This is a genomic window from Legionella quinlivanii (genome assembly GCF_003265995.1).
Taxonomy (GTDB): domain Bacteria; phylum Pseudomonadota; class Gammaproteobacteria; order Legionellales; family Legionellaceae; genus Legionella_C; species Legionella_C quinlivanii_A.
Genome location: NZ_MVJN01000003.1, coordinates 1 through 230,686, shown reverse-complemented (window position 1 = coordinate 230,686; position 230,686 = coordinate 1). Strand labels below are relative to the sequence as shown.

Below are 230,686 nucleotides of genomic sequence, written 5' to 3'. Positions count from 1 at the left end.
CTGGAACTTGCTATTCTGAAGGCAAAAAATCCCCAGGAATACCCGAATGCCATAGCCCTGGATACATTATTATCCAATAGGGACTATCGAGCGAATCTACCAGAAGGTCAGCATTTTGCGCTTCGCCTGGCTATCCGTGAGCAGGCCTATGAGGCGGTCATCAGCCTTCTCAGCCTCCCCCAAATGAGCCAAAGCATTGCTCCTTCTCTTCATCTGATCATTAGGGAAGCACTGGATTCAACTGACGACATGGTCTATTTACTTACTCAGCAACCTGCTATTCAGGCTAATATAAATTGCTCAAAAGATCAGTGGAAAGCCCTTATTGAAAAGAAAGATATTACCGAAATACGCAGTCTCTTTAATCAAGTGCTATCCCCTGCGGCTAATGATAGCCTCATCAACCATACAGGCAAGCACAGGTTTTTCCCGCAGTCTCCAAGCAAGCCACAGACTCTGGCAGATACGGTTTACGAAATGTTCACATCCTGTATGCCTTCATTCAATGGCTTCACTGGTTTCAATGACTAGCAGCAATTTCAGCCTATGTCAGGCAGCTGAAGCCTGACATGACGCCAACCTGATTGGTGATTTTGTTCAAATTATGCTAAGTTTAGGAGAAAACACTAAGGACTTCAGGATGAAAACGTTTCTCGAGCAGGCGTATTTATACCGTCAATACCATCAGGAAAAAACCACGCTTTACACGCATCTGGCGGGGGTTCCGCTGATTATATTCAGCCTGATGATCTTTTTTGGCTACTTTCATGTGATTGTCCCTGGAATATTTGATATCACGCTGGCAGAAATTCTAACTGTTGTCTTATTAATTTATTATTTCAGATTAAACTGGCGACTGACCCTGCTTTTATTACCTGTACTGGCGATTTTATTGTGGATCAGCGCGGTTTTAAGTGCTCCCGGGCCTAATGGACTTAATTTATGGATTTTTATACTCTGCTTTGTTATCGGCTGGATCCTGCAATTGGCCGGTCATTTCATGGAAGGCAGTAAACCTGCTTTCATGACCAATGTACAACAGGCTCTGGTGGCTCCTCTGTTCCTGGTAGCAGAACTTTGTTTTATGGCAGGTTATCTGCCTAAATTGCGCGATGAACTGCATGGCCCCGAACCTGTAGTAGTCGCAGAGCCGGCATCAGTCGTACCCCCAACCTCTGTTCATACTCAGGAAGAAGAGGTCATTGTAAAGGATATAAAAAATCCGCCGGAGATTTAAACATCCGACCCTCTGCGTCCTCCGCTTCATGCGGGGGATCCAGAAATCCCATTCCTCATAAGCAAAAAACTGCCTGACTTTAACTTCTAAAACACGCCCTAGTATTTATAACCATAATCCTGCTCAGGTTCAGGTTCCGGATCGCCTTTCATCTCCGATAACCTTAACTTGTAGTGGCCAGAACTATAGCCAGTTTCGGCAACATTCTCCTGAACTATTAATTCTTTATTCTGCAAGACCTGCGCTTCTTCACTCAAATTACTGAGCTGATCCCATAATCCATCCAGTGAGTCGGATATCTCCTCGCTGGTAATAGAACCCTCTTGTAATGCAAGTCCGTTCTCATTAATGTAATTTTGCAGTTCAGCAAGCCTGGGGGCAAAAGCTTCCTGCACATCAGCATCAAAGGTTTCAAATTGCTTTTGCATCATTTGCACATGGTTATTCAGGAACATCAGCTGATATGTGGCTTGCATCTCAGGTGAAGTCATCTCCAAAGCTTCTTCATGGACCTTCTGCAAATCAACAACAGGGCTGGCATGGAAATAATGCGTATCCCCTTCTTGTGTATAACCTTTCCACTGCATTTGGGTTGGAGGAATAAGAAATTCACGCTCATTTGGATACGCAGATAAAGGAGCTATACATTTTCCCTTGACGTCAGTATAGGTAATTGCAATTTTATCGACGAATCGTTCTGCAGGTATTTCAGCTGAACTAATAAAATTTCGCTCAACACTAACTCCACCTGTCTCGGCTAGTTCAATGCGCTGTTTCAGTGCATCCTCGCTATACACACTCTCATAACGAAAGGTTCCGGGAATAGTAACGTCCTGCGCTTTGGTGAGGCCGCTGGCGCTCATTACCGAATGCAGGATAACATCTCGTATCCATTCAGGTCTGTCTTCAAAGTCATAGGTGCCGCGGGTCAGTGCATTGATATTTTTATAATAATCCTGAGAGGTATACAGATTAAGCGCCAGCATCTCGGCATAATTCAATTCGCGAACGGCGCCGGTTTTATCATTGGCTCGAAACAGTTCTTCACTTGGAAAAACACCCTCAATATCCGGCTTATATTGCGAATGATTATAAATATATTCTTCATATTGTTTAAAATCAGGCGGCTTGAATTCCAAATGTTCAAAATTGGCATGCGTCAGGATTTTAGTCAGCTCAAGCTGCGTTCCATCATCAAAAATGATCTGAAACTCTCCATCGCTGTTTTTTACATAAAATCCTTCCAATGCCAGCAATTTCTGAGTAATTAACTCCAGTTGATAGGTATAAGTGTTTTTTGGCAGAGGTCCCGCAACAGGTAAATAGTCTTCGGTCTGGTTACAAAGACTCTTGAGCGCGTCAACAACATCAGTCACTTTCGCTGCTTCAAAAGCAGCTTTAACGGCAGAGGGCGGGCTGTCCTTCGGATTTGCAGCCATTATCATTACTCAAACAGCTTGGTAATAACTATAGTGTAGTCAAAATCTACAAATTATGCCTATTTTTTGCCCGCCCCTGAGCGTTTTGATTTACTCACTACGATGACTAATCATAAAGCACTGATGAATCCGCTTGTTACGCTTGAAATCCAGATCAATGGTTTCCGCACTGATATCTTTCACCAGATAGCGCTCGCTAATCTCTGGAGCCAGTTTAAACTGGCGCAGATTAGTTGAGAAGTAAAGCACGCCTTGCCTATTTAAAAGACGCATGGCTTCTTCCACTAAAACGCTCTGATCTCTTTGTATATCCAGGGTTGTTTTCATCCGCTTGGAATTGGAAAAACTGGGGGGATCGAGAAAAATCACATCATATTTATCTTTGGCAATTTTCAACCATTCCAGGCAATCAAAATGAACAAACTGATGGCGGGATAAGTCAATGTGATTTAAGCGAAAGTTTTCTTCAGCCCAATTAAGGTAAGTGTTCGACAAATCGACATTGGTAGTGAAGGCTCCTGCCAAAGCGGCATGAACGCTGGCACTGGCGGTATAACAGAAACAATTTAAAAAACGGGTTCCTGAAGGCAGTGCGGCAAAACGCAGGCGCAAGGGTCGATGATCAAGGAACAAACCGGTATCCAGATAATCATATAAATTTACTTTAAGTTTAGCCCGACCTTCTTCGACAATCATCGTATGCTGGGTTTGCTTCACCTTCTGGTACTGATCGCTTCCTTTTTGCGGCTTTCTCGTTTTAACAACCAGCTTATCCGGATCAATATTCAAAGCTATGGGTACAACCTGCATAACCTCCAGGCTTCGCTTTTCTGCTTTATGAGCAGCGATTGATGCGGGAGCAGCATATTCCTGGAGTACTGCGTAATCTTTATATACATCAATTGCATAGGCATATTCTGGTAAATCGGCATCATAAACCCGATAGCAGCTGATATTGTTTTTCTTCGCCCATTTCTGTAAATGCTGCGCATTCTTTTGCAGGCGGTTTGCCAGCATTTGTGCCCCGGAAGACAGCGACTCTCTATCATTATTCTTTAACTGATTGCAGGCACTAATGGTCAGGCAGTAGAGTTTGCATTCCAGCGGACCATTGAACAGAGTATATTGTTTACTGGAGCGAAGGCCTACCGCCTTGGCCAGCAAAGGATTGGTAGTTAGAAAAGCGGCCTCCCAGCCTTGAAAGTATTTATGACAGGTCGCTCCCAGCTGCTGATACAGGGGAATCAGTTGGGTAGTCTCTCCCATCCTCTCACCATAGGGCGGATTACACAGCAGCAAACCTTTTGGTGCCACCGGACGTGCATCTTGCAGGGCTTGCTGCTCAAATTCCACCAGGCGAGCCACACCGGCCTTTTCTGCATTGGCTTGTGCCATTCGAATCAGTTTGCCATTACTATCACTGCCTTTAATCCGGCAATGCGACGGTCTGACCTGTTGCAGTGCCAGGGTTCGCAATTTCTCCCAGAGCGACTCATGGTGCTGAACCCAATGAATGACTGATTGATCATTTCGCAATAACCCCGGGGCAATATTGGCAGCCATCATCGCCGCCTCAATTACCAGCGTGCCCGAACCACAGAAAGGATCCTGGAAACTATAGCCCTTTTCCGCCAGTTCCGGCCATTTGGCTCGAAGGAGCATGGCAACGGCCAGGGTTTCTTTCAGGGGCGCATCACCTGCCTGCTGGCGATAGCCTCGCTGATGCAGGCTATAACCGGTCAAATCCAGACTTACGGTCACCGTATCCAGTTTTAAGTGCGCATGCAATCTTATCTGCGGTTTTTCGCGATCAATCGATGGCCTCTGCCCATGCAGTTTCCTGAAGTGATCGACGATGCCATCCTTAACTACCTGGGCACCATACATCGAATTACGAATATGACTTGAAGAGCCATGAAACTCAATCGCCAGTGTCTTATCGGCTTTGAATACCGTTTGCCAGGGAAACTGATTACAAAGCTGATACAGGCTTTGCTCATTATGAGCCTGGCCGCTGAACAATACCAATTGAACCCGATTGGCCAGACGCGACCAGATGCAAATCTGGTAAATAACCTGTAGTCCAGCCTCGCCATAAACGCCTTGCGGGCTTACGCGTGTTATATGCAATCCCAAAACTTTTAGCTCAGCCTCGAGCAAATACTCCAATCCCTTGGCACAACTGACAAACAGGGAATAATTCATGCCTTCTCTTTAATATAAATAGTTAGCCCGTATTCTAGGCGAGCAAATATTGTTTGTCCAAAATTACTTTACTTCAACCGGCTTTGTTGCGCAAATGAAGATAGGTGCACAAAAAACTGTCTTTGCGAGCATTAGCGAAGCAATCCAGTTCTTGCTTTGTTCAAGTTTCGATCTGGATTGCTTCACTTCGTTCGCAAAGACGACAGGTTAGTTGCTTGGTTCTATTTACGCAACAACGTCTCTTCAACCGCGTCGCGGATCATGCGGAAAAGCGCTTTGTAAGCCCCAAGGGATCGATTGGCCTTACGCTCATCAATTGCTTTTTTGATTAATTGCCGTAATTGCTGCACATCCTGAGGCTGATAATCATTGATAAATTCAGTAAGCGCCTCATTTCCTTCACTCATCAAGCGCTCGCGCCAGTCTTCCACCTCATGGAAACTGGCTGTCTGCGCGCTTTTTTCAGCCTGCAATAATTCATAGGCCTCCAGAATGGCTTCATGATCAGCGCCTCGCATTAATTTTCCAATCAATTGCGCCTGACGCCGGGTTGCACCATGGCTTTTAATCGTTTTTGCGGCATCAATCGCCTGCCGCAAAACTTCAGTTAAGGGCAGCTGATCCAGAGTACCAGCGGGCAGCTCAACCAATTTAACCCCTAATTTCTTTAAAGCGTCTGCATCACGCTTTTTTTGTGATTTGCTTATCTCTTCCATTACTAACCTTTTTAGAGATTGATTCTGGCCAGCCTGGCTTAAGACCGGCTTCCTCAATCAGTTTACTAACTTGCTCCGCAATCAAGCGGTGCACAACAGTGGTGGGATGCACGTGATCCCAGAATAAATAACTATCGCAGGAAAGCGGCTCTTCTTTGGCGGCCTCTGGCAATCGCGAATACACATAGGCTGTTTCGGCAGCCTCATGCAGTACCGGGTTGGATTCAATAATTGACCATTGCGTATCATTCATTGAGGGATTCTGCTGTTTTAAAAAATCATGCAAGGCAGCCCGCGAAGGGAGAAGTGCTGTAAGCCAGCCACTGTAACTGCCCATATAGCAGGGATCTTCAATGTTCGTTATATTATAATCCGCTGGGTGAGCGCTTGATTCATTAAAAAAAGTATAGGCATCAAAATACAAAAACAGGACGTCGGGATACTGATTCCGCAATGCTTCAACCCGCTGCTGTAACTTTTGATTATGCACGAGGGTCAGGCGTGTCAATAGAGAAGGATCACTCATCTTTTTCGATTGCGGCAGTTTGGCTAAATCCGGTAAATTAATAATAAGAAATTTATTACCGCCCCGGCCAATCAGGCGCTCAGTCACATTTCCTATCGCATCGACAACCCCGTCAGTAAGCGGCTCTACATTGGTAGGCCCATTGATATAATTATTTGCACCAATCCAAATGGAATACAGGCTGGTTTCTTTGTGCCCGTAAGTATTCCAGTAAAAATAATCATCCAGCTCTACCGTTAGTGTGAAGGGCAGGTTTTCTTTATACGATAATACCGCCCCAGCTCCCCCTACCGCATAGTTCTGAAAACCGATGGTATAATCAGCAGGAAAATAATTCTGGTAAACATACTCAGCCCATAAAGGCCCGTTGGAAAAATGCCCTTCGTGATAGGGAGGTGAAACCGGTAGAAAATGGAGAAAATAACGATATAAATTACCATTGTCTGATAAACTGTCGCCAAAAATCACCATCGTGTCAAACTCAGGATTAAATCCATACGAGGCCGCCGAGATCAGCATCCCGCAAAATACTATTTGCAACTTCTTGATTAAATTCATAAAACCATCCTTGTGAAAATCAGAGATCCAAGAGTATAAAAAACTTAATCACTAACAGCCAGCCCGGAAAACCCACTGGTCAGACGGGGTGAACGGCGGACTTTAAGATAGGTTCTGCTTATTGCGTATAAATTGTAAATAATGATTAGCAGTAACAGGGTATGCAGCCAGGTTACGGTCAAATGTGCAAATAAGGGGAGGGTAATTAAAACACCTAGACAGCCAGAAAGGCTTAGGATCATCGTTTTCTTTAGAGGTATTTTATCCTGTTGTAAAAAGACCAGGGTGGTGAGCGGCTGTTGCATGGCTCCAGCGGTGGTCATGATTGGGAAAGCGACAATCGGTGAAACATTCATCAGAAACAGAACACCCTGTATCATTACAAACAGCCCAATCCCTGCTGAGGTCAGAGCACCGCAGATGACCATGGCCAGAAAACCAATCACCAGTTTGGCTCCCTGCAGTTCAACCACATCACCGCCCACCGGCATTAATCGGAATTGATGAGCCAGCAGCAGAAGAATAATTCCTGCAAAACAACACATCATCGTTAAACGGATTGCCTGCTTGCTCAGCCTGCTCACTATAGCCCCGCCAATCAAACCACCGACACAGGTTCCAATTACCAGCGTCAGCATGGTGGTTAAATCAACATCAACCAGCTGCATGAAAAAAAGCGACTCGATAGTTCCCGGAATCACCTGGGCGCCGTTATTCACCGCCGGCAATTCATCATCTGGAAAAGTGCCAAGAAGCTTGGCCAGCGCGACGTTAACGGCAAAACTCCCAACCCCCAGGGTGTCAGCAATAAAGGCAATAATTCCGCTGATGCCCAATTTTAGATAATCCCCAATCGCCAGGCGCGTTTTTTGTTGATGGTTCATTTGATAGAACATTGCGATCACACAGACCGTACTCAACATCAGGATGACATATATAATCAGGGTAATCGCCATAACACTCACCGAAAAGAATCTGCACACGCGACAAGCAAAAAGGAAATTATACAGCAATTAACCTGCACAGCAAATAACAATTGGGGCAATCAGGAATCTTTATGACTTATTTTTAGGCATGCTGCTATAATAACGGTACAGAAAATAAAAAAGACACAAGGATGTTCGATGACCATTACCATCAAAACCCCCTCTTCTCCCAGCGAAGAAGAACGAAAGATCCTGGCTGCACTTTTCGCACAAACCAGTAATGCCGAAGGATGGATGCCGCGCTATGGATGGCGGGCCGCAAAATCCTATGATGTCAGACTTCGCAATCTCTATTACGACAATGTCTATTATAAAGACCAGATTGAAAAAGTTGTACTGGGGGAGAAAATTATACGTTTTAAGAGTAAAAAAACACCCGCCAATATCAAACAGGACCGGCTTGAGGATAATCGTTATGGGGTATTAGCCGAAAAACCTCTGGGTAAAGGCGCCTTTGGTCTGGCAATTCCTGTAAAAGTCACTTATCGCCTCACTGAGAGCAATACAGATTTAAGCTTCAAGGAAAAAAAACAGGGTGAACGCCGCCTTGCCAAGCAAGTTGCGCACGATCCCTATACCCCCAGATCAAATTACGAGGGGTATCCCGGCTTAAAACGAGAATATGATATTGCAAGTAAAACACCTCATACCCATCCTAAGCAGCCTGTAATGTATGACGGGCAGGCCTATATGGTTGAGCGTCTGATGGAGGGGCGCTGTCTGGGCGATATTATCGATGATGATCGGGCCCCTGACTGGAGTAAAGCGGTTAAACCACTGAGCATGTATGAACGCTTCACTATCAGTATTAACCTCCTTGAAGCCTGGAAAGAGCAGGTATTTAATCCTCAGATTATCCACCGTGATTTGAAGCCTGAAAATGTGATTATCGACGACGAACTCAATGTTAAAACCATCGATTTCGGTTTAGCGAGATTATTTGAGGAAAAATTGCGTGACGACGTGGGCTCGCCAATGTATGTCAGCCCCGAAGCTGTACAAAATAAAGCAATCGATTATCGCGCCGATCTTTACTCTCTTGGCCGCCTGGTCGCCCTGGTCTGGAGGAACTCTGCTTTTTTATATAATGAAGCAGCAGCGGGTAGAGTGTTGCCTGTGGCAAGAGCCAATGATTATAGCCATATGTTTTATGCCCTTGATGTGAAGCCTGAGGTAAAAGAGCTTATTGTGAATACCCTGAAAACGCTGACCCTTATCGAGCCCAAAAGCAGAATCTCTGTTGATGAAGCCATTAATAATTTTAAAAAGGCCAGGGATATGCAGCTTCCTCCTCAAAAACCAGAGCCGCCTCCATTAGCTGAGAATGATTTTGCCGCGGAAGACTCTCTGCCCCACGAGAAGAAAGGCATTCTACGCAAAGCGGCTATGTTTTTTGGAATAAAGAGAGAAAAGAGCAAAAGACGCAGTATAAACAAAGGGGGAAAAGAGGAACCGGCTGAACGTAAAAGAGAGAGTAATGATTCGTCTATTCACAATTAATCCTTTATAATTAAGGACCCGTCGTCAGCGGGTCCTTGTCTTAACTTTAGTTAACCGCACAAACGTTTGGCTATCGAAGCCACATGCTTACCCTGAAAACGGGCAATCTGCCGCTCAATTTCTGAAGGCGTTCGCTTTCCGTCAGAACCAGCAATAGTTCCTGCGCCGTAAGGGGAGCTGCCGCGCATTTCACTAAGATCGGTTAAACCTTTTTCGGAATAAGGCACTCCGACGATAATCATTCCGTGATGAATAAGGGTATTCCAGAATGAAATGATAGTGGATTCATTACCGCCTCCAGTTCCAGTTGATACAAACACGGAAGCGATTTTACCGACGAGACCGCCGTTTACCCACAGACCGCCGGTCTGATCAAGAAAATTACGCATTTGGGCCGCCATATTGCCGAAACGCGTTGGCGTACCAAAGATAATGGCGTCATAATTGGCAAGTTCCTGCGGACTGGCAACCGGCGCCTCCTGATTAAGTTTGACGCCTGCTTTTTTGGCAATGTCTTCCGGCATGGTTTCGGGAACCCGTTTGAGGGTAACTTCAACGCCGTCTACTTCCTTTGCTCCCTTACTAACCTCCTCGGCCATCGTTTCCACATGCCCATAACTTGAATAATACAACACTAAAACCTTCGCCATTTCCTTCTCCTTTAATTTATGGCCCCACAGTACTGATTAAAACTGGTTATTTCTGAAATCTTCAACTGCCTGAAATATTTCCTCTTGTGTATTCATGACAAAAGGCCCGAGACGAGCGATGGGTTCATTGAGTTTGCGCGCTGCAATCAAAATGCAATGACAGGCCTCTGTGCTCGTTTCCAAGTGTACTTCATCCCCGGAAGAAAGGATTGCCATTTCTTTACTGGCTATTCGCTGCGAATCAATAAGCAACTCTCCTTTCAAGACAAATACTAAACATTGATGGCTTTCCGCTACCTTCTGCAGAAACTCGCTTTCCGGGGGTAATTTTATATCAAAAAACAAGGGATCAGTCGCGATACCCTTCACTGGAGATGAGGCAGCTTCTCGTTCACCGGCAATTAGTTTAAGCTCACCCCCATTTGGTAACGCTTCATAAGCTAATTGCTCTGCAGTAAACTCCTGATAAGCGGGCTGAATCATTTTTTTGTCCGCAGGTAAATTTAGCCATAGTTGTAGACCTGTCAGTCGTGAAGACTCTTTAGGCATTTCTGAGTGAATAATCCCTCGGCCTGCGGTCATCCATTGCACATCACCAGGACCAATCACGCCTTTGTGACCATGGTTGTCCTGATGTTCTATCTGTCCCTCCAGCAGGTAAGTGATGGTTTCAAAACCACGATGCGGATGGGAGGGAAATCCGGCGATGTAATCCAGCGGATTGCCGCTATCAAAAAAATCGAACAAGAGCATTGGCTCATAGGGATTATCGCGTTCCATCCCAATATAACGCTGAAGCTTGACGCCGCCCCCTTCGCGAACTAAATGACCGGTCAATAACTTTGCCACTTTACGTTGACTCATAAGAAGCTCCTGCTGCGTGACTGCCCCGAAGGTTTAATTATACCTGAACATTGTTCTGTTTTTGCCAGCCTATGATAAACTAACGGCTGTTTCAACCTCGAGGAGGACATTGTGACTGTTGCAAAATTGATTATAGCATTGCTATTCACTTCTGTTTTTTCCCTGGCTCAGGCGACTGTTCTCACTGATACGGAAGGCAAACAAATTGATCTGAGCAGCCTGAGAGGCAAATGGGTGTTAATTAATTACTGGGCAAGCTGGTGCCAGCCCTGTCTGAATGAGATCCATGAACTCAACAGTTTTTATAAGAATAATAAAGAGAAAATAGCTCTTTTTGCCGTCAATTATGATGAGCTGCCATTGCGTGAGCAACGGAGACTGATTAAACAACACGGAATCACTTACCCCTGCCTGGCAGTTGATCCGGGTCATTCATTGAATTTTGAGCAGCCTCGCGCGGTGCCTGCCACTTTCGTTCTGAATCCTCAGGGCAAACTGGTTAAGATACTTTACGGTGAGCAAACACGGGATTCTTTGAACGAGGCAATTGGTTAAGCCTGCCAAGTCTGAAAGACAGCTTCGATTTCTGTCATTTCCGCGCAGGCGGAAAACCATCGATGATTTGGCACAGTGCCTATGATGAAATAGATTCCCGCCTGCGCGGGAATGGCACGACTTGCGCATAATTTGAATGAAAAGTATGGGAATACCTCATTACCCTCACTTGACAGCTCCCCACAGATCCCTAAAAATGGCATATTAATCAATATTAAAGCCGATCTTCATTGGTTTTCAGGTTGAGATATGACCTCCAGCACTGACAAACCGCAGCATCCCTTACCAGAACACCATTATCTGTTTGCTCATCTTCTCAGAGGATTGGCCTCTGCCATCGTTTTTTTAGGAGCGCATCTGCTGGGTCATTTCTGGTTAAATCACCTGGCAGTCTGCCAGTTATTGGGTCTTCGAGTCTGTGAAGCGGCACCCTACCCGCCAGAACTGGTGTCTATTATCAATGATACGGGCTGGTTCAGGTACAGCCATTTTGGCGTCTCTTTGTTTTTTCTAATCAGCGGTTTTGTCATACCCTTTTCACTGGCCAAATATTCAAAGACCCAGTTTTTGATAACGCGTTTCTTTAGAATTTATCCCACTTATTGGGCCGCTTTCTTTTTCGCATTAGTAGCCCTTTTATTATTTCACCGAGGAAAACTATGGATAGGAACATTTGATATTCTGGCCCAGCTCAGCCTTACCCGGGATTTGTTTTGGGTTCCAAGTCTCGATGCAATCAGCTGGACATTACAAATTGAAATTAAATTCTATCTTCTTTGCGCGCTTTTCTCCGGGTTGCTGACCTCGGGAAAAAAAATGGACCTTATCGCTCTGGTAGTCTGCACAGGCCTTATCGGCTTAATTCTTTCTGAAACGCAGTTAGGCATGGATAATCGGGTTAATCAGTGGACGCTTAGCATTTCCTGGTATGGATTAGCTCATGCCAGCGGAAACTCGGCGGTCTACATTGTGTATATGCTAATTGGTACCTGTTTTAACTGGCATTGCCGCAATTTCCTGTCGACCCGGCAAATGACGACACTAGTCATCGCCTTTTTCCTGCTGTTCATGTTGCTTTGGTCGCGAAGCGATTATCAGTCACAATGGTATCCTGGCACTTTTAATTATGGCCTGGCATTGATTATTTTCGCAGTCGCGTATCGCTTCAGAGAACAGATTTCAGCCCCACCCCTGTTTATCTGGCTTGGCAACATAAGCTATCCTCTTTATGTGGTTCATTTATTGCCTAGTTATGTGTTGATTTACTGGCTGACTTATGTAAAAAAATTTCCGGCCATACTCGCCATTCTGCTCGCTGGAATTATCGCTATTTCACTGGCGTTGCTCCTGCATCGCTGGGTTGAATTGCCAACTAACCGCTTTGGCAAACGACTGGCAAAGCGAATGGGGCGCTGACTGTGGATAAATCCCCATTTTCTGACGCATTATGGTACACTTGATAAATCATTTTAAATATTAACCTTCCCTGCGTCATTGCAAATTCAGAGTGAATAATGATTAAACGGTGGCTGCTTTTCGGGCTGGGCGGCGGGCTTACAACCAGCTTTACTTATCTCATATATCTTAGCCTGAATCATCTTATCGACTATCAGTGGGCTTATTTCATCGGCTATTTTTTAGGCGTATTGCTGGCCTACTGGTTTAATACGGTAATTGTTTTTAAAGCGGAGTTGCACTGGAAAGGTTTATTTACCTATCCTTTGATTTACGTTCTGCAATATCTGATCTCGGCGGCCCTGCTAGGAACTTTAGTTGAACATTTTAACATTTCTCAGCAGCTCGCCCCCTTGCTGGTGATTGCAGCGATGGTCCCTCTAACCTATTATCTGAACAAGCTGATTATTGGCTTGCCTAATAAGCGAAAACCGGCTCAAAAGTAAGCTCCTCTAGGTTCGTTGGCAATTGCCTGAGACATCCTCATAAAAATTAGGCAGCTGTGTCATTTCCGCGCAGGCGGAAATCCATCCATGATTTGGCTAAGTGCCGGTGATGAGATGGATTCCTGCCTGAGCAGGAATGACACAATTTGTAAGGAAATGAGATGAAATATATACAGACCTTAATCTGGCAGAAATTATGGGTTAAGAGTTGTATTCTCCTTGAGAAGAAGGGAAAATACCCCGGTTGGGTTAATCCCCGAATTTTTCGATTTAACAGGATTAAGTATGAAAATTCTCGTAACTGGAGGTGCAGGATTTATTGGCTCAGCCCTGGTTCGCCATTTGATAACCCATACCGATCATCAGGTGATTAATGTCGACTGCCTGACTTATGCAGGAAATCTCGAATCTCTCAGTACCATCAGCGAAAGTCCCAATTATCTCTTCGAGCAGGTCGATATTTGTTCCGCGCAAAAAATAAGAGAGCTTTTTAAAATCCATCGTCCCGATGCCGTTATGCACCTGGCCGCCGAAACGCATGTGGATCGCTCAATTGAAGGCCCTGCCAGCTTTATTTATACCAATATTGTAGGTACTTTTAATTTACTTCAGTCAGCGCTTGAGTATTGGCAGCAATTACCCGTATCCCGGCAAAAAAGCTTTCGTTTTCATCATGTTTCAACAGACGAAGTATATGGGGAGCTTGAGCATAATGACGAGCTTTTCACAGAAACCACCAGTTATGCGCCCAATTCACCTTATTCTGCCAGTAAAGCAAGCTCCGATCATCTGGTTCGCGCTTGGCATCGCACCTATGGTTTGCCCGTACTAATCAGTAATTGCTCTAATAATTACGGACCCTTTCAATTTCCTGAAAAACTGATTCCCTTGATGATTTCAAACGCCCTGGCTGGTAAGCCTCTGCCAATTTATGGAGATGGCAAGCAGGTCCGCGACTGGCTTTATGTTGATGATCATGTGCGCGCACTCTATCGCGTTCTTACGGCGGGCAGAGCCGGAGAGACCTATAACATAGGCGGGCATAATGAAAAAAGAAATATTGAGGTGGTGTTAGCTCTTTGTTCACAACTTGAAGAAATTGCGCCAGTTAAGCCCAAAGGAATCAATAATTATTCCGATCTCATTACCTATGTGACAGATAGACCGGGACATGATCAACGTTATGCTATTGATGCGAGTAAAATGCAAAAAGAACTAGGCTGGACTCCGCAGGAAAACTTTGAGACGGGACTTCGCAAGACCATTCAATGGTATGTTGAAAACCGCTCCTGGAGCACTAAGCTTTTATCAAAACAACAGGTATTCAATCATCGTGAACATGGGGATGCATTAGTATGAGCCGTCAAGTGAACCCGTTTATCTTCAAACCCCAGCCCACCAATACAAAAGGCATCATTCTTTCAGGTGGGGCTGGCACCAGGCTCCATCCCATCACCAAAGGCGTTTCAAAGCAATTACTTCCTATTTACGATAAGCCGATGATTTACTATCCCTTATCGGTTCTGATGCTGGCAGGTATTCGCGACATTCTGATCATCACCACCCCTGAGGAACAGGCTTCTTTTAAATATTTGCTGGGTAATGGCGAGCAGTTTGGGATTAAACTAACCTACATGGTCCAGCCAAAACCTGAGGGGCTGGCACAGGCTTTTATCATCGGCGAAGAGTTCATCGGCAAGGAAAAAGTCTGTTTAATTCTTGGAGATAACATTTACTATGGCCAGGGTCTGACTCCCAAGCTACAAGAGGCATTGTCGCGTGGAACAGGTGCAACCATTTTTGCTTACCGTGTCAAAGATCCTCATCGTTTTGGTGTAATTGAATTTGACGAGCACCTGCGCGCGCTTTCTATTGAAGAAAAACCGATAAACCCCAAATCCAATTATGCAGTAACCGGGCTTTATTTTTATGACAATGACGTAGTCAACATTGCCAAACACATGAAACCCTCTAAACGAGGTGAGCTAGAGATTACTCAGGTCAATCAAGTCTATCTTGATCGCAATGACCTGCATGTCGAACTATTAGGCCGCGGCTTTGCCTGGCTTGATGCCGGTACACATGAAAGTCTTCTCGAAGCAGGGACGTTCGTGCAGGCAATTGAAAATCGACAGGGGCTTAAAATCGCATGCCTGGAAGAAATTGCCTACCATAATGGCTGGTTAAGCACCGAAGAACTCTCTGCACTTGTTCATAGCATGAGTAAAAACAGTTATGGCGCCTATTTGCAGTCATTGCTCTATGAAGAACAAAAAAGCGCAGACAGCCTTGAGCTAAACACAATATAAAGGCGAACGACATGATTCTATTTAATAAACCGCCCTACACCACTTCCGAAGACCAGCATGTTTTGGCAGCCATGCGGAGTACCAAACTTTGTGGCGATGGACATTACACGCAGTTATGTCAGCAGTGGTTTGAACAACAATTCCATTGTAAAAAAACCTTATTAACCCCCTCCTGCACCGCAGCGCTTGAAATGGCAGCAATACTCCTTGATATTCAGCCGGGCGATGAAGTGATTATGCCCAGCTATACATTTGTAAGCACTGCCAATGCCTTCGTCTTGAGAGGGGCGACCATCGTTTTTGTTGATATTCGCCCTGATACTATGAATATTGACGAAACAAAAATAGAAGCCGCGATTACAGATAAAACCAAAGCCATCGTTCCCGTTCATTATGCAGGGGTGGCCTGTGAAATGAATGCGATTATGGCACTTGCAGAAAAATATCAGCTCTATGTTGTGGAGGATGCCGCGCAGGCAGTGATGGCTTTCTATGAAGGACGTCCCCTGGGCACTATTGGGCATTTCGGCTGCTACAGCTTTCATGAAACCAAAAACTATACCTCAGGGGGTGAAGGCGGAGCTTTGCTCATCAATGATGAACGCTTTATTGAAAGGGCGGAAGTAATCCGCCAGAAAGGAACCAATCGTGCCCAATTTTTAAAAGGTCAGGTGGATAAATATACCTGGCGTGACCTGGGTTCAAGTTTTTTGCCAGGTGAACTTCAGGCCGCCTACCTGTATTCGCAACTGCTGGAAGCCAAGGCTATCAATGAGCAAAGGCTAGGTATCTGGAATATTTATCATGACGCGTTGGCAGCATATGAGTTGAACGAATTTATTTCCCGCCCCTTTATTCCTGAAAAATGCCAGCATAATGCACATATGTATTATCTCAAGTTACCAACAGTCACTGAGCGAACAGCGTTTATTGAATGGATGAGAGGCCGAGGAGTCCAGACTACTTTCCACTACATCCCCTTGCATTCCAGCCCTGCCGGCATTCAATTCGGCAGGTTTTCAGGACAAGACCGTTTCACCAGTAAAGAAAGCGAGCGTCTGGTTCGTCTACCTTTATGGTTTAATTTATCCTTCACTGAAATACAGTGTATTCTTGAGCAATTAAAAAACTATTTTGAAAAAGCACTGTTCACTGATTAATTTATGCCACTCGGGATGAGCTTTAATAAACTCCTGGCCGTCCCGGACTTATTCACTATGCATATAGAAAGTGATATTATCCGCGCTATTAAATCATCTTCATAAAGGAAGCTGAGACTTGGTAAAAAGAATTGCTATCCTCCAGTCGAATTACATCCCATGGAAAGGCTATTTCGACATGATTGCCGCTGTAGATGAGCTAATAATTTTCGATGATATGCAATATACACGTCGTGATTGGCGCAATCGCAACCAAATTAAAACACCTCAGGGAGTTCAGTGGTTAACTGTTCCTGTAAAAGTAAAAGGCAAATATCATCAATCCATTCGAGACACAGAGATTGATGGTACAGAATGGATGATGGATCATTGGAAAGCAATCAATCAGAATTATCGCCGCGCTCAGTGTTTTAATGAAATATCCACCTGGCTTGCGCCTTTATATACTAATAAATTCACTCATATTTCCGAATTAAATCGCTCTTTTATCCAGGCCGTCTGTCATTATTTAGAGATTAAAACCATTATCAGCAATTCATGGGATTACAGCCTGACTGAAGGCAAGACTGAACGCCTGGTTAACCTTTGCCAGCAAGCCAAAGGCACAGAGTACATCTCGGGGCCCGCTGCAAAAGATTATATCGACGAGAACGTCTTCGCTGAGCAGAATATCAGATTGACCTGGTTTGATTATGCTGGATATACCCAATACCCCCAGCTTTGGGGTGAGTTTACCCACAATGTCAGTATACTTGACTTGCTGTTTAACTGCGGCAAAAGCTCCGCTAACTATATGAAATATGTAAAATCATGAAACTTTCAATTGTTGCGACTCTATACAAGTCAGAAAATTATATTAATGAATTTTATCAGCGAGCAACTGATAGCGCCCGACAGTTAGCAGGCGATGATTATGAAATCATTTTTGTGAATGATGGTTCGCCAGATAATAGCCTGGAACTTGCCGTACAACTCACCCAAACCGATAAGCATATAGTAGTGATAGATCTTTCACGTAACTTTGGCCACCATAAGGCGATACGGGCCGGGCTTGAGCATTCTACGGGAGAGCTGGTTTTTCTTATAGACAGTGATTTGGAAGAGGAGCCTGAGTGGCTGATATCTTTTTCAGAGCAAATGAATACGGATAAGGCCGATGTTATCTATGGTGTGCAAAGAAAAAGAAAAGGCGGCTGGTTTGAGCGCTGGAGCGGGGCGTTATATTACAGGATTCTCAATTGGCTAATACACATTGATCACCCCCGAAATATTACTACTGCAAGATTAATGACCAGAAGATATGTCAATGCGCTGTTAAGTCATAAGGAACTGGAGTCGGTTATATCCTGCTTATGGGTAATTACAGGCTTTAACCAGTGCTCCCAAACAGTAGACAAGCACTCTAAAAACAGTTCGACATACGGGCTGCTAAAAAAACTAAGTCACTCTGTTAACGCCGTTACTTCGTTCAGTGCAGCTCCACTATATCTGATTAGCATTTTTGGCTTTATTGTCTTCTTAAGTTCTGTTGTTTACGCATCGACTCTGATTATAAATCGCTTCTTAATGTCAGTAGCACTGGATGGCTGGACGTCGATTATGGTTTCAATCTGGCTGTTAGGTGGCCTTATCATATCGTTTATAGGCATAATTGGTATTTATTTAGCAAAAATATTTTCTGAAACAAAGCAACGTCCTTATGTGATTATTAGGAATATATATGGAAAGTCAGATTGAAACTATGGATACAAGATACGAACGTCATTATGCAGAGCGGATTAGTTCTAAGGTTTATCCCACTGAGTTTGTAGTCAGGACATTTCTTGCAAACTACCCAAATAAAAATTTTAAAAGACCTGTTCCCGGCGATAAAATTTTAGATATTGGATTCGGAGATGGTCGAAATACTGCTTTCCTTTGCGATTTGGGACTAGAAGTGAGCGGTATTGAAATTACAGCAGGAATTGTCAATCAGACACGCCAAACCTTATTAAAATCTGGTTATGCACCTGATTTGCGTGTGGGAAGAAATGGAAGCATACCTTTTGAAGATGAAACATTTGATTATATTTTGGCATGCCACTGTTGCTACTATTGCGATGACGGCCAAACGCTCTTTGATAACCTCAACGAGTATTACAGAGTACTTGGAAAAAATGGCTTTCTCATCGCATCAGTTGCGAATCAATCATCTTATATCTTTAACCAGGCTGAAAAACTGTCTGATGGTTCTTTTATGATTATGAATGACCCATACAATAATCGCGTTGGTTACAGACTGCATGCTTTTGCTTCAAAATCAGAAATTGAACAGTACTTTTCCCCTTTATTTCATAATTTTTCATTTGGGTCTGCTGACAATGACTATTATGGAATTTCGGAGAAAGTGTTTTGGGTAATTTGCCAAAAAGGTTGATAAATGCAAACAAACACACATTATTGTTGCCCTGAAAGTAGTTGTAATTATGTTCCTTTATTAGATCATGAATCAGGATTACACTGCCCAAACGGGCATATATTCTTGTATGCGCCTGGCACAAAGGTACCAGTTTTTGCATGCGAAGATGAAAATTCTACAGACTACTCACAGGAAGATGCCGCCGTCATCCACGACAATGCATTGCGCTGGGTTTTTGAAACTTTTAGCGAGAATGAATCCAACCTGAGAAAAAATTTAATATCCAGACTGAAGCTCAGGAAAGGCGACACCATTCTGATTACAGGTGCTGGTGCCGGGAATGATTTACCCTTCCTGGTTGAAAGTCTTGAGGGATCTGGAATAATTTATGCCCAGGATATTTCAAAAAATATGTTATTGGCTGGTGTAGAACGATACAGATCACTTACAACTGATACGGATATCAAACTTTATTTCTCTGCAAGTGATGCTACACAACTGCCCTTTGATAATAATGTATTCGATGCGGCCTATCATTTTGGCGGATTAAACTTATTTCCAGATATTCAGAAAGGGATCTCTGAAATGGATAGAGTAGTAAAGCCAGGAGGTCGGGTGGTAATTAGTGATGAGGGAATTGCTCCATGGTTTAAACAAACTGAACTGGGCAAAATGCTTATTAACAATAATCCACTTTATGATTATGAAGCCCCTCTACATCTTTTGCCTCATACTGCACGCGATGTCCAATTATCCTGGGAATTAAGTCATTGCTTTTATGTTATTGATTTTACTGTATCCAATGAACTCCCAAACATAAATATAGATGTTCCGCATGTTGGAAAACGAGGCGGGAGTATTCGCTCACGCTATTATGGAACAATGGAAGGGATTAATCCTTCTTTAAAAAACAAGATTTATGCAGAAGCAGAAAAACAAGGTATTAGTCGGGTTGAATATCTGGAACGTTTGCTTAGTAAGTAATGTAATTTATTATCGAGGTCTGGGAATCAAATGCGTTTAGAGGATGTATTTAAAGAGCACTTAAACAACGAGAAACCATTTAAATGGGAAAAGAAGGGCCTGGTTTTTAAACCCGATATTACTGGTTTTACACACGGCTCACACCCCTGCATAATCCACTTTAAGGATGAACTCTTTATTGTCGCTTTTACATGCAGAGACGCATCACAGCGTTCACACATATTTTTATCCTATGGGATGATCTCAGATGACCAATTATTGCTGTTGGGTGAGCCTAAAATAGCCCTGGCGCCTGGAGAGCCCGGATATTTTGATTGTGATGGAGTGATTAGCGTTTGTCTTATTAAACATGATAATCAATATTATCTCTATTATGTCGGGTGGCAAAATCTTCCGGAGAAATTATGGCTTTGTGATACGGGCCGGGCAATACTAGACCCGACAGAACTTAGTTTAAAGAAAGAATTTCCTGGTCCTGTTCTGGGTAGAGACAAAAATAATCCCCTCTTTGCGGCTGCGACTGCATTCCATATTAAAGACTCCATCTGGCATACATGGTACAACTCCGGCGTTAAGTGGGAAAAAAGAGAGCATGGATGGCATCATCATTACGGCATTCACCACGCGCAATCTGTCAATGGTATTGATTGGGTCAGTGATCCCGGCCTCTGTCTCCCTTTTGCTGATGAATATGAATATGCTTTTGGCCGACCCAGTGTCTATTTCAAAAATGAAACCTATTTTATGTGGTTTGCCCATCGTGCTACAAAAGATATTTCAACCTATCGAATAGGTTTCGCCTGGTCGAAAGACGGTTTAAAATGGGATAGAAATGACGCCCTGTCAGGAATTGATGTTTCTTCTGAAGGCTGGGATAGTGAAATGATTTGTTATCCTTATATATTTGAATATAAAGGAAAACTCTACATGCTTTACAATGGAAATGACTATGGGAAAACTGGCTTTGGATTGGCGGTCCTGGATAATGAATTATGAAAAATGTAATCCTTGCTGGTAATGCGATAACCGCTAGTATCATCTATGGCTATCTGTCCAGTGATGACAGGTATCAGGTTATGGGCTTAACAGTTGACGAAGAATACCTTGATCAAGGCGGTATCTCTGGGCTCAATTCGATTGCACTGAATCGTATTAACAATGAATTTGAACCGGAAAATTGTGCTGTGATCATGGCAATGGGATATAACGATATTAATCGCAGCCGTGAATCGATGTACAACCGCCTTAAAGAAATGGGATATCAGATTGAAACCTACATTCATCCGGATGCCAGAGTCTATACTCAGCTTCCGATAGGTGAGGGCTGTATCATTCTTCCCTGTGCTGTAGTCGAGCCCTATGTCTGTATAGGGAATAACAACTTCATCGGTGCGAATGTCACTGTGGCGCATCATTCGACTGTTTCAGAACATTGCTGGATTGCGTCTGGAGCGGTTATATCGGGTAAAGCTAAAATAGAGCGCAATACCTTTCTTGGAGTCAACAGCACAATTGTTAACGAAGTTATTGTGGGTGAGTATAATATCATTGGCGCTGGCGCTTTAATCACTAAAAATACAAAAGCATCCAGCGTACACCTGGCGCGATCAGGAGAAGAACTCCGTTATTCTTCAAGTGATTATGCAACTTATTTTGGAGTTTGACTAATGAATAACCGTTTGGTTTCAGTGTTGGCTAATGTATTCGGATTACGGAATGATCAAATCGTTGTTGAGCTGACTAAAGAGAATTTGGGTAGCTGGGACTCACTTAAGCAAATGGATCTGATAGTGTCTCTTGAAAGAGAGTTTAATCTTGAACTGGAACTTCCCGATATTGTCAAAATGACTTCTGTCAAGAATATCATTGATGTACTGACTGACAAGGGAGTTCAACTTGGAGCTTAATGGCGCTGTCATTCTTGTTACAGGTGGGGCGAAAGGTTTAGGCCTGGCGATTGCTACTTTTTTGCAAGAGCAGGGAGCCACAGTTGTGGTGGCTGATATTGATGCTGAAGCTCTGGCCGATCTGCCTGATACAATCAAGACATACGTTCTTGATGTGACTCATCCGGAAGAGGTCAAGCCTGTCATTCAGAGCATTATAGACTCTTATGGCCGGATTGATGTTTTGGTAAATAACGCTGGCTTAATCTATAGTGAACCTATGATCAATATCATGAACCCATCTAAAATGATGCATGATTATGGTCAATTTCAAAGAACCCTCAGGGCAAATCTGGACTCTGTATTCATCATGACCTCAGCGGTTTTAGAGCAGATGGTAAAGCGGCGAATTAAAGGGGTAATAGTCAACATCAGTTCAATTAGCGCCTGCGGTAACGAAGGGCAAACTGCCTACTCAGCTGCTAAAGCAGGCGTCAATGCCTTGACCGTCACCTGGTCAAAAGAGCTGGGCAGATTAGGGATTCGTTGTAATGCGATTGCTCCGGGGTTCATAGGCACTGATTCGACCCGCATGGCTTTGAGCGAATCCATAATCGGGCATATCCAGAGCAATACTCCGCTGAGACGTCTGGGTCAGGCACAGGAAGTAGCACAGGCGGTAGCCTCTGTAATAACAAATGATTTCTTAAATGGTGTAATACTCCCTGTCAATGGTGGGTTAACCATATAATGATTAAAGTAGAAAAAGATCAATACAGTCCCATTTATAACATGTATTTGACCAGCGAATCTTTCTTCCCTCTTATCGCAGGTGTTCTGCTAGATAAACAAGATGGGGTAGTATACGCTGATAACCCGCAATCCCCTTCCCAGGCGTATGTGGAACATGCTTTTGGATTCGCACAGATTTTCGGGCAATCTGTAGAGTCCTTCGAGAAACAACTTGAACACTATTTATTAACAAGCGCCAACTTTAAACCCAATAAAATTCGCCTGTATGCTACTTACCTGCCCCAATTTCTTACCCTGCCTCAACATGAAATGAAACGCTCTTACAGACAGCGTTTTATTATTGACTCAGAAAGTTCTTTTGACACACATCGCATTGATTCTGAGCTTCAAACAAAAATATCCATAAGCACAGCAGAACCAGGCAATATTTCAAAAATTGATAATGAGTTTGGAGTTGTCACACGATTCTGGAGAGATTCTTTAAGTTTTATCAAAGGCTCAAATGCGGTGGTCGTTCTTTATGAAGGAAACCCGGCCTCTATATGTTATTCAGCCTCAGAGGCGGATAGCCGGGTGGAAATTGACGTGCTCACATTGCCAGCTTATAGAAATACAGGACTTGCTAAAATCGCAGTAGTAAATTTCATCAAACGGTGTTTTAATTTGTCCTTAACTCCTCTTTGGGACTGCTTTACAAATAATTCAGGGTCAATGATGCTTTGCAAGTCAGTTGGCTTTACTGCTCTAAATGACCCCTATCCATTTTATACCATTGATAAATAAGGAGCAGAATTGTATTGGTATCAGTACGTTTTCTACTGGTAATTGGAAACTGAGTACAATTCGTAAATAGGTATGCATACATATTACTATAACCTGGGTATGGCCTTCACTGAGGTTTGCAATTCTAACGCTGCTCGCCCGGCACTGCGTTATTCTGACCATTTCCACAGCTATTCTGATCTATTTCAGTGTGCTGAGAGTTTGGGGGCTCTGCTAATATCTCATGGAATGAAACGTGGTGACGTCATTGCGATCGGAAACAACAAGCGCTATTTATCATACGCTCTCATGATTGCTGCCCTGCGACTGGGTATTGCCTATGTAAACATTGACGTGATGTCCCCTTTAACAAGAAATTCAGACATCCTGAAGGTGAGTGGAGCCTCATTATTATTTTATGATGATCCTCAATATAAAACGAAAATGCAGGATTTGGCTGATAATCATCAATGCAGATTACTTGAGTTATCACCAGAACTAATTAGACCCATATCACAAACAGATCGCGATATTCAAAACCAGCTCATTCAAAAAGTAGATGGCTCCTGCATTGCTTATGTGATGTTTACATCAGGCTCAACAGGTATACCTAAAGGGGTGGCGGTCACTCACCAGAATATTCTTCATTTTATATCATGGGGACAACAATGTTTTCAGATTAATAATGAAGATATTTTCGCAAACTTAAGCCCGATGTACTTCGACAACTCCGTATTTGATTTTTATGTGGCATTATTTTCAGGAGCATCACTTAGTCCAGTATCGCGGGAGTTGTTATCCAAACCGTATGAGCTCGTCGACTACGTTGGCAGGATGGAGTGCAGCGTATGGTTTTCGGTTCCCTCTTTACTCATTTATTTAATGACCATGAAGGCGCTAGGCAATATAAAATTACAAACGCTTCGCTATATCATATTCGGGGGAGAAGGCTATCCTAAAACCGAGCTAAAAAAACTGTACAATCTTTTTTCTAAGCAGGCCAGATTGGTAAACGTTTACGGCCCAACCGAATGTACCTGTATTTGCAGCGCCTATCTCATAAATGAACAGGATTTTTTTGAGATGGATGGACTTCCCCCTTTAGGAACACTGAACTGCAACTTTGACTACCGCATCCTCAATGAGGAGAATAAAGATGCGAAAACCGGAGAGCTTTGTCTGATTGGTCCCAATGTGGCGGCGGGTTATTTTAATGATCTTCAGCGAACGTCCAACTCATTTATAACCCTGTGTGAACCAGAATACTTCATGAAACGCATGTATCGAACCGGAGATATTGTACGGGAAGTAGAGGGAACACTTTACTTTGTGGGGCGCAAAGACAATCAGATAAAACATATGGGCTACCGTATTGAACTGGAGGAAATTGAGCATGCGCTGGTTAAACTTCCTGAAATAAATCAGGCCGCGGTGTTCTACCAACGTACCAACTCTTCCTATGGAAAACTGATCGCTTTTGTAGCCAGTACAGCAGAAACAGATGAAAAAATCTTACTGAATCGTTTAGCGAAACTACTTCCTGAATACATGATCCCAAGCCGGCTATTTATTCAGCCCGAATTGCCTAAAAACGCAAATGGGAAAGTTGATCGACAACTTTTGTACCACAATGCTCCTGAGTACGCATGAAGTCCTTAAGTATTCAATTTCCAGGCTTGTATCAGTTCGTCCGCTACGGTCTTGTCGGTGCAATCAATAACCTTCTGGGGTATTTGATTTATCTGCTGGTTACCTTCCTTTGGCTTGATCCCAAGGTCGCTATCACTATTTTTTATCCTGTTGGGGCTATAACAGCTTATTTTGGGCATTTGAAATACTCATTTTCATACGCTGGAAAGAAACGTAATGCTTTAATGCGTTATATCATTACTTATCTCTTTTCTTATGGCGTGAATTATATGTTGTTATTCCTGCTTTCAGATCTACTTGGTTTTCCGCATCAGGCAGTGCAGGTCTTGGCTATCCTTGTCGTAGGAAACCTCTTGTTTTTTATGCTCAAATATTTTGTTTTCCCAACAAAGGAAAGACGCGATGATCTCAGAATTTGACACTGTTTTACGTGATAACATTTCTGTATTTATACAATTTCATCCTTACTTGTCTTAGCCCGCAAATCAGGTATTATGTCTAGCCTTGGATGTTCAGAACGAATAAGAATTCAAAATGTTAAAAATAAATCGGCTGATGCCAGTCAGTTTCCTGATTATGTTACTGCAGAGCCCACTCAAACTGGTTAAAAGCCTGGCTTCGATTGCCAAAGCTGTTTTTGGTAAAGCGTTTCCTGCACAATCTGCTGTTTCTCTTCCAGCGCAATGGGATGGTAACCATCTTAAACATACTCCCGAGCTGGATGGAATCAGGGGCTATGCTTGCCTGTCTGTTTTAATCGTACATTGTCTGACAGGTATTATACAACTTCCAAATCATGCATGGATAATGGGGTTTCGTTCTCATACCATGTGGTTATTGCTAAGTGGTGTAGACCTTTTTTTTGTGCTTTCCGGTTTCCTGATAGGAGGCATACTTCTTGATAGCAAAAACGACCCCAACTATTTCAAGATATTCTGGATCAAGCGGGTAACGCGTATTTTTCCTGTTGCTTATCTCATGCTTGCAACCTATGCTGCAGCACTATTCATCACTAATCATTTTCATATTACCCGGTTTGATAACTGGCTTTTAGCAGAATACAGACCCCCTTTATGGACCTTTGCCACCTTCACACAAAGCTTTCCCATTGCAGCACATGGCTATGGCGGTCCACGATGGATGGCCATGTCCTGGTCTCTGGCCATTGAAGATCAATTCTATTTATTGTTTCCACTTGCCGTTTATTTTATGTCGAGGAGAAAGCTGGTTGTTTTAGTTATAAGCTGCCTTGTTATGGCTCCAGTATTACGTGATTTGTTTGAACGAATTTTTGGAGATTGGTATGCGAGTTATGTACTTCTTCCATCCCGGGCAGATGGGATTATGTACGGTGTCGCCTTAGCGCTTATTTTAAGAAACAAGACAGCCTTTACTCTGGCGAGTCGTTACAGATTGCTGCTTGATTTGGTTGCATTATGCTTTTTATATCTGACCGTCACAAATTGGAGTTTTTCATGGTGGACTGGTCCAAGCGGCGCTATTTTTCCATTAAAGCAAAGTATGTTGTCGCTTATGTGGGCGGTGGTAATACTTCGGATATATACCCATAAAGACAGTAGATTAAATACTCTCTGGCGCCATTCAATTCTGGCTAAATTTGGCATGATATCCTATGGGCTCTATATGTTTCATCAAGCCATAAACGGCCTTATCCATGGGATATTCTTTAGCCAGGAACCAGTAATTTCGTCCTCATCTCAACTATTGGCAGCGCTCGCCGTCATGACCATTTCGATTGGGCTCGCTACAGTCTCATTTATTTATTTTGAAAGGCCAATACAGCGTTACGGACGAGCCCTGGTAAGCAAGGTTAAATTATCTCAGGAGAAATTATACTCCACAAATGATGTGGCATACTCCCCATCAAAATGAATGCCCATACGGATTGAAAGTGGATACTGCTCCAGAAAAGGAGCCGTATTCATCTTTCCATGACAGGAGAAAGTAAGTTTATAATACGTTCTGATCTATCCTGATTTGCCGCACAGTTTAAATGATATTCAGTATTGAAAAAACTTTCCGGTTTAAAGAAAAAGTCATCGGGCGTGCCCAGGAGATTCACTCCCATATTCCTAAGCTCTGACCATAAATTACTGATTGCCGCCTGATACCAGCCGGATCGTGTAATTTCGCTATCCACCTGTACTGGCGCCATGACAAACACATTAACGCCTCGAGCCTCCATCGCTTTTATACTCTTCATCAGTAAGTTAGCTGAGTGTTTATTAAGGGATGAATCTTTCTTGGGATATGAGTAGCTCGCTCCGCTAGCAGATATATTAACCCCACAGGTATGCAGCATGTCGCCATGGTTATTCATGTTCACATAGGAATATGAAAATGTTTCCTGAGCACTGGCGGCCTTATCATAGTACGCAAGCGCCTCGCTGGGCGTTTGGGTATGAAGAAACGGGTTTTCCGTTAATATCGCTTCCTTATTGAATTTTACTGATATATTTTGCTTAAGATCAGCAAGGGAGACTGACTTGATAAACCGTATTTTCCTTCCCAGGCTAAGTCCGTCATAATAGGAGCGATTCCATGCGACTACCTGTTCTACTATCCAGTTATTCAAATCTCTGTAATCAGTCAGATAATATCCCCATACCAGCGGCAGTATGACTGTGTCTCCGCGGCGTGCATTCCGTACAGCAACATTAAGTATCCAGTCCAATGGGAGCCCCCCGTGAAGCCCCATGTTGATGACTGGCCTTCCCAATTTTTTTTCAATATAGGCACTGTCCATTCCGAATAACACATTGGAGTCAGCGACAAACAGTATTCGTTTCCCTGTTGCTCTTCTGGCAATATCTTCTTTCAGGATAACCCAGTTTGCAAGATCGTATGAAGCCGGAATTGGTGCGCCAAACTGATAGTTGAAGGCCGTAAAATAGGTGGCGCCAATGATGAATGTTGTAATAGCTGAGGAGATGATAAATAGTCTATATGAGTTCATTGTTTAAGTTAAAAATAGAGAAAAGGCTGATAATGCTGATTCCACAAAGGTCATCAATATACTTCCAATTCCCAGGGTTGTACAGGTTAGCCAAAATACAAAGAGTTAAACTCTTATAAGAATCTTGTCTTGCGACTTTGACAAACTATCAATCGAATGTAGACTGGCGTAATTTAAAAAATGAATTACATAGAGAAATTATGCTTTTTACATCCCTTGAATTTATTTTTGCGTTTCTCCCAATCGTCATGATTGGCTTTTTTCTGATTGCAAACCTGTTTGGGAAAAAAGCGGGAGCCATCTTTTTGGCAGCTGCCTCCCTGTTTTTCTATGGCTGGTGGAGCACTAAATATATCGTATTACTACTGACCTCTATCGTTTTCAATTACAGTATCGGTTGCTTTATCTCAATGAACCAGGAGCGCAGTGCCAGAGCACGGCTCGCATTATTTGCAGGAATTACCGGAAACCTGTTGCTGCTCTGTTATTACAAATACTCAAATTTCTTTCTTGGTGAAATTGCCAGGGCAACTGGCATGAATCTCCCCACACTATATCTGGTATTGCCTCTGGGAATTTCCTTTTTCAGCTTTACTCAAATTGCGTTTCTTGTAGATACCTGGAGAAAAACTACTGAAGAGTATAACTTCTGGCACTACCTGTTATTTGTTACCTGGTTTCCACACTTGATTGCAGGCCCAATTCTTCACCATAAGCAGATGATGCCGCAATTCAAAAATCCCGAGATTTATCGGATTAGATCGAGGAATGTAGCGATAGGAATTATTCTCTTTTTTATTGGCTTAAGTAAAAAACTATTACTCGCAGATCCTATCAGTGCATATGCAGATCCCGTCTTCAACGCGGTAGCTATTGGGCAGGCTGTTGATATATGGGTCGCCTGGGTGGGGGCCTTGGCCTATACCCTTCAGATTTACTTTGATTTTTCCGGATACTCTGACATGGCCGTCGGCCTTTCAATACTGTTCGGAATTAAACTGCCAATCAATTTTAATTCACCTTACAAGGCACAAAACATTATTGAGTTCTGGCGCCGCTGGCACATGACTCTCTCCCAATTTCTGCGCGACTATCTTTACATTCCCCTGGGTGGGAGCAGGAAAGGCGAAGTACGAAAATTAAACAATCTAATGGCAACGATGTTATTAGGCGGTTTATGGCATGGGGCAAACTGGACATTCATCATCTGGGGGGGGCTGCATGGCTCCTATTTATGTGTTAATCACCTCTGGCATAAATTCAAGCGCAACTTCGGCCTATCCGGTGTTATTCCAAAAATGTTAGCGGCGCCATTAAGCATTGTGCTAACTTTTATTCTGGTCATTGTGGCCTGGGTATTCTTCAGAGCCGATTCGGTGCATTCAGCACATATGTTAATTAACAGCATGACAGGACGAACAGAAGGGATGCACTGGGAAACGCTATTCGCAAATTTGAGCATGATGTCATTTATAGGCTATGCATTATTGTCCATGATTGTTATCTGGGCATTCCCAAACATCTATGAATTGCTTGTTTTACTGGAGAACAGAATACAACTGGACGAATACAGTGGAGCAAGAGTCAGCCAAGCGCTTTGTATTTTAGTAGCAGTTATTTGTACAACCCTGGGAATTGTAAGTATATTAACGACATTTGGTACAAACATTACCAGTCCATTTCTTTATTTTCAATTCTAGTAATTAAGCCATCCGGGAAATTTTGGTACAGATTCTCATTTAAACTGTGAAGCACATAAAACCCGATCTGGGCGGATTGTAAAACTACTCGCTCCAGTTCAGTCGACTCCGGTTTAGAGCTCTGTAACAATAACCTCCCATAAGCATATTAAACAGACGTATCTATGTTATGTGAAGCTATTAGGCAATCATTCTGGCTTTTCTGCAACAATAAATCGTGAGCCGCCAATAGGTAAACTGACTCCTCTTTTGATAAGCCCAATTTCTGCACGCAGCATTTTTTCAAAAATAGAATTAAGCACCGGGGATATCTGAAGCTCAGAGTAATCCCTGTGGGCTTGAGGTCCTTTAAATTTTTGCACAAACCTTGATAACATCATCGCGGGCAATAAACTGGTCACAAATGACGTGCTGCGTAAAATCTTAAAACCCGCGTTTCTTACTTTGTTATGCAGTTCGTCTGCCTTGTAACGTCTTACATGACAGGCATATTCATCCATGGGACTCCAGAGCCAGGGATGCTGAGGCACGGAAAGCATGCAAACGCCCCCCGGTTTTAATGCCTGGAATACCTGCGCTAAAACCAATGAATCCTCTTCAATATGCTCTATCACATCGAAGGCACCTATCGAATCAAACTCGTTATCAAAGGGAATGTTTCTTGCATCCATTTGCATAAGATTTGCAAATGGAAGTCTCTGGGCTGCAAATTGTAATCCAGCTGTGAATAGTTCACTGCCATGCAGATTTGCTTGAGGAAATATTTGAGAGATGCCCCACAACACAAAACCGGTTCCACAACCTATTTCAAGAAAAGACTGGAATTTAGGCCGATAATGGGAAAGTGACCAGGTAATAAGATGGTTACGCGCGCGAAACCAGAAATTTGATGCCTCGAGTCTGGCCAATGCAGCAAAGCTATCCGGATCGAACCCCTTCCCCTCATGGGCAAAAGAAGGCGCAAACGAAGGAAAGCCATCGACTACCGCGCACACTCCCTCACAGACATGACAATTATGCCCTTGGATATCAAAGAGCGTACCGCACTCGAGACACTTCCTCATCTTAAATACAATCCTATTGTTTTTGTTTGTGATTCTAATATGGCTGACAAGTGTATACTAGTTTTTAAAATCCAAGTTCATTCTTTTTTCATTTTTTTATTGTTATGTCTACAATGCAATATCCAGTGATGATAAACTCCCCGCAAAGACGGATTTTCTCCCTCGATAGCTTTTGATTTCAAATCTAAAAATGCCGGGGAAATGAGTCATTCAATCTATTTAAATTGAGAACTTGGATATGTTTAGTCAAAAAATATTGATGATCACTGGAGGGACTGGCTCGTTTGGCAATGCGGTACTTAAGCGAATGCTTAATACTAATCTGCGAGAAATACGAATTTTTAGCCGAGATGAGAAAAAGCAGGACGATATGCGTAAGGCATACGACGATCCCCGGCTTAAATTCTATCTTGGTGATGTCCGCAATAAACAAAGCGTTGCGGCAGCCATGCGTGGAAGCGACTTTATTTTTCACGCGGCCGCCCTGAAACAGGTACCATCCTGTGAATTCCATCCGATGGAAGCATTTCGAACCAATGTGCTCGGCACCGAAAACGTTTTAAATGCGGCTATCGAAGCGAACGTACGTCGCGTTGTCTGTTTGAGCACAGATAAAGCAGTCTATCCAATCAATGCGATGGGCATCAGCAAAGCGATGATGGAAAAAGTGATGGTAGCTGCCAGCCGCAATCTTGACGCCACACAGACAATCATCTGCGGCACGCGCTATGGTAATGTGATGGGGTCACGCGGGTCAGTAATTCCATTATTTACGGAACAGGTTTTCAATGGCAATAAAATAACCATCACTGATCCTCAGATGACAAGGTTTATGATGACACTGGCAGACTCAGTTGATCTAGTTCTATTCGCCTTTGAACACGGGAGAAATGGGGACATCTTTGTGCAGAAAGCCCCTGCTGCGACAGTAGAAACCCTCACTAAAGCCATTCTTGAGCTGATGCATAAAGAAGACCATCCTGTGTCGATCATTGGCTCGCGTCATGGCGAAAAACTTTATGAATCCCTGCTGAGCAGAGAAGAGCGTGCATACGCAGAAGACCTTGGTGATTATTTCCGGGTTCCACCCGATATCCGTGATCTGAATTATGGTAAATTTGTAGAAAAGGGGGAGCAACGGATTACCCAGGCTCTCCACGAAGAAGAATACAATTCACACAATACCAGGCGATTAGATGTCGAGGGAATGAAAAAGCTGCTAATGAAGCTGGAGTACATGCAGAAAATCGTAAGACGAGAAACTGCCATTCCGGAGCTCGTGTAGTGAAGGTATTAATTACAGGCTCACAAGGGTTTATTGCAAGAAATTTAAGCCAGCGTCTTAGCGAGCGGAATGATGTAGAGGTAATCTGTTTCGACAGGTCGAATGACCCCAATGAGCTGGCGTTTAAACTTAAGGGGGTCGATGTTATATTTCATCTTGCAGGCGTAAATCGTCCTCATGATCCGGATGAATTCATAACTGGCAATCGAAATCTGACAGAAATGCTGTGTGATGCAGTTTGCGCTACGAGTGCCGCAGAAAACCGACCTGTCTCGCTGGTGTTTGCCTCATCCATTCAGGCAGAGAAAGACAATGATTACGGGCGCAGCAAGCTTGCCGCAGAGGATGCGGTTTTCACTGCAGCAAAAGAAAAAAATGTTTCGTCCTATGTTTTCAGGCTGCCTAATGTGTTTGGGAAATGGTGTCGCCCGAACTACAACTCGGCGGTCGCAACATTTTGCCACAATATTGCACGCGGCTTGCCAGTGCAGGTGCATGATAGCTCAGCTCCATTGTCGCTGGTCTATGTCGATGATGTGGTTGAATCGTTCATCAGCATTATGGATGGAATAGAAACCGCGATTAGCGCCAATGGATTCGCATGCATAACACCCCAGTATTCAAGCACCGTCGGTGAAGTAGTCGAGCTGATTCAACGTTTCAAAGAAAGCCGGCAATCGCTTACCACTGAGCGGGTTGGGACGGGTTTTATACGGGCTTTGTACTCGACCTATGTCAGTTATTTACCCGTCGATTTATTTCATTACAAGTTGCAGCAACATGTGGATGTAAGAGGCTCCTTTGTCGAAATGCTAAAAACGCAGGATAGCGGTCAGTTTTCCTATTTTACGGCTCATCCAGGTGTTACTCGCGGCGGCCACTATCATCATAGCAAAACAGAAAAGTTTCTGGTAATTAAAGGCAAGGCACGGTTTCTGTTTCGTCACATACAAACAGGCGAAAAGCACGAAATTTTTACTGATGGTGAGTGTGCCGAGGTTGTGGAAACAGTTCCAGGATGGACACACGATATTACCAATATCGGCGATGATGAAATGATCGTGATGCTATGGGCCAATGAAATTTTTGATCGTTCGCACCCCGATACCTATGCTTGCCCGGTTTGAGGATAAAATGAAAAAACTTAAAGTAATGACGGTCATTGGCACACGGCCAGAAATTATCAGACTGTCACGTGTGTTGGCAGCCCTGGATGAACACTGTGATCACATCCTGGTACACACAGGCCAGAATTACGATTATGAATTGAACCAGATCTTCTTTGATGATTTAGGAATTCGTAAACCGGATGCTTTTCTTGATAGCGCTTCGGGCAGTACAGGTGCCGCACATACAATTGGAAATCTGATCATAGCTGTTGATCGCGTTCTGGCAGAATACATGCCTGAGGCACTACTGGTTCTGGGTGACACGAACAGTTGCCTGTCGGTAATACCGGCGAAACGACGCCAGATCCCTATTTTTCATATGGAAGCGGGCAATCGCTGTTTTGATCAACGGGTACCAGAAGAAACCAACCGCCGCATTGTTGACCATACCGCCGATATAAACCTGACTTATAGCACGATAGCCCGAGATTATCTGCTTCGCGAAGGCTTACCTCCAGATCAGATTATCAAGACAGGTAGTCCGATGTACGAGGTTCTCAATCACTATTTACCAAAAATTCAAGCCGCTGAAGTAATAGATCGTTTGAACTTACAGAAAGAACAATACTTCGTAGTCAGCGCTCATCGTGAAGAAAACATTGAATCAGATAAATCATTTCACAAACTGGTCTCGGCTCTGAACGCTGTAGCCGAGAAGTATGAGTTACCTGTTATTTTGTCAACCCATCCGCGTACGCAGAAACGATTGGATACGACTGGAGTGCGCCTGCACGAGTTAATACGCCCATTGAAGCCGCTCGGCTTTCTTGATTATGTAAAACTGCAAATGTCGGCAAAAGCAGTACTGTCGGACAGCGGAACAATTAATGAAGAATCATCTATTCTCAACTTCCCTGCACTCAATCTACGCGAGGCCCATGAAAGACCCGAGGGCATGGAAGAAGCAAGCACAATGATGACAGGGCTTGAAGCAGAGCGAATTCTTCAGGGACTGGACATCCTGGAATCACAGTCTCGTGGCGAGAAAAGGCAACTGCGACTTGTTAGCGACTACAGCATGCCTAATGTCTCTGATAAAATTGTTCGGATTATTCACAGCCATGTCGATTATGTGAATCGTATAGTGTGGAAAAAATATTAATCCAGAGCGAAATCGAAAATAGAGTTCATTGCGTTGGGCATTCGTTAGGGAAAATTCTACTATGCTATGCCCAATAAATACACAGGATTGCCAAAGGTATGATATTTTACAATTTTATTAAAAAAGTTACCCCTCCAAAGGCGAAAAAATGTCTTCAAGCCATCCTTCGGAAAAAAAATAATATTAATTTCGCTAAAACCTTCGGCCTGAATCGAAGCAGCCCTGATGATTTGATGAAACTCTGGCAGTTTGCAGAAGGTGACTGTAGCGGCCAAGCAGAAAAAATATATCGAAAACTATCCCGATTGAAACAAACTACCCTCACAAACTATACCCTTTCAGCCTTAGCTACGTTGCGCCTTAATGATGTGACAACTGCTTGCGGGATCCTTGAAAAGGGTATAACGATATATCCTGAAGATCATTGGTTACGGCTATACTATCTCCAGACTTGTGCTATCCATAATCACTTCCAGCGTTATTTTGCCTTCATGAAAAAGACTTCGGGCGAAGAAATTACCTCAAGCATTCTGGTCTCTGAGTTCTACAGAAAGGTGATTGACTTTGGAATGTACATAAGTTTTTTAATAAATTATCGAGATATTAAAGAAGTTTGTAGTCCTGAAGATTTTAAAAAACTACAGCAATATTTTATAACAGAGCTTGCCCAAAAGCCTATTGATTTCCAGACTGCCAAAAACATTGTATATCAGGGTAAACACTTAAATATTGAGCATGACTTTTATTCAGGCATTTGTGAAACCATCAAAGATATATTTCAAAATTTGACCAGCGACTCGCAAAAGATAATACATAACTTAAATATCATTGAGACACTAACTCTACCCTTCATCCCTGCTGACAAAGCAATTAGCGAGTTTATAGAATCATGTAAACTATTAGCACGTGAATCAATAACTCTTACATCCCCATCTAAAGACTTATTACTTGAATGGGTGCCGTGGCAGAGTATATTTACCTCTCCTGATGCAGGCTCTATGCAATACCCTCATGCGATGCAGGCATTTGAGCAATTTGCGTTTTCTACATGGCCAGAGCTTAATTATACAGCGCCTCATACCACTGAACGATTGCCTGCATCAATACAACAGGGTCGAAAGATAAAGATTGGCTTTATAGTTTACGATTTCATACCAATGATGTCTGGCTTATTGAGCAGGTTAGACAAAAAGATATTTGATACCGTTTACTTGTTCCCTGGAAAAGAGAGTAACTCTCAAATTGCTGAAAGCAGGTTAGCGAATGCGGATAGAATTATAGTATTTCCAGCTGACGATAGCCTGGCCGCAATTAAAATCATTGCGGAACAAAAACTCGATATTATAGTTTCCGCACCCTGCACCCTTTCGCTATTTTTCCCGCTAATGGCACGTCTCGCACACCTTCAGATGATCTTGCTGGAACCCAATTGGACCAATGGGTTGACTAACGCCGATTATTACATTTCATGGAAATCAGCTGAGCCTGTTAAGCCAGATGTTTTCTATAAGACAGCAGTTTCCTATCTTGAGCACCCCCCTTACTGGATTGAAAGGCCATCACATAATGTCAATACCAGAGTATCGGAAAAAGGACGGAGTGAAGTACGCAAGAAGCTATTGAATTGCGGGCCAGAGAAGCATATTTACTTATGCGCTAATACTCCTCCCAAGGTCCATCCGTTAATGGATGAAATGTTAATTGATTTGTTGAAGGCCGATCCTCATGCAATGATTGCAATCCTTCGCAGTGATTCTCCCTCAGGTAAAATTCTTAAAGCAAGACTTAAGAATACGTTGGGGCAGAATTTCAACCGGGTTATCTTTCTGTCGACTTTATCTAAACAAGATGCTCATTCCCTGCTAATGTCTGTCGATTGTTGTTTAGATTCATTTCCTCTTTGCGGCATGTCTTCAAGCTTCGACGCCATAATGCTAGGGGTTCCTATTGTAACCCTTCCCTTTGACATACCCTTTAGCAAGTGGACCGCCTCAATATACGGCTATATAGGAGTATCCGGACTTATTGCCCGCAATCAGAAAGAATATATCGAGATTGCGATGCGTGTCGCTGCAGATAAGGCATGGCGGCATCAAAAGGCACAAGAAATAAGGGAGAAAGCCTCCATGTATGTTGAAAGCACCATTGCGTTAGACGAGTTGCAGAGCTTTATCATCAGGGCTTGGGAACGAAAGCTGGCAAACCTGCCTCCTTCCAACTGGATAAACGGTGACTGGCAAGATCTATAGTTTATTATTGGCATTCTGAGAAGAAGCATTTGCTACTAAAACAGAGAATTTGGCTCAATTATCAGCCTGCGAATATTGCTGCAGATTAACGCAGCAATATCGTCCTCCTCTGATGACAGGCACTGCTAATTTATCTATCTGGATGGAACTGTGCCATTAACTGATAAGGTATCGCGATAATTAGAACTTTAACTGAAGCAATGATCACCAATCTTGATGAACTTCATTAGTAATATAATAAGAAGTATAATTATCTGAGAGCATTTATATTTATATGCATAGATACTCATTTAAATTTAATACAACAATATCCTTCGCTGACAATCTTTTCCTGCTTGACTAATTGGGGAGAGAGATACGAACAACGAGCGATTACACCTGGACTATGCAATTTTCTTAATAAAATTTCCAACTTTCCGTTTACCAGATCACCGCCATATCCAACTTCTGATATATAAAGCACATGTATTGGAAATTTGTTTTCTGGAAATGCAAAATAAGTTTGGTGATCCACCACTAAATGTTCTGTGTTAGTGAAGGGAATACCACATTTTTTTGCTAACTTTTGAATTTTAATTACTTGTTCTTCCTGACTAAATGTAGGGATAGATAAATATTGATCTTTTATATCTGAATCAGTTGAGCTAGAGTTTAATACCATTAGGGGCAGGGTTCTATATAGAAGCGTGCACATAGACATAAGACTAACAATCATCAATATTATAGAAATAGTTTTCAATTGAAAGGATGGATATTTGGTATAAGGTGTTGGCAATAGCGTAAGAATTAACATCATTGATATTGGAATGGCTTGGCTTAATCCATAGAAATTCCACATATTATAAAAAAATGCATTCGCCAAAGATCCTAGTGCAAGCATGCCTCCAAGGAGAATAGGTTTAGACAAACTCCTTTTAAAAAGATTAAATAAAAATACAATAACTACACCAATATGACTACCAATAATGACTAAATAGAGCATTGAGGATATTAGATTATTTAGAAATTGAATGAAATAATTTGAATTTGAAGTAGTAGGCAACCATGAAGATTGGTAACTCGGTTGGAAAATGGCGTGATTTATTAATTGGGCGGGAGTTGATGCTAAATTTAAAAATCCTTTTTTAAAGAAAGTTATCGGTGAAGTTATCAAATCGGACGGAAGAAGAGTGTTCGCTTTAAATAGAGCCAAAATTATTGGGGCTTCATTTTGGCATTGAGTATAAAGATTTGAATCTGCTATATTTTGATAACTTAAGATTAATAGAAAAAAAATGACCGAAAATGTAACTATTATGGAGCTTTTTTTGGTTATTAAATATGCAACTATTATGAAAAATGGTAAAAAGAATAAGCTTTTTGCATGAACAAAGAAAAAGCAGGAAGATAAAAGTAAAAAAATAGCCAAAGCAAACCATTGAACTTTTTGAGTTACAATGGGCTGCCAAAATAGGCAATATAGAAACAATAACATTATAATAGTTATCATTAACTGTTCAGGGCGAGCAAAAATCATTAAAAATGGAATAACGCCCAGTGAAACTGTGCAAGCAATAAGGGTGACAAATAGAAATAAGCCGGTTTTTTTTGATTGCGTTATACGTAAGCACCAATATGCAAAACCTGAAAACCATAAAAGTGAACATACAATCCCACTAATTCTAAGGGCCAACGGAGCTAAAGGCTTATATAACAAGGAGTATAAAAATACAGCGGGATAATATACCAATGGTATATACGTCCCTACTGTACTTGAGCATTGAGGGAAAAGGGTCGTTCTTTGGTGTAAATCTATAAAAAAACGTGCAATAAGCCATTTAGTAACTACTTCATCTGAATAAACAGGAAGAAATATTCCACTCATTAGTACGAGGATACAAGTTAAAATAAAAAGTGTGGATGTGGATTTGTAAGCTAACCCAATAAGATGACTGTTTATTCTTTTGGTCATGAGTTAAAAAATAAAAAATGATAAACCGTAATAGCATGAAATGCAAATGAAACCCTGCTGAATGAAACCTTGCTGAAACAGGACAAATTCATCTAACTTTTGAAAAACTAAAACAGTTTTTCATCGGAGAACTGAAGGCTGGGAAGAGATAACAAGGTATAAGTTTAAAGGGAATTAAGGTATCCTAGGGCTAAAAATCAGCCGGGAATGTCATAGGAATGAGTCTCTATAATTTAATAAAAAAACTGTTCCCTTTAAAGGGCAAAAAAGCGCTTCATGGGTTTTACCTGAAAAATAACTTACTCAATTCAATTACGAGAATATTTCGTCCAAACCATATTAGCTCTGATGATCTTATTAAGCTATGGCAACTCGCCGAAAGCGGTACGGTTGATGCTAATAAAATCTATCAACGATTATCTAAATTAAGGCGCGTTAATCCTACAAATTATGCCTTTTCTGCATTAGGAATATTTAGGCTTAATAAAGTTACAACCGCATACGAAATTATGGAAAAGGGGATAATGACATTCCCCAAGGACGAATCGATAAGACTATATTATCTTCACGTTTGTTCTTCGCGAAATGACTATGCCCGTTATGCTGAGTTTATAACAAAACAACCAGGAGCAGACCAAGGCTCCGAAATTACGCTAAGTGATTTTTATAAAAAAGCTATAAGCAGCGGTGAAATGATCGGTTTTATAGTTAACTTCAGTGAAATTAAACGCCACTGCGATGCTGTTGACTTTGCACTATTAAAAGAATTTTTTTTAGTAGCGCTTAGTCAAAAACCAATTTCTCTTCAGAATGCCAAGAACATCTTATTTTTAGGCAGATACCTGGACATCGAAAATGAGTTCTATTTAATGGTTTATGACAGACTCAAACAGTCGTTTCAAAATTTGAATGAGAATTCACAAAAATCAGTATATATCCTTAAGATTATTGCTTCCCTTACGCTTCCATCCGTCCCCGATCACAAAGCCATCAATAGCTTTATTGAAGCATGCAAACAATTGGCAGCAGACCCAATAACTCTAACTGAACCTATTAATGATATCTTAATAGATTGGGCGCCCTGGCAGTATCTATTTTCACTCCCTGCAATTGCGCATCCCGCAACTTATCATCGTGCAATTGCTGCATTCGAGCAGTTTGCGTTTGCCACATGGCCCGGGCTTAATTACATATCTGCACATGTTACTGAAAAACGCCAGGTACAGCTCCAAAGAAATCAAAAGATAAGGATTGGGTTTGCAGTTCACGATTCTATGCCCATGATGTCAGGCTTGCTTCGCAAACTCGATAGTACAATTTTTCACACAGTCTTCTTACGCCCAGGCGAAGCAGGCAGCTCAAAGACAGCTCAGGACTGGATAGGAAGTGCCGATGAAGTGGTCGAATATTCGCCGGTTGATGCTCTATCCGCCATTAAAACGATCTCTTCACAAAATCTCGACATTATAATTTCGGGACCCTCGATTGTTGCGATCTTTTTTCCAATGCTGGCGCGACTTGCTCCATTACAGATGGTTTTACTGGAGCCTAACTGGACTAACGGTGTGACTAATGCCGATTATTACATCTCCTGGCGACCAGCAGAACCAGTTCCTTCGCGAGACTTTTACAAAACGGCGGTGTCTTATCTCGAGCATCCACCTTACTGGATCGAAAAGCCAAGGGTTAATACAAACCGAAATTTCTCGACCAAGGCGCGTAATGAGATTCGCAAAAAACTATTGAATTGCACGCCAGAGGATCACATTTACTTATGTCCTAATACGCCTCCAAAAATTAATCCGCTCATGGATGACATGTTTGCTAAATTGCTAAAAGCAGATCCCGATGCAAAAATAGTAATACTTCGAAAGGACCTACTCTTATGTAAAACGCTCAGAATGAGGCTTCAGAAAAAGTTAATGCAGGATTTTAATCGCTGCATATTTCTGCCCACTTTAACCAAGAAAGATGCTCATGCCTTATTAATGTCTGTAGACTGTTGTTTGGACTCATTTCCTCAATGCGGTATGTCTTCCAGTTTTGACGCAATATTATTAGGGGTACCAGTAATAACACTTCCGTTTAATATACCCTTCGGTAGATGGACCGCTGCAATTTACGATTATATTGGTGTATCCGGGCTCACTGCTCAAGATCAAAACGAATATATTCAATTGGCATTGCGAGTTGCTAACGACGTGGAGTGGCGAGAACAAAAAGCACGGGAAATAAAAGAAAAAGCTTCTTTGTATGTTGAGAGTACTGTAGCCTTTGAGGAATTTCAGAAATTTATTATTCATGCTTGGGAACGTAAGCTTAGAGATTTTTCCCCTGCTAACTGGATACACGGGGAATGGCAGGAATCGAAAACCACACCGCCTCTCACTGAGTCGACTGGCGAGGCCGTCCATTGAACTTGACAATGGAAAAACGATAGTTCAAATTATACACATGAACGCCATTCAAGAATTACTGTTGCTGTAGATTAATGCAGCAACAACCGTTTCTTTTATAAGAATAACTTCATCGATAAACCTATCCCAGGGCGACAGGAATAGCTGCGTATTAAATGAACGTTGTACCTAAACCTATAGAATTACAACAGGCATGTGTTAAGCTGAGTTCAAGTTTCCTTTTTCTGCTAGCTCACCGCCAATGCCTCCTTTTTGATATTCCTGAGCTTCCTAACTGCACTGGGCTGTTGCAAAAGAGCCTGATATATTTCCCGCTGAATCGCAAGAACCTCTTCTCTGTTTTCCATTGCCCACAGAATTTTATCTGCCATAGCTTCCCAGTCATAAGGATCAAAGCAAGACACACTATCGATATCGCTTATCAGAAAATCATTCCGGTAATGATTTGAAACAATCATTGGCGTATCAAACGAGAGTGATTCAATGAATAAATACTGAATATTGTAAGCATCAAAAGCAGGATCGATTACCAAATCTGCCAAATTATAACAAGCCGCCAGCTCCTGAGTTGAGAGATCGCTTATCCATAATACGTGCTGATAGAGCTGATGTTTTTGAATATACTCCATTGTCTTCGTTTCAACTCTGTGGATATAGATTAACAATTTTGCATTCAGACGCTTTTTTTCCAGTAAATACTGGTAAGCTTTTAGCAAGCTCATGAGATTACTATTTGATTTCAATCTGCAATTGTAAAAGAGAAAGCTCATTTCATCTCCCTGGTGATGAAATGGAAACTCCGTTGAGTAATTGCGGTAATAGATCATTTTGAGCAGATTACGAGATAGGAGTAATATTGCCGCCCGGTTATCGACGAAGCCGGTAACTTCAATTGATTGATGCAAATTCAAAGGATAGGGCTGTAGAATGGATATTTTCTCTTCCTGTTTACCGTATTGTTTCATCAAACGTCTTCTATTCCGTTCGGAACTGGTGATCAAACGCCTGGCGTTTTTAATATTGCACTGCATATCAACTAATTTTGAAACATATCGTTGATCTGCCTGGATGAGAGGGGAGTTGAAGATACTATCGGCTAACATAGTAAAATTACCCTTGAGCCGGCTCACCTGAATATAAGAATGAAGAGGATAGATCCATGTTTCAATGTCATCACGATGATTCACCAGCTCCAGAATCTTTTCAAACTCGTTATGTATAACGGCTTCATAAATATAATTTTTATTCCTACTGTTTGGACTCTTCCTGTTTTTCAGGAAAAAGCCTTTAACTTGTCGATCGCCTCGTTGTAATATTCTTTGGCCAATTAAATAACAAAAATAAACCATGCCAAGCGCTAAACCCAGCGGAGCCATCAGGCAAAATAATAAACATAAACCAGTAAAAACAACATAGCTCCTTGTAGTAACAAGCCTTACGGCAAAGAAATTCATTATTCTAAAAAACTTATTAGATAGTGTCTTTGCAATTAATGACGCTCGGTGTGGATTCAACTTTTTCCGGATAGTTGCACTCCATTGAATAAGCTTAAAAATAAGAGGCTTGGCTGGCGGAGAAAGCAATTCGAGATTGGAAGCCGACAGGTTATTCCTGGTGAAAAACTGCTGCAATCCCTTCTGACTCCAGGAGGGACAAGCCACAACCATCTCTCTGGATTCCTTCTCCATTGTTCTAAATAGATTGACCAACTCCTCACTTTGCTCATCATAGATTCCAGAGCTTGAAGGATAAACCAGATAAACTCCACATTTTTTTATAGACATTGTTCGATTTTTTCCCAATAAGCACGTTGTAATGTTTTAATCAGTTCATCAATCACTTTAACATTAGCGGAATCCTTCGTTTTTCCATTTAATTCCATTCTTTGGAGCGTCTCTGCCATAGATAAAGGATTCAATTCATCCATCCATTGAATATTCAGGTTGAACTGCTTATACAGCTCATCCATGATTGGATGTCTAGCAGCGATACTCGGCACGCGAAATTGAGCGGCTTTTACCAGGGGTAATGAAACACTGCCCCCCTGTATAGTTGGAAACCACAGAAATTCAGCATCACGAATAGAATGACTAAAATCTGCACTGATCTCTCCAGAGAAGTAAACCGGCTCATCTTTAAACCAGGAAGACATCTCTTCTCCAAGCTGTTTGAGATCGCTTTGATGCAAGCCAATTATCTGGCATTGCATTGTACCATTAAAGACTTCGTAATAGGCCTTGAGCGCTTTCAATCCCAGTATGTTGCTTTCAACCTGCGTGCTCGCAAACCATACAAAGTGAGGCGTACTCTGACCCTGGAATTGAATACTGTCTGAATGGTTTTCTATATCTATCAACCAGAAGTCATTTATCTTTTTTCTGGACAATCCAACCACTTTCAACAGATTATCCTGTACATGTTTGGAGCTTACAAACACCTCACGAGCATAAGTAGCAAGGTGCAGCAAATGATGATCAAACAGCTCTATTCTGTTATGGCTTGTAAAATCAGTAATCATTAGCACATAGGGTTTCACCGGCAAAATCGGATATTTTCCAGATCCAGAGAATGTTATCCAGAGATCGCAATCAAAAAAGTAGTTAATTCCATCATCAGGTACATAGTAATTAATATCTTTGACCTCGCGGTAACTGCCAGAATATTTCACTGCCCTGCGTGCCTCTCCGGGGGATAGTTCTCTCCATTGGAATGGGCGAATCTTCAACGTTTGATTTGATAGTAGTGTAGGATCAATATGAAAATCATTTAAATTATCGGCATATCCAAGAACCAGTTCAACTGCCTGATTCGCCTGGCTAGCCGCTTCCTTAATTGCCTTAGCTAGAACATTTCCATAAAGATAACTGCTGCTTGTCCTGGGACCTAGTAAAATTGCGATGCGGTACATTTCTTTACCAGCAACTCCCTTTTTACCCTGGTAACTCTCATAGAGATTTTCAATATGCTTGAACCCATCTTCCCAGGCTTTCTGGCAATTCTCAAAATGCATTGGCTCCAAGAGGACAGTTTGGGAATCTCGAATTGAATCAATTAATTTCCAATCATCGTTTAATATCCGCTCAATTTTATTTCTCGCCTCGGAAATTGTCTTGCATCGACCAGGCAGACTTGTACCACCGAACCGATCCAATATACCCCCCGCCATAAACACCAGGGGCATCCCAGCTTTTATAGCCTCGAATGGATGGAAATGAATGTGATTGGGCTCAGAACTGTGATAAAACATAACCCGCATTTCACGCATATTGTTTTCATGTTCTTCTTTGCTGACGAAGCCGCTTACATTAGGATCCGGTACGTAAATAGGCTGGCTGCCGGCAATCACATGAGGCAAATCACCGTAATATTTCAGAAAGTCTTTATAGATTCCTTCATAGTAAAAATTGAATCCAATATCCGGGCATACAAAATAAATTTTTTTATTGACACCCGACCAGTGGGTCGTAACTTCACAACTAGCAAGACCAAGGGGTAGAAATAATTGGCGCTCACTAAGTGCACGCATCTCAATTTCATGTAGATGAGAATAAGCTTGGCCAAAAATTAGACGCTTATCAAGAGTCTCCAACTCTTTGCTATAGTCAATTGCATCGACCTGCAGTAAATGAGTATAACTTAGCGTTTTATCCAAACCATAGGCCCGCCAGACCGCAATTCCGTTGAAATTTCTGGCGATCGCGTTTAATAGAGTGCGATGATGAAGAATAAAAAATAGTACTTTGAAATGCTTATTTACAATCGACCACGCTTCCTTGCTGGGTGAAGTATACCAATCTTGATCATTCAAAATCGCCAGTTCTTCCGCACTGATCGTCAGATATTCATCTTCCGAAAAGTCGACGGAAGCACTGCGAAAACTGGGGTCTGCAGGAAAACGTTTTGGCAAGAAGATTTCCTTGATGCCAATTTTTTTTAACATTTTAACTTCAAATTTTCTTGCTGCTCCATGATTAAGCAACCACATCACTCTTGTATTCATAACTTCTCTAAAATAATGGAATCATTAAGATCAGCAATATCACTCTTGACAGGAAAGAAAAACTCCCTAATAGAAAGCGAGGGCTGTCTTAGTTGCTCGGTTAGATATTTTCCAAATCTTATAAAAGGTTTCTCCACATACATGTACGAAATATATGCAAAGGGAATAGACAAAGCCATAATTAAAAAGGCGTAAACGAACCCATAGAAAAACGGAGACTGGCTAAACTCGTCTGTGTTGGCTAGAGTATAAGGTGAAAAGACAAACACCCACATCACTGCGACATTTAACAGATAATAACTGTAACTAATTTTGCCGAGAAACTGAGAATATTTATTCTCCAGAAACCGGTGAACGAATGTAGATTGCCCTCCATAGGCGATTAGGCTGATAAATATAGCCAGACAAATGACCTGAAAAAAGAATCCCGGAATTGCAGCGACCGGCAATAAGGCCCTGCCTAGCAAAGCAAAGAGCAGAATGAGAACAATCGTTGAACCCTGGTAATTTTTCTGGAAAATAATTTTCATTTCCGGAGTAGCCATCAACATTCCGGTCATAAAGGCAAACAGGTTGCTGCTCATATTAGGTAAATGCAGAGTTAAGGCAGGTTGTTGGATAGCCTCCATTGAAAAAATCCATAACACCAAGGCCATAATCACACTGTAACGGCAGTAAATCACTGCCATGAAAAGAATAAACGGGGTGGCCAATAACTCGATCTGAATACTGGTAGAAGGGCCATGAACGGTAATTTTATATAATAATGCATTTTTCATGGTCTCGAAGGCATCAAGAACAGGAAAGTTTGGCCAGAACAGGCTTATGAAATGTGTGCCGGTATACATGACCAGCATGCAGAAGAAAATTGCCGGATACAATCTGAATAATCGGCGAATGACGAATAATCCTATTTCTTTATGATTTAACTCTCGCGCAGCTAACAGCGAATAATGCAGGACAAATCCACTGAGCACATAAAATAACAAAACGGCCGTTCCTCCATTCAAGAAGGTCAGAATAAGTTTTTCCAGTACTGCCTGCCCATGCAAGTCAGTTATTGATGGCTCAAGCACATTTGGGATCAACGGAAGTGAGAAATGTAGAATTGCATGATAAATGGTGACGATCAGAGCCGCGTAGCCTCTTGCACCGTCCAGGGCTTTAAAATGTTTAACCTCTTTCATCATTTTCATCCCAATTAAAAACACTCATAATTCTGTCCTTTATTACTTACAATGTAATAATTGAATTATCTCAACAATTTCCTCGCAGGCGATCCTACATAAATCCCTGGCTCATTAATATCGCTAATCACTGTACTCCCGGCACCAATTATCACATCGTCATGAATCCTCACTCCGTCAATGATGACTGCTCCAGCTCCAACAAACACATGTTTCCCGATAGAAACCTTTCCAGCAACAGTCGCATTGACCGAAATGTGACTAAACTCTCCCACTACGCAATCATGCTCTATTATTGCGCCAGTGTTTATAATACAACCATCAGCGATTAGCCCAAGCGGGCCTATACTAGCGAAGTGTCCCACGAAACATCCTTTGCCGATTTGTATCCCAACGGATTGCTGCGCATGTGGAGAAACGACGCTCAGCACCTCCAATCCATTACTGGTTGCCCATTCCATCTGTTGACGTCGCCTGGAATTATCCCCCGCTGCCAGGCAACATCTGGTGACTGATTCCGGATAGGAATTAACTACAGGGAAGTTCAAAAATCGTTCATCCGCGTAAGCATTATCATCCACAAAAACCAGCTGCTCATACCCCGCTGACAAAGCAACATCAGCGACACTTCTTGCATGCCCCCCAAATCCCATCACTACTAACAGTTTTTTATTCATAAGCATTAACAGTATCCCCTACGGCATTGTGATGGGTTATCCTGTCCAAAATAGCGATATATTCACTGACTACATCATTCCACTTACGGTTCATTAATGCCTTATATGCGGGAATTTGCTCGTCTAGCAACTGGTTTTTATTCGCAATTGCCCATTTAATTTTTTGAGCCATAGCATACCAGTCGTAGGGGTCAAACAACATCAATTCCTGTAAATGAGGATCAGATATAATTTCCCGGGTAACAGGTATATTGGCCATGATAACCGGAGTACCGACAGAGAGGGCTTCAGTGAATGTAAACGGGCAGCCTCCTTCACTCAGACTGGGGTTAACCGCCAAATCAGCCAACTTATAACAGGCAGCCAGCTCTTTTACACTCAAACCAGATAAAAGCAAAACATCTTTTTGCAGGCAATTTTCTGCGATATAGTTATCGATTTCATCCATAATTTTCGGCTTTCCTGTCAAAACCAGCTTATGGGTGACCAGGCTTTTTTTAAGCAAGTAATGATAGGCTTTTAACAGCGTTAATATGTTTTTGGATGGTCTGAACTGGCTTGCATAAAATAAATACTTCATCTGCGTATTGCCAAAGCGGTTTACATATTCTGGAAAAGAGGATTTTTTCAATGCACTTTGAAGCAGCGACTCACTAAGCCGTTCGATCGATACGTTGTTTCTTTGTTCCGATTCATCATTTAGATAGTTATCCAGTGTATTGGGTGCATGCGTAATCACACTAACCTGCTCGGGATTCAACTTATATTTTTGTACCAGAACACTATGTTTGATGTGTTCACTATAGGTTACAAAATGATGGCCATTTAGAATGGCCTCTTCAACATCATTAAATGTATTGATGAACCGGTCCCCACCAACAAAAGAAAAACCGACGGGAAACTCGCCAAGAACCACATCGGGAACACACATGAGGCGCGGAGCCTGGATGCGGTTAAAGGATGGCCAGAATGCTGTGGGTGAATACCAGGCTTTAACTTGTTTGAGATTATTAATTATCTCTAGCATCAAATTAGTTTCCTGGTCCTCAACTTGTCTAAACCACGAAAAAATAGTAGCGCTTTGCTTGGGATTAATAAAAACAGTCACCACTTTGCGTAGTACGCGTTTGGGAGCCTTAAAGACTTTCCTTAAACGGTATCGAAGTTTGATGTCATCGCTTAGCCATTTGAATAAATGGATGATAAACTTTGTAGTATAAAGAAGTGAAGCAGTTACAATCAAAGCAACCAAACACATCAGAAACTGGAGAATATTTGTTGACCCAATAAACTTCGATTTAAGCAATTCATATTGCCTCATGCATTTTTCAAATAACACAAACCTCTTACGGGGCGCATCTTTCTTCTTTTTGCGGTACTTGACCCACGTGCTGTACAAGTTGAATAGTTTCAGTGAAATTACGTTATAACGCGGAGTAAACAGATGAAATGAATTGGCAGGCACCTCTTCTGCTTTCATAAGAGCATATATACTTTTTTTACTCCAACTGGGAGACACTATAATAAATTGCGCATCACAATTCTCTATTGCCCCTTTTAAAAAGGCTGCCAAATGGCGTCCCAATCCCTGATCACGCAGATCTATTGTGGGAGGATAAGCCAAATAAATTCCGTAGGTTTTTTTTACAGACATTCTTCAACAGCCCTCCAATATTCCTCCGATTTATTTTTGGGAAAATGTCCTTCAATTGTTGAATTCCTCTTTCTTATCAGAAGTAACTGTTGATAATTATCTTCCATCCATTTAAGTTGTGTTGCCATATCGACTGGATCATCCGGATTCATCCAGGCAATATCCAGTTGAAAGCTGTCTTGCAGCTCGCGCATAGCCTGATAGGAGCTTGACAACGATGGAACACCCATTTGGGCTGCCTCAACCACACTAAATGTTCCATTATCTATAAGCGCGGTATGCCACAGGAAAGCCGCATTTCCCAACAATTCCTGGTAAACATTGTCGATCAGATTCCCACGTAATTTCAGCATCTCATTCATCCTGGCGGAAGCATGAAATTGTTCAATTAGCTTGCCCTGTTCTGGATCAAACAATTTTGTCGTTTCAACACCGGTGATATGACACTCCAAGGTTCCTCTCAATTGATCGTAATAATATCTAAGCGCTTTAAGCGAATTGAGATGGTTCTTATGCCTGGAGAGGTTAGTTGTCCAGACAAAATAGCTTCTTGTGAGGGTTGGAACCGGCTGGAAATCCATTTGGGGAACCAGCATAGGCATTCTGGTAATGCGCTCACTCTTTATTCCGGCATATTGCATGGCATCCTGCGCCGTCTGATTAGTCGTCACCCAGACTTTTTTTGCACAGTTCGCAGCATGTAATTGGATGTAATCATTGGCGATTATTTCCGGGATGTAGCGTTGGATATAATCATAGATCATCATAATATAAGGTTTTAAAGGTAATAGTGCAGCAGGCACACGATCGGATATTATAATCCAGAGATCACAGTCATTTAGACAATTCATATCATCATCGATTACTGCATAAAATTCTTCCGAAAGCAGGTAGTCACTGCAACCTGCATTCATCATAATGTTTACAGCGTCTTCTCTCCCTACCACATGCCAACGAAATGTTCTAAGTCGGATATCTGGCGACAGGCTCTTAAAGGCATCTTGACGTGTATAGTTAAAGCCCTCCAAGCAAACTAAAATCAGCTCAATAGCACGACCACATTCTTTGGCTCCCTGCAATATAGCTTCAGCCATAAGGCAAATACCCCTTAAACTTCCACCGCCATAAGCCAAAGGCAAAACTATTGCAATTTTTTTAACAGGCCGATCACACAATGCACTTATATCCCCTCTAATCACCTCATCATACTCCAGCCAATTTTGTCCAATATTTTAATTATTCATGCGTTACCAAGTCTAACTGAATGTTTAGATAGCCACCACGCTGTTTAACTCTTTATAAAATTCAACTGATTCTCTAATATCGCCATCGAAAACCAGTTCGCCATGATGAAAAACCAGTCCTCTTTCGCAAAGAGTCTTTAACGATGCAAAATCATGAGAAGCCAATACAAGGATTTCTGCTCTTTCTATCAGGCTAAGAATACGTTCTTTCGCCTTGATCATGAAATTGGCATCACCGGTGCCAATAACCTCATCTAATAACAGGATATCGCCACCAACAGTAGTCGAAATAGCAAAGGCCAGGCGCACCTGCATACCGGCTGAATAGGTTTTTATGGGATAATCTATGAATTCGCCCAATCCGGCAAACTGAACAATTTCTTCTTCTTTTTCGCGCATGAAACGAGGTGACAATCCAAGCAAAAGTCCTCGGTAAAGAATATTTTCACGGCCCGTCGCATCGGGCTCAAATCCCAGACTTAAATCGAAAAGCGACCGCACTTCACCACAGACATCGAGCTTTCCGGATGAAATTGGATAAAGCCCTGCCACCGTTTTCAAAAAAGTACTCTTGCCAGCGCCATTGTGACCAAGTAAGCCGACTCGCTCACCCTGTTCAATAGTCAAACTTACGTTTTTTAAAGCATGAATATCTGAAATACGATGTTTATTTTGTTTAATCCCGCTGAATTTACTTAGCAATGATTTGAGAGAACGCTCTTGATAAGCCACTGAAGCGTAATGAAGATTGACCTTTTCCAGTTTGATATAATTCTTTTTCATAAATAAAAAATCACTCGACGTTCGGATTTTCGTCCTACCAGCACGGCTAAACAAGTACAAATAACTGCAGCAGCCAGGCAAACCAGATAGTTATCCAGCGTGGGCCATTTTCCTTCCAGCACAGGGGCACGAATTAGCTGCAGTAAATGATATAAAGGATTGTAGTCAACCAAGGCGTTTAGACCGCCGTTACGAAACATTTTTGCTTCAAAGTATACAGGGGAAATGAACCAGACAACCTGTAATATTAATCCCATCGCATGTGGAATATCTCTGAATCGGGTTCCCAGATACGCCAGCAAGCTCGCTAACGGCCAGACAATGATTGCCAGCAAAGGGAAAAAAGTGAAAATAGCCAGCCAGCAGAAACCAAAATTCTCTGGCATCACCACGAGAGCCCAAATCCATAGTACGATACTTGCTAACGCGAGGACAATAATATTACTGATAATCAGCCGCAGGGTATAAATGGCAAGGGGGTGCTTGCATTGCTTTATATAGGCATCGGCCTGTACAAAAGCGAGGGATCCGCCAGTTAAAGAAGAGCCTATGAACTCCCAGACAATCAGACCGGATAGAATGTAGGGCGCGTAATAAGTAATATTCACATGAAATAATCGGCTAAACACCAAAGCCAGCAGCAAGGTCATTCCTAGTGGTTGAATAATTGACCAGAAAATTCCCATTGCTGAACGGCGCCACCGCGATCGTAAATCAGCCAGGGCAAGGTGTGACCAAAAAAAGCGGGAAGACCAAATGCCCTTTAAATAGTTATTCATATGCAAATTTTTAACCAGTTTTTTACCAAACTGACTACTCCTCAGTTCAATAAATTGATGCAAAAGACCAGCAAAGAATGATACGCTAGTTATGGTTATAAATAAAGCAATCCATGCGGATTGCTTTCAACAAAAAATATATTACTTGCTAAAAAACAAACGGATAGTTTCACAAATATATGCCACGTCCTTATACTCTAGCACTGGAGAACTAGGCAGATTAATGCCGCGTTCAGACAGCGATTGAGCCACAGGAAACTCTCCATTTGCAGCGCAATGTGGTAACTGATGCGATGGATGAAAGAATGGCCGGGTTTCTATGCCTTTGGCTTTCATGAAATCACGAAGCGACTGGCGTTGGCTAGCATCATCGACAATAATCGAACACATCCAGAAAGAATGCCTGGTATCTTTCATTTCCTCATGTGAGTATAAAGGCAAATTGGCCAATCCTTCCTTATACCAGGAAGCAATTTCGCGTTTTTTAGCGAGAATTGCATCCGCTTGTTCTAATTGCGCCAAACCGATTGCCGCACAAATATTGGTCATCCGATAATTGTAGGCCACAATATTATGCCAGTACTCGCGTTCCGGAGAAACGCCCTGATTCTTTAGATGACAAGCGCGCTCATGCAATGCTTTCGTTTTGCAAAGGACCATACCGCCTTCGCCGGTGGTAATCGTTTTATTACCAAAAAAACTAAAAGTAGCCACATCACCAAAGGTACCCACATGCTGACCTTTATAGAGCGTCCCAAAGGCTTCTGCACAATCCTCAATTAAATACAGCTGGTGCTCTTTGCAGATAGCAGTCAGTTGATCCATATCGCAGGGCAGGCCATAAAGATGGACGGCCATCACTGCTTTGGTACGTGGTGTAATTTTACGGATAACATCCGCAGGATCAATTTGCAGGCTTGGCTCTAATGAATCGACATAAATCGGTGTGGCGCCAGTCTGGAGAATGGTATTCACTGAGGCAACATAAGTCAGTGTAGGCACGATTACTTCGTCACCTTCACCCAAGCCCAGCGCTTCCAGAGCCAGGTGAATGGCTACAGTGCCATTGGAAACAGTCGTTGCATAGGGCGAGCCAGTATATTCTGCAAAAGCCTTCTCAAATCTGGAAATGAATTCGCCCTTGGATGAAATCCAGGTGGAATCCAGACATTGATTAACATATTCTTTCTCACGACCACTAAAATACGGTTGGTAGACTGGGATCATTCTGTGTTCACCTGCTAAGCATTATTCATTGAAATTGGTATATTTAAAGCCGTGCTGGCGCATCAAATCATCGCGTTGCGCTTCTTTCAAGTCTTCACTCATCATCTCAGTGACTAATTCTTCAAATGTCGTTTTAGGCTCCCAACCTAACTTCTCTTTTGCTTTAGTGGCATCACCAAGCAGAGTTTCTACTTCAGCAGGCCGGAAATAGCGTGGGTCCACCTCAACGATACAGCGGCCCGTTTTGGCATCGTATCCCTTTTCCTGCTCGTTCTGACCTTCCCATTGAATGTCAATCTCTATCTTTCTGGCTGCAATTTCAACGAATTCGCGTACAGAATGCTGCTTTCCAGTGGCAATCACGAAGTCTTCCGCTTGATTTTGCTGTAGCATCAGCCACTGCATTTCTACGTAATCACGGGCATGTCCCCAATCACGCAATGCGTTTAAATTACCCAGGTAGAGCTTATCCTGGAAACCCAGTTTTATTCTTGCCAGAGCACGGGTAATTTTACGAGTAACAAAAGTTTCACCGCGAATAGGTGATTCGTGATTGAATAAAATCCCGTTACAAGCATAGATTCCATACGCTTCGCGATAGTTTACAGTCATCCAGTAAGCATAGAGTTTGGCCACTGCATAAGGGCTTCGGGGATAGAAAGGTGTGGTTTCACGCTGCGGAACTTCCTGCACTAATCCATACAGCTCTGAAGTGCTAGCCTGATAAAAGCGGGTTTTTTTCGCAAGGCCGGTAATTCGAATTGCTTCAAGCAGTCTTAATGCGCCCAGGGCGTCTGAATTGGCGGTGTACTCGGGCTCTTCAAATGATACAGCAACATGGCTTTGCGCTGCCAGGTTATAGATTTCATCCGGCTGTACTTGTTGCACGATACGGACAAGGCTTGAGGAATCGGTTAAATCACCATGGTGCAAGGTTAAATCATAACCTTTGCAATGAGGATCATGGTATAGATGGTCGATGCGCGCTGTGTTAAACAAAGAAGAGCGGCGTTTGATACCATGAACTTCATAGCCTTTTGCCAGTAGTAGTTCAGCAAGATAAGCTCCATCTTGTCCAGTGATACCAGTAATTAATGCGACTTTCTTTTGCATGCTATTTCCTCAACCACCATTTCGTATTTGTTGCTAATTATAAACGTGAGCTAGTCTGCGTGAATTAATGACTCCACTTCACGTACCCGTTCGTTAACCAGAGAATGACAACCACGCGATTCAATATTAAGGCGTAATAAGGGCTCAGTATTGGAGGCGCGAATATTCATACGCCATTGACTGAACTCAAGACTTAAGCCATCTGTCTCATCAACATGGGGAGTTTCATCTCCGGTCTTTGCATTTAAATAATAATTTAACACCCTTTCAAGGACCGGTTTCACATCAATTACCTTGTAATTTAATTCGCCGCTGCAGGGATAAAGCGACATTCTTTCCTTGACCAGTTGTGATAAGGTTTTACCTGTTCTGGATAATAACTCAAGAACAAGCAACCAGGGGATCATTCCGCTATCGCAATAGGCAAAATCCCGAAAATAATGATGAGCACTCATCTCACCGCCGTAAATGGCATTCTCCTGTCGCATTCTTTCTTTAATAAAGGCATGGCCAGTTTTACTCTGAATCGGTAAACCGCCGGCATTGCTCACCACGTCGATAGTATTCCAGGTAAGTCTGGGATCATAAATGATTTTTTCAGCAGGATATTGTTTAAGAAACGTAGCGGCCAATAATCCCACTATATAGTAGCCTTCAATAAACTGGCCTTCTTCGTCAAAGAGAAAACAGCGGTCAAAATCACCATCCCAGGCAATACCCATTGCTGCCTGGTGTTGCTTTACCGCATCAGCGGTTGAGGAACGATTTTCCGGCAGCAGGGGATTAGGAATACCATTGGGAAAATGTCCATCCGGCTCATGATTAATCTTGATAAACTGAATGGGGATACTGCGTTGTTTAAAGCGCTTTTCCAATTCATCTATTACATGACCTGCTGCACCATTACCGGCATTTACGACCAATTGGCAGGGGCTTATCGCCTGTAGGTCAATATATTCAAGCAAATGGTCGCAATAGGCCTGCAATATACTTTGCTGTATGCAGCTTCCTTTTCTGGAAGGAGTAGTGAACTCACTCTGCTCAGCAAGGCGTTGAATTTCTCTAAGCCCGCTATCGCCGCTAATTGGCAGCGCTTTGCGTCCGACCATTTTCATGCCGTTATAATTCATGGGATTATGGCTGGCCGTCACCTCGATGCCGCCATCGACATCCCAATGAAACGATGCGAAATAGACTTCTTCGGTGCCGGTCAGACCCAAATCAATAACATCCGCACCGGCATCATTAATTCCACGGATGAGTGCCGCCTTTAGAGACTCTGTTGACAGCCGGATATCACCGCCAACAACCAGACGTTTGGCATTCAGAAACTGCGCAAAGGCCCGGCCAATGCGATAAGCAATTGACTCATCAAGGTCAATACCCAGTTGCCCGCGTATATCATAGGCTTTAAAGCAGGTTAGAGCAGTCATTCACACTCGTCCGTAATTATCTTCAAATCGGATAATATCATCTTCCCCGAGATATTCTCCACTTTGAACTTCGATCATGACCAGATTCAGCACCCCAGGATTTTCCAAACGATGCCGATGTCCTGCGGGGATGTAAGTGGACTGGTTCGTTCCCACCAGCATTTCCTGATCACCATTAACAACTTTCGCCATGCCACTGACCACAATCCAGTGTTCGCTGCGATGATGGTGCATTTGTAAACTTAAACTGGCACCTGGTTTTACTTCGATACGCTTGATTTTGAAATTGGTACCTTCTTCCAATACGGTGTAAGTACCCCAGGGCCGATGAACTGTACGGTGCAGCTTATGCGTTTCATGACCTCGTGCCTTTAATTCGGCATAAACATGCTTTACATCCTGGGCACGTTGATTATTCGCGACCAACAGAGCATCGGGTGTATCAATGATAATTAAATCATCTACACCAACAGCTCCTACCAAACGGTTATTACTCTGAATATAACAATTACTGCTTTCATGAATTAATGCCTGGCCTTCGACGCGGTTTCCTGCTTCATCAGGTGTTGATAACTCGCCGATTGCCCGCCAGGAGCCGATATCGCTCCAGCCAATATTGCAAGGCACCACAGCCACTTTTGAATTATGCGATGCTGGCTCCATTACTGCATAGTCTATGGAATTATCAGGGACTTCAGTGAATAAGGCAGAGTCAAGATGAATCTGCTCCGAACCCTGGCTAACATCATGCCTTGAAGCTGAAATGCAGCTCGCCGTTGCCTGTAATATTTCGGGACAAAACTGTTCTAATGCTTCCAGTATGCGGCCTGCTGTGAAGCAAAACATACCCGAGTTCCACAAATAATTACCAGAATCGATAAATGCCTGGGCATTTTCTTTTGTTGGTTTTTCAACGAAACGGTTTACTGAATAGCCTTCCGGTTTGCCTTCCTGCATCTTGAGGTTAATCGGCGCCGTAATATTGGCTTCAATATACCCATAGCCCGTTTCTGGATGATTGGGCTCAATACCAAACGTAACCAGATGACCTGCCGCTGCCAGCATGCTTGCCTGGGCAACCGCTGTCTGAAAAGCATCCTGATTATCAATCAGATGATCCGCTGCCAAAACCAGCATAACAGCATCATCCCCGTATTTTTTTGCAATCGTCAGTGCAGAAGATGCAATGGCTGCGGTGGTATTTTTACCAAAAGGCTCAAGAATAAATGAGGTATAAAGAGACTCAGTCTTGACTTCGCGGTAAGCATCCTGAATTTTGAAAAATAACTCACGATTGGTAACCGTCATTATTTCTTTAACGCCAGGAATTAGGGCGCCGCGTATAAACGCTTTTTGCAATAAACTTTGACCGTCACTGAGCTGAATAAAGGGCTTGGGATGTAATTCACGCGAAACCGGCCATAAACGAGAACCAGCTCCTCCGCATAAAATTGTTGGTATTATTTGCATTAAATCCTCACTGAAATCCTCAAAACTTCGGGGTGAATAGTCTGTTGACATGCCTTTGTAAAATCGCTGCACATAAAATTTCCCCGGAGTTTACCCTAGTCCTTGATAGAATGGAACCTTAAGCTCGGGTTAAATGATGAGCCCTCGATAGATATTGGCATAATCAGCAGCCATTTTATCTGCAGTGAAATGCTTAAGATAGCGGCTTCGCGCATTTTCTCCCATTGCAGCAGCTCTCTCCGGATTACTCCACAAATCAGTTAAAGCCTCTCTTAACTTCAAGGGGTTTTCTGGCGGAATAACGATGCCAGTTTCCTGATGCTGATTGATAAAGCTGGTCCCTGAACCAATTTCACAGGAAATTAATGGTTTGCCAGCCATCGCCGCCTCAAGAAGGGAAATCCCGAATGCTTCCGAGCGTAAATGGGAGGGAAATACGAAAGCGTAAGAAAGCTTAAGCAAGGCCATTTTATCCTCGTCTTCCAAGGCACCCGCAAAATAAAGCTGTTTTAAACCAAGCGATTCTGCCTGCTGTTTCAATGCAGCTTCTTCAGGTCCGCTTCCCACAATGACGACCGGATAATCCAGATCTTTCAATGACATCAATAAGGTATGCAGACCTTTATAATAGCGAAGCATTCCTACAAACAGAAAAAAGCGCTGGCCTAACCGTTGCCGCCAAAGGTCCAGTTTCTCCTTGGCAGGAAGAGGATACATCGATTCATCGAGCCCAATAGGTATAATGCTGGTTTTTTCTTTATAACGATTAAGCACCTCACTTGTTGCCAGATAATTGGGCGAGGTAGCAACTATTCGATCGACTCGTCCTAAAAAAGCATGCATTAAAGGCTGATAAAGTTTTAACAGATTTTTTTGGCGGACAATATCTGAATGATAGGTGACCACCGTTGGTTTTTTTATCCGTGAGACAAAATGCACCACATCCATAAACGGCCATGGAAAATGATAATGAATAACATCGGCTGCATTGGCTAGCAGCCGGAAACGCTGGATAGCTGAAAATGAAAATCCGGTTGAAGCCAGTTGAAAGTTCAGCGGGGCACGATGAACCGTATGACCTGCAAACTCAGTAGTGCCCGCCGTTTTATCTTTGCTTAAGGATAATACTTCACTGGAAACGCCTTGGGAGCTAGCGCTATTAATCAGCTGATAGATAAATTGCTCCACCCCACCCTTGCTCTCAGTGATATAGGTTTTGTAAAAATGAAGGACGCGCATTCCAGCCTGCTTTACCTTGAAATAATCCGGAATTGTAAAAGGCGAAGCTGTTTCTGTAAAGCTAACAGCTTTTTATGCTGTCAATGCGAGGAGGTGTTACGTAAATAAAGATAAGGACAAAAAATCGTCTTTGCGAGCGTCAGCGAAGCAATACACATCCTAACTTCGTTCGCAAAGACACAGGTTATAAGTCAATTATCGCTTATCAAAAAGAGCGGCTCTCTGTGCTTTGGTCAATCGTACATTAAGCTCCCAGCTACCGTCCTCATTAATGATTTCCGATTTTACCGCATTCAACTGATATAAGCTGGCACGAAGTTTTGCCTGATCTGGAGCGAGACGCAGCATTTCATCAGTGGCCTGGCCATGCAAATTAATTGCAATTGCCTCGCGCAATCCATCAAGTCCAATCCCGGTTTTTGCGGATAGCCAGACTTTGCTGCCTTCCTCTTGCTGGTCGACTCTGGGGGTCCACCCCTCTTGCTGATCAATCTTGTTAAAAACCTGAATAATCGGTATATCATCCACCTCAATTTCAGCCAGTACCTGTTCAACAGCCGCTACATTTTCCCGCCAGATAGGATCAGCAATATCAACCACATGCAGTAACAGATCAGCTTCCTGTGTTTCCTCTAGTGTTGCACGAAAGGCCTCCACTAACTGATGCGGCAGATCGCGAATGAAACCTACGGTGTCGGCCAGAATAATGGACCCTGAGCCAGGCAGATCGACCTTACGCATTGTCGGATCAAGCGTTGCAAACAGCTGATTGGCTGCGTAGATTTGCTCACCCGTTAAGGCATTGAATAATGTTGATTTTCCGGCGTTAGTATAACCGACCAGCGAGACGGTCGGCATTGCTGCTTTTTGCCTGGCACGGCGGTTTTGATCACGGCTTCGCCTTACTTTTTCCAGACGTTTATTGATATAGCGGATTCGTTCACGCAGCAGCCGTCGGTCAGTTTCGAGCTGGGTTTCACCAGGGCCTCTTAAGCCAATTCCCCCTTTCTGACGCTCCAAATGGGTCCATCCGCGTACTAGCCGGGTCGACAAATGCTGCAATTGGGCCAGCTCAACCTGCAACTTTCCCTCAAATGTTCGAGCGCGCTGGGCGAAAATATCAAGAATCAAACCACTGCGATCAACGACTCTGCATTGAAGCAATCGCTCAAGGTTTCGCTCCTGAGAAGGAGAAAGCTCGTGATTCACCAGCACCAGCTCCGCCTTATGCTCTTCCACTTGTTGCTGAATTTCTTCTGCCTTACCCAAGCCAACATAATATTTTGCCTCAGGTACTGCTCTACTGCCAGTAACAACTGCAACCACCTCAGCTTTTGCTGAAGTGGCCAGCTCTTTAAATTCCTGTAGCGCTCTTTCTGCATTTAATTCAGGAAGAGCCAATTGCACGAGAATGGCACGTTCGCCAGCTTTAGGTCGTTCAAACACTCAGTACTACCATTAATCAAAGTCTTTATTTTATCAGTCTGCCATATTTTCATCTTCCTCACCAGCAGGAATTTTAATCATCCGGGCAGGAACAACCGTTGATATGGCATGTTTATAAACCATTTGCGTCACCGAATTCTTCAACATTACAACATATTGATCGAATGAATCCACAAGCCCATGCAGTTTAATCCCATTAACCAGAAACACGGACACTGGTACTTTTTCTTTGCGTAGTTCATTCAGAAATGGATCTTGCAGTAAGGAATTTTTAGACATTGCCCTCTCCTTATTATTATTATTGAGGCCAACAACACTCAATACTGATGTCGACCCCTCAAAAAAAAACTTTAATTTTTTTCATTACATCTGTTGTTGATTAAGTTACTATTTATTCGCCCGTCAGAATGACAGTATGAACAAATCGGGGCAGTACCCAACTATAGAAGGAGTTTTACATGCAATTTTCTAAAGAAGCGCTAGCCGGTCTGGCAGATAAATCACAGGATGCATATGCTGCACTTTTTAATGATGGATCCATAGATCAACCTGAAAACCAGGCGGCAATGGATACTTTGGAACCTGAAACACTTCGTTTAATCGCCATCAACGTCGTTCGCACCTGCCCTAAAGAGCAGCTGAATAGTCTCATTCCACAAACTCAGCATCTGCTACGAACACCAGCCAGTTCCTTTACACAAAAACTTCAGGATGCTTATTACGTCCATAATCGTATTAACGTCATCACTGATAAGCCACAATTTGCTTATAAGGCCTGGACACAAAATTTTAAGCCGGAAGCATTTCATAAGAATGCTGATTTTTCTCATGAATTGTTGGGAAATAGTGCTAGTCAACAGGAAAAAGCCAGTTATCTTGCCGAATCCACGCCTCGTGCCAGCTTGTATTCAGTAATGCAAAATGTGAGAACTGCCTTTCCGAATACTCCTGCAGAAACTGAGGACTCAAAGTCTATAAAACACAGCTTCACTCAGCATGTTAAGCGTGCATTGCAAGCGGCCGATCACATTGACTCTTTAATATCTTGTAAAGAGGATAGTGATTTAGTTGAACACTTGGAGAAACTGACCAAGCATTTTGCAACTTATCCCACTGTCGGCACTCGACCTGTTATTACTAGTGCGAAGGAAGATCTGGCAAAACGCATCGCCGGCATGAATTTAGCTAATCGTGCAGCAGCCTGTAATCACTTAACTGCGCTATGTCCAAAGGATGGCTCTAATATATTTACTGAAATTGCCGACTTGGTGAAGAACAAGGTACGAGCAGCTCATGATCATAGCGCCGACTCCGATTTTGAAATCTCTCGCCAAGGCAAAGACGCTGCTTCTAAATCCGATGCGCCCGACTCTCCTAAATTGGTGAATCCTGGAAAACTCAAATGCGGTATATTTGGAGGTTGTTCTACTTCCAAAGCCGAAGACAATGGCGACTATTATTCGGACAGCGATACAGAAGAAGAGAAAAAGGGATCTTGCTGGAGCTGGGGCCAGTAGCTACTAGTCGGGTTCTTTACTGACACTGTTTTGAGATATTTCTTACAGCAGCGTCATCATATAACCTTAGGAGTAAAAACTAGATTTAAGTATACTTAAATTAAAGGGATGACAGGGATTGTCTGACAGGAAGTCAGCGAAGGGACCAGCACATGGAATGTGCTTCGCCGCAAGGATGTGGCTTTTTCTTTTGTATTACACTTAAATATTCTTTTTTAAAATTATCCATTCTTGATTATTCAATTTACCTTTATCGAATTATAAAGAACTTTGAAATTTGATCGAAGGCATACAGTATTCAATTTTAGAGAAATTCATCATATTTTTTATCACTCAGAGGTAAGAAAGGGTAAAGATCAACTCTCACCCTAGCCCTCATAGATTTACGTTTATATGTGCATGATCTGGAAATAACATGTGTAGTGGGATTAACTTAAAGATTTTTCTTAACGTCCTCTCTCCCTCAGGGAGAGAGCTAGAGAGAGGGTTTTAAATCAATTTAGCGATGAGCACTCATCAAACATCAATATTTTCAGCTTCCAATGCATTGGATTCAATAAAGTCACGTCGTGGCTCTACCTGATCTCCCATTAAGCAAGTAAATATTTCATCCGCCGCTACTGCATCTTCGATACTTACTTGCAGCATACGCCGTACTTCCGGATCCATTGTGGTTTCCCACAATTGCTCAGGGTTCATTTCACCCAATCCTTTATATCGCTGTATAGTTTGACCGCGCTTGGCTTCTTCCAAAATCCAAGCCAGAGCTTGCTCAAAGCTCTCTACAGCCAGGGATTTTTCCCCTCGTTTTATTTCAGCCCCTTCTTCAATCAGGTTTGCCAGTTTAGAACCTAATTGAATGATTTCACGATAATCCTTGGAGAAGAAGAACTCGGCATTAAGAATAATATGAGAATCCATACCGTGCTGAGTTACAGTAACACGAGGTAAATGATGATCACTTTCTGTATTATGAATAACATCGACAGAATAGTGATGAGTTTTCGCGCCAATTTGCTGCAAACTCTGATGCAACTGATTAGCCCAATTATTGATTACTTCATGATTATTAAAATCATCAGCATGCAGGCTAGGCAGATAGGCAATCCGTTTAAGGATATCGGCACTGTAGCGTCTTGAATGGCGTTTGATAATTTTTTCAACACGTCTAAATTGCATTACCAGATCTTCTAGCGCCTTGGATGTAATCGCTGGTGCATCTGTGCCTGGAGAAAATGATGCACCTTCAAGGGCACTTTGAGTTAAATAATCATTAAGCGCTTCATCATCTTTTACATATTGCTCCTGTTTGCCACGTTTAACCTTGTATAGAGGGGGCTGAGCAATATAAATATAACCTCTTTCAATCAATTCTGGTGTTTGCCGATAAAAAAACGTCAAAAGCAGCGTTCTGATATGCGAACCATCGACGTCAGCGTCGGTCATGATGATAATACGGTGATAACGAATTTTGTCGGGATCATATTCATCAGGGCCAATTCCACAGCCTAAGGCAGTAATCAGAGTAGCTACTTCCTGAGAGGAAAGCATTTTATCAAAGCGTGCCTTTTCCACATTGAGAATCTTGCCTTTTAATGGCAGGATTGCCTGGAATTTTCGATCTCTTCCCTGTTTTGCAGAGCCGCCCGCAGAATCTCCCTCAACGATATAAAGTTCGGAATGCGCTGGATCTTTTTCCTGGCAATCAGCCAGCTTTCCAGGAAGGCCGGCAATGTCCAAAGCCCCTTTTCGACGCGTCATTTCACGTGCTCGTCGCGCAGCTTCTCTTGCTCTGGCAGCATCAATGATTTTACCGACAATTGACTTGGCAATTGCGGGATTCTCTAATAAAAAGTCATTTAATTTTTCGGCAACCAGTGATTCAACAGCCGCTTTGACTTCTGAGGAAACCAGCTTGTCTTTAGTCTGTGAAGAAAACTTGGGATCAGGAACTTTAACTGACAATACTGCGGTTAACCCTTCTCGCGCGTCATCACCAGTAGTGGTGATTTTAGCTTTTTTGGCAAAACCTTCATTCTCGATGTAGTTATTCAAGGTTCTGGTTAATGCAGCACGAAATCCTGCTAAATGAGTGCCGCCATCCCGCTGCGGTATATTATTTGTAAAGCAAAAAATAGTTTCCTGGAATGAGTCATTCCATTGCATGGCCAATTCGATTTGAATATTGTCTTTTTCTCCAGTCAGAGAAAATACGATTGGCATAATCGGAGTTTTATTGCGATTCAAATGCTCAACGAATGCTTTTATACCCCCCTCATAGCGGAATGTATCCTGTTTTTGTGTTCGTTCATCAAAAAGATGAATACAAACGCCAGAGTTCAAAAAGGACAGCTCTCGCAGACGTTTAGCCAAAATATCATAATGGAATTCAATATTGGAAAATGTATTTGCACTTGGTTTAAACCACACTTGAGTTCCTGTTGAACTCGCTTCACCCGTTGCGGTAAGCGGAGCATCGGGAACGCCATTACGATAATGCTGTTCATGTACTTTACCATGGCGACGTATCAGCAGATGCAGCTCTTCGGATAATGCGTTAACCACCGAAACACCCACGCCATGAAGACCGCCTGACACCTTATAGGAGTTGTCATCGAATTTACCACCGGCATGAAGTACAGTCATAATGACTTCGGCGGCAGATCGTCCTTCCTCTTTGTGAATATCCACGGGAATCCCTCGCCCATCATCTTTTACAGTGATCGACTCGTCTGCATGGATGCGCACATGGATTTCCTTGCAATGGCCAGCCAAGGCTTCGTCAATTGAATTGTCAACCACCTCGAAAACCATGTGATGCAGTCCCGTGCCATCATCGGTATCACCGATGTACATGCCTGGACGTTTTCTGACTGCATCTAATCCCTTCAAAACTTTAATATTCGATGAGTCATAACTAGCATCAACACTCATAAAAGATTCCTCTACATGCCGTTGTCGCAAAAATGAAATTATAGCATTAAATCGTTCTTCTTTACATGCCTGGATTAGAATGTTCCGGATATTATTGATATTTAAGTCTATCTTCTTTGTTTCACGTGAAACATTAGACAAGGTTCTAGCTTAGAATGATTTCTTTACTGTCCAGTTTCTTCCACTGCTCAGACGGAAGATCATCGGGCTTAGCTGTAATAAAAAACTGATTAGGGGAGCAACTAATATATTGCATTATATTATCGAGATGAAAACGGTCCAATTCAGAACTTAGATCATCCATAAGAAGTATACAGGATTTATCTAACAAATCGATTTGAGCAAATTTTAGTGCCAGCAAAAGAATCTTCTGCTGGCCGCGTGAGAAATAAGATTTTGCTTTGAGGCTGGTATCGTCTGACTGAATGACAATGTCTGCATTATGTACTCCATACTGTGTAAATTGACGATAAAGATCACTGCTATAGCTTGAATCCAGTACTGATTCTAAGGAGCGTCCCTCAGCCTTCTTATCCCAACCTTTGTAATAGGAAACAGATGCATTGATTTGAGTTAACTCACTAAGCCTCGTATTGAATTGAAGACGAAGCCTATCGAAATAACGTAAGCGATGCTGATGAATTAATTCAGCCAAATCACTCATTACCTTATTCCATGGATAAAGCAATTCAGGCTTGGCTGATTGCTTAAGTAAGGCATTACGTTGTTTTAAAGCCTGATGGTAATCCCTCCAAACATGAAAATAGGAATGTTCCACGTGAAACACACCCCAATCAAGAAGCTCACGACGATAAGAAGGTCCAGCATCGATAATTTGGAAAATTGTTTGATAGAAAATCTGACAAGCGAGGAAACTAGCTAATTGACTGGCAGACAAACAGGGCTGGTGGTTAATTCGGGCAGTACTGGTGCCACGGAGAATCTTTTTGATACTAACAGTTTGTTCATCTGAAGTTCTAGCAAAAACGATGGTTTCCCCTTGGCCTAATGTAACCAGGCTAGCGGTTTCGCGTGTTCTAAATGAATGGCCGGTTGATAACAGGTGAATGGCTTCGAGAAAGCTGGTTTTACCGCTGCCATTCACACCGCGAATAATATTGATATGAGGATGAAGATTAAAATGTGAAGAATCGAAATTACGTAAGTGATGAATTGATAATTCGGCTAGCTTCATAACTTCATAGGCATAATGATATATTGATAATATTCGTCAGTCAGTGATTCAACCAAAATACTTCTATCGGTATTGGACATGGATAAACGGACATAACTATCTGAAATGAAATTTAAAACATCAAGTAAGTAACTGGCATTAATCCCGATTTTTAATTCACTGCCATCGACTTGGGCTTCCAATTGCTCACGCGCCTCCTCCTGTTCCTGATTGTTAGCAATCAAGGTTATACCGGCGCCGGGTTGAATATGCATCAAAACCGCACGTGACTTTTCATGTGCAAGAATGACTATGCGCGACAAAGCTCGCTTCAAGGGATCTTTTTCTATAAGCACGAATTTATCATTATCCACAGGAATCGCTTTCATGTAGGGAGGGTAACGCGCTTCTATCAATTTTGAAGTAAAGGAATAAACAGAGGTGTTCAGTCTAAAATGTGACTTGCCCGCCATTACAGTAACGATCTCGTCTTCAATCGAATTCAGCAGACGCAGCATTTCCTGAATACCCTTTCTTGGAAGTAAAAATCGCTGGTCACTAATACCTGTATCACACTCATATTTGCAAATCGCCATGCGATGACCATCGGTGGCAACGCTGGTAATTAATGAAGGTTCGACATTGAATAAAAGACCATTCAGAAAAATCCGCACATCTTGCTGAGACATTGCAAAATGAGTCGATTGAAAAAGATGGATTAAGGCTGTTCGCGCAATAGAAAACTGAAATTCTGATTGTTCCTGATTGCAAGCAGGAAATTGCTCAGCTGGTAAAGTAGCCAGCTTGAACTGGCTGCGACCCGACTTAATCAACAGCGCATTAGTCTGAAGGCTGATAGTAGGCCTGGCATCGTCATCAAGAGAACGGATTATATCAATAAACTTTTTTGCGGGAACGGTCAGTTTGCCGCCAGGAACTTCTGAAGTGCAGTCAAGAGTCGAGGCAATTTCCATTTCAAGATCAGTTGCCGTCAGAGTTAACTGATTATTGTCAACACCTAGTAAAATATTGGACAAAATAGCAAGGCTTTGTCGTTTATCAACAGCCCCGGAAACCACTAATAAACGTGGTAGCAAATCACTTTTTGCAACACTAAAACTTAGCACCTTTATTCCTTAAGAAGACAATATACGCATAAGGTTTTTATAATCCTCTGCAAAACTGCTTTCATCTTGCAAAAGTTCTTTCACTTTTCGGCATGCATGCAGTACGGTCGTATGATCACGACCGCCAAAATGATCACCAATTTCAGGTAAGCTATGATTGGTCAATTCTTTCGCTAATGCCATCGCCATTTGCCGAGGTCTTGCAATAGAGCGGCTTCGACGCTTGGAAAGCAGATCCGCTACTTTTACTTTGTAGTACTCAGCAACTGTTTTCTGGATATTCTCGATAGTTACGAGCTTATCCTGCAGGGCTAGCAGATCACGCAAGGCTTCATGAACAAAATCGATGGTAATGGGTTTGCCTGTGAAATGAGCATTAGCGATAACTCGCCGCAAGGCTCCTTCTAACTCCCTGACATTGGAGCGGATTCGCTTGGCAATAAAAAAAGCAACCTCATAGGGAAGCTCAATACTGGATTGCTCTGCTTTGCTCATTAAAATAGCAACCCGTGTCTCTAGCTCCGGAGGTTCAACAGCTACAGTCAATCCCCAGCCAAAACGAGACTTTAAACGCTCTTCCATTCCCTCGATTTCCTTGGGATAGCGATCACTGGTAAGGATAATTTGCTGCTGTCCTTCCAGTAAGGCATTGAATGTATGGAAAAACTCTTCCTGTGAACGGTCTTTACCTGCAAAAAACTGGATATCATCGATAAGCAATGCATTTAAGGAACGATAAAATCGTTTGAACTCGTTAATGGAATTAGTCTGCAAGGCTTTAACCATATCGGCCACAAAGCGTTCGGAATGCAGATAGAGCACCTTGGCTTCAGGATTATTTTTCAGAATCATATTGCCAATGGCATGCATTAAATGCGTTTTACCCAAACCAACGCCGCCATAAATAAACAGCGGATTATAAGCGTCACCCGGACGCTCAGCGACCTGCAATGAAGCCGCTCTTGCCAATTGGTTGGAATTACCTTCAACAAAGCTTCCAAAATGAAACTTTTTATTCAAATAGCTGTTCTTATAATCAGCCGTTTTTTTAGTGGCAGTTTTTACATATACCTGCTTGCTTTCTTCATTGCTGCTGGGGGAAGAAATATTAGAGTCAATCCCTGTCGCTGCCTGAGCTGTTGCGGGGGTAATAACAGGCTCACTACTTCCAATAGCAATAGTCACTGAAGAAACCTGATCGCCAGCCAACTGCATAACCAGTTCACGAATACGAGTAAAAAAATTCTGTTTAATCCATTCAACGATAAATTTGTTAGGGGCTAGTAAAACTAAATGGTTGTCCTGATATTTAGCTTGTAACGGACGTAGCCATGTATTGAATAGCAGCGGCGGATACTCTTCTTCTAAAAGCTTAGCGCATCTCTGCCAAAGTGATACGGACACAGAACACTCCTCATAACAAATTACATTGCAACACTTTGCAATGAATCAACGTAGTACTGCCATTAGATCCATCCTGCTTGTGGCAAGTCACCCAAATGCTCACTGCCATTAAGTTAAGCTCAATTGTATAACTGTCCTCCCCGCGCAGGCGGGGATCCATCTCTGAGCTCGCTATAATGCCAACTGAGAAATGGTTTCCCGCCTGCGCGGAATCACGACATTTTCTTAACGTAATGGCAATCACCCAAAGGGGGACGACATTTATCAGAAATATAAATACCAACGAAAAAGCTTATAAATAGCTTGCGTTGAATAGTAAAAAAAATATTGGGGAACCAATTATACCTGTAGATAATGAAAAAAACAGGCTTATCCACAAAAATTAAGCAAATTTTATTGAAGCCAAGAGATAGCATTCTAATCGGCTTAATCTAAAATCAGTACTGCCATGTACTTCTAATACTACCTAACAAGTCAATTCAGGTACCCTCGCTCCTCAGTACATATTGAGGACAGCTTAAATATATTCCACACAATAATTCGCCGTTAGAACAAGTCAGTTCTCAAGAAATTTAGCTAATTCGACCAGCGGCTCTCCTTGTAATCGTACTGGAATTGAATCGGGTCGAAAAACACAATTGAGGCTGGTATAAAAATTTACTGCCTGTTCATTCCAGGAAAAGGTGTGCCATTCCAGGCGACAACATTCATTATCAAGCGCAATTTGAGCAAGCCTGGATAAAAGAAGGGTGCCAAGTCGATGATGTCGATGCTCTTCAGAAATAAACAGATCCTCTAGATATAGAGCCCGCGCCCCAACCGAAACGGAATAAGTATAATGATATATGGCCAGACCGGCGACGGCATTGTTTTCCTCAGCCACCAATAGCGAAATATACTGCTTTTCAAAGGCATGCTCTACCAGCTTTTGACAGGTTAAGCCATTGTCCTGAGGTTCTTTATCTTCAAAAACAGCTAACTCTTTAAGAAGCGACAAAATGGCATCAATGTCGTTTATCTCAGCATCTCTTATTTTAATACTCATAAATGAACATAAAACAGCGAACTTTGAATGACTGTACGATAATAATAATAGTTTGTATATATAGGGCTATAAAATCTGTGTATAAAGTTGAATGAAATGAGCCTGAAAACTGATGTCACTAATATACCAACAAAGCATTCCTGTGAAGATCAAGGTTTATAAACAAGATAGTTGTTTAATTAAATATATGATTTTATATAATTTTATTTAGTTATCAACAGATCTTGTGTCTCTATATAATAAACACAAAAGATAAACTATATAATTTTTTTATTATTTACAGCCGACCACAAACAAAACAGGGATTTGACAGAATAATTAAAGTCCACTATCATTGCCCACCTCTAAATCCTAAAGATCCGGTTTATTATGAAAAGAACTTTTCAACCCAGTAATTTGAAACGCAAGCGTGATCACGGTTTTCGTCAACGCATGTCAACTCGAGGTGGTCGTCTGGTATTAAAGCGCCGTCGAGCCAAAGGACGTAAACGTTTATCTGCCTAAGTGTATCGATTCACCAGAGCACGCCGGTTAACCAACAAAAAAGAGTTTAATCGCGTGTTTAGTCAGGCTAACAAGACTGTAACATCGGATTTTGTAATACTTCATTGCAAAAATTCTGAGCAGTCTGCACGGATTGGGTTTGCCCTATCAAAAAAAGCAGTACCGCAAGCCTGCCATCGAAATCGCCTGAAGCGCCTGTTACGCGAAAGTTTCAGGCACAGCAGCCTGCCAGCTGTGGATATTGTAATTTTGGCGCGTCCTGGTGTAATTAATTCAAGCAATGAGTCAATTTGTATAAAACTGGGTTCAGCATGGGAAAAACTAACCAAATTTTACGCCAGTTAGCTGGAATACCAATCAAGCTGTATCAATTGCTCATTCGACCTGTTATGCGCCCATGCTGCCGGTTTTATCCGAGCTGTTCTGACTATGCCCTCTCAGCAATTCAACAATTTGGCATTTGCAAAGGAATATGGTTCGCCATAGGCCGCTTGTTACGCTGCCATCCTTGGGCTGATGGAGGATTTGATCCTGTATTACCGAAAGAAGAGAAACCTTAATGGATACCCGACGAGTCGTGTTATACGCAGCCCTAGCGCTGATAATTTATACCTTATGGACCAATTGGCAAATGGACTATCCTGCACCGCAACCTGTAAGCGCTGCCAATACATCCACATCCAGCGGCAATAAACTGCTGCCCAATATACCGGGAACTGAAAGTAATACTTCCGGTTCAGCGATTAAAGAACAAGGCGTTTCCTCTGCTAATGAGAAAACCGGGCAAGTAATCCATGTAAAAACCGATGTGTTTAACATGATGATTGATACCCGGCAAGGAGATGTCGTCCGTGCTAATTTGCTGAATTACCCAGTCAGTGTTTCCGAGCAGGATAAGCCGATCACCATTCTGAACGAGCAACCCGACCAGCAGTATGTTGCGAACAGCAGCTTGTTTATTCATGACGGCAAACAGATCGATACTCTCGATTTGAATTACACGACCGCCAGTAATAATTATCAGATGGAACCTGGGCAAAACAGTTTAGTAGTCACACTGGAAGGTGAAACCACTAATGGTTTGAAAGTGAAAAAAACATTTACTTTCACTCGGGGTAGTTATCTGATTAACGTTGCCTATGTTATCAGCAATCAGGGAAATGAACCCTGGAAAGGCTATATGAACACGCAGTTGCTGCGCTCAACCCCTGAAGAAGACAAATCCAGCATGTTTCATGTCGGTTCATACACAGGCGCCTCCTATTCTATACCTGGACAGTCGAAATATAAGAAAGTCAGCTTCAAGGATATGGACAAGAATAATTTAAATGCCCAGGCTGATGGCGGCTGGATTGCTATGCAGCAGCATTATTTTTTAAGCTCCTGGATTCCAGCTAAAGACGCTAAAAATACAATTTACACCCGTGCTTCAGCGGGAGATTACACAATTGGTTCAGTAAGTCCGGCAATACAGGTGAATCCTGGTGAGTCAGAGAATATAGCCGCGGGCTTATACGTTGGCCCCGAAAATACTGAGGTACTCCAGGGAATAGCACCTGGGCTTGAGCTGACAGTGGACTATGGCTGGTTATGGTTTTTATCCTCTATCCTGTTTTCCATAATGAAGGCTATTCATTCGGTGCTAGGCAATTGGGGATGGTCTATTGTACTGGTTACAGTACTAATCAAGCTGGCTTTTTACCGATTGTCAGCAAGCAGTTACAAATCGATGGCTGGTATGCGCAAACTTCAGCCTAAATTACAGGCTTTGCGGGAACGATATGGCGATGATAAAGCCAAACTAAGCCAAGCTACAATGGAGCTTTATCGTGGGGAACAGGTAAATCCTTTAGGAGGTTGCTTACCTATCCTGGTCCAGATTCCTGTCTTTATCGCTCTATACTGGGTATTGCTTGAAAGCGTTGAATTACGCCAGGCTCCCTTTATGTTCTGGATCAAGGACTTGTCAGCGGCTGATCCCTATCATGTGCTGCCCATAATTATGGGAGCTACCATGCTGATTCAGCAAAGACTCAACCCTGCTCCTCCCGATCCGACCCAAGCCAAAGTGATGATGTTTTTACCAGTATTATTTACCGCGCTGTTCTGGAGTTTTCCTGCTGGTCTGGTTTTATACTGGATTGTGAATAATACACTGTCAATTTTGCAGCAATGGTATATCACCCGTAAGTACAGTGATGATAAACCGGTCAATAAAAAAATGGTTACCGTCAAGTAAATGAATAATGACAGCATAGTTGCTATAGCCACTCCTCCTGGTCGCGGAGGAGTGGGTATTGTTCGAGTTTCTGGGCCTCTGGCTTATGAAATTGGACTTAAGCTAAGCGGTCAAAAACAATTAATCCCCCGCCAGGCTATTTACACCAGTTTCTATAATCTAAATCAGGAAATAATCGACCAGGGACTGATTCTTTATTTTAAAAACCCTCATTCTTTTACCGGTGAAGAAGTCGTTGAATTTCAGGGACATGGTTCTCCAGTAATTCTGGATTATCTGGTAAATGAATGCCTTGCCTGCGGTGCAAGACTTGCACGCCCGGGCGAATTTTCCGAACGGGCTTTTTTAAATGATAAAATTGATTTGACTCAGGCGGAAGCAATTGCTGATCTGATTCATGCCAGTACACTAACTGCTGCGAGGATGGCAGTTCGCTCTCTTCAGGGTGAGTTTTCTAAAAAAATCCATGCATTAAACGAGCAGATTATTCATTTAAGGATGTATGTCGAAGCTGCAATTGATTTTCCCGAAGAAGAAGTGGATTTTCTCAGTGACGGAAAAATTTTACAAAAATTGCAATCTATTCTTGCTGAATTACAATCCCTGCGTGCCAATGCCAATCAGGGGGCTCTTTTAAGAGAGGGCCTTTCAATCGTTATAGTTGGCAAGCCCAACGCCGGTAAGTCAACATTAATAAATCATTTAGCTGGACGGGAAGTGGCAATCGTCACTGATATTGCTGGTACCACCCGTGACATCATGCGAGAAGAAGTATTGCTGGATGACTTGCCTGTACATTTTATCGATACTGCCGGTCTTCGTGAAAGTGAAGATATCGTGGAGCAGGAAGGAATAAAGCGCGCCTGGCAGGCAGTCAGACAGGCTGATTGTGTACTAATGATTATGGATATATCCACTGATCATGCAGACTGTACTATTAGTGATGAAGTCAGAGCTAATCTTCCACAGGCGGTTCCTCTGGTAAAAGTGTTTAATAAAATTGACCTCAATCCTTCCGTTTTACCTGACAAAGATGCAATCTACATTTCAGCGAAATCAGGGCAAGGGATAGAGGCATTAAAAACAAAAATAAAAACTATTGTCGGCTATCAGGCATCTGAAGGCCAATTCATCGCCCGCAGGAGACATTTGCAAGCGCTCGAACAAGCTCATCAATTCCTAATCAAAGGCCTGGATCAATTAGTCAATATCAAAGCAGGTGAACTGCTGGCAGAAGATTTGCGGCTGGCTCATCTGCAGTTATGCGAAATTACCGGTGAGTTCAGTTCCGATGATTTGCTAGGAAAAATATTTTCCAGTTTTTGTATTGGCAAATAAAATACGATTGTTCTTACTTCTCCTAACCCGGCTAAACTATAGTAATAAAGAGTAATAAGGATGCGTAATGAAAACTCGGCCGGTCTATATTGCAGGGGGTATTCGTACCCCTTTCGTAAAATCAATGGGAAGTTATAGTGACATAAGCACTCCGGATCTTATGATTGCCTCTCTTCAGGCATTGGTTAAAAAATTCAAACTGGAAAATCAGCTGGTGGGTGATGTAGCTCTTGGAGCGGTGATTACCAGTCCTTTTAACTGGAATTTATCACGAGAATGTGTGCTCGGAACCAGTTTAAATCCGGCAACACCAGGCTATACCTTGCAACGCGCCTGCGGAACCAGTCTGGAAGCCAGTCTGCAGATTGCTCTCAAAATTGCCAACTATCAGATAGAAGATGGAATTGCCGGCGGTGTCGACACCAACAGCGATTTTCCGGTGATGCTTCCGCGCTCCTTTAGTTTGAAACTAACGCAGCTTAAACAGGCGAAGGATTTTTCTTCGAAGCTTAAAGCCTTGCTGGCGTTCAGGCCTTCTGATTTAAGTCCTCAATATCCGGGGGTTGTCGAACCAAGAACAGGGCTATCAATGGGACAGCACACTGAAAAAATGGTCAAGGAATGGCAGATTAGCAGGGAAGCACAGGATGAGTTGACCCTGTTAAGTCATCAGCATGGTGCAAAGGCTTATGAGGAAGGATTTTATGATGATTTGGTTTTAGAATATATGGGATTAAAAAAAGACGGTATTTTACGAAGTAATGCGTCTTTGGAAACGTTAGCCAGATTGAAGCCGGTTTTTGATACGACCAGTGGAAAGGGCAGTCTCACTGCCGGAAACAGCACCCCGCTTACTGATGGATCATCTGCTGTGTACCTGCTTTCTGAACGCCGCGCCAAAGAGCAGCATCAACCCATACTGGCTCGATTTGTGGATGCTGAGGTCGCTGCGGTCAATTTTGTTGCCGGTGAAGGCTTACTCATGGCGCCTACCATTGCGGTGAGTGAGTTATTGAAACGCAATCGTTTAACGCTTCAGAGCTTTGACTTTTATGAAATACATGAGGCATTCGCCGGGCAAGTTCTTTGTACTTTGAAAGCCTGGGAATCTGCGGAGTATTGCAAGCGGGTTTTATCCAGAAACAGTCCAATGGGTTCGATTGATCGCTCACTGTTGAATATTAAGGGGGGCAGCGTTGCTTTAGGCCATCCATTCGCGGCAACAGGAACACGGATAGTAGCCAGTCTTGCCAAGATGCTGCATCAAAAAGGCAGTGGCCGCGGTTTAATTTCAATCTGTACCGCTGGGGGTATGGGGGTTGCGGCAATTCTCGAAGCAAGCTGAGTTAATCCGTAAAATATCAATTGTTTTTCTATCGGCAGATTGAAAAAATAAAATACAGAAAGTCTTGTTTCTTGGCTTTAGCCATGATAAGTTATAAATTCGGCTTACTGCGCATTTTATGGATTGAACTATGGTTGACACGGCATATACAAATTTCCTGAATCAAAAAGAACGATTTTTTGAGAAACAACTGCAAACGACCACTGCAGTGGAAGAGTATATGCGTCATCATCTTAAAAACGAAAGCACCGAACTGGAAGACGATGAGTATGAAGATATTCTCAACTTTCGCTCCATTGCTCCCAACAAAACACTGATAGAGCAGGAACTCTCTGACATTCTCGGCAGCATGGATAAAAAGCTCGCAACGCAGCAGGATAATGTTGAAATATGGATATGGGCTTATCTCTGCTGTTTAATGCTCGAGGAGGTCTATAAGGCTAATGCCTACCATCAGTATTATCGCGACCGTGATAAGGATCTGAAAAACAAGGCTGAGCTGTATGCATTACTTCGCCAACAAATCAAAAATCGGATTGAGAAAAACAATGTAGAAACGCTAAAAGCGCGTGAATCATTTCTGGCACATCTACTCAAAAAGATTAAGGAAGGTTTGCTTGATCTGGCAGAAACGCCTCTTCATTTATCCTTGTTACGTAACAAAATTGCTTACCTGAACGTTTGCCGTCTTTATTGGGCATTTTGTCGCATGACTCTAAGTAGTGGTTTGCGATTGGCTCGTGATACCCATGTACTTGAAAAACTCGATAAACTGGTAGGCCATCATATTGATGCCGAAAAAATAATTCATACTTTTGAATTACCCAACTCAATTTTTCGTGCATTGAGCGTCGGTTTTTTTGCTTCACGTTTTATGCTGGATTCGCTGGCTTTAATTAAACATACTTTCTTCCCCACGGAAGAAGAAAAATCAAGAACCAGAACCGAGAGGTTCATGGATGAACTGTACAAACGTCATTGCAATTTTTTAAATGACATTGTCTGGGCTACCGTAAACGGTATTACCAATTATAACAGCTTTTTCCATATATCCGCCCCGGCTGCCGGCTGGATCACCGCCGGTTTTCTGGTCTTCGACGTGGCCATGATTATGTGGCGCCGCTTTCTTGCCCATCGGGAATACGATATAAAACGTAAGCAGTATGTGCAGGAGTTAGCTGACATTGAACATCATTTGCAGAGAAAAGGCGATGTTGATGATAAAGAAAGCCGGCAGTTGAAAGCACGTCATGAAGCGGTCCGTGCCCAGCTTCGTGAACTGGATTTAAAATGGGAAGCAGCCAATGCCAAATTCCTGTTTAATGCCGCAGCGGCCAGTCTGCTGGTGATGGGATTTTCCGCTGCTCTGCTATTCACGCCCCCCGGAATTATCCTGGCGTCCTATGCTTTATGCGCAGTCGCAGTAGGCATGTATTTATCAGCCGATGCGTTTGGCGAGTATCGTGAAAAGACATTAAGATTACAGGAAGCTGTCGAATTAGCCAGGCAGCATCGTGAAGATCCGTTCGATACTCTGCACGACAAGGATTATTGGTCGGATCAATTGATTCTTGATGAACGGGTCAGGAAATTGATTCAGGAACACCAAAACGCCAGACATGACTTTATTTACACCATGATTAAAAATACGGTAATGCCTGCACTGATTATTAGTACCTTAGCCATTTGCTGGCAAGCTGCCCTGGTGATCATTGCTGCTTATGCTGTCTATGAGCTGGTGAACGCCTATCAAAGACATCAACAGAAACAGCCCGCTTTGCCTGAGCCAGAAGTCAGTGAAGAGGAAAAACTGCTGAAAGACCTGAGAGAGGCGCCACTTGAGGAGCTGCATCTGGAAGCTGCTGAGTCCAATACAAGCTGTTGTTTCTAGACTGGCCGAGGGCTATCGCTTGATAGCAATAGCCCTGGGTGCTACCGTCGTCATGTTTCCGGATACATTGCCTTCACCGCGGCAATATCTTTTTCGCTCAATTTAACTCGCTGACCAATTTCAACATTATCCATCAAAGGAATAATCGTTTTCTCGCCGTTTTTTGAGAAAGCATAAGCGCCATAATGCATAATGGACAGATAATCGTATTCCCCAAAATCCTTGCCATCAGTCAATTGCTGGTCAAAATTATAACGATGGTCTTCATCGATATTTTCCCAGACGATACGAATATAATTGGCGCGATCAGCCCTTGATTGCTCATGCCACAAACCGAGAGCATGACCAATTTCGTGAACTGTGTTCATGGTAGTGCAGCGCGGTGATAAATTGATTTCCTGCTTGCCTCCCATTTTACCCACATAGGATGAACAAGTGGTTCCTGCTGCCGGTATAAAAGCGATATAATCTTTATATTCCGCACGGTTTTTTGAAGTGAGCTCAACAAACTCAAGGGCCGTATATTGCTGCCAGTGCGCAATGGCTTGTAGAACCGCTAATTTGTTCATCAAGGGCAAATCTTCTGACATTTCAAAAGGTATCACGCCATGTGCCCAGCGATTGCCGCCAATTTTTGGACGAAACACTGCACCTGCTTTATCCAAATCACGGGTTTTGGCAAGTAAAATATCTCCTTCCGCCACGGCGAATTCATTGATTTTTTCATAGACAATGGTGCGACTGCCAAGCACCGGATCGCTAACAATCATGTGGCCCAGACTCGCTGCATTAGCGATGGAAATAATAAAAAGCAAACTCGAAATCCCTATTTTTTTTGTGATGGTCATCATTAAAGTCCTTATTAATAAAACGACACGGGATCTACTATTGCAGAAATTGAAAAAAATTTAAATAAATTGAGTCAATAAATTTTTATCTTTATTACAATAAATCATGGCCAGTTAACATAGTCTTTAAAATCCAAATCCGGTCGTAGAATGATCGGGCTTTGTGTATACACTTTTCCTTCAAGCATTCGTTGAATCTGTCTCTCAGAGGGGCTATCCATTTGAATTTTCCACAAGTATTTGCTTAGTCGTACTGCATAAGGGTCGGGCGGGGTAATTTCCAGGCCATTTTTAATAATCTCATTACCCACTACAATCGTTTCAATCTGACGCGCCTGGGCAGTGCAGTGTTCCAGACTACACCAGCCGTGCTGGTAATAATGATCACAGCATATAGCGCGGCGCTCACAGCGTCCGCGCTCCAGATATTTTTTATAATAGTCATTCCAGGCGATATCGATTAACTGCCGGTGTTTAAATCCCAGTCGCATGGCATTGACCATCACATGCTCAAGATGCTGGTAATCAATCACGGAACCTGTGATTAAGATATCCACGTCCTGAGTCGGCCAGGATTCAAGTACTGCTCCGCAGAGCCAGTAGGTGTAATGATCGACACCCTCAATGGCAAAAAATTCATCTCGCCAGGCATTTAAAAATTCAGGATCAGGGGGATACCAGGGAGTATTGGTTTCCAACTCGCCACGAATATAACTAAAGGATTGTGCTTTCATACTTAACTAAATAATTTATAATTGCCGGCCAGTTGCCCGCAACCGAGTTTATCCTTACTCATCGGACCAAAGGTATAGACTTTTTTAAGGCCAAAGGATTGAACGCCGGCAGCCAGTGTTTCCAAAACCTGTTGTTTAACCGCAATCAGCTGATTCTGCTCAGCGAATTCAGTGGGATTAAGACAGGAAATTTTAAGTTCAATATTACATCCCAGAATACTGATGACTTTTTCTACCGTCCGTTTTAAATCTTCAAGCGAATTATTATAATTTTCCATCACAATATAATTAATCTTGATTGCAGTATCTGGACGTTTATCCATAAACAGTTGAACATGCTGTAGGACGTCATGCAGATTGTATTTGCTGCACTTACTATAAAGGTATTTTATTTTCTCTTCATTCCAATGCGGGATTCCGACTTGTAGAGAGCGAAGCGGCAGTTCGGAGTCCGCCCAGCGTAATAATGCGCTCGGCAAGGCTCCCATCGTCGACATTTTGAATTGTAAATCGGGGTTTTGCTCCAGAAGTCTTGCGGAGGCTTCAATCAGTACATTGGTCATTAAGGTGGGTTCGCCAATCCCTGAATAAAATACATCTTCGCGAATTCTGTAATCAGTAAAATCCCTGCGGTAAATGGCAATCAAGGTATTAACCTGTTCCACAATTTCCGCGACCGTCAATGCTTTGATCGGTGATAAGGTTCCGGAGGCGCAAAATAAACAGCCTACCGAACAGCCAAAAGAGGTTGAGGGCTCAAAAGCGATATTAAAAGGTTTTCCCTTATCCAGATGGAGATAATAAGAGGCCTCAATAAGCCGGCCAAAACGCTTTGTTTTTAGCACAAAACGTTTGGCAATTTGGGTATTCCAGGCTGACCCTGCAAAAAAATATTCATCATTAATGGTTTCAATGACTTCATAAGCACTATTGGTCCATGTCATAGCCTCTCCTTAAGGATTGCCTATCCTCGTTGCAGGGGTATCCTCGGGTGGAATAGTGCTTATTGCTACCCTTAAGACCATTAAAGTGTCAGTGATCTGACCTATAGCCTGTTGTGTTCTGGATGGTGTAATGGCTGTAGTATTAAGAGAGCGTACTGCGAAATCCAGTCTGTTCTGCTCCAGCTCAATGCGCTCAGTACCAATATCGATACAAGGCTGCCTCGTTCGGGGTGAGATATCAAGCATCGCATTTCTTGGCATAGCGTCATGGTAGACAATATTCGCTCTGTCGCAGGCATCTCGTAATGACATTCTGTGGAAGTTGCTTCCGCTGGTTAAAGCGCTTAACTTTTGTAAGCTGTCCAGCAAGAAATGCTGTTGTAACTGATTGAGGGGAAGCGCTCTAAAGAACTGATTGAGCACTTGTATTTTTTCAGGGTCGTTTACGGTTTGCCAGCGTCCGTTTGCATTCCTTCGATTTTTACTGAGAAGCTCAAGATCACCGTTTTCAAGTATACTCAACTCATAATCAGAGGAAGCCAGGCTATATTTACCGCCTCTGTTAATCCCAATCTCAAAGGGATGGCCATTGATTGTTCCTATCTCAGCCCAGCTTCCTCGCGGCATATGCCGTGCGCCTTGTTTCATGAATACTTTTAATGACTCAACCACATTAGAACTTAATACCTGATCTGTAGTGGCTGAGGGTCTGCTTGAAGGGGCTGGCTGAAAGAATGTCGGTTGATTAGCCACACTGGCTGTTGTTGCAGGCGTTACAGTTGCTGCAGTAGCCGTTGTAGCGGTGGTTGTTGTGGTTGTTGCAGGACTTGCCGCTGCCGGGGCAGGAATTTGCTGAGGTATCGCTTCAAGTCGTTGCAGATTTTCAGCGCTGGCCTCAAAAATATAACCATTGCCCCCTCCGGCCGGAAAGCGGATTCGGTCCACTGTGATACCAAGAAGTTCTAAAGCTTTCTGAATTTTAGCCGGATTGCCCCCCTGGTTATTGAGGCTTTGCATAGTTCGATACTCATCCGAGCCTTCCCCATAGCGATCTTTCACCGCAAGATACAAGCTGACCGCAGCCTCTGGCTTAACATACATGGAATTTTGATAATTTTGGAGAATATTTTGCAGTCTCCCGATTGCCGGAGCCCGAAAATTCACTCTAAATCGGTTTCCTTCCAGGCTATCAATAGAGTGTACTTCGGGAAACCTCAGGAAAGTAAGTATTCGTTCCAGCTCTTGCTGACTGCTATAGCCTGTGACTGCTTGCGGACCGTTTTGATTCACTACCGCAGTATAAAGTGCTCTAGCTGTTTCCGGGCTTATCTCATGAGATAATGCCAGGCCTTGCAGTAAGGGACGCAGGCGCAGATGCGGATTATAGGCGGCATTCAAGCCATCGAGGTTGGCATTGGACGCCATAGCGGCATCCACACTGGCATGCCCTCCTTCGTTTCCAATCATGGCATGCGGATCTCCGCAATTGGTGCAAGCGTTAATAAAGCCCTGACGCTCTACGAATACATCGTCAGTTGGAGTTCCACCCCATTGCAATCCAAGCTGGGTGACGACTCTGCCAATCTGCTCAAGCGTGTCTCGATAACCGGGAGGATTCGCAGCACCACCCTGCACATTTCCAGAAAATGGCAATTCCAGACGGCCAATACGACCGATTGCCGCGGCTCGCTGGTTTTCCGGAAGTGCGGCAATCGTTTGCAATGCCTGCAATATTCCCTGCAGCCGGGCATGTTCGAGATAAGGTTTGTCAGCGGCCGGTACTCCATGCGCGAAAAATCCCATACCGGCCTTAAGAAATTTCAGACAGACCAGCTCACCCTGGTTTAGTTCATCTCCCTGTGCCACCACCGCATGCCAGGCCTGCAAAAATTCAGCGGAAATGGCATTCGCTACAAGATTTAAATCAAGTTTACCACTGACCCCATACCAGCTGATCTGTCGATAATTCTCAGGGGCTGCTGGCCGCTGATAACCGTACATATCGCGAAAGCTTTCGGCTTGCCAGTTAGCAAAGCCATTGGGTAAATGCGTATCTGCAGGATTATCAGGATAGAAAAACATTCCGCCGGTGTTGCGAAAATCTGACTGCCATTGCAAGCCGGCCTGATCCACCACAATCATCCGTCTGGGGCTTGGGTAGGTGTGGATGGGATTGCCGTGAGGATAGCCGCCATAGGCATTAACCTGAACAATCCCGGCACCATTAGTCGCTTTAACCAGGCAGCGGAGTCTGGCTATCTTGTTATCACTCAATTTTCCCTGATAAAGGGCGGTATTCATAATCCCGGTTACATTGCTGCTTTCATTACGAGCCAGAATCTGCAGATGTCTTGCGGTTAACTCATCGGCATTGCTGGGCAGGGTTTCTACCTGATTGGTATAAGGATTGTTAAAACTGCAACCAAGAATGGGCTCGCCGCGCAGCAGATTTCTAAAGGCGAGCAAAACAGGTTCAGGACAGTTTAAATCCATTCGACTGGCGTTGGCAGGCAGGTTGGTTGCGTGAAAAGACGCGACAGGTTCTATGCTGATTTGATTCACAGGGGCAGGCGCTGCTGCTGGCGGCAGAACCGGTTCTGCTCTTGCTGCCGGTGGATTGACAGGGGGTTGTGCAGCCGGGGCTTGCCGGCGAAACAGATTATTCTGCAAGTTGGCCTGGTTTGCACCCGGCGCATTGGTTACCGGCGTCATCGGTAAAGGGATTGTAGCCGCTCTATAAGCTTGTCCTCGTCCTCTTGATCCTCTGCCGCCCCCGCCAGTCAGGCTGAGGTTATTGCTTATAAGCATCCGCAGTCTTTCTCTAGCAAGGGGGGAAAGATGGATATCATAGCCATTGTTCCCGTGAAAGCCGATCAGGCCGTGCGGAATTTCCAGAATGTCCAGGGTCTGGCGTATTTTATCCGGTGAAGGATTATTAGTCAGCGAAGCGATTTCATTACCACGCTCGAGACTTGTGACCATTTCATAGAGTTGTCTTGCTATATCAGGTGTCAGATGAAAGGTGGTTTGCTGCTGCTGAATATTTTCAATGAGTTGTAAATTTCGCTGCGGATTGGCAATTTGCAGAATATACCCGTCAATCCCCTCTGGCGGAAAATCTATTATCGGCACATTACGCTCATTTGTAACAAGATTAATATCCAGTAAACTCAGAGCCATGATTATCTTGGGCGGGAGGTTTCCCTGGTTATTAAGTCTTTCCATCTCTTGGTACTGAGCTGAGTTTTCCCCATAGCGCTCTTTCACCTGCAGATAGAAATTGCGGGCCATTTCCGGAGTGATATAAATCTTATCGGAATAATTGTTTAATATCGAAACTAAATTATCGTAGGCTTCTCCGCGTACAGTGACTGAGAATCCGTTTTGAATGTTAAATCCGATAGTTAACTGATCGCCGATGCCTAAGGTGGTCAGTATTTGGCGAAGTTCAGCTGTAGTGGCATAACCAGTAACGGCGCGAGGGCCGCGACTCTTGACTACTGCGGTATAGAGTGCCCTGGCCTGCTCATTGCTAATATTAATCTGTTGCAAGGCACCAAGAAATTTTGCATTAAAAGCAGTTTGCGTCACTGGATCAGTAATATGGCTTCCGATCATATTCTGCAGACGGGGCCAATTAGGAGAATGTTTGAGTGCCTGTACGGTTTCAGCACTTAAGGTTTCGAACACTTTGGGGCCAGGCTGAAGCTGACCTTCATTTCTGACTGCTGTTCTTGCCAGAAGAATCGCTGACAGCGCCTCATGATTATCGGTATTGGCAATAAGCTCAAGCAAATAGCCTGGCAGGCGGGTTTCGTCAATCGTATAACTGGCCAATGTACTCGGATTGGTATGATTTAATTTACCATTGACTGACTGATAATCGGCTCGCGCCTGATCAAAATACGCAAGATCTGCCTGAGAAACAGTATTCCTGAAGCCAGAATTGATTACTTCCGCAAAGTCCACACAAATAGCCCCCTGATGAACAACAAATTTACCCGGTTTATCCACCCAGATACTGAACTCATCAAAATGCGGTGAATCTTTGATTGTGGCCCAGTCGCTGCGGAAATAATCAACAATCTCTTTTTGCTCTGCTGCATTTAGTGTCCTGTTTAATCCAAATGCCTGTCGGTTGTGATTAATGAATTCGAGGACTGCTTGCTCAATACTACCGCCCTGTGCCAGGGTGCCGGTGACGCTGGTAATCAGGGTGTTTCTCAATGTGCTGTTTTCATCCAGAACCTGGCCAAAATTGCGTTGGGACAAGTCTTTACTGCGGGCATATATATTAACCTCAGCCAACAAAAACTGGAGCATAATTGCCAGCGTTTGTTTCTTTTTACCATCACTCAGGTTAGGATTATTAACACTTTGAAAGGGGGAAATTGGCAGGGTGCTCCAGAGTTCAAGTGCGCAAGTGTCTAGCCAGGCTTCCACGGTATCCCGGAAGCTAGGATTGTTTTCCAGATGAATGTTTGTCAGCATTTCAGGAGTAATGGGAGCCCCTGTCGGGCTTGAAGAAAAATCAACATCCAGGCCGGTTTTTTCTTTCATGACCGATGTAAGTATTGCTTGTATTTCGGGGAAGCCAGGATCCCTTCCCTGCTGGGTTTTGAATGTCTCAAGCTGCCTGATGGCAGCCCTGATTACCTGTTCTTTGGGGGATTGGCTGCCGAAAACTAAATTATTAAAGCCGAGCATCATGGCGCCATAGAAACGGTCGTTTCGCGTTCTATCCACAGTGAATACTCGATTTTTGGTGTAAAGATAACCATCAGTAACCGGGGGCATCAGCATACTGTAAAGGTTACTGCCTTCCATTAAACGGGCTACTGAAGGAGGATAATCAGGGTACACATGATTGAGTTGGCTGATTTCAGGCGTATTCTGAATTACCCTTAATGCCGCTATAATTTTCTCAATTTGCTGAAGCCGGGATTGTTTTTGCTCCCTGATACTTCGCCGTTCCTGATCTTGCGGGCTAATGGATGCAATGTCCTGTTGCAGGGCCCGGCGATACAATTCCATTTCCTGAAGGGCTCCGGCATGTTCCCCGGCGTTTTTTCCAAAAAAAGTTTTCATCGCCATCATGGTCTGACAAGTGTTGTCAGTTCCAGCCCGCTCACCGCCGACAGCGGGCACCAGGAGATGGATGATATTAGTAACAGGATTGACGAAGAACCAGCGGGCCGACGTGGGCTCATTGAAAAGGATATCCATTTCTGAATCCTTATGCAGAATCATTGTGCAGAGATGTAAATATATCTAACATGGTAGATATGTTTTAGTCAAATTACAAGTCTACGAAACAGAGTGGTAAATAATGTTTCAGATTTGCTTATTGCAAGCGAAGGGCTAATTGATACAGCTCGTTCTTCGATGTTTTACTAATACGGGATGCAATTTTAACCGCTTGTTTTAGTGGGAGTTCTTCAAGCAGAATTTTTAACAGTTGGGTATCGTCTGTCGTTTTCTCTTGCGAAAGCGGCGGAAATAAAAGTACAAATTCGCCTTTGCTGCGTCCAGACTCGCTCTGTAGCCAGGCAATGATGTGTTCTGCAGAACCTTGCTCAAAATGCTCATAGGTTTTAGTGAGTTCTTTTGCTAAAACCAGACGGTAATCAGAACCATAAACTTCAGCGATATCATGCAGACTATCGATTATACGATGAGTCGACTCATACACAACCAGCGTTTCAGAACGCATTTTCATCTCTTCCAGCCTGTCTTTCCTGGCTTTGCTTTTAGCGGGCAAAAAACCCAGAAAACTGAAGGTGTCGCAGGGTATACCCGAAGCTGAAAGCGCAGTAATCAAGGCACAGCAACCGGGAACGGGAACGACCGGAATCAGTTGTTCACGCAGCAGGCGTACCAGAACAAAACCGGGATCACTAATAAGAGGTGTTCCCGCATCGCTGATTAAGGCATAGGACTTGCCCGACTGAAGCCAGGCAAGCACCTGCTCTGCTTTTGAGCTTTCATTATGTTCATGCAGGGAAATCAGTGGTTTTTCAATGCCCAATGCATGACAGAGCTGGCCCGAATGCCGCGTATCTTCCGCCAGAATGCCATCGACTTGTTTAAGTGTTTCCACAGCGCGCAAACTAATATCCTGTAAATTGCCAATGGGTGTAGCGACAATATAAAGGGTACCGGGAACAGTTGCCGAAGAATTTGTCATGGTTTATCCTATGTGGTTCCAGCGTTGTGGACTCATTTTCATGCTCGTTAAATCTCGTTTAGCCAAATTATCGATATTGACTGCTTCAGTATTGTTATTAACCCACTGTACCAAGGCAGCGATAGAAAACCGCCCAATGGTCCACCAGTCCGAAGCTCCCTCTCCTTTCAGTATGCCTGCCGAAGCCTATCTGGCCATGGCAAACAATCAGTCAGGGGATGAGCGAAATGGCCTGCTCATTCTGGCCGCCGGACGATATTTGAATGATGGCCAGTGGCGCGATGCCAATGATATCTTAACACAGTTAGACGGGCTTAATGCAGCACAAACCAGTGAAAAGAATATCCTGCTGGCAAAAATTGATCTAATGCGTGATCAGCCCAAATCGGCTATTTCACGATTGGCTTCGATTCAAAAGTCGGATGAAATTCCCGCTTATTTTTTCAGCCAGTATCATGAGGTGTTAGCCAGTGCCTATGAAGCAGGCAATAATTCCGTTTACGCAATTAATGAACGAATTAAACTGGATAAACTTCTTGTTAATGGCAGCGCTGCCGACAATAATCGAAAATTACTCTGGCTGGATTTAACCCGATTGCCGATTGCCGAATTAAATACTCTGGATATGGAGGCCAAAGAAGGTTCTGAACTGAAAGGCTGGCTAAACCTCGCTTTAATTTCAAGACAGCCCGACGGTGGATCAAATCTGGTCTACAGACTGGAAAAATGGCAGGAAGACTACAGTAATCATCCTGCTAACAACCTGCTTCCACCATCACTGGCGGCGATAAAATCCAACTTGCATGATGGACCCCGGCAGGTCGCGTTGTTATTACCCTTGTCCGGAGCACTGGCAGGACCAGGAGGTGCCATAAGAGACGGATTTATGTCTGCTCACAATTCAGATACCTCCGGAAAACAAATCAATGTTCAGCTTTATGACACAGCGTCCGCAGATGCGGTCAGTCTCTATCAGCAGGCGATAGAAAATGGCGCTGATTATGTGGTAGGCCCTTTAACTAAAGCGGATGTGGCGCGTGTAGCTGCCATAGAGCATCCTGTACCCACTGTTTTTCTGAATGATACTGATGTTGAGAGTAATCAGAATGCTTATCAATTCGGGCTTTCGCCTGGCAATGAGGCCCGTCAGGTCGCCGTTAAGGCCAGCAAGAAAGGCTTGCGGCGTGCGCTCATCATTGCTCCAGATGGCGCCTGGGGCAAAGAGATTGTCACGGCCTTTGATGCGCAATGGAAGAGCGCCGGGGGTATCGTTGTTGATCAATTGGTTTACGATAATCAGTCTGACCTGAATAAGGGCATTCGCGAGCTGTTGCAGGTTTCTGAAAAGAAAGCCAGTGAGAAGCAATTTAAACCAGGAACGGAGGAAGCCAGGCTTGCCGGGCCAATTCGCCGCCAGGACTTCGATATGATCTTCTTGCTTGCCTACCCTTCCAAGGCTCGCCAGATCATGCCATTACTTAAATATTATTTTGCCGGCGATGTTCCGGTATTCGCCACCTCTTCTGTATATGCCGGCACCCCGAATACGATGCGTGACCGGGATCTCGACGGGATTATTTTCTGCGATATGCCTTGGGTATTTAATCATCAACTGGCCAGCAAGAACTGGCCGGAACAATATAACAGTTACAACCGCCTGTACGCTATTGGTGCAGATAGTTACACCCTGGGAACACATTTGAACCAGCTGCAACTGTTTCCGGCAATGGGAATTAATGACAAAGACGGCGTTTTATACCTGAATCGGGCACAGCAGGTGGCCAGAGTGATGGCCTGGGGGCGTTTTAGCGGCGGTGTTGCCCGTTTAACCAGTGAAACCACCTAGATAACACTATGTCAGTAGAATTTGGGAAGAAAACTGAAAGTCAGGCTATTCAGTTTCTAAAAAAGCAGGGACTGCAATTCATTGAATCAAATTTCAGATGTCGATGGGGTGAAGTGGATGTGATTATGCGTGATGCGTCCACGCTGGTTTTTGTGGAGGTCCGTGCAAGAAGTTCTTCCGACTACGGCGGTGCCATAGCCAGTATCACAGTTGCCAAGCAACGCAAGTTGATAAAAACAGCGAATTATTATTTATTAACCAAAAAACTGCATGACAAATGTGCAGCGCGCTTTGATGTAGTGCTTTTTGAAGGTAAACCTTTACAGATAGAGTGGATAAAAAATGCATTTGATAGTTATTACTAAACTTAAACAAGGAACGTTGTAGTTATGACGCAAATGGAAGAACGAGTAAGACAATTATTTGGTATCAGCATCGAGGCCAAATTGGCTGTGGCCGACAGTCTGTCCTCACTGATTGCAAAAGCCGGCCTGCGATTGGTGAATTGCCTGTTAAGCGACAATAAGGTACTGATTTGCGGTAATGGCGGTTCAGCTGCTAATGGCCTGCATCTTTCAGCCGCCATGTTAAATCATTTTGATGTCGAGCGCCCCTCGCTGCCTTTTGTCTCCTTAAGCAGTGATGTGGCGGCTGTGACATCGATTGCAAACTACAGTCATTTCGATCAGGTTTTTGCACGGCAAATCTATGCTCTGGGCCAGGAGGGTGATGTATTGCTGGTTTTAACCACATCGGGGAATTCCAATAGTATTTTACAGGCTGTCAATGCTGCTAATGATCGAGGCATGGACACTATCGCCTTAAATGGCCGTGATGGAGGTCTCCTGGCTAATCATCTGGGGCCTGAAGATATTGAGATCCGGGTTGCCTCAGACAGTGCTGCACGAATAAGAGAAACACACTTGTTTATCCTGCACTGTTTTTGTGATTTAATTGACCAGTCGTTGTTTGGGCAGATGTTGAGGTAAACCATGAAGTTTCGTGCCTTGTGCTTTTTACTGATTAGCGCTTTATTAAGCGGCTGTGTCGCAGCGGTTGTAGCAGGAGCGGCTGCCGGGGCTATTGTCTATGATCGGCGCAGCCTGTCGATGCTTGAGAGTGATGCCCGGATATATCATCTGGTTCATAAGGAAATAGTAACTGATCCGCAGTTTGCTGATTCCCGGATTTCAGTGGTCAGTTTTAACCAGATAGTGTTGCTGGTGGGACAAACGCCAACTGCTTCACTGCGGGTTATGGCAGAAAAGATTGCTCAGAGAACTCCTCATGTGCGGCGGGTTTATGATGAAATCACGCTGGGATACCCATTATCCATGTCGCAGCAAACCCGCGATAGCTGGATGACTAGCCAGGTACGAAGTCGTATGCTTACGCGAAAAAATCTTGAGTCCGGTTCAATTCGGGTTGTTACCGAGAATGCAGTAGTCTATCTGATGGGAATTGTTACTCAGGAGCAAGGCGATTTGGCAGTGGAAGTGGCCAGACAGGTTCCTGGAGTTCAAAAGGTAGTCAAAGTTTTCCAGTACATAACCTAGTATGAGACCAGGGATGGGACACATCGTAATCATCTTGATGTCATTGCTGCTCGGCGGTTGCCTGGGCAGCGTATGGACTGGCGCTAACCTGATTTATGACAGACATGATGTATATAAAAAGCTGGATGATTATCAGCTGGCCGCGAACGCCCACCATATCCTGTTTGATGACAGAATCCTGAAGCAACCCGGCTGTTCCCTGGACTTGGCTGTATTAAATGGCGACGTACTGTTAGCAGGTCATGTACCCAGCCAGCATCTGCGCGATGTTGCGGTTCGTCGTTTAAATAGTCTCAGTGGTTATCGCGAATTATTTGATCAGGTCGATGTAAGTCAGGACGCAGGCAGTGGCTTGCAGGATAGCTGGATAACCACCAAAATACGAAGTCAGATTTTCGCAGATGCCTCAATTGATCCCAAAGCCTTTAAAATTATTACCTCTGATAGAATCGTATACATCATGGGGGATGTGCGGCCAAGACAGGCTGAGCGGGTTATTGAGATCGCACGTAATACAAGTGATGTCATTCGCGTGGTGAAACTGATGCGCTACTATAATTTGAGCGAAACCCCCGCTCCAAATGGCTAGAAATCTGTGGTCTGCGCAAACACAGACCACAGTGTACCGACCCAAACCAGGAAGTGGCTAACCTGGAGGTTAGCATTAACTTTATCAATGGAATCGACCTTTATCCAGTCGTTTGCGAATTTTTCTTAATTTAAATGCACGCAACAATCCGGTTGACTCATTGTCATCGCTTTCGTCAAGTCCATTAAGAGCCTGCACAGGATGGGATTTACAGTGTTTTCGATAGGTGAAGTGATTTTTGTTGTGCTTATGATGATGACCATCGTCATAGCGATGGAGCATTTTTTCCCGCATAGTGGCTGCGGTGCCTTGTTGCTTTTCAGACATAAGTAATTCCTTAACTTGTCAAATCAGTTCAGACAGGAATAAATGCTCCTCCAAAATAAGGGCAGCACTCCTAATTAAAATATAGGCAAAGTGATTGAAATAAGCCATTTGGCGCGAGGGTGTTCATCAAACTGTGTCATCATTCACAGACATGCCGTCATCTCGAACGCAGTGAGAGATCTCCGAATGCTGGCACAAACCAAAATTTGGAGATCTCTCACTGCGTTCGAGATGACGGGTACCTGTGACTAATGACATGTATATAAACTGTCCTCCCCGCGAAGGCGGGGATCCATCTCTAAGCTCGCTATAATGCCAATTGAGGAATGGATTCCCGCCTTCGCGGGAAAGACAAAATTTCCTTAACTTAATGGCAGTGTCTCTAACTCTCACACCTGAGGGGCGAGAGGATTTATAAGGGAAATGAATGATTGCGTTGCTTATCCAGGTTGATTCCATTATAATCCGCGCCTGGAAAGGTAGGTTATTTTGTGAAACTTGATAATAATGTAAACGGGGTAAAAAAACTTCAGGAAATTCAATTGTTATTGATCCTGATAATTGTTTTCACTACCTTGTTAATAAAAGACAGAGAAGCGGGTATATCTGCTTTTCTGGGTGGAATGATTGCATTACTTCCTTCATTATTATTTGCAAAACTACTTTTTAAATATCGAGGGGCGAGAGCCGCGCGGCAAATAGTGAAAAATTTTTATCTAGGGGAATTTATTAAAATAGGCTCCTCTATATTCCTGTTTGTGCTGGTTTTTAGTACATATAAAGTGCAACCCCTGGCGTTTTTTTTAACCTATATAGTAGTGGTAATATCGCACTGGTTTTCACCACTGCTTATTGATAATCAACGAAATAGGCCAGAAAGTGACTGAAATGGTATCAAGTACAGATTACATTAAACATCATTTAACATATTTGACCTTCAATGTTAAAGAGATGCAGTTCGGTTCGGGTGGTTTCTGGACCTTGAATTTAGACACACTGTTTTTTTCAATTACACTAGGCAGTCTGGTGCTCCTGATGATGTATTTCGGAGCACGCCGCGTTACTACTGCTGTGCCTGGAAAACTGCAAAACTTTGCCGAACTGATGCTGGACTTTGCAGATAGTCAGGTGAAGGATTGTTTCCATGGCAAAAATAAATTGATCGGGCCTTTGGCGCTGACGATATTTGTCTGGGTATTTCTGATGAACTTCATGGATATCGTTCCAGTGGATGTTCTTCCTGAAGCAGCCAAGCTTATGGGGGTACACTATCTGAAAGTCGTACCGACCAATGATTTAAATCTGACCTTTGGCATGTCGCTGTCAGTATTTATTTTGATACTGTTCTACAGCATCAAAATTAAGGGAATAAAAGGTTTTACCAAAGAATTGGCATTGCAGCCATTCAATAAATGGTACTTCATTCCTGTTAACCTGGTCCTTGAATTGGTTGGCTTAATTGCCAAACCTATTTCTCTGGCATTGCGGTTGTTTGGAAATCTGTATGCTGGCGAATTAATTTTTATTCTAATCGCCCTGCTTACATTAAACTCCATGTCATCTGTCGCCGGAACGGTAACGCTTGGCGCTGCCCAGTTCCTGTTATCATTGGGATGGTCTATTTTTCATATTTTGGTTATTACGTTACAGGCATTTATTTTCATGGTACTGACTATTGTTTATTTAAGTCTTGCCCATGAGGATCACTAGGTTTAACTTTAATCATCGTCCATAAAGGGGATTTTTATGCAAGCAGCAAATTTAATAGCACAAGTTCAGGGTATGACTGTTATTGCAGTAGCCTTGTTAATTGGTTTAGGTGCTCTGGGTACAGCAATTGGTTTCGGATTGCTGGGTGGCAAGTTCCTGGAAGGCTCTGCTCGTCAGCCAGAAATGGTTCCTATGCTTCAGGTTAAAATGTTTATCGTAGCTGGTCTGTTAGATGCGGTAACCATGATTGGTGTTGGTATTGCCCTGTTCTTCACTTTCGCTAATCCATTCTTAAGCAATCTGGGTTCTTGATAACACCGTCTAGGGGCGTGAATGCGCCCTGAACTGTTACAGGGGAGAAACTGCGTTGGAAATTAACTTAACACTAATAGTACAAATGCTCGTATTTGCTGCATTTGTATGGTTTACCATGAAATTCGTATGGCCGCCATTAGCGAAAGCAATGGAAGAGCGTCAGGAAAAAATTGCTGATGGTCTTGCAGCAGCCGAGCGTGGACGCAAAGAGCTTGAATTGGCTCAGCACCGTGTGAAAGATGAGCTCAAGCAGGCTAAAGCGCATTCTGCTGAAATAATCGAAAAAGCGACCAAAAGAGCCAGTCAACTTATTGAAGAGGCTAAAGAAGAAGCCAAGCTTGAAGCGCAAAAGCAGGTTAAGTTGGCTCACGAACAGTTACAGCAGGAAATCAATCGCGCCAAAGATGACTTGCGCAAGCAAGTGGCTCAACTGGCTGTTGCCAGTGCGGAAAAAATTCTGCGGAAGACGATTGATGTTCAAGCAAACAGTGCCTTGTTAGATAACCTGATTGAAGAGATTTAACATGCCAGATACTGTAACCCTTGCAAGACCTTATGCCAAAGCCATTTTCGAGCATGCTCTGAATGAAAAGAAGCTGGCGGTGTGGTCTGAATATTTAAATCTATTGGCTTTGCTGGTTATGAATGAGCAAAGCGAACGCTTTATCAATAATCCAGCGACGACTTCTGCTCAGCATAGTCAGTTCCTATCGTCATTGCTTCCTTCCAATGCCGGAGCGGATGCCGATGCGCTGAATAATCTTATCGCGCTTCTGTCAGAGAACAGACGATTAATGCTGTTACCAGATATTATGGTTCTGTTTGAAGCTGAGCGCGCCGAGCATGAGAAGACACTCGAAGTTGAAGTTTTCAGCTATTCCGAGTTATCGGATACTCAGCAAGATAAACTGATTAGGGCTTTGAGTGAGCGTCTGCAGCGTAAAGTCAAGTTGAATATTGTAATTGATAAGTCGCTGATTGGCGGCGCAATTATCAATGCCGGGGATTTGGTAATCGATGGTTCGGTTAGTGGTAGATTGACCACGCTTCGTACCAGCCTTGCCGCATAACAAGAGGAACTATTCATGTCACAAGTTGCACTAAACCCTTCTGAAATTAGTGAATTAATCAGAAAAAAAATTGAACATTTTAATGTGGCGTCCGAAGCCAGAAATGAAGGTACTATCGTTAGTCTGAAAGATGGTATTGTCCGCTTGCATGGCCTTGCTGATGTAATGCAGGGTGAAATGATTGAGTTTCCTGGTGGTGTCTATGGCCTGGCGCTTAACCTTGAGCGCGACTCAGTGGGTGCGGTAATCCTTGGTGATTACTCAAGCCTGTCAGAAGGCCAGAAAGGAAAATGTACTGGTCGAATTCTTGAAGTGCCTGTCGGCAGAAAGCTTTTGGGACGTGTTGTTGACGCCCTGGGGAATCCTATTGACGGCAAAGGTCCAATTGAAGCCGACAAAATGTCTCCTATCGAAAAAGTGGCTCCAGGCGTTATTGCTCGTCAGTCAGTTGATCAACCTGTACAGACTGGTCTTAAAGCGATTGACGCGATGATCCCTGTTGGACGTGGTCAGCGTGAATTGATCATCGGTGACCGACAAACTGGAAAATCAGCGATTGCCATTGATGCCATTATTAATCAGAAAGGCACTGGCGTTAAATGTATTTATGTCGCAATCGGTCAGAAGGCTTCTTCTGTGTCCGCTATTGTTCGCAAACTTGAAGAGCACGGTGCGCTGGAACACACTATTGTGGTTGTCGCCGGAGCCTCAGATTCTGCAGCGCTGCAGTTTATTGCGCCCTACTCTGGTTGTTCTATGGGTGAATACTTCATGGAGCGTGGCGAAGATGCACTGATTGTCTATGATGATTTAACCAAACAAGCCTGGGCATATCGTCAGATTTCTCTGCTGCTGCGTCGTCCACCTGGACGTGAAGCCTATCCTGGGGATATTTTCTATCTGCATTCACGTTTGCTGGAAAGAGCTGCGAGAATTAACGCCGCTGAAGTAGAAAAATTAACGAACGGCGAAGTGAAAGGCAAAACCGGATCACTCACTGCACTGCCAATTATCGAAACGCAAGCAGGCGACGTGTCCGCCTTCGTACCAACCAACGTTATTTCTATTACCGATGGTCAGATCTTCCTGGATGTTGATTTGTTTAACTCCGGCGTACGCCCTGCTATCAACTCCGGCCTGTCTGTTTCTCGGGTGGGTGGTGCTGCTCAAACCAAGATTATGAAGAAACTTGGCGGTGGTACGCGACTGGCTCTTGCCCAGTTCCGGGAGCTGGAAGCATTCTCGCAATTTGCTTCTGACCTGGATGATGCCACACGTAAACAGTTAGAGCGTGGCCAGCGGATCACTGAACTGATGAAGCAGAAACAATATGCGCCATTATCAGTAGCCGAAATGGGACTGTCCCTGTTTATCGTAGAGAAAGGTTATCTCGATGATGTGCCTGTTGTTGAAGTGAATGCCTTTGAAACGGCATTACGCAGCTTCATGCACGGCTCCTATGCCAGCCTGATGAGCAAAATTAATGAATCAGGTGCATACGATAATGACATTGAATCTCAACTGAAACATGCAGTAGAGGAATTCAAGCGTACAGGCAGCTGGTAACAGCATACTAGGAATAATTGATTACGCAGGATGGTTAAACCATCCTGATAATTAAAGGCGAAGCAAGATATGGCTGGAGCAAAAGAGATCCGCACAAAAATTGCGAGTGTGAAGAATACACAAAAGATCACTCGTGCTATGGAAATGGTGGCTGCAAGCAAAATGCGTAAAACCCAGGATGCAATGCGAGCCTCAAAACCCTATGCAAGCAAAATTTATAATGTCGTCAAACATATCGCCCGCGCAAACTCTGAGTATCGACATCCTTTTATGACGGTTCGCGACATCAAACGCATCGGCCTTATCGTGATAACTTCCGATCGTGGATTGTGCGGTGGTTTGAATGCCAATCTGTTGCGTGAGACGATCAAAAACATGCGCCAATGGCAGCAGGAAGGTAAAGAGATCAGTCTCTGCGTGATAGGTCGTAAAGGTCAGGCATTTTTTCGACGCGTCGGCGGGCATGTCATAGCAAGTGCCGATCATTTGGGTGATAAACCAGGTGTCAGGGATATCATCGGTGTTGTAAAGATCATGCTGGATGCCTTTTACCAGGGCGAAATTGACGCTTTGCACGTGGTTTATAACGAGTTCGTTAATACCATGACCCAAAAGCCGGTTACCAGACAAATGCTGCCCCTGCCAACTGACGAAAAAGATAGCAGCCAACTGGCACACCATTGGGATTATATCTACGAACCGGATTCCAAAGAATTGCTGGATGCTTTATTAGAGCGCTACAGTGAACTTCAGGTTTATCAGGCAGTGGTGGAAAATATTGCCTGCGAACAGGCGGCTAAAATGATAGCAATGAAAAGTGCCACTGATAATGCTGGTGCTTTGATTAAAGAATTTCAATTGGCATATAACAAAGCTCGACAGGCGGCTATTACGCAGGAATTAGCCGAAATTGTCGGTGGCGCAAGCGCATTATAAGAGGGTTTGAATATGAGTTTAGGAAAGGTAGTTGAAGTAATCGGAGCGGTAGTCGATGTGGAGTTCCCACGTGACAGCGTTCCAAAAGTAAACGATGCACTGCACCTGGTTGAAGGTGATCTGGTGTTTGAAGTGCAGCAGCAGCTGGGTGACGGTGTTGTCCGTACTATCGCTATGGGCAGCACTGACGGTTTAAAGCGCGGCCTTGAAGCTAAAAATACTGGCGAACCGATTCAGGTTCCAGTTGGTAAAAAAACATTGGGCCGAATTATGGACGTTCTGGGACGTCCTGTGGATGAAGCAGGTCCGATTGGTGCTGATGAGCACTGGGCGATTCACCGTAAAGCCCCTTCCTATGAAGAGCAGGCAGGCAGCCAGGAGCTGCTCGAAACCGGTATTAAAGTTATCGATCTGCTTTGTCCTTTCGCGAAAGGAGGAAAGGTTGGACTCTTCGGTGGTGCCGGTGTAGGTAAAACAGTTAATATGATGGAGTTAATCCGTAATATAGCGATTGAGCATAGCGGATACTCAGTATTCGCCGGGGTCGGTGAGCGTACTCGGGAAGGAAACGACTTCTATCATGAAATGAAAGACTCCAACGTACTGGATAAAGTGTCGCTGGTTTACGGACAGATGAATGAGCCGCCAGGAAACCGTCTGCGTGTTGCTCTGACTGGCCTGACAATGGCAGAAAAATTCCGTGATGAAGGAAGAGACGTTCTTTTGTTTATCGATAATATTTATCGTTATACCTTGGCCGGGGTAGAAGTATCAGCCTTGCTGGGTCGTATGCCCTCTGCGGTAGGTTATCAGCCTACACTGGCAGAAGAAATGGGTATGCTTCAAGAGCGTATTACCTCAACCAAAACAGGTTCTATTACCTCTATTCAGGCAGTCTATGTTCCTGCGGACGACCTGACTGACCCATCACCAGCAACTACCTTTGCTCACCTTGATGCGACAGTTGTATTGTCCCGTCAGATTGCCGAGCTGGGAATTTACCCTGCGGTAGATCCTCTCGACTCTACCTCACGTCAGCTGGATCCATTAATTGTTGGACAAGAGCATTATGATACCGCTCGACGCGTACAGCAAACGCTGCAACGTTACAAAGAGCTGAAAGATATTATCGCGATTCTGGGGATGGATGAGTTATCTGAAGAAGATAAACGCGTTGTATCCAGAGCCCGTAAGATTCAACGTTTTCTGTCTCAGCCTTTCTTCGTGGCCGAGGTGTTCACTGGTTCGCCCGGAAAATACGTGTCTCTCAAAGACACCATCAAAGGCTTCCAGGGTATTTTGGCTGGTGAGTATGATGATCTGCCTGAGCAAGCGTTCTATATGGTGGGAAGCATTGAAGAGGCTGTCGCTAAAGCCAAGACACTATGAGGCAAGAAAAAATGGCTATTACAACCCATTTGGATATTGTCAGCGCTGAACGAGAAATTTTCTCGGGCGTTGTGGAGATGGTGGTCGCCACCGGCGAGCTGGGAGAAATCGGTATTACTCCCGGCCATGCTCCATTACTTACAGTGCTGAAACCAGGCGAAATTCGGATTACCCATATGGGCGGTACACAGGAAGTGTATTACGTATCGGGTGGCATGCTGGAGGTTCAGCCTTTCTATGTGACCGTACTCGCTGATGAAGTTGAGCGTGCTGAAAGCCTGGATGAAGCGGCGGCTCTTGCTGCAAAAACCAGAGCTGAAGAAGCGATTGCCAATAAAAATGCTGACATTGATTATTCTATGGCAGCTACTGAATTGGCGCGCGCGGTTGCGCAGATTCGTGCTATTCAAAAAGTCAGAAAGAACCTGAAGTAAATTTGAGATCCTCTTTGTATTAAATTGTCCTCCCCGCGAAGGCGGGGATCTATCTCTGAGCTAGCTATAATACCAATTGAGAAATGGATTCCCGCCTTCGCGGGAAGGACAAAACTCCTTCACTTATGGCAGTATCCCTCAATACCTCCCCATCATCTTCTACTCAAAGTGGAGTCAGCTATCAAGCGCAAGCTAAACCGGCTATAATAGTGGTCAATAATCATTTGTTCAAACAGTAACCAGAAACTCTAATTATGCTAGCAATTGATAACATCGAGCAAAAGCCGCTTACTGAGTTCACCGAGAAAGCTTATCTCGATTACTCAATGTATGTGATTCTTGATAGAGCACTGCCTCATCTGGCGGATGGGCTGAAGCCTGTTCAGCGTCGTATCGTCTATGCGATGTCTGAATTAGGCCTGAAAGCGACTGCCAAACATAAAAAATCAGCGCGGACGGTAGGGGATGTATTAGGTAAGTTCCATCCTCATGGCGACTCGGCCTGTTATGAAGCCATGGTGCTGATGGCGCAACCTTTTTCATATCGCTATCCTTTTGTTGACGGGCAGGGAAACTGGGGTTCTCCTGATGATCCCAAGTCATTTGCTGCGATGCGTTATACCGAGGCCAGGCTTTCCAATTATGCGGAATTACTACTCTCGGAATTACAGCAGGGCACTGTAGATTGGGTCGATAATTTTGACGGCAGCTTGCAGGAGCCCGCTTTATTGCCAGCGCGCCTGCCCAATGTGCTGTTAAATGGAGCCACCGGGATTGCCGTGGGCATGTCTTCTGATGTTTTGCCACATAATCTGATTGAAGTAGCCAATGCCTGTATTCATCTGCTGGAACACCCGCAGGCAGAACTTGATGATGTTTTGCAGCATATCAAAGGCCCCGATTTCCCAACCCAGGCTGAGATTATTACCCCGCCACCGCAAATAAGGTCTATGTATGAGTCGGGTCAGGGCTCAGTGAAAATGCGGGCTATTTATCATGTGGAAGCACATCAGATTGTTATTCATGCCTTACCTTATCAGGTATCAGGAGCGCGCGTCATTGAGCAGATAGCGGCTCAAATGCAGCAAAAGAAATTACCCATGGTTGAGGATTTGCGCGATGAGTCAGATCATGAGCATCCCACTCGCCTGGTTATTATACCCAAGTCGAATCGGGTCGATGTTGAGGGCTTGATGTCGCATTTATTTGCCACCACCGATTTGGAACGCAGTTATCGGGTCAATTTCAATATGATTGGCCTGGATGGCAAACCCCGGGTTAAAGATCTCTTAAGTTTATTGAAGGAATGGCTGGTATTTCGTCTGGCAACAGTAACCCGGCGTTTGCAATATCGTCTGAATAAAATTCTTGAGCGCATTCATGTTCTTGAGGGTTTGATTATTGCCTATCTGAACCTTGATGAGGTTATTCGCATTATCCGTGAGGAAGAACAGCCTAAACTGGCGTTGATGAAGCGGTTTTCTTTAAGCGACAGGCAGGCTGAGGCGATATTGGAAATGAAGCTGCGCCATCTGGCCAAGCTTGAGGAAATCCGCTTGCAGGCTGAGCTCAAGGACTTATGTAAAGAGCGCGATCATATCGAGGCCTTATTAGCCGACGAAGGGAAATTGCGAAATCTGGTTAAAACTGAAATAGCAGCCGATCGCGACAGCTATGGCGACTTAAGACGTTCTCCTTTAATGGAGCGTCAGGATTCACAGGCCTTAAGAGAAGAGGATATCCTTCCAAATGAGCCCATCACCGTCATTTTATCGCAAAAAGGTTGGGTGCGGGCGGCCAAAGGCTATGATGTGAATGGCCAGGATTTGAGCTACAAGGCAGGTGATGGATTCAAGACGCAAACCAATGCGCGCAGTAATCAGCAGGTTGTGTTTTTTGATAGTGAAGGGAAGGTGTATACCTTGCCTGGACATGTGCTGCCCTCTGCCAGAGGCCAGGGTGAGCCGCTGACTGGCAAGCTAAATCCCGCAGACGGTATGCTGTTCGAAGCAGTGACTTCCGGGGAAGCAGAAAACTACATCCTGCTCGCCAGCGATGCGGGTTATGGTTTTATCACTCAGCTTGGTGAGCTGTATGTCAAAAACCGCAATGGCAAGGCCTGTCTCAAATTGCCTGAGAACAGCCGTCTTCTATCACCAAGACCGGTAAATAATATAGAGAATGATCTGATTGCCTGTGCGACCAATATTGGCCGCCTGCTTATTTTTTCAGCAAAAGAATTACCACTTTTAACTAAGGGTAAAGGCAATAAAATGATTAGCATCCCCAGTGCAAAATCAAGTGCGCGGGAAGAGTTCATCGTTGATTTTCAAGTGCTTTGTGAAGCCGATCAGTTAACTGTTCATGCAGGAAAAAGACATTTTACCCTTAAGCCGGTCGATCTGAATCATTATCGTGCTGAGCGCGGACGCCGCGGTAACCGCTTGCCGCGTGGATTGCAGGCAGTCACTTCTCTCGAAGTGATTCGGTCGAACGAGACCGCAGTATGAAACTTACCGCCCGCAAATTACGCTGGATTATGAATCTCTGGCCTCCCTTCTGGGGCGCTGGGATTCACGTTGATGAAATAAAGGCTGATTATAGTTACATTCGGGTATCGCTTAAATTACGCTGGTATAATCAAAACTATGTAGGGGTTCATTTTGGCGGCAGCCTGTTTTCGATGACCGATCCCTTTTTTATGCTTATGCTCTTACAACGGCTGGGCAAGGATTTTATTGTCTGGGATCAGCAAGGTGAAATTCAGTATCTCAGTCCAGGAAAAGGCAGGGTATTTGCCGAGTTCAAATTAAGCGATGAAGAGATTGAGCAAATTCGCCAGGAAGCCTTAACCAAAGGAAAAATAAATCCGGTTTTTACAGTCACGATTTATGATGAGGCTAAACAGATGGTTGCTACAGTAAAAAAAGTCCTATATGTGAAGAGCAAACAGTATGTTAAATGAAAGCCTTTTGACTGTTTCAACGCTAGTCCTCCAATATCGATCGCAGACTCTTTTTCTTTTCTTCTGATAAGGGCGCGAATGCCAAAGTAGCCAGCCCTGCTTTACGATAGAATGATTCAATCACCGGATCGAGCATAGATTGCAGGTGCTGGCGTATCGTTTCTTCGTCACCACGAGCGATTGGGCCAGTTAATGCATGAGGTAAATCCTTTGCATTGCGGACATTAAACAGGCTGTTTTGCATCAGGGAAACAATAATTTCCTTTGCCATTTCTTTTTCAACCCCTGCCTCACGCATACATTGTTCAGCTGCATGGGCAAGTGTCACCAGATAATTTGAGGCAATTGCAGCAGCGCTGTGATAAAGCATTTTTTGACTTGCCTCAATGCTGAATAATTTAGCGCCAAGATTTACAAATAAGGGTGAAATAATTTCTACCGCTTTTTCATCTCCCTCAATACTGCAATAACAATCTTTAAAAATTTCTGCATTGAGCGCCTGATGAGGAAAAGGTTTTAATGGATGAATACACGCAATATGACAGCCCAGAGCACGCAAGGGGGATAAAATGGCCGATGATAATACGCCGCTGCAATGGATAATGGCAGAGCCTTTGAGAATAGGCTCATAATGCTGCAGCTGTTGGACAATTTCCGGGATTACTGAGTCAGGAGTGGTAATGAAATGCAGACTCGCGCGGGAAAGCGCCTGTAATTCACTAATCGCATCTCCCTCGCCCAGTAAACTGACGGAGTTCACGGCAGATTCATAGTGCTTATTATACACAGAGTGCAATTTGCCTTGCCCTGAACAAATAAGGGCAAAAGCGAGTTGTTTTCCAAGACGGCCACAGCCAATAAGATTAAAATTCATAAATTTTTACAATAAATTATTCAAATAGTAACAATATTTACACTGTATTATCAGTATTTGTACTTAAATAAGAGTATAATCATAGTTTATTTAATTACTAGTGGCCAATAGCGATGCCTCCATATCTGATTAGAGGAACCTATAAAGAAGTGTTCACCGCCTTCGGAAGCGATTTCGTACTTGGAGGTGGAACAAATATTTCAACCCTCGAGCCCGATTTCGAGCGCTCTACTTTTATGGGTACTCTTGAGGAATGCCTGCTCCACCTTCAAACATGGAAGGATTCCGAAAAAAGCGATCATGAGTTTTATACCCAGGGTAACATGTTTGGCGCGGTATTAAAGATGCTGTTCGGTGCCAATGTATATGAACATCCTTTGAAAAAGGCAGAGGAAGATCCTGAGAATTTTGCCAACAATAAGCTGGCATCGATAGACTTCGGTTTTGTTGATAAAGATGGGCAACTTGCTGCGTTCCATCTTGAATATCGGAAGGATGATCCTGGCCAATGGTTAGCCGGTATCATTAAAAACACCAATAAAAAACCTGAGGAACGAGAAGTCCTTTTTATGAGCAGCTTTGAACCTAAAGTAGTGAATTCAGCTGCCAACATCCATGTAAGCTCCGTTGAAGCCGGAGCGGCCCCATTGATAGGGACTGAGGACGCACCCATTATTCACAATCCATTGGTACGTAATATCCTGCAGGCTATCTTTCTGAGAAATGGAAAAGTTCACCCTGATAGCGATATCATCGAACAGTTCACGCAATTGGCAAGTGATAGAGGGGGCTATGAGGAGAATAGAGAATTATTAGACAGTTTGCAGGCTAATGTCGATAAAGCACTTGCTAATCCGGGCTTGAAGGCAATTAAAGAGCTTGGCCTGGTCGGATATCGAAGCGTTGCCTCAATGCAAAAGTGCCTTAGGAAGGAAAATCCGTTTTATCAGCAACTGGCTGCGCTGACTAAATTAAGTAATAAGACTCTAGCGACCCAGCGAGGGGTTTTATTATTATTTTTAGACTCTACCAATCTGTCTCATTTATATTCCGGCTACTCCACAGCTGCTTTTCTTCCAGCGCTGAGTAGCTATATAAAAGAGAACATGCTGGGCAAGACTGCAGATGAGATCCGCGAAAATTGTAATCAGGTTAAAACACTTTGGTCCTCCCTGGATAAAAGCCTGAGTAGCTCAACCAAGGAAACCATAATCGCCGCATTTCTTCGTTCGAGTAAATCCTCGCTGATACAGAATTGTCTGCACAGTATTCGCAATGATAGTGAAGCAAAAGTGATTTTAAACCGTCTTCGTGATGGAGAAAATGATCTGCAGTTTTATCTCGATAAAATGCACGGCTGCTATTATTTGCCTTCAGTGCTGGCTAGTCAGCCCACGACAATGGAGCGAGATCAGTTTTATAGCATCGCAGACGATCAAGAGCTTCATCAGGCAATCCACCTCTTGCAAAAAAACGGGATTGAAACCTACACTGAATTACTGCTTGAACCTGCACAGTTTGAGCGATTGAAACCCTTCATTAGCGAATTAAGCTCACCGGACCAGGACAAGATTGCCAAAGTGAGTATTATGCTATGGTTAAGTAACCAGGGACAGTTTGATCATTTCTATGCCAATCAGAACAATATTGACTATTTACGCCTGTTAAAACGCATGGTTGAAATCAATGCGCTGAAAGGAAAAGACTTAGCTGACCACCTGCAAAAAACCCAGGTATTTTTGGAAGAGATCAAGCCGAAGATTCTGGAAACCGGGCCCAGAAATGAAAAGGCAATGGCGTCACTTGCACAATGTTATCTTGTTTATCCCGGCGATAATCCGCTGGCTGTATTGCCGCGATTAAAGAATGAGCCGCAGATTCGTTTATTGCAGTTTCTTCTAAGACATGAAACACAAGAAGCTAATCTCATTAGCTTAGTTGATCAATTGCAAGTCTATCCCCAATTGGCAGAGCAATTAATGCGGCTGTTCGACAAAGGGATAGGCGCAGCTGATATCATGGCCATCGGTATCGATCCCGAAAAGCACCAGTTGATGAGCCTATTTCAGGACCATAGCGTGCCCTATACTGCAAATGACATTCAGAACCTGCTTTTGCCTTTTTCCGCAGAGCTGCAAACTGCGGTTCAGGCAGAACCTAATGCTGAAATGCGCAAGTGTTTCCTGCAGGCCGCTGTGAATCTTGCCCGAAACAACTTATTGAGCCATGAGCTTTTGAAACCAGAGGCCCAGCTGCAGAGGCAGTTAATCGCCAATTTGCAGCGTGCTGTACCTGGAAATTTACGTTACTCAAGTCTGGCAGTGGGAAGCGATGTAAAATCTCATGACTTTAAAGTGCTTCTGAGAGAAATATTTTCTAATAAATTACCTCCTTCCGGCCAAAAACTGTTGATAGAAGAGGCATTTACAGCCATTACTGCGAGTACCCTGGATAATTTACAGCCGGACACTGATGCTAAAAAGAAATTAGCCAAGCCCCTCTCTCAGATGCATGTACAAATGACCACACTAAAACATCTGGAAAGCTTGCAACTTGAGCAAAAAACACTGGATTTATTAAAAGGGCAAGATGCCACCAGTCAAAAGTTTTTCAGAATTGCAATGTTTATTGAAGAACAGTGCGAGCAGATGCGCAAGCGTCTTGAAAAGAACAATCCTCAAAAATACCAGAAGATGCTATCTCATGAAGCTGACTATCGAAAAGCGCTGTATGGCATTTTACATGACAGCCTGACCGGAGACGCCAGTCCAAGGACCAGGGAGGAGCTAAACAAGCGTCTGGAAAAAGCTGAAAAGCCATTGCTTGATGCTCTTGAAGGTGATAGCCGTAAAGCCTATCGTCAGGGAATGAGGATTATTGCAAACTTTTTTAGTATCTTGCTGATTGGCATACCAAACCTGATTCACCATAGACACACCGGAAACTGGACATTTTTCAGCACTCCGCGTTCAAGGGAAACAGCACAAACGGTAAGTAAAAAGGTAAGAGATGAAATTGAGTCATCTTCAGAGAATACTCAGAATAAAATGTAACTCCCCAGTACGTCTTATTCGTAACCTCCCCCGATACGTCATCCTGAGCGTAGCGAAGGATCTCCTGAATCTGGCTCAGTTCCAAGCAGTCTAAGATCCTTCGCTACGCTCAGGATGACGTACTTAGGGGGAGTTGCGAATAAATTGTAGAGAAAATGGATTCCTTCTTCATCTGTTATAAACACTGTTGCCGCACGAAATCCTTATTATTCATACAATTATTCCTGGGTTGAATAAATTTCAATCTTAGCTTGATCTTTTTTTGCACTCTGATTCTGGAACACCCTACATAAGGTTAATTAATAAGCAATCTACTATTGAATTCTGGCAAGATTTCTGCTTAATATGAATATTCTGCATTGCACAGAAATTTTAAGGATGAGCCATGTCGCTGCCATTGAAGGCCTTTCAACACAATCAGTTAACATTTACCACCTCAGGAACGCCCGTTCCAACTTCTGGTCATACGATAAGCCGCGTTGAATTTCTGGACACTGATGGTTCAATCAAGAAAGGGTTTTTCAAGCCAGTTGATAATGAGCTTTATCCAGTCTTGCTGGCAAAATATTCTGTAGCGAGTAGTGTGTCTCTGCGCCTGTCGATGGGTGAGTTTATGGCTGAGGAGCGACTGGTTTATCGCGACGGCCAGATTGTGGGTACGGTTTCATTTGATCTTCCAAACTATAAGCCTCTGCTTAAAATAACGGATGATGTGCCGACTGACGCCATCGAGAAAATGTGGGTCGACCCGTCAATGCAGACCTTGCTGGAGAAAAATGTCGCAAGACAAATTGCCGCCTGGCTGCGCATCGGGGATGAAGACAGACATCCGGACAATCTTAGCCTGTTTGGTGGTATTGATTTTGATATGTGCCATGACCGCTATAGTAAAATCATTCGCGGGCCAAGAGCTATCGATATGGTAACCAACCCGGATGTGGTTCGTGTTACCAGCGCGCAAATTGCTGATTTACCCGTTGTAGAGGGAAGAACGCATTGGCCTGCCAATAGTTATCCCGAAAATTTTAATTTATTAAAAAAATACCGCTCAACCACTGCTTTTCGTGATCTTGCAGGTAGTGAAGAATTTAAAGAGCAGATGTTTGAGGCGTTTACCTATGAACTATTAACTTATGATCCTGATGTGTTACGGTCGCGCCTCACCGAATACCTTGGCGATGAGCCATTGGATTATCGAAGTCTTTCCGGAAAAAAAATAGAGGATCTGGAGGCGGCAAACAGTAAGCTGTTTAATGCAACCACGGATAAAGAATCATTTGTTAATCACATGCTTGCGGTGACTCAGGAGGAGTATGATGAATTATACCGTGCGGTAGTAGGGTATCCTGGGAGTGAAGCCAACAGAAGGCAGCTTAAGGTTCCCAGTTTTAATACATTTCTGGAGAAAAAGCCCAAGGTTGTCCAGCGTATCAAAGAATGGACTGCAGCTCAAAACAAGAAGACTGCAGAAGCTGTGGAAAACCATTCCCGGTTAATACAGGAAATTCAGAAACGAAAGCTTACTGCGACGGATGAGCCTCTTGAAAAACTCAAAAAGATGGAGGCTATGTGTCCAGCCTATTGCATGAGTGATCTCTGTAAATATGATGACGAGAAAATTTCCAAACGTTTCCATAAAATCTGGCGAGATTCATTTTTGCCTCATGTGAATCAAATTTTGCTGGGCCTGGATAATTTGGAAAGATCAATTATTACCCAGCTTAGCCAGCAAACATTGCCTTCCATTGACGATAATTTGCCGGAATTGGATAAGTCCACTGCAACAGAGTCCTGGCAACTGCTGTCAAAGGCTACTGACTTATCGAAGATCAGCGTCAATTGCAGACCAGATAATCCTGAATATCTTGCCTTACAGGAAATCAGGGCATTCCACAAAGAGCTTCACGACATAGCGGATACTTATTTTCGTACTGATCTTCTTAATTTAAGCGAAAGAACGAATGCGGTTTTTCTCGAGAGGATGCAAGACACCGTTAATAAGCATGAAAAGAGCATCCTGGATCATTTGGGAACTACAGGTAAAGCGACCGATTTTACCAATATACTGGATAAAATAGACCGATATAAACCGATCATGAAGTGGTCGAGATACATCAGTCGAGATGATTTGCCTTTGTACGGTAACAAAGAAACACAATCCAATATTAAATTAAAATCGCATGTCGATCCGCAGGTCATGGATGCTTGCTTTAAGCAATTATTTGCCTGGGCGGATGAGCAGGATGAGATTAGCGGGAAGAATGGTGATTCGGCTTTAACTAATTTTATAGCGGAGATTATTGAGCGTAATTATACCCCTGGCACTTTCAGCTGGTTCACTAATCGTTACCGTGCAACCAGTGTATTGAATTATATCAAAACGACTCGCCTGAAAGGCTCTGAAAAACTGGCCTGGATTTTTAGCGAGGGCGGCCATGAGACTACTTCTCTGAATACCCATCTGGTCAATAATCTGATTAACAGCATGCTTGTCGATTTTCAGGACGAGGTGGGTTGCAATCTTGCCAGTGTCAGACATGCCATCAATACAAAAGTATTTAACAGTGCTGCATACACACAGCGAATTATGACCTACTCCAGAACCAATGAAAAATTTATTCACAGTCGAAGTGTAAGTGCTGTTTCTAATTTTCATAATGCCATGTACAAATGGGTAGACTCGTTTAAAACCGAGGAGGCTTTCCGAAAGTTTATTGATGATTGTGTCAAAAAGTATCTTGAACCGGCCAGTATTGGAGCACAGTTTGCGAGCTTTTTTGTAACAACGAAAGTTAGGGATCAGGAAGTACCCACGTATTTTGATAAGAAATTCGGCTATTCACGCAGCAATATTCTGGCGATGATTTTAACTAACGGTGCAATTAATGATGGTTCGCTCAATTCGATATTGGTAAAAGCAATTCTGGCAGATATGCAAAGCAAGTATGCTGTCCATGAACGGGCTGTAAAACATGGTAGCAATGCCAGCTCGACGGATTTTAAGATATCGGAGACTGATAACGAGTTAGAGACCTTTGGTGCTTATGATTCGGTTCGACCAATGAAAAGTGCAGATATTACTCACAAGTTTCTTGATGATTTACGTAAATTGTCTAAAGACAAAACAGTGGTGCAACCGCCTGTATCAAAAGCACCTCCTTCGCTGGGTAAAGCCCTTGGTGAAACTGAAAAAAATGGGGCGAAATCTGGCCAGAACCCAGTATCAGCACTCAGTTGTTCCTGACTCTTTCCTGCCAGAACTTAAAGCACGCCCTAAGTTTTAGGGCTGCTATTTGCAAGGCGGTGGTCCTGGATAAAGTCATTTAACTCTTCCAGCAAGCTCTCCAATGCGTTTTGATCATAGTGCATCGCTTTCTGCCGGGATTTTAACCTGTTAGCGGTGTCGCTAAACTCTTCGAGAACAGCCTTTTCGTCTTCATCACCATAAGCGCTGACATAGCCAGCAATAACCGCCAGTGAGTCCTCGGCTTTAATGAGACTTTCTTCATATTGTAACGGATTGACTTCCTGGGTTGCGCCAGGGTTAGACGTTCTTGACTGATAACGATCATAGAGCAATTTAAGCAGTATAATTCCTAAAGGCAATAAAATAAGGATGCTAAAAAAAATAAGCGGATTGAAGGCTGCAACCTCCTGAGCTGTAGTTTCATTAGACCTGGCGGCGATTGAGGGCGGGCTATAAGCGGGCAGCGGCCGGCGAGTATCTGTGGCCGGTGAAATAAATATCTGATTAAGAGGCTCTGGAGAGGATTTAAAAAATCGGGAGCGTTCAGACCGTTTCGCGCTCGCCTTTTCTGTTAGTGGTAAGCGATTTCTTCTTGCAGGCTCCTGTGTTTTGGTTTCGAGCAATTTATTTTTTTTCGGGATGGAATTTGTAATTGGCGTCTGGAGCATTGGTTTTTCAGGCAGGCCGGCAAGGCGGTTTTGCTGATTAACCCAGGATTGCATAGAGTTCATCACTTGCCCCATGAGTTCTTTGGTTGAGCTGATGAGTTCCAACTGTTTTTCCTCGCTGGCGAACTGATGGAGGTGCGTTTTTATTTGATTCGTTTGTTCCATAATCTGCTTTTCAACCTGCTGCAGATTAACAGGGGTTACAGCAAAACGTGACAAATTATCCTGATTGTTAATAAAGCTATCAATTTTTTCGGGCTTATCCGAAACCCATTTTTCCCACCAGCGAATATCCTGTTTGTCTTGAATGGATTGATGATAGGCGGCGCTATTGGCCTCCAATACCTCCTTAACCGGCGCTTGCGAACGTTGTACGAACAGCTCAATTCCTTCAAAGAGATCAAGCATTTGCGAGCGAAACTGTGTGATGGTAAACACTTCCCCGGCCTGATCGAGCAGCTGTGAGAGTTGCTCAAGGATATTCTGAAATCTTAACACTTCCTGTAAATCACTAATCGCCTGGCCGTAAGCTTCATGAATGGTTGATGGCAAATTATCGATAAACTTAAAACCAGGGCACTGCTTCAGATCCTCGGCAGTCAGGCGAATGGATTCAGGTGCTGCGAGATTACCGGAAGACCCTGGGGCAAGCTCATTTGTTTCGCTGGTTATTTGTGCACAATGTTTTGCTGCCAGAGTCGGAAACTCCCGCTGAGAGCCAATCGTCTGTGCGTCTTTGTAGAGTTCCCAAAAGGGGTGTGGATTTGCATCATAAGCGGTTACAGCAAAATGCATTCCTGTGTGTCGTTTCTGGGCCAGATTGGTCAGCTCATGATGAAGACGTTCGATTTTTATTTTAAACTGCCGGGATTGCAGTTTTTGCTGGATATCAAATTGAATGTCTTTTTCAATAGTACTTCGACAATCCGCTAAAAACAAACGATCGCTGCCGGCCATAGGAGAAGTCATCACCTCGACTGCCCGCAAATATTGGGTAAATAACTGTAATTGTTCACTGACATATTCTGCATCATTGATGGCAGCCAGTTTTCGCAGAATCTGCATGCTGTCCAGTAACACATAATTAAATGGCTGGTTAAGATGTGCTTTGCTAAGTGCATCATTTCTAATCAGGAGGTAATCGCCAATCTGCCTCATCATCATACTCAAGCCCGTCCAGCTTACCCGCTGAGGAGGAAGGATTTCAGCATGAAAGTCGTCTAAGCTCAGTTCGTGGCGTGGCCGATATTGAACACTCAACAGCCATGATCCCTCATTCACTGTAGCCAAGGCCTGGGTTTTATCTTCATTAAACCAGCTGTCTTCTGTGCTAAGCAGCTGGGCATCGATTTTGCTCGCAGTTCGCAGATTAATCACGCGTTGTCGGAATTGTAATTCTTCTTCGGTGTAACAGAGTTCATCATAAAAGGGTCTCGCAGCAATGTTTAGCCGCGAATTGTCTTGCATCGAGCGATAGGGGATACGAGAATGTCCTTCCTTCATAAGTGGGCCCTCCGTGCTGGCTCATATTGATTAGTTTTTGATAAATCAACCTCTTCAAAGCAGAGAAATCTTCCTGATGTCCACATTTGAATACTTTTAAAGCCAACTATTAATTAGCCATAGAACAGCGCAATTGTAAATGCTTTGCGAAAGACCTGCTTCCAGTCCATAGTTATCTCCCCATCCCCCTAGGCCCACTGCCATTAAGTTAAGGACTTCTGTCATTCCCGCGAAAGGCGGGAATCTATTCCTCAGTCGGCATTGTGGCTAGCTCAGAGATGGATCCCCGCCTTTCGCGGGGATGACAGTTGAATATACAATTGAGCTTAACTTAATGGCAGTGCCCCTAGGCCCTGCAGCTTGTCCACAGAGTCCAGTTTTTCTCTATGAGTGTTCTGGACCCCTCGGACAAGTGAGGGACGTAGACGCGAGGAAGGAACGTAAAGTGAGGAGCTGACTGTGTTTTCAGTGATATGTAGATACCTATGCTCTTTAAGTCAGGTGACAGCGCAAAAGAATTCACTTATGATTAGGCTCAATATTTAGTTGCAGTAATTGTATGCTCATTGATTTTATTAAAACATTTCCCCAGTATCTGTTGCCTAAGCAGGCTTTGACCGTGTTGGCTGGCCTGCTTGCTGATGTCAAATCTCCTGCGGTTAAAAATTTTATTATCCGGCAATTTATCGCCAAATACCGGGTTAATATGCAGGAAGCACTGGTGGAAGATCCGGCCATTTATAAGAGTTTTAATGAGTTTTTTATCCGTAATCTCAAGCCCGAGAGCCGCCCTCTTGCCACAGCCGATATCATTTCCCCTGTGGATGGGGTGGTCAGCGAACTGGGTCGGATAAACGAAGGGCAATTGCTGCAGGCCAAAGGGCGCTATTACACCGTCAGTGATTTTCTGGCCAACGAGCCGGTCTCGGCACAGTTTCAGGATGGCCATTTCATCACTTTATATTTGTCACCGAAAGATTATCATCGCGTGCATATGCCGCTGGATGGGATTCTTCGCAAAATGGTTTACATTCCAGGTCGTTTATTTTCAGTACAGCCTACCACAGCGCGGGTTATTCCCCAGTTATTTGCGCGTAATGAACGTCTGGTTATTTATTTTGAAACCCGCCTGGGCTTAATGGCGATGGTCATGGTGGGTGCTACAATTGTCGGAGCCATTGGCACCAGTTGGCACGGTGAATTGCGGCGTCAGAAAAAGGTTCAGACATTTGAATATCAGCTGGCTGAAACCATGCTGAAACAAGGCAGTGAAGTAGGATTTTTTAAGTTAGGCTCAACTGTTGTTCTACTATTCACCAATGAGCACCCATTGCAATGGACAAATAATCTGCAGGCTGGTTCCCCCGTACGCTTTGGTCAGGAGCTGGCTTCTGTTGCATTATAAGAAGCCTCTGATGGCATCGAGGGCTGCCTGAGCACATTGCCCGTCCAGCTCAGGGTTGGCTCCGCTAACGCCTATTGAGCCAAGATGCTGTCCAGTTTTGCTTATAATTGGCAGGCCGCCTTCCAGAAAAACAATATCAGGAACTGATGTGTATGGACTATTGGCATAGGAAGTATTTCGCTCAGCCAGTGTTTTAGTCGACACCGGAATGCTCGCCGAAGTCATTGCTTTGAGTTGAGCCATACGCACACTAACGAAGTTATTGCCATCCATACGCTTGAACAGTTTCAGATTGCCATGATTATCCATAATGGCAAACGCCAGAGTTAAGCCTTTTTCAACTGCAAAAGCCTCTGCCGCTTCCGCCATTTTTTCCGCTAAGGCAAGTGACAACGCTTGTACCTGTAACAACATAGGCTCACTCCTTTGTAAAACGAATCGTATTTTACAGAATGGAATAAAAACCACAATCATGAATTCCATTAGGCTTTAATTAGTAAAGGCTTCACGCCCCCTTGGCATTATTAAGATATAATTTATTATCATATAGAGGCATAATTAAACAGGCAGAATGTTAAATGATTATGTTTTTCAAACAGCGGAACAAGCAGAGGTTTGCATGGCAAAAGATAAAATGACTAATAAAACCCAATTAGAAAACGAGCGCGGTTTTTATAAATCGGCTTATTCCTCAGTGAGTAAACATCTGCTTATCGCAAGAAATAATGATATTCAGGTTGTTAGTAGTCAAAGCCTGCAAGTAATCAAAAAATTACAAAAACAGCCAGGCTACACTCCTGCAGATATGCTGTTTTTAGAGGATGGGCAATCGTTCATTTGTTGGAACAATAGTGGCTCTATCGATTTGTGGAATATTGAATCAGGAAGATTAGAGGAGATTATCAATGGAGCAACTACAGATATTTTTTCTGACGGCGGTCTTGTGGGATTGCAAGGTGACACCCTTATTGTTAAAACCGATAAAGATTTTCATTTCGAAGGAAGAGGAATACATGCAGAGGATAGATATCAAACAGAGCTTGTGTTTATAGGCATCAAATCAAAAAATGTTTCAGAACAGTGGCTATTAAGACATCGGTATAATGATATTAGGATGTACGATGATTATTTGGTTTGCGGTTCAGGCAGTGGACGCTGTATTGACGTGTATTCCATTAAAGCTAAAAAACTTATCAAGCAAATTGGCACGGGCTTTCCTGTTTATACTGCTCAACTAGTAATTGATAAAGATAAAAAATATAGCCTGGTTTGTAGTGGTTCTAACGCCGCTATTTGTATCTATGATTTTGATTTAGAACAAAAGGAAAGAGAGATTGTAACAGCCAATACGCAGATTCACGATTTTCTTGTTACTCCGGACGGCAGTCATATTTTTATACCAGAATATGATAACGAAGTAGTTAGCCTGCATCGCTTTGATGATGGCCAATTCCTGGAGTCAATGTCTACTGGTTCCTGGGTAACAGATGTTCATTTTAATGAAAATGATAAAATGATATTGGTCGTTGATTTTGATGGGGTGAGAAGAATGGATTGCAACCTAAATACGCCAACACCCCCATTAACCAATATGGCCGCTAACGTGTTGGAAGCAAATTTAGGTTTTTTTGCCAATGAGAAGTTGACAGAACATCAAGTTGAAGTCTTAAAGCAGCATTTTGATATAGAAGAAAATACAGATGAGGATTTAAATGACTCTGAAAAGCCTTCACTATAAATTGATTTATAGTTGAGAAATATGTGAGAAGAAGTTTTAATAAATTAAAGTGTTACGTACTAATTTGAATTGAACCGTTACAAGTTCATAATGGTACCGAGAAGAGGACTCGAACCTCCACGGGGTTGCCCCCACTAGCACCTGAAGCTAGCGTGTCTACCAATTCCACCACCTCGGCATTGCGGCTAAGGTACTCAAGAAATGTTCTGATGTCAATCTTTATTTGTTAGGTTATATAAAAAAGCATCATTAACAGCGTTATGAAAAGCTGCTACACTTTTTTTATTTAGTAAAGCCCAGAATGACTTTTCTTGAGTGTCTTGAAAAAAGTATAGACCGATATTTTGCCTGTGTGCCGCGTTTGCGGCCTGAGAACCAATTATTGCAAGAGGTTTATCTAATTGCGCATCGTGGAGCGCATAGCAGGAAATTGCGGATCATTGAAAATACCCTGCCTGCTTTTGACCGTGCCCTTGAGTTAGGCTGCTGGGGGGTTGAGCTGGATATTCAGATGACTGCCGATCAGGTGCCTGTGGTACATCATGATCCCGATTTGAATCGGTTGTGGGGAAAAAATCAATGGGTAAATCAGCTAAGCTTTGCTGAGCTAAAAAAAGAAGTGCCAATGATCCCTTCACTGGAGGAAGTCATTAATCTATATGGGAATTCGCTGCATTTCTTTATTGAGCTAAAGGCGCCATTTGCAGGCGAGGGCGCTTTGTTTGAGGTTTTAAGTCCCTTACAGCCTGAAACCGATTATCATCTGTTAAGTCTGGATGAGGGAATATTTCGCGAACTGACCCTATTCTCAAGGCAATCCATGCTGCTGGTTGCCGGGCATAATAATATGGCTCGTTTTTGTCAGGATAGTTTGAAGCAGCAGTACGGCGGTGTTTTAGGCCATTATCTGCTTTTTTCCAGCAAAAAAATTGAATCACTAAAGCTTGCCGAGCAAAAAGTTGGGGTTGGTTTTGTGGATTCCAAAAATGTGCTCTACCGTGAAGTACACAGAGGGATGCGCTGGATTTTTAGTAATAACGTGGGGGCTATCAGCCGAATGCTGAATGAACCGCGGGATTGATCCCGCGGTATGCGAACTAACCGGCGTTGACCATTTCCTCAGGCTTCACATATTCCTTGAACTGTTCGGCGGTTAAGTAGCCCAGTTTAACTGCTGCTTCCTCCAGGGATATGTTGTCATGGTGTGCTGTTTTGGCGATTTTAGCGGCTTTATCATAACCAATATGCTGATTGAGTGCTGTAACCAGCATCAGTGAGTGATGCAGATAATACTCAATCTGTGTGTAGTTGGGCTCTAGGCCTTCCGCACAGAACTCCCTGAATGAATGGCAGGTATCCGCCAGCAGATTTAATGAATGAAGCACATTAAAAATAATAACCGGCTTAAATACATTTAATTCAAAATTCCCCTGACTGGCAGCAATTCCAACCGTAGTGTCATTCCCCAGAACCTGTGCGCAGACCATGGTCATTGCTTCACATTGGGTGGGATTTACTTTGCCGGGCATAATGGATGAACCGGGCTCATTTTCAGGCAGAATAAGCTCGCCAATTCCACAGCGAGGACCTGAACCAAGCCAGCGGACATCATTGGCAATTTTCATCAGTGCACAAGCTAATGCCTTGAAGCTGCTATGCGCCATGACCAGTGGTTCGTGGGAGGCCAGTGCTGCAAATTTGTTAGGTGCGGATACAAAAGGTAATCCAGTAATTTGAGCGATATGGGCAGCCGCTTTTTCGGCAAATTGCGGGTGGGTGTTCAGTCCTGTACCAACGGCGGTGCCTCCGAGCGCCAGTTTATAGACATCTGGCAGGCATTGCTCAACATATTGCATGCAGGCATCGAGTTGCGCAACATAACCGGAAAACTCTTGACCGAGAGTTAAAGGGACTGCGTCCTGAAGATGAGTTCGACCAATCTTTACGATGTCCTTAAACGCATTCATCTTGGCAGCCAGAGTATCTCTTAATTCACGGACCGCAGGCAGCAGGCGCTTGTGGATGGCAATGGCGGTCGCGATATGCATAGCGGTGGGAAAGGTGTCATTGGATGATTGTGACATATTGACATGATCATTTGGATGAACCGGCGTTTTACTGCCCTTTACTCCTCCGGCAAGCTCAATTGCCCGGTTTGAGATAACTTCATTGGCATTCATATTGGATTGGGTTCCGCTGCCAGTCTGCCAGACATGCAGAGGAAAATGTTCATCCAGCGCACCTGAGCTAACCTCGTCAGCCGCTTTAATAATCAGATCGGCCTTATCCTGGGGTAGTTTTCCTAGTTCAAGATTGGTGAGAGCGGCGGCTTTTTTTAAAATGCCAAAGGCATGGGTAACTTCTCTTGGTATGATGTCATTGCCAATGTTAAAATGATGCAGCGAGCGCTCGGTCTGCGCCCCCCAATAGCGGCTGGTCTCAACCGGGATTTCACCCATACTGTCGGTTTCAATGCGTGTGGCGGTCATTATTTTCTCCAGAATAGAAAAGCAAGGGCGTGTTTTTAAAGTTTTATCAATAACCTTAAAAACACGCCCTAGTGATAGTAGCATAGTCATTGATAGAAATTAACGAGAGGATTTCTGTGCGTTTAATTCGTATTTACCAGCCAGGACAATATTCCCCTGGAGAAATTATAGAGCTGTCACCTGAGGCCGGCCAGCATGTGGGTGTGGTCTTAAGAAAACAGCAAGGCGACAGGCTCTGCCTGTTCCCCGGCAATAACCAGGAATTCGATGCCGAAATAGTTCAGGCGCATAAAAAAAAGGTAATGGTTAAAATCATTTCCGCTCAGGAAAGGAATCGCGAATCGCCAGTCAGACTTCATCTTGTGCAAGGCGTTTCAAAAGGTGAGCGTATGGAAATTGTCGTGCAAAAGGCGGCAGAGCTTGGGGTGGCCAGTATTACGCCGGTTCTTACTGACTATTGCGCCGTGAAGCTGGATGAGGAGAGGATGAGAAAAAAACAGGCGCAGTGGCAGCATATCGTCATTTCCGCCTGTGAGCAATGCGGAAGAAATACCGTACCGCCAGTACAGCCGATTATCACTTTTGCCGACTTTTTGAAACAAATGCCTGCTGTCGCCAGCTTTGTGCTCTCGCCTGGAGCTGATAAACACTGGCGAGATTATCAATGCAAAGACAAAGAAGTGTATTTATTTATTGGTCCTGAAGGGGGATTCTCGGCTGAGGAGCTTGATCAATTAACGAAGAATCATTGCGCACCGCTGTCTTTGGGGCCAAGGGTCTTGCGCACAGAAACTGCTGCGATTGCGGCGCTGAGTATTTTGCAGGCTGTATGGGGCGATTTGTAGTCGTCTTCTGTTGTGTATATAATCAAGATCGTATTTTAAATTCTTAAATCCTTAGGGGATAACACATGAGTGAACATATTAAAACGGTAACTGATGCGAGCTTTTCGCAGGACGTATTGAATTCAACCAAGCCAGTATTGGTGGATTTTTGGGCCGAATGGTGTGGCCCATGCCGTGCGTTAACACCTATTCTGGAAGAAGTTGCCGCCAGTCATCACGAGCAGATTACTTTCGCCAAAGTAAATATTGATGAAAATCCACAAACTCCATCCAAGTATGGTGTTATGAGTATCCCTACTCTGATTATTTTCAAAAACGGCCAGGTGGCAGCAATGAAAATGGGTCTGCTGAGCAAATCACAACTGACTGCATTTGTTGAAAGCAACAGCTAATTTTCGCGCCTTTCTAAGATATTTACCTACGTTCCTCTGCTTGTCCGAGGGATCCAGTTATCGTAGGTTGGGCCCTTGGCCCATGCAAACGCATTGATCCACTCGAGAAGTCAATGTTGGGCCAAGGGCCCAACCTACACGTCGTATTGCAGAGTTCTTAACCTAATGGCAGTGGTTCCTGGCCTCAATAAGGCCAGAAATTTCGGAAATATCAGAGCCATTGAATTAAACACGCTAACCCGGACGCATACCTACTTTAATCGGAGCCATTATTTTTTCCATGGATTCATTCTTGGACAAAGCGTCTCGAATCACTCTAAAATTGATGTGCCCCGGTTGACTGAGTACATTAATAATTTCCTGAGTATTGGTACTATGATTCCTTTCCCTGGAATTATTTATTCTATCTTTGATTTGAATAATAGCCGCAGCAATTTCTTTATCATCTGAACAATCAATATCCTCCATTATATTGCGTATTTCCAGAATGATGTCAGGGATCTTCCCATCTTGTCCTTTCATTAGATCATCATCATGCAATACCGCGTTAACAGCGAAAATGTTTTCTTCTCGCTCGCTGCCAGGAATCTTAATAATATTGCTTCTAACTTTTAACTTATTGGGCAGAGCAGTGGCTACAGCCGAACTGGTAATTTCAATTTGCTCAAGGCTGTTAATTCCTTCTTCAATCTCATCTAAGTCCCGTGAAAGGTCTGGTAAGTCAACGAATTCTTCCCTTGCTACAATTTGTTCCAGGTTGTTAATTCCCTCTTCTATTTCGGCTAAATCCCGAGAGAGATCTGGCAGGTTAATTAATGTTTCTTCGCTTAATTTCTCAGGCGGCTCCATGTCTTTACAAATTTGGGCAATATCTAAAAATCTGGAATACACTTTGTGGGTATCGATTTTCAAAAATCTGTCCTCAGGCTTTCTGATTTCATCGTTATAGTCTTCAAATTCCTTAATAATCTGATCGATGACAAAAGGATTCTGATTAATGTAATGCCTGAATTCAGGAATGGCGATTAGTGTATTTTTTAAAAGGGCGGTTCTTTCAATTTTATGTGCAACAAGTTCTTTTCTTAAGGTTTCCGAATTAATAGTAGCTTTTGCTATTCCTATGTAATTATCGTCATCAATAAGAATGCGTTTCAGAAAGCTATAGTATTTCTGTGAAATAAAATCGTTATTATGAACTAATTTATCAACATCCAGTAATCGGGGGGGATATATATGAACAAAGCTATCCGGACTTGCATTTTGTAATCTTGGGAAATTAATTATATCATCAGCAGTAATAATAAATTGATTTCGGGCAGAAAAGCCTTTTTGCTCGGCAATAACAGGATAGGTACTATCACCATGGTCTATTTTGACTGAAATTATTTCACCTTCCTTATTGCGTCCAAACCCGAAATTTTCTGCGTTTAAATCATTTTCTTCTTCGCAATAAGCAGCAACTAAAATTTGCGGAAACCTGAGTTTGATAAACTCCTCTGTACTTATCCCTGTCTTGTTATTCTGTCTATAAAAACTGTGAAAAGAGAGGTATTTAGGTATAAGTTTTGAAATAACCCCAATGGTGGCATTTGACTCATCATGAACTCCCCTCACTTTTGCAGCATGCTCTCCGAGCAACATGCGATAACAGAGGCCATTAAAAGCCTCTATTTCACTCAATTCGGGACCGAGGCCTGCTTTTTTGTATACATAGGAACGATCAGGATGTTCGTTATCCTCTTTTCGCTTCACAAGAGATGCTTCAGAAGTAGATTCTTCTATCTGATCCGATTCCTGTTTCTTTGTGAATAAATTTTCACTCTTACTTTTATAAGGCCTCTTTTCATGTGTCATTTTATTCGTACTATCAGCTCTCCATATCTAATTATATTAGCTAATGTTCCCGGGAAAGGATCATACACTCCAGGTCACTGAATAATCGCAATCCAGACGCGGTTCATGAACAACCTCATTCCGTTTGTCAGAGCAGGTGAATAAACTGCTGTGTACCTGCCAGCTTGAGACCGCTGCGGAATTTTTTTGCCAGACCATTTCAATTGAATCTCCCTCAGAACCAGACGAAGGACGTTTTATTGCTTCATGCGCAGGTTTAAAAACCAGACTGGCATAGGCGTGGGTATTATTTTGCCATTGACCTTTAGCTGTCCATTGGCTTTCCTTCTTCGTTTCACTGGTCCTATCCGGTAGTAAGGCCTCGCGGTTTCCCGGCGAAAAATAGGCGGTGACCCTTGAGCCCTCGTACAGGGAGGCATCAAAGCCTTCTCCTTTGGGTAGTAATGGAGGACGTCCAGGAGAATTGATGCACTGTAATTCTTCATCTGAAACGTATTGTTTACTGCCTCCCAGAGTACCTACCAGGTGCTGATGAACCACCCAGGGCTCATCATCGTGATGAGCCCGGACATGGAGTTCGCTGCAACTGTAATTATGAGAGTCAGCGGTTAAAATAGTCGCGATGCGATGGTTTCGGCAAAGCTGCATTAATCGCTGCCACTCCTGCCAGTGCGCACGATAATCCTCTCCTGGATCCTTGCCCATTACCAGCGGTAGCGGCGAAATAAGCACTTTATTACTGGCTTTGGAGTTGGCGAGCGACTGTTCCAGCCATTGCCATTGCTCTTCACCTAACAACCAGGCATCGGCATTCTTTGCACTGTTAGTATAGCGGTTATGCAGAAAGAAAAACTCGCTTTGGCCGACGCGCTTCTTATAATACGGGCCTGCTCTGCCAATGGGCCCGTCGGGATTATTTTCATCGCGAGGCTGAGATAAAAAGCCTGGCATAAGCAGCATTTCATGGAAAGCTTTCTCCATATTTTCTCTTCGGCGATATTCGCTTGGAGTTACAGGAGGTTTGGCCTTATTTTGCCCGGTATCATGATCATCGGCTACCGCGTAAACACCATAGGCGAGGTGCGCAAGACCATTACCAGCCGGTTTGCCAAAATCACTGGCCAGATGCTGCCGAAACGCCTTCAATGAGTCGACCCCCACTTCAAAAACGCTTCTTCCTCGACGAAACAGATTACGCCAGGAGAAGAAAAACTCACCATTAAACAGGTCTCCGAGATGAATCATCATCTGATAGGGTTGGGACTCAATGTCATCTTCTGCACTGGCTTCAAAATTACCTTCATCCGCAATATGCTGATACAGCAACTGAGTATGCGACGCATTGTCGAGATCAAAACAGTGGCCTAGTGCGCCGAATTGCTCGTGCCGCTCCTGGTCGCCGCCCACGGCGATTTTGACAGGCTGGGGATCTTGCCGGGCCGGCGGTGTTCTGATGACAATTTCCCGGCGAGCCGCCGTTCCTGCGGTGCCATTAATCGCCAGAGGGGTTCCTTTATATAAAAGCTCATATCGATAGTTGGTTTTACAGGTCAGCTCATCAAGGTGAAAATGGAGAAATTTTCCTTTTTTCCTGTCCAGGGAAATACTATCGGCATTATGAGCGGAGAATACTTTCTCTGATTCTTCGGAGAAGGGATTAGTGGGAGTCAGTCGAATTTGAAAATCATCGCAAGGGTATTTTTTGTTCAGACGAATTGCAATGCTGCAGGAGACACGATCATCCTCAATTGCCGGTTCTTCTGGGCCCAGATCTATATACTCCAGTTCGCCAAATAAAAGATTTTTTATCTGCGGTACTCGCGGTTCTCCCATATCAGTCACACTTCAGGTTAGATAATATCTGAGAGAGATTATATTCCTGGTTGAAGTGGTTTCAATACATTAAGATTAATGGCGAGTGAGTTAATTTATTTGATAATTATTTTATTGCCCCCCTGCAGTTTGCCCTCCTGCAAGGCATGCGCCGCTTCAGTCAGCAGATTGACCGTGTTAAGATGAATTTTTGGATTGAAAAAGACTACTCCGATTGTTGCTGTGGTTCGCACTCGCCCCACACGAGTCAGATGCTGCTCGCTGGCAATATTTTTGCGGATGCGGTTGGCAACCGCGAGTACATCCGGTTGTTCTTCACAGGGAAGCACAATAACAAATTCCTTGCCGCCCCAATACCCAATCGAGTCTTCGCAGCCGCATGAGTTAATCAGCGTCTGGGTAATTGCCTTCAGTAAATCATTGCCAGCTTCATGCCCGTATTCCGTGACAAAGGCCTGCAGACTATCCACCGATAGCTGAATAATCCCAAATTCACTTTTATTGAATTTGCTTAATTTCCTTTGATATTCGATTACCTGGGTTATGCCTGTTTTATTCCAAAGACGTGTAAGGGGATCCAGTAGTTCTTTTCTTTTTTCTGCGTTTAATTCATGAAGTTTTTTTTCTGGCGGATGAATATGCTGGTGATTTCTTATCTCTGTATCTACTAATGAGGCAATGTCTTTAAGAATTATTTTATCGTGGGAAGAAATTTGTCTGGGACGAGTATCAATAATACATAATGCGCCAATTCGATGCTCATTGACGGTGTGAATGGGACAACCGGCATAAAAGCGAATCGACGGCGACTCGGTCACCAGGGGATTGTCTGAAAAGCGCGGATCTAATTGGGCATCATCGACCACCAGAACATCATCTTTAAGAATGGTATGGCCACAAAAAGAGATATCTCTTGGGGTACTATTGGCATCCAGGCCGATTACCGATTTAAACCACTGGGTTTCCTTGTCAATAAGGCTTATTGCGACAATAGGAACATCAAAGATTTTTTTCGTAAGCCGAGTGATTCGCTCGAAGCCCTGTTCAATAGGAGTATGGAATAAATGGCTGTCGTAAAGGGATTTTAGCCGTTCCGGTTCGTTTTCCGGCATGCCAGGCACTATCATATATCCTCCATTACTATACTTTAATTTTAGAGAACAAAGCCTGATAAAGCAAAATACACACTTAGAAAAAACTGGATTTACACCAGACCCTGTGTTAGTCTCATGTGAACGAGGTCTGTTGACATTTGTTTTGACTTCGATTGCTTCGTGTTTTATTTGAAACAAATGTCAACAATCCTCGGCTTAAGTTATATTCAGTAGGCCTATTTACCATTTATGTCAGACAGGATGAGATATTCTTCACAAATGGTATTAAAATAAGTAAACTGATAATATAGCCTGAGTGGCAACAGCTTTCTCAAGCTGACCTTCCGTTTAAATAACCCCGGACATCCAATTCTTTTAACCAATACATCAAGTGAGAAGTATGAATCTTAGAGAACTCAAGCAATTGCCCATTGCCGACCTTGTCAATATCGCTCAAAAAAAGGGAGTCGAAAACGTTTCCAGCAAACGCAAACAGGATATTTTATTCGCTATTTTAAAAGCGCATGCCGGTGAGGGTGAAGATATTCTGGGCGGCGGTGTCCTTGAAGTGTTACCTGATGGTTTCGGTTTCTTGCGTTCTGAAGATGACTCTTACCTGGCGGGGCCGGACGATACCTATGTTTCCCCAAGCCAGATTCGCCGTTTTGGCCTGCGTACAGGCGATACCGTGTATGGAAAAATACGTCCGCCGAAAGATAACGAGCGTTATTTTGCCTTACTGAAAGTAGATCAGATTAACTTTGATGCTCCCGACAGCGCCAAGCGAAAAATTCTGTTTGAAAACCTTACTCCTCTGTTTGCGACCGAACGTCTGGTTATGGAGCAAGGGAATGGTAGTACTGAAGATCTCACGGCTCGTGTTGTCGACCTCTGTGCTCCTTTCGGGCGTGGCCAGCGGGGTCTTATTGTTTCTCCACCCAAAGCTGGAAAAACACTGATGTTACAGAACATCGCTCATTCAATAGCAAAAAGCTATCCAGAATGTTACCTCATTGTATTATTAATCGACGAGCGTCCTGAGGAAGTAACCGAAATGCAGCGCTCTGTTAAGGGTGAAGTGGTTGCCAGTACCTTTGACGAACCAGCTAACCGCCATGTTCAGGTTGCTGAAATGGTCATCGAGAAGGCCAAACGTCTGGTTGAACACAAGCGCGACGTGGTTATTCTGCTTGACTCTATTACCCGTCTTGCCCGTGCGTATAACACCGTGGTTCCTTCATCAGGCAAAGTACTTACCGGAGGAGTTGATGCCAACGCGCTTCAACGTCCAAAACGTCTCTACGGTGCTGCGCGTAACATCGAAGAAGGCGGCAGCCTGACGATTATCGCCACTGCGCTGGTCGATACAGGCTCAAAGATGGATGAGGTCATTTACGAAGAGTTCAAGGGAACCGGTAATATGGAAATTCATCTTAGCCGAAGCATTGCCGAGCGCCGAACCTTCCCTGCGATTAATATCAATCGCTCTGGTACTCGTCGTGAAGATCTGCTGCTGTCTCCTGAAGATCTGCATCGTACCTGGATTCTGCGTAAAATATTACAATCAATGGATGAATGCGATGCGATTGAGTTCCTGATCGAGCGCATGAAAAACCATAAGACGAATGCGGAATTCTTTGATGCGATGAAGCGTCAGGAATAAAAATTACTCAGGTACCCTGTGCCTGGGGCACGCTGCTAACCTGTCGTCTTTGCGAACGAAGTGAAGCAATCCAGATCGAAAGTAAGGAACTGGATTGCTTCGCTAACGCTCGCAAAGACAGTTTTTGGTGCACCTAACACCGCGCAGGAATGACAAAATTTCCAACCACTACTTCCTGTTAATCGCCTGCGCAATTGCCATAATATTCTCAAGCTGCATTGCAATCTGCTTTGTATTCAACTCTTGTTTAATTTCTTCCCAGACAGTATTCGAGCGAATATATTCCAAAAGATCATATCCAGCCCAGGTGAGCCGTAATAAATGAAAGCCGTGTGGAGAACCCCCCGGTGTTTTGTGAATTTTTCCCTGCAATAGACCGGCCTCTTGCAATATTTCGAGGTGACAGGAAATTTCACTCTGCTTATCTGCATCGAAACTGTCCAGAGTCAGTAAAGCATTTGGGGCAAGTTGTTCGATTTTCAGGAGAATCTCCCGAATCATATCCCAATCTCGTTTCATCCAATTATTCCGCCTGTTGTTTATAGTCTTGAGTATAAGCGGAATTTAATAAATATCTATAACAATAAACCCATCGCGGTTCAGTTAGCAGTTCTTCGTTCGTATTGCCAATAGGATACTGCATGATTGAGCAGCACTGTGAAAACTGCCACAACAAATGGAACGCCGAATAAATAGCGCCAGGGCATGATAAACGATAGACCCAGTATATTGTTCGCCACGTAGAAATTGATAGCAATGGCGGTGCACACTGCTAAAAGACCCGCATAAAAACCGGTAAAAAAGGCCTCGCTGCTTTTGATCCATAACAGCTGCTTTCTGCGCATCCCCAGGGTTTTCAAAAGCCAGGTCTCCTGCTTTTTGCTCCCGCTTTGGGATAACATGGCCAGAGCGGTTATAATCAGCCCTGTCAATAAGCCAAAAAACGAGATAAGACTTATCGCCTTGCCGACATTATCAAAAATGGATCGTACCCGCTCAAGAGTAGTTGCGATGTCAATTACCGTAATATTCGGAAATTGTTTCACCAGACTCATCAGGAACTCACGATTTTCCGGGGGTAAATAAAGGCTGGTAATATAGGTTTTGGGGAAGCTGTCAAGAACCCCGGGTTTAAAGAGAATAAAGAAATTGGGTTTAAAACTTGACCAGTTAAGACGGCGAATGCTGCTTATTTTCCCGCTTATGATTTGATCAGCTATCCTGAAACCGAGCTGGTCGCCGATCTGAACACCTAAGCGATTGGCCAGATCTTCTTCAATGGATATCCCGCTATTCCATTGGCCTGCAACCAGTCGATTCTCATCAGGAAGGGCCTCGGTCCAGGAAAGATTAAGTTCTCTTTGTAAGGCATTAATTTCCTGAGTTTTGTCTCCCAGCACCTGTTCTACCGGCTGCTCATTAATGCGAATCAGGCGGCCGCGAACCATGGGATAAATCGCGGCGCTTTTGATTGCGTGCTGCTTTAAAAGCTGTTGTAAGGGTGGAATTTGCTGCGCTTCAATGTTGATGAGAAAATAATTGACAGCATCAGCCGGTAATTGACGCTGCCAGTCAGAAAGCAATTGCGTTCTAAGCAGAAAGAGACTCAAGAGTGCGGTAAGCGCTAATCCCATACCAATAATCTGCAGCGCACTATTCCCTAAATTACGTGAAATACTGATAAAACCAAAACGCCAGTTTAAATGAATTTGTTTGGCGCTGGCTAACAGGCCAAACCCCACATAGAGACTGAAGATTACCAGTAGAATAAAAAAGAGACAGCACAGGACAACCACCAGGGTAACCGACCATGAACGAGTGTAAAGATAAGCGAGGCCGGCAGAAAGAATAAATGCCAGAATATAACCCTCCAGCATACTGCCCTGTGCCTGGGTGCTTTGTCTTCGGAAGATACTGGCAGGACTCACGTTTTTTAATTTGAGTAAATGAGTAAGACTAAACGCGCCTAGAATCAGGATGCCGGTAGCAAAGCTTAGAAAGGCAGGCCTTAAGCTGAAAGGAGCCTGCGTTTCTGGAGTGATTCCGCGCAGCCAGCTGACTAACAGCGGCTGCAGAACATAGCCCAGGATTATGCCCAAAATACTGGCGAGACTGCCCAGAAAAAGAATGCTTAAAAAATACCAGGTAAGAATATGCTTTTGCGACGCCCCAAAACATCGAAGAACGGCCACGTGCTGCTGGTGGCGCTGACTGAAGCGCAGGCTGGCCATACTGATGGCAACGCCTGCAAGAACCAGGCTCATTAAGGTGCCGAGGTTAAGATAAGCCAGGGTCCGGCTGGTGTTTCTTTCCACCGCCCGATTGCCCGACTTGCTGTCAAACCATTGCTGTTGCTCATTTAATTGCGGCCTGAGATACTCATATAACTGTTCCAGAAGAATTGGCTCGCCACTGATAAGCCACTGATAACGGATATTGCTGCCGGTCTGTATCACTGTGGTTTTGTCTATGTCGCTCTGATTCATCAGAATATGAGGGGAAATATTGAACCAGTCACCCACCTGACCGGGCTCCTCAAGAATAATTCCATCGACTACAAATTCAGCGGCCCCAATCTGTACTGTATCCCCTATTTGCACTGCTAAAGTGCTAAAAAGACGCCAGCCCATCCAGATATGGCCGGCTGATGGTGCGCTATTACTGGTAAATACCTGCGAGTTATCAATGGATTTACTAATCGTCAGGTGGCCATTTAATGGATAGGGGGTCTGTATTGCCTTGACTTGAGCAAGCTGTAAATTCTCGCCATGACTGACCATTGACAGAAAGCTTTGCGCCTCGCTTTGTCTAAGACCCAATGAAGAGGCTTTGGTGAACCATTCTTTTTTCAGCACCATAGCACTGCTAAGCTGGCGATCCGCGCCCAGCAACTGGGCGGCTTGCCGATCCAGCTGATAATTAATCAGTTCACCCAGATTATTTAAAGCGCTGACACAGGCCATTGAAAAAAATAAGGCAAAAGCCAGAAGGCTCAACTCCCCGCTTTTCCATTCTCGTATAAAGCTTCGGAAAAATGCAGGCAGGGCTAGCATTTCAACTGTCCTTCTGCAAGCGGCCAATGCGTATGGCAGCGTGCCGCAAGAGACTCATCATGAGTTACAATCACCAGCGTACTTCGATGCGCTGAATTCAGCTCGAAAAGTAAGTCAATGATGTGCTGCCCCGTTTTTTTATCCAGATTACCAGTTGGCTCATCAGCAAACAGAATCGAAGGGGTGATTGCAAATGCCCGAGCGATGGCAATACGCTGCTGTTCTCCCCCGGAAAGCTGGGAAGGAAAATGATGGGCGCGCCTGGCTAATCCGACCTGATCCAGCCATTGCAGAGCAATGGCCATTGCATTTTTTCGATTAGTAATTTCCAGCGGTAACATAATATTTTCGAGAGCAGAAAAATTCGGTAATAATTGAAAGGATTGAAAAATAAAGCCAATTCGTTCAGCTCTCAAACTGGCCCGACTATCCTCGTCTAATTGGGTGATATCGGTTTCATTATAATAAACCTGCCCAGAGGTGGGTAATTCGAGGCCGGCCATGATATTTAAAAGCGAGGTCTTACCCGAACCTGACACCCCGGTGATAGCAATTGTCATTCCGGAATTGATTCGCAGGTTAATATCCCTGAGAATAAGCAATTGCTCATTTCCACTTTGAACCTGATAATTCAGGTGATGTAAACTAATCGATTGAATAGGAGATACCATGCCAGGGAAAGTCCTCGCTCTTATATTTTCACTTTTTATGATAGCACCTTTACGAGCCGGTACAGTGTTAATTTTAGGTGACAGCCTCAGTGCCGGTTATGGTATTGCCGATCAGAAAAACTGGGTGGCGCTGCTTGATCAGAAATTGCGTCAATATCCTGGTAATTGGCAAACGGTTAATCTTAGTACCAGTGGGGATACGACCAGCAACGGACTGACCAAACTGCCGGCTGCTTTAAAAAAATATAAACCCGAGATTGTTGTGATTGAACTGGGGGCGAATGATGGTTTGCGGGGCTTGTCTCTTGCGCAAATGAGCAAAAACCTTGAAACGATGATTAATATGTCACGGCAAAGCAATGCCCGCGTGGTGTTATTAGCGACTAAACTGCCGCCCAATTATGGCCAGCAATTCCTGACTCGCTTTGACAAGGCCTATGAGGATCTGGCGCAAAAATATCAGCTCGTTTTTGTCGCAATGTTTTTAGAAGGTGTTGCCGGTCATCGCGAATACATGCAAAATGATAATATTCATCCTAATATGGCGGCGCAGAGCAAAATTCTCGATAATGTCTGGCCGGTTATTGAACCGCTAATTAAAAATAATAATTAGCCGTTGTGAGGTATTAATTTAAGGCATGGTTCCTGCTTAATACAAAACCATGAAACTCGGGCTTATCGACAGGTGAGCCAGAATCCTATACAAGGGGAAACACATGAAAAAAGTTGGATTAAAAGCACTGGCCTGTTTACTAGGCGCCATGACCTCAATGTCTTATGCGAATCAGCAGTCCTGGAATAGCTGGGTGGCTGGTGTAAGGCAGGAAGCATTATCTCAGGGCATTCCGGCTTCATTGTTTGATCAGGCCTTTGCAGATATCCATGAACCCAGCAGGCAGGTTAAAAGTCTTGCTCGTTCACAACCTGAGCACCGCCTGACCTTCACTAAGTATTTAAATACTCGTGCGGATGCCTATCGTATTGCCATGGGTAAAAAGAATTATCAGCGAAATAAAGAACTGCTGGATCAGGTAGGACAAAGTTTTGGTGTCGATCCCTGTTTTATCGTCTCCTTCTGGGGAATGGAAACCAGTTATGGTACTTACATGGGCGACTTCCCGGTCATCAAATCCTTAGCTACTTTAGCCTATGATTCAAATCGTCAGGACTTTTTCCGTAAGCAATTAATGCTGGCCTTGCACATTGTCAACGATGGCCATGTAAACCTGAAGGATTTTAAAGGCGAATGGGCCGGGGCTTCGGGACAGCCGCAATTCCTGCCCTCAAGCTGGGTTGAGTACGCGGTGGATTATGATGGCGATGGCCGAAAAGATATCTGGAAGGCCAAGGCGGATGTCTTTGCCTCTATAGCCAATTACATGAAAAAGAATGGCTGGCAAACTGGCGAGCCCTGGGCTATCCATGTACGCCTGCCTGCCAATTTTGACAAAAGTCTGGAAGGTAAAACGACGGTGAAGTCGGTGAGCGAGTGGAACGCGATGGGCGTTCGCACCACCGACGGTAAACCGCTGCCCTATCAAAATCTCGAGGCCAGTATTGTACAGCCTAATGGCGGTCCGGTATTTCTCGCCTTCCCTAACTATAAGATGATTTTGCGCTACAATAATTCTATCTACTATGCAGGCGCTATTGGTTACATGGCTGATAAAATTTGTGGCAGAGTGAAATAACTGCCAAGCCAGGAAATGTCGCATTTGACTTGCCTTCCACGCAAGTGGGAGGCCTCTGGCGATAGCCTGATGCTGCTACATGGTTTAAACTTCCCAGCCAGACCATTTCGCCGCCTTACAAGGTGAATCATGGACCATTATCTAGATAAAACAGCAAGTCTTACTCCTCAGAGCCGACGGATTATTTGCGATAAAGCCACCGAATATCCGCACACCGGGCAATATGTCAAACCGATAAAACAAGGGACTTATCTTTGTCGCCGCTGTGGTTTGGCATTATTTCGCGGCTCAAGCCAGTTTCATTCCGGCTGTGGCTGGCCAAGTTTCGACGACAATATCATTCAGGCTGTTAAACAGGTTCCTGATGCAGATGGTCAGCGCACTGAGATACTTTGTGAACGTTGTGATGCTCATCTTGGGCATGTATTTACTGGCGAACACTTCACGCATAAGAATCTGCGTCATTGCGTGAATTCGGCATCGATTGATTTTGTAGAAAGCGATACGGTGCTTGATACAGAAGAGGCTATTGTAGCGGGTGGATGTTTCTGGGGAGTGGATCATTTTCTCAAGTTACTTCCCGGCGTGCTCAAGGTCGAGGTCGGGTATACCGGAGGTCATGTGGCAAATCCCGGTTATGAACAGGTTTGTCATGGCAATACCGGGCATTATGAGGCGGCAAGAGTCATTTATGATCGGAATCAAATTGATTATTACTCGGTTATCAGACGCTTTTTTGAAATTCATGATCCTACCCAGCGAAGCGGACAAGGTCCTGATATTGGGCCGCAATATCAAAGTGCTGTTTTTTATTATGATGATGAACAGCTGGAAACGGTACAAAAGCTGATTCAATTATTGCAGGCTAAAGGCCATCAGGTCGCTACAAAAGTATTGGAAGCGCAGGTTTTTTGGCCAGCTGAAGACTATCATCAGGATTATTATCAGAAGCACCACAAGGCGCCTTATTGTCATCGCCCGGTATCGAGGTTTGATTAATATCTCTGTTCGTGGACTGAGGAATCCCCTCATTTTTTCATTCAAAAAATAGTGTCATTTCCGCGTAGGCGGAAATCCATCTAGCAAACAAAGTTAGGAATTATCTTAGAAATAGATTCCCGCCTTCGCGGGAACGACACGATAATAGAGCTGTTTGAGCAATGTTAAGTCATCCGCTGACTATATAAAAAATGAGGGAATTCCTCAGCTCGCGGTAATTGTGTTATTTTTGCTGGCAACCTGGATTATTCTTTTTCGCGCTGATACACAGAATCGGCTTCTTTTGCCTTGCGTTCATTTTCTTTTAATTGCTGTTCGTTCATTTGCTGCTGCCAGAATTGAGAGGCCTGATCACGAAAGCGATTGAACTGGCGAAACAGCTTTCCAAGATGTTCCGCTAACATAGGCAATTTCCCAGGGCCAAACACAATGACGGCGACAATGGCAATGACCAGTAACTCCGCGCTGTTCATGAGTTCTTGTCGTCTTTGTCATCTGGTTTGTCTTCATCATTCATGGCTTTACGAAAGCTTTTAATAGCGCTGCCCAGGTCACTGCCTATATTTTTGAGTTTGTTAGTGCCAAACAAGGCAAGGATGATGAATAAAATGAGTAGTAATGACAAAGGACTGACGCCGCTTAAGCCCATATTAGCTCCTGTTTGTTCGATGAATTAAAGTAATTAAAGCCCCTCCGCAGGCAACCAGAAAGCTTGATAGCCCCAATTGTCGTGGATCCAGTAAACTAAAATAACTTAAAATGCCGATGGCTGCCAGACTTATAAAAATGCCTGTTCCCAACCCCCTGAACCAGAAACTTCTTTTTTGCGGCAGAGATAAATGATTGATCTGATACAGTGAGCGCATTTTTTCTTCTTTGCTAAGCATTAGCACCTCGTGCATGAGACGAGGCAGCTGCGGAAGTTGTTCCGCATAGAAAGGAAGATTGTCTCTTAGTTGCTGCAGGAAGGCCCGCGGCCCCATTTGCTGCTTTATCCACTTTTCCAGAAAAGGTTTGGCTGTTGCCCAGAGATCCAGCTCAGGGTAGAGCTGGCGTCCTAATCCCTCAATTGCCAGTAATGTTTTTTGTAACAATACCAGTTGCGGCTGAACTTCCATTTGAAAACGCCGGGCTACCTGAAACAAACGAAGAACGACCTGGGCGAAAGAGATGTCCTTAAGCGGTTTTTCAAAAATAGGCTCGCAAACAGTTCGCACGGCACTTTCAAATTCCTCGACCCGTGTATCTCTGGCAACCCATCCCGACTCCACATGCAACTGCGCAACCCGGCGATAATCTCGATTAAAAAAGGCGACCAGATTTTCAGCAAGATAGCGTTTGTCATTTTCATTCAGAGTGCCGATAATGCCAAAATCAATGCAGATGTACTGTGGATCATGCGGATGTTCATAGGAGACAAAAATATTGCCTGGATGCATATCGGCATGAAAGAAACAATCTCTGAACACCTGGGTAAAGAAAATCTCAACCCCGCGTTCGGCCAGTTTTTTAATATCAATCTGGTTCGCTTGCAGAGTGGCGATATCAGCTACCGGTATACCGTGGATGCGTTCCATCACCATGATATTTTCACGGGTATAATCCCAGAATACTTCCGGAATATAGAGTAAGGGTGAGTTTTGAAAATTGCGCCGAAGCTGGCCGGCGTTGGCGGCTTCGCGCTGCAGATCGAGCTCATCAATAAGATTGTGTTCAAATTCCTGAACAATTTCCCGCGGTTTCAAGCGCTTGCTATCCGCCCAGTAACGCTCGGCCAGATTGGCGATGGTATACATGATGCTCAAATCCTGCTGAATAATTTTTAGCATATTGGGTCTTAATATTTTAACAACGACTTCTTCGCCGGTTTTTAAACGGGCGGCATGGACTTGCGCCATTGAGGCGGATGCCAGCACATTGGTATCGAATTCGGCAAATACTTCAAAGGCGGAGCGCCCATAGGCGGCTTCGATTATCGATAATGCGGTTTTGCTGTCAAAAGGAGGCACATTGTCCTGCAGCTTGCAAAGCTCCAGCGCGATATCCGCTGGTAAAATATCCGGACGAGTTGAAAGCGCCTGACCAAATTTAATAAATATTGGCCCTAACTCCTCAAGGGTTTTGCGAATAGCCTCTCCACGGCTCAGTTTTTCCCTGCGAAACCAGTTCCAGGGGTTTAAATAGACAATAAAGCGGAATGGAGAAAAAAGACGAATGGAGACAATCACGCTGTCTAAACCATTGCGCGCCAGGATCGTATTGATATACAGAAGTCTAATCAGTTGCTTAACGGGTTTCATACGCTTTTTTTAATAAATTGAGTTTGGCTTGCAGCCGTTCGACATCCAGATTTAACTGATCAATATCGTGAAAAAAATCATCGATTTCTTCCCGAGGCGGAAACAGACGGGCTTCCTCATGAAGATAATCATTTAAGTTGCTGCGTAAAGAATCCTCTACCCGATTTTTCAAATCCATTCCCTGGCGAAGAAAAGAGCCTAACTGGTAAGCAATCACATCCCCGGTAAAGCGGGCCAGATGCCCCTCCCAATCAATATCCAGTTCATCAAACAGTTTTTTTACTTTCTCGCCCAGTTCAATGTCGCCTGAAATGTGAATTTTGTCATTGAAAAGTGAGCGTGCCCTGGAGGCAGGAAGAAGGCTTAAACGGATCAGCCCCAGGGGCGAGCTGTGGATTAAAGTATCCGGCTTTTCATCACAATGATCCAATAGCTTAAGACGCCCCTCCTTAAATTCTATAAAAAATTTAATTCCCAGTGTATCTATGGAAATTTCAATGATTTTGCCATTGAGTTCAGCAATTTTACCCGGCATAGTATCATCAAGAGACAGAGCCAGGTTGATGGCTTTTTGTAACACTTTTAATGAATATTTCTTAATCATAAAATGCTCTCAATATTTATGGGCAATGTGCAAAGCAACAATACCTCCGCTCAGATTATGATAATGACAGTCTTCAAAACCGGCTTTTTCAATCTGCGTTTTTAATTCTTCCTGGTTGGGATGCATGCGGATTGATTCCGCAAGATAGCGGTAACTGCTGCTATCTTTAGCAAATAACTGGCCCAATTGCGGTAGAACATTAAAAGAATACCAATCATAAATGGGTTTTAATCCGGGTAACACAGGCGTTGAAAATTCGAGTACCATTAATTTGCCCCCCGGCTTGCAAACTCGAAACATCGATCGCAATGCCTCATCTTTATCGGTTACATTTCTCAAGCCAAAGCCAATACAGATACAGTGAAAACTGTTATCAACAAAGGGAAGCATCTGTGCATTGGCCTGTGCATACTGTACGTTATGCAGCAATCCTTCGTTAATTAAACGTTTACGGCCTACTTCAAGCATAGCTGAATTAATATCAGCCAGTATGACCAAACCTTTGTCGCCTACCTTCTGGCTTAGTAATCGGGTTAAATCGCCGCTTCCACCCGCTAAGTCCAATACCGTTTGTCCAGGCCGGACCTGACTGAGCTCGACAGTAAACCGTTTCCACAAGTGATGAATACCAAAAGACATAAGATTGTTCATGAGATCATAATTTTCAGCGACTGACTGAAAAACTTCCCTGACTTTTTTTTCTTTGTCCTCCCAGGCAACGGACTCAAAGCCGAAATGCGTTTTTTGATGCTTGCTCATGGTTTGTTCGATAAAAAAGAATGCACTATGTTAACCGATTCTGTATATAAATGAGTAGCTTTTTCGCTTTTGCCAAAACTTAAAACACCCTCTATAAATAAGGATTTAATTCAATGGACGGTTACCTGCACAAGGCCAATAGGAAGATTATCTGGCACGATAGAAGAAAAAGTTAGTATTTTAGTGTAATCTCTTGACTGAAAAATCTAAATCTTTTTGTGTATCTTTATTTATCTATGGAAAATTTCAATACGGTCAATGCGGTATATATTGGCAAGGCTGAACGCTTGGCAGAGTTAAATAATGAGCTTGGCGGCGAAACCAGAATCATTGAAAATGTTGTGCTATCATCTCGTGCTATTAAGCCTTGTTTCGCTCTCGATACCTGGTTCAAACCGCAGATCCATCAGTTCACATCCATCAGCGAGGCGGTCAAATTATTAAAACAGGCAGGAAAATACTGGTACCTGCAACCTGCAAGCCATATCCGGCGCTCTCACTTGATTGTCGACCAATTGCGAAAGCTCCCTCCTTTACTGCGTTCCTTCCCTCTACAGGAGGAGATTCCATCAATCGGAGGCTTTTGTCTGCTTGATCAAAATACGCTCCTCTATAGCGTGGATCGTTTAAAACCCTGGCCCGCGGGTCACTGTTATTTCATAGAAGATAAGGTCAACCCTCCAAATCGTGCCTATTTGAAACTATGGGAAGCTTTAAGCCTGTTAGACCGATATCCAAGATCAGGAGAAAGTGCTCTTGATTTGGGTGCATCACCTGGAGGCTGGACCTATGTCATGCAATCGCTGGGAACCCAAGTGACGGCTGTAGATAAAGCTCCCCTTGAACCGCGAATTGCTGCCCTGCCAGGTGTCAGCTGCCTGAAGCAGAGTGCGTTTGCGCTTGAGCCTTCAAAACTGGAGAAGACCTACGACTGGGTATTGTCGGATATTGCCTGTTATCCAGACAGAGCATTGACGCTAATCAGAAAATGGCTTGAGTCTGGTAAAGCGGGTCAAATGATTTTCACGATCAAATTGCAGGGTGAAACGGACTGGGCCACGCTTAAAGAATTGCGCGAGATTGAGGGCTCTTCGCTTATTAATTTGTTTTATAATAAGCATGAGGTTACTTTCTTCTACCCGGGGTTTAATTAAATAGCCCTCTGGCTCACTTCAGACGTTTAAGCGAAAGCAGGTAATGCTCCTCAATATCCTGTGGGGGCATGCCGCGCTGGGCTTGCCACAATGTTTCAGCTAAACATTCCATCATCAGGTGTTCTACCTGTAACTCATCCTGATGCCTGGTTATCAGTTGCTGATAAATAACCAGAATACCGGCTGGGCGGTTAGTTGTAACCTGATCACGAATTGCCAGATGCATACCCAGATGCAGGAAAGGATTGCTTTGTCCCATCTCCGGAGTATAAGCTCTGGCCAGATTAGCCTGCGGGTCATCAAGAATGGCATGATATTCAGGATGCGAAAGAATGACATTCACTACTTGCTGCTCTAAAGCAGTCAATGCCTCTTGCTGACGGTATTTTCTCCAGCACTCAAAAAAAACTTGTCGCGTATCCTGAACATTATCCCCATAGAACATGGCATGCCTGCTTTAATTCAAAATCGCGAGTCTACTGCACATTAGCAATCGGGTCTACGAATAGTGTAAATTACTGTACAGAAATGTTGACAATAGCACATTTGCTGTGAGATATTCCGTTTGCGAGGTTGGACTTGCTATGTGTCATTCCACTGGGTCAATTGGCGACACACTGATTGGCCCTTTCTAAATCAAAATCTTCCCCCCCCCCCCTTGAATAACAAATTTTTGATTATCTGTTGTAATTTTCCGCAATTTGAAATAAAAAAGAAGCTCGACTTGTTTTCAATGGATGGAGATTTATATGTCAGGCTACCCTTTAATAGGTTATTTTTTTTCTCAAACGGCAGCATCAGAAACCCCGGCGCAGGGGAAGTCGCCTGAGAGCAGTTCTGAGACGGTCATTAGTCGCTTTGCAAGGCCAGATCATGCGTTCTCAGCTTCCTCAGAAACAGATCGTAAAATATTAACGGATCTCACCGAAAAATTTAAAAAGAGGCTTGAGGAATATCATTCAGCCAATGTCCTGGGAGTTATTTTACTATCGGCAACGGTTGGGCTTTACATTTCTTCGTATATATTCATTCCTGTGTTTCTTTCCCTGTTTGCGGGCATGGGTGCCGGTTATGAGTTAAAATCAATAGGAGAAAGAGAGAGACTATATAAACAGGCGCGTGCCGACCTCATTGATGTTTACCAATGGGCAATGGGTAAAGACACGGGCGATCATTGCAATAAGATGAATTGTGATGAAGTAAGAGATCTTATTTTTATATTGGGTAACTATGTTCCTTCAGCAACCATTATCACCTGGAAGAATGCCGAGCCTCGTGGTGGAACAAGCTTAGGAGCAATGGAAGCAATAGCAGCCGCTGTTTCAGCAGTTAAATCGATGTTTACAAGTACGGCTGAGCCTGATGAACAGCAGAAAAAACTGCAGGACTTTCTGGTATATCTCGCACAGGACAGCCATATAAAGACCTTGGCATATCAGGTTTATGGGCAGGATGCCGATGGCATTGGGAAGCTAGCCTGGCAGGCGATACAGCCGGAACTGCAGCGCAGGAAGGATAGCGCCGTCAACTATGCCAGGTCGGCATTTACGGCTAGTTGAATTTAAGTTAACGAATTATTGTAGGTTTGGCCCTTGCCCTAATGCCACTTAAGATATTTACCTACGTCCCTCGGACAAGCCGAGGGACGTAGGGGGTAAGGGTTAAAGCCTTAAGTAAGTGCCATTAGGCCAAGGGCTCGACCTATATGTCGTTGCATCCTGCGCAAATCTATGAAGTAACTAACTTCAAACCAATGACGATCATTAAAACCCCGCTGCCAAATTCAATCCGCCGCCATACTTTGGCGCGTGACAGCACTTCAGAAAAGTAAAAGGTGGTAAAGGTTAATGAGCTGAACCAGATAAAGCTGGCGCTAAGAACCCCGCAGAGGAATAGCAGTTTATGTTCGGGGAATTGGGCACTGCCGCCACCGATAATGACCAGGCTGTCGATTATGGCATGCGGGTTCAACAGACTGAAACCTAGTGCGAGCAGTAAAATCTGCAGGCGGTTACTGACCTGGCTAATCTCCTGCTTAGCCGTCGGAGCCGTCTTAAGCGCTTTTCTTACTGAAGTCAGTCCATAGTAAAACAGAAAAAGAGCGCCAAACCAGGTCACCCATATTCTTAAAGTGGGGTGGAGTTCAAGCGCCTGATTCAAACCAGCAATACTGGCACAAATGAGAATAACGTCACAGAAGAAACAAATGGCTGCCGACAGGACGGCGTGATGGCGCATGGCGCCCTGGCGAATTAAAAAAATATTCTGTGGGCCAAGGGCAGTAATCAGTGATAAGCCTAATAATAATCCATTGAGATAAATGGGCATAGTATTGGTTAAAAATTAAGGAGGGTTAATTATCGCTAATTTTGCACTATTATTAAACTGTTTTTTTGTGTTTTTCTTCGCTGCATCTTTCCCGAAGCTTTTCTGCTAATTTCAGTTGGCCGAACCGGGTTCTACATAATTTAACCAACTTGATCAATCATTATTTAATGGGCGATAGGCTTTGCTCAGATATCGCATTTTAGTGGCATATTTGCTGCGAAACACGATTGCAAGTTATAGTAGGAGAAGTATAAAATGCAAAACTAATTTTTCCTGCCTGAATGAACCCCGGTTAAGTGATTTAAGGAGGGAGCGTGCGCTCTTTGTTGAAGAATAATGCAAAAATAATAAGCTTTATATTGACCGCTGCAGTTTACAGCCCATGGGGTAATGCCGCTGACGTGCAAGCTGCGGCACAGGTGGCCATTCAGGCTGATAAGCCTGCTGCTCAACAAACCAGTTCAGTACCGCAGGAATCTCAACACAAGCAGATTCCAGAGATATTTATTGAAGGCTATTATCCGGAATATCCTCAAACCAAGGCCGCTGAAGGAGTACAGGCGGAATTAATCAAGCGCGGCGAATATCTTGCCAAAATGGGCGACTGCATCGCCTGCCATACCGATGTTAAAGGCAAAACGCCTGCTTTTGCCGGTGGTTTGGAAATTGATACGCCCTTCGGTAAGTTTTATAGCCCTAATATTACGCCGGATAAAGAAACCGGAATTGGAAACTGGACTGAAGCCGATTTTATTCGAGCTCTGAAAGATGGCCGCGATCCACAAGGGCGCAATTACTTCCCAGTATTTCCCTATATTTATTTCTCAAAGATTACCGATGACGATGCCAGGGCTCTTTATGCCTATTTTATGAGCATTCCCGCGGTCAATCAAAAAAATAAATCCCTGCCTTTCCCCTTTAACGTGCCGGGTGCACGCTTCAGTCTCTGGGGATGGAACCTGCTATTTTTCTTCCCTGAAGAAAATGAAATTCCTTATGATCCTGAAAAATCGCCGGCCTGGAATCGCGGACGTTATATCGTTGATGGTCTGGGGCATTGCAGTATGTGCCATACGCCGCTTAATGTCCTTGGCGCACCTAAAAACCGCTATTATCTTACCGGTGGATTTGTCGATGGTTATTGGGCGCCCAATATCACCCGACTTGGCCTGCGTTCAGCAAGTCATTATGAAGTCGCTGATGTCTTTAAGTCTGGCGAACTGATTAACAAAGCCGGACCTGTAGCGGGTCCTATGGCTGAGGTTAACCATAATAGTCTCGGTTATCTGAACGAAGAGGATACTCTGGCTATTGCGACCTATCTGAAAACAGTTGAAAGCGCTGAAACGCTGGGAGTAGCCCCCTCTGATGCACAACCATCACTGAAACGAGGCAAACAGGTTTATATAAACTCCTGTATCGTTTGTCATCAGCAAGGCAAAATGGGTGCTCCTCTTAATGGTGATGGTAATAACTGGTATCAGCGCCTCAAAAGCAGCGGACTAACCGGGCTATATCGCCACGCTATTCATGGCTACAATAGCATGCCGGTGAAAGGCGCCTGCGTAACCTGCTCTGATAATGATATTATTTCAGCGACAGATTATATCCTCAATCAATCACTTTCCCGTTCACAATGGCAGGATTTAACCAGCAGCGGCGGTGCCAAATATCCGTCCAACGGCAAAGATGTATACAATGAGAACTGCAGCGTATGCCATAAAGACGGTATTCAGGGCGCTCCAAAAATTGGGGACAAAGCCCTTTGGAAACCTATCATTCAAAAGAATATGGATGTGTTAATTGCGGAAATCCTCCATGGTGATGCGCATCCAAAGAATGGCGGCTGCAAACAATGTACTACTGATGAAATTATTGAGGCGATTAAGTACATGGTTAGTCAATCCAAAACAGAGGGTAACTACTCGCTCTGGTAGAGATGAGAGAATTTCAGCGGTGAAGCATATAATCTTCACCGATCCAATTTTTATGAATCGTCCATGACCCGGTGTCATGGCTATTAGCTGATGTGAGGAAAGGGGATGCAAAACAGGTTTCTGAATGTGAAACAAATCATTGCTCTGGCTGCAGGTCTTGGAATTGGCAGTAATGCCCTGGCCGCTGCGGATACCTGGCAGCTGAATATGTATAAGGGGGTTACCCCATTAAGCAAGGACATGTACTACCTGCATACCATTGCAATGGTGGTCTGTGCAATTATCGGTGTGGTTGTGTTCGGGGCGATGATTTATTCGCTGGTGCATCACCGTAAATCAAAGGGATATACCCCGGCTTCTTTTCATGACAATACCCGTTTGGAAATTCTATGGTCAATCATTCCCTTTCTAATTCTTGTCGGCCTGGCTATTCCAGCCACCAAAATTCTGATTGATCTGGAAGACGCCAGCGATTCGGATGTCACCATTAAAGTCGTCGGCTATCAGTGGAAATGGCAATATCAGTATCTGGATCAGGGAATCAGCTATTTCAGTAACATTGCCACGCCCTATCAGCAAATCCAGAACCAGGAGAAGAAAGGACAATGGTATTTGCTGGAAGTAGACAAGCCGCTGGTTATTCCAGTCCATAAAAAAGTTCGCTTTCTGGTAACAGCCAATGACGTAATTCATTCCTGGTGGGTTCCTGAATTGGGAATCAAGCGCGATGCCATACCTGGTTTTATGCATGAAGCCTGGGCGCGGGTTGAAAAACCTGGTATTTATCGCGGCCAATGTACGGAGCTTTGTGGAATTAACCATGCCTACATGCCGATCGTAGTGAAGGCAGTCACCGATGAAGAATTTGCCAAATGGGTAGAAGAGCAACCCAAGGTCGTTGATGAATACGCCGAAGGAGCTGGTGCTGCTGTCGAGCAAAAACCAATGACCCGCAAGGAATTGATGGATCTTGGAAAAACCAAATATGAGCAAATTTGTGCGGCTTGCCACAAATCTGACGGTAAAGGTATGCCACCCATGTTTCCACCCCTGAAGGGTAGTTCCGTTGCGGTTGGAAAACCTATTTCACGGCACATTGGAATAGTGTTGAACGGTGTACCCGGCACTGCAATGCAGGCTTATAAAGACCAGTTAAGCGATGCCGAAATCGCTGCTGTGGTTACTTATGAGCGTAATTCCTGGGAAAATAATACGGATGACGATGTTCAGCCGGCTGATGTAAACAAGGTTCGACATGGCGAAGATCAGGAACCGACCAAGGTCAATAAAGCTCAAGCTGGAGGTTTACAATGAGTGAAGTAACAACACATCAGAATACACATGATGCTCATCTCCATGATCATGAGCACGATCATGGCCCCGAACAGGGCAAGGGCGTTATGGGTTTTATCAAGCGTTGGGTATTTACGACCAACCATAAAGACATTGGAACACTTTACCTGTTTCTGGCATTGATTAGTTTCTTTGTCGCTGGCGGTATGGCGTTGGTGATTCGGGCGGAGCTTTTTCAGCCAGGACATCGTTTTGTTGATCCCAACTTCTTCAATCAGATGACTACCCTGCATGGGCTAATCATGCTGTTCGGTGTAGTGATGCCTGCGTTTACCGGTATGGCCAACTGGCAAATTCCAATGATGATTGGAGCACCGGATATGGCTTTACCCCGTTTGAACAACTGGAGTTTCTGGATATTGCCATTTGCCTTCGCATTATTGGGATCCACCATGTTTCATGCAGGCGGAGGTCCTAACTTTGGCTGGACCATGTATGCCCCATTATCCACCAAGTTTGCTCCACCAAGCACGGATTTCATGATTTTCGCAATTCATATGATGGGGCTTTCCTCTATTATGGGTTCAATTAACATCATTGCGACCATCTTCAACATGCGTGCTCCTGGCATGACTCTGATGAAAATGCCTATGTTCGTATGGACCTGGTTAATTACCGCTTTTCTACTAATTGCCATTATGCCGGTACTGGCAGGCGCGGTCACCATGATGCTGGCGGACCGCCATTTTGGCACCAGCTTTTTTGAGGCGGCTGGGGGTGGCGATCCGATTCTGTTCCAGCATGTATTCTGGTTCTTTGGTCATCCGGAAGTGTATGTATTGATTCTTCCTGCCTTTGGGGTTATTTCCGAAATCATTCCAACATTTAGTCGTAAGCCATTGTTTGGTTATCATTTTATGGTTTATGCAACGGTGAGTATTGCTCTCTTGTCATTCATCGTTTGGGTACATCACATGTTCACTACCGGAGTTCCTCTGGGTGCTGAGCTGTTTTTCATGTATACCACGATGCTTATTTCGGTCCCCACTGGAATTAAAGTGTTCAACTGGGTGAGCACCATGTTCAAAGGAGCCATGACCTTTGAAACCCCGATGCTTTTTGCCATTGCCTTCGTCTTTTTATTCACGATTGGCGGCTTTACCGGGTTAATGTTGTCCCTGGTTCCTGCGGATTATCAATATCAGGATACGTATTTCGTAGTCGGTCACTTCCATTACGTACTGGTTCCAGGTGCCATTTTCTCATTAATGGCGGCTACTTATTATTGGATACCCAAGTGGACAGGCCACATGTATAACGAAACCCTGGGCAAATGGCATTTCTGGCTCTCGGCTATTTCAGTGAATATTGCCTTTTTCCCGATGCATTTCCTGGGCTTGGCTGGTATGCCGCGCCGGATTCCTGACTACGCCTTGCAGTTCACCAATTTCAATATGATTTCAACGATTGGGGCCTTTATTTTTGGTTTCTCTCAATTGCTATTCTTATACAATGTGATCGCGACCGTCAGAGGCGGTAAAAAAGTGGATGCCAAAGTATGGGAGGGGGCTCATGGTCTGGAGTGGACCTTGCCTTCACCGCCGCCCTATCATAGCTTCTCTGTTCCGCCAACTATTAGCTAAGCGAATCAGCTGCAGAAGCAGCTGATATGCCGAACGACAACCATGAGGTATTAAATTTGGTTAAAAGTCATTTCAGGCTGGTGATACTGTTAACAGCGGTTGTTTTGTCCATGTTTGCATTCGGTTTTGCCTTGGTACCAATCTATAACAGCTTATGTAAAACTCTGGGAATCAACGGAAAAATCACCGGGCCTTCGGCGCGGGTTGAACCTTCCGAGCTAAAAGTTTCCAGGGAAAGAACGATAACTGTGGAATTTGTAGCCACGAATAATGGCAACTTGCGTTGGAAATTTTATCCGAAAACTACAAAAATCAAGATTCATCCGGGAGAAATTGCAAAGCTGGCGTTCTATGCTGAAAACCAGACCAACCATCGAATGACTGTACAGGCAATACCCAGTATAACACCAGGTATAGCAGCTAAATACCTAAAAAAAACGGAATGTTTTTGTTTTGCTCAGCAAACCCTGAATGGACATGAGGCGATGGATATGCCCCTTTTATTCCATCTGGATCCGGAGCTGCCGGAGAATGTCAAAACAATCACCCTGGCTTATACATTGTTTGATGTATCAAACCGGGTTATAAATTAGAAAAAGAATTACGTAGAAATTACTAACAGGAGATAAAGAAATATGGGAGCGCACGGCACCTATTACGTCCCCCAACCAAGCCACTGGCCGCTTGTGGGTTCGATTGGCTTAACGACTACACTGGTGGGCGCTGCATCCTGGCTTCATCATGACTGGTATGGCCCTTATTTGTTTACTCTCGGTTTAATCATCATGATCACCATGATGGTTGGCTGGTTTGGTCAGGTAATCTATGAAAACCAGAAAGGATTGTATGATCTGCAAGTGGATCGTTCATTTCGCTGGGGTATGTGCTGGTTTATTTTTTCTGAGGTCTGCTTTTTCGGGGCATTTTTCGGAGCGTTGTTTTTTACCCGTTTCTGGTCTGTTCCACTGCTTGGCGGTGAAATACATCCGATAACCCATTACACTTTGTGGGCAGATTTCAAAGCGACCTGGCCTTTGCTGCAGAATCCTAATAATCAGATATTTGCTGGTGCTCATGAAGCGATGGGAGCCTGGGGTTTGGCTGCGCTCAATACCCTCATCCTCTTAACTTCCGGGGTAACCATTACCTGGGCGCATTGGGCTTTAAAACTGAATAAGCGTCGTCAGCTGGTTATCGGTATGGCATTGACTGTTGCCTTAGGGATCCTCTTCCTCACGCTGCAGGGCTATGAGTATTATGAAGCCTACACAGAAAAGGGTTTGACCCTGGATGCAGGGATCTACGGCACCACCTTTTTCATGTTAACCGGCTTCCACGGCCTGCATGTAACTATTGGAACCATCATGTTGATTATCATCATGATCCGTTGCATTTATGGACATTTCACTCCCGAACGTCATTTTGCTTTCGAGGCTGTGGCCTGGTATTGGCACTTTGTGGATGTCGTCTGGTTATTCCTGTTTATCTTTGTCTATTGGCTGTAAAACAGGTCGCCGTCATCTCGAACGCAGTGAGAGATCTCCCAAATCTTGGTTTGTACCAGCATCCGGAGATCTCTCACTACGTTCGAGATGACATGGTATGGCACAGTTTGATAGATAATTGCTCGCATGTTATAATGCATGCACCTCTCTCCCTGTTAAATCTCTATTATGGGTATCAAAGATCTGCTTAGTCCCAGACACTATCCTCGTATAACCCATAAAAACCATGCTGTATACAGAGATCTGCTAAGACGGGTAGTCGACCTCATACCTGATGATCAGACAGAACTTGATTGGAGTGGTGAAGATTTATCGTCGCTTTCATTAAGCTCCTGCGATTTACTGGTTGAATATCTACCCGCCCGCATTAACTCGCTTGATCTAAGAGAAGTTAACTTAAATCGATTGCACCTGTTTAATATCCAGGAACTGAGTAAAATTATCGGCCTTAAACGTAAAACTGGCGGCCGCTTTGAAGTATTAAAATTTTCATTGGAGGATCTGCAGCGTTTTTTTGCAGATTGCAGTTGGGAAGGAAGACAAAAAATTGCCAGTTTGAATGAAGCAATGGCTGAGGTCCATGCAATTCACGTGATATCGAATTCTACTGCTAAAGTATATCAATCCGCAGAGGAGCTGCTTGATTTTCTAAAAACTCAACCGCGTCTACCCTCTGAAGAATTACCTCGCTTAGAACATCCACATGAAAACCTGCTCAAATTTATTAGTGAAGTCAGAACAACAATAGAAAGCCTCAGACAGGCCAGGTATTCGTTTTTCAACAGCGGTAAATTGCATAAGGCAGAAATGATTGAGGCGGCCCTGGAGCGGGCAATAGAAAGCGAGATGGTTGATCTTGATCTGTTTGTCCGTGGAAAACATCAGGGTAGTGCCTATAGCCTCTTCGATGCGCTTAATTATAACCGGCTTTGGATTCAACGAGAGCACACCACCACGCTTCGGGAATTGCATACAAACAATCCACTGTTCAACTTAATTCCATCAGTTTGATATTTTTATTGCAAAGATCACAATTGGGTGTTCACCAGCAATCCCGGCTGAAAATTAATATTTCCAATCTCTAAAGCATAGGTAAAACGGTAGTGATCATAGGATATTGATTTAATCGATGCTTCGCCGCGGAAATATCTGGATTTAAAAAGAACGACACTATCTTTATCCAGAAATTCAGTGCTGGTTACACTCAGGCTATGTTCAGTCAGTTCAAGAAGATAGCTAGTCACTTTCATTTGACCGCAGCTAAGCAGAACCACCAGCGGCTCTACAGGTTGGATCTGCATAGGACCCCCCTACCATCGTTTGCAGGTTGATGGCAATTTCAAACAGCATATTATGAGTATGGTTGAGGGGCATGCAAAAATAAAATTTACTTCTCGATTATTTGACGAATTACACAGTCGAGGTCATGCAAACTGTCGTAATGAATAACCAGGCTGCCTTTGCCATTTTTGCCGGGTTTTAATTTGATTCTTGACTTCAGATGCTGGGAAAGGGTTTGAATCTGTATTTGAGTGTGAGCCGGGATTTCCCGATCTTCAGCTTGAGGCGCTTTACCTTCTTTGAGCCGGTTAACCAGTTTCTCAGTTTCGCGGACAGAAAGGCATTTCGCAATTACAAGTTTGGCCACCTGAATCTGTTGCTCCGCGTTTAGCATAAGCAGCGCTCGGGCATGGCCCATGTCCAGATCATCATGCTCTACCATACGCATTACTTCTTCAGCCAGGCTTAGCAGGCGCAGATAATTGCTGACTGCAGTGCGTGATTTTGATAATAACTCGGCAATCTGCTGATGCGTCAATTCAAACTCATGGTGCAGCCTGCCCATTGCTCTGGCCTGATCCATTGGATTAAGGTCTTCACGCTGCAGATTCTCAACCAAGGCCATCGCCATCGCTGTTTCATCATCAACTTCTTTAATAATTACCGGCGCTTCGCTTAAACCGGCTAACTGGCAAGCGCGCCAGCGGCGTTCACCGGCGATAATTTCGTATTTTTGATTCTCTAAAGGCCTAATGACAATTGGCTGCAGCAGACCTTGCTGCCTGATTGATCCTGCTAACTCCTCAAGCGAGACCTCATCAATCGCTTTTCTGGGCTGATATTTACCTGGCTGTAGTAAATCCAGTTTTAATTTACTGGATTCAGACGGTTTGGCAACAGGAATTGCAGTAGCAGGGCTGGTTCCTAATAATGCGGACAGGTTTTTACCCAGGCTGCCTCGTTTAACTGACATATATTGACCTCTAACTGGTTACAGTTTGTTTGCTGATGACTTCGGCGGCCAGTACCATGTAAGCGGCGGCTCCGGGTGATGTTCTGTCGTATTGTAATGCAGGCATCCCGTGGCTGGGCGCTTCGGCCAGTCTGACGTTACGCGGAACGACGGTGCGATAAACCTTATTGCCGAAATGATCAAGCAATTGGCGCGACACTTCAGAGCAAAGTCGATTACGGGAGTCATACATGGTTCTTAAAACCCCCTCAAGCTGCAGGCGGGTGTTGACTGAACTTCTGATTTGTTCGACTGTGTTTAAAAGTGCGGCAAGTCCTTCCAGAGCGTAATATTCACACTGCATGGGAATTAATACAGAGTCAGAAGCTACCAGAGCATTGATGGTGAGCGTATTTAATGCCGGCGGGCAATCAATTAATATAAAATCATAATTGTTCTGTATGGGCTGCAGGGCTTTGAAAAGAAAGGTTTCACGGTGATTTCTCTCCATAAGACTGACTTCTGCAACGGTTAAATCTCCATTCGAGGGAATGATATCGTAACCACAGGCGGTAACCAGGCAGGCTTGTTCAGCCAGGCAATCTCGTAAAATAACTTCATTGCAGGTATGTACGAGTGCGTTTTTATCCACACCGGAACCCATGGTGGCATTACCCTGAGGATCCAAATCAATTAAAAGTACATTCTGGCGGTGTGCAGCTATAGAGGCAGCCAGGTTTATTGCGGTGGTGGTTTTGCCAACGCCGCCTTTCTGATTGGTAATAGCAATAACTTTGGCCATCGTTATTCCTTGGTAGTATTAGCAATAATGATACAGCAACGTTCACCATCGAGACCCGGTACGCTGTAGGGAATAACCTTAAAACCTTGGTCGATAGTGCTTAATTCAATTTCAGGGTAGCGTCCTTTCATTGCCAGCCAGATGCCGTCGCTGGCAAGCAAGTGTTTCGTCCAGCTTATCATCTGCGACAGATCACTGAAAGCCCGACTTATCACTGTATCAAAACCTGGCGCTGGTTTATAGTTTTCAACGCGTGATTCGATAATTTCAATATTGCTCAGATTAAGCTGGCGTTTAACTTCCTGCAGAAAACGAATTTTTTTGCCATTGCTGTCCAGTAAACTGATTTGCAAATGCGGGTGAGCAATAGCGAGCGGAATGCCTGGCAAGCCGGCGCCGGTGCCCACATCAATGAGCCGCGGGCCTTGCAGCCATGGCGAAATGGCCAGGCTGTCCAACAGGTGTTTGCTTAGCATTGCGGGCAAATCACGAATGGCGGTCAGATTGTAAGCCTTGTTCCATTTCTGTAAAAGCAGTAAATAATTAAGTAAAGGCTCAGGTGATACGGATAGCCCTAGTTGCTGCAAGCCCTTTTCTAATTCTGGTTCGATAGTCTGCATTATGCGGGCATCCGATGTTTTTTCAAATGAACCAGCAACAAGGATAATGCGGCCGGAGTAACGCCTGAAATGCGGCCTGCCTGCGCCAGAGTAGTCGGTCTGATTTTAGCAAGCTTTTGTACCACTTCATTGGAAAGTCCTGTGACCTGGGCATAATCCAGAGAGTCTGGTAACTGTGTTGTTTCATGCTTTCGTAAACGTTCAATTTCCAACTGCTGACGCTCAATATACCCTGCGTATTTGCTTTGAATATCGAGCTGTTCAGCGACTTCGTCGCTCAATTCGGGTAACTCCAGACTGTCTAAAGCCTGTAATTGCTGATAGCTGATTTCGGGGCGTTTCAAGAGATCAATAGCTTTGCAATCCTGCTGTAGAGGTTTTTCCAGCAGCTTTTCGAGTACCTCCTGATTATCGGCGCGAATAGCGGTGCTTTGCAGCAGAGTTTTACTGCGCTCAATTGCTTCACGTTTTTCAGAAAAATGCTGCCAGCGCTTTTCCTTGACCAGCCCAAGTTCACGGCCTTTCGCGGTTAAGCGTAAATCGGCATTGTCTTCACGCAGAAGGAGCCGGTATTCGGCGCGCGAAGTGAACATGCGGTAAGGTTCCTGAGTTCCCAGGGTAATTAAATCATCAATCAGTACGCCGATGTAGGCTTCATCACGACGCGGGCACCATAGCGCCTGTTCTTTAACCAGTAAGGCGGCGTTCATTCCGGCGATAATTCCTTGTGCCGCAGCCTCTTCGTAACCTGTTGTGCCATTGATTTGGCCGGCGAAAAACAGATTGCTGATGGCCTTGGTCTGTAAAAAGGAGGTTAATCCGCGTGGATCGAAATAATCATATTCAATCGCATAGCCTGGACGGGTGATGTGGGCATTTTCAAAGCCTTTAATAGAACGGACAAATTGCACCTGAACCTCGAAAGGCAGGCTGGTTGAAATGCCATTCGGATAAATTTCATCACTGGTCAGCCCCTCCGGTTCTACAAAGATCTGATGTGAGGATTTATCAGCAAAGCGCACCACTTTATCTTCAATGGAAGGGCAATAGCGCGGGCCTACGCCTTCAATAACCCCGGCATACATTGGGGACTGGTGAAGATTAGCCAGAATAATTTCATGAGTTTGGCTGGTGGTATGTGTAATGTAGCAGGGCAGCTGCTGCGGATGCATAGCAAGATTACCCAGATAGGAAAATACCGGAACCGGCGTGTCCCCGGGTTGAATCGTCATTTGTGAATAATCCAGTGAACGGCTGTCAATCCGCGGCGGAGTGCCTGTTTTTAGTCGGCCAACTGGTAAATCCAGTTCACGGAGTTTATGAGCCAGGGCAATGGCTGGCGGATCACCTGCCCGACCGCCGGCGTATTGGGCCATGCCGACATGAATTTTGCCGCCGAGAAAAGTGCCAACGGTCAGCACCACGGCTCGGGCGCGCAGCTTTAAACCCATTTGCGTGATAACCCCGGCAATCTGTCCATTTTCAATAATGAGATCATCAACTGACTGCTGAAACAGGCTTAAATTAGGTTGATTCTGCAGAAATTGCCTGATCGCCTGACGATAAAGAACCCGGTCAGCCTGTGCGCGGGTAGCGCGTACAGCCGGCCCTTTGGACGCATTAAGAATGCGAAACTGAATTCCTGCCTGATCAGCAGCAAGTGCCATCACCCCATCCAGTGCGTCAATCTCTTTAACCAGGTGCCCTTTGCCAATACCGCCGATGGCGGGATTGCAGGACATTTGACCGAGCAAGTCCATGTTATGGGTTAACAGTAAAGTTTCAGCCCCAAGTCGGGCTGAGGCGAGAGCTGCTTCGGTACCGGCATGGCCGCCACCGACTACAATGACATCGTAATGCTTTTCCAGATTCATAATCGTAAGAAGTTGGACAACAAAAACAAAGGATTATACACATTTTTGACTATTCACCCAAGTTCTATGCGCATTTGTATTCGCCTGTTTAACCAATATCCATTGATTAATTCCAGTAAATATCGTTTCAGGATTGTAAAAATGAAAAAACTAAGCTTGTGTGATAAATACCTGCTATGTTATAAAAAAGAACAGCTTGTGCCTTTTTAAAAAATCACCAGCCCCATATTAACAAATGAGGTGATATCATGTCAGACCGAACAATTCAGAATTCAGAGATGCTTAATCAAATGCTCGGATTTGAATTGGTTCGCCGCTTTGACGATGCAGAGGCGCCTTATGATATAAAAGAGCTCGCCGCGAACCGCGACTGGCTGTCGGTATTTCTAAACTATCATCGAAGCAAACTTAGTCTGACCAAGGGTGCAGAATATCGATTTCTAAATCCTGAGCAGCTTGAAGTCGAGAAGAAGAAGCTTAAATTCATCCAGGAATTATTAAGGTATCAGACCTATCTGAATTTTCATGAGAACAGGTTCCATCCTTTAAATGATTTGAATGATGATTATCTGAAATGCGAGCAATTGCTGCTTAAGATCGAGCAAGTTCAGGCACCGGAAGATGAGCTGGCGAAAAAAGCGCAGCTTGATGAAGCGATTGAAGAGAGCCCTGACAAACCTGCCAAATATCTCGGCTTCACTGTTGGGAAATTCATTGCCGATAAAATGGCTGAAATTGCTGATGCCAAAACCGGGACTCTGATCGGATGGATGAGTGACGTCAATGAGCGAAGGCTATACTGGGTGTGGGGCGGCGGCATGCTCAGCTCGGTTATTGAGATGCTGCCTGATGATTTCTACCGCAAGGCGCAGGCGCAAAAAGGCATTGCCGCCCCTGCTCCGATTACCGGTTATATGAGCTGGGTGCTTTACTACACCCGTTTCTCCATCAATTTAAGCTTATTGCTCAAGCACACTATCGCTGGCCCCTGGATGAGCGCTGAAGAGCAGAAAATCCCGGCCTGGGAACGGTTTAAAACCCAATGGAATCAAAGGAAGTTCAGCTTGCTGAATGACTCCATCTGGGGCTTGGCCAATATGGCCTGCTTTTTCTGGCTCAAAGGGCCTGGCGCTATGGGCATGGCCGGTAATCTGGCAACTATGGGCTTATTGTTAATGGATTTTAGTCTTTCCATCTGGCGTTTTTATGAGGAAAGTACCGCCTACAATAAAAAAATAACCGCTCTGTATGAAGCTTATGCGCGTTTGGAAGAGCATTTGCTCAAAGCCAAAAAAACCGCCACGGCTGATCCGGCTCAAATCTCAGAATTAGAGAAGCAAGTGCGCGAAGCAAGGAATTTAATCATGCGCACTGAGCTTGACTGGAAATATAAAAAGCTCGGCATGATTAACGACATGGTGTATGCCGGTGGACTGATGGCAGCTTTTTGTGTGGCCTGCTGTTTTTTCTTTCCGCCAGCCATGCTTGCTCCGGCGACCTTTATGATGATCGGTTTACTCGGCGCCAGTCTTTGTTTTGTGCTAAATGCGGCCTATGCCGGTATTGCTGGGGCTTTGGATGTTTCCAAGTCCAAAGCGCTGAGCAAACAGGATCATTTTGAAGCCCGGGAGTTACTACAGTTATTTAATGCTTCAACGGATGAAAACGAACGCAAGGCATTGTTTCTGGAGATGAAAGGTCTGATGGTTGATTCCGATTATCAGGAAAGGATGGTGCGTTTCCAGAAAATCAAGCTGGTTCGAGCGATATTAATTGACGCTCTGATCCCGGCCGTGATCTTTGCGTCCTTAATTTTTATGCCCTTGGGAGCGGGTATTGGCATAATGGCGGCGGGTTTTGCAATAGCGGCTTTATCGCACATCATTCTCAAGCAGTTCGAGCCTGCAAGAGATGAGCTGCCTGATTTTGATGAGCCGCTGGCTTTGGAATATGATGAGTTCTCTGCTAACCCGGCTCGCAAGGTAGAGGATTTAAGCCCGCTGAAAATTAAAAAATCGCCTGTTTTATTTATATCGGGCAAGGGTTCTTCTGAAGTGAAGGAAACAGAGAACTCTGAAGCCGAGCAGTTGCTGACGCCAAAAAGTGATTTGAGCACTCTTAACTGACTCTATTCCTTGTGGCTATCCAGGGTGAGGAGCACTGCCATTAAGTTAATGAGTTTTGCCTTTCCCGCGAAGGCGGGAATCCATTCCTCAATCGACATTATAGCCAGTTCAGAGATGGATCCCCGCCTTCGCGGGGAGGACAATTTATATACAACTGAGCTTAACTTAATGGCAATGAGGGTGAGAAGGTAAGTCGTGTATTCAGGTTCACTATTACATTATCCCACAACTAGGCTACAATCGTCCTGAATTTAGCGTTTGAGACTTACCTATGAGAAAAGCAGTTGTATTATTATCGGGGGGCCTTGATTCAACCACTTGTTTGGCAGTTGCCAAGGCAGCAGGATACCAATGTTTTGCCTTAAGTTTTTCCTACGGACAGCGTCATAATTCTGAAATTGAGGCTGCAAAGCGCGTGGCGGCTTGTTTCAAGGTTGCTGAACATCGCATTGTGAATCTGGATATTAATCAATTCGGGGGCTCCGCCTTAACGGATGAGACGATAGAAGTACCGGATTACCAGCCCACAGACAGTATTCCGCTGACCTATGTGCCTGCAAGAAATACTATTTTTCTGGCCATCGCCTTAGGCTATGCAGAAGTAATCGGTGCCAATGACCTGTTTATTGGAATCAGTTCAGTTGATTATTCAAACTATCCAGACTGCCGACCGGAATACATGGATGCCTTCAAAAAAATGGCAGGCCTGGCAACCCGGGCTGGGGTAGAGGGAAATCCTCTGGAAATTCATACCCCGCTTATTCATCTGAGTAAAGCCGAAACGGTCCGATTGGGCGCAGGGTTGGGGGTCGATTACGCCTTGACAGTGTCTTGCTATCAGGCGGATGAGAAGGGAAGAGCCTGTGGACGATGTGATAGCTGCACTTTCCGGCAAAAAGGGTTTGTTGAGGCTGGTATTGCTGATCCCACCCTGTATCAAAATAATTAGCCAGGCCTGACAGTTTTGAGTAGTAGATGGCTCTATCCTGTGCCAATTAATAGCCGTTTGTTTTAAAATCACCATGAATTGGTTGTATTTTAGTTCACTTGTGCAAATAAGATTGCTATCATGATTCCGCGTTATTAAGTCAGGTTCAATTTAAGGGGCTAACAATGGGTAAATGGTTGCGCAGACATTGGAAATTGCTGACTGCTGTTTTATTGGCTCTGATCGCAGGGGCGGCAGTGGGATGTCTGGTGGCTTTTTTCCCGCCTGCCCTGCCTGCAATTGCGAGTTTTGCGCTGTTTAGCGGCTGGCAGCCTTTTGCGTTCCTCTTCTCTTTAAATATGGTGCCTGCCGTATTTGCCTGTGCTGCTATCGCCTCCGCCGCCGTACTGCTTTTTTCAGCTGCCGCCAATTTTTTACATTGGGTGATTCAGAGTCTGGATCAATTAATTAATCCCCCTGATCTGGATGAAGTGCCCGATCTGACTGAGAGCGATTACGAGGATTTTTACGGGAAGACCAAGCCTGATGCCTATCTTCAGATATTGAAAGACCTTGATTTTGAGCCGGGTTCCAATCCGGAAACTGCTCCTGGTAAAAGTTGCTTTAGCCGCGGTAAAGATAACCTCTGGCAAAGCCAGCCTGTGACCAGAGAGCAGGAGCTGCTGCGCAAGCCCTTGATTCCCTAGCAAGGCAGAGTGCAAAACTGTTAATTAATTCATGTCATTTCTATAGCACAATAGATTATACTTGATAATTTTTTATGATGAGTGAAACGATGACAAAAGTGCGGAAACTTTTGGTAACCAGCGCGTTGCCATATGCTAATGGACATTTACATCTGGGGCATTTGGTAGAGCATATTCAAACGGATATCTGGGTGCGTACTCAAAAAATGCTGGGACACCAGTGTATCAGCGTCTGCGGCGATGATGCGCATGGTACACCGATCATGCTAAAGGCTGAGCAACTGGGAATTACACCGGTGGAATTAACAAGCATGATTCGTGAAAGCCATGAGCAGGACTTTAAAGCCTTTGCCGTTGACTACGATTGTTATCACACCACACACTCGGATGAGAATCAGGCACTTGCCAACAGCATCTATGAGCGTTTGCAGGCGAATGGCGATATCGTTAAAAAAACAATTCGCCAGTCCTACGATCCTGTGAAAGGAATGTTTCTGCCGGATCGCTACGTCAAGGGAACTTGCCCAAAATGTAAAACGCCTGATCAATACGGGGATAACTGCGAAGCCTGCGGAGCTACCTACTCGCCAACCGAGCTGCTTGACGCGGTGTCAGCCATTTCTGGTGTAAAGCCGATAGAAAAAGATTCAGAGCATTATTTCTTTGATTTGCCGCGTTATGAAATGTTGCTGAAGGAATGGACCCGAAAAGGCCACCTGCAGGCGGAAGTGGCCAATAAGCTTGATGAGTGGTTTGCTGCTGGTCTTAAGCAATGGGATATTTCTCGCGATGCTCCTTATTTCGGGTTCCCAATTCCTGGTGCACCGGACAAGTTTTTCTATGTCTGGCTGGATGCGCCAGTGGGTTATATGGCCAGCTTCAAAAAATACTGTAATGAAAGCGGCTTATCATTTGATGAATTCTGGAATAAAGACTCGACGACCGAGCTCTATCATTTCGTTGGTAAAGATATTGTCTATTTTCATGCCTTATTTTGGCCGGCGATGCTCGCAGGCAGCCAGCACCGCTTGCCGACAGCGGTATATACGCATGGATTCCTGACCGTAAACGGCCAGAAAATGTCGAAATCGCGGGGTACTTTTATAGAGGCCCGTAATTACCTCAAACATTTGCATCCGGAATATCTGCGCTATTATTTTGCTGCCAAGTTAAACGGCCGTGTGGATGATTTGGATTTGAATTTTGATGATTTTATTAATCGCGTCAATGCGGATTTGGTTGGCAAGATAGTGAATATTGCCAGCCGCTGCGCCGGTTTCATCAATAAACGCTTTGATAATCGTCTGGCCGATCACTTAAGCGATCCTGCTTTGTACCAGGAATTAATAAGCGTTAAACCAGCGATTATCGAAGCCTATGTCCAAAGAGATTATGCCAAAGCAATCCGCCAGATTATGGAGTGTGCCGATAAAGTCAATCAGTATATCGATAACAACAAGCCCTGGGTGCTAGCCAAAGATCCCGAGCAAAATGCGCAGGTGCAGGCGATTTGTACAATGGGATTAAATTTATTCCGTGTATTGATAACTTATCTGAAACCGGTGTTGCCGATGATGGCAAAAGAGGCTGAACAGTTTTTGAATAGCTCTGCCGAGCACTGGGATGCGATTGACACTCCCTTGACAGGACATCAAATTCAGCTGTTTAAACCTTTGATTACGCGAGTAGAGAAAGAAAAAATCGATGCCTTGCTGGAAGAAGGCAAGCAGGAAACGCCTGCAGCAGCCAAGCCGGCAAAGGAAAATGACGCAGCCCGGATTTCCATAGAGGACTTCAGTAAAATAGACTTGCGGGTAGCGCGCATTATTGCTGCGGAAGCAGTGGAAGGTGCTGATAAATTACTCAAACTGAAGCTGGATTTGGGCACGGAAGAACGGCAGGTTTTTGCCGGAATTAAGTCAGCTTATCAGCCAGATGATCTCATTGGCCGCCTGACAGTAATGGTTGCCAATCTGGAGCCTCGCACCATGCGCTTTGGTGTTTCCGAAGGAATGGTATTGGCAGCCGGTGATGGAAAAGGGATTTATCTGCTTAACCCTGATGAAGGCGCTTTGCCGGGTATGAAAGTAAAATGAAATCGCTTGTAGACGCTATTGATACTATTTTGCCGCAGACTCAATGCGGCGAATGTGGTTTTGCAGGTTGCATGCCTTATGCAGAAGCGCTTGCGCAAGGCGGGGCTGCGATTAATTTATGCCCACCTGGCGGTGTAGAAACGGTTAAGGCTCTCGGTAGTCTGCTGAACGAGGACGCGTCTCCCTACCTTGAAGACGCGCTTAAGAATACTCGGCAGCCGGCAATCGCTGTCATTCGCGAGCCGGAATGTATTGGCTGCACCAAATGTATTCAGGCTTGTCCTGTGGATGCTATTGTCGGGGCGGCAAAACTGATGCACAGCGTCATTCAAACGGAATGTACTGGCTGTGGATTGTGCGTGGAGCCATGTCCGGTTGACTGTATTGAAATGACCCCCATACCGGCAGCGGACTTTGATCGACAATTGTCAAGGCAGCGTTTTAATGCGCGCAAAGTCCGTTTATTGCGTCAGGAACATGAGCAGCAGCAAGCCTATCGCCAGAAAAAACAATTGGCCATTGCGGCAAAGAATAACCAGGCTGATGTTATCGCCAAACAGGATTATATTTTGCAGGCTTTGGCGAGGGTTAAAGAAAAGAAGAGCGAATAGAGGTCGTGGGGAGGGAGAGAGGATTTTAGGGTACGAACTCCTTTAAAACGTTAGACTAATTGAAAGACTTGTTCGCGGTATCCAAAGATTTACGCAGCACATTGGCCAAATCCTGGGCCACTAAATATAAATCCTTCCCGGCAGTATAATGGCTGATATTAATCGTCAGAATCACATCACTCTCTTTCAGCCAAATCATCATTGCACTAAACCCAAGGGTTCCGCCGCTATGCCACCAGGCGTCTTCCCCAAAGGTTTCTGAATCATGAATAATCCCCAGTCCATACTCAACGTTTTTAGCCAGAGGAAGGGACAAGCTGGTCGGCCGGACTATAACAATATCTACAATATTTGGCCATAGATTATATCCGCAGGAATTGCAGGAGGCTTAAGAAATCACAAAAGAGGTAAAGGTATTCTTGCTGCGGTTCTAGGTTCCAATGTGGTCGCCCTATTAGATGCTTCAGGCTTCTTAATTCAAGTTAAGCTTGCACACCGCATCTAGGTTCTGGCTCCATAAGTAGGCTGTTAGCCGAGCAAGAATACCTTTGTTATATTCAGAATATGCTTTGAAAGGGATTAATGCAAATTTGGTTTTGTTAATTATTTGCAAAGTTCACATTTAAACCAGATCTTTTCCAAAGGGATCGATGCGCATAATTTTTCTGGCCATGCGAATCATGGCAGCATTGTAAACAATATTAATGCCGATATAACAGATAATAGCGCCGTCAAGGCCCAGCCAATTAATTAATATCAGGCAGCAAAACAGCTGGAAAACTAATAAATCAATGGTCAGTTTTGCTCCCACTTCACTGCCCTCATGGGAATATTGAATCATCTTGGACAGGGGCATGGAAATCGCGTAAGTCACTACATTGATTAAACAGAAGTAGGTGTAAGGAAGCGCATCGATAAAATCAGATTTATACCATAAAAGAATTTGCCGGGCAGAAAGGCCTAAGATGGCAACCACGACTAGAGAAATGGCAAAACAAATCCACAGGTATTTCCGCATCACTTTTTTCAGATGCTCACGGCTTTGCGCAAAGGCCGCGGAAATATCTGGGCCAATGAGAATTCCAATCGGTGCAATGGCGATAAATCCTAAAGAGACAATGGAGCTTACCGCAGAAAATAATCCCACTGAGCGTTCATGCTGTCCCAGCCATTCAATGATCATTAAAGGAATTGCGGTAAAAATATATTTATTCAAGTTCTGAACGGTATAACCGTAAATTTTTCCTTTCCATTCCTGGCGAAGCTCTGCTGATTTTTTGTAGCGTTTGAGCGCACTGCGATTTTGAATGGCAATTGACAGCAGCACAATGACTAAGTAACTGGCGATAAAACCAATCAGCATGATATGCGGAAAATATCGGCGTTCATGCTGAAAAAAATAAGGGTAAATATAAAAATAAATAAGCAGACTGAAAATAAAATAACACAGGGTCTGCAGTAAACTCATGATAACTGCTGTGCGCATATAATCGATGGCGCGGAAAAACTGCAGATAAATGTTGTATAAGGACAGTGCGACCGTGCCCCATATAAATAAAAACAGCGGATGACTAATATCAAAAAGCGTCAGGCTACTGATCACCTGACTTAATACGGTCAAGGTTAGAGCCATCAAAAGACCAATCACCAGAACAGTTATATATACCGGTTTCAAAAAACCCTTCATAGAGAAAGTTAAGGTTTGAATTTCGCTATACTTTCGATGAATGAATAGTTTGGGTACGTAATAAGCAATGATGGAATCAATACCCAAAGTAATTAGAGTGGCTAGCAACAGCAAGGCATTGGTGGCGACTGTAAAATCGCCGAACAACTCTTCTCCGGCATGGCGGGCAACCAGCATGTTAACCACAAACAGCATGAACTGATCTGCAATGATGATGAATAAATTTAAGCCAAAACCCATAAGCTGAGAGAATGATGTACCTGAAGGTACTCTACTGATCAAGGCTGCTAAATTCAAGTCATCTGCGTCGTCAAGAGATAAATCAGTTGGGCACAGACGATAAAAGACTAAGTCATATTCATTCAGAATTCATTTTGAAATAAGGGAGTTAAAAGCTCCCTTATCCAGGGAGGGCAAATTATTTAAAAGGGTTCATATTACTGAGTGATGACCACAAGTCTGATACGTTTCCTATAGCACTTTCAATTGTACTGGTTGGTAATTTATATTCTTTTCCATTTATGTGACCTTTAAGAACTTCAAATGAATCGTTGAATTTAGTAGATGCCGATTCAGGTTTCGCCCTCGGTTTACGAAAAGAACTTTTTTCTTCTTCTTCTTTAAAATCGATATTATACAGAGCTTGTGTGCCTTTAAGTTTGACTTCAAAAACGACTTGTCTTAATACGGCCGCTGTAGGATCCTCATGTGATGAATAAGCTGACTGCTCTGCTTCTTCCAGGGTACGAAATAGCTTAACCTGATTGTTTGATTTAGGTGTAGCCTTGATTATTTCATTGAGGGTTACCTCTCGTGGAGTCGAATAATAAATGCTGGTAAGCTGGCGCCTGGTAATTGCCACACATCCGCCAAGGATGAAATAGGTATTATCAGAAGAAATAGCTTTTAAATCACGATTTCCTTTTTCAATATCAACCAGCACCTTGGTTCTCTTATCAAGGGTGGCGGTCTTTAGCAAATCTTTATTGCCAAGAAAAGATAGAATTCGCAATTGCGCATCATTTGGTATATCTGCATAGCTTGTCTTGTTAGCGCCGGCTTCTGCGGAGCCCTCTGATGAAGATTCTACTGTAGCTTCAGTCACTGGATTAAAATTTTTCATGTCATTGTCCTCTGATTAAATTCAAAACCAATGATATCTGGTCAAAATTAACTCAAAGTTATTGTCTTATGAAAAATTGGAATCCTGGCTTTTGTAACATGGACTAGGCTATAGTTTGACAATATAAGGCGTGGTTATTAAATGCGTACTTCATTATTAAGAGACTTGCTGGCTCATTTTTAAGAACTACCTTAGGATAAGGCGCTGGAATAAAGATGAATAGTAATGAATTGAAATCATTCCTGATGGTTTATGAGTACCGCTCCTATTCCTTAGCGGCCAAACGGCTATTTGTCACCCAATCGACTATTAGCAAACGAATTAATAATCTTGAAAATGAATTCAAGACAAAGCTTTTTGAAATAAAATCAAATATGGTAATGCCTACCATAGAAGGGAAATTGTTAATTCCCTATGCGCGTCTCATCTTGCATACCATGTTGGATGCTGCTGCTAATTTAAATGAACCTGACTTTAATTCCGTTCCTATTTATATTGGTGTTTCTATTTATCCTGCACTCCATTTCCTGCCGAATTTTATTGAGTTTTTAAAAACAAAAGGAAAGCATTATCCCCAGTTCCATATTAAGCAGATGGCAAAACAGGAATTAATTCCAGCATTACAAAATGGAATGATTGATTTGGCGCTAACAACCGAAGACTTGTCGATTGATCATTCGATTAAAAGTACCCGCCTTCAGGAGGAACCAATTGTTATTGTTGTCGCGTCTTCCCATCCATTGGCGAGAAAAAAGAAAATTAATCTTCAAACGCTGTCAAGGCATGGTTGCATACTCACAGAGCCTGGTTTTTCCATTCGAGAAAAACTGGAACGTCTTTTTATACAACATGGAATATCCTTGTTAATCGACCACGAACTATTTTCAATTGATTCAATACAAAAATTAGTTAAAACAGGAATTGCCTGGACTGCTCTTCCTGACTCTTATTGTGACCATGATTTAATCAAACTGGAGTTTAAGGATTTTTCTGAAAATATTACAACCTGTTGGTATTGCCCCAGAGGCCGCAGCGATTCAAAGATAATTCAATATATTGCGAGATTATTCAAGGAATCTCTTCTTTTCACAAGATGAATCCAAATACCGCTATCACTAGAGGAGTATTCTTTTTTGGAATAATTGGGAATACCTTTATTCATTTGCGCATAAATAGAGCTTAATGTGTTTGTCTTAAACTAAAACTCGAAATTAGTTTAGGAATAAATCATGAAAACTCAGCGAAATCTACCCTCTTCAAATAATGAACGAGCGCAACTCCTCAAAGACCCGTTTGGACTGCTGCAAGTGAGTCCAGCTTCCCAGCCGCTTGAGGATTTACCTCATCTCTTAAGACAGCATGATATGGCTGAAGTGGAAGTGGAATCAGATGAAGAACCTAAAGACCGGCTGATACCCAAAAGAATGAATTACATTTATATCGTTAATCCCTTGGAAATAAGTTCTGAAAATAATCATCTCGCAACCATAGCGTCTTTTAAACAAATATACCCTGATTACATCACCACCTTGTGGATTACTTCTTCAGCCTACACCTCAGAGCAGTTACAGAATTTAATCCAGTGGGCGAAAGTGAATAAGATCCACTTACTGGATAGTGGATTGTTAGATGGTCACATTGGTCCAAATGAGGGAATGTATAAACTGGAACTATTACGGCGCAATTATGCTGCTGCATCTGATCAGCTGCGCCTTGCGATTCTTTATCATTTCGGGGGGATTTATAGTGATGTGGATGTGGTGCCGGATCCTGAGCCGGATAATAGATTACCAGACGATTTAAACGCTCCTTTAGGATTTTATATTCACGACGGCGAGGTACGATTTACGCAATATAATCAACACCCGCTGGCATTATTTAAAATGGCTAAACAATTTAACGACAGCCCAGCATTCTATTGTCGAATGAGTTATGGAACGTCAAATGACTTTATTATGAGTGTGAAGCATTGCCCGATTATCACAAAAATTCAGGAAAAAATTGCTTCCAAGTATTTAACACCGGTAGCCGATTTATTAAAAGGGATAGATTGCAGAGATCCATGGGGTTCTGCTTCATCTAACCTTGATAAACCTTTGCCAACGCGTGCTTTTTTAAAACACTGGACCATAGAGGTCACAGGACCCACCTCATTGCATGACATCTATGAGCAGGAGCTGCCTAATCAGAATGAGGCTATTAATCAGAATGAGAATTTTCTGAGAAGCTTCTATTTTGCGAACGAATTAACCTGGTTGAAACTCGTAGAGAAACAAGTTGCTTTTCCTGGAAACGCCCTGGAGATTGGAGTAACAGCTCATACTTTATGATTTGATGGTAGAACCGAATGCGTTACGATTAGACCGATATATGGCTTTTTTAAGTCAAAACCAGATAATTGAAGTACTGAAGGTTTTATCGGAGCAATATCCCCGTGAATTAGAAAAAGTGAAATTTGTTTTCCCTTCCTCTGTTCACCCCTTTTTATTAGACAACGCAAGCCAGTTTCCGGCTTTATTGGCATCTGTTTTGACAGAAGTAAACCAATCCAATTCCATATCTGAAAAAACAGGAAGCCTTGTCGATGAGATTAAATCCGAGAAGGAAGTGTTATCTGGTCTAAGTTCAGAAGCTCCAGAGAATAATCATATTGGTTCTCAAAATAGATACGGTTTTTTCCAACCAGTTTTTGATTTCTTTGAGAAAGTAAACCCTTCACGATTAATTGGAGAAAATGTAAGACCTGGATAAAATTTTATTTGAAGCTGCTATGCCAGGACAATATGACTCGCATCGCTATGTGAAAGCGATCGGGTCATTGTCTGTTTCTTGAATCAGAATGTGTTTAAATTCAATCAATGAGCTACAATTTAAGTCAAGAATTAACAAAAATGAGTGTAATCATGAGTTATAAGGATACGAAATATCATCGTCTTGATAGTAAAATTCTAATTCTCGGGTTTGGCAGTGTCGGGCAGGCTATAGTGCCCCTTCTGCTGCATCATTTGGAGATGTCGCCTTCACAAATCATTGTTTTAACTCAAGACTCTATCGGAGAAGCCATTGCCAAAGAGCAAGGACTAAGCTTCGTTAGAGAACTGATTACCCGAAATAATTATCTTAATGTGCTCAATGATTTAATGAACCCAGGTGATTTTCTGATTAATCTGTCTACTGGGATTTCCAGCCATGATTTAATTAAATATTGCCAGCAAAAACACATTCTTTATCTCGATGCCTGCACCGAACCGTGGCTGGACGTCAAACCTAAGCAACATTCTTTTCATACCCGTTATGATTTGCGTCAGGGAGTACTCAAACTAAGAGAGGAGCATGGGCCTACTGCCATCCTTACCCACGGAGCCAATCCGGGCCTGGTATCGCATTTCATAAGACAAGCCTTGTGGAATATGGCTCAGGATAACGAGATTTCCTGTTCTCTACCCGCTACTCAGACTGAATGGGCAAAACTGGCTCATACACTGGGTATCAAGGTGATTCATATTGCGGAACGGGATACGCAAGTAAGTAATCGTTTCAGAGTACCGGGGGAGTTTGTCAACACATGGTCGGCGGAGGGCCTGATTGCGGAGGCCAGCCAACCCGCCGAGTTAAGTTGGGGAACGCACGAGCGTCACTGGCCGGAAGATGCAATTCATCACACCTTTACCAATGATGGGGCGATTTATCTTAAGCGTACGGGGGCAAGTACCCGCGTACGGACATGGACTCCTACTCACGGCCCTTTCTATGGCTTTTTAATCACGCATGCGGAATCCTTAACCATTGCAGATTTCCTAACGATAAAAAATGATAGGGAAGTCAGTTATCGGCCTACTGTTCATTACGCATATTATCCTTGCCCGGATGCTACTTTGTCGCTCCAGGAATACGAGGCAAGCAACTGGACGCTAGAGCATCGCAACCGCTTAATCATTCAGGATGTGGTGGAAGGTACCGATGAACTGGGTGTATTGCTTATGGGGAATAAAAAAGGAGCCTACTGGTATGGTTCCCAATTATCAATCCATGAAGCCAGAAAACTGGTTCCCTATAATAATGCGACCAGTTTGCAAGTCGCCGCCGGGGTATTGGCCGGAGTTATCTGGGCTTTAAAAAATCCAGACAGAAGCATTGTAGAACCCGAAGACATTGATTTTCAGTTTGCCTTGCAGATTGCCTGGCCCTATCTGGGTAAAGTGGCAGGTTACTATACCCGATGGACGCCGCTTGAAAACCGGCAGCGCTTATTTCCTGAGAAACTGGATATGAGTGATCCCTGGCAATTTCTGAATATTCGGGTGGAATGAGATCTTTTTTGCCAGATACTTGCTTTTTTCTGCACTCAGTTTAAAGTTGCTGCATAACCAGTAGGGGAGCAGCAATGATTAAACTGAAACAGGCGCTAAGCCAGCTGATTTTTATGGGACGCTGGCTTCAGGCGCCCTTATACTTGGGCCTGTTATGTATTTTGGGGGCCTATGTTTATCGATATATTATCGAATTATTTCATTTGATTTCACACATCAATGGACTTGATGACACCGAAATTATGCTAGGGGTACTTGATCTAATTGATGTGGTGATGATAGCCAATTTGCTAATCATGGTGATCATGGGGGGCTATGAAACCTTTGTGTCGCATTTACAGCTTCATGCCCATCCCGATCAGCCGGAATGGCTGGGCGAACTGGATGCGGGCGCAATGAAAATTAAATTGGCCTTGTCACTGGTGGGAATTTCATCTATTCATTTATTGCGCACATTTATTGATCCGACCAAACATGGAAATGATACCATCATGTGGCAGGTTGTTATTCATCTGACCCTGCTCGTGTCGGTTCTGGGAATTGCCTTTACCAATCGTCTGCTGTTTAAAAGCAGGTGACCCAAAATCCTCTCTCCCTCAGGGAGAGAGTTAGAGAGAGGGTTTAAAATTATCCCCCATCTCACTGCCATTAAGTTGAGCTCAATTGTATATTGAACTGTCATCCCCGCGAAGTGTTGCATAACTGAAGATAAGTAAACATGAAAACCGTCTTTGCGAGCATTAGCGAAGCAATCCAGATCCTGGCTTTGTTCAGGTTTCGATCTGGATTGCTTCACTTTGTTCGCAAAGACGGCAGCTAAGTTGCTTGGCTCTACTTACGCAACACTGTATATAAGTACCGGGAATTCAAAAGATTAGGCAAGCGCTACATCCTGACGGAAGGGGTCGGCAATCACCGTGTTGGTGTCCACTTGCTCCAGGGCATGGCAGTAATTCTGGCGTTTCACGGGATCCTGTTCTTTGGCACAACGTTCCTGGTAAACAGTAATCATGGCATCATCTTTGGGTGCAGCAAAAGAAACTACAGGAAGTAAACATAAGATTAATGCGATCTTTTTCATAAAGAAATACCCTTTGGCTGGTTGCTAAAACCCGTCTATAATAACAGGTTAAATTCATTCCCGATAGATGTAATTTAATAAATATTGTAAGATATTCTTACAGCTCTATGGCCTGTGCATATTGTTTCGTATGCAATGAAGCACTTCCTGGATGTCACTATCCAAAGGAATGACATGGGCTGAATTTTTTAGCCAGTGAATCTGAATATGGGGTTGTCCGGCAAACCGAGCTGCCACTTTATGAGAGGAAATCACTTTATCATGGCAGCCAAGAAAAACATCCGTCGGGCAGCATGGCAGGCTAAAATTGAAGTTACGGATAAGGCTTAAAATTTCAACAATCGTATTAAGCGGCAACTGGCGATAGGCAATTTCACAGCTCGAAGGCTTCAATATATTGCCAGCGGCACTTCGCAGGCGGATAAATCCCATCTTCCGTAAAACTCTGGCAAGATGAAGGGTTTTCGACAAGGTATAGGGTAAATCAAGTGCTGGCGCCAATAAATAAAGATGGTGGAGTTTGAATTCAAAACCCAGATGACAGGCTAGCAATCCGCCGAGAGAAAGTCCTAAGACATCAACCTGCTCGTATTCATCTATCAGTTTTGCACAAACGTCCTTGACGTACTCCAGCCAATCGGCTGCCTTTATGCCGCCAAACTCGGCAAGATTGCTGGCATGGCCAGGGAGAATGGGGATTACTATGGCATCATAGCCTTCAAAACCGGCTGAAAGTTCCCTGAATACGGCCGGAGAAGAGGAAAAGCCGTGTAGAACCAGCAAGGCTTTCTGTTTGTGTCCATTTCGTCGATCAACGGCCTTTAACAATGCGGCTTGCTCTGGTTTCAATACCGATAACTGCACCCCCTGCCGCATACAACGAAAATCATCGAGATTCATAATGGACCTTGCTCAAAAATTGAAAAGAAAGTGTAAACACTATTCTTTACCGACTTTTTTAATAAATAGTTTGGTATAGTGAATCATACAAGTTTTACCCGCTTTCTCAAAGCGGCGCAAGCTTGGGTAGCTGCCTCTTGCGGCAGTTTATGCTATCTTTAGAAAGAAATGATTTTATTATAGGTGCTGATATGTCTGGTATGATCCCTTCAGGTGGTGCATCTTCTTCTGCGAATCAGCTTGATGGAATGATGGACCAAATGTCTCCCAGTGACGACAAAAATAAAGAGAAAAAAGAGCCCTGGCAGCAAATGATGGATGACATGAATGATATGGTTCAACAGTTTAACGGTATGCTCACTGATACTGTGACAGGCGGTCTAAGCAGCCTGACCGGCGGCAATAGCTTTGACCAGATGGCCTCGTCATTTAATTTAAGTCAGTCTAATAGTTCTTCATTCGGTAACGACGCTACGGCTGATTCCTCACTGGAATCCTCCGCGGGTATGGCTGCTGGTATGCTTTGATTAATTCGTAACTTCTCAGGTACGTCATCCTGAGCGTAGCGAAGGATCTTAAACGACTTGGAACTGAGCCGGCTTCAGGAGATCCTTCACTGTGTTCAGGATGACGTACCTGGGGAGTTACTAATCCGTTTGCGGGTCTAATTCAGGATTGCCATTAACAACCTGATTAATTCGGGTTTCCAGCGAATTAATAAACTGCGTGACCTGATGACGCTGTTGCTCCTGCTGACGCTGGCAGGTGATCAGCTCATGGCTAATATGAATGGCGGCCAGCAACAGATTCTGAAATTCATCCAATTGTCTGAACTTTTTCTTGTTAGCAAGCAACTGCTCATTTAATTTCTGACCGGCACGCTGTAAATTATCCACTTCGTGATCAGGACATTTTATTTCATAAGTCTTATTTAACAATCGAATTGAACAGGCTTTTGATGTAGTCATAGCAGATGCCTTGGCAATATTTCAGCGACATTCGGACAGTTTAACAATTTTGGTTTGTTCCAGCAAATCAGTTATTATAATCAGAATAAGAAGTAGAATAGAATTCAATCGTTTTTAATATTTATCTTCAGAGTTTAATTATGTCCAATGAATTTACCCACTTACGCCTCCCTGCCTATCAGACTTTTGACGAAAAAGTGTCCGTACTGAATTTACCGATTTCCAGCAGTGAGTTACATGGCGTTTTATGCGGTTATTTATGCGCTGGAGCGATTAGTGAAGGAGAAACCTACGTTCGGGCCCTAATGATCGACTACCGGAAAAACGAGGAAACCAAGCTGGCGGCGATGGCAATGTTTGATGTTTACTCAGTCAGTCATCATCAAATCAACAATATGGATTTTGATTTTCAGTTGCTGCTTCCCGATGAACATATTCCGCTAATCGATAGAGCGAAAGCGTTTAGCGAATGGTGTGAGGGATTTACCCAGGGCTTGACTATGGCTGGCATTGGATTAATGGAGCTAAAAGAAGAAGAGTCACAGGAAGCTTTGCAGCATCTTCAGGAATTTGCCGAACTGGATTATCAGTCGCTGGAAGTGGATGAAGATGATGAAAAAGCCTTAATGGAAGTCAGCGAATATGCCAGAATGGCTGTGCTTCGTCTTCATGGCGATTTAAATGAAAATCAATCGAATCGAGGATCCTCGACTAGTACGCATTAAGGATAGAGACGCATGATAAGCCAACAAGAATATCAGCAAAGACGCTGTCGCCTTGCGCAGGCATTACCGGCCAATAGCCTGGCTATTATCCCGGCTGCCGATGAATTATTGCGAAATGGTGATAGTCACTACCGTTTTCGGCAGGACAGCCATTTTTATTATCTGACCGGCTTTCAGGAGCCACAAGCCCTTCTGGTCATTATGGCAGGCAATGAAGGCGATACGCTGTTATTCAACCGCCCGCGCAACGCTGCTATGGAACAATGGACCGGCAAACGTCTGGGGCAGGAAGAGGCTGGCAGGGTTTTAGGGGTGAAACAGGCATTTGCCATTGAGGATTTAGAGCAGCGTCTGCCGGAGTTACTGCTGGGTCAAACGGCGGTCTATTATACTCTAGGGCGAAACCGGCATTATGATGAAATTATTCTAGAGGTGATTGATCGCCTGAAGAAGCAAATCAGACGAGGCATCGCTGCGCCTGAGGCCATTATTGATGTGGACTCGCTGATCAGTGAACTTCGCTTGTTCAAAAGCGAGGCAGAAATCAGCCTGATGCGCCGAGCGGCTGACATTTCGGTAGCAGCTCATAAAAAAGCCATGCAAAAATGCCGGCAGTTTGCTTATGAGTATGAGCTGGAAGCGGAGTTAATGCAGGAATTTATCAGCCAGGGATGTCGCAGTGTCGCCTACGATCCCATCGTGGGCTGCGGAGAAAATACTTGTATCCTTCATTATAACGATAACAATCAACCGCTTAAGCAGGGCGAACTGGTTTTAATTGATGCCGGCGGCGAATACCAGAACTATGCGGCCGATATCACAAGAACATTCCCTGTCAGCGGTCATTTTTCTTTAGAACAGCGAGCGGTTTACGAACTGGTATTAAAAGCACAGAAAGCTGGCGTGGCTTGCATTCGACCAGGATTGCCCTGGGTGGAAGTTCAGCAGATTATGGTTAGAATCTTAACGACCGGTCTGGTTGAACTGGGATTACTGGCGGGCGATGTCGACATATTGATTAAAGCTGAAGCTTATAAGCCTTTCTACATGCATAACTCCGGACATTGGCTAGGTCTTGACGTTCACGACTGCGGTGCATACAAAATCAATAATGACTGGCGTTTGCTGGAACCAGGCATGGTATTAACGGTTGAGCCTGGAATTTACATAAGCGCTGGCATGCCCGGTGTGGATGAGAAATGGTGGAATATCGGCGTCAGAATTGAGGACGATATTTTAGTGACCGCCACAGGCCATGAAAATCTGACGGCCGCATTACCGGTTGAGGTAGATGATATTGAACGCCTCATGCAAAGCTGAACAAGAGACTGACATTCTAATCGTTGGCGGCGGTCTGGCCGGCGCCGCTTTATTGCTGGCTTTGGCCAATTCGGGATATCGTTGTCTTCTGATTGAAGCCCAGTGCTTTTCTGACAGAATTAGTCCCGAGTTTGATGCGCGAACGCTGGCCTTATCGCCAGCCAGCATCCGTATCCTGCAAATGCTTCAGGTCTGGCCGCGCCTGCAGGAGTATGCCACCGCGATAGAGGCTATTTATGTGTCCGAGCAGTCGCATTTTGGTGGTACACGACTTTTAAAAAACAGTGAGGAGTCGCTTGGTTCTGTGATTGAAATGCAGCACATTAATCAGGCATTACACGCCATGCTCGACAAGCAAAGCATTCTTGCACCTGCCAGGCTGATTGACTGGGATAAGGAAGAGCAGATAGCTCGAATTCAGCAGGGCGAGCAAACTCGAGTGATTAAAGCCAGCTTGCTGGTGGCAGCCGATGGAATAAATTCGTCTGTAAGGCGGCTTTTAAATCTGCCAGCAGAGGTCAAAGACTACCACCAGGTTGCTGTGGCCGCGAATATTGGCCTGGCGCGATCGCATGCCCATTGCGCCTATGAGCGTTTTACTGCTACCGGCCCAATGGCCATGCTGCCAATGAGCGGGCAGCGCTCGTCTCTGATTTGGGCTATGCCGCCAGCCGCAGGGCAGGAGCTCATGGCGCTCGATGACAAGGCGTTTCTTTTGCGCCTGCAAAAAACATTTGGTTATAAGCTTGGCCGTTTCATCAAGGCGGGCAAACGTCATTTATTCCCGCTGCAGCAGGCCATTATGCCGTTACAAATCCAGTGGCCGGTAGTTTTTGTTGGTAATGCTGCGCATACCTTGCATCCTGTGGCAGGCCAAGGCTTTAATCTGGGATTGCGGGATGTAGCGACTTTAGCACAGTTAATTATCGAAAAGGGCCTTAATCCCCCCATGCTTGCAGCTTATCAATCGATGCGCCGCTATGATCAGAATGCGATAAGCTGGTTCACTGATGGCCTGGTTGAGTTGTTCACCAGTGGGTTGCCAGGAGTTGGTCTGGCCCGACGCATAGGGTTACTGGCAATGGATAACTCCCCTATCCTGCAAAAATTACTCACTTATCATGCGCGAGGCTTTTCAGGTCAGGTTCCTGATTTGGCCTGTGGGATTGCTTTAAATCACGAGAAAAATAATGACAGAATCGGTTGATGTATTGGTTGCCGGAGGCGGCGTTGTCGGATTGACCGCCGCTTTGGCAATGGCCAGGCGCCAATATCGGGTGGCTTTGCTTGATGCCAGAGAATTAAAGGCCTCTGAGGCGCCTGATCTGAGGGTCTACGCGGTTAATCAGGCATCTGAGCAGTTATTCAGGGTACTCGGTGTCTGGAGCGACATTCAGCAATCCCGGCACTCTCCTTATGAAGCCATGCATGTCTGGGAGGCCAAAGGGGCGGCCATTGACTTTAACTCTCGACTGGTGGGTGCCGATAAGTTAGGAACTATTATCGAAGAGGCGGTAATCAAAAATGCGCTGCTTAAGGCATTGCAACAATTACCCAATGTGCAATGCAACCCAGTCACTGAAATCATCGCCTTTGAACCTTCACCAGAAAAGATTTTAATTCACAGTAAAGCGAAAAGCTGGGAAAGCCAATTGTTAATCGTTGCCGATGGCGCTGAATCACCCTGCCGCAAACTCTTAAACGTAGACATTCACAATTGGTCCTATCATCAGCATGCATTGGTTGCCAGTGTACAAACCGAGCTGTCGCATCAGAAAACAGCCTATCAGATTTTTAATAGCGACGGTCCTCTGGCGTTTTTGCCGCTCAATACGTCTCAGCAGTGTTCTATTGTCTGGTCAACGACTCCTGCAAGAGCCCGGCAACTGAAAGAATTGCCAGAAGCTGAATTTAATCAGCAGTTAACGGCTGCCTTTCAGAACAAGCTAGGAAAAGTGGAAGTTATTAGCCAGCGATTTCAATTTCCCTTGCATATGCGCCACGTCAAACAATACGCAGGCGCGCATTGGATGCTGACTGGTGATGCTGCTCACACGATTCATCCATTAGCAGGACTTGGCTTGAATGTGGGATTACAGGATATCGCTGAATGGATAGCTATTGTTGACCGAAGCGGGAAAAAGGAATTCAGTAAGACAATGCTTGCCGAATATCAGCGGGCGCGCAAAGCCAGCGTCTGGCAGACTATTTTGCTGATGCAGGCGCTAAAAAGTGGTTTTGCCAATCCTTTGCCGCCATTTCGTTTATTACGGGAATTTGGCCTGAAGTTTTGCAATCAGGTTACCCCTTTAAAACGTTTGTTCATAGAACATGCCAACGGCAAGTGAAGCCTTCATGCTTTGACCTTGGATCACTGCCATTAAGTTAAGGAATTTGGTCATTCCCGCGAAGGCGGGAATCCATTCCTCAATTGGCATTATGGCTCGCTCAGAGATGGATCCCCGCCTTCGCGGGGAAGACAGCTTAATATACATTTGAGCTTAACTTAATGGCAGTGAGGCATGCAAGGCGAATAGCCAATGAGGGGTGATTCAGCTCTTTTTTCTGTATTGCTAGTAAATCATTCGGGAATATGGTTTAATTTTAAACATGAATCAGGCTAAGAGGATCAATGTTGAAGGTTTGGCAAGTATTGTCTGTCAGGTTATTACTGGCCCTTTTGCTCTGGAGTTCTTGCCACGCAGAAGCTACCCCGCCTCAAAGCCCGATTGATGACGTTTCTTTATATCGCTGGACAGCCAATCCCAATCAGGAAGCCTTACAGGTGAATGAGGCGAAAGCAAGGCTCGAGCAGGCCATTAATAATCCCGAATACATGCTCGATCACTGGATTGAGTTGCCGCTCTCTCCCGATGCCAAAAACAAAAAAGTACAGCATCTCAGTTTACGAGAGGCTATTTTGCTGGCTCTTCGCTACAATCCCAATATCCAGAGTGCGGAGCTGGATCGCATCATTCAGCGCTATCAATTACGTCTGGCCCATAATGAGTTTGAATTACAATACGCCCTTGCCGGTACCGCATCGATTGAAAAAAGCCGCTATGAAAGCGTGGGTTCTGCGGTAAATAAAAATCTCATGGCATCGCCGGAACTCGATTTAAAAACTAAACTGGGCACGCAATTGTCTCTGGGCATTGACAATAATGTTTCCAATTACAATAGCTATAGCCCGGTTCTGAATTTCTCAGTCACTCAACCCTTATTGCAGGGTTTTGGCAAGGCTGTGAATGAAGCGGGCCTGCTGGACGCTGTTGATGCCGAGCAGCTCAATAAAATAAACCTTCGACAATCCGTTATTGAGCAAATTACTCAGGTGATTACCGCGTACCGCAGTCTGATTGTCAGCGGGAATAATCTTGAAAATCAGCGCTATCAATTGGAGGAAGCGCGAAAAACCTTTGAAATGAATGAAAAGAAAATCAAAGCCGGGCAATTGGAACCGACTGCCAATATTCAGCAGTCTTATCAAATAGAGTCTTTGAATTTAATGGTTGAGCAGGCTATTAATGAGTTTGAAAATGCCAGCCAGGATTTGCTACAGGCGATCGGTCTGGATCCGGCCATGCGTTTAGCGGTTCCCAATGATATTAAAGTGGATAAAATTATAGTTCCTGACTTACAGGAATCCATTCGTCTGGCTTTGGAAAATAACAGCAATTATATTGCCCAGCAAATGCAGGTCAGGGCGGATGAGCGGGCTTACAAGGTGGCGCAAAATCAGCAGTTATGGCAGCTGGATGTGGGCGCTAATGTTCAGTCGGGCATGGTGACCGATGTGGATGGCAATAATGGTTTTCGCGGCATTTATAACGGACGCAACATTAATCAATCAGCGCGGGTGAGTTTAACGGTTCCCCTAAATGACATCAGTCGCCGCAGCCAGCTGGTTAATGCCAAAGTGAAGCTGGAGAAAGATCGTTTGAATCTGGTAGCGAGCAGAAGGGCTTTGATTACCACTATCACCAATACAATAACCACCATCCAAAGTCTGGCAAAACGCTATAAACTGGCTGAAAAGCAAGTGAAACTGGCTGCGCAATCCTATGCTTTGGAAAAAAAGAAATTGCAGGCGGGCATTGCCAGTGCTCTGGACGTCAGCAACACTCAAAATCAACTTATTCTGGCTCAATCCGGTTTAATTAGTGCTAAAATCGCTTACTTGAATCAATTGTCTACTTTGCAGCGTTTATTGGGCACGACATTAACGGAATGGAATATTCAACTCAGGTTTGGCGAATGAGATTTTTTAAATTAATAGTTTGTTGTTTTTTTCTGTCCTTGCTAAGTGGATGCAAAGAGGATTCGTCCACGGTTCAGCACTTGCAAAAGTTTGTAGTAAAATCGGAGCCCTTAAACAAAACACTGGCGTTTACCGGCACCATTCAGCCTTTGAAGGAAAATACCCTGAGCAGTTCTATGGACGCCATTATTGAAACCATGAATTTTCATTATGGCCAATTGGTTCACAAAGGAGACGTCGTTATTGTTTTAAATTCCAGCGAGCTGCAAAAGCAATACAATGACATTCTGACCGACTATCTGAAAGCCAAAGACAGCTATAACGTTGCTAAAGCCAAATTCACCGGCACACAGGAGCTTTGGGATGCGGGATTGCTGTCAAAAAATAACTATCTCAGTGAAAAATCCAGTCTCGATACGGCACGTATCACATTAATGCAGTCAACACGAAAGTTAAGTGAAATGCTGGAAAAAATGGATGACGGAGCCGATTTATCCAGTTTAAGTCTCGCCGAATTTGATAAAGTCAGGCAGGCATTAAGCACGAATCACAATTTAATCCGCATAAAGGCGCCGGCCACCGGTATTCTGCTGTATCCGCCGAAAAGCGGTGATGATAAAAGCGGGCGTTTGTCGGTAGGTTCTGCTGTCAAATCAGGTCAGGCCATTGGTTTGATTGGCGACATGAGCGGCATTAGCGTCGAAATTGATGTTCCGGAAGTCGATATTGATAAAATACATCCCGGCATGAAAGCCAGTGTTTCCGGCGTGGCATTAGGGCAGGAAGTGCTGCATGGCGAATTGGTTGCTGTCAATGCACAGGCAACGGCAAATGGCGGCGCCCTTCCTTCTTTTAGCGCGATTGTGGAAGTCAAAAATTTAAGCAAAGAACAACAGGCTTTGATCAAAGTGGGAATGAGCGCTTCCATTGAACTGGCTGTGGATGAAGAAAAACAATTGCTGATTCCGATTGCCGCGGTATCACGGGAAAATGGCCGAAGCGTGGTTCAATTGCATAATCCGGATGGGGTAATCAGCAAGCAGCCGATAGCGACCGGGGCGACCCAAATGGATAAAGTGAGTGTGGTTGCTGGTTTAAAGGAAGGGGATATTATCGTCTATGACTAGCCCTGTTCTAATGCGAATGGACAATCTGAGTAAGCAATATACCATTGGTGGAGTTAGCAGCCGCGTACTCAAATCGATCTCGCTTACAGTAAGGCGAGGTGAGCTGCTGGCTGTGGTGGGTGCCTCAGGTTCTGGTAAATCGACTCTGATGAACATTATGGGCTTACTGGATAAAGCGGATGAGGGGGATTATTATCTCAATCAGCAATCGGTAGCGGAATTATCAGAAAATGATTTGGCCATTCATCGCAACCGCAATATAGGGTTTGTCTTCCAGCAGTTTAATTTATTGCCTCGTTTCAGCGCCCGACAGAATGTCGCGCTACCGCTAAGTTATCGCGCAGTTGCAGCGGCAGAATCACAGGAGCTGGTGACAGCGGCCCTGGCACGCGTCAGTATGGAGAAATTTGCCCATCATAAGCCCGGCCAGCTGTCCGGCGGGCAACAGCAGCGCATCGCCATTGCCAGGGCTTTGGTTACTGAACCGGAGGTTATTTTAGCGGATGAGCCAACCGGCGCACTGGATTCCAAAACAGGAACGGAAGTGATGAATTTGTTTCTGGCGCTTCATGCTGAAGGCAGAACGATTATCATGGTAACCCATGATGAGCATATCGCAGCCCAGTGCCAGCGGCGTATTGTTCTTTCCGATGGTGAGATTGTTGGATGAACTGGCTTACTCATTTTCAACAGGCTCTGGTGAATCTGACTGCCTCCAAGATGCGTTCCTTTCTGGCTGTATTGGGAGTTCTGGTGGGTACGGCTGCCATTGTCGCACTAATCAGCTGTGGGCAGCTAGCCACTGAAAAAGCATTGGAGCAGTTTAAGGCATTAGGCACCGATTTGCTGGCGGCTACCGTGTTTCAGAAGGAGCGGGGTCAGTCTACTATTCAATCAGAGCTGCCCTTGTCCTTCTGGCGCAGCTTGCCATCCACTGTGCCGTCCATTCTGAAAATTGCACCTTATGCCACGGCCTATCAACCGGTCAGCTTTAATGGACGCCCCTTACAAAGTGCAATTATTGGTGCCGATGACAGCCTGGCTGATATTATTCATATCAAGCTGGAACGCGGCTACTTCGTATCATTTCTCAGTACTTTCGAGCATTTCTGTGTCATTGGCGATGATCTGGCCCGCCAAATCCGTGAAATAACATTTGACGATCCGATTGGTAAAAAAATTCGCATTGGCAATTCGCTGTATACGATTATTGGGGTGGTGCAGCGATGGCAGGAAAATGGATTCTTCAACGAAGATGTCAATCATTCAGTGATTGTGCCGGTGGCTGGTATTTCCTTAATCAGCAAGGATAGCAAGGTAAATAACGCGGTGATGTTATTAAAGCCTGAGAGTGATATTGACCTGGTCATCAGTCAGATAAAACAGCAGGTGGAATCGCAGGCTCCACGCCTGACTTTATTCACTCGCAGCGCCAAACAGATTATTGCCAGCATGGAAAGTCAGGGGCAGATTTTTACCCTGTTATTGGCCGTTATTGGTGGTATATCGCTCCTGGTAGGCGGAATCGGGGTGATGAATGTGATGCTGGTTTCAGTCAGTGAGCGCAAAAAAGAAATCGGGATACGCAAGGCGGTAGGGGCGAAAAACAGTGAAATACAGAATTTGTTTCTGGTTGAATCGGTTTTGCTTTCATTCCTTGGCGGTGGCCTGGGCGTATTGCTGGGGCTTGTATTTACCCGCGTTGTCGCCTATTTTAGCGACTGGACTTTTATCCTGCACAGCCTGCCGCCATTGGCGGGCTTCGCCGTCTCAGTCGCTACAGGTATCTTTTTTGGCTTTTATCCGGCTAGGCGGGCATCTAAGCTTGAACCCATCATGTCTTTACGCAGCGAATAAATCTTAGAGTTCAAGGGCAAGCGCAATACCCTGGCCTCCCCCAATACATAAGGTGACCAAGCCCTTTTTCAAATGATCCCTGGCCATTGAATAAAGCAAGCGCGTAGTCAGGATAGCGCCTGTCGCACCAATTGGATGCCCATGCGCAATGGCGCCGCCATCGACATTGACAATGGATTCGTCAAGGCCCAGTTCGCTCATCACCGTCACGCTGATAGCGGCAAAGGCTTCATTAATTTCTACCCGTTCCACTTCGGCTAATTTCCAGCGTGAACGTTCCAATGCCTGCTTGACCGCAGGTACAGGACCAATGCCAAACTCCCCTGGCTCAACGGCAGCAATGCCATAGGCAACAATTCTTGCCATAGGCTCTAATTGATAGCGTTCCACAGTCTTCGCATTAGCGATAATCATGGCCGCCGCGCCTGAATTTAAACCAGGTGCGTTACCCGCTGTGATCGTGCCTTCAGGACGAAACGCCGGCTTTAATTTGGCAAGAATTTCCAAAGTAGTGTCTGCGCGGTTATGTTCATCCTGTTGAAATAATTCGATTCCCTTGCGGGAGCCAATTTCAACCGGAACGATTTCCTTTTTGAAATCACCTGCCTGCTGGGCTCTGGAGAAGCGTTGCTGGGAGCGTAAAGCCCAGGCATCCTGCTGTTCGCGTGATATTTGATATTTGCTGGCTAAATCTTCAGTATGCCATCCTGAGTGCTGACCTGAGAAAATATCGTGCAGGCCATCCAGCAGCACACTGTCTCGAACTTTACCATCACCGAGCCGGTAACCCCAGCGGGCTGACGGTAATAAGTAGGGGCCGAGATCCATATTTTCCATGCCGCCGGCCACAGCACAGTCAATATTACCGCTAATGATTTCAAGATAGGCGGAAACAATAGCCTGAGCGCCAGATCCACACACCCGATTGACCGTAAAAGCCGGAACCTGAACAGGCAAGCCGCCTTTAATACTCGCCTGTCGTGCCGGATTCATGCCGGCGCCAGCCTGAACCACCTGCCCCATAACCACGGTCTGGATTGTATCGGAATCTAATGCGGCACGCCGCAGGCTTTCCCGAATAACCACCGCTCCCAGATCGGGAGCGGGTGTATTCTTCAGGCTGCCATTAAATGTACCAATTGCTGTGCGCACCGGCGCACAGATAAACACGTCGCTGGACATAATGTTCTCTCTTAGTGTACTTTGGTTTTCACCGGGCTTTTACCCAGCAGCCAATGTGGATTGACTTCCAATTCAGCAGCGACGATATCGACTAGCTTAATATCGAACAGGCTGCCGTTGAGCAGTTCTTGAGCGGTGAATGAGGGCAATTTAAAAATCTTCGCGACAGCTTTGACGCGTTCTTTGTACATACAGGGAACGCCAATAGCATCCAGCTCTCGATTCAATCGTTCCGAAAATTGTTTGTTAGACATGTTTCACCTCCATCATTTCAAGTTAAATCCTGTTAACAGGTAATACTTGGATATAAAGCACCATGACTACAAACTGCATTGCAGAACAGCCTCCAGAGGCTGGTTCTACACGACTAAACTTCTTTTAAATTCTTCCTTGAGTATTAGTGAATCAATTTGTACTTAGTTATTATAGACTATATATTTTTTTAGTTGTCCAGATTAGTTTTTTCTCAATATCCTTCATATTGTCGCTGGATCTCACCTGCGTACTGGGTGATGGAAAGACGCCCTATGTAAGCTGCTAGAAAAACCTTCAGGCAAAAACTGCTGCAAGCTCTCGCGGGTGGTTCAAAAGAAAATGAGGGTGATGGCGTTTTAATGCTTCCTCGTTGTTAACTCCCCAGCAAACGGCACAGCTTCGTATGCCAGCGGCCAAGGCGGCCTCAATATCGCGGATCTCATCGCCGATATAGATGACGTCTGAATGAGACATGTTTTTATTTTTAAGCAAAGCTTTTAAACCAGAGGCTTTATTAAAGACCGTATACAGACTGGAAATGGACTCAAAATAGTGGCTAATTTGATGATGCTTTAAAAAGTGTTGAATATTTTTAGCGGAATTGGAGGAGACAATATGTAAATGATGGCCTTGTTCGCATAAGTCCTTTAATATCTCCCCCATCTGATCAACGAGTCCTATGGAGTGCAAATTTCGCTTGAAATCTCTGCGAATAGAATAGATCAGATACAAAAACTGCAGTTTGCCGACGTTCATGCGAGTGAGTATGTCTCTAAAGGACATACCTCTGAGTGTTTCCAGTTCTATTGGATAAGGAACCGTCTGCCGAAGCTTTTCCAAGAGCATCGGAGCGGAATCGGCAATAGTGCCATCAAAATCTATAAGCAAATGCATAAAGCGATTCATTAATTCGGATAACCAACTATCACACCCTTCAAAATTTATAGCAAGTGCTATCCCACACTGGGTTTATAATCCGATTCAAATTCCTTAACGCGCTCCTCAGCGGATTCAAACATTTGATTCATTTCCTTTTGCGAAGAGGTTTCAAGCTTTCTGATACTGGTCATAAGACCTTGAGAAGTTTCAATAATTTTCTTGTCGTCTGAATTATCATAAGTCTTGCGTAAGTCATCGAGCTCTTCTTTAGAATTACAGGCGGCGATTTTTTCCTTGTAGGCATCCAGAATGCCGCGTTTTAAAGCATCCCCGCGTAAACCATGTAACTCAGCCTTAACCAGGATCATCCCTTCAGCAGCGGCTGCCTTATTATACAAGTGATGTCTGCCTCCATTAGCTCCATGCGCATAACTATGACTGATACTGGCCAGTGCTTTCTGGTCAAAAAATGCGGCCTCTTTTACAATATTCGGGAGTATATGAGAGGCTTCTCGTGCATTGGTTTTGGCTCTGATGCTGTTTTCATTTGCCAGAATATACTGTGCTACATAAGGCCAGTCGGCTTTAGCATAATGTTGGCTGAGAAAAGGCTTTCCCGGGGTGTGATGTCGAATATTCTTTAATAAGTCTTGTTCAAAGCTACTGCTTGCCTCATGACTTTTAACCAGCGCCTTATCATTATAGACAAAAAGGCGATCGGCAATAGATTGCTTGAGATTGTTCTCGGTAAACGCGGCATCCCAGGTTTCAAACCCTTCGGGTTGGAAGGCCTTCTCACGCTTATTCCCGGGAACGGTTTTGTAGCTTCCTTCAATCCCCGACATAATGGCATGAGCATCGGTAGCCGCGATACAACCTTCATCGGTTATGCGATCACCTTTCACCCAGTCATTGCCCTCATAGGAAAATGGATCCCAGGCAAATATTTTGCAGCGGCAATAACCCTTAAATTGTTCATGCTCTGCTGCGGATTCGGCAAATTCTTCTGCTTTTGATAATTGTCCCAGATCTGAAAATGGCTGCCCGCTATACAATTTCTTGTCGCCATTTTCTCCTCCGGAGTTACGAACGCGAAGCAGTGTATTGCCGACATTCACATCGGCAACCACATCACTTTTCCAGCCATCCAGCCAGACACAGCCAATATGTTCCCATTCTGGATGTGCTTTTAAAGTGGCGGTGATTGCTTCCTGAAGATTGGGTATAGTTCTTCCGGCAAACGCGCCTGCAAATACGCCATTGCCGATGCCTGGTATTGTAACCAGGGCTTTGCGCCCTTCCTGTTTCCCCAATTCATTGGCTTGGGCAAACATGATTTCCAAACGTTCCATGTAGACTTCATTGTACTTGTCCTGATTAATGACTTTCGTCCCATCCTCTTTGGTATCAATAATTCTTGGTGCATCGACTGGATTGGATCTTTCATCGAGAATGGCTCCGGGCACGCAAAGTAAATGCACTTTGTGCGGATTATCTGCGTATCGGGCATCTCCCTGGATTTGTTTATTTGAATGGCGGCCATTATCATAAACGGTGGCATTTTCAATGACTGAGCCCACTGTGCTCAAAATTTTAAACTCAGCTGCATTCCAGGCCTGGTTGTCACCAATTTTTACCCGTTCTGCAAAAATCCAGTTTTTTCTGGTATTCATTATCAGTTGGGCAAAGTCTTCAATTTTTAGTGAGCCAATTTTTTTCAAATCTTCAGGAGAAAACGCCTTGCCAGGGTTGTACTCTTCTTGGCCTTCAGCTAAAAAATAGTTAATAGCCGCTCTCATATGAATCCCAGGCTCTGCTTTGCCCTGGGCTAATTGCTGTTGATATTCCTGGATGGCATCAAATGATTTTTTACTAATCAAATAACGCTGCCGTCCGTTATTAGGCATAAATTTTTGGGGTTGTCGGGTTGGCATAGGTTGTTTTAAATGATTAATTAATAATCTTTATTGTAGTGCAAATCTAAGCCTGGGGTTTGCTTTCGTTACGGAATGCTTATAGTATGCTCAAGAACGCCTGGAGAATGCGGGAGGGTCGATTTTTGATGGATTGAATTGACCTCACTGCCCTGATTATTAACGATATGTCGAATACCCGTATTCTCATGACCCCCAAGCCAGAAAGTGAGCATATACTGCAGGTCAAGCGGCCGAGTAGGCGGTGCTTCGATGGCATTTTCGAGATAAATATTGTCCGACTCAGTAAAATGACTGTAAATCCCAATGCCAAAAGCCTGATGAGATAAAACGGAGTTATCAATCTTGTAGGAGGCAAAACCATCGCTTAATCCATTTCGCCATTCTTCCTGATTGGGGGGATCATTGGGAAGTTCGGATTGATAATGGATTACCTTAGCATTATTACCCTTCCAGATGGTTTGGTATTTCTGAAAATGTTCGACCTGTAAATTGTACATGATTACATTATTGCCATCGACAATAATGCCAGTATCGGCCTTGTTAACAAACCAGCCGACATTGGGGCCGTGATCGGCGCGCCAAAGCCAGAGGTTATCGGCTATGACATCATCGCTGTTGACTTCGATACAGGTTTCACTCTGACCGGGAAATGAGAGACCGCCGATGCGGCAAAATATATCATAAAGGAATATGGGATTATCAGCATGCGACAAACCGCTTGTTTCTGCGCCTATCTGTAATAACGTAGTCGAGAATAAAGGGCCTGCCTCCAGTAAGATTCCAGCCAGCTGTACGCCGTCCACATCTGCGACCGCGAGGATAGGTTTACCGGTATCATTAACCAGAGAGGGAAAACCCAGACCAAAAATAATCGTATTGGCCTGAGTAACGTGTACGGTATCTTCAAGATGATAAATACCTGGCGTGAGTATAAGGCATTCATGACTAAGTAATGCCGCATTTAATTGCGCCGCAGTGACGTTTGGAAATGCAATAAAGCATTGACGCACGGGAATTATTTTTCCCTCTGCCTCCCAGTCTGTTCCAGATGAATTTTTTTGCAGACTCCGTAAATTAAGTGCAAACTCATTGCTGTCGGTCTTGTAAAACAAATACGGTTTTTCTTTGATCACCGGTGATCTCTCAATAACCACATAAGCGGGATCAGGCCATTCACCGCTGGGAATAAGACCAGTAACCCCTGAAAAAACCATATTCAGAAGGCCGCCCTCCCAGTTGGTAAAACTGGAGTTTCGTGTTAGCCATTGTTTTTGGGTACCCGCATAGACGGTCTTGTCAATCAGGGAGTCAGCGATAAATCCCCCACTGGAATAACCTAAATCAAAAAGGCGCAGAGAGCCCTGGACTATATGAATTCGCCGTAGAAAAGTCGCCTGTGCTGCCGCCCAGACATTTTGATCATGGGGGACGGTTTCGGGATAACTCAAGGAACCCAGGGTGGGCAGAATCGCCATATTTTCAGCCCCGCGCCAGAAATTAGTAGTGGCGCCAGGGCCTTGCTCTGGATGGTTAGCATCTATTGGCGATTTATCCTGGGTACGCACCGCACCGATAAGAAGCACTTGATCGGGTGATTTGCCGAGTCCCAGTACATGAGTATAATAGCCAACGCGCACATCAATATGTTCATCGCCTCCATAAATACCAGGCATAAACAACAGGGCATAGCGTTCAACACCGAATTCATTGAAGCGTTGTTCCTCATAAATCAATTGAATCAGTCGATTGATCTCGATGGATTTCATAGAGGTATCGAAAATATAAACATTCGGGCCAAAAGGATTGGAGGGGATGTCCGCATGAGCGGCTCCGAAGTGCAAAGCGAAAACAAGCGGAAAAAGTATTCTCCACATTAATTCCGTCTCCTTGTTTTCGAGATCACTTGTTTAGTATAGACTGTCCGCTGCTCTCTCAGTGGTTTACACTGCAAGTTAATAATAATCATTCGTATAATACGATCTGATTCTCTCTGTTGTGCAAATGGCTAAGGAGAAAATGTGTTTAAAGGGTACATGGTAGTTATTGGCTGCTCAGCGGGCGGCTTGAATGCGTTAAAAGGACTTATTTCCAATCTGCCGGCAGATTTTCCTGCCGCGGTCATTGTTGTAAAACATATTCAACCTGGCAGTAACCTGTTGCCTGGATTAATCTCCCGTTTTAGCAAGCTGCCAGTGATTACACCCATGCCGAATCAACCTCTTGAAGCAGGTCATATTTTTGTGGCGCCCTCTGATTACCATATGACAATTGTTGATGGCAAAATTCATCTGGATGCAGGACCAAAAATTAATCACGCACGCCCGGCAATTGACCCTTTATTTTGCTCTGCTGCCCTATATAATGGCCCCGCAACGATAGGCGTGGTGCTGAGTGGGATGCTCGATGACGGAAGCACGGGGCTTGCAATTATCAAAGAAAGGGATGGAGTGGCCATTGCCCAGGATCTTTCTGAGGCGGAGTATCCTGACATGCCTGAAAATGCAATGAAAAATGCCTCTATTGATTATTGCTTGCCAGCTAATGAAATAGCCGTTGTATTGGGTGGCCTGGTTCAAAGGCCTTTGGAAAAGTTACCCAATAATACCAATGCCATATTGATTACGAAAGAGTGTAAGTTAAACAAAGTTAATCCGAGGGAAAAGGCGACGGATTTAAGAAAAATAGCACAGCCTTCCCCATATGGTTGTCCTGACTGCGGAGGGGTACTGTGGAAAATTGATGATTCGCCGGAGAGATACCGTTGCCGGGTTGGCCACGCCTATGGTGTTGATAGCTTATTAAATGGAATGGAGGAAAGTATTGAGGAGGCCTTGTGGGCTGCACTATGCGCCCTGGAAGAAAAAGAGCAGCTTGCCATGACTATCGCTGACAAGGCAGCACGTGAAAACTCGGGGAACACCAGCTATTTTAAAAATAAAGCTGAGCAAGTACAACGGCATGTAAAAGTTATAAAAAAAATTCTGAATGAAAAAATTAACTAATTAGTGATTGTAGTATTTATCAAGAAGTAAAATATGAGTCAGCATAATAACAAAAATGATATTCAGGAAAACAATAGTTCAGTGCCCGCTGTAGAAAATCAGAGTATTTCAATAGAATCACCCCTTTTTATCGTTGCGATTGGTGCATCGGCTGGTGGTCTGGAGGCATTAAAATGCTTTTTTTCGACTGTTCTGCCTCGCGATGATGTGGCCTATGTTGTAATCACGCATCTTAGCCCTGATAGTTCAAGCATGCTTCCCGAGTTGCTGAAAGTCAGTACCATACTCAAAGTGGAGAATATTAAAAAGTCTGAGCCAGTTAAAGCAAATCATGTTTATGTTCTCCCGCCTGGCTATTATGCAACTATCAAGAATAAAACCCTGGATCTGATTGAAGTCAAAGATCATGAAATCAGACTGCCCATTGATTTTTTTCTTCGGGCTTTGGCTAATGATCAGGGTAGATATGCTATTTGCGTGATTTTATCGGGTGCCGGAACGGATGGTACTGTAGGACTTCGAGCGTTAAAAGAGTGTGAGGGATTGGTTATAGTACAGACAGTCAGATCTGCTCTTTACGACGGAATGCCTAAAAGTGCAATTAGTACCGGGCTTGCAAATTATGTGCTTAGCCCGGATCTTATGTTTTCTTCTATTGCCCAGTATATAGCTCATTTTCATGATAATGCCTTGCCTTTGGCGGATAGCGTATCAGATGAGATCAGACAAATTCTGGTGTTATTAAATACGCATACAGGACATGATTTTTCGCTTTACAAGCCTAATACCATTTTCAGACGAATACAAAAGCGCCTCAATTTATTACAAATTGATAATTTGGGTTTTTATATTCATTATCTCCAGCAGCATCCCGGCGAGCTGGAAATTCTCTTAAAAGAATTGCTAATCAATGTAACCCATTTTTTTCGTGATCCGGAAGCCTTTGAAGCCCTGCGCAAGGAAATTACACAATTGCTGACAGAAAAATCGGCTGATTACTGGATTCGGGTGTGGGTGCCGGGCTGTTCAACCGGTGAAGAGGTATATTCCATTGCTATTCTTCTCCAGGAGTGCATGGATCATTTAAAAAAACATTTTAATGTTCAGATTTTTGGAACTGATATTGATGAGGATGCAATTGAAATTGCCAGAGCCGGTATCTTTTCAGAAAACTTGATGGCTGGATTGAGTGAGGAGCAAAAGGATCGTTTTTTTGTGAGAGAAGGGAATCAATATAAAATTAGTATCGATATCCGCAAAATGATTATTTTTGCAACTCAAAATCTGGTGAAGGATCCACCATTTACCAAGCTGGATTTGCTAAGTTGCAGAAACTTGCTGATCTATCTGAATGCTCAACTGCAGAAAAAAATTCTGCCCTTGTTTCATTACAGTTTAAAGCCCCGAGGCTTATTATTTCTAGGTACTTCTGAGACGATAGGTAGTACAACCGATTTATTTACTATTGTGGACCGGCGATGGAAAATTTTTATACGAAAAGGAGGTGCTTCCTCTTTTCACTCGATGTTAAATTTACCCTCAGGTGCATCCAATCATGAAATTCATGATACAAAGACAACGGAAAAAACCATGCAAGACATTGAGCCAAATTTATCCAACCTGGTACAACAAACATTATTAAAAAATTGTACACCGGCCTGTGTTATTATTGATGACAGAGAGAATATTGTGTACATCTATGGCCGTGCCAGCAAATTTCTGGAGTTTGCATCAGGAGAAGCTCGTCTGCAGATTTTAGAGATGGTACGCCCTGAGTTGAAGCAAAAGGTTTCCCTGGCAATTCGCAAGTCAAGCACCCATCACAGGGAAGTTGTCTTCAATGGATTGCAGTATAAAGATGGCGACAATCTTAAATATATTAATTTAAAGGTACGCCCACTGGTCGAAGCAGAACTATTCAAACGAAAGCTGTTCTTAATTATTTTTGAAGAAATGGAAGTATTTATTGATACGGAATTGAATGGTAAAGCACTCAAAAAAGCAGAGATAGATAAAAAGATCACTCAGTTGGAAGAGGAGCTCAAATACACCAAAGAAAGTTTGCAAACAACGATAGAGGAGCTTGAAACTTCCAACGAGGAGCTTAAATCAAGTAATGAGGAACTGCAGTCTACCAATGAAGAGCTTCAAAGCACTAATGAAGAAATTGAAACATCCAAGGAAGAACTTCAGTCTCTGAATGAGGAATTAACCACAGTCAATGCTGAACTGGAAAGCCGCATTGAGCAGTTATCCAGCGCAAATAATGATATTCGCAATTTGCTTGATAATACTGAAATTGCCACAGTCTTTCTGGATAAGGATTTGTGTATAAAGCGTTTCACACCCAAAGCGACTGAAATAATTAATTTAATTACTTCTGATGTAGGAAGACCATTAAGTCATATTGTTTCCAATTTGAATTATGAGAATCTAATCGATGACTCATGGCTGGTATTGAGAACTCTGGAATCCAAAATAATAGAAGTAGTTGATAAAAGTGATAATTGGTATGTGGTCAGAATTATACCTTATCGAACCGTTAATAATATCGTTGATGGTGTTGTGATTACGTTTCTGAATATTCATGCTCAGAAACAGGCTGAGGATAAGTTAAATGAGCTTACGGAAGAATTTAACAATCTTTCCCAGGTGAATCGAGTGTTATTGCAGTCTCTAAATAAACCGGCCATTATAATTAATCAAATGGATAAGTTTGAATTTATCAATACCGCATTCGAGCAGATGTTCCAATTAAGCTCGGATGAGCTGACAGGTAATACTCTGCAAAAGTTAAAGGGATTATGGGATCTGCAAAAACTTAGAGATCTCTGTGAAAAAATCAGAGCCGAATATACATCTCAGCTTGAGCTGCCTCTCGAGAACTTCTGTAAACAAACAGGAACGCTGTCGGCTTTTATTTATAGAGATAATGAGATTTTATTGCTAATAACCATTCACAGCAAACCTGCCTGTTGAATGTATTCATTTGTGCTGTGGAATAACATTAGAAGTTTAACAGGGAGCGTATATGCTGGATGATTCTCCAGTGAGAGATCTTGACAGCCGCCTGAATGAATTGGAACGTGAGTTGCAATTTAAAGAAAAAAGAATTAGAGAGCAGGCGGAACATATTGCCGAACTTCATTTATTGCTAAGCTCGGTGCGAAACGACTATAAGGAGTTGTATAATTTCAATACATCGATTCATTTATTGGTCGATAACAATTTTTCAATTAAAAAATTTAATTTTAAAGCATCACACCTTCTTAATTGTGATCCGCTGATCTTGCAAAATCGATCATTTCTTAGTTTTGTCAGTGAAGATACTAAGTGTTATTTACAAAGAAGTGTTGAGCAATTGGATATCATGAGAACAAAACAAAGCTGTGAAATAGTTTTGTTAAACGCGAATGCTGATCGTAAATATGTGCAGGTAGAGCTTACACTCTCAAAAGATAGTTTGATCAATATTACATTGATTGATGTGACCAGTTTACGCAGGTTGGAAACCGGGTTCTATGAGCTCAATCGCTCGTATAACCTGATCAATAGCCTGTTTCAAACGGCCAATGAGGCAATAGCCGCAGTGGATTGTGATTTCAACTTTATCGCCATTAATAAGTCGTTTATAGAAACCTTTTCTCAGGTTTTTGCGGCCAAAATTGCTATTGGGATGAGTCTGCCTCGTCTGCTGGGGCGTCGCACGTCCTTAAAAAGCAGAATTATGACCGCTTGCAGCAAGGCTATCTCTGGAAATCCCAGCGTTATAGTTATCGAGAACTCCAATCTCGATGAAACAGTGTTTTACTATGAGCTTTATATAGCTTTAATAGAACCTGTCTACTCACAAAGAAAAAAACTCTATCTGCATATTAAAAATCTTACTTCCTTCAAATTGCAGGAAAGAGAGGTACACAAACGGCAAACTGAGCTAGAGCGAGTGGCGCGCAGCAATATCATGGGTGAACTCATATCAGCATTGGCGCATGAAATTAATCAGCCGCTTACTGCTATCAAGGCCTATAGCCGAAGTTGCCTGCTCAAGATAAAACAAGATCAGGCATTTAGTAGTCTGAAATTTCCCCTGACTCAAATAGCAAATCAATCGGAGCACGCGGGCACGATTTTACATCGCATGAAAGATTTCATGCGCGATGGGACAATGTACCTAGAGTTGACTGATATTAATGAGCTAATCAGGCAAACAATTCCCTTTCTTTATTATGAAAGGTCGAACAAATTGCGTGTGGAGCTAGTATTAGCAGAAAGTCTACCCCTGATACCACTTGATCGGATTAAATTAATGCAGGTTATTCTCAATCTGGGGCGAAACAGCATCGAGGCTTTTGAAGGACACGTTGGCAATAAACCGCTAATTACTGTCTCTACTGTAAGAGAGGGTGAGCACTTGCATATTCATTTTCGTGATAATGGCCCTGGTATTCCTGAGAATATACGCAATAAAATCCTTTCTTCCTATTTTACTACCAAATCCCAGGGAACTGGACTTGGCTTATCAATCTGCCGCAGTCTGATTAAAGCGCACGGTGGTTCCCTGATAATAAATGATAATGAAAAGGGAGCCTGGGTTACCATTTCTCTCCCGATAAAGGAAGCAATATAATGACCATCAAGACAATTTATATCATTGATGATAATGAGGCGGTGTGTTCTGCCTTGCATTTTCTCTTGGACTCTTTCTTTAATGTTCCTGTGGAAATATATAGAAGTCCACTGGATTTTCTGGATAAATTTTCCTTAACCTGGCAGGGATGTCTGATTATTGATTTATTTTTACCTTACATGGATGGTAATGAGTTACTGCAGGAGTTGAAAAAGCGTAATAACCGAATGTCTTCAATTGTCATTAGCGGACATGGCGATCGACTAGCGGAAAAGCAGGCTCTGGAAAACGGGGCAACTCATTATCTCACTAAACCGTTTAACATTAATGAATTACTGGATAAAATCGCCCAGATACTTGAACTCCCGGCAGTGGTGGCTGAATAAATCACAAGCTTAATTAACTTTATCCGCGTTCTCGTATCATCATTTTCCTTTTCAGACTCTGTTGTCTAAGATCTTAATACAGAACCAACAATTGCTCTTAGTCTAGGCAGATATGAAAAAACGCTGGGCTGTATTATTGATTATCGCAATGGGTATTGCTGCCAGCTATTTTCTTTTGCCGGCCCGGCGTATTACGGTCACACATCCCTATTTTGGTACTGCAGTCAAGGCAGCTTATGGAACAGGCACGGTAGAAGCATCGGTAATGATGCCCATTGCCTCGAGAGTAACCGCGCGTCTTATTGCGTTAAATGTCGATGAGGGCAGTGTGGTTAAGAAAGGGCAGGTTTTAGCACAGCTTGACAATGAAGAACTTGAACATAATCTTGATGAGCTAAAATCACGCGAAGAGTTTGCACGCAAAAAATTCGAGCGCAGTGCTTCTTTGATAAAAAAAGGTAACGTATCGCTGAATGAGTATGAAAGCGATCGCACGAGCTGGCTTGCTGCTCAGGCCGCTGTGGATGCGGCTGAAGCGAAGCTTGCTTATCTGCAGCTGATTTCTCCGGCCGATGGCACCATCATTCGCCGCGATGGTGAAATTGGCGAACTGATACCTGCCAATCAAACCATTTTCTGGCTGATGTGTTGTGCACCGCTCAGGGTTTCCACTGAAATCGATGAAGAAGATATTGTCGCAGTGCAGCCTGGTCAGGCGGTGCTTATCCGCGCGGATGCTTTCCCCGGTGAAGTCTTTCATGGAGTCGTACAGCAAATCACTCCCAAGGGGGATCCCATCGCCCGCAGCTATCGTGTTCGGGTCAGTTTTACTAAGAAAAATCCACTCAAGATTGGCATGACGGCTGAAACCAATATCATTTATTATGAAAACAAGCATGCTCTTCTTGTTCCGGCAAGTGCGGTAATAGACGATAAAGTCTGGCTGGTTAAAAATGGCCGCCTTAAGCTGCTGCCCGTTAAAACGGGAGCAAAGGGTGAGCATGAGGTTGAAATTATAAGCGGCCTTTCCGCTGATGATTTAATTGCGGTTGCTCCAGATAGCCATTTCAGGGAAAATCTCTCGGTTCGCATTCATTTGGAGCAGGATAAATCATGAGCCTGTCGGTGAAAATTGCGATCAAATATCTAATGGCGAGAAAAAGGCAAAGTCTGGTGTCTTTATCAGGGATTATACTGGGCGTATCTTTCTTTCTGACTATTTCAGCGACCATGCAGGGTTCAGAGCGAGACTTCATTAATCGTCTGATTAACAATACCGCCCACATCGCAATTACTGATGAATTTCGCAATCCGCGTATCCAGCCCGCACAAAGCTATTTTAAAGGGGCTGTTGAAATCAGCAATCTGCGTCCGCTTACTGAAATTCGCGGCATCAGGGGTTATAAGGGTGTTATTTCTTATCTTCGCCGCGATCCGAACATACTGGCGGCAGCCTCCTTGAAAGGCCAGGTACTTATTAATTTTGCCGGCAAGGATTACGGGGTTAATTTAAATGGTATGCTGCCTGAGGAAATTGGGCAGGTCACCACTCTGGGCTCCTATATGAAGCAAGGTTCTCTCGATAATCTGATAGCTAATCAGGATGGCATTATTATCGGCAGTGAACTGGCCAGAAAGTTATCACGCCGCCTGGGCGATAATCTGACTATTATCGCCAGCACTAATCAGGTGAGAGTATTCAAAATCGTGGGCATATTTCGTACTGGACGAGCTGATTTTGACAATACCCAGGTTTATGCCGGACTCAAAAGAGTGCAGGCTTTGCTGAACAGACCAAACCGTGCCAATGCCATCACCATCAAGCTAAAAGACCCTTATCAGGCGTTTAAGCTAGCCTCTCAGGTTGAACATCATATTGGTTATAAATCGGTTTCCTGGCAAGAGGCCTCAGAAGATTTACTCAATACCCTGATGATTAGAAACATCATTATGTATACCGTAGTTTCCGCGGTTCTGATTGTGGCGGCTTTTGGGATTTACAATGTGATCTCAACAGTGGTAATGGAAAAACATCGAGATATTGCTATCTTAAAATCTATGGGCTTTCATGCGAAAGACATTCAGCGCATTTTTCTGGCACAGGGAATTATACTCGCAGTTTTAGGTTGCCTGATGGGTTTGCCTTTAGGCAGTGTTCTCATGTATGGAATGATGCAAATTGAATTTAAAACGCCGGGAAGCACCGAAATAATTCATATGCCGATGGATTGGGGCTGGCAGCAGTTTGCTATTGCCGGTGGCTTCGCCTTAATTGCGGCTTTGTTTGCCAGTTTATTGCCGGCTAGAAAAGCCGCGCTGGTTAGACCCATAGAAATTCTGCGAGGTGAAATATGAGTGCTTCAGTTATAAAAGTGGAACATTTAACAAGGAAACTGGCAGGAGAGGTACCCATTACTTTAGTGAACGATGTTAGCCTGCAGGTTGAGAGCGGAGAATTTCTGGCGATTACCGGCCCTTCTGGCTCGGGCAAGTCATCCTTGCTCTACTTGCTGGGTTTACTGGATAGTCCCAGCATGGGCAGCATCTGGATTGAGAATGAGGACATCAGTCATTACACCGAGGAACAGCTGGCAAGTATTCGTTTACGCAAATTAGGATTCATTTTTCAGTTTCATTTCTTATTACCCGAATTTACTGCTCTTGAAAATGTGATGTTACCCATGCAGCGATTAGGGTATTTAACAGCAGAGGAAATTTTCAAGCGTGCCAGTGGCTTGCTAGAGGAGCTTGGATTGGGTTCACAAATGAATAAGTTGCCTAAACAGCTTTCCGGTGGCCAAAGTCAGCGAGTGGCAATTGCCCGGGCCCTGGCCAATGAACCGGTGGTTATTCTGGCTGATGAACCTACAGGAAATCTAGACAGCGCCGCAAGCCAGAATGTACAGAGCCTGCTGAAAGAAATAGCCCATCATTATCAGCGAACGGTTATTGTTGTCACCCATGATACAAATTTTGCCGCAAGCACTGATCGGCAGCTGGTGCTGGTGGATGGGCATTTGCAATAGAACGATTTTGAGAGTTAAAGCGAAGCAATTCCTTAAGGATTTATCCTCAGGAATTTTTCAACATTAAAATCAAAAAACCAATAAAAGCGATCAGAATGATCGCCAAAACCCCCATTGTTCCAAAACTTTTGCTCATATTTTCACGACTGAAAAGCTCGGGCCGGTTTTTTACTGTTCGATAGAGATACCAGACAATCAGGCCTGCGGCGGCAATCCCAAGGATTTGATAAAAGGTTTCCATTATTTCTTGTTTCCTTCCTTGAAGCTGAACGCGTCTGAATACAACTGGGATTCATCGAGGCCCTGAGCCAATAATTGGTCACGAACAATATAAGCCATATCAAAGGGACCGGCGACAATTATTTCAAATTGTTTAAGATCATCAGGATGCTTTTTTATTGCCAGTGGAGCCAGAAAATCCGATTCGGGAGGTAGTAAAGTAAAATATTTAAAATGGCTGGTGTGTGCTTGCCATTGCTTTACTTTATCATCCATGTACAAATCGCTGTGTGAGCGAGCGCCCCAGTAGAGTTCAAAGGGCCGTTGATCCCCGGTTGCCAATAACTGCTCAATCATTGCCTTCACAGGTGCAAATCCAGTGCCTCCGGCGATAAACAGAATGGGTTTTCCCGGTTGTAGTCTGGAGAGGGTGCAATTCCCGAAGGGCAGGCGGATAGTCACTTGCCCTTCATTTTTAATTTGTGTGAAAAGCGGTTGATTATAGGGGCTGCCTGTATGGCGAATGTGTAATTCGTATCTGTGTGAGCCTAAGGGCGCATTGGCAATGGAATAGCTATTATAGCTACTATTGGTTTTGATCTGCAAATATTGGCCCGCTTCGTAATCCACATAATGTAAAGGAGATAGTATTAACTCGATAATACTGTCTGATAAGGGATTTATATGCTCAACTTGAGCAGTAATTTCGGTATTTTCCATTATTTTAGTCCTAGCTTTTCCCAGTAACTGTTTACCTTGTCCAAAATTTCGGCATCCATGGAGATCGGTTTTCCCCATTCACGTTGCGTTTCTCCCTGCCATTTACTGGTTGCGTCAAATCCAACCTTGGAGCCTAAGCCCGAAACGGGTGAGGCGAAATCAAGATAATCAATGGGGGTATTCTCAATCATCACCGTATCGCGTGCAGGATCCATTCGCGTTGTCATCGCCCAGATAACATCCTGCCAATTGCGTGCGTCCACATCATCATCGCATACGATTACAAATTTAGTATACATAAATTGTCTTAAGAAAGTCCACACCGCCATCATTACCCGCTTGGCGTGGCCGGGATATTGTTTTTTAATTGTAACCACCGCCAGACGGTAGGAACAACCTTCCGGTGGAAGATAAAAATCGACAATTTCCGGAAATTGCTTTTGCAGCAAGGGAATAAATACTTCATTTAAGGCTACACCGAGAATGGCGGGTTCATCCGGCGGGCGTCCCGTATACGTGCTGTGATAAATGGGATTTTTCCGGTGGGTAATGCGCTCCACTGTAAAAACAGGAAACGATTGGACCTCATTATAATAGCCGGTATGATCGCCAAACGGTCCTTCCGGCGCCAGAGAGCCTGGTTCAATATAACCTTCCAGAATGATTTCAGCGCTGGCGGGAACGTGCAAATCATTGCCGATGCATTGTGTCAGCTGAGTGCGTTGACCGCGTAAAAGTCCTGCAAAGGAATACTCGGAAAGCGTGTCCGGAATGGGGGTTACTGCCGCGAGAATGGTAGCGGGATCGGCCCCGAGAGTCACTGCAACTGGAAATGGCTCACCCGGTCGGGCTTTTTGCCAGTCCTGATAATCCAGAGCTCCTCCGCGATGAGAAAGCCAGCGCATAATCAGTTTGTTTCTGCCAATTACCTGCTGGCGGTAGATGCCCATATTTTCGCGTGGCTTATTCGGTCCCCTGGTGGTCACCAGACCCCAGGTTATTAGTGGTGCCGCATCCTCGGGCCAGCAGGTTTGTATTGGAAGCGAAAGCAAGTCCACTTGCTCCTTTTCGATAATAATTTCCTGGCAGGGGGCGTTTTTTATCAGTTTCGGGGCCATCGTTAAAGCCTGCTTCAGTAAGGGAAGCTTGCCCAACGCATCTTTAAAACCCTTGGGGGGTTCCGGTTCTTTTAAACTGGTTAGTAGTTGACCAATCTCTCGCAGCGCACTGATTTGCTCTGTTCCCATACCCAGGGCAACGCGTTCCACAGTACCAAATAAATTGGTAAGAACAGGAATACGCTCATGAGACCGGGTAAACAGTAAGGCTGGACCTCCAGAGCGTAGTACCCGATCGCTTACCACCGTCATCTCGAGGAAGGGTGAAACCGGATAATCTATTCGCTTTAATAATTCCCGCTTTTCCAATTGTTCAATAAAATCACGTAAATCGGAATAAATCATTGTACTTGTCTTGTTTGTATTGGCTTTTAGCCGGTCATATTCCCGGAAATTATGGCATAAGCCTGATAGTAGTTACAGGATAAATACTGGTAAATCAGTTTTTTGCATTAAAAAAACAATCGCTGAGAGATTAATATCATCCGTTGCTTTAAAAAAGAGGCGGGAGTATGCTTAATCTAGGGTTACATTTTATTTATTATTAATCATGGCGATACTGCAACTAGACGCGGCATTGCTTCACTCAGCCGTAATGAGTGCCTGCAAAACGCTAATAGCTCAACGGCAAAATTTAAATGCGATTAATCTGTTCCCGGTTGCTGACGGTGACACCGGCGATAATATGGCGGCCACCGCACGCTCAATTGTGACTTACGCCAGGCAGCAGCCCGGCCTGGAGCTAACCTGCAAGGCGTTGGCCGATGCCGGCATTATGGGGGCGCGCGGCAATTCAGGAATGATTTTCTCGCAGTTTTTTAATGGCTTTATGGAGGCACTTCCTTTACCTGAGCCCCTCGATACCCGCTCGTTTGCGCAGCTGGTAAAAACGGCGGTGCAAAGTGTTCGTGCTGCAATTCTAAAACCGGTCGAGGGAACCATACTGACTGTCATGGAAGTATGGGCGGCTTGTCTCGAACGGGACGCGGCTCATACTGACTGCGTGGTCGAATTGGTAAACCAGACATTGCCCGAGGTGCAGGCGGCAGTTGAGTCGACGAGAAACACGCTTGCAATCCTGAGGGAAGCGCAGGTGGAGGATGCGGGTGCTTTAGGCTTTGGATTTTTTGTCGAGGGATTTGCCAGCTATCTGGCAAATCCTCAACCGCTTGATGACGAGATTGAAGAGGTGCCGGTTAGTGAAAATCATCAGCATGAACAACCTGTCCTTGGGAATCCGCCTCAGAATCGCTATTGCACTGAAGCCATCATCGCCGGCAGGCAGCTCAATAAAAGCGAGATTGTCAGCTCCCTGCAGGAGCATGGCGACAGCATTGTTCTCACCGCTAATCAACAGTTATGCCGTCTGCATCTCCACTGCAACCAGCCGCCTTCGGTATTCAAAATTTTAAGACAGCACGGCAGCATACAGTCCCCCAAGGTTGAGGATATGCTGAGACAGTATCAGGTGATGCATGAAAGCCGCTATCGCATTGCCTTGGTTACCGACTCCAGCGTTAATATTCCGCAGACCATTCTTGATGATTTTCAGATTCATTTGATTAATCTGAATGTGCATTACGATGGCCATGATTTATTGGATCGATACTGTATCGAAAGTAAGGATTTCTATAGCAGCTTATCGTCGCTGCCCGCTTATCCCACAACGTCGTTTCCTGCTCCCGCCTTAATCAGGGAGCGAATTGAATATTTATCTCTGCATTACGATCAGGTACTGGTTTTGAGTGTCGCCAAAGTGCTAAGCGGGATGCATGATGCGCTTTGCAAAGTAGCTGACAATTTTAGCAATGTGCATGTAATGGATTCTCGTCTGGTTTCCGGCTCGCAGGGGCTGTTATTGTATTATGCGGCTGAGCTGATTGCGGAAGGTATGGAAATTGAGGCGATCAAGGCGGCTTTGGCTGAACGAGCTGGCAGGACGCATTTATTTGTCATGGTCGACCAGTTCGATGCGTTAATCCGTTCAGGACGAGTCAGCAGACTAAAGGGAATGTTTGCACGTTATTCAGGTGTTAAGCCCATTATTTCCTTTGATCAGGAAGGCAGAGCGGTGATAAAGGACAAGGCGTTTGGTGAGACCAAGGCTTTAATAAAACTGGTTAATATCGTCACTGAACTTGCCAAAACCAGTTCACTGGATAATTACTGTATCGTACATGCTGGCGTGCCGGAAAAAGCCGCTGAGTTTGCGACAATGACCTATGAGGCTTTTGGCCAGGAACCCGTTTTCGTTGAGCCGGTTTCAACGGCCATCGGTTTACATGCCGGGCAAGGGTGTATCGCTTTGGGAGCCATGTTTCATTAGGCGCTCTTTTTTGCTGGACAAAATCAGTGAGAGCAGGAGGCCATAAAGAGGAACAAAGGACCCAATACTAATGACCAGCTTAAATACCAGGTCAACACTGGCTATCTCTAGCCAGTGGGCTCGAAGAAAGAAATCGCTTGACTGGTAGAATGCGATAAAGAAAAAAGAATAGGTATCGAGAATGTTACCAAAAATGCCTGCAACGGTCGGCGCAACCCACCAGGAAGGTCGCTGTCTTAAACGCTGAAAAAAACTGATATCGGCTAATTGGCCCAAAACATAGGCGCTGAAACTGGCCAGTGCAATTCGCAGGGCAAAGGGGTTATTGACCCAGAAACTGCCGAAGCTAAACCAGTTGCTGATTAAATAAGAACTGCACAAACCAGGCAGCATCGCCAGAAAAATAATACGCCGTGAAGTTGCTGCGCCGGCCAGTCTTGTTGTTAAATCCGTTAGAATAAAGATGACCGGATAGGAGAATGCTCCCCAGGTAGTATGAAAACCGAAGATAATTATTGGATGCTGCACCAGCACATTACTCAGGCAAAGAAAAAAAACATGTAGCCCGGTAAGGGAAAGCAACTGTTTGGACATGATATGGAGTAATGATTGAAAATCGGTCATTATATCATAATTAGCTCGAGACAGAATGGATTTTGAGGGTGCTTTTTGTTACTTAATTTGTCTTTTTGTGCTAAAATGAAGTGGTTTTGTTATTCGATTTTGTTGTTATGAAAGAAAAGCAGTTATCAATTTACGCAGTCCTTGAAAACGATACAATTAATTTCCGGGAGATTGACGACCTCTCCACTATTCCGCTGGCAAACAGATCATTCCATGCCGAACATCAGCTCGCTGAGCTATTTAACAAAAAACCGGTTTTGGGTTCCGGCAATTTTCAGACACGTGGGGTGAAGTGCAATAGAGCGCAAAAAAAGCTGATTAAATTTGATCAGGCTCCTCTCTGTGCTGAAGTGAAAGAAAAAAAAGATCATTATGCCGATCTGCATAAAATTAACCTGAAGTTTAATGGTCTTTGTGAGTTAATTTGTAATTTTGTAATTATGGAGGACAAGCTGGGAAAAGCGTCTTCATCAACTAATCGCTTCAGCGCTGCGTTTGCAAAAACTTCCTTTGAGATAAGAGAGGATGATGGCCTGTTAAGTTTGATAGAAAGAAAGCCGATGGCATCCAGGCACCGGTTCAATGTCTCAGATATTAATAAATCTAATGTGAAAAAAAGTCATATTCTTCATGTCAGCACATTTTTTCAGAAAGTGATTGCCTATTTTTTTAATATTTATCCTCATGATTTATTTAAACCGTTTGAATCGAATCAAAAGGATGGAATGGTTAATGAAACTCGTCTGGCGGAAAAGCTTAATGCCCTTCCCGATGGGCATTATGTAAAATTTTCGGTTTTTCGGAAAGGGCGATTCGAGTTTGAAGGGCACTCAATGGTCATCAAAAAAACCGGTGGAACCTACTCCTTTTTTGATCCTAATGAAGGAGAGTATATTGACTTGTCGTTTGATGAACTTTGCCAGAAAATTAATCATGCCATGCAAAAAAATAACGGTACTCATATGGCTTTTATTGACGGCAAGGCCTATGTGGAAAGTTTACAGGTAAAAGATGACCTGTCGATTGCTCCCGGCCCGGCCTGAGAGAGCCAAAATCAACCCTCACCCTGGTCCTTACTGCCATTAAGGTAAGGACTTCTGTCATTCCCGCGAAATGCGGGAATCTATTTCCTCAGTCGGCATTGTGGCTAGCTCAGAGATGGATCCCCGCCTTTCGCGGGGATGACAGTTTAATATACAATTGAGCTTAACTTAATGGCAGTGACCCTAGCCCTCTCCCAAAGGGAGAGGGGATTTTTTCTAAAGTCCTCTCTCCCTTTGGGAGAGAGCTAGAGAGGGAATTTTTCGCAGTTATCCGCAGTTCAGGACTCCATTGCCTCAGCCATCAATAAATTAGCAGTGATTTCCTGATGCTTTTTATCATCCACCAACACTTTCTGCGAAAAATGGAGAATAACCATGCTTAAGGGAAGTATCAGAAGAATATCTTGTGGAAAATTAAGCCTGCCTATGCCGCCAAAAGTGCCCAGATAAGAAACCAGCAGCATTGAACTCATGTAAAATGCAAACCAGTAAAGGCTTCTGTCTGTAAAAGCTGTTGATTTTTTTCTTTGACAGATTCGATTAATAATAAAACCGATCAGGAGCGCCAAATCAAGCTTCCAGAGAATATCAAATCCACACCAGTACAACATCAGATTGCAGGCATAAAAGGCAGCATGACTGAAAAAGTGGCAGGCAGACAGTCGAAAGGGGCGTTCACGGTTCGGTTGCAGTTTTCGCATGGCCAATAAACAGACTGGGCCTATACCGTAAGACAGGATACTGCAGGACGATAAAAAGGCCACCATCTTTTGCCACCCGGGAAAAGGTAAAAAGGATAAGCATCCCACCAGCAGGTTGGCGTAAAGGGTAATATAAGGAATACGGTGGCGGTTTAAGCGGGTGAAAAATTTTGGCAGGTGATTGTTCAATGCCATGCCGTATACGATTCGCGAAGTAGCTGCGGTATACACCAGTGTGGTGCCAAAAGGGGAAAACGCGGCATCAAACATCAGCAGCATGGCAACAAGCCCGAGACCTAATAATAAGCTTAAACCTACCAGGGGCCCGCTATCGCCTGGAAAGCTTAAGTTATGCCAGCCATTGGCCAGATAGGAAGAGGGTATGGCAACCAGAAAGCTGAGTTGCAGCATGAAATACAATACAAATCCGATAAGGACGGCGCCAAGAATGGCTATAGGAATATTGCGTTGCGGATTCTGCACCTCACCTGCCAGCATCAGACCATTTTGAAAGCCGGTAAAAGCAAAGGCTACACCGCCGGCCGATAAGGCGGTAAATATTTGCACCCAGGCTGTTTTGTCATTGAGATGAATATTGATATTTCCCATCGAGGGAGCACTTGAGATCAGCGCTACGATGGCGATACTTGGGACCAGAAACTTAATAATACTGGCGAATTTGTTGCATTCAGCCAGCATTTTTATTCCATAGGAATTAAGAAATACTACAAAGAGCATAATCACAATCGCTATAAAATAACCCAGCCCGGAAAGGGTGAAGCTGCTGGCATTTTTAACGATCAATGCGGGAAAAAAATGACTTGAATATTGCAATATGGCCTGAATTTCAATAGGGGTCATCACCACGTAGGATAACCAGGAGGTCCAGGCAAATAAAAACCCGACCTCATTGCCGTGGGTGAAACTGGGATAATTCGTCATCCCGCCCGAAATGGGGAACATGGCTCCGAGTTCGCAAAGAGGAAGTGCGATAAACAGCATAAACAAGGCAGCCAGCACCCAGCTAATCAATGCGTTGCTTCCCGCCATTTGCGCGCTGATAAAAGGGCTAAAGAGCCAGCCGGAACCGATCATGCCTCCTGCCGCAGCGATTAAAACATTGGTTCTTGATATGTCGCGCTTTAACAAGATGACTTCCTTCCTTTCTTGGGGGGATTAAAAACTATATACAACAAGTGATTGCTTTGGCAACAAGTCTTGTCTGATAGCAAAAATTATTTTATGGGCTAAAGTTAAAATATAAGTTTAAATCCGGGAGAGGTCATGCGTAATAGAAATGTTAAAGAAATCATTGATGAACAGGATAATGAGGATACTGTTGTTTTAGCGCCAGAGAATAACGCACAGGAAAGCCTGCATTTCTGTGATGAGCTGGGGCAGGACGAAGAGTTTGATGTGATTCGGTCGATGAATTGAAAATCTCTTCCAGTGAAAGGGATTGTAAATGGTAGAAAAGAATAATTCGCATCCAGACAACAAGTCATTGCAACCGGTCGAGCCGCCGGCCAATGGGTATTATGAAGGGCAAATTTTCGACATTCTGTTACACTCCTGGCAAGGTCGTTTTACCGGATGGTTGTCACCTGCATCAGTGTCACTGGCTTTTTTTGACTGGCTCTCTCATTTCAATATGGCACCCGCCAAGCAAATTGATATCGCGCGAAAGAACTGGCAAAATGTAATCAAGCTATTATTTTTCGCCATCCATTGCCAACAGACTAATACAAGCCTGACTGAACATTGCATGCAGCTCAAACTGGAGGACAAGCGGTTTAAAGGGGAGTCCTGGAATAATTTTCCTTTTTCATTATATGTTCAGCAATTTTTAATGATTGAGCAGGCAATTAACGAAATGACCTGGAATATCCGCGGCGCTACACCTCACCATTTGCGGGTGGTAAATTTTGTTCAGCGTCAATTTCTCGATATCTTCTCGCCCAGCAATTTCCCCTGGACAAATCCGGAAATATTGGAAAAGACCTTTGAGACCAAAGGGCAGAATTTTATTGATGGTGCTGCAAACCTTATGGAAGATCTGTTCAGGGAGTGGTTCCATCTGCCATCAAAAGAAATGGAGAAGTTTAAGGTAGGTGTGAATCTCGCGGCCACTCCCGGAAAAGTGGTGTTTAGAAATCGCCTGATGGAGTTAATTCAGTATTCTCCTGCCACCGAAAAAGTGTATCCAGAGCCAATATTTATCATCCCCGCCTGGATTATGAAATACTATATTCTTGATCTTTCAGCGCATAATTCGCTGGTTCGTTATTTAGTGAGGAAAGGTCATACGGTTTTTATGATTTCCTGGAAAAATCCCGGCCATGACGATCGCGACTTTGGTTTTGATACCTATGTAAACCATGGGATTCTGGAAGGTTTACAGGCGATTCTAAATATTGTTCCTGCCCGGCAGGTGCACGCCGTAGGATATTGCCTGGGCGGAACCTTGTTAAGTATGGTGGCTGCTGCTTTGGCAGGCAGATCCGATGATCGTTTTAAAAGTGTCACTCTTTTTGCGGCGCAAGTTGATTTCAGAGAGCCTGGTGAGCTGCAATTATTTATTGATCACAGTCAGGTCACTTATCTTGAGGATATCATGTGGGAGCAGGGTTATTTAAATGGCAAGCAAATGGCTGGTGCATTTAGCATGATTCGATCCTATGATCTGGTGTGGTCAAGAATAATTCACGATTATTTTCTGGGCGCACGCAGGCCCTTAAATGATTTAATGGCCTGGGATCATGATACCACTCGCTTACCTTATCGTTTCCATTCTGAATACCTGCATAATCTGTTTTTGAATAATGATCTGGTCCAGGGACGATTCCGTGTTAACCACCGGCGTATTGCTTTAAGTGATATTCGGGTGCCCATATTTCTTGTCGGTACGCAAACCGACCATATTGCTCCCTGGCGTTCCGTCTATAAGCTTCATTTATTCACTGACACTGAAATTACCTTTGTGCTGACCAGCGGCGGGCATAATGCCGGGATTGTCAGTGAGCCGGGTCATCGAGGCCGCAGTTATCAAATACGTACGCGCAAACCGCATGACAAATACCTCACCTCCGATTGCTGGCTTGAAAAAGCGCCTTCCTATCAGGGTTCCTGGTGGCCGGTGTGGCAGCAGTGGCTGGTTGAACAATCCGGCAATCAAATTTCTCCTCCTCCGATGGGTAATACAGAAAAAGATTATCCTCCGCTTTGCGATGCGCCGGGAACCTATGTATTTCAAAAATAATAACTGTCCTAAAAATAAACTAATTACAAGCTAAATGTCTGCGTGTATAATATCGGACCATTAATAATTAAGTTGTATTCAGAGTTTACATGCCGAAGAAGAAAGCAGCGGCCGGCGCGCCGTGGAAGCGAGTCATTATCCAGCGTTCAGTATTAGCGGGATATTCCAAGGGTCCCAAGCCTGTAAAGAAGCTGGCATCGGCTTTATTGAATCAGCAAACGCAATCGGCTGGCTATGAGAAGTTAAAGGATCGCGATGGCCTGGCGAGCGGGCGCCTGGACGGAGCGGACCGTGCCCTATTGGTTGAATTTGAAGTCAATGGCGAAAAAAGCCTGGTTATAGCGGAGATCGCGGAAAATCATGAATACAAGAAATCGACGCTGTTCTCAGATAAGGCGGGTGTTGAGAAGTATCGTCAGAAGTATGGTCCATCGATAATCAGGCAGATTGAGGAGCTAATGGCGGAGGAAGCGCTGGAAGCGGCGCGTCCTGCGGCAGGCCCGTTGCCAAAGAAACCGCTGGTGACACTGGACTATTATAATCAGCATGTGATTCGCTTGAGTAGTCAGCAGGCAGAGGTTTTAAAGGTAACCCCTCCGGTTGTAATTCGGGGAGCGCCTGGCTCAGGGAAGTCCTGTGTGGCGGTGTCGCGCATCCTTGACTTGATTGCGAGCCTTCCCCCTGGCTCGGAGGGAAAAATCCTGTATGTGACGCAGTCGCCGGAATTAGTGAAGGCGATGCAGGCGATATGGGATAGCTTATCGCTGCCCGATACGTTAAAAAACCGGGTTGAATTTAAAGCCTATGAGACGGTAGCACGTGAGCAGCGTGCGGCTGAATTTGAGGGTAAAACGCTTGCGAGCGAGTCTGATTTTGAGCAGTGGCTGAAAGGCTATGTTGCGAAATGCAGGGATAGACTGAAGCCTGCGGCGGCGGCCGCCGGTAAAAAGGGTAAAGGCAAGAAAAAGAAGGCGGAGGTGCCTGACGAGGCGAGTGCGCAACTGGAGCGATTTTTAAAAGAAGGGCATGAGCTGTATCAGGAGTTTCGCCTTTTATCGGGTTATCTGCCCGAGGGTTATCTTGGTCTTGGAGCCCAGAACAGTTTATATGCCCATCCGGACGACCGGCGGTGGATATTGGCCGCGTATGAGAATTATCTGAATTATCTTAAAGACAACAGGTTGGTGGCGCTTGATTTCTTAACATTTGCGCAGCGGGACAAGTATGATTTGGTGTTGGGTGATGAAGCCCAGGATTTATCGGGTCTTGAGTTAGAGAATCTGCTGCTGTTAGCCAAAGAAGGACAGCTATGTCTTTGCATGGATACCCACCAAAGCCTTTTTGACGAACTGTCTAAGGGTCCGCTTATTGAAAAGATGATGCAGCGCTATGGATTACCGCTTACCTCGGTTGAGCTGCCGCAGTCCTACCGCTGCCCAGAGAATGTGGTGCATTTTGCCAATGAAGTGATTAAGGTAAAGAATCAGGTGGTGGGCGGCCGTGCTGACAAACAGGAGCTGTCTGAAATCAAGATGTCGCCTGAGCAGGCGAAAACGCCGGGCATAGTGCACTGGCTAAAGCAGACGCCGGAAGAGTTAAAGGCCTTAAGGGATATGGCGAAGCAGAGTAATTTTGTCATTATTACCCTGCCGGAATATAAAAAGGAGGCTCAGGAAAAATATCCGGGTGCAGTCCTGGTATTCACTGCCGAGGAAATCAAGGGTCTGGAATATGAGAATGTCATCCTGTACCGCATGCTGGATAACGACTTATGCCGTGAAGCGAGCCGTGAATGGACGGATGGCAAAGTACCGACCAACCTCGTCAAACGCGGTTGCGGCAATAGCCGTTTTGGTCCGCCCTTAAACAAATTTTTTACCAGCAGTACGCGTGCCACCAAACGCCTGTTTATCGATCAAGGCGATGATTATCCTTTAGCCCCTCTGTGTAACGCCTTCAAAAAAGGGATTAAGACACCCGAAACAGCCTTTTTAAGCGATCCGAATTTAGAGCAAACGGAAGAAGAGCGCCTCACGCAATGGGAAGAAGAGATTTGCCGGCTGTATCAGAATGGCAAAAAAGACATAGCCAGGAACGCGTTTGAGCACTGTCTTAAAGAGCATCGCTCTTATACGGATTATGATGATTTCCTGCTGAGCAAGGGTTTAATTAAAAAAGAAGAGCCCCCTGTCGAAAAGAAAGAAGTGGTTGAGGAGCAGAAAAGGCCTGAGATCTTACCGGCTGTGGCTAAAGCCGCAGAATCCTCTCAAAAAAGCGATGTTTTGCAGAAAGAAAAAGCAGTTCCCAGGGCCGCGAATAAAACGCCGGCGGCTAGTAGCCAACCTAAGCAGGAAGAGAAGGGTAAACAAGCCGCTGCCCCCAAAGCAAAGCCGAAAGAAACCACGGCCAGCTTGTCGCGCAAGCCTGTTTCATTTGCAAGTACAAATAAAAAATCGAATAGTACCCTGCCTTTTGGGCCGCTGGTTCGTTCGCCCGCATTTTTCAACCCGTCTCCCAATTCAAGGGTAACAGGAATAATGGACGCCAGGGGGATATTACAGGGTACGTCGTCCACAGTTCCAGCGGGAGTCACTGAGACAGATCCGGTTTATCAAAGGATGAAGGGATTTCTGGACAATGTTTTTGGCAAGTCTGCGGATACTGCTCTTGATCGGTATTTTTCCTGCAAGGATGAGAGTTGTTTTTTGATAATGATGAACAAGGATGATGCCAAATGGAAGGCCTTCCGGAGATATTTGGAAGAGCATGAGTCCAGTTTGAGTCAATGGTTTTCCTTGCAAAAATTGTTTGAAATAGCGCCGGACGGTACAAGAAGCCGTTTTGAAACAATGGCTCGCAATCCGGTGGGGTTGCAGCTGCTGGAATTAATCTTTTCTCTTGTTCCTATCGATCGGGATGTGCGAAGCATATTCACCACCATGTGCCAGGTTTTCTTTACAGATCTAAAGGGTCTGAATTGGAGTGAGGTGACAGCGGAGAACCATTTCCTTATGCATCTGGCAGGAAGTGCAGATGGCATCAGCCTTTTTCAGACAATTGTAGACAGCAGTTTTTTCCCGGGGATGAAACTGCAGGATAAATCAGGCAATACCTTTCTGCATTGGGCCATTGAAAATAACAGAGAAGATCTGGCGTCGATTATTATTAGCTCCAGGCACGCGGCATTGCCTGGAGGAGACCGTATAATACCCGGTGCCAATCCCAAGGTCATCTTTAGAGTGACTAATGAGCTTAACCAGACCCCCCTGGATTTGGCTAAAGGTAAGGATGCCAAGAATTTAATCCCTTTATTGGAGGCCAGGGAGAAAAGGATATTGGAAGCTGAGCAGCGAAAGGCAAGTCGATGGAGCCCCTACCCCAATCTTCAGCTTCAACCCGTCTCAAGAGTCCTTTTTCCAGGAGATGATCTGGATCAAGTGTTGAGGGAACTGGAAAACAAGGGGCCTTAATCGCTGTTGTAGAAAGTCAACCTGCAGTACGCTGGAGAGGCTCAATTCCATACGTTAAAAATTGTCATCAAAAGGGCGCGTTAAGGCCCTTTAAAAAAGAAATCAGCGCTGATTTTAAAACGGGATACAAGCTTGTTGATTTGGGATTTACTTAGCTTACGCTCACCGTTTAGAAATTTGGAAACATTACCTTGATTACCAAAAATATCAGCCATTTTCTGCTGATTAAGATGGTTTTCAGACATCAGATATTGAACCAAATCAATATCCGTCACATTATGGCCAATAGGGGGATGATTGTTATTATCAAAATCTTCAAGATTATCGCCAATAATGTGAGCTACTATAGCGAGGGGATGCTCTTCATCCTCTCGCACTTCATCAAGAATTTGATCAAGCAAATTTTCAAGAATGTCATATTCGCTTTGATTGGCGGGTTTTTTAAAGACAGATAGAGGAAAGTGAAATTTCCTGGAAGTTTTCTCACCAGAATAGTTAATGTAAATAGGATTTGTAACAGCCATTACAGTTCACCCCGCTTCAATTTGTCTTGATTGAATTTTTTGCTGTACTCCGCATGAGTCCAGCAGGCCCTTATATAACAGCGCTCTGAATTATAATGAATGGCAGTAATAAGCCTGTAATTATTGCCACCGATATTAAACACGGTATATCCATGAACAGGATCGACGCTGTTAAAAAGCGCTTTCAATTCGTAGATGTTTTTGGCATTGCAGCTTTTCATTTTATAATACCATTCTATAAGCGGTATTTCCGATTGAGTATTCTGCATATAAAAATCACGCAGCTTTTTTTTAGAAATCACTCTCACGACAAGACCTGAAGTATTATTATGTTTATAGTTTATGTCGAATTGACATAGATGTCAATATGACATGGAACGTTGCCCCTGTGTTCCTACGATCATTTGATTAATCATGGTTCTGTATGTATAATATCGGACCATTAATAATTAAGTTGTATTCAGAGTTTACATGCCGAAGAAGAGAGCAGAGGCGAGCGCGCCGTGGAAGCGGGTCATTATCCAACGAGCAGTATTAGCGGGATATTCCAAGGGTCCTAAGTTTGTAAAGAAGTTAGCGAAGGCCTTATTCAATCAGCAAACACAAGCGGCTGGCTATGAGAAGTTAACAGATCGCGATGGATTGGCGAGTGCTCGCTTAGACAAGGCGGACCGTGCCCTGTTAGTTGAATTCGAGGTAAAGGGCGAAAAAAACCTGGTCATAGCGCAGATCGCGGAAAATCATGAGTATAAGAAATCGACGCTGTTCTCGGACAAGGCGGGAGTTGAAAAGTATCGTCAGAAATATGGTCCTTCGATAATCAGGCAGATTGAGGAGCTAATGGCGGAGGAAGCGCTGGAAGCGGCGCGTCCTGCGGCAGGCCCGTTGCCAAAGAAACCGCTGGTGACACTGGACTATTATAATCAGCATGTGATTCGCTTGAGTAGTCAGCAGGCAGAGGTTTTAAAGGTAACCCCTCCGGTTGTAATTCGGGGAGCGCCTGGCTCAGGGAAGTCCTGTGTGGCGGTGTCGCGCATCCTTGACTTGATTGCGAGCCTTCCCCCTGGCTCGGAGGGAAAAATCCTGTATGTGACGCAGTCGCCGGAATTAGTGAAGGCGATGCAGGCGATATGGGATAGCTTATCGCTGCCCGATACGTTAAAAAACCGGGTTGAATTTAAAGCCTATGAGACGGTAGCACGTGAGCAGCGTGCGGCTGAATTTGAGGGTAAAACGCTTGCGAGCGAGTCTGATTTTGAGCAGTGGCTGAAAGGCTATGTTGCGAAATGCAGGGATAGACTGAAGCCTGCGGCGGCGGCCGCCGGTAAAAAGGGTAAAGGCAAGAAAAAGAAGGCGGAGGTGCCTGACGAGGCGAGTGCGCAACTGGAGCGATTTTTAAAAGAAGGGCATGAGCTGTATCAGGAGTTTCGCCTTTTATCGGGTTATCTGCCCGAGGGTTATCTTGGTCTTGGAGCCCAGAACAGTTTATATGCCCATCCGGACGACCGGCAGTGGATATTGGCCGCGTATGAGAATTATCTGAATTATCTTAAAGACAACAGGTTGGTGGCGCTTGATTTCTTAACATTTGCGCAGCGGGACAAGTATGATTTGGTGTTGGGTGATGAAGCCCAGGATTTATCGGGTCTTGAGTTAGAGAATCTGCTGCTGTTAGCCAAAGAAGGACAGCTATGTCTTTGCATGGATACCCACCAAAGCCTTTTTGACGAACTGTCTAAGGGTCCGCTTATTGAAAAGATGATGCAGCGCTATGGATTACCGCTTACCTCGGTTGAGCTGCCGCAGTCCTACCGCTGCCCAGAGAATGTGGTGCATTTTGCCAATGAAGTGATTAAGGTAAAGAATCAGGTGGTGGGCGTCCGTGCTGACAAACAGGAGCTGTCTGAAATCAAGATGTCGCCCGAGCAGGCGAAAACGCCGGGCATAGTGCACTGGCCAAAGCAGACGCCGTAAGAGCTAAACGCCTTAAGGGATATGGCGAAGCAGAGTAATTTTGTCATTATTACCCTGCCGGAATATAAAAAGGAGGCTCAGGAAAAATATCCGGGTGCAGTCCTGGTATTCACTGCCGAGGAAATCAAGGGTCTGGAATATGAGAATGTCATCCTGTACCGCATGCTGGATAATGACTTATGCCGTGAAGCGAGCCGTGAATGGACGGATGGCAAAGTACCGACCAACCTCGTCAAACGCGGTTGCGGCAATAGCCGTTTTGGTCCGCCCTTAAACAAATTTTTTACCAGCAGTACGCGTGCCACCAAACGCCTGTTTATCGATCAAGGCGATGATTATCCTTTAGCCCCTCTATGTAACGCCTTCAAAAAAGGGATTAAGACACCCGAAACAGCCTTTTTAAGCGATCCGAATTTAGAGCAAACGGAAGAAGAGCGCCTCACGCAATGGGAAGAAGAGATTTGCCGGCTGTATCAGAATGGCAAAAAAGACATAGCCAGGAACGCGTTTGAGCACTGTCTTAAAGAGCATCGCTCTTATACGGATTACGATGATTTCCTGCTGAGCAAGGGGTTGATTAAAAAAGAAGAGCCTCCTGTCGAAAAGCAGGAAGAGGCTGAGACGGTCGCAACAATGACTGAATGTGTCGCGGTTGGAAAAGAACCTTCTGAAAAGACGGATACGGCACAGGAAGAGCAAGCGCCTTTAAGCGTTGCAGATAAAAAACAAACGTCTAATCGCCGCTCGAACAGGAGAAATAAAGGTAAACAAGCTGCTATCCCTAAAGATGAGCCAAAAGAAACTACGGCCAGCTTGTCGGGCAATTCTCGAAGTCTTTCGCAAAGAATAGATTCTCTACCCACGAGAGATGCGCTGGCTCGTTCACCTAAATTTTTCAATTCAGGAACTGGAGGCAAATTTGGCCTGCCGGGTTCTCTCGAAGAAATCAAAATGCAGTTAGATAGCGTCGCAAATGAACAGGCTGCGTATCAGGATGAATTGCAGAAAGCCTTGCAGAAGCGCAGCTCATTGGAGGTAAAGGGAGCTGCTTTAAAACAGAAATGGGCTTCACTGCAACAGGAAAAGCGGGAGTTGATTGCACAAAAACCGAGATTGTCCAGGATAGAAGAGAAGATTCAAACCGATCTAAATAATCTGTTTGATTCTTTTTCCGAAAGTGCTTTGGATAATACGTTTAAAAAGAAGCACCCCCAGGAAACCATTTTCAGATGGCTGATTCTGACTGAAAATGGAGGCAATGATTGTTTTATCTCCCGATTAAAAAAAGAGAATGATAAATGGATGGCGTTGAAGCGTTATTTTATAAATAATCCTCTGGAGCTGGAGCATTATTTTTCTTTAAAGGCGCTGGCTAAAAAAGATTCCATTTCGGGTCAAAGCTATTTTGAAATCTTATGTCTCAGACAACATGGCCTTGATTTTCTTAAAGAAATGTGGGATTCAATGGTCATTCCTGACATGCTGGATACAGAGACCCTATCCCGGTTTAAAGATATTTTGTTTGCTGCTCCTTCTGTCAATACATGGGATGATTTGATTGGAAAGAATAGCTTATTAATGTTTCTGTTAAACCACCCGACAGGACGTCCTCTGTTCAAAATTCTATTCAGCAGCCAGTTGTTCCCCTCTTTATGTTGCAAGGACATAGAAGGAAATACCCTCTTGCATTGGGCAGTAAACAATCAGCGCGTGAATATTATTGTAGCGATTATGGCAGCAAGAGCGAGCGCTTTAAAGGACGGGTTTGTCATGGAAGAGCAGGATGTATTTGAGGTAAAAAATAAAGAAGGATTAACTCCGCTGGAGCTGGCTAAAAAATTAAATCTGCCGCTCGCATTAAACGCATTGGATTGCTCACGTTACGAAAACCCTGCGCCTAAAAAAGGCAATGCCCCGGTATATGATGTGCAGTATTTACAAACTAAAATACAAGAGATCTCTACAACGAGAGGTCCGATTCTTATCCCTGAAGTTAAACAATTGTCAGGTGAGATAAACGAGCTTGAAATCGCGAAAAGAATTCGTACACGCAAATTATTGTTAGATAAAAATTTAACCAGACAAGGGGCGCATAATAAAAATCAATTAGACAGGCAAATACGGGTCATAGAAGGATTAATAAAAGAAAAGCAAAGACAACAAAATGAGGTAACAAGAGAGGCAAGACTTAAGGCAATGATTAATTTATCCAGAGGCCAACTAGGTACTCAGGAAATCTATGAAAATCTGGATATGTTTATCATTAGTATCCCTGTTGATTTGTTATACACATATTTAATGGCCACTGGAACGCCCAACAATCTTCCTCTACTCATGCATCTGTACAAAAATAATTCCGATGGCATAAGCTCCTGGAAGTGCTTTCAGAATTATCTGCAAGAGAACCCGGTTTTGGTTAATTACTATTTTTCTCTGGATGAGTTATTCAAGCAGTACAACGATTTGGGTAAAACCCGTTTTGAATTACTTGCGCGCAAAAGGGAAGGATTGGACTTTTTGTTCCTGATTTTTAATATTCTGTCAATTCCGGAAAAAGTGAATATAGAGTCACACAGGAATATCATGGTCAACTTGTTTGCCGATATTGCCATTCAGCAGTGGGGTAGTCTGGACGAGTCTCAGTCTTTACTGATGTACCTGCTTAATCGACCACAGGGACGTTTTGTACTTTCCAAATTACCTGCGGATCTGTTCTTCAACCTAATCAGACAGCAGGACTCTCAGTGGAACAGCTTCCTGCATTGGGCTGCTGCAAATCGGCGTGTTGATTTGATTTCAATGGTGCTCGAGCTTAAACAGAAAGCTTCAGACAAGATTTCAATACAGCAATTTATAGATTTGAAAAATGAAGCAGGTGAGACAGCGCTTGATATCGCCAAAGCGCATAATTTTGAGCAAGGAATCACGCTATTAACTGGGCAAACGGCATTAAAACCAGGCATTGCGTCTTATACCTCTCTGTATCATCCTCCGGCGGCTGCTGCAGAAGCTACTAACTCATCGTCCGTTGCTTTAAACGAGACTGGTTCGGTTACCTTGAGTTAAAGTTGCCTGTTTTTTCAAATGCCCGCTAGACTTTAAATTCAAGGATACGAAAAGGGGCGGTCATGAAGCTTGAAGATGCGGAAAAAATGGATTTAATGAAGCAGTTACAGGCAATCAGAATTCTGGCTGGTAACACAGCAGATGAACAGTTATCGGCTCAGCAAGCAGGCATTATGAATCAGGGAGGTCATTATAATGCCGCTGTGAATGATCTTGCCAAAGCGCAGGCGCGTGTTCAGGATTCCACAAAAAAAACAGGTCATTCATTTCTGTCTTCCACATCCTCTACCCTTTCTGATGTGTTTAATCTGATAAAGGATGGGATTAATGGTAAAATGAATGACTATCTGCAGGAATTACTTTCCAATGCCGAAGTTATGGCGGCAGTTAAAAATAAGGATGCCAAAGACCCGAATAGCCGTAAGGTGCTGGAGATCAATGTGACCATTGCCTCAACCATGATTGATAAATATGCCGGCCTTTTGGAAATATTGCTGAATAAAAAAAGTTTGTCTTCTCCTCAACAGCAATTAATAAAGGATGCTAATCAATCGATAAGTCATGCCGCAGAACGCTTAAGACGAGTTAATTTCATGCGTGCCTTTAATAGCCTGGATGATTATGCGACGGTATATATGGCCCAGCACCACAAAAGCAGCTGTTTTTCCAATTGGTTCTCCTCCTCTCCTTCCAGGGCATACAATAACCTGATTCACTGGTTTGAAGATTTAACCCGTGAGCCCTTATCCGCAAAAGAACTGATGGGGGCGATATATACCATTCGCAAGCAAATCGGTCAGTTAAAAAATGAGGAAGAGCGGGCTGCTATTCGTGACGGACTGGATCAGATGCTCAAAGATAATGCCTGTCCTGTATTCAGTATTGATGCTCTGCAGGGTGAACTGAAAGAGTATATCGATGCCTTTGGCAGGCGGATTGCAGAATTGGGACTTCAATGGCCGGCCCCCTTTGCCGCAGAAACGCTTCCTGCTATGCAACGGGTAATGATTGCTTAAAGCAATTATTGTAGGTTGGGCCCTTGGCCCAACAAACGCTTGAGCCACTCCCGGACTCAATGTTGACCCAAGGCCCAACCTGCATGTTTGTTCGCGGGATCCCATTAAATCACGCGCTGCCGCGGCTATAACTTCTGTGAATAAAGTAATCCACGCAACTGATCAATTTCAGCGAGCAGATCCAGAACCAGCCCTGCACCCGCCAGATTAACGCCCAAATCCTGGTTGAGCCGAATAACCGTACGGATACGTCTTAAGGCTTCATCGTCAAATAGCCACTCATTGCTTTCGTTCCTGCTAACCGTAACAATACCTTCCTGAACGATTTCGATGATTGTCTCACGGGTAACGCCAAAGGAATGGCTGATTTCCTGCAAAGAGAGTGAAAATAGCTGTTCGCATTCCATTGTGCCAGTCTTTTTATCGCTCATGAGCTGCTCCCATTTTTTCACGCGGATTAAAATGAACGCTTTTAGCCATTTGCTCGAAAAGCCTGTTCATGTCGCTGTTTTCAGTTTCCGGGATCCTGATTTCCAGAGTAATGTATTGGTCGCCCGGTGGATTACCTGGCAGGCCGCGTCCTTTAAGACGCATCTTTTTACCTGTCTGAGAGTAAGCCGGAATTTTCATGTTTACTGTGCCGCCCAGTGTGGGTATCTCAATATTAGCACCAAGAACTGCTTCCCAAGGCGTAATAGGGACCTTCAGATGGATATCCCTCTTCTCCAGATGAAATAGAGGGTGGGGAGCAATATGAATTTCAATATACAGATCACCGCGCTTGCCTGCGACCCGCTCTCCGCCCTGGCCTTTCAGCCGAATTTGCTGTTGATTGCCAATTCCTTTGGGAATTTTTACTCGGATGGAGCGTTGCTGATACTCCAGTTCCCCCTGTTTATTGATCGAAGGCATCTGGAGCTGAAGTATTTTTTCACTACCCTGGTAGCTGTCCTCAAGGCTGATGGTCAGCTGGGCATGGACATCCTGGCCTTGATCGTAAAAGCCTGATTGCTCGCGTCTTGCTTGCCGGCCGAATATGGAACCCAGAAAATCCTCAAAATCGGCAGGATCGAAATCACTATGACCAGTATACTGATAATGGGGTTCATAGTCCTGGCCATATTGTTGCTGGGCTTCGCTCTGCTGTTTCCAGTATTGACCGTATTTATCGTATTTCGCTCTTTTTTCGGGATCTTTTAATACCTCATAAGCTTCCCCCAGTTCCTTGAATTTTTCTTCGGCCCCGGGTTCCTTGCTGACATCTGGATGGTATTTTCTTGCCAGTTTGCGATAGGTTTGTTTGATTTCATCCTGGCTGGCCGCTCTATCCAGGCCCATGATTTGATAATAATCTTTAAAGTCCATTGTTATTTCTTGCCCGTCCCTATGCTGAAATAGTTAAAGTATAGCCTGCCTGGTGCAGGCTATAGGCTCAATCCAAACGGATAGTATAATGGAAGCTGCCGGTTCCTTCATAGGACATATCCACAAAACGCATGCCTGAGCAATTAGCATGAACTTTGGGATGCATCATAAAGGGCCCATCCTGAAGATGGAGCACACACCAGCTTCTGCCATCGTTCGTTGCGACGGTAATGTTGGCGCGCCCTTTGCGGCAGGCGGGAGTGTCACGAATTTCAAAGCTTAAATGACTCAGAACCTGCATATAAAGCTCAGGAGTCGTATTGGCATCAACGATGGCAATATCAGGGCGGCTGTCGTCGCTTATACGGAAAAAGTCGCTATATCCGCAGAGGCTGGGATTCGCCTGAGCTTGAAATGCAGTGAAACCACAGAATAAAAATAAAGCCATTTTTTTCATCAATTGTTTCTCCCTTATTAAATCTGGAAGGATTATATACTGGTCTTAAGGGAATAAACAGCTTTGGCTCATCGACCAGTGTTTCTTTTAAAGTTGACGTTGAGGCTTATCGAGCCTATTTTAAAAGAGGATTTAAGCGGATTTTTCTTAATGAAAAAAAATATCATTCTCCTGATTGTTTCTTTCGCCTTATTCATGGAGGCCGTGGATACCACGGTGTTAAATACGGCTATTCCGGTGATTGCAAAAAGTCTGAATGTCAATCCGATTAATTTAAAAATTGCTCTAATCAGTTATCTGGTTAGTCTGGCTATTTTTATCCCGGTCAGTGGCTGGATAGCTGATCGTTTTGGGGCAAAAAGAGTGTTTATTCTGGCGGCTATGCTCTTCACTGCCAGTTCTGTCTGGTGCGGTTTTACCGATAACCTGCCTGAGCTCATTATTGCAAGAATTACCCAGGGAGTCGGCGGTTCGCTTACTTTGCCGGTGGGCCGGCTCATCATCATGCGTACCTGTGAGCGTCATGAGCTGGTGAGCAAGATGAGTGTGGTGGTTATGGTTGCTGCGATTGGGATGATGCTGGGACCGGTGCTCGGCGGGGTAATCAGTAATCATTTCTCATGGCGCTGGATTTTCTGGGTTAATGCTCCGGTTGGTATTCTGACGGTCTTTCTGGCAATTTTTCTGCTTCCTTCCATGCCTTCGCGGCCGATGCCGCCTCTGGATAAATGGGGATTTATTCTTTTTGGCAGTGGTCTGGCCATGTTAACCATTGGCTTGTCAGTTCTTAGCGAATCGGATGCGCGGCATGTTCTGGTCGTTCTAAGCCTGCCGCTGGCGTTTTGTTTGTTATTTCTATACGCCTGGCATTCTTACAACAGGGCTCATCCCATAGTAAAAATCGAACTTTTTCGCATACGAACCTTTCGGGTATCGATACTGGGAAATCTGTTTGCCAGGCTCGGATTCGGCGGGTTTCCCTTTTTATTACCGCTGTTACTGCAAATCGGCCTTGGGTATAACTCTCAGACTTCCGGATTATTACTGGCCCCTACGGCTTTGGGTGTGCTGATTGTAAAACCCTTGTCGGTGCATATCCTGCGCTGGTTCGGGTATAAAAAGCTGTTAATCGTCAATACAATACTTGTAGGCATCGCACTTGGCATGTTCGCTTTCATTAATGCACAGACCAGCTTCATTGCGATAGCACTGCTCAGTTTTTTTTATGGGTTATTAATATCCTTGCAATATACCGGTATGAATTCTCTGGCTTATGCGAATGTGGATGCAGAAGAAATGAGTGCGGCGACCAGTATTGTCAGTACCACTCAGCAGCTTGCACAAAGTTTCGGAGTTGCCGCGGCGGCATTGCTAATCAGAATTTCAGCGAGTCTGAGCCATGATCCGGCGTTGAGCATCCGAAGTTTTCATTTAACCTTTATTGCCATGTCCTTACTGACTTTTGCCTCGATCGTTATTTTTATTCAGCTTAAAAAAGAGGACGGTCACGAGTTAATCGATATTCCGGTGAGAACAGCAACAGTGTGAAAGCTATTTAAGTTAAAGAATTATTGTAGGTTGGGCCCTTGGCCCAACAAAGGGAGCCACTCCAGAACTCAATGTTGGGCCAAGGGCCCAACCTACAGGTAATTGCAGAATTCCCTTAACTAATAGGGTTAGGGTTGACTTTAAGCCGCGAAGTTACACCAGCTCAATTAACTGAAGCAGTTCCGAACTTCATCAGGAATAGGGATTGATTTATTCAGCTTATAGTCCACCCAGACTACTTTGCTTATGCCCTGGGCCATTAATTCCTCATTTTGAAACAGGTCATGGTCAATGACAAAGCTTGAGCGGCCAATACTGTGAATGCTGCTGTCAAGCACCAGAGTGGCGGGATAAATAACCGGCTTTAAATAGGTACAGGCGGTATGAATAACCACAGGCCCGGTATTTTTTTTCAGATCAATGTTCAGCGTTGCCAGCCATTCAATCCGCGCTTCTTGAAAATAGTCGAAATAGCGTGCGTTATTGACATGTCCCAAGGCGTCCATATCACCCCAGACAATGGAAAAAATGCGCTGATGTACTTTATTTTTTTGAGTCATGATAAATCCAGGGGATCAATATCAATATTCCAGCGAACGCTGGAATGTGTTTTATCTATTGTTAACCATTCCCGCAATTGGGTCAACGCATTTTGCAGGGGCTTTCTCGCCGGTGATTTAAGCAATAACTGCATGCGATGCTGGTGTCCTTTACGCGCCATCGGGGCAGGTGCCGGGCCAAGGACCGTAATCATAGACGCAGACAAACGCTTTTTCATCTCCTTAAGTGCCGCCATCACTTTATCGGGATGACGTGCCTGGGCTCGAATTAAAGCCATGTAGTGAAAGGGCGGCAAAGCAGCTTGCTGACGCGCTGTTAGCAAAGCATCGGCAAACGCGTTATAGCCTTCTCTAATCAGCAAATTAAGATAGGGGTTTTGCGGAACATGCGTCTGAATAATCACTTTTCCAGCAAGGGAGGCTCTGCCGGCGCGCCCCGAAACCTGGGTTAGTAGCTGCCCTAACTGCTCAATAGCTCGGAAATCAGGGTGGAAAAAGCCGGCATCCGCATCAGCAATAACCACCAAAGTCAGTTTAGGGAAATGATGTCCCTTGGCCATCATCTGGGTGCCGACAATGAGTTGGGCTTCTCCCCTGGTGATTAGCTCAAGCCGCTTGCTCAGCTCGTTTTTTCGACTCACTTCATCGCGATCTACCCGCATAATCTGATAATCGGCAAATTCTTCCTGCAAAAACTCTTCCAGGCGTTGGGTACCCGTTCCCAGAGGTAAAAGTCCCGGGCTCTGGCATTTCCTGCAGCCTAAAGGCGCTGATTGATTAAAGCCGCAATGATGACAGATTAGCCGATTAATCTGCCGATGAAAGGTCAGATGGCTGTCGCAGCCAGGACAATCTGCTATCCATCCACAGAGCTGGCAGAATAAAACAGGAGAAAAACCCCGGCGGTTAATAAAGATAAGAACCTGATTGTTTTGCTGAAGCTGTTCTTTAATTGCCTGCAGGGTCGCCGGGGCTAAACCCTGATTAAGCAGAGTATTTCGCAAATCAATTACCTGAAATTGCAAAGCGGATTGGTTCAGCGCCTTGTGGCGTAAAGGCAAATTCGTATATTTTCCCAGCCTGGTATTGTGAAGTGTTTCGAGACTGGGGGTAGCAGAACCCAGAATAACCGGAATATTGGCGGTATGAGCACGCATTAAAGCGGTATCACGGGCTGAATAACGAACACCTTCCATTTGCTTTAATGAACTGTCGTGTTCCTCGTCAATAATGATTAGGCCCAGTCGAGGCATAGGGGTAAAGACAGCGGCTCTGGTTCCAATCACAAGCCCCACCTGGTGTGCCGCAGCTAATTGCCATGCCTTGCTTCGTTCGGTTTCATTAAGCCCCGAGTGAATAACGGCCATCGGATAGTCAAAACGTTCCTGAAATCGACGTAGCAATTGCGGTGTCAAGCCAATTTCAGGTACCAGAATCAGGACCTGCAGCCCCTGGGCAAGCACTTTGCTGATGCTTTGCAGATACACCTCGGTCTTCCCGCTGCCGGTTACTCCATAAAGCAGAAAACAATGGTAATGGTGAAGATGTGCATGAATTTCCTTAACGGCCAGTGCCTGTTCTTCATTGAGCAAAAGAGGGTTTTTAACCTGATTTTCCTCCAGGGGCAGCAATGGCCTGATGGTTAAGGGTTTTAAGTTTTTCCCGTCGCGCAGCTTTTTAGGCAAGGCCAGCGGCAACACCTCGGAAAGTGGGGATTGGTAATACTGACTTATCCAACGACAAAGTTTCAGTATCTCGTCACTGATGATCGGTTCTTCATCCAGCAATTCACTAATGGTTTTCAATTTGTCTGCCGGCAGGCTTGAGTCTGACTTGCCGGTTACGATGCCCAACCTGATTTTATTACGAAATGACACATAGACTCTGCAGCCGGATGCTGCCTGTATCCCATCGGCCAGATAGTCAAAACTATCCCGCATGGTATGGGGGATACAAACATTGAGAACCTCAGTCATTTGCCTGCCTGTGTTGCCGCTGCCACCCATGGCTTGCTGATTGGCCGGGAGCTGAAAACACTTTTACAACAACTTTTTCAATACGGTGTCTGTCCAGCTCTTCTTTTTCCTTGATTAATTCCTCAACAAACCAGCGCGATAATTCTTCTACCGTAATATTGGTTAAAGGCATTAAGGTGACGTCTTCTTTCAGGAAGGGTATTTTCTTCTTGTTAAACACAAAATAATAATATTCCTCATCTTCTGAAAACTGAAGAAACGGCGAATACTGGGGCATCAGAAATGTTTGATTCAAAAAACGACAGAGATTATGGATGCGTTGTTTATAGTAGCGGTAGTCAAAGGTCATTCCGTTTTCTTCTACCCAGGTAGTTAAAGCCAGATACACGCCATACATATGGCCATGCAGGGGCTCTCTTTCGGTGGCCGAAAATATGGTGGTGTGTCCTGCGGAAAATTTCATGGATTCTTTCTGCAATTCGACGGTAGTCAAATATTTACTCATTTTATAAGCTCGCTCGTTTATCTTGTAATTGAAAGCCCGCCAAGTCTCTGTCATAGTGCTTTGACAGGGCAATTACTTTAAATAATTCACCCATTTCACCAGGTTGAATCAGTTGTTTGACCGCTTGAGCGGCTCTTAAGCGCTGCCCTTCGTCCTGAATCGCTTCCAGTAAGCTTAGCAAACCATTCCCCAACAAAAAAGCAGCCTGATTGGTATAGCCGCTCACATCAAGGCCGGCTGCAATCGCCGCTTCGGCAATCTGTGTGAAATCCACATGAGCAGTAATATCCTGCTGGCCGATGTAAACAAGAGGATTGGTATGGGCCTGATGCTGATAGTGGCACATGAGTGTGCCCTGATTTCGATCGGGATGGTAGAATTCAGCGCGAGGAAAACCATAATCAATTAAGAGCATAACCCCCTGTTTGAGACTGGCGGCACACTGCTTAATCCAGCCTTCCACGTATAGATTAGCCTCTGATAAATAAGGAGAATAATCTTTCGGCAAGACTTCACTCAAATAAGTTAGCAGGCGGGTATTGGTGCAGGGTTTGAAGATTTCTTTCAATTGTTCCTGCTCGTCAAGGACGACATAGCTTTCACAAATGCCATCGTCAGTTTGCAGAAAACGATGAATCGGCATGGCGTCCAGAACTTCATTGGCCAGAATAATCCCTGAAAAGGCCTTTGGCCATTCGCTAATCCATTCTACCCTGGAGGCCAGCTCAGGAATTTCCTGCTGAACAAGCTGTTTCTGCCGTTCGCGTAAATGACCGCTGACTTCAAGTATGTAATAAGTTTCTGGCAGCGTCTCTTTTCTGGCCAGCTGTTTCAGCAGCTCGACGCATAGTTTACCAGAGCCTGCTCCAAACTCGAGGATGATACCGGAACCCAAATGCGTTAAAATTTCCCGGCATTGTTCGCCCAGGGTCTGTGAAAAAAGCGGACTTAACTCCGGGGCTGTAATAAAATCACCTGAAGCACCGAACTTGGGATGAGCAGAGGTGTAATAGCCATATTCCGGTGAATACAAGGCAAGATGCATAAATTCTGCAAAGGAAATGGCCTCATTCTTTCTGAGATGCGCGATTAAGGGTGTTGGGACATTCATAATTAACAGGCAAAAGGGGGAACATACCTTGAATCAGGACAGGAAACAAGTCAGAAAAGTGGCATTGATTACTGGCGCGGCCCGACGCATCGGCGCAGTCATTGCCGGGCACTTGCATCAGGCAGGTTATCGGGTGGCTATTCATTACCATCAATCCAAGGCAGAGGCGGATAGTCTGGCATTGCATTTTAACCGGCAGCAAGCCGATTCGGCACAGATTTTTTGTCAGAACTTATTCAGCCTGGAAAAAGGCGAGCAACTTATTGAGCCGGTTATCAACTGGGCAGGCCGGCTGGATCTGCTAGTCAATAACGCGTCTCAGTTTACTAAAAACCATTTTGAGAACTTTGATGAAAGCTTATGGCATACGCTGTTCAAGCTGAATGTACAGGTTCCCTATCAGCTGAGCCAGGCAGCCTTGCCTTATTTAAAAAAGCAGCAGGGTGCGATTGTTAATATTACAGACATTCATGCTGAAATCCCTCTGAAGGAATATGCGATTTATTGTCAAACCAAAGCGGCTCTCCTGATGCAAACCCGTGCTTTGGCGAAGGAGTTCGCGCCAAAGGTCCGAGTCAATGCCGTAGCTCCTGGCTCGATTGCCTGGCCCGAAAAAGAAAATAGTTTATCAGAACAGATACAGCAGAAAATCATCGATGAAACCCTTTTGAAACGTCATGGCCATCCTGACTTTATTGCCGAGGCAGTTCTGGCCATAGTGAAAAATGAGTTTATAACGGGCCAGGTGTTAAATGTGGATGGAGGACGTAGTCTGCGCTAGACGGTGTCAGATGCTTATTCATTCTGGTCATGTACTCTTTGATCGATGGTAATGAGTTCAGGGAATAAAAGGTCTGCAATTGCACTGATCCAAGTTCTCGAAAATAATAACGAATCAGGCTTTTGCTTTGCAGCACGGCCTGAAACTCATTTTCAAGCCAGGATAATTCTTCAAGATGCCTTAGGAATAATTCAATTCGCTCCTCAAGCGCAACATCGAAGCCATTTGGGCTCAATAACTGCTGGTAAAGCCAGGGTTTACCTGTACCCGCGCGTGAAATCATGAATGCATCGCAGCCGGTTGCAGCCAGTGCGGCTGCTAAAGAATTTCTTTCGCAAATATCGCCATTGGCGATGACCGGAATCTTTACTGCTTCTTTAATCAAACGAATAGCCTGCCAGTTGCAGGCTACATCATAATCATCCTGCCAGCGCCGTCCGTGTACAATCAGAGCATCGATGCCGGTTTTTTCCAGCGCCTGGGCTAAGGCGAGATCAGAGTCAGTATTCTGCAGACGGATTTTTACCGTTAATGGACATTGAAGCGCATCGCGTACTTTTTCTACGATACGAACTAAATGATCGGGTGTCTCCAGAAGGGCGCTTCCGGCACCTCGTTTTCTGATTTTAGCTTTTGGACAACCGCAGTTAATATCAATCAGATCAGCCCCCATAAACTCCAGTTTTTTTGCAGCCTTTGCCATTAAATCCCCATCATTTCCCGATAACTGATAACATAATTTGTTTTCATCCGGTGCGCGATGCAGGTAGCGGTTTTTCCCGCTATGTTTGTAAATAACATCATGCGCTGAAATCATTTCCGAGACGGAATAGGCTGGAGGTGTGTAACGGTAAAATAAAGCCCGCATGGGCGAACAGCTAAAGCCCGCCAGTGGCCCCTGAATCAGGCGATGCGGCAAATTTAATGCGCCCAGGAACCAGGGAAGGGAACTATTATCTGTACTCGCAATTTCAGTAAACATCTGGCAGAATCCGCGTTCTGATTAATTGAGCATTGTATCAAATTGAGCATCTAATGGATAAACATTACTACTCGCCACTGGAGTTGTTAAAAATAGCTACTCAGCATGCCTATGCGGCTGATCATTTGATGAGTAATTTACGCGATGATTTTATTGAAGGACAACATATTAAAGACAATTTAAACCCAATCAGTTCTTTAATGTATATTGCGTTTCAATTGACCCTGCAGGCTTATTTGCTGCATGTTCATCGTCCGGTCAAACAAAATAAAACCTTGATTGAGCTTCTGGAGATGAATCAGGATCTCAGTTTTTCCAGTCAGGACTTACAGCTATTCAAAATGTTGTCAAGGCAACTGGCTTTTCGTAAGGGAGTAAATTACGAACTGTGGCAAACCCGCCAGCAGTTTCAGGTTTTCTGTGCGGATTTACTGGATCTGTATGAAAGACTGCAGGCAATGATGCCTTTAGAACTGCAAAACGATTATCAGAAATAGCCTGAGTCCGGCCTTCTCCAAATCTTTGTTTTCTCAGTCCTTCTGCCCTCCTAAGTGCCTCGAGAGCTCCCCCTTATTATTTATATAGTCAGGGGGTTAGCTTAGCAATTGCTCAAAAAGTTCTATTATCTGTCGTTCCCGCGTAGGCGGGAATCTATTCCTCAAGGAAATTCCTAACTTTGTTTGCAAGATGGATTTCCGCCTGCGCGGAAATGACACTATTTAAAGTCATTTTGGCCTGATAAGGTGAATTAAAAAATGAGGAGATTCCTCAGGGGTTGTCCGAGGCATCCATCCAATGCCGGATTGTTTAAACAATCCGATATTGATTAACACGCTATTTTTGTGCAAAAATAGCCCACCAAATACTCTCTAATCCCATCTGCGGAGAAACTTAATGCCTTTATTTAGTGCAACATCGGTTGCAGAATTAAAAAACATGCTGGAAACATTAGAAGATAAGGCAGAGTTAAGCCAAATCAATTCCGAAAACCAAACTCCGATTGTATTTTTTGCAGCAAAAAGCGACTGGGAAAAAGTCGCAGCATTTACTTGCATCTCCGAAGTCAGTAAGGGAGATACTGAGCGGTTTGGACAGGCAGCCCTTTTGGCCGCCAAAGCTGGAAAAATGGATCTGGCTATCCGCTTATTAAAAATAAACAATGTCTCAAGCCAGGAGCGAATCGGGCGATGGAATATTCTTCATTATGCGGCCATCCATGCTCCTTACCCCATTTCTCCAACAGAAAAAAAAGAGGCAGCCCTTCATTGGATTCAAGAGCTTTTGGCCTTGCCGAATATCCAGGAGTGCTGCAGTCAGACCACTGATAATGGGTATACCCCTATTCTTTTGGCAGCTCATTTCAAAAAATGGTATCTGGTGGAAGCCTTAATTAATGACTTCAATAATATCAAAGATACTCAGGCATTCGCTGAAGTAATTTTTCGCGCTGAAGATGAAAAAAATCTGCATGAACTTTCAGATAAAATTTTTGATGCCATGCCGCCAGAAACCTTGTGGTTATATGAAGAAGAGGGAAAGCGGGAGATAAGCCGTCTGCATCTGGGCATTTTAAGAGGCAATAAGGAAGCTATCCTCACTTTTGCGGTAGAGCCCTATTTGTCCCGCTGCACAGCCAGGACCTTGCAAAACCCATACGGTCTTTCTCCCGCTCGATTGGCGGCATTACTTGAGAACTGGGAAGTTGTAGAGCTATTAACAAAAGAAAAGACAGACAAAGCAGACAGGCAGCAATATAGCCCCACCATGTTATGGGCCGCCCAATGCAAACAATTTGAACTGGCTGGTGATTTACTGGCAAAAGGGGCGAATCCCGAATGGAGATATGAGCAAGCTGAGAGCGGGGCTATCAACGCTTTTCATATTGCTGTACAGGAAAATCAGGAAAAGTTTCTAATCGCTTTGACTGCCCGATATAACCCGCTCTCAGGTAATGACGCATTGCTGTTAAAATATGAGAATAAAACGGCGATAGAACTGGCGGTCGAGTTAAAACACTGGGATTTGCTGCCTCATTTCGCAAAGATGGCGCCCTCTAATCCACAGGCGGCGGGTTATACAGCAGCTTATGAAGCTGCCAAGACAGCCAATGTATTAAAAGCAGAGGAGCTGGAATTACTGTGGGAAGCGGCTTACCCTGAACTGGTTCCGGCAGAGAATGAGCGTTTTGTCGCGGCGTTTAAGAAAATTTATCAGGCCTTGTATATGGGACAATCCTCCTGGTTCAAGTCCAGCAACTTCGTAGACCAGCATCCGACGCTGACAAGAGCGGATATTCGACAGCATATTGCTGAGAGACCTTTCTCACGCTCGAAACTTGCCGCGGACCTCACTTTAAAATACAAGGACCGGATGGATGACATCAATCTGGTGAGGGAGATTCATCAGTATGCTTATCAGCATAGCGGCTTTTTTAAACGCAGCCTGAATGGACATGAATTGCTTACCGATAATGCGAAAACCGTGATCGAAAACGCCGATGCCGACTCTCGAACCGGTTTAATTCGTACGGGATTAGGCCAATAAGTCGGGCCTCTCTGATAGACCTTAAATTTTATCCAATGGCAGGCTTTGTTTAATTGTCCAGAATTCTTTCCAGGGATCGTCTTTCAATTGCTCAAGCCGCTTGAAGATAGTTCGTATGGTATAAAATGAATCGTTTTGATTATCGGTTAATTCATCCCAATGCACTGGTGTAGCTACCGGTGCATGTAGTCTTGCGCGGGGCGAATAGGGTGCAATGGCGGTTGCCTGGCGCTGATTTCGGAGGTAATCGACAAAAATCTTTCCCTTGCGTTTGGACTTCGCCATATTGCTGGTGTATTTTTTGGGATATTTTTTTTCAAGATATTCTACAAAAACATGAGTGAATTCTTTGACTGACTCCCAGTCATATTTAATCTGAATCGGAATGACCAGATGCAGGCCTTTACCGCCTGTCGTTTTAATAAATGCAGATAGTTTTAATTGCTCAAGCTCCTCCCGGATTTCATAAGCGGCATCCACCAGCACTTTCCAACTGACTTCAGGATCTGGATCAAGGTCAAACACCAGAACATCAGGCTGCTCAAGATGCTCGACGGTGCTGCCCCAGGGGTGAATTTCCAGCACTCCCATTTGCGCCAGAGCGAGCAATCCCTCTTCCTCTTTCAGGTAGATGCAGTTTTCAATGTTCTCAGTGCGTTTGCTTTCCACTTCAATCGTATAAAGGCCCCCAGGATTTTGCTGATTAAGGTGTTTCTGATAAAAGCAGTCTTTATAATCAGAGGGACAGCGAACGAGGGTCAATGCCCGATTGCGAATATAGGGCAGGATATAGGAACAAATGGCCTGATAATAATCAAACAGTTCCTTTTTACAAATGCTGTCTTCAGCATAAATCATTTTATCGGGATTGCTCAATTTAATTGCGGGCATGTTGTTCCCCTTGCCGGCCGTTATTTTTTTTAACGGTATTTCCTCTTCGTTCCGGATTTCTTTCGCCATTTTATCCAGTCTTAAGCCTTTAAAGCTGGGATGCCTTAAATGGCCGTCCTCTGTCCATTCACTAAATTCCACTTCGGCGATTAGTTCGGGTTTCACCCAGGTGCTGCTTCTGACTCCAGGTGGATTAGTATTAAAAGGATTGTTTGTCATTTGCAGGGGTTCCAATTGTCTGGCAATAGATTTTAAGGAGGCTTCAGTGAAGCCTGTACCCACTTTACCGCAATAATTAAGCTGCCCGTTCTCGTCATAAACACCCAAAAGCAGGGAGCGAAACCCAGTGCGATTCTTCTCTGATTTGGTAAAGCCGCCAATAATAAATTCCTGACGTTTACTGCATTTTATTTTAAGCCACTTCCTGCTTCGCTTACCTTGATAACTACTATGAATGTCCTTGGAGATAATACCTTCCAGATTAAAATCGCAACTCTGTTTGAAAACGTTTTCTCCGTCACCCAGTATATGGTCACTGTAGCGAAGGCTTTCCTCCGCATCCTCGAGCAAAGCAGCGAGCAGCTTTTTTCTTTCGAGAAGCGGGAGAGAACGGGTATCGTATTGATCAAGGTAGAGCAAATCAAAAAGATAATAGGTAAAATGGGTTTGCGCCCCATTGCTCATGGCATTTTGCAGCAACTGAAAACTTGAGCGGGAGTTTTCATCCAGAACCGTAATTTCACCATCCACAATAATATTGTCCACGGGCAGGCTTTTCAGGGCATCGACGACATTCGGAAATTTTCTTGTCCAGTCCAGTTGATTACGTGACAGCAACTGAATCTGCGAATGCCGTTTGTAGGCTATGATGCGATAGCCATCAAATTTCAACTCATGCAACCAGTCGTCACCGATGGGAGCTTTATTGGTCAGCGTAGCTAATTCGACTGGGCAATTCTGCAAAAAGGGGCTGACAGGCAGAGCCAGCTTATACTTTTTTTGTTTTTTTTTAGCGGATTTAACAGGGCTATTATTTTGGGTACTTTCTTTACTATGCCAGATGGATTGATAGTTCTGTGCTATTTCGTCCAGGCTTTGCTGACTGACAACGCTATTCGGCTCTTCCTTTGTAATATCATATTCGTCAAGGGGTCTTGCGTCCTTGTCCCGATGTTTAATGAGGAACCACTGCTTTTCCTTAAAGCGGATCAGATCCCACTGCCCATTGAGTTTTTCAGCCTGCAATTCAAAATGTAAATGCCCTTTTTCATAGGCTTTGGCAGGATCATCATCCAAAGGTTTCCACTTTCCCTTGTCCCATAGCATGACCGTACCGCCGCCATATTCGCCCTTGGGAATAATCCCCTCAAAACTGCCGTATTCAACCGGATGATCTTCTACTTGTACTGCCAGCCGCTTCACAGCAGGATCAAGGCAAGGGCCTTTGGGAACTGCCCAGCTCTTTAGAACGCCATCCAGTTCCAGGCGAAAATCATAATGTAAATGGCTGGCGGCATGTTTCTGAATAATATAAAGAAAGCGGTGTTTTCGGTGAACACGCCCCTTAGGCTCAGGGGTTTTATGAAAATCCCTTTTTTTCTGATAACGATCAAGACTCATTGCTCCCTCCACTGTGGAGCTATTCAAAAAGCCGAATCATTGCTTCATTGAACTGGGGAATATCATCCGGTTTCCGGCTGGTTAAAATGTCCTGATCGCAAACCACGGGTTCATCAACCCATTCAGCACCTGCATTAATTAAATCAGTTTTGATCGATAACCAGGAAGTCATTTTCCTGCCTTTCGCCAGCTCCGCATTGATTAATAACCAGGGGCCATGGCAGATTGCGGCAATAGGTTTGTTTTGTTGATTTATTGATTTAACAAATTCTGCAGCCTCTGGCAGCAGACGCAACTGGTCAGGATTGATCACGCCGCCAGGAAGTAAGAGCGCATCAAAATTTTCAGGCTTTGCTTCTTTAAGCGGAATATCTACCGGGAATTTGTCAGCTTTTTCAAAATGATGCCATCCTTGTACTTCCTCTTTTTCGGGTGAGATCAGGAAGGTTTCTGCGCCCTCATTTTCCAGTGCTTTGCGGGGTGCTTCCATTTCAACCTGCTCAAAGCCATTGGTGGCAAGTATGGCGATTTTTTTTCCTTTTAATTTATTCATTAGAGTCCTCCTCCCTGAGGTTTGATTGATGTGCTGCTGTCAACTGCTCAATGGCAGCTTCGTATTCCTATAATTGTAGCCTATAACTGCGCTAAAGGTCCTTGGCCGCCTTTCGATATCAACGAGATCTTGGCACGAACAGGGATTCACGCTAGGATTATGTTTTTTTTTGCACGAGGTTGAATAAATGGAGCAACTGCAGGAAACGACAATACAATCTGTGCAGCAGGAAATTTTGCGGATTAGTCATTTTCTAAATGATCGCATCCTTGGCCAGCGCGCTTTGGTATCTCGCCTGCTGATTGCCTTACTCGCAGATGGGCATCTCCTGGTAGAAGGAGCACCAGGGCTTGCCAAAACACGGGCGGTTAAAGAGCTGTCCGCTCTGATTGAAGGCAATTTTCATCGCATTCAGTTTACCCCTGATCTCTTGCCCGGAGATTTAACCGGAACCGACGTGTTTCATCCTGAAACCAGTACCTTCGTATTCCAGCCAGGCCCTATTTTCCACCATTTGGTACTGGCAGATGAGATCAATCGCGCACCTGCAAAAGTACAGTCTGCACTCCTGGAAGCCATGGCGGAACGTCAGGTAACCATCGGGGGTAAGACCTATCCTCTGCCCGAGTTATTCCTGGTCATGGCGACTCAGAACCCGATTGAACAAGAGGGCACCTACCCTTTGCCAGAAGCGCAGCTCGACCGTTTTCTGATGTATGTCAAAATCGGTTATCCAGATGCGGCTATCGAACAGGATATTCTGGCTCTGGCCAGACGGGAGGCAATGGATCCTGTACAAGCCGCGCCGGCGAATATTAAACAGTTGCCCCAGCGCGTATTATTCGAGGCGCGCAAGCAGGTTTTGAAGGTGCATACCAGCCCGGCATTGGAACATTATCTGGTTCAATTGGTTGTGGCTACTCGAAATCCGGCAATGTATAGCAGAGAGTTGGCGAAATGGCTGCGTTTTGGTGCCAGTCCGCGGGCGACTATTGCTCTGGATCGCTGCTCCAAGGCGCATGCCTGGCTGGCTGGCCGCGATTATGTAACGCCGGAAGATATTCATGTGATTGCCCATGATGTGCTGCGACACCGTGTATTACTAAGCTTTGAAGCAGAGGCGGAAGGGGTTAGCAGCGATGATTTTATTGATCATCTATTGCGCCTGGTGGCAGTTCCCTGATGCTCGGGATAAAAATAGATGCATAAAAACCGTCTTTGCGAGCATTAGCGAAGCAATCCAGATCCTGGCTTTGTGCAGGTTTTGATCTGGATTGCTTCACTTCGTTCGCAAAGACGACAGGTTAGTTGATTGGTTCTATAAATGAGTTGTCAATTGGAAAAAGAAATATGGTAAACGGCGTGTCAATTGATCTTGCGGAACTGATTGCATTTAAACGTTTCGCTCGCAAAATGGCATACAAACCTGAGAAGGGAGCTCCTGGCAGCGGGAATCATTTATCAAAATTTCGTGGCCGGGGAATGGATTTTTCAGAGGTAAGAAATTACCAGGCTGGCGATGAAATCCGTCATATGGAATGGCGTGTAACCGCACGCACGGGGCGGCCTCACATCAAGCTTTACCAGGAAGAGCGCGAACGGCCAGTGGTTATTGTCGTTGATTTTAATCCCTCCATGTATTTTGGTACTCGCAAGGCATTTAAATCGGTGATTGCTGCGAGACTGGCGGCGATGATTGCCTGGACTACGGTCAAGCAGGGTGACAAAATTGGTGCCCTGCTGTACTCCTCTGAACGGCATAATGAATATCTACCCAGGTCGCGTGAGGGGGGGGTCCTGCCTATCCTGGCAGGGCTAATGGAATACACTAATCAAACAAGCGGCATGATGACTGAGAGTCCACCAAAACCTCTGGGCGAAGCATTAATCAGATTAAGAAGAGTGGTAAAACCTGGCAGTATCATTGTTTTAATTAGTGATTTTTATCATTTGAATGGCGAGGCGGAAAAAAATTTGAGCCGCTTACATGAACATAATGACATTCTCGCCTATCAGATTGTTGATCCTTTGGAGTTACACTCGCCCTTACCTGCACTTTATGCCATGACCGACGGTCATCAGGAGTTACTGCTTGATACCGCAAATTCGCAGGTTAATGCAGATTATCAGCGATGGTGCGATCAGCGTCAGCAGAGTTTACAGCACTTATTTAAAAAGCTGCATATTCAATATACGCAGATTAATGGTGAAAACGATATCCCTCAGGTGATTTACCAGACATTTCCGCGGAGGAAACGTGACTAAGACGAATGCTCTGGAAAATCTGCGTGATATTCATCTGCCGGAGGCTATCGGCTGGTGGCCTTTGGCGCCAGGCTGGTACATTTTGCTAATCCTTGTTCTCTTGCTCTTTGCCGGGGGACTGTACTATTTTATTGAGTATCAGAAAAACAGCAAACCCAAGCGGCATGCACTTAAATTACTTGCTCAATATCAGGAAGAGTATCAGCGCAGCGGAAACAGTCAGTTAGCCAGTTCCCGGGTTTCTGAATTGTTAAAGCGGGTTGCGCTGGTGTATTTTTCACGTGAAACAGTGGCCAGCCTGCAGGGAGAGGAATGGATTAATTTCCTGAATCAAACGGGACACAAACTAAATTTTAATACGGTGCGTCAATTGCTGCTTGAGCTTCCCTATCAACCTTCAACCAGCCAGGTTAGCATGGCGCCTTTATTCGCGCGAGCAAAAACCTGGATAAAACAACGGGGTAAACGATGTTTGAAATAGCTTCCCCCTGGGTTTTTCTTTTGCTCGGTTTGCCGTTAATCCTCTGGTTTTTAATACCACGAGCCAGTTCAAGCCTGCCTGCAGCATTACAAGTTCCGTTTTATCAATCCATGCGTGCCATCGCTGAACAGGACAAACCTATTCTGAGTAAAAAATCCGGTCCTGGTTTCTGGTTTCTGGTGTGGGCGTTACTGGTTCTGGCTGCTGCTGGTCCGCGCTGGGTGGGAGAGCCTTTACCTTTGGAAAGAGAGGGCCGTAATATTATGATGGTTCTCGATTTATCCGGCAGTATGGAATTAAATGATATGTTAATGAATGGCAGGCCGGTGTCACGCCTCGCTGTTGTTAAACATGCTGCTGAGCAATTTGTCAAAGAGAGGGCAGGTGATCGAATCGGTCTTATTTTATTTGGCAGTCAGGCTTATCTGCAAACTCCCTTAACCTATGATCGCCACAGTGTGTTATTGCGCATTGAAGATGCCACTGTGGGCTTGGCCGGCAAAACCACGTCAATTGGGGATGCACTGGGACTTGCGGTCAAGCGTTTGCAAGATGTTCCCAAAAGTAGCCGTGTAGTGATTTTATTAACCGACGGGGCCAATAACTCGGGGGTCTTGCTGCCTCTTAAAGCGGCGGAACTGGCAAAATCTGAACAAATCAAGGTATATACGATTGGCTTAGGCTCTGAAGCGGATCCCCGCATGATGTCGGGTCCATTTATTAACATGGGAGCCGGGGCTGATTTGGATGAAGATACACTAAAAGAAATTGCTTCAATCACAGGCGGTCAATATTTCCGGGCAACCGATTCGAGTTCACTGGAGTCGATTTATCAAAAAATTAATCAGCTTGAAACTGTGCAGCAGGAACACACAACACTCAGACCGCAACACGAATATTATCCCTGGCCATTGGCGTTTGCCTTGGCCCTGATCATGATTTGGCTTTTAAACAGCCTGGGGCTGTTTAATTATTTATTGCAGCGAAACACTGTGTATCAGGAGAAAGGACTGTGATTGACTTTCATTTTCTTCGTCCACTATGGTTATTTGCTTTTCTACCGCTTTGCTGGTTATTTTGGCGCCTTTGGAAGCAGAAAGCTCCCTTGCAAGCCTGGGCTGCCATCTGTGATCCGCATTTATTATCCCAGTTAATCAAAAATCAGCACTCTGGAAAAAGGCAGCATTCCTTACTGCTGTTATTAACCAGTTTTGGGTTAATTATTATTGCTCTCGCTGGACCGGTATGGAAAAAGTTGCCTGTGCCAGCCTTTAAATTATTGCAGCCCAGAATCATAGTGCTGGATTTATCCGAGGCAATGCTTGAGGAAGATTTAAAACCCAATCGCTTATTACGGGCCAGGTTCATTTTGCATGATTTATTCAACCGTAAAGACACGGGACAAACAGGCCTGATAGTTTACACAGGTGAATCCTTTGTAGTATCGCCATTGACGGAGGATGCTAAAACCATTGATAGCTTGCTGGACTCCCTGAATCCACAAATTATGCCAGTGAATGGCCAGGATTTATCGATTGCGTTGCAGCAGGCTGCCCAATTGATTGAACAGGCAGGGTTTTCGGGTGGACAAATCCTGGTGCTGACGGCCACTCCTCCCGATGCGTCTGCTTTGAAAGCGGCGTCCAAACTGGCCAATCAGGGTATCGAAACCTCCATTATGCCTGTTTTGGCAGATTCCGCTGTATATCCAATATTTAAACCCTTAGCCAATGCCGGCAAGGGAATGCTGCTTGATTTAAATAATGAAGGTGCTTCGCTAAATCAATGGTTGAGGCGGGCCATAACCAGCAGACAATATGCCTTGAGTGAACAAAATGAAATTCCGGTATGGCAGGATGAAGGGCGCTGGTTTTTGATTCCAGCTTTACTGTTTCTTATGCCAGTGTTTAGAAGAGGTTGGCTGCAGAGGGTGCAGTTATGAGAGTTTTGTTATTGATAATGTTGATTTTCGCCAGTGCATCGACCTGGTCTTTCAGCTGGAAGGATTTATGGTACACACCTGATCAGCAGGCGGCTGAGATGATGCAAAAGGGGCAATATAATAAAGCTGGTGAATTATTTAAGCAGGAGGATTGGCAGGCAGCTGCTTCATATCGTGCAGGAAATTATCAGCAGGCCGCTCAGGCTTACCAGTCGCTCAATAATGAAACAGGGTTTTATAATGCGGGAAATGCATTGGCTCATCAGGGTAAATATGAAGAGGCATTGAAGGCCTATGATCAGGCTCTGAAAATAAACCCCAAGAACCAGGATGCCCGATTTAACCGGGCGCTCGTTGCTGATTTACTAAAAAAAGACAAAGAGAAACAGCAAAATAAAGAGCAGAATAAAGAGCAGAATGGCGGGCAAAATCAGGATCAGAAAAATAAGCAGGATCAGCAGAAGCAGGGTCAGAAGTCCAGTGCCAATGAAAAAAATAATCAGCAGCAACAACAAAATCAGCCGCAATCAGACAATTCTGGTGCTGAACAACAGATGAATAAAGAGAAAAGCCAGCAAGAGCAGCAGGCTGAAGAAGAGGCCTCTGCGAAGAAAAATAAAGAGAAGCAGGAACAACAAAACAATGCGTCAAAGACCAATGAAGATGAAAAAAAACAAGCTGCAGCACAAGCGCAATCGTCTCTGTCAGATAAAGAGCAGCAACAGGCCAAAGAACAATGGCTTAAATTAATTCCTGACGATCCAGGCGGTTTACTTCGTGAAAAGTTTCTACGTGATCATATACGCCGGCAACGGGGGTGGTACCAATGAAAAAAATAATCAGCATTTTCATTCTCTTTTATTCAGGAATATTGATTGCAGGGCTCAGCATTCAAATAGAGAACAGTAAAGTACAGATAGGTCAATCGTTTCGCCTGGTATTGACTATGGATGGCCAGACGAATGCCGTACCGGACTTAACTCCTTTGCAGGAAAATTTTCAAATTGTTGGAACCGAACGCAGTACAAATTACAGCATCATTAACGGGCAGGCTCGCACCGTCAACCAATGGACGGTTTTTCTGGTTCCTCTCAAAATGGGTACTATTTCCATACCCTCTCTGCAGGTTGGGCAGGAAAGTACGACGCCTTCCACAATAGAGGTCACTGCTTCTGCAGTACAAAGCGGCAAACCTCTTACAAAACAGGACGATCTGCAGCTGCTCGTTGAAGTGGATAACAAGACGCCCTATGTTAATCAGCAAGTGATTTACACGGTCAAACTGTATAACAGTTTACAGTTATTGGACACTGATTTTCAGGCGCCTCAGGTTGATAATGCGCTGTTGGTGCCTCTGGGGGATGGTAAACAATATCAAGCCACGGAAAATGGCCGCCTGTTTTCAGTCGTGGAACAGCAATATGCTATCTTTCCACAGAAAAGCGGTAAACTAACTGTGACCCCTCCGGTATTCAGCGCCCTGGTTTATGATCAAATGCCCCATAAAACCAAAATCAGTGCAGATCCACTCACGCTCAAGGTAAAATCGGTGCCCGCCAGTTTCACAGGTAAAGAATGGCTACCCGCCAATGAAGTCATACTGAATGATCAATACGATCGAGAGCCTGTTAATATCAGGCAGGGAGATACATTAACCCGTACAGTTACTCTGGAAGTGGTCGGTATACCCGCTCAATTATTACCGTCGCTGGATTTTAGCAGCAAGGACAGCTTTTCAGTCTATCCAGAAAAAGCAGGAGAGAAAAACAGTTACCGTCAACCCTATCTGGTAGGAACCAAAACGCAGAAAGTAACTTATCTGTTTAATAAAGCGGGAAAAATTACCATCCCTGAATTACGTTTACCCTGGTTTAATACAGTGACTCAAAAGAATGAAGTAGCTGTTTTAGCTCCTCGGGTTATTCAGGTTCAGGCAACAGCGAATAGCGCTGATAGTTCAGTGAATACGCCGTCTGAAGAACAGGACGTGACGGCAGAAGTTCCTGCAGAAACACCCTCAGCTGAAAAGGTAACGCCAGCCAGCACCTGGTTAGCCTGGGGAGTTGCCGCATTGTTCGCACTGGCCTGGCTGCTCACTCTTAAATTGGGCCGATTTAATCTGCCATATTTTAAGTCGCACAAAGGAGCAGGTAAAAAAGCAGTATTAAAACGTCTGCAGAGCGCCTGCCTGAATAATCAGCCGATCGAAGCGCAACAGGCATTAATTGAATGGGCTTCACGTCATTGGCCAGAAAAGCGAATTTTAAGTTTGGCTGATATCTGTGAGCAAATCTTTGATATGAATCTCAAGAAACAGATTAATGCCTTGTCGGAAGCCCTTTATCATCAGCAACAGAAAACATGGCAGGGAGGTGGATTATGGCAGGCTTTACAGCACCATTTGTCGCAAACAGCAAGCAAGCGAAAGGCTGGCTCTGATTTGCCGCCCATTAACCCGCAATAACTCAAATAACGGTCTAACCGCGAGTATGCATAAAGCTTTCAATTTGAAAGCGTAGGTCGGGCGCTTCGCCCATAGCCGTCAGGCTAAGGAAAATATTTTTGTTTAACAGATTGAATAAATTGAAAAAAGAGCTAGAGTACCCTTTAAATTTTTTCCGGGCAGGAATAAACAAAGGGACTCTATGCTGTTGGATACCA

Annotated in this window: 202 protein-coding genes, 1 tRNA gene and 1 other RNA gene (1 of these 204 cut by a window edge); 115 read left to right on the top strand and 89 right to left on the bottom strand. The window is 44.2% G+C overall.

The annotated features are described in order from the left end of the window. On the top strand, positions 1-531 hold the 3' portion of the coding sequence (locus B1207_RS04755) for a hypothetical protein (protein ID WP_172458127.1). Its footprint begins 39 nt before the window's first position; only the last 531 of its 570 coding nucleotides appear in the window; its start codon lies off the left edge, out of view; the stop codon is at positions 529-531. A gap of 109 nt (positions 532-640) precedes the next feature. After that, complete coding sequence (locus tag B1207_RS04750; protein WP_112218843.1) at positions 641-1,237, top strand: DUF962 domain-containing protein; 597 nt, start codon at positions 641-643, stop codon at positions 1,235-1,237. Between the two features lie 98 nt (positions 1,238-1,335). Here the strand turns inward: B1207_RS04750 and B1207_RS04745 are convergent, their stop codons facing one another. The 5 genes from B1207_RS04745 to B1207_RS04725 form a co-directional block, all read right to left on the bottom strand. Continuing rightward, a complete protein-coding gene (locus tag B1207_RS04745; RefSeq protein WP_146740018.1) occupies positions 1,336-2,676 on the bottom strand; it encodes a hypothetical protein in 1,341 nt (446 codons plus the stop codon). Positions 2,677-2,766: 90 nt separating this feature from the next. Next, the gene (rlmKL, locus tag B1207_RS04740) at positions 2,767-4,881 is read right to left on the bottom strand and encodes a bifunctional 23S rRNA (guanine(2069)-N(7))-methyltransferase RlmK/23S rRNA (guanine(2445)-N(2))-methyltransferase RlmL (RefSeq protein ID WP_112218841.1); all 2,115 of its coding nucleotides are present in this window, start codon (positions 4,879-4,881) and stop codon (positions 2,767-2,769) included. A gap of 221 nt (positions 4,882-5,102) precedes the next feature. Continuing rightward, entirely contained in the window at positions 5,103-5,597 is a 495-nt protein-coding gene (gene yjgA / locus B1207_RS04735; RefSeq protein ID WP_112218840.1) for a ribosome biogenesis factor YjgA, read from the bottom strand. Then, a complete protein-coding gene (locus tag B1207_RS04730) occupies positions 5,563-6,681 on the bottom strand; it encodes an SGNH/GDSL hydrolase family protein (protein ID WP_112218839.1) in 1,119 nt (372 codons plus the stop codon). The genes yjgA and B1207_RS04730 overlap by 35 nt, the downstream gene beginning before the upstream one ends. Before the next feature lie 44 nt (positions 6,682-6,725). Next, positions 6,726-7,637 (bottom strand): TSUP family transporter, encoded by a 912-nt coding sequence (locus B1207_RS04725; RefSeq protein WP_112218838.1) that lies wholly within the window; start codon positions 7,635-7,637, stop codon positions 6,726-6,728. Between the two features lie 168 nt (positions 7,638-7,805). On the opposite strand from B1207_RS04725, the gene B1207_RS04720 reads away from it, so the two are divergent. Then, positions 7,806-9,167, top strand: a complete 1,362-nt coding sequence (locus B1207_RS04720; RefSeq protein WP_112218837.1) for a protein kinase domain-containing protein — start codon at positions 7,806-7,808, stop codon at positions 9,165-9,167. 50 nt (positions 9,168-9,217) lie between these two features. Here the strand turns inward: B1207_RS04720 and wrbA are convergent, their stop codons facing one another. Beyond that, on the bottom strand, positions 9,218-9,817 hold the full coding sequence (gene wrbA, locus B1207_RS04715; RefSeq protein ID WP_112218836.1) for an NAD(P)H:quinone oxidoreductase: 600 nt from the start codon (positions 9,815-9,817) through the stop codon (positions 9,218-9,220). A gap of 36 nt (positions 9,818-9,853) precedes the next feature. Continuing rightward, complete coding sequence (locus tag B1207_RS04710) at positions 9,854-10,681, bottom strand: pirin family protein (RefSeq protein WP_112218835.1); 828 nt, start codon at positions 10,679-10,681, stop codon at positions 9,854-9,856. Positions 10,682-10,792: 111 nt separating this feature from the next. On the opposite strand from B1207_RS04710, the gene B1207_RS04705 reads away from it, so the two are divergent. The 18 genes from B1207_RS04705 (at position 10,793) to B1207_RS04615 (ending at position 26,932) form a co-directional block, all read left to right on the top strand. Continuing rightward, positions 10,793-11,236 carry a TlpA disulfide reductase family protein gene (locus B1207_RS04705; protein ID WP_233013825.1) on the top strand — a complete coding sequence of 148 codons (444 nt, stop codon included), beginning with the start codon at positions 10,793-10,795 and terminating at the stop codon, positions 11,234-11,236. Between the two features lie 249 nt (positions 11,237-11,485). Further along, positions 11,486-12,652 carry an acyltransferase family protein gene (locus tag B1207_RS04695; protein WP_112218833.1) on the top strand — a complete coding sequence of 389 codons (1,167 nt, stop codon included), beginning with the start codon at positions 11,486-11,488 and terminating at the stop codon, positions 12,650-12,652. 98 nt (positions 12,653-12,750) lie between these two features. Further along, a complete protein-coding gene (locus tag B1207_RS04690; RefSeq protein ID WP_216362455.1) occupies positions 12,751-13,137 on the top strand; it encodes a GtrA family protein in 387 nt (128 codons plus the stop codon). Positions 13,138-13,422: 285 nt separating this feature from the next. Continuing rightward, a complete protein-coding gene (gene rfbB, locus B1207_RS04685) occupies positions 13,423-14,496 on the top strand; it encodes a dTDP-glucose 4,6-dehydratase (protein ID WP_112218832.1) in 1,074 nt (357 codons plus the stop codon). Continuing rightward, complete coding sequence (gene rfbA, locus B1207_RS04680; RefSeq protein ID WP_112218831.1) at positions 14,493-15,446, top strand: glucose-1-phosphate thymidylyltransferase RfbA; 954 nt, start codon at positions 14,493-14,495, stop codon at positions 15,444-15,446. Before rfbB ends, rfbA begins: the two co-directional genes overlap by 4 nt. An 11-nt stretch (positions 15,447-15,457) precedes the next feature. Further along, complete coding sequence (rffA, locus tag B1207_RS04675; protein ID WP_112218830.1) at positions 15,458-16,606, top strand: dTDP-4-amino-4,6-dideoxygalactose transaminase; 1,149 nt, start codon at positions 15,458-15,460, stop codon at positions 16,604-16,606. Between the two features lie 118 nt (positions 16,607-16,724). Then, positions 16,725-17,420 (top strand): WbqC family protein, encoded by a 696-nt coding sequence (locus B1207_RS04670; protein WP_112218829.1) that lies wholly within the window; start codon positions 16,725-16,727, stop codon positions 17,418-17,420. Beyond that, positions 17,417-18,343, top strand: coding sequence for a glycosyltransferase family 2 protein (locus tag B1207_RS04665; RefSeq protein WP_112218828.1), 927 nt, complete (start codon positions 17,417-17,419; stop codon positions 18,341-18,343). Before B1207_RS04670 ends, B1207_RS04665 begins: the two co-directional genes overlap by 4 nt. Beyond that, positions 18,327-19,022, top strand: coding sequence for a class I SAM-dependent methyltransferase (locus tag B1207_RS04660; RefSeq protein ID WP_112218827.1), 696 nt, complete (start codon positions 18,327-18,329; stop codon positions 19,020-19,022). Before B1207_RS04665 ends, B1207_RS04660 begins: the two co-directional genes overlap by 17 nt. Positions 19,023-19,025: 3 nt before the next feature. Next, a complete protein-coding gene (locus B1207_RS04655) occupies positions 19,026-19,988 on the top strand; it encodes a class I SAM-dependent methyltransferase (protein ID WP_112218826.1) in 963 nt (320 codons plus the stop codon). A gap of 30 nt (positions 19,989-20,018) precedes the next feature. Next, on the top strand, positions 20,019-20,984 hold the full coding sequence (locus B1207_RS04650; RefSeq protein WP_112218825.1) for a hypothetical protein: 966 nt from the start codon (positions 20,019-20,021) through the stop codon (positions 20,982-20,984). Continuing rightward, on the top strand, positions 20,981-21,652 hold the full coding sequence (locus B1207_RS04645; RefSeq protein WP_112218824.1) for an acetyltransferase: 672 nt from the start codon (positions 20,981-20,983) through the stop codon (positions 21,650-21,652). The genes B1207_RS04650 and B1207_RS04645 overlap by 4 nt, the downstream gene beginning before the upstream one ends. 3 nt (positions 21,653-21,655) lie before the next feature. Continuing rightward, positions 21,656-21,895: an acyl carrier protein gene (locus B1207_RS04640; protein ID WP_112218823.1), complete on the top strand. Its 240-nt coding sequence runs from the start codon at positions 21,656-21,658 to the stop codon at positions 21,893-21,895. Next, positions 21,885-22,625: an SDR family NAD(P)-dependent oxidoreductase gene (locus tag B1207_RS04635; protein WP_172458125.1), complete on the top strand. Its 741-nt coding sequence runs from the start codon at positions 21,885-21,887 to the stop codon at positions 22,623-22,625. Before B1207_RS04640 ends, B1207_RS04635 begins: the two co-directional genes overlap by 11 nt. Further along, entirely contained in the window at positions 22,625-23,410 is a 786-nt protein-coding gene (locus B1207_RS04630; RefSeq protein ID WP_112218821.1) for a GNAT family N-acetyltransferase, read from the top strand. Before B1207_RS04635 ends, B1207_RS04630 begins: the two co-directional genes overlap by 1 nt. Before the next feature lie 72 nt (positions 23,411-23,482). Then, complete coding sequence (locus B1207_RS04625; RefSeq protein WP_112218820.1) at positions 23,483-25,039, top strand: amino acid adenylation domain-containing protein; 1,557 nt, start codon at positions 23,483-23,485, stop codon at positions 25,037-25,039. Next, positions 25,036-25,458, top strand: a complete 423-nt coding sequence (locus B1207_RS04620; RefSeq protein WP_112218819.1) for a GtrA family protein — start codon at positions 25,036-25,038, stop codon at positions 25,456-25,458. The genes B1207_RS04625 and B1207_RS04620 overlap by 4 nt, the downstream gene beginning before the upstream one ends. Positions 25,459-25,573: 115 nt before the next feature. After that, positions 25,574-26,932 (top strand): acyltransferase family protein, encoded by a 1,359-nt coding sequence (locus B1207_RS04615; protein ID WP_112218818.1) that lies wholly within the window; start codon positions 25,574-25,576, stop codon positions 26,930-26,932. Positions 26,933-26,981: 49 nt separating this feature from the next. Here B1207_RS04615 and B1207_RS04610 read toward each other — a convergent pair whose 3' ends face one another. Continuing rightward, on the bottom strand, positions 26,982-28,016 hold the full coding sequence (locus B1207_RS04610) for a hypothetical protein (protein WP_112218817.1): 1,035 nt from the start codon (positions 28,014-28,016) through the stop codon (positions 26,982-26,984). A gap of 200 nt (positions 28,017-28,216) precedes the next feature. Between B1207_RS04610 and B1207_RS04605 the strand changes: the two genes are divergently transcribed. Next, positions 28,217-29,716, top strand: coding sequence for an MBOAT family O-acyltransferase (locus tag B1207_RS04605; protein WP_112218816.1), 1,500 nt, complete (start codon positions 28,217-28,219; stop codon positions 29,714-29,716). Between the two features lie 188 nt (positions 29,717-29,904). Here the strand turns inward: B1207_RS04605 and B1207_RS04600 are convergent, their stop codons facing one another. Continuing rightward, entirely contained in the window at positions 29,905-30,780 is an 876-nt protein-coding gene (locus B1207_RS04600) for a class I SAM-dependent methyltransferase (RefSeq protein ID WP_112218815.1), read from the bottom strand. Between the two features lie 238 nt (positions 30,781-31,018). Between B1207_RS04600 and B1207_RS04595 the strand changes: the two genes are divergently transcribed. The 4 genes from B1207_RS04595 (at position 31,019) to B1207_RS04580 (ending at position 36,585) form a co-directional block, all read left to right on the top strand. Next, complete coding sequence (locus tag B1207_RS04595) at positions 31,019-32,065, top strand: polysaccharide biosynthesis protein (RefSeq protein ID WP_112218814.1); 1,047 nt, start codon at positions 31,019-31,021, stop codon at positions 32,063-32,065. Then, complete coding sequence (wbjC, locus tag B1207_RS04590; RefSeq protein ID WP_112218813.1) at positions 32,065-33,192, top strand: UDP-2-acetamido-2,6-beta-L-arabino-hexul-4-ose reductase; 1,128 nt, start codon at positions 32,065-32,067, stop codon at positions 33,190-33,192. Before B1207_RS04595 ends, wbjC begins: the two co-directional genes overlap by 1 nt. Continuing rightward, positions 33,143-34,336: a non-hydrolyzing UDP-N-acetylglucosamine 2-epimerase gene (gene wecB / locus B1207_RS04585; RefSeq protein WP_253255782.1), complete on the top strand. Its 1,194-nt coding sequence runs from the start codon at positions 33,143-33,145 to the stop codon at positions 34,334-34,336. The genes wbjC and wecB overlap by 50 nt, the downstream gene beginning before the upstream one ends. A gap of 98 nt (positions 34,337-34,434) precedes the next feature. Next, positions 34,435-36,585, top strand: a complete 2,151-nt coding sequence (locus tag B1207_RS04580; protein ID WP_112218812.1) for an O-linked N-acetylglucosamine transferase family protein — start codon at positions 34,435-34,437, stop codon at positions 36,583-36,585. 286 nt (positions 36,586-36,871) lie between these two features. Here the strand turns inward: B1207_RS04580 and B1207_RS04575 are convergent, their stop codons facing one another. Continuing rightward, positions 36,872-38,449: a hypothetical protein gene (locus B1207_RS04575; protein WP_146740017.1), complete on the bottom strand. Its 1,578-nt coding sequence runs from the start codon at positions 38,447-38,449 to the stop codon at positions 36,872-36,874. A gap of 305 nt (positions 38,450-38,754) precedes the next feature. Here B1207_RS04575 and B1207_RS04570 point away from each other — a divergent pair, with 305 nt between their 5' ends. Continuing rightward, complete coding sequence (locus tag B1207_RS04570; RefSeq protein ID WP_112218810.1) at positions 38,755-40,953, top strand: O-linked N-acetylglucosamine transferase family protein; 2,199 nt, start codon at positions 38,755-38,757, stop codon at positions 40,951-40,953. A 227-nt stretch (positions 40,954-41,180) separates the two neighbouring features. Here B1207_RS04570 and B1207_RS04565 read toward each other — a convergent pair whose 3' ends face one another. From B1207_RS04565 to hfq, 15 genes are all read right to left on the bottom strand, one after another. Continuing rightward, positions 41,181-42,737 (bottom strand): glycosyltransferase, encoded by a 1,557-nt coding sequence (locus B1207_RS04565; RefSeq protein ID WP_112218809.1) that lies wholly within the window; start codon positions 42,735-42,737, stop codon positions 41,181-41,183. After that, positions 42,728-44,953, bottom strand: coding sequence for a glycosytransferase (locus B1207_RS04560; protein WP_112218808.1), 2,226 nt, complete (start codon positions 44,951-44,953; stop codon positions 42,728-42,730). The genes B1207_RS04565 and B1207_RS04560 overlap by 10 nt, the downstream gene beginning before the upstream one ends. Then, positions 44,950-46,143, bottom strand: coding sequence for an acyltransferase family protein (locus B1207_RS04555; RefSeq protein WP_172458124.1), 1,194 nt, complete (start codon positions 46,141-46,143; stop codon positions 44,950-44,952). Before B1207_RS04555 ends, B1207_RS04560 begins: the two co-directional genes overlap by 4 nt. A gap of 62 nt (positions 46,144-46,205) precedes the next feature. Further along, complete coding sequence (locus tag B1207_RS04550) at positions 46,206-46,817, bottom strand: acetyltransferase (RefSeq protein ID WP_112219010.1); 612 nt, start codon at positions 46,815-46,817, stop codon at positions 46,206-46,208. Next, a complete protein-coding gene (locus B1207_RS04545; RefSeq protein ID WP_112218806.1) occupies positions 46,810-48,471 on the bottom strand; it encodes a glycosyltransferase in 1,662 nt (553 codons plus the stop codon). The genes B1207_RS04550 and B1207_RS04545 overlap by 8 nt, the downstream gene beginning before the upstream one ends. Continuing rightward, the gene (locus B1207_RS04540) at positions 48,462-49,565 is read right to left on the bottom strand and encodes a glycosyltransferase family 4 protein (RefSeq protein ID WP_146740015.1); all 1,104 of its coding nucleotides are present in this window, start codon (positions 49,563-49,565) and stop codon (positions 48,462-48,464) included. Before B1207_RS04540 ends, B1207_RS04545 begins: the two co-directional genes overlap by 10 nt. A gap of 174 nt (positions 49,566-49,739) precedes the next feature. Continuing rightward, positions 49,740-50,498: an ABC transporter ATP-binding protein gene (locus tag B1207_RS04535; protein WP_112218804.1), complete on the bottom strand. Its 759-nt coding sequence runs from the start codon at positions 50,496-50,498 to the stop codon at positions 49,740-49,742. Then, complete coding sequence (locus B1207_RS04530) at positions 50,495-51,277, bottom strand: ABC transporter permease (protein WP_112218803.1); 783 nt, start codon at positions 51,275-51,277, stop codon at positions 50,495-50,497. Before B1207_RS04530 ends, B1207_RS04535 begins: the two co-directional genes overlap by 4 nt. 141 nt (positions 51,278-51,418) lie before the next feature. Beyond that, complete coding sequence (locus B1207_RS04525; RefSeq protein ID WP_112218802.1) at positions 51,419-52,504, bottom strand: DegT/DnrJ/EryC1/StrS family aminotransferase; 1,086 nt, start codon at positions 52,502-52,504, stop codon at positions 51,419-51,421. A 21-nt stretch (positions 52,505-52,525) separates the two neighbouring features. Next, a complete protein-coding gene (gene gmd / locus B1207_RS04520; protein ID WP_112218801.1) occupies positions 52,526-53,617 on the bottom strand; it encodes a GDP-mannose 4,6-dehydratase in 1,092 nt (363 codons plus the stop codon). 50 nt (positions 53,618-53,667) lie between these two features. Further along, positions 53,668-55,050: a phosphomannomutase CpsG gene (locus B1207_RS04515; protein ID WP_112218800.1), complete on the bottom strand. Its 1,383-nt coding sequence runs from the start codon at positions 55,048-55,050 to the stop codon at positions 53,668-53,670. Further along, positions 55,051-56,592: a mannose-1-phosphate guanylyltransferase/mannose-6-phosphate isomerase gene (locus B1207_RS04510; RefSeq protein ID WP_253255781.1), complete on the bottom strand. Its 1,542-nt coding sequence runs from the start codon at positions 56,590-56,592 to the stop codon at positions 55,051-55,053. It abuts the gene before it with no gap. 57 nt (positions 56,593-56,649) lie between these two features. Further along, complete coding sequence (locus B1207_RS04505) at positions 56,650-57,759, bottom strand: glycosyltransferase family 4 protein (protein WP_112218799.1); 1,110 nt, start codon at positions 57,757-57,759, stop codon at positions 56,650-56,652. Between the two features lie 195 nt (positions 57,760-57,954). Further along, positions 57,955-59,205: a ribosome rescue GTPase HflX gene (gene hflX / locus B1207_RS04500; RefSeq protein WP_112218798.1), complete on the bottom strand. Its 1,251-nt coding sequence runs from the start codon at positions 59,203-59,205 to the stop codon at positions 57,955-57,957. Positions 59,206-59,238: 33 nt separating this feature from the next. Next, complete coding sequence (gene hfq / locus B1207_RS04495) at positions 59,239-59,484, bottom strand: RNA chaperone Hfq (RefSeq protein WP_058506916.1); 246 nt, start codon at positions 59,482-59,484, stop codon at positions 59,239-59,241. A 179-nt stretch (positions 59,485-59,663) separates the two neighbouring features. Between hfq and B1207_RS04490 the strand changes: the two genes are divergently transcribed. Next, entirely contained in the window at positions 59,664-60,722 is a 1,059-nt protein-coding gene (locus B1207_RS04490; protein WP_112218797.1) for a hypothetical protein, read from the top strand. 516 nt (positions 60,723-61,238) lie between these two features. Here the strand turns inward: B1207_RS04490 and gyrB are convergent. The 5 genes from gyrB to B1207_RS04465 form a co-directional block, all read right to left on the bottom strand. Continuing rightward, positions 61,239-63,656, bottom strand: a complete 2,418-nt coding sequence (gyrB, locus tag B1207_RS04485) for a DNA topoisomerase (ATP-hydrolyzing) subunit B (protein WP_112218796.1) — start codon at positions 63,654-63,656, stop codon at positions 61,239-61,241. Positions 63,657-63,801: 145 nt separating this feature from the next. Continuing rightward, positions 63,802-64,851: a DNA replication/repair protein RecF gene (gene recF / locus B1207_RS04480; protein ID WP_112218795.1), complete on the bottom strand. Its 1,050-nt coding sequence runs from the start codon at positions 64,849-64,851 to the stop codon at positions 63,802-63,804. Beyond that, the gene (gene dnaN, locus B1207_RS04475; RefSeq protein ID WP_112218794.1) at positions 64,848-65,957 is read right to left on the bottom strand and encodes a DNA polymerase III subunit beta; all 1,110 of its coding nucleotides are present in this window, start codon (positions 65,955-65,957) and stop codon (positions 64,848-64,850) included. The genes recF and dnaN overlap by 4 nt, the downstream gene beginning before the upstream one ends. Positions 65,958-65,966: 9 nt before the next feature. After that, entirely contained in the window at positions 65,967-67,361 is a 1,395-nt protein-coding gene (gene dnaA / locus B1207_RS04470; protein ID WP_112218793.1) for a chromosomal replication initiator protein DnaA, read from the bottom strand. A gap of 556 nt (positions 67,362-67,917) precedes the next feature. Continuing rightward, positions 67,918-68,406 (bottom strand): GNAT family N-acetyltransferase, encoded by a 489-nt coding sequence (locus tag B1207_RS04465; RefSeq protein WP_112218792.1) that lies wholly within the window; start codon positions 68,404-68,406, stop codon positions 67,918-67,920. Positions 68,407-68,775: 369 nt separating this feature from the next. Between B1207_RS04465 and rpmH the strand changes: the two genes are divergently transcribed. From rpmH to B1207_RS04435, 7 genes are all read left to right on the top strand, one after another. Next, on the top strand, positions 68,776-68,910 hold the full coding sequence (gene rpmH, locus B1207_RS04460; protein WP_028372496.1) for a 50S ribosomal protein L34: 135 nt from the start codon (positions 68,776-68,778) through the stop codon (positions 68,908-68,910). Next, complete coding sequence (gene rnpA / locus B1207_RS04455; protein WP_112218791.1) at positions 68,911-69,255, top strand: ribonuclease P protein component; 345 nt, start codon at positions 68,911-68,913, stop codon at positions 69,253-69,255. It begins immediately after the preceding gene. Next, positions 69,222-69,470 (top strand): membrane protein insertion efficiency factor YidD, encoded by a 249-nt coding sequence (gene yidD / locus B1207_RS04450; RefSeq protein WP_112218790.1) that lies wholly within the window; start codon positions 69,222-69,224, stop codon positions 69,468-69,470. The genes rnpA and yidD overlap by 34 nt, the downstream gene beginning before the upstream one ends. Further along, positions 69,470-71,149 (top strand): membrane protein insertase YidC, encoded by a 1,680-nt coding sequence (gene yidC, locus B1207_RS16035; protein WP_216362454.1) that lies wholly within the window; start codon positions 69,470-69,472, stop codon positions 71,147-71,149. The genes yidD and yidC overlap by 1 nt, the downstream gene beginning before the upstream one ends. Further along, positions 71,150-72,487: a tRNA uridine-5-carboxymethylaminomethyl(34) synthesis GTPase MnmE gene (gene mnmE / locus B1207_RS16030; RefSeq protein ID WP_216362453.1), complete on the top strand. Its 1,338-nt coding sequence runs from the start codon at positions 71,150-71,152 to the stop codon at positions 72,485-72,487. It abuts the gene before it with no gap. A 67-nt stretch (positions 72,488-72,554) separates the two neighbouring features. Further along, positions 72,555-73,832 carry an acetyl-CoA C-acetyltransferase gene (locus tag B1207_RS04440; protein WP_112218789.1) on the top strand — a complete coding sequence of 426 codons (1,278 nt, stop codon included), beginning with the start codon at positions 72,555-72,557 and terminating at the stop codon, positions 73,830-73,832. 130 nt (positions 73,833-73,962) lie between these two features. Further along, on the top strand, positions 73,963-75,723 hold the full coding sequence (locus tag B1207_RS04435) for a hypothetical protein (protein WP_112218788.1): 1,761 nt from the start codon (positions 73,963-73,965) through the stop codon (positions 75,721-75,723). A gap of 50 nt (positions 75,724-75,773) precedes the next feature. Here the strand turns inward: B1207_RS04435 and legP are convergent, their stop codons facing one another. The 5 genes from legP to rsmI all read right to left on the bottom strand — a co-directional run bounded on the left by legP (position 75,774) and on the right by rsmI (position 84,436). After that, entirely contained in the window at positions 75,774-76,574 is an 801-nt protein-coding gene (legP, locus tag B1207_RS04430) for a Dot/Icm T4SS effector Zinc-dependent metalloprotease LegP (RefSeq protein ID WP_112218787.1), read from the bottom strand. A 101-nt stretch (positions 76,575-76,675) separates the two neighbouring features. Beyond that, positions 76,676-77,305 (bottom strand): hypothetical protein, encoded by a 630-nt coding sequence (locus tag B1207_RS04425; protein WP_112218786.1) that lies wholly within the window; start codon positions 77,303-77,305, stop codon positions 76,676-76,678. A gap of 2 nt (positions 77,306-77,307) precedes the next feature. Then, a complete protein-coding gene (locus tag B1207_RS04420; RefSeq protein ID WP_112218785.1) occupies positions 77,308-78,249 on the bottom strand; it encodes a radical SAM protein in 942 nt (313 codons plus the stop codon). A 9-nt stretch (positions 78,250-78,258) separates the two neighbouring features. Continuing rightward, complete coding sequence (locus B1207_RS04415; protein WP_112218784.1) at positions 78,259-83,475, bottom strand: hypothetical protein; 5,217 nt, start codon at positions 83,473-83,475, stop codon at positions 78,259-78,261. A 118-nt stretch (positions 83,476-83,593) separates the two neighbouring features. Then, positions 83,594-84,436: a 16S rRNA (cytidine(1402)-2'-O)-methyltransferase gene (rsmI, locus tag B1207_RS04410; protein WP_112218783.1), complete on the bottom strand. Its 843-nt coding sequence runs from the start codon at positions 84,434-84,436 to the stop codon at positions 83,594-83,596. Positions 84,437-84,476: 40 nt separating this feature from the next. On the opposite strand from rsmI, the gene B1207_RS04405 reads away from it, so the two are divergent. Genes B1207_RS04405 through B1207_RS04385 form a run of 5 tightly spaced genes read left to right on the top strand, consistent with a single transcriptional unit; the run spans position 84,477 to position 88,427 of the window. Continuing rightward, entirely contained in the window at positions 84,477-86,282 is a 1,806-nt protein-coding gene (locus tag B1207_RS04405) for a penicillin-binding protein activator (protein WP_112219008.1), read from the top strand. 8 nt (positions 86,283-86,290) lie between these two features. Further along, a complete protein-coding gene (locus B1207_RS04400; protein WP_112218782.1) occupies positions 86,291-86,647 on the top strand; it encodes a YraN family protein in 357 nt (118 codons plus the stop codon). A 24-nt stretch (positions 86,648-86,671) separates the two neighbouring features. Next, complete coding sequence (locus B1207_RS04395; protein ID WP_112218781.1) at positions 86,672-87,271, top strand: D-sedoheptulose-7-phosphate isomerase; 600 nt, start codon at positions 86,672-86,674, stop codon at positions 87,269-87,271. Positions 87,272-87,274: 3 nt separating this feature from the next. Beyond that, a complete protein-coding gene (locus B1207_RS04390; RefSeq protein ID WP_112218780.1) occupies positions 87,275-87,838 on the top strand; it encodes a BON domain-containing protein in 564 nt (187 codons plus the stop codon). Positions 87,839-87,851: 13 nt separating this feature from the next. After that, entirely contained in the window at positions 87,852-88,427 is a 576-nt protein-coding gene (locus B1207_RS04385; protein WP_253255780.1) for a BON domain-containing protein, read from the top strand. Positions 88,428-88,511: 84 nt separating this feature from the next. Here the strand turns inward: B1207_RS04385 and B1207_RS04380 are convergent, their stop codons facing one another. Further along, positions 88,512-88,754, bottom strand: coding sequence for a hypothetical protein (locus tag B1207_RS04380; RefSeq protein WP_112218778.1), 243 nt, complete (start codon positions 88,752-88,754; stop codon positions 88,512-88,514). Between the two features lie 491 nt (positions 88,755-89,245). On the opposite strand from B1207_RS04380, the gene B1207_RS04375 reads away from it, so the two are divergent. From B1207_RS04375 to B1207_RS04325, 11 genes are all read left to right on the top strand, one after another. Next, positions 89,246-89,641 carry an ATP synthase subunit I gene (locus B1207_RS04375; RefSeq protein ID WP_112218777.1) on the top strand — a complete coding sequence of 132 codons (396 nt, stop codon included), beginning with the start codon at positions 89,246-89,248 and terminating at the stop codon, positions 89,639-89,641. Between the two features lies 1 nt (position 89,642). Further along, complete coding sequence (gene atpB / locus B1207_RS04370; RefSeq protein ID WP_112218776.1) at positions 89,643-90,464, top strand: F0F1 ATP synthase subunit A; 822 nt, start codon at positions 89,643-89,645, stop codon at positions 90,462-90,464. A 36-nt stretch (positions 90,465-90,500) separates the two neighbouring features. Further along, positions 90,501-90,776: a F0F1 ATP synthase subunit C gene (atpE, locus tag B1207_RS04365; protein WP_028385819.1), complete on the top strand. Its 276-nt coding sequence runs from the start codon at positions 90,501-90,503 to the stop codon at positions 90,774-90,776. A 55-nt stretch (positions 90,777-90,831) separates the two neighbouring features. Beyond that, the gene (locus B1207_RS04360; RefSeq protein WP_058506940.1) at positions 90,832-91,302 is read left to right on the top strand and encodes a F0F1 ATP synthase subunit B; all 471 of its coding nucleotides are present in this window, start codon (positions 90,832-90,834) and stop codon (positions 91,300-91,302) included. A gap of 1 nt (position 91,303) precedes the next feature. Continuing rightward, on the top strand, positions 91,304-91,849 hold the full coding sequence (locus tag B1207_RS04355) for a F0F1 ATP synthase subunit delta (protein WP_112218775.1): 546 nt from the start codon (positions 91,304-91,306) through the stop codon (positions 91,847-91,849). 15 nt (positions 91,850-91,864) lie between these two features. Continuing rightward, positions 91,865-93,415: a F0F1 ATP synthase subunit alpha gene (atpA, locus tag B1207_RS04350; protein WP_112218774.1), complete on the top strand. Its 1,551-nt coding sequence runs from the start codon at positions 91,865-91,867 to the stop codon at positions 93,413-93,415. A 69-nt stretch (positions 93,416-93,484) separates the two neighbouring features. Further along, on the top strand, positions 93,485-94,351 hold the full coding sequence (atpG, locus tag B1207_RS04345) for a F0F1 ATP synthase subunit gamma (RefSeq protein ID WP_112218773.1): 867 nt from the start codon (positions 93,485-93,487) through the stop codon (positions 94,349-94,351). Positions 94,352-94,363: 12 nt separating this feature from the next. Then, entirely contained in the window at positions 94,364-95,740 is a 1,377-nt protein-coding gene (gene atpD, locus B1207_RS04340; RefSeq protein WP_058506944.1) for a F0F1 ATP synthase subunit beta, read from the top strand. Positions 95,741-95,751: 11 nt separating this feature from the next. Further along, entirely contained in the window at positions 95,752-96,174 is a 423-nt protein-coding gene (locus B1207_RS04335; RefSeq protein ID WP_058507309.1) for a F0F1 ATP synthase subunit epsilon, read from the top strand. A 254-nt stretch (positions 96,175-96,428) separates the two neighbouring features. Then, positions 96,429-98,684 carry a DNA topoisomerase IV subunit A gene (gene parC, locus B1207_RS04330; protein WP_112218772.1) on the top strand — a complete coding sequence of 752 codons (2,256 nt, stop codon included), beginning with the start codon at positions 96,429-96,431 and terminating at the stop codon, positions 98,682-98,684. Then, positions 98,681-99,139 carry a DUF4442 domain-containing protein gene (locus B1207_RS04325; RefSeq protein WP_112218771.1) on the top strand — a complete coding sequence of 153 codons (459 nt, stop codon included), beginning with the start codon at positions 98,681-98,683 and terminating at the stop codon, positions 99,137-99,139. The genes parC and B1207_RS04325 overlap by 4 nt, the downstream gene beginning before the upstream one ends. 22 nt (positions 99,140-99,161) lie before the next feature. Here the strand turns inward: B1207_RS04325 and B1207_RS04320 are convergent, their stop codons facing one another. Continuing rightward, complete coding sequence (locus B1207_RS04320) at positions 99,162-100,013, bottom strand: Rossmann-like and DUF2520 domain-containing protein (RefSeq protein WP_112218770.1); 852 nt, start codon at positions 100,011-100,013, stop codon at positions 99,162-99,164. Between the two features lie 113 nt (positions 100,014-100,126). Here B1207_RS04320 and B1207_RS04315 point away from each other — a divergent pair, with 113 nt between their 5' ends. Next, positions 100,127-103,066: a hypothetical protein gene (locus B1207_RS04315; RefSeq protein ID WP_112218769.1), complete on the top strand. Its 2,940-nt coding sequence runs from the start codon at positions 100,127-100,129 to the stop codon at positions 103,064-103,066. A gap of 385 nt (positions 103,067-103,451) precedes the next feature. After that, on the top strand, positions 103,452-106,310 hold the full coding sequence (locus tag B1207_RS04310) for a hypothetical protein (RefSeq protein WP_112218768.1): 2,859 nt from the start codon (positions 103,452-103,454) through the stop codon (positions 106,308-106,310). Between the two features lie 29 nt (positions 106,311-106,339). Here B1207_RS04310 and B1207_RS04305 read toward each other — a convergent pair whose 3' ends face one another. Beyond that, entirely contained in the window at positions 106,340-108,484 is a 2,145-nt protein-coding gene (locus B1207_RS04305; RefSeq protein WP_146740014.1) for a hypothetical protein, read from the bottom strand. 559 nt (positions 108,485-109,043) lie between these two features. Between B1207_RS04305 and asd the strand changes: the two genes are divergently transcribed. Beyond that, positions 109,044-109,889, top strand: a complete 846-nt coding sequence (asd, locus tag B1207_RS04300; protein ID WP_112218766.1) for an archaetidylserine decarboxylase — start codon at positions 109,044-109,046, stop codon at positions 109,887-109,889. Here the strand turns inward: asd and B1207_RS04295 are convergent. Then, a complete protein-coding gene (locus B1207_RS04295) occupies positions 109,884-110,303 on the bottom strand; it encodes a GlcG/HbpS family heme-binding protein (RefSeq protein WP_112218765.1) in 420 nt (139 codons plus the stop codon). The two genes, asd and B1207_RS04295, sit on opposite strands and share 6 nt — an antisense overlap. A gap of 157 nt (positions 110,304-110,460) precedes the next feature. Here B1207_RS04295 and B1207_RS04290 point away from each other — a divergent pair, with 157 nt between their 5' ends. After that, complete coding sequence (locus B1207_RS04290) at positions 110,461-111,627, top strand: YncE family protein (RefSeq protein WP_112218764.1); 1,167 nt, start codon at positions 110,461-110,463, stop codon at positions 111,625-111,627. Positions 111,628-111,718: 91 nt separating this feature from the next. Here the strand turns inward: B1207_RS04290 and B1207_RS04285 are convergent. Then, a tRNA-Leu gene (locus B1207_RS04285) sits at positions 111,719-111,805 on the bottom strand. Between the two features lie 123 nt (positions 111,806-111,928). Here B1207_RS04285 and B1207_RS04280 point away from each other — a divergent pair. Then, positions 111,929-112,708, top strand: a complete 780-nt coding sequence (locus B1207_RS04280) for a glycerophosphodiester phosphodiesterase (protein WP_112218763.1) — start codon at positions 111,929-111,931, stop codon at positions 112,706-112,708. A gap of 16 nt (positions 112,709-112,724) precedes the next feature. Here the strand turns inward: B1207_RS04280 and fumC are convergent, their stop codons facing one another. After that, complete coding sequence (fumC, locus tag B1207_RS04275) at positions 112,725-114,116, bottom strand: class II fumarate hydratase (protein ID WP_112218762.1); 1,392 nt, start codon at positions 114,114-114,116, stop codon at positions 112,725-112,727. Positions 114,117-114,232: 116 nt separating this feature from the next. Between fumC and B1207_RS04270 the strand changes: the two genes are divergently transcribed. Both B1207_RS04270 and trxA read left to right on the top strand, forming a co-directional pair. Continuing rightward, positions 114,233-114,961, top strand: a complete 729-nt coding sequence (locus B1207_RS04270; RefSeq protein ID WP_112218761.1) for a 16S rRNA (uracil(1498)-N(3))-methyltransferase — start codon at positions 114,233-114,235, stop codon at positions 114,959-114,961. A 65-nt stretch (positions 114,962-115,026) separates the two neighbouring features. Next, positions 115,027-115,353, top strand: a complete 327-nt coding sequence (trxA, locus tag B1207_RS04265; RefSeq protein ID WP_058506956.1) for a thioredoxin — start codon at positions 115,027-115,029, stop codon at positions 115,351-115,353. A 234-nt stretch (positions 115,354-115,587) separates the two neighbouring features. On the opposite strand, the gene B1207_RS04260 is transcribed toward trxA, so the two are convergent. The 3 genes from B1207_RS04260 to B1207_RS04250 form a co-directional block, all read right to left on the bottom strand. Further along, positions 115,588-117,033: a hypothetical protein gene (locus tag B1207_RS04260; RefSeq protein WP_146740013.1), complete on the bottom strand. Its 1,446-nt coding sequence runs from the start codon at positions 117,031-117,033 to the stop codon at positions 115,588-115,590. Positions 117,034-117,267: 234 nt separating this feature from the next. Further along, entirely contained in the window at positions 117,268-119,040 is a 1,773-nt protein-coding gene (locus tag B1207_RS04255) for an alkaline phosphatase D family protein (protein ID WP_146740012.1), read from the bottom strand. Between the two features lie 95 nt (positions 119,041-119,135). Further along, the gene (locus B1207_RS04250) at positions 119,136-120,167 is read right to left on the bottom strand and encodes a sensor domain-containing diguanylate cyclase (RefSeq protein WP_112218758.1); all 1,032 of its coding nucleotides are present in this window, start codon (positions 120,165-120,167) and stop codon (positions 119,136-119,138) included. Positions 120,168-120,534: 367 nt separating this feature from the next. Between B1207_RS04250 and rho the strand changes: the two genes are divergently transcribed. Continuing rightward, positions 120,535-121,797: a transcription termination factor Rho gene (rho, locus tag B1207_RS04245; RefSeq protein WP_058506960.1), complete on the top strand. Its 1,263-nt coding sequence runs from the start codon at positions 120,535-120,537 to the stop codon at positions 121,795-121,797. 168 nt (positions 121,798-121,965) lie between these two features. Here rho and B1207_RS04240 read toward each other — a convergent pair whose 3' ends face one another. From B1207_RS04240 to B1207_RS04230, 3 genes are all read right to left on the bottom strand, one after another. After that, positions 121,966-122,316 carry a DUF2513 domain-containing protein gene (locus B1207_RS04240; protein ID WP_112218757.1) on the bottom strand — a complete coding sequence of 117 codons (351 nt, stop codon included), beginning with the start codon at positions 122,314-122,316 and terminating at the stop codon, positions 121,966-121,968. A gap of 80 nt (positions 122,317-122,396) precedes the next feature. Next, positions 122,397-124,850 carry an ABC transporter permease gene (locus B1207_RS04235; protein ID WP_112218756.1) on the bottom strand — a complete coding sequence of 818 codons (2,454 nt, stop codon included), beginning with the start codon at positions 124,848-124,850 and terminating at the stop codon, positions 122,397-122,399. After that, a complete protein-coding gene (locus B1207_RS04230) occupies positions 124,844-125,521 on the bottom strand; it encodes an ABC transporter ATP-binding protein (protein ID WP_112218755.1) in 678 nt (225 codons plus the stop codon). The genes B1207_RS04235 and B1207_RS04230 overlap by 7 nt, the downstream gene beginning before the upstream one ends. On the opposite strand from B1207_RS04230, the gene B1207_RS04225 reads away from it, so the two are divergent. From B1207_RS04225 to B1207_RS04215, 3 genes are all read left to right on the top strand, one after another. Next, on the top strand, positions 125,520-126,134 hold the full coding sequence (locus B1207_RS04225; RefSeq protein ID WP_112218754.1) for an arylesterase: 615 nt from the start codon (positions 125,520-125,522) through the stop codon (positions 126,132-126,134). The genes B1207_RS04230 and B1207_RS04225 overlap by 2 nt on opposite strands. A gap of 103 nt (positions 126,135-126,237) precedes the next feature. Next, complete coding sequence (locus tag B1207_RS04220) at positions 126,238-127,212, top strand: lytic murein transglycosylase (protein WP_112218753.1); 975 nt, start codon at positions 126,238-126,240, stop codon at positions 127,210-127,212. A gap of 129 nt (positions 127,213-127,341) precedes the next feature. Further along, entirely contained in the window at positions 127,342-128,211 is an 870-nt protein-coding gene (locus tag B1207_RS04215) for a bifunctional methionine sulfoxide reductase B/A protein (protein WP_112218752.1), read from the top strand. A gap of 245 nt (positions 128,212-128,456) precedes the next feature. Here the strand turns inward: B1207_RS04215 and B1207_RS04210 are convergent, their stop codons facing one another. The 5 genes from B1207_RS04210 to ubiE are packed head-to-tail and all read right to left on the bottom strand — an operon-like array spanning position 128,457 to position 131,874. Then, positions 128,457-128,684: a Sec-independent protein translocase subunit TatA/TatB gene (locus B1207_RS04210; protein ID WP_058506967.1), complete on the bottom strand. Its 228-nt coding sequence runs from the start codon at positions 128,682-128,684 to the stop codon at positions 128,457-128,459. Beyond that, positions 128,681-128,860 carry a twin-arginine translocase TatA/TatE family subunit gene (gene tatA, locus B1207_RS04205; protein ID WP_112218751.1) on the bottom strand — a complete coding sequence of 60 codons (180 nt, stop codon included), beginning with the start codon at positions 128,858-128,860 and terminating at the stop codon, positions 128,681-128,683. The genes B1207_RS04210 and tatA overlap by 4 nt, the downstream gene beginning before the upstream one ends. A 1-nt stretch (position 128,861) precedes the next feature. Then, positions 128,862-130,511 (bottom strand): ubiquinone biosynthesis regulatory protein kinase UbiB, encoded by a 1,650-nt coding sequence (gene ubiB / locus B1207_RS04200; RefSeq protein ID WP_112218750.1) that lies wholly within the window; start codon positions 130,509-130,511, stop codon positions 128,862-128,864. Continuing rightward, positions 130,498-131,115, bottom strand: coding sequence for a ubiquinone biosynthesis accessory factor UbiJ (locus tag B1207_RS04195; protein WP_112218749.1), 618 nt, complete (start codon positions 131,113-131,115; stop codon positions 130,498-130,500). The genes ubiB and B1207_RS04195 overlap by 14 nt, the downstream gene beginning before the upstream one ends. A gap of 9 nt (positions 131,116-131,124) precedes the next feature. Continuing rightward, positions 131,125-131,874, bottom strand: coding sequence for a bifunctional demethylmenaquinone methyltransferase/2-methoxy-6-polyprenyl-1,4-benzoquinol methylase UbiE (gene ubiE, locus B1207_RS04190; protein ID WP_112218748.1), 750 nt, complete (start codon positions 131,872-131,874; stop codon positions 131,125-131,127). Positions 131,875-132,110: 236 nt separating this feature from the next. Here ubiE and B1207_RS04185 point away from each other — a divergent pair, with 236 nt between their 5' ends. Next, entirely contained in the window at positions 132,111-133,028 is a 918-nt protein-coding gene (locus B1207_RS04185) for an SAM-dependent methyltransferase (protein WP_112218747.1), read from the top strand. Positions 133,029-133,041: 13 nt separating this feature from the next. Here the strand turns inward: B1207_RS04185 and B1207_RS04180 are convergent, their stop codons facing one another. Continuing rightward, positions 133,042-133,473, bottom strand: a complete 432-nt coding sequence (locus B1207_RS04180) for a DUF1841 family protein (RefSeq protein ID WP_112218746.1) — start codon at positions 133,471-133,473, stop codon at positions 133,042-133,044. 304 nt (positions 133,474-133,777) lie between these two features. On the opposite strand from B1207_RS04180, the gene B1207_RS04175 reads away from it, so the two are divergent. Continuing rightward, entirely contained in the window at positions 133,778-134,587 is an 810-nt protein-coding gene (locus tag B1207_RS04175; RefSeq protein WP_112218745.1) for a hypothetical protein, read from the top strand. A gap of 169 nt (positions 134,588-134,756) precedes the next feature. Here B1207_RS04175 and B1207_RS04170 read toward each other — a convergent pair whose 3' ends face one another. After that, positions 134,757-135,356, bottom strand: coding sequence for a LysE/ArgO family amino acid transporter (locus B1207_RS04170; RefSeq protein WP_112218744.1), 600 nt, complete (start codon positions 135,354-135,356; stop codon positions 134,757-134,759). 491 nt (positions 135,357-135,847) lie between these two features. On the opposite strand from B1207_RS04170, the gene B1207_RS04165 reads away from it, so the two are divergent. From B1207_RS04165 to B1207_RS04140, 6 genes are all read left to right on the top strand, one after another. Then, on the top strand, positions 135,848-137,293 hold the full coding sequence (locus tag B1207_RS04165; protein WP_112219007.1) for a c-type cytochrome: 1,446 nt from the start codon (positions 135,848-135,850) through the stop codon (positions 137,291-137,293). A 105-nt stretch (positions 137,294-137,398) separates the two neighbouring features. Further along, complete coding sequence (gene coxB, locus B1207_RS04160; RefSeq protein WP_112218743.1) at positions 137,399-138,607, top strand: cytochrome c oxidase subunit II; 1,209 nt, start codon at positions 137,399-137,401, stop codon at positions 138,605-138,607. Next, positions 138,604-140,229: a cytochrome c oxidase subunit I gene (ctaD, locus tag B1207_RS04155; protein ID WP_112218742.1), complete on the top strand. Its 1,626-nt coding sequence runs from the start codon at positions 138,604-138,606 to the stop codon at positions 140,227-140,229. Before coxB ends, ctaD begins: the two co-directional genes overlap by 4 nt. A gap of 26 nt (positions 140,230-140,255) precedes the next feature. Further along, on the top strand, positions 140,256-140,822 hold the full coding sequence (locus B1207_RS04150; RefSeq protein WP_112218741.1) for a cytochrome c oxidase assembly protein: 567 nt from the start codon (positions 140,256-140,258) through the stop codon (positions 140,820-140,822). Positions 140,823-140,864: 42 nt separating this feature from the next. After that, positions 140,865-141,734: a cytochrome c oxidase subunit 3 gene (locus B1207_RS04145; RefSeq protein WP_112218740.1), complete on the top strand. Its 870-nt coding sequence runs from the start codon at positions 140,865-140,867 to the stop codon at positions 141,732-141,734. A gap of 168 nt (positions 141,735-141,902) precedes the next feature. Further along, positions 141,903-142,745: a hypothetical protein gene (locus tag B1207_RS04140; protein WP_112218739.1), complete on the top strand. Its 843-nt coding sequence runs from the start codon at positions 141,903-141,905 to the stop codon at positions 142,743-142,745. A gap of 17 nt (positions 142,746-142,762) precedes the next feature. Here the strand turns inward: B1207_RS04140 and B1207_RS04135 are convergent, their stop codons facing one another. The 5 genes from B1207_RS04135 to mnmG form a co-directional block, all read right to left on the bottom strand. Then, positions 142,763-143,035: a hypothetical protein gene (locus B1207_RS04135; protein ID WP_112218738.1), complete on the bottom strand. Its 273-nt coding sequence runs from the start codon at positions 143,033-143,035 to the stop codon at positions 142,763-142,765. Positions 143,036-143,121: 86 nt separating this feature from the next. After that, positions 143,122-143,988 (bottom strand): ParB/RepB/Spo0J family partition protein, encoded by an 867-nt coding sequence (locus B1207_RS04130; protein WP_112218737.1) that lies wholly within the window; start codon positions 143,986-143,988, stop codon positions 143,122-143,124. A 10-nt stretch (positions 143,989-143,998) separates the two neighbouring features. Then, positions 143,999-144,769: a ParA family protein gene (locus B1207_RS04125; RefSeq protein WP_058506983.1), complete on the bottom strand. Its 771-nt coding sequence runs from the start codon at positions 144,767-144,769 to the stop codon at positions 143,999-144,001. A 2-nt stretch (positions 144,770-144,771) separates the two neighbouring features. Then, on the bottom strand, positions 144,772-145,389 hold the full coding sequence (rsmG, locus tag B1207_RS04120) for a 16S rRNA (guanine(527)-N(7))-methyltransferase RsmG (protein ID WP_112218736.1): 618 nt from the start codon (positions 145,387-145,389) through the stop codon (positions 144,772-144,774). Then, complete coding sequence (gene mnmG / locus B1207_RS04115) at positions 145,389-147,263, bottom strand: tRNA uridine-5-carboxymethylaminomethyl(34) synthesis enzyme MnmG (protein ID WP_112218735.1); 1,875 nt, start codon at positions 147,261-147,263, stop codon at positions 145,389-145,391. The genes rsmG and mnmG overlap by 1 nt, the downstream gene beginning before the upstream one ends. Before the next feature lie 248 nt (positions 147,264-147,511). Here mnmG and B1207_RS04110 point away from each other — a divergent pair, with 248 nt between their 5' ends. The 5 genes from B1207_RS04110 to B1207_RS04090 all read left to right on the top strand — a co-directional run bounded on the left by B1207_RS04110 (position 147,512) and on the right by B1207_RS04090 (position 153,731). After that, positions 147,512-149,389 (top strand): hypothetical protein, encoded by a 1,878-nt coding sequence (locus B1207_RS04110; protein ID WP_112218734.1) that lies wholly within the window; start codon positions 147,512-147,514, stop codon positions 149,387-149,389. A 271-nt stretch (positions 149,390-149,660) separates the two neighbouring features. Beyond that, positions 149,661-150,338, top strand: a complete 678-nt coding sequence (gene queC, locus B1207_RS04105) for a 7-cyano-7-deazaguanine synthase QueC (RefSeq protein ID WP_112218733.1) — start codon at positions 149,661-149,663, stop codon at positions 150,336-150,338. A 164-nt stretch (positions 150,339-150,502) separates the two neighbouring features. Beyond that, positions 150,503-151,024, top strand: coding sequence for a hypothetical protein (locus B1207_RS04100; RefSeq protein ID WP_112218732.1), 522 nt, complete (start codon positions 150,503-150,505; stop codon positions 151,022-151,024). Between the two features lie 89 nt (positions 151,025-151,113). Then, positions 151,114-153,120, top strand: coding sequence for a methionine--tRNA ligase (gene metG, locus B1207_RS04095; protein WP_112218731.1), 2,007 nt, complete (start codon positions 151,114-151,116; stop codon positions 153,118-153,120). Then, entirely contained in the window at positions 153,117-153,731 is a 615-nt protein-coding gene (locus B1207_RS04090) for an RnfABCDGE type electron transport complex subunit B (RefSeq protein ID WP_112218730.1), read from the top strand. Before metG ends, B1207_RS04090 begins: the two co-directional genes overlap by 4 nt. A gap of 55 nt (positions 153,732-153,786) precedes the next feature. Here B1207_RS04090 and B1207_RS04085 read toward each other — a convergent pair whose 3' ends face one another. The 4 genes from B1207_RS04085 to B1207_RS04075 form a co-directional block, all read right to left on the bottom strand. Next, positions 153,787-154,047 (bottom strand): hypothetical protein, encoded by a 261-nt coding sequence (locus B1207_RS04085; RefSeq protein WP_112218729.1) that lies wholly within the window; start codon positions 154,045-154,047, stop codon positions 153,787-153,789. Positions 154,048-154,123: 76 nt separating this feature from the next. Further along, a non-coding RNA gene (gene ssrS / locus B1207_RS16210) (6S RNA) lies at positions 154,124-154,288 on the bottom strand. A gap of 65 nt (positions 154,289-154,353) precedes the next feature. Then, on the bottom strand, positions 154,354-155,613 hold the full coding sequence (locus tag B1207_RS04080) for a hypothetical protein (protein ID WP_172458122.1): 1,260 nt from the start codon (positions 155,611-155,613) through the stop codon (positions 154,354-154,356). A gap of 223 nt (positions 155,614-155,836) precedes the next feature. Further along, on the bottom strand, positions 155,837-156,541 hold the full coding sequence (locus tag B1207_RS04075) for a hypothetical protein (RefSeq protein WP_112218727.1): 705 nt from the start codon (positions 156,539-156,541) through the stop codon (positions 155,837-155,839). A 215-nt stretch (positions 156,542-156,756) separates the two neighbouring features. Here B1207_RS04075 and B1207_RS04070 point away from each other — a divergent pair, with 215 nt between their 5' ends. From B1207_RS04070 to B1207_RS04055, 5 genes are all read left to right on the top strand, one after another. Continuing rightward, the gene (locus B1207_RS04070) at positions 156,757-157,638 is read left to right on the top strand and encodes a LysR family transcriptional regulator (protein ID WP_112218726.1); all 882 of its coding nucleotides are present in this window, start codon (positions 156,757-156,759) and stop codon (positions 157,636-157,638) included. Between the two features lie 132 nt (positions 157,639-157,770). Then, the gene (locus B1207_RS04065) at positions 157,771-158,871 is read left to right on the top strand and encodes a TcdA/TcdB catalytic glycosyltransferase domain-containing protein (RefSeq protein WP_172458120.1); all 1,101 of its coding nucleotides are present in this window, start codon (positions 157,771-157,773) and stop codon (positions 158,869-158,871) included. A 40-nt stretch (positions 158,872-158,911) separates the two neighbouring features. Then, entirely contained in the window at positions 158,912-159,292 is a 381-nt protein-coding gene (locus B1207_RS16065; protein WP_172458118.1) for a hypothetical protein, read from the top strand. A 152-nt stretch (positions 159,293-159,444) separates the two neighbouring features. Beyond that, positions 159,445-160,851, top strand: coding sequence for a saccharopine dehydrogenase C-terminal domain-containing protein (locus B1207_RS04060; protein WP_112218725.1), 1,407 nt, complete (start codon positions 159,445-159,447; stop codon positions 160,849-160,851). Between the two features lie 74 nt (positions 160,852-160,925). Next, a complete protein-coding gene (locus B1207_RS04055) occupies positions 160,926-161,429 on the top strand; it encodes a TIGR00645 family protein (RefSeq protein ID WP_058506996.1) in 504 nt (167 codons plus the stop codon). A 296-nt stretch (positions 161,430-161,725) separates the two neighbouring features. Here B1207_RS04055 and B1207_RS04050 read toward each other — a convergent pair whose 3' ends face one another. Next, the gene (locus B1207_RS04050; RefSeq protein ID WP_112218724.1) at positions 161,726-161,932 is read right to left on the bottom strand and encodes a hypothetical protein; all 207 of its coding nucleotides are present in this window, start codon (positions 161,930-161,932) and stop codon (positions 161,726-161,728) included. A 105-nt stretch (positions 161,933-162,037) separates the two neighbouring features. After that, entirely contained in the window at positions 162,038-162,832 is a 795-nt protein-coding gene (locus tag B1207_RS04045) for an alpha/beta hydrolase (protein WP_112218723.1), read from the bottom strand. Positions 162,833-163,023: 191 nt separating this feature from the next. On the opposite strand from B1207_RS04045, the gene B1207_RS04040 reads away from it, so the two are divergent. Beyond that, positions 163,024-163,359 (top strand): hypothetical protein, encoded by a 336-nt coding sequence (locus tag B1207_RS04040; RefSeq protein WP_146740010.1) that lies wholly within the window; start codon positions 163,024-163,026, stop codon positions 163,357-163,359. 120 nt (positions 163,360-163,479) lie between these two features. On the opposite strand, the gene B1207_RS04035 is transcribed toward B1207_RS04040, so the two are convergent. After that, positions 163,480-163,800 carry a cell division protein ZapA gene (locus tag B1207_RS04035; protein WP_058507000.1) on the bottom strand — a complete coding sequence of 107 codons (321 nt, stop codon included), beginning with the start codon at positions 163,798-163,800 and terminating at the stop codon, positions 163,480-163,482. A 140-nt stretch (positions 163,801-163,940) separates the two neighbouring features. Between B1207_RS04035 and B1207_RS04030 the strand changes: the two genes are divergently transcribed. The 8 genes from B1207_RS04030 to B1207_RS03990 all read left to right on the top strand — a co-directional run bounded on the left by B1207_RS04030 (position 163,941) and on the right by B1207_RS03990 (position 173,090). After that, on the top strand, positions 163,941-164,525 hold the full coding sequence (locus B1207_RS04030) for a UPF0149 family protein (protein ID WP_112218721.1): 585 nt from the start codon (positions 163,941-163,943) through the stop codon (positions 164,523-164,525). 12 nt (positions 164,526-164,537) lie between these two features. After that, positions 164,538-165,845, top strand: coding sequence for a Xaa-Pro aminopeptidase (gene pepP / locus B1207_RS04025; RefSeq protein ID WP_112218720.1), 1,308 nt, complete (start codon positions 164,538-164,540; stop codon positions 165,843-165,845). After that, positions 165,823-167,052 (top strand): FAD-dependent monooxygenase, encoded by a 1,230-nt coding sequence (locus B1207_RS04020; RefSeq protein WP_253255779.1) that lies wholly within the window; start codon positions 165,823-165,825, stop codon positions 167,050-167,052. Before pepP ends, B1207_RS04020 begins: the two co-directional genes overlap by 23 nt. Beyond that, the gene (locus tag B1207_RS04015; protein ID WP_112218718.1) at positions 167,036-168,193 is read left to right on the top strand and encodes an FAD-dependent oxidoreductase; all 1,158 of its coding nucleotides are present in this window, start codon (positions 167,036-167,038) and stop codon (positions 168,191-168,193) included. The genes B1207_RS04020 and B1207_RS04015 overlap by 17 nt, the downstream gene beginning before the upstream one ends. Positions 168,194-168,477: 284 nt before the next feature. Beyond that, the gene (locus B1207_RS04005; RefSeq protein ID WP_112218716.1) at positions 168,478-170,106 is read left to right on the top strand and encodes a TolC family protein; all 1,629 of its coding nucleotides are present in this window, start codon (positions 168,478-168,480) and stop codon (positions 170,104-170,106) included. Beyond that, on the top strand, positions 170,103-171,233 hold the full coding sequence (locus B1207_RS04000; RefSeq protein ID WP_112218715.1) for an efflux RND transporter periplasmic adaptor subunit: 1,131 nt from the start codon (positions 170,103-170,105) through the stop codon (positions 171,231-171,233). Before B1207_RS04005 ends, B1207_RS04000 begins: the two co-directional genes overlap by 4 nt. Then, positions 171,226-171,903, top strand: coding sequence for an ABC transporter ATP-binding protein (locus B1207_RS03995; protein ID WP_112218714.1), 678 nt, complete (start codon positions 171,226-171,228; stop codon positions 171,901-171,903). The genes B1207_RS04000 and B1207_RS03995 overlap by 8 nt, the downstream gene beginning before the upstream one ends. Beyond that, positions 171,900-173,090: an ABC transporter permease gene (locus tag B1207_RS03990; protein WP_112218713.1), complete on the top strand. Its 1,191-nt coding sequence runs from the start codon at positions 171,900-171,902 to the stop codon at positions 173,088-173,090. The genes B1207_RS03995 and B1207_RS03990 overlap by 4 nt, the downstream gene beginning before the upstream one ends. Positions 173,091-173,093: 3 nt before the next feature. Here the strand turns inward: B1207_RS03990 and B1207_RS03985 are convergent, their stop codons facing one another. The 5 genes from B1207_RS03985 to B1207_RS03965 form a co-directional block, all read right to left on the bottom strand. After that, positions 173,094-174,272: a thiolase family protein gene (locus B1207_RS03985; RefSeq protein WP_112218712.1), complete on the bottom strand. Its 1,179-nt coding sequence runs from the start codon at positions 174,270-174,272 to the stop codon at positions 173,094-173,096. An 11-nt stretch (positions 174,273-174,283) separates the two neighbouring features. Then, a complete protein-coding gene (locus B1207_RS03980; protein WP_058507009.1) occupies positions 174,284-174,526 on the bottom strand; it encodes a hypothetical protein in 243 nt (80 codons plus the stop codon). A gap of 295 nt (positions 174,527-174,821) precedes the next feature. Further along, complete coding sequence (locus B1207_RS03975; RefSeq protein WP_172458116.1) at positions 174,822-175,421, bottom strand: HAD family hydrolase; 600 nt, start codon at positions 175,419-175,421, stop codon at positions 174,822-174,824. A gap of 59 nt (positions 175,422-175,480) precedes the next feature. Next, positions 175,481-177,340 carry a hypothetical protein gene (locus B1207_RS03970; RefSeq protein WP_112218710.1) on the bottom strand — a complete coding sequence of 620 codons (1,860 nt, stop codon included), beginning with the start codon at positions 177,338-177,340 and terminating at the stop codon, positions 175,481-175,483. A 68-nt stretch (positions 177,341-177,408) separates the two neighbouring features. Further along, a complete protein-coding gene (locus B1207_RS03965) occupies positions 177,409-179,217 on the bottom strand; it encodes a coagulation factor 5/8 type domain-containing protein (protein WP_112218709.1) in 1,809 nt (602 codons plus the stop codon). Positions 179,218-179,361: 144 nt separating this feature from the next. Between B1207_RS03965 and B1207_RS03960 the strand changes: the two genes are divergently transcribed. The 7 genes from B1207_RS03960 to B1207_RS03930 all read left to right on the top strand — a co-directional run bounded on the left by B1207_RS03960 (position 179,362) and on the right by B1207_RS03930 (position 188,384). Continuing rightward, on the top strand, positions 179,362-180,345 hold the full coding sequence (locus tag B1207_RS03960; RefSeq protein WP_146740009.1) for a chemotaxis protein CheB: 984 nt from the start codon (positions 179,362-179,364) through the stop codon (positions 180,343-180,345). Between the two features lie 33 nt (positions 180,346-180,378). Further along, positions 180,379-183,324 (top strand): CheR family methyltransferase, encoded by a 2,946-nt coding sequence (locus B1207_RS03955; RefSeq protein WP_112218707.1) that lies wholly within the window; start codon positions 180,379-180,381, stop codon positions 183,322-183,324. A gap of 52 nt (positions 183,325-183,376) precedes the next feature. Next, positions 183,377-184,972 carry a PAS domain-containing sensor histidine kinase gene (locus B1207_RS03950; protein ID WP_112218706.1) on the top strand — a complete coding sequence of 532 codons (1,596 nt, stop codon included), beginning with the start codon at positions 183,377-183,379 and terminating at the stop codon, positions 184,970-184,972. Next, positions 184,972-185,358: a response regulator transcription factor gene (locus tag B1207_RS03945; protein WP_112218705.1), complete on the top strand. Its 387-nt coding sequence runs from the start codon at positions 184,972-184,974 to the stop codon at positions 185,356-185,358. Before B1207_RS03950 ends, B1207_RS03945 begins: the two co-directional genes overlap by 1 nt. 112 nt (positions 185,359-185,470) lie before the next feature. Then, on the top strand, positions 185,471-186,475 hold the full coding sequence (locus B1207_RS03940; protein ID WP_112218704.1) for an efflux RND transporter periplasmic adaptor subunit: 1,005 nt from the start codon (positions 185,471-185,473) through the stop codon (positions 186,473-186,475). Further along, the gene (locus B1207_RS03935; protein ID WP_112218703.1) at positions 186,472-187,713 is read left to right on the top strand and encodes an ABC transporter permease; all 1,242 of its coding nucleotides are present in this window, start codon (positions 186,472-186,474) and stop codon (positions 187,711-187,713) included. The genes B1207_RS03940 and B1207_RS03935 overlap by 4 nt, the downstream gene beginning before the upstream one ends. Beyond that, positions 187,710-188,384 carry an ABC transporter ATP-binding protein gene (locus tag B1207_RS03930; protein ID WP_112218702.1) on the top strand — a complete coding sequence of 225 codons (675 nt, stop codon included), beginning with the start codon at positions 187,710-187,712 and terminating at the stop codon, positions 188,382-188,384. Before B1207_RS03935 ends, B1207_RS03930 begins: the two co-directional genes overlap by 4 nt. 46 nt (positions 188,385-188,430) lie before the next feature. On the opposite strand, the gene B1207_RS03925 is transcribed toward B1207_RS03930, so the two are convergent. Genes B1207_RS03925 through ubiD form a run of 3 tightly spaced genes read right to left on the bottom strand, consistent with a single transcriptional unit; the run spans position 188,431 to position 190,786 of the window. Further along, positions 188,431-188,625, bottom strand: a complete 195-nt coding sequence (locus B1207_RS03925; protein ID WP_112218701.1) for a hypothetical protein — start codon at positions 188,623-188,625, stop codon at positions 188,431-188,433. Then, entirely contained in the window at positions 188,625-189,323 is a 699-nt protein-coding gene (locus tag B1207_RS03920) for an NAD(P)H-flavin reductase (RefSeq protein ID WP_112218700.1), read from the bottom strand. Before B1207_RS03920 ends, B1207_RS03925 begins: the two co-directional genes overlap by 1 nt. Then, on the bottom strand, positions 189,323-190,786 hold the full coding sequence (gene ubiD / locus B1207_RS03915; RefSeq protein WP_112218699.1) for a 4-hydroxy-3-polyprenylbenzoate decarboxylase: 1,464 nt from the start codon (positions 190,784-190,786) through the stop codon (positions 189,323-189,325). Before ubiD ends, B1207_RS03920 begins: the two co-directional genes overlap by 1 nt. 205 nt (positions 190,787-190,991) lie before the next feature. Between ubiD and B1207_RS03910 the strand changes: the two genes are divergently transcribed. Continuing rightward, entirely contained in the window at positions 190,992-192,767 is a 1,776-nt protein-coding gene (locus B1207_RS03910; protein ID WP_112218698.1) for a DegV family protein, read from the top strand. Here B1207_RS03910 and B1207_RS03905 read toward each other — a convergent pair. After that, positions 192,720-193,361 (bottom strand): 7-cyano-7-deazaguanine/7-aminomethyl-7-deazaguanine transporter, encoded by a 642-nt coding sequence (locus tag B1207_RS03905; RefSeq protein WP_112219006.1) that lies wholly within the window; start codon positions 193,359-193,361, stop codon positions 192,720-192,722. The genes B1207_RS03910 and B1207_RS03905 overlap by 48 nt on opposite strands. A gap of 137 nt (positions 193,362-193,498) precedes the next feature. Here B1207_RS03905 and B1207_RS03900 point away from each other — a divergent pair, with 137 nt between their 5' ends. Continuing rightward, entirely contained in the window at positions 193,499-194,434 is a 936-nt protein-coding gene (locus B1207_RS03900) for a YopT-type cysteine protease domain-containing protein (RefSeq protein ID WP_112218697.1), read from the top strand. Positions 194,435-194,712: 278 nt separating this feature from the next. Here the strand turns inward: B1207_RS03900 and B1207_RS03895 are convergent, their stop codons facing one another. Next, entirely contained in the window at positions 194,713-196,284 is a 1,572-nt protein-coding gene (locus B1207_RS03895; protein WP_112218696.1) for an APC family permease, read from the bottom strand. Between the two features lie 135 nt (positions 196,285-196,419). Between B1207_RS03895 and B1207_RS15920 the strand changes: the two genes are divergently transcribed. The 3 genes from B1207_RS15920 to B1207_RS03885 all read left to right on the top strand — a co-directional run bounded on the left by B1207_RS15920 (position 196,420) and on the right by B1207_RS03885 (position 201,864). Continuing rightward, positions 196,420-196,572 (top strand): hypothetical protein, encoded by a 153-nt coding sequence (locus B1207_RS15920; RefSeq protein ID WP_157072289.1) that lies wholly within the window; start codon positions 196,420-196,422, stop codon positions 196,570-196,572. Positions 196,573-196,600: 28 nt separating this feature from the next. Next, positions 196,601-198,394 carry a PHA/PHB synthase family protein gene (locus B1207_RS03890; protein WP_112218695.1) on the top strand — a complete coding sequence of 598 codons (1,794 nt, stop codon included), beginning with the start codon at positions 196,601-196,603 and terminating at the stop codon, positions 198,392-198,394. An 89-nt stretch (positions 198,395-198,483) separates the two neighbouring features. Then, entirely contained in the window at positions 198,484-201,864 is a 3,381-nt protein-coding gene (locus B1207_RS03885) for a UvrD-helicase domain-containing protein (protein WP_112218694.1), read from the top strand. Between the two features lie 80 nt (positions 201,865-201,944). On the opposite strand, the gene B1207_RS03880 is transcribed toward B1207_RS03885, so the two are convergent. Continuing rightward, entirely contained in the window at positions 201,945-202,388 is a 444-nt protein-coding gene (locus tag B1207_RS03880) for a helix-turn-helix domain-containing protein (RefSeq protein ID WP_112218693.1), read from the bottom strand. Further along, positions 202,388-202,690, bottom strand: coding sequence for a type II toxin-antitoxin system HigB family toxin (locus B1207_RS03875; RefSeq protein ID WP_216362452.1), 303 nt, complete (start codon positions 202,688-202,690; stop codon positions 202,388-202,390). Before B1207_RS03875 ends, B1207_RS03880 begins: the two co-directional genes overlap by 1 nt. A 169-nt stretch (positions 202,691-202,859) precedes the next feature. Between B1207_RS03875 and B1207_RS03870 the strand changes: the two genes are divergently transcribed. The 3 genes from B1207_RS03870 (at position 202,860) to B1207_RS03860 (ending at position 208,444) form a co-directional block, all read left to right on the top strand. Beyond that, positions 202,860-204,362, top strand: a complete 1,503-nt coding sequence (locus tag B1207_RS03870) for a UvrD-helicase domain-containing protein (RefSeq protein WP_112218691.1) — start codon at positions 202,860-202,862, stop codon at positions 204,360-204,362. Between the two features lie 21 nt (positions 204,363-204,383). Further along, positions 204,384-207,428, top strand: coding sequence for an ankyrin repeat domain-containing protein (locus tag B1207_RS03865; RefSeq protein ID WP_112218690.1), 3,045 nt, complete (start codon positions 204,384-204,386; stop codon positions 207,426-207,428). A gap of 62 nt (positions 207,429-207,490) precedes the next feature. After that, on the top strand, positions 207,491-208,444 hold the full coding sequence (locus B1207_RS03860) for a hypothetical protein (protein ID WP_112218689.1): 954 nt from the start codon (positions 207,491-207,493) through the stop codon (positions 208,442-208,444). Positions 208,445-208,569: 125 nt separating this feature from the next. Here B1207_RS03860 and B1207_RS03855 read toward each other — a convergent pair whose 3' ends face one another. The 3 genes from B1207_RS03855 to B1207_RS03845 all read right to left on the bottom strand — a co-directional run bounded on the left by B1207_RS03855 (position 208,570) and on the right by B1207_RS03845 (position 210,269). Beyond that, positions 208,570-208,875 (bottom strand): chaperone modulator CbpM, encoded by a 306-nt coding sequence (locus B1207_RS03855; protein ID WP_112218688.1) that lies wholly within the window; start codon positions 208,873-208,875, stop codon positions 208,570-208,572. Then, positions 208,865-209,809, bottom strand: a complete 945-nt coding sequence (locus tag B1207_RS03850) for a DnaJ C-terminal domain-containing protein (protein ID WP_112218687.1) — start codon at positions 209,807-209,809, stop codon at positions 208,865-208,867. The genes B1207_RS03855 and B1207_RS03850 overlap by 11 nt, the downstream gene beginning before the upstream one ends. Before the next feature lie 67 nt (positions 209,810-209,876). Next, positions 209,877-210,269 (bottom strand): hypothetical protein, encoded by a 393-nt coding sequence (locus tag B1207_RS03845; RefSeq protein ID WP_146740007.1) that lies wholly within the window; start codon positions 210,267-210,269, stop codon positions 209,877-209,879. Between the two features lie 147 nt (positions 210,270-210,416). Here B1207_RS03845 and B1207_RS03840 point away from each other — a divergent pair, with 147 nt between their 5' ends. Next, positions 210,417-211,814 carry a DHA2 family efflux MFS transporter permease subunit gene (locus tag B1207_RS03840; protein WP_112219005.1) on the top strand — a complete coding sequence of 466 codons (1,398 nt, stop codon included), beginning with the start codon at positions 210,417-210,419 and terminating at the stop codon, positions 211,812-211,814. A 167-nt stretch (positions 211,815-211,981) separates the two neighbouring features. Here the strand turns inward: B1207_RS03840 and B1207_RS03835 are convergent, their stop codons facing one another. Genes B1207_RS03835 through B1207_RS03820 form a run of 4 tightly spaced genes read right to left on the bottom strand, consistent with a single transcriptional unit; the run spans position 211,982 to position 215,966 of the window. After that, positions 211,982-212,374 (bottom strand): acyl-CoA thioesterase, encoded by a 393-nt coding sequence (locus B1207_RS03835; protein WP_112218685.1) that lies wholly within the window; start codon positions 212,372-212,374, stop codon positions 211,982-211,984. Then, on the bottom strand, positions 212,371-214,350 hold the full coding sequence (gene priA, locus B1207_RS03830) for a replication restart helicase PriA (RefSeq protein ID WP_112218684.1): 1,980 nt from the start codon (positions 214,348-214,350) through the stop codon (positions 212,371-212,373). Before priA ends, B1207_RS03835 begins: the two co-directional genes overlap by 4 nt. Continuing rightward, a complete protein-coding gene (locus tag B1207_RS03825) occupies positions 214,343-214,855 on the bottom strand; it encodes a 6-pyruvoyl trahydropterin synthase family protein (protein ID WP_112218683.1) in 513 nt (170 codons plus the stop codon). The genes priA and B1207_RS03825 overlap by 8 nt, the downstream gene beginning before the upstream one ends. 1 nt (position 214,856) lies before the next feature. Further along, entirely contained in the window at positions 214,857-215,966 is a 1,110-nt protein-coding gene (locus B1207_RS03820) for a class I SAM-dependent methyltransferase (protein ID WP_112218682.1), read from the bottom strand. Positions 215,967-215,994: 28 nt separating this feature from the next. Between B1207_RS03820 and B1207_RS03815 the strand changes: the two genes are divergently transcribed. Next, positions 215,995-216,747: a pteridine reductase gene (locus B1207_RS03815; RefSeq protein WP_253255778.1), complete on the top strand. Its 753-nt coding sequence runs from the start codon at positions 215,995-215,997 to the stop codon at positions 216,745-216,747. Here the strand turns inward: B1207_RS03815 and B1207_RS03810 are convergent. Continuing rightward, positions 216,698-217,729 (bottom strand): tRNA dihydrouridine synthase, encoded by a 1,032-nt coding sequence (locus tag B1207_RS03810; RefSeq protein ID WP_112218681.1) that lies wholly within the window; start codon positions 217,727-217,729, stop codon positions 216,698-216,700. The two genes, B1207_RS03815 and B1207_RS03810, sit on opposite strands and share 50 nt — an antisense overlap. Before the next feature lie 53 nt (positions 217,730-217,782). Here B1207_RS03810 and B1207_RS03805 point away from each other — a divergent pair, with 53 nt between their 5' ends. Both B1207_RS03805 and B1207_RS03800 read left to right on the top strand, forming a co-directional pair. Continuing rightward, positions 217,783-218,226, top strand: coding sequence for a hypothetical protein (locus tag B1207_RS03805; RefSeq protein WP_112218680.1), 444 nt, complete (start codon positions 217,783-217,785; stop codon positions 218,224-218,226). A 397-nt stretch (positions 218,227-218,623) separates the two neighbouring features. Continuing rightward, complete coding sequence (locus B1207_RS03800) at positions 218,624-220,273, top strand: ankyrin repeat domain-containing protein (protein WP_112218679.1); 1,650 nt, start codon at positions 218,624-218,626, stop codon at positions 220,271-220,273. Positions 220,274-220,294: 21 nt separating this feature from the next. Here B1207_RS03800 and ligD read toward each other — a convergent pair whose 3' ends face one another. Further along, complete coding sequence (gene ligD, locus B1207_RS03795; RefSeq protein WP_112218678.1) at positions 220,295-222,784, bottom strand: DNA ligase D; 2,490 nt, start codon at positions 222,782-222,784, stop codon at positions 220,295-220,297. A 19-nt stretch (positions 222,785-222,803) separates the two neighbouring features. Next, positions 222,804-223,337, bottom strand: a complete 534-nt coding sequence (locus B1207_RS03790) for a type 1 glutamine amidotransferase domain-containing protein (RefSeq protein ID WP_112218677.1) — start codon at positions 223,335-223,337, stop codon at positions 222,804-222,806. 187 nt (positions 223,338-223,524) lie between these two features. Between B1207_RS03790 and B1207_RS03785 the strand changes: the two genes are divergently transcribed. The 7 genes from B1207_RS03785 to B1207_RS03755 all read left to right on the top strand — a co-directional run bounded on the left by B1207_RS03785 (position 223,525) and on the right by B1207_RS03755 (position 230,489). Continuing rightward, complete coding sequence (locus B1207_RS03785) at positions 223,525-224,520, top strand: AAA family ATPase (RefSeq protein WP_112218676.1); 996 nt, start codon at positions 223,525-223,527, stop codon at positions 224,518-224,520. A gap of 167 nt (positions 224,521-224,687) precedes the next feature. Continuing rightward, the gene (locus tag B1207_RS03780; RefSeq protein ID WP_112218675.1) at positions 224,688-225,602 is read left to right on the top strand and encodes a DUF58 domain-containing protein; all 915 of its coding nucleotides are present in this window, start codon (positions 224,688-224,690) and stop codon (positions 225,600-225,602) included. Further along, positions 225,595-226,083, top strand: a complete 489-nt coding sequence (locus B1207_RS03775) for a DUF4381 domain-containing protein (protein ID WP_112218674.1) — start codon at positions 225,595-225,597, stop codon at positions 226,081-226,083. Before B1207_RS03780 ends, B1207_RS03775 begins: the two co-directional genes overlap by 8 nt. Further along, a complete protein-coding gene (locus B1207_RS03770; RefSeq protein ID WP_112218673.1) occupies positions 226,071-227,099 on the top strand; it encodes a vWA domain-containing protein in 1,029 nt (342 codons plus the stop codon). The genes B1207_RS03775 and B1207_RS03770 overlap by 13 nt, the downstream gene beginning before the upstream one ends. Then, positions 227,096-228,025: a vWA domain-containing protein gene (locus B1207_RS03765; protein ID WP_112218672.1), complete on the top strand. Its 930-nt coding sequence runs from the start codon at positions 227,096-227,098 to the stop codon at positions 228,023-228,025. The genes B1207_RS03770 and B1207_RS03765 overlap by 4 nt, the downstream gene beginning before the upstream one ends. Further along, positions 228,022-228,855, top strand: a complete 834-nt coding sequence (locus B1207_RS03760; protein ID WP_112218671.1) for a tetratricopeptide repeat protein — start codon at positions 228,022-228,024, stop codon at positions 228,853-228,855. Before B1207_RS03765 ends, B1207_RS03760 begins: the two co-directional genes overlap by 4 nt. Further along, the gene (locus B1207_RS03755; RefSeq protein ID WP_112218670.1) at positions 228,852-230,489 is read left to right on the top strand and encodes a BatD family protein; all 1,638 of its coding nucleotides are present in this window, start codon (positions 228,852-228,854) and stop codon (positions 230,487-230,489) included. Before B1207_RS03760 ends, B1207_RS03755 begins: the two co-directional genes overlap by 4 nt. 13 nt (positions 230,490-230,502) lie before the next feature. Here the strand turns inward: B1207_RS03755 and B1207_RS16025 are convergent. Continuing rightward, positions 230,503-230,686: hypothetical protein (locus tag B1207_RS16025; protein ID WP_216362451.1), on the bottom strand; the 184-nt coding region annotated here is incomplete at its 5' end.

Excerpts from the sequence above, each read along its gene's own strand:
- B1207_RS04750 (WP_112218843.1), top strand. The coding sequence starts at position 641 with ATGAAAACGTTTCTCGAGCAGGCGTATTTATACCGTCAATACCATCAG.
- B1207_RS04745 (WP_146740018.1), bottom strand. The coding sequence starts at position 2,676 with ATGGCTGCAAATCCGAAGGACAGCCCGCCCTCTGCCGTTAAAGCTGCT.
- rlmKL (WP_112218841.1), bottom strand. The coding sequence starts at position 4,881 with ATGAATTATTCCCTGTTTGTCAGTTGTGCCAAGGGATTGGAGTATTTG.
- yjgA (WP_112218840.1), bottom strand. The coding sequence starts at position 5,597 with ATGGAAGAGATAAGCAAATCACAAAAAAAGCGTGATGCAGACGCTTTA.
- B1207_RS04730 (WP_112218839.1), bottom strand. The coding sequence starts at position 6,681 with ATGAATTTAATCAAGAAGTTGCAAATAGTATTTTGCGGGATGCTGATC.
- B1207_RS04725 (WP_112218838.1), bottom strand. The coding sequence starts at position 7,637 with ATGGCGATTACCCTGATTATATATGTCATCCTGATGTTGAGTACGGTC.
- B1207_RS04720 (WP_112218837.1), top strand. The coding sequence starts at position 7,806 with ATGACCATTACCATCAAAACCCCCTCTTCTCCCAGCGAAGAAGAACGA.
- wrbA (WP_112218836.1), bottom strand. The coding sequence starts at position 9,817 with ATGGCGAAGGTTTTAGTGTTGTATTATTCAAGTTATGGGCATGTGGAA.
- B1207_RS04710 (WP_112218835.1), bottom strand. The coding sequence starts at position 10,681 with ATGAGTCAACGTAAAGTGGCAAAGTTATTGACCGGTCATTTAGTTCGC.
- B1207_RS04695 (WP_112218833.1), top strand. The coding sequence starts at position 11,486 with ATGACCTCCAGCACTGACAAACCGCAGCATCCCTTACCAGAACACCAT.
- B1207_RS04690 (WP_216362455.1), top strand. The coding sequence starts at position 12,751 with ATGATTAAACGGTGGCTGCTTTTCGGGCTGGGCGGCGGGCTTACAACC.
- rfbB (WP_112218832.1), top strand. The coding sequence starts at position 13,423 with ATGAAAATTCTCGTAACTGGAGGTGCAGGATTTATTGGCTCAGCCCTG.
- rfbA (WP_112218831.1), top strand. The coding sequence starts at position 14,493 with ATGAGCCGTCAAGTGAACCCGTTTATCTTCAAACCCCAGCCCACCAAT.
- rffA (WP_112218830.1), top strand. The coding sequence starts at position 15,458 with ATGATTCTATTTAATAAACCGCCCTACACCACTTCCGAAGACCAGCAT.
- B1207_RS04665 (WP_112218828.1), top strand. The coding sequence starts at position 17,417 with ATGAAACTTTCAATTGTTGCGACTCTATACAAGTCAGAAAATTATATT.
- B1207_RS04660 (WP_112218827.1), top strand. The coding sequence starts at position 18,327 with ATGGAAAGTCAGATTGAAACTATGGATACAAGATACGAACGTCATTAT.
- B1207_RS04655 (WP_112218826.1), top strand. The coding sequence starts at position 19,026 with ATGCAAACAAACACACATTATTGTTGCCCTGAAAGTAGTTGTAATTAT.
- B1207_RS04650 (WP_112218825.1), top strand. The coding sequence starts at position 20,019 with ATGCGTTTAGAGGATGTATTTAAAGAGCACTTAAACAACGAGAAACCA.
- B1207_RS04645 (WP_112218824.1), top strand. The coding sequence starts at position 20,981 with ATGAAAAATGTAATCCTTGCTGGTAATGCGATAACCGCTAGTATCATC.
- B1207_RS04640 (WP_112218823.1), top strand. The coding sequence starts at position 21,656 with ATGAATAACCGTTTGGTTTCAGTGTTGGCTAATGTATTCGGATTACGG.
- B1207_RS04630 (WP_112218821.1), top strand. The coding sequence starts at position 22,625 with ATGATTAAAGTAGAAAAAGATCAATACAGTCCCATTTATAACATGTAT.
- B1207_RS04625 (WP_112218820.1), top strand. The coding sequence starts at position 23,483 with ATGCATACATATTACTATAACCTGGGTATGGCCTTCACTGAGGTTTGC.
- B1207_RS04620 (WP_112218819.1), top strand. The coding sequence starts at position 25,036 with ATGAAGTCCTTAAGTATTCAATTTCCAGGCTTGTATCAGTTCGTCCGC.
- B1207_RS04615 (WP_112218818.1), top strand. The coding sequence starts at position 25,574 with ATGTTAAAAATAAATCGGCTGATGCCAGTCAGTTTCCTGATTATGTTA.
- B1207_RS04610 (WP_112218817.1), bottom strand. The coding sequence starts at position 28,016 with ATGAACTCATATAGACTATTTATCATCTCCTCAGCTATTACAACATTC.
- B1207_RS04605 (WP_112218816.1), top strand. The coding sequence starts at position 28,217 with ATGCTTTTTACATCCCTTGAATTTATTTTTGCGTTTCTCCCAATCGTC.
- B1207_RS04600 (WP_112218815.1), bottom strand. The coding sequence starts at position 30,780 with ATGAGGAAGTGTCTCGAGTGCGGTACGCTCTTTGATATCCAAGGGCAT.
- B1207_RS04595 (WP_112218814.1), top strand. The coding sequence starts at position 31,019 with ATGTTTAGTCAAAAAATATTGATGATCACTGGAGGGACTGGCTCGTTT.
- wecB (WP_253255782.1), top strand. The coding sequence starts at position 33,143 with ATGAAATTTTTGATCGTTCGCACCCCGATACCTATGCTTGCCCGGTTT.
- B1207_RS04580 (WP_112218812.1), top strand. The coding sequence starts at position 34,435 with ATGATATTTTACAATTTTATTAAAAAAGTTACCCCTCCAAAGGCGAAA.
- B1207_RS04575 (WP_146740017.1), bottom strand. The coding sequence starts at position 38,449 with ATGAGTGGAATATTTCTTCCTGTTTATTCAGATGAAGTAGTTACTAAA.
- B1207_RS04570 (WP_112218810.1), top strand. The coding sequence starts at position 38,755 with ATGAGTCTCTATAATTTAATAAAAAAACTGTTCCCTTTAAAGGGCAAA.
- B1207_RS04565 (WP_112218809.1), bottom strand. The coding sequence starts at position 42,737 with ATGTCTATAAAAAAATGTGGAGTTTATCTGGTTTATCCTTCAAGCTCT.
- B1207_RS04560 (WP_112218808.1), bottom strand. The coding sequence starts at position 44,953 with ATGAATACAAGAGTGATGTGGTTGCTTAATCATGGAGCAGCAAGAAAA.
- B1207_RS04555 (WP_172458124.1), bottom strand. The coding sequence starts at position 46,143 with ATGATGAAAGAGGTTAAACATTTTAAAGCCCTGGACGGTGCAAGAGGC.
- B1207_RS04550 (WP_112219010.1), bottom strand. The coding sequence starts at position 46,817 with ATGAATAAAAAACTGTTAGTAGTGATGGGATTTGGGGGGCATGCAAGA.
- B1207_RS04545 (WP_112218806.1), bottom strand. The coding sequence starts at position 48,471 with ATGTCTGTAAAAAAAACCTACGGAATTTATTTGGCTTATCCTCCCACA.
- B1207_RS04540 (WP_146740015.1), bottom strand. The coding sequence starts at position 49,565 with ATGGCTGAAGCTATATTGCAGGGAGCCAAAGAATGTGGTCGTGCTATT.
- B1207_RS04535 (WP_112218804.1), bottom strand. The coding sequence starts at position 50,498 with ATGAAAAAGAATTATATCAAACTGGAAAAGGTCAATCTTCATTACGCT.
- B1207_RS04530 (WP_112218803.1), bottom strand. The coding sequence starts at position 51,277 with ATGAATAACTATTTAAAGGGCATTTGGTCTTCCCGCTTTTTTTGGTCA.
- B1207_RS04525 (WP_112218802.1), bottom strand. The coding sequence starts at position 52,504 with ATGATCCCAGTCTACCAACCGTATTTTAGTGGTCGTGAGAAAGAATAT.
- gmd (WP_112218801.1), bottom strand. The coding sequence starts at position 53,617 with ATGCAAAAGAAAGTCGCATTAATTACTGGTATCACTGGACAAGATGGA.
- B1207_RS04515 (WP_112218800.1), bottom strand. The coding sequence starts at position 55,050 with ATGACTGCTCTAACCTGCTTTAAAGCCTATGATATACGCGGGCAACTG.
- B1207_RS04505 (WP_112218799.1), bottom strand. The coding sequence starts at position 57,759 with ATGCGCGTCCTTCATTTTTACAAAACCTATATCACTGAGAGCAAGGGT.
- hfq (WP_058506916.1), bottom strand. The coding sequence starts at position 59,484 with ATGTCTAAAAATTCCTTACTGCAAGATCCATTTCTGAATGAACTACGC.
- B1207_RS04490 (WP_112218797.1), top strand. The coding sequence starts at position 59,664 with ATGCAATTTTCTAAAGAAGCGCTAGCCGGTCTGGCAGATAAATCACAG.
- gyrB (WP_112218796.1), bottom strand. The coding sequence starts at position 63,656 with ATGAGTGTTGATGCTAGTTATGACTCATCGAATATTAAAGTTTTGAAG.
- recF (WP_112218795.1), bottom strand. The coding sequence starts at position 64,851 with ATGAAGCTAGCCGAATTATCAATTCATCACTTACGTAATTTCGATTCT.
- B1207_RS04465 (WP_112218792.1), bottom strand. The coding sequence starts at position 68,406 with ATGAGTATTAAAATAAGAGATGCTGAGATAAACGACATTGATGCCATT.
- rpmH (WP_028372496.1), top strand. The coding sequence starts at position 68,776 with ATGAAAAGAACTTTTCAACCCAGTAATTTGAAACGCAAGCGTGATCAC.
- yidD (WP_112218790.1), top strand. The coding sequence starts at position 69,222 with ATGGGAAAAACTAACCAAATTTTACGCCAGTTAGCTGGAATACCAATC.
- yidC (WP_216362454.1), top strand. The coding sequence starts at position 69,470 with ATGGATACCCGACGAGTCGTGTTATACGCAGCCCTAGCGCTGATAATT.
- mnmE (WP_216362453.1), top strand. The coding sequence starts at position 71,150 with ATGAATAATGACAGCATAGTTGCTATAGCCACTCCTCCTGGTCGCGGA.
- B1207_RS04440 (WP_112218789.1), top strand. The coding sequence starts at position 72,555 with ATGAAAACTCGGCCGGTCTATATTGCAGGGGGTATTCGTACCCCTTTC.
- B1207_RS04435 (WP_112218788.1), top strand. The coding sequence starts at position 73,963 with ATGGTTGACACGGCATATACAAATTTCCTGAATCAAAAAGAACGATTT.
- legP (WP_112218787.1), bottom strand. The coding sequence starts at position 76,574 with ATGATGACCATCACAAAAAAAATAGGGATTTCGAGTTTGCTTTTTATT.
- B1207_RS04425 (WP_112218786.1), bottom strand. The coding sequence starts at position 77,305 with ATGAAAGCACAATCCTTTAGTTATATTCGTGGCGAGTTGGAAACCAAT.
- B1207_RS04420 (WP_112218785.1), bottom strand. The coding sequence starts at position 78,249 with ATGACATGGACCAATAGTGCTTATGAAGTCATTGAAACCATTAATGAT.
- B1207_RS04415 (WP_112218784.1), bottom strand. The coding sequence starts at position 83,475 with ATGGATATCCTTTTCAATGAGCCCACGTCGGCCCGCTGGTTCTTCGTC.
- rsmI (WP_112218783.1), bottom strand. The coding sequence starts at position 84,436 with ATGACAAATTCTTCGGCAACTGTTCCCGGTACCCTTTATATTGTCGCT.
- B1207_RS04405 (WP_112219008.1), top strand. The coding sequence starts at position 84,477 with ATGCTCGTTAAATCTCGTTTAGCCAAATTATCGATATTGACTGCTTCA.
- B1207_RS04400 (WP_112218782.1), top strand. The coding sequence starts at position 86,291 with ATGTCAGTAGAATTTGGGAAGAAAACTGAAAGTCAGGCTATTCAGTTT.
- B1207_RS04395 (WP_112218781.1), top strand. The coding sequence starts at position 86,672 with ATGACGCAAATGGAAGAACGAGTAAGACAATTATTTGGTATCAGCATC.
- B1207_RS04390 (WP_112218780.1), top strand. The coding sequence starts at position 87,275 with ATGAAGTTTCGTGCCTTGTGCTTTTTACTGATTAGCGCTTTATTAAGC.
- B1207_RS04385 (WP_253255780.1), top strand. The coding sequence starts at position 87,852 with ATGGGACACATCGTAATCATCTTGATGTCATTGCTGCTCGGCGGTTGC.
- B1207_RS04380 (WP_112218778.1), bottom strand. The coding sequence starts at position 88,754 with ATGTCTGAAAAGCAACAAGGCACCGCAGCCACTATGCGGGAAAAAATG.
- atpB (WP_112218776.1), top strand. The coding sequence starts at position 89,643 with ATGGTATCAAGTACAGATTACATTAAACATCATTTAACATATTTGACC.
- atpE (WP_028385819.1), top strand. The coding sequence starts at position 90,501 with ATGCAAGCAGCAAATTTAATAGCACAAGTTCAGGGTATGACTGTTATT.
- B1207_RS04355 (WP_112218775.1), top strand. The coding sequence starts at position 91,304 with ATGCCAGATACTGTAACCCTTGCAAGACCTTATGCCAAAGCCATTTTC.
- atpA (WP_112218774.1), top strand. The coding sequence starts at position 91,865 with ATGTCACAAGTTGCACTAAACCCTTCTGAAATTAGTGAATTAATCAGA.
- atpG (WP_112218773.1), top strand. The coding sequence starts at position 93,485 with ATGGCTGGAGCAAAAGAGATCCGCACAAAAATTGCGAGTGTGAAGAAT.
- atpD (WP_058506944.1), top strand. The coding sequence starts at position 94,364 with ATGAGTTTAGGAAAGGTAGTTGAAGTAATCGGAGCGGTAGTCGATGTG.
- B1207_RS04335 (WP_058507309.1), top strand. The coding sequence starts at position 95,752 with ATGGCTATTACAACCCATTTGGATATTGTCAGCGCTGAACGAGAAATT.
- parC (WP_112218772.1), top strand. The coding sequence starts at position 96,429 with ATGCTAGCAATTGATAACATCGAGCAAAAGCCGCTTACTGAGTTCACC.
- B1207_RS04325 (WP_112218771.1), top strand. The coding sequence starts at position 98,681 with ATGAAACTTACCGCCCGCAAATTACGCTGGATTATGAATCTCTGGCCT.
- B1207_RS04320 (WP_112218770.1), bottom strand. The coding sequence starts at position 100,013 with ATGAATTTTAATCTTATTGGCTGTGGCCGTCTTGGAAAACAACTCGCT.
- B1207_RS04315 (WP_112218769.1), top strand. The coding sequence starts at position 100,127 with ATGCCTCCATATCTGATTAGAGGAACCTATAAAGAAGTGTTCACCGCC.
- B1207_RS04310 (WP_112218768.1), top strand. The coding sequence starts at position 103,452 with ATGTCGCTGCCATTGAAGGCCTTTCAACACAATCAGTTAACATTTACC.
- B1207_RS04305 (WP_146740014.1), bottom strand. The coding sequence starts at position 108,484 with ATGAAGGAAGGACATTCTCGTATCCCCTATCGCTCGATGCAAGACAAT.
- asd (WP_112218766.1), top strand. The coding sequence starts at position 109,044 with ATGCTCATTGATTTTATTAAAACATTTCCCCAGTATCTGTTGCCTAAG.
- B1207_RS04295 (WP_112218765.1), bottom strand. The coding sequence starts at position 110,303 with ATGTTGTTACAGGTACAAGCGTTGTCACTTGCCTTAGCGGAAAAAATG.
- B1207_RS04290 (WP_112218764.1), top strand. The coding sequence starts at position 110,461 with ATGTTAAATGATTATGTTTTTCAAACAGCGGAACAAGCAGAGGTTTGC.
- B1207_RS04280 (WP_112218763.1), top strand. The coding sequence starts at position 111,929 with ATGACTTTTCTTGAGTGTCTTGAAAAAAGTATAGACCGATATTTTGCC.
- fumC (WP_112218762.1), bottom strand. The coding sequence starts at position 114,116 with ATGACCGCCACACGCATTGAAACCGACAGTATGGGTGAAATCCCGGTT.
- trxA (WP_058506956.1), top strand. The coding sequence starts at position 115,027 with ATGAGTGAACATATTAAAACGGTAACTGATGCGAGCTTTTCGCAGGAC.
- B1207_RS04255 (WP_146740012.1), bottom strand. The coding sequence starts at position 119,040 with ATGGGAGAACCGCGAGTACCGCAGATAAAAAATCTTTTATTTGGCGAA.
- B1207_RS04250 (WP_112218758.1), bottom strand. The coding sequence starts at position 120,167 with ATGATAGTGCCTGGCATGCCGGAAAACGAACCGGAACGGCTAAAATCC.
- rho (WP_058506960.1), top strand. The coding sequence starts at position 120,535 with ATGAATCTTAGAGAACTCAAGCAATTGCCCATTGCCGACCTTGTCAAT.
- B1207_RS04240 (WP_112218757.1), bottom strand. The coding sequence starts at position 122,316 with ATGAAACGAGATTGGGATATGATTCGGGAGATTCTCCTGAAAATCGAA.
- B1207_RS04235 (WP_112218756.1), bottom strand. The coding sequence starts at position 124,850 with ATGCTAGCCCTGCCTGCATTTTTCCGAAGCTTTATACGAGAATGGAAA.
- B1207_RS04225 (WP_112218754.1), top strand. The coding sequence starts at position 125,520 with ATGCCAGGGAAAGTCCTCGCTCTTATATTTTCACTTTTTATGATAGCA.
- B1207_RS04230 (WP_112218755.1), bottom strand. The coding sequence starts at position 125,521 with ATGGTATCTCCTATTCAATCGATTAGTTTACATCACCTGAATTATCAG.
- B1207_RS04220 (WP_112218753.1), top strand. The coding sequence starts at position 126,238 with ATGAAAAAAGTTGGATTAAAAGCACTGGCCTGTTTACTAGGCGCCATG.
- B1207_RS04215 (WP_112218752.1), top strand. The coding sequence starts at position 127,342 with ATGGACCATTATCTAGATAAAACAGCAAGTCTTACTCCTCAGAGCCGA.
- B1207_RS04210 (WP_058506967.1), bottom strand. The coding sequence starts at position 128,684 with ATGAACAGCGCGGAGTTACTGGTCATTGCCATTGTCGCCGTCATTGTG.
- tatA (WP_112218751.1), bottom strand. The coding sequence starts at position 128,860 with ATGGGCTTAAGCGGCGTCAGTCCTTTGTCATTACTACTCATTTTATTC.
- ubiB (WP_112218750.1), bottom strand. The coding sequence starts at position 130,511 with ATGAAACCCGTTAAGCAACTGATTAGACTTCTGTATATCAATACGATC.
- B1207_RS04195 (WP_112218749.1), bottom strand. The coding sequence starts at position 131,115 with ATGATTAAGAAATATTCATTAAAAGTGTTACAAAAAGCCATCAACCTG.
- ubiE (WP_112218748.1), bottom strand. The coding sequence starts at position 131,874 with ATGAGCAAGCATCAAAAAACGCATTTCGGCTTTGAGTCCGTTGCCTGG.
- B1207_RS04185 (WP_112218747.1), top strand. The coding sequence starts at position 132,111 with ATGGAAAATTTCAATACGGTCAATGCGGTATATATTGGCAAGGCTGAA.
- B1207_RS04180 (WP_112218746.1), bottom strand. The coding sequence starts at position 133,473 with ATGTTCTATGGGGATAATGTTCAGGATACGCGACAAGTTTTTTTTGAG.
- B1207_RS04175 (WP_112218745.1), top strand. The coding sequence starts at position 133,778 with ATGTCAGGCTACCCTTTAATAGGTTATTTTTTTTCTCAAACGGCAGCA.
- B1207_RS04170 (WP_112218744.1), bottom strand. The coding sequence starts at position 135,356 with ATGCCCATTTATCTCAATGGATTATTATTAGGCTTATCACTGATTACT.
- coxB (WP_112218743.1), top strand. The coding sequence starts at position 137,399 with ATGCAAAACAGGTTTCTGAATGTGAAACAAATCATTGCTCTGGCTGCA.
- ctaD (WP_112218742.1), top strand. The coding sequence starts at position 138,604 with ATGAGTGAAGTAACAACACATCAGAATACACATGATGCTCATCTCCAT.
- B1207_RS04150 (WP_112218741.1), top strand. The coding sequence starts at position 140,256 with ATGCCGAACGACAACCATGAGGTATTAAATTTGGTTAAAAGTCATTTC.
- B1207_RS04145 (WP_112218740.1), top strand. The coding sequence starts at position 140,865 with ATGGGAGCGCACGGCACCTATTACGTCCCCCAACCAAGCCACTGGCCG.
- B1207_RS04140 (WP_112218739.1), top strand. The coding sequence starts at position 141,903 with ATGGGTATCAAAGATCTGCTTAGTCCCAGACACTATCCTCGTATAACC.
- B1207_RS04135 (WP_112218738.1), bottom strand. The coding sequence starts at position 143,035 with ATGCAGATCCAACCTGTAGAGCCGCTGGTGGTTCTGCTTAGCTGCGGT.
- B1207_RS04130 (WP_112218737.1), bottom strand. The coding sequence starts at position 143,988 with ATGTCAGTTAAACGAGGCAGCCTGGGTAAAAACCTGTCCGCATTATTA.
- B1207_RS04125 (WP_058506983.1), bottom strand. The coding sequence starts at position 144,769 with ATGGCCAAAGTTATTGCTATTACCAATCAGAAAGGCGGCGTTGGCAAA.
- rsmG (WP_112218736.1), bottom strand. The coding sequence starts at position 145,389 with ATGCAGACTATCGAACCAGAATTAGAAAAGGGCTTGCAGCAACTAGGG.
- mnmG (WP_112218735.1), bottom strand. The coding sequence starts at position 147,263 with ATGAATCTGGAAAAGCATTACGATGTCATTGTAGTCGGTGGCGGCCAT.
- B1207_RS04110 (WP_112218734.1), top strand. The coding sequence starts at position 147,512 with ATGTCAGACCGAACAATTCAGAATTCAGAGATGCTTAATCAAATGCTC.
- queC (WP_112218733.1), top strand. The coding sequence starts at position 149,661 with ATGAGAAAAGCAGTTGTATTATTATCGGGGGGCCTTGATTCAACCACT.
- B1207_RS04100 (WP_112218732.1), top strand. The coding sequence starts at position 150,503 with ATGGGTAAATGGTTGCGCAGACATTGGAAATTGCTGACTGCTGTTTTA.
- metG (WP_112218731.1), top strand. The coding sequence starts at position 151,114 with ATGACAAAAGTGCGGAAACTTTTGGTAACCAGCGCGTTGCCATATGCT.
- B1207_RS04090 (WP_112218730.1), top strand. The coding sequence starts at position 153,117 with ATGAAATCGCTTGTAGACGCTATTGATACTATTTTGCCGCAGACTCAA.
- B1207_RS04080 (WP_172458122.1), bottom strand. The coding sequence starts at position 155,613 with ATGCTGTTTGTGGTTAACATGCTGGTTGCCCGCCATGCCGGAGAAGAG.
- B1207_RS04075 (WP_112218727.1), bottom strand. The coding sequence starts at position 156,541 with ATGAAAAATTTTAATCCAGTGACTGAAGCTACAGTAGAATCTTCATCA.
- B1207_RS04070 (WP_112218726.1), top strand. The coding sequence starts at position 156,757 with ATGAATAGTAATGAATTGAAATCATTCCTGATGGTTTATGAGTACCGC.
- B1207_RS04065 (WP_172458120.1), top strand. The coding sequence starts at position 157,771 with ATGAAAACTCAGCGAAATCTACCCTCTTCAAATAATGAACGAGCGCAA.
- B1207_RS16065 (WP_172458118.1), top strand. The coding sequence starts at position 158,912 with ATGGCTTTTTTAAGTCAAAACCAGATAATTGAAGTACTGAAGGTTTTA.
- B1207_RS04060 (WP_112218725.1), top strand. The coding sequence starts at position 159,445 with ATGAGTTATAAGGATACGAAATATCATCGTCTTGATAGTAAAATTCTA.
- B1207_RS04055 (WP_058506996.1), top strand. The coding sequence starts at position 160,926 with ATGATTAAACTGAAACAGGCGCTAAGCCAGCTGATTTTTATGGGACGC.
- B1207_RS04050 (WP_112218724.1), bottom strand. The coding sequence starts at position 161,932 with ATGAAAAAGATCGCATTAATCTTATGTTTACTTCCTGTAGTTTCTTTT.
- B1207_RS04045 (WP_112218723.1), bottom strand. The coding sequence starts at position 162,832 with ATGAATCTCGATGATTTTCGTTGTATGCGGCAGGGGGTGCAGTTATCG.
- B1207_RS04040 (WP_146740010.1), top strand. The coding sequence starts at position 163,024 with ATGTCTGGTATGATCCCTTCAGGTGGTGCATCTTCTTCTGCGAATCAG.
- B1207_RS04035 (WP_058507000.1), bottom strand. The coding sequence starts at position 163,800 with ATGACTACATCAAAAGCCTGTTCAATTCGATTGTTAAATAAGACTTAT.
- B1207_RS04030 (WP_112218721.1), top strand. The coding sequence starts at position 163,941 with ATGTCCAATGAATTTACCCACTTACGCCTCCCTGCCTATCAGACTTTT.
- pepP (WP_112218720.1), top strand. The coding sequence starts at position 164,538 with ATGATAAGCCAACAAGAATATCAGCAAAGACGCTGTCGCCTTGCGCAG.
- B1207_RS04015 (WP_112218718.1), top strand. The coding sequence starts at position 167,036 with ATGACAGAATCGGTTGATGTATTGGTTGCCGGAGGCGGCGTTGTCGGA.
- B1207_RS04005 (WP_112218716.1), top strand. The coding sequence starts at position 168,478 with ATGTTGAAGGTTTGGCAAGTATTGTCTGTCAGGTTATTACTGGCCCTT.
- B1207_RS04000 (WP_112218715.1), top strand. The coding sequence starts at position 170,103 with ATGAGATTTTTTAAATTAATAGTTTGTTGTTTTTTTCTGTCCTTGCTA.
- B1207_RS03995 (WP_112218714.1), top strand. The coding sequence starts at position 171,226 with ATGACTAGCCCTGTTCTAATGCGAATGGACAATCTGAGTAAGCAATAT.
- B1207_RS03990 (WP_112218713.1), top strand. The coding sequence starts at position 171,900 with ATGAACTGGCTTACTCATTTTCAACAGGCTCTGGTGAATCTGACTGCC.
- B1207_RS03985 (WP_112218712.1), bottom strand. The coding sequence starts at position 174,272 with ATGTCCAGCGACGTGTTTATCTGTGCGCCGGTGCGCACAGCAATTGGT.
- B1207_RS03980 (WP_058507009.1), bottom strand. The coding sequence starts at position 174,526 with ATGTCTAACAAACAATTTTCGGAACGATTGAATCGAGAGCTGGATGCT.
- B1207_RS03975 (WP_172458116.1), bottom strand. The coding sequence starts at position 175,421 with ATGCATTTGCTTATAGATTTTGATGGCACTATTGCCGATTCCGCTCCG.
- B1207_RS03970 (WP_112218710.1), bottom strand. The coding sequence starts at position 177,340 with ATGCCAACCCGACAACCCCAAAAATTTATGCCTAATAACGGACGGCAG.
- B1207_RS03965 (WP_112218709.1), bottom strand. The coding sequence starts at position 179,217 with ATGTGGAGAATACTTTTTCCGCTTGTTTTCGCTTTGCACTTCGGAGCC.
- B1207_RS03955 (WP_112218707.1), top strand. The coding sequence starts at position 180,379 with ATGAGTCAGCATAATAACAAAAATGATATTCAGGAAAACAATAGTTCA.
- B1207_RS03950 (WP_112218706.1), top strand. The coding sequence starts at position 183,377 with ATGCTGGATGATTCTCCAGTGAGAGATCTTGACAGCCGCCTGAATGAA.
- B1207_RS03945 (WP_112218705.1), top strand. The coding sequence starts at position 184,972 with ATGACCATCAAGACAATTTATATCATTGATGATAATGAGGCGGTGTGT.
- B1207_RS03940 (WP_112218704.1), top strand. The coding sequence starts at position 185,471 with ATGAAAAAACGCTGGGCTGTATTATTGATTATCGCAATGGGTATTGCT.
- B1207_RS03935 (WP_112218703.1), top strand. The coding sequence starts at position 186,472 with ATGAGCCTGTCGGTGAAAATTGCGATCAAATATCTAATGGCGAGAAAA.
- B1207_RS03930 (WP_112218702.1), top strand. The coding sequence starts at position 187,710 with ATGAGTGCTTCAGTTATAAAAGTGGAACATTTAACAAGGAAACTGGCA.
- B1207_RS03925 (WP_112218701.1), bottom strand. The coding sequence starts at position 188,625 with ATGGAAACCTTTTATCAAATCCTTGGGATTGCCGCCGCAGGCCTGATT.
- B1207_RS03920 (WP_112218700.1), bottom strand. The coding sequence starts at position 189,323 with ATGGAAAATACCGAAATTACTGCTCAAGTTGAGCATATAAATCCCTTA.
- ubiD (WP_112218699.1), bottom strand. The coding sequence starts at position 190,786 with ATGATTTATTCCGATTTACGTGATTTTATTGAACAATTGGAAAAGCGG.
- B1207_RS03910 (WP_112218698.1), top strand. The coding sequence starts at position 190,992 with ATGGCGATACTGCAACTAGACGCGGCATTGCTTCACTCAGCCGTAATG.
- B1207_RS03905 (WP_112219006.1), bottom strand. The coding sequence starts at position 193,361 with ATGTCCAAACAGTTGCTTTCCCTTACCGGGCTACATGTTTTTTTTCTT.
- B1207_RS03900 (WP_112218697.1), top strand. The coding sequence starts at position 193,499 with ATGAAAGAAAAGCAGTTATCAATTTACGCAGTCCTTGAAAACGATACA.
- B1207_RS15920 (WP_157072289.1), top strand. The coding sequence starts at position 196,420 with ATGCGTAATAGAAATGTTAAAGAAATCATTGATGAACAGGATAATGAG.
- B1207_RS03890 (WP_112218695.1), top strand. The coding sequence starts at position 196,601 with ATGGTAGAAAAGAATAATTCGCATCCAGACAACAAGTCATTGCAACCG.
- B1207_RS03885 (WP_112218694.1), top strand. The coding sequence starts at position 198,484 with ATGCCGAAGAAGAAAGCAGCGGCCGGCGCGCCGTGGAAGCGAGTCATT.
- B1207_RS03880 (WP_112218693.1), bottom strand. The coding sequence starts at position 202,388 with ATGGCTGTTACAAATCCTATTTACATTAACTATTCTGGTGAGAAAACT.
- B1207_RS03870 (WP_112218691.1), top strand. The coding sequence starts at position 202,860 with ATGCCGAAGAAGAGAGCAGAGGCGAGCGCGCCGTGGAAGCGGGTCATT.
- B1207_RS03865 (WP_112218690.1), top strand. The coding sequence starts at position 204,384 with ATGGCGAAGCAGAGTAATTTTGTCATTATTACCCTGCCGGAATATAAA.
- B1207_RS03860 (WP_112218689.1), top strand. The coding sequence starts at position 207,491 with ATGAAGCTTGAAGATGCGGAAAAAATGGATTTAATGAAGCAGTTACAG.
- B1207_RS03855 (WP_112218688.1), bottom strand. The coding sequence starts at position 208,875 with ATGAGCGATAAAAAGACTGGCACAATGGAATGCGAACAGCTATTTTCA.
- B1207_RS03850 (WP_112218687.1), bottom strand. The coding sequence starts at position 209,809 with ATGGACTTTAAAGATTATTATCAAATCATGGGCCTGGATAGAGCGGCC.
- B1207_RS03840 (WP_112219005.1), top strand. The coding sequence starts at position 210,417 with ATGAAAAAAAATATCATTCTCCTGATTGTTTCTTTCGCCTTATTCATG.
- B1207_RS03835 (WP_112218685.1), bottom strand. The coding sequence starts at position 212,374 with ATGACTCAAAAAAATAAAGTACATCAGCGCATTTTTTCCATTGTCTGG.
- priA (WP_112218684.1), bottom strand. The coding sequence starts at position 214,350 with ATGACTGAGGTTCTCAATGTTTGTATCCCCCATACCATGCGGGATAGT.
- B1207_RS03825 (WP_112218683.1), bottom strand. The coding sequence starts at position 214,855 with ATGAGTAAATATTTGACTACCGTCGAATTGCAGAAAGAATCCATGAAA.
- B1207_RS03820 (WP_112218682.1), bottom strand. The coding sequence starts at position 215,966 with ATGAATGTCCCAACACCCTTAATCGCGCATCTCAGAAAGAATGAGGCC.
- B1207_RS03810 (WP_112218681.1), bottom strand. The coding sequence starts at position 217,729 with ATGTTTACTGAAATTGCGAGTACAGATAATAGTTCCCTTCCCTGGTTC.
- B1207_RS03805 (WP_112218680.1), top strand. The coding sequence starts at position 217,783 with ATGGATAAACATTACTACTCGCCACTGGAGTTGTTAAAAATAGCTACT.
- B1207_RS03800 (WP_112218679.1), top strand. The coding sequence starts at position 218,624 with ATGCCTTTATTTAGTGCAACATCGGTTGCAGAATTAAAAAACATGCTG.
- ligD (WP_112218678.1), bottom strand. The coding sequence starts at position 222,784 with ATGAGTCTTGATCGTTATCAGAAAAAAAGGGATTTTCATAAAACCCCT.
- B1207_RS03790 (WP_112218677.1), bottom strand. The coding sequence starts at position 223,337 with ATGAATAAATTAAAAGGAAAAAAAATCGCCATACTTGCCACCAATGGC.
- B1207_RS03785 (WP_112218676.1), top strand. The coding sequence starts at position 223,525 with ATGGAGCAACTGCAGGAAACGACAATACAATCTGTGCAGCAGGAAATT.
- B1207_RS03780 (WP_112218675.1), top strand. The coding sequence starts at position 224,688 with ATGGTAAACGGCGTGTCAATTGATCTTGCGGAACTGATTGCATTTAAA.
- B1207_RS03770 (WP_112218673.1), top strand. The coding sequence starts at position 226,071 with ATGTTTGAAATAGCTTCCCCCTGGGTTTTTCTTTTGCTCGGTTTGCCG.
- B1207_RS03760 (WP_112218671.1), top strand. The coding sequence starts at position 228,022 with ATGAGAGTTTTGTTATTGATAATGTTGATTTTCGCCAGTGCATCGACC.
- B1207_RS03755 (WP_112218670.1), top strand. The coding sequence starts at position 228,852 with ATGAAAAAAATAATCAGCATTTTCATTCTCTTTTATTCAGGAATATTG.